Origin of the sequence: Streptomyces avidinii (assembly GCF_045161815.1) — a bacterium.
GTDB lineage: Bacteria > Actinomycetota > Actinomycetes > Streptomycetales > Streptomycetaceae > Streptomyces > Streptomyces avidinii.
This window is the reverse complement of sequence record NZ_CP108863.1, coordinates 1206345-1437030: the sequence shown is the minus strand read 5'-3', so window position 1 is coordinate 1437030 and position 230686 is coordinate 1206345. Positions and strand designations below refer to the sequence as shown.

Here is a 230686-nt window from a genome sequence, read left to right as displayed (position 1 = left end):
CTCCAGCCCTTCGACTTCGTGCTCGTCGAGGCCGGCGAAGCGATCCCGGCCGACGGCGACGTCGTCGACGGCGCCGCGATGGTGGACGAGTCCGCCGTCACCGGCGAATCGGCCCCGGTCCTACGGGAGTCGGGCGGCGACCGGTCCTCGGTGACCGGCGGCACGACGGTCCTCTCCGACTCGATCGTCGTACGCGTCACCTCGCGCCCCGGGAACAGCTTCATCGAGCGCATGATCGCCCTGGTCGAGGGCGCGTCCCGGCAGAAGACCCCGAACGAGATCGCGCTGAACATCCTGCTGGCCGCCCTGACCGTGATCTTCATCCTGATCGTGGTCAGCATCCAGCCGATGGCTGCCTACGCGGGAGCCGCCCAGTCCACGACCGTGCTGGTCGCTCTCCTCGTCACCCTCATCCCCACCACGATCGGCGCCCTGCTCTCCGCGATCGGCATTGCCGGCATGGACCGCCTCGTCCAGCGCAATGTCATCGCGCTGAGCGGACGCGCGGTCGAGGCCGCCGGCGACGTGAACACCCTGCTCCTCGACAAGACCGGCACCATCACCCACGGCAACCGCGAGGCAGCCGAGTTCATCCCGCTCCCAGGGACCGACCACACCAAGCTGGCCGACGCCGCCCAGCTGTCCTCCCTCGCCGACGAAACCCCCGAAGGCCGCTCCGTCGTCGCTCTGGCCCAGCGGTACGGGCTCCAGCCGGCCGCCGCCGAGGATCTCAGCAACCCCCGCTTCACCGAGTTCAGCGCCCGCACCCGGATGAGTGGCGTCAACCTGAGCTGGGACAACGGCGCGGGCTGCGCCATCCGCAAGGGAGCGGTGACGGAGGTCATGGACTGGGTGTCGATGCGCGGCGGGACCGTACAGGCGGAGGCCGCTGCCTGGTCGGCTCAGGTCGCGCAGTCCGGCGGAACCCCGCTGCTGGTGGCGGTCCACGACTGGGACGGGCCGCGGGTGCTCGGCATCATCCACCTCAAGGATGTCGTCAAGGACGGCATCCGGGAGCGCTTCGCGGAGCTGCGCGCCATGGGAATCCGTACAGTCATGGTGACCGGTGACAACGAGCTGACGGCCCGGGCCATCGCCGCCGAGGCAGGCGTGGACGAGTACCTCGCGGAGGCCACGCCCGAGGACAAACTGGCCCTCATCAAGCGGGAGCAGGCGGGCGGCAAGCTCGTCGCCATGACGGGCGACGGCACCAACGACGCCCCCGCACTGGCCCAGGCCGATGTCGGCGTCGCGATGAACACGGGTACCTCGGCCGCCAAGGAGGCCGGGAACATGGTGGACCTGGACTCCAACCCCACCAAGCTCATCGAGATCGTCGAGATCGGCAAGCAGCTCCTCATCACCCGCGGCGCGCTGACCACCTTCTCCATCACGAACGACGTTGCGAAGTACTTCGCGATCATCCCGGCCATGTTCACCGCGGCCTACCCGGGACTCGAAGCCCTCAACATCATGGGCCTGAGCAGCCCCACCTCGGCGATCACCTCGGCGATCATCTTCAATGCGCTGATCATCGTCGCCCTCATCCCGCTCGCCCTGCGCGGTGTCCGATACAAGCCCGCCTCCGCGCACGACCTCCTACGCCGCAACCTCGGCGTCTACGGCCTCGGCGGCCTGATCCTGCCCTTCGTAGGCATCAAGCTCATCGACCTGCTGGTGTCCACGGTCCCTGGCCTCGGCTGATCGTCCGATCGGGACTCGGCTGGTTCGTCCGCGTTAAGGACGCGTCAGTATTGCCTCACTCCCGTGCAAAAAGGATCTCGCTGCGTACGCTGACTCAGCCGTCGATGTCGATGGCTGATTCTTAGCCGTACGACAGGAGCCCCCCACGATGGCCACCCCTGCCCGCACGTCACGCCTGCGCGCGTGGATGCTGGAAGGCCTGACCGCCGAAAACAGTTCGCCCGCCGCCAAGGAGGCTGCCGCCCAGCCCCACGGCCGGCCATGGTGGCGGGTCATGTGCCTGACGGGTCTCGACTACTTCTCCACCCTCGGCTACCAGCCCGGCATCGCGTTCCTCGCGGCCGGACTGTTGTCACCGCTGGCGACCATCGTGCTCGTGCTGCTCACCCTCTTCGGCGCGCTGCCCGTCTACCGGCGGGTGGCCGAGGAGAGCCCGCACGGCGAGGGCTCCATCGCCATGCTGGAGCGGCTGCTCACCTTCTGGAAGGGGAAGCTGTTCGTCCTGACACTCCTCGGGTTCGCGGCGACCGACTTCCTCATCACCATCACCCTCTCCGCCGCCGACGCCACCGCGCACCTGGTGGAGAACCCGCACCTCACCAGCACCCTGCACGGCCACGAGGTACTGATCACCCTCATCATGATCGCGCTCCTCGGGGCCGTCTTCCTCAAGGGGTTCAGCGAGGCCATCGGCGTCGCCGTGGTCCTGGTCGTCACCTACCTCAGCCTGAACGTCGTCGTCGTGGCGGTCGGGCTGTGGCACGTGTTCACCGCACCGCAGGTCATCACCGACTGGACGGAAGCGCTGACCACCGAGCACGGCAACTTCTTCATGATGATCGCCATCGCACTCGTCGTGTTCCCGAAGCTCGCGCTCGGTCTGTCGGGGTTCGAAACGGGCGTCGCGGTCATGCCGCACGTCAAGGGCGACCCCGACGACACCGACGAGAGGCCCGCCGGCCGGATCCGCGGTGCCAAGAAGCTGCTGACCACGGCCGCCGTGATCATGAGCATCTTCCTGATCTGCTCCAGCCTCATCACCACCCTGCTGATCCCCGCCGCCCAGTTCGAGCCGGGCGGCGAGGCCAACGGCCGCGCCCTCGCCTACCTGGCACACGAGTACCTGGGCTCCGCCTTCGGCACGATCTACGACATCTCCACGATCCTGATCCTGTGGTTCGCCGGATCCTCCGCGATGGCGGGCCTGCTCAACCTGATGCCGCGCTACCTGCCCCGCTACGGCATGGCCCCGCACTGGGCCCGCGCCCTGCGCCCCATGGTCATCGTCTTCACCCTCGTGGCATTCCTGGTGACCTGGATCTTCGACGCCGACGTGGACGCACAGGGCGGCGCATACGCCACCGGTGTCCTCGTCCTGATCACCTCGGCGGCGGTCGCCGTGACCATCGCCGCCCGCCGGGCGGGGGAGCGCGGCTGGACCATCGGCTTCGGTGTCATCTCCGCCGTCTTCATCTACACAACCGCGGTCAACATCGTGGAGCGCCCCGACGGCGTGAAGATCGGCGCCTGCTTCATCGCCGGCATCATGGCCCTCTCCCTCCTCTCCCGCCTCGCCCGCGTCTTCGAACTACGCGTCACCGACGTGGAGCTGGACGATATGGCTCAGCGGTTCATCCGCGACACCGCCAACCGCACCATCCGCTTCATCGCCAACGAACCTGACAACCGCGACAAGACCGAGTACCGCGAGAAGGTCGAGCAGATCCGCGCGGACAACGACATCCCGCCCGGTGACGATGTCATGTTCGTCGAGGTCACCGTCCTGGACGCATCCGAGTTCGAATCCGGGATGCGGGTACGCGGCGAAGTGCTGCACGACCGCTACCGGGTGCTGACCCTGGAGAGCTCCAGCATCCCCAACGCGCTCGCCGCCCTCCTGCTGCACGTCCGCGATGCGACCGGGCAGCGTCCCCACATCTACTTCGAGTGGACCGAGGGCAATCCGTTCGCCAACTTCTTCCGTTTCTTCCTCTTCGGCCAGGGCGAGGTCGCACCCGTCACCCGCGAGGTCATCCGCGAGGCCGAACCCGACCGCACCCGCCGCCCCCACGTCCACGCCGGCTGACCCCGGATCCGGCGTCAAGATGCCGACAGGAATCGCGCTGGAGCCTCGCCAAGGCGAGGGACCGGCGCGATTCTCATGATGTGACCATCGACTGGCTTCCCGACCGTGGCATCCGCCGGGCGATTCTCGCCCTCGGCGCGGCGGGCCTGACTGTCATCGCCACCGGCGCCTTCCTCGAGGCCCTCTGGCTGCTCGGCCTCGGCGTCTGGGCCGTGATCGCCGCGATGATGATCGAGCTTGTCTACCGACCCTAGAGACCGAAGCGCCGGTCGCGGTGCTCCTCAGCCGGTCCGCGCCGTACGAGGGGTCGACGCGATCGCCCCGACTACCTCGGGTCGCGGTTGAACTGTCGCGTCGACCAGTGGTAGCCGAGCGCGATCAGGCCGACGCACCAGGCGATCGCGATCCATCCGTTGTTGCCGATCTCGGTGCCGAGGAGGAGGCCGCGCAGGGTCTCGATGGCCGGGGTGAAGGGCTGGTACTCGGCGATCGGCTGGAACCAGCCGGGCATGGTGTCGGCCGGGATGAAGGCACTGCAGATGAGGGGGAGAAGGATCAGCGGCATGGCCATGTTGCCGGCGGCCTCGGGGTTCGGGCTGGCCAGCCCCATGCCGACCGCTATCCAGGTCAGCGCCAGGGCGAAGAGCACGATGAGCCCGAATGCTGCCAGCCACTCCACGACGGTCGTGTCCGTGGAGCGGAAGCCGATGGCCACTCCGACGGCGCCGACGAGGACCACGCTCATGACGGATTGCAGCACGCTGCCGACGACGTGCCCGATGAGTACCGAAGGGCGGTAGACCGCCATCGTGCGGAAGCGGGCGATGAGGCCCTCGGTCATATCCATGGAGACGTACACCGCGGCCCCGATCACGGTGCTGCCGATGGTCATCAGCAGCAAGCCCGGGACGATGTAGGCGATGTAGTCGGAACGGTCGGCGCCGCCGCCACCGATGCCCGCGCTCATCACGTCGCCGAAGATGTAGACGAAGAGCAGCAGCATCATGATCGGCGTGAGCAGCAGGTTCAGGCTCCCTGACGGGTAGCGCCGCGCGTGCAGCAGGTTGCGGCGCAACATCGTGTTGGAGTCGCGTACAGCGAGAGAGAGGGCGCTCATCGGGCTGTCTCCTTCGGCTGGTTGGGGACGTCGGCCGGGCACGGTGTTGCCTGCGTCGGCAGGGCTGAGTCGGGCCTCGCCAGGCTGCTCGCCACCTCGGTGGGCAGGATCTGCGGCGGACTCTGGTGGTCGGTCGGACCGCATTCGTACGCGCCGCGCCGAAGCGATGAGCCGCGCGTGCGTGCTATGCCCGCTGACGTGAGCAGTTGAGGCTACTTCCCGGTCGTGCCGGGTGCCCTGTCGAGGGATTCCTGGTAGGCGTCCGCATACGTGGGAGAGTCCTTGATCAGGTCGTCACAGAACGCCGCGACGTCGCTGCCGATGAGTTGCAGGACGCCCTTGCCCGACGCGACGCCCTCCTCGAAGAAGTCGACGATCCCGGGGAGCAGGGGGCCGTCGGGCAGGTCGATCGGTCCGACCTTGAACAGATACTTCTGCATTTCCTTGTAGACGATCTGGTAGTCCGGCGGGAGTGCCTTGACCCGGGCCGTGTGCGCCCGCCACTGCTTCTTGCCCTCGATGATGTCCTGGATGCCCATGTCAGCCTCCCAGCCTGCTCAGTTTCCCGGCGACGTTCCTGTTCAGCTGCTCGCGCCAGCGGTCGCGATAGGTTCGGGCCCCTTCGCCGCCGGCCAGTGCTGTGCAGAAGCCCCGGATGTCGTCGCCGAGTACCTCGTGGACGCTCTGCCCGTCGGCCGCTGTTTCTTCGAGCAGTCCCAGGGCGGCGTCGAGGATCGGCATCAGGTTGCGGCCGGTGAAGTCCCCATGGGGGAGGAGGTCGACCTTGATCTGTTCCCACGCGGCCCGGTAGTCGCCCGGCAGGGCGGCGGCCCGGGCTTCGAACGCCTTCCACTCCCTGGTGAGATCGCTGCCTGTGATGGTCTCCCAGAAGTTCATCGCCCGCCCCCCTTGAGCTTGTCGATGCGTGATGAGACGTACTGCCATTTCGCCCAGAACTTCGCGAGCTCCTCGCGGCCCGCGTCGTTGAGCGCGTAGAACTTGCGCGGGGGACCGACCCCGGAGGGTCGCTTCGTCACCTGGACGAGTCCGTTCTTCTCCAGCCGCAGCAGGATGGTGTACACCGTCCCCTCGATGACGTCGGTGAAGCCCAGCTCGTTCAGCTGACGGGTGATGGCGTACCCGTAGGTCTCCTCGCGGTCGATGGTCTCGAGCACGCACCCTTCGAGCGTGCCCTTCAGCATCTCCGTCAGGTCGTCCATCTCAAGTCTTCCTCCTCGGCGTCACCGGTACTGCGTAGTACCGAGTACAGCTATACGGTATCACCGAGTAGTGGAGGGTGTCGGCGAACGGCGAGTCGCGTTCACGGGTAGCCGGGGGTGCAGTCGGCCGTGTCGGGATGCGTGTCGAGCAGGTCGCTCCAGGCTGCTTACGTCATGAGTTCAATTGGGCGCGGATGAGCGAGTCGAGTCGTTCCCGCCGGTCAGCGTGCAGAGCCTGGACGCAGTCAGGGACGTCGGAGCCGGATGCGACTTCAGCGTGGCCCTGCGGCAGGACGGCACCGTTTGGACCTGGGGCTCGGGAGCCAACGGTCGCCTCGGCTCGGGCGAGGACACCGACCGGGCGACACCGCAGACGGTCCCCGGAGCTCACCGATGTCGAGTCCATCTCGGTCGGCTGCGACCACGTCCTGGCCCTCACCGCCGACGGCGCGGTGAAGGCATGGGGCAAGAACGCCGAGGGCCAGCTCGGCAACGACAGCACGGAGGACAGCAAGGCGGGGTGCTGCTGCTCCGGCCCAGCGACCCGGATGCGGCGCAGGCCAGTGGCATGGTGACCGGCGTGCGTGTGCGCGTGCGGTGCGGGGCCGGATGCCCGCCGGGTCCCTCGGAGGTTGACAGGTACACGACCTAGCGGTTCACTCCGGCAACACGCAGGTCTGGACCAGTAGAGGATTCGAGGCCCCCATGTCCGTGTACTTACACACCCGCAGTCGCGTGCTGCGCCGGGCAGCCGTCGCGGCCGCCGCCCTGGCGGTCGTGACGCTCGGCTGGACGCTCTCCGCCGCCGAAGCTGCCCCACCGCCCGGTCCGGCCGTCGCCGCGCAGGCGGTCACGTTCGAGGACAACTTCGACGGCCCGGCGGGCGCGGCGGTCGACCCGGGCAGGTGGCAGACGGAGACCGGGGACAACGTCAACAACCACGAACGGCAGTACTACACCCCCGGCGCCGCCAACGCGGCGCTGGACGGCGGAGGGCACCTGGTCATCACCGCGCGCCGCGAGAACCCGGGCAATTTCCAGTGCTGGTACGGCCGGTGCGAGTACACCTCCGCCCGGCTGAACACCGCGGGCCGCTTCACCCAGACGTACGGGCACGTGGAGGCCCGCATGAAGGTGCCGCGCGGACAGGGCATGTGGCCGGCCTTCTGGATGCTCGGCCACGACATCGGCCAGGTCGGCTGGCCCAACAGCGGAGAGATCGACGTGATGGAGAACGTCGGCTACGAGCCCGGCACCGTGCACGGCACGCTCCATGGCCCCGGCTACTCGGGTGGCGGCGGCATCGGAGCGGCGTACACCCTCTCCGGCGGGCGGGCGTTCGCCGACGACTTCCACACGTTCGCCGTCGACTGGGCCCCGGACTCGGTCACCTGGTCCGTGGACGGGCAGGTCTTCCAACGGCGCACTTCGGCGGACCTGGGCGGCCGACAGTGGGTGTTCGACAAGCCGTTCTTCCTGATCCTCAACCTCGCGGTCGGCGGGGACTGGCCGGGCAACCCGGACGGCTCCACCGCCTTCCCGAACCACCTGGTCGTCGACCACGTCCGCGTCACGGCCTGGGACGGCGGCAGCGGCGGAGGGACCACCGGCGCCTTCGTCGGCCTCGCCGGGAAGTGCCTCGACGTGGCCGGTTCGCAGACCGCCAACGGCACCCAGGTCCAGCTCTACACGTGCAACGGAACCCCGGCCCAGCGCTGGACCCTCCCCGGTGACGGGACCGTCCGCGCGCTCGGCAAATGCCTGGATGTGAACGGCGCTTCGACCGAGCCGGGCACGAAGGTCCAGCTGTGGGAGTGCAACGGCACCGGCGCGCAGCGGTTCGACTACAACGCGACCACCCGCGACCTGGTCAACATCACGGCCGACAAGTGTGTGGACGTGCGCAACCAGGACTCGGCCGACGCGACCCCCGTCCTGATCGGGTGGTGCACGGGCAACGCCAACCAGAAGTGGACACTGACCGGCTGAGCCCGGAGGCCGGGGTGGCGGACGTATCCGCCACCCCGGCCGTACCGGCACGGATCAGCGGATCAGCGGGCAGCGGCGGCCCGATAGGCCGCGGTGAACTTCCCGAACGCGTCCGTCAGCGCCCCGGTGAGCACCAGGTGGTCCGCTTCGGCGAAGGGCTTCGCCGCCGCCGCGGTGGGGTGCGTCCCCATCTTCTGCTGGACGATCGAGCGGGCCTTGGCGGCCAGCGCCCGGGCCGCCTCGGACCGGCCCGCGCCGGTCTTCTCCAGCACCTTGGCCGCGGCGGCGAGCGCCCGCAGGACCGGCTCTCCGCCGTCCGGAGGCGCACCCGGAGTGGTCAGCCCCCAGCCGTACGGGAACTGCGGATCGTAGGCCGCGTCTCCCACGTTGACCGGCAGCTGCTGCTGGGAGCGGGGCCAGGTCACCGGGAGCTGACCGGTGAAGGGGCGCTTGCCGTACAGGACATCGGCGACTCCGTCGCCCTCGGTGCCGGGCAGCCAGGACGCCACGAGGGCCCCCATGCGGTCCAGGCGGTCGCCGATGAGCTGCGGACGACCCGAGACCACCAGTACCACGCACCTCATGGCGGCGCACACGGTGTCGATCACCGCCTGGTCGGCCGTCGAAAGTTCCAGGTCGTGGCCGTTGCCGACATCGCCCACGCCCTCCGCGTACGGGGTCTCGCCGACGACCACCACGCCCACGTCGTGGCCCGCCGACGGGGCGGAGGCGTCCTTGGAGTAGGTGACGGAGTCCGGGGTGGCGGCGGCCTTCCGCATCGCCTCCAGGACCGTCGTGCCCTCGGTGATGTCCCCGGAGGCGCCCTGCCAGGTCACCGTCCAGCCGCCGGCCTGGTTGCCGAGGTTGTCGGCGTTGGACCCGGCGACGTACACCCTCTGCGAGGGCTTCAGAGGGAGCAGCCCGCCGTCGTTCTTCAGCAGCACCTGCGACTTCGCCGCCGCCTCGCGGGCCACGGCCCTGTGCTCCGGCGAGCCGACGCGCGCGAGCCCGGAGGTGTCGGCGTACGGCTTCTCGAACAGGCCCAGCTTGAACTTCTGCTCCAGGATCCGGGATACGGCGTCGTCGATCCGGGCCATGGGGATGCGGCCGGCCGCAGCCTCGGAGACGAGGGTCGCGTGGAACTCCCGGTACGCGGTCGGCACCATGATCATGTCGAGGCCGGCGTTCACCGAGGTCCGCACGTCGCTCGGATAGTCCCCCGGGATCTGGTCGATGGCCTGCCAGTCGCTGATGACGAAGCCCTCGAAGCCCATCCGGTCCTTCAGGACGCCGTTGATCAGCTCGGCGTGCGCGTGCATCTTCACCGGGCCCGCGTCATCGCCGAGGATGTCCACCGAGGAGTACGAGGGCATGACCGAGCCCACCCCGCGCTCGACCGCCTCCCGGAACGGCGCGAGGTGCACCGCCTCCAGCTCCTGCCGGGTCACCCGGGTGATGCCCTGGTCGATCGTGTACGAGCCGGTGCTCGACGAGCCGAACTCGGTGCCGCCGTCGCCCGCGTAGTGCTTGGCGGTGGCCAGTACCTTGTCCGGACGGGACAGGTCCCTTCCGTCCGGCGCGCCCTGCATCCCGCGGATGACCGTCTCCATCGCGGTGACCAGCGCCGGGTCCTCGCCGAACGCCTCGTACGAGCGCCCCCAGCGCTCGTCGCGCGTCACGCACAGGCAGGGTGCGAAGTCCCACGGGACGCCGGTCGCCCGGACCTCGGCGGCGGTCACCGCGCCGGTCCGCTCCACCAGCTTCGGGTCGCGGGTCGCGCCCAGCCCGATGTTGTGGGGCATGATCGTGGTCCCGATGACGTTGTTGTGGCCGTGCACCGCGTCCACGCCGTAGATCAGCGGGATCTGCAGGCGGGCCGCCCGGGAGCGCAGCTGGTACCCGTCGATCATCTTTGCCCAGGATTCCGGCGTGTTCGGGTTCGGGACCGAGCCGCCGCCGGAGAGCAGCGAGCCGAGCCCGTACCCGGCGATGTCCCCGGGGGCCTTGAGCGCGTTGCGTTCGGCCTGGGTCATCTGCCCGGCCTTCTCCTCCGGCGTCATCCGGGCCAGCAGATCGGCCACCCGCCGCTTCACCGGCAGCGCGGGGTCGAGGTAGGGCAGACCGTGCGCGTCGATGACGACCTGCGGGTCCTCGGCGGGCGGCCGCGCGCCGGTCACGGTCAGTGCGAGCGGCACCGTTTCGGCGCTCTCGCCCTCGCCGTCCCGGTCCGTGGTGACGGTGACCGTACGGGAGGTGCCGGAGGGGGTTCCGGCGGGGAAGGTGAGGGTGCCGGTCACCGGGCGGTAGTCGGCGCCCGGGGTGGCGGTGCCGCCGCGCGTGGCGTACTCGACCGTGACCGGCTCGGACAGGGGCGCGGAGCCGGTGGTCGCCACGGAGACGCGGATGCCGGCCGAAGCGCCTTCCTTCACAGAGTGAACGGGGGAGTCGGTGAGGACCGTGGCCCGTAGTGCCGGGTCGGCCGCGCCGTAGAGCTCGACCGCGTCCATCAGGAACTCGCCCGGCCGGCCCACCGGGAAGGTGACGGCGTAGCCCCACATCTCGCGCAGTCCCAGCACCTGGTCGATACCGCCGACGGGCTGGTAGTCGGTGCGGTACTCGAACCGGGAGAACGGGATCTCGACGAGGTGCCAGCCCTGCCAGTCGTCGGTGAACGAGGTCGTCCACAGCTCGGACGCCTCGCCGTTCGCGCCGCCGTCCTTGAGCTCGAAGTGCACGCGGGGGCCGGAACCGGGCGGCAGCGGCGCCGTGTTCTGCCCGTACCACCAGAACCGGATGCCCTTGCGGGAGCTCCAGTCCTGGGCGGGCCGGTCGAAGGCGAAGTCGTGGCTGAAGCCGCCCCAGCCGCTGATGTCGTACGAGCCGCGCAGTACCTTCGCCCCTTCCGGGGCGTCGGCGCGTTCCTCCAGGGCGAGCCGGGGTTGGTCGTCGGCGTCGCTGCCCCAGGTGAAGATCCCCTCGGCGGGCGGGCCCGCGAACGGAATCTCGCCCTCGAAACGGTCAACGGCGATCGGGGGCGGCTCGGCTGCCGGGCCCGCCGGGGATGCCGTGGCAGCACCGAGGGGGAGCAGGCCGGCGAGCAGGCCCGCACAGGCGAGCAGGGCGTATCTGGTCCAGGGCCGTGCCTTGTTCACGAGTTTCCTCCGAGGTCTATACCACCGGACGGGACACCGCGTGAGTCAACCGACCGGGCCGGGTGTCGTCAAGACTTGGAGACATGCTGGCCCGAAGTCGACACCAGCGGCGGTTGGGTCGGTTCTGCATTCAGCACCCGAACACGCGATCTCAGACAGCCCGGACTCCGCCACCGCCCAGGTGGTGCCCTCCGCGAACGATCCCGCGGCGTCCCGGGGCACTTCGACCAGCGGGACAAGCGACGACTGGACGTACGGCACCGCTACGGCGAGGTATGGGGCTACGACGCCCTCCGATCCCTGCTCCCGGGCTCCCGCCGGCGCCGCCGAAAGCCGGGGGCGGTTGCGCTGAACTGCGCTTTTCTGGAGCCGGCCTTTGGGTCGAGGTCATCCGCAGAGGAGCCGGTGGCCCGACTTTGGTGACGGTTCGTCATGCCCGCAGGTCGGCGTCCCGCAGCCTGGTTCGCGGTGGATGAGCGAGCGCTCCTCAGCCTGCGGCTCAGCTAACTCAAGACCGGCCACGTGATGTGGGATCCGGCCATTTCGGCGTTCGGAAGTTGCGGTGGGCGCGTTGCCGGTAACCGCCTTGTCCCAGGGGCGTTGGGCTGGTGTATCCGATGGTCGCCGGGGGCGACCCAAGACGCACATACGTCCGTATCCCGACGGTTCCTCGCCCTCTCGCCCGGCGGCATGAGCCCCGCTCTCGCCCTCGCGCACTCTACTGGCGCAGGCCGTGCCTCTCTCTTGCGTGAGCGCCGCTCACGCAGACACCTCAGGAGTTGTTCGATGTCCACGCAGCCGCAGTCAGGTCACGGCAGTCCGCACTATCCGGACGGGCACCAGCCCACGCCGAAGCAGGGCATGAGCACGGGCCTCAAGGTGGCGCTGGGCTGCGGTATCCCCACCGTCCTCGGTCTGATCCTGGTCGGCGGCTGTGGGTTGCTGTTCACCAAGGCCGCCGGCGATGCAGGCAAGGAGCTCGACAAGAACCACGATTCCGCGGCCGTTGCTCCTGGGGGCGCTGCCGCGGGTGGTGGCAGCTCGAAGGTCGACGAGCCGGACATCACCAAGGACGTGAAGGTCACGTCCTGCACGGTGAAGTCCGGCGAGTACGGAATCAAGCAACTCGACCTCAAGATCGAGTACGTCAACAGCGGTGACCGCCGGTTCAACTACCTTGCCGAGGGCGAGGTCACCGTCAACGGGGAGAAGAAGAGCGACATCTTCTCCACCGGCCAGAACCTCGCGCCCGGCCAGAAGTACACGGACGACGACGCCGGGGCCCTGGCATTCGACGTGGCCAAGTCCGCGAAGTCCGGTGACAGGATCGAGTGCAAGCTGATCAAGGTCTCCCGCACCTCCTACTGAGAGACCGCGGAGCGATCAACGCCGCGTCCTGATGACGAGGGCAGTCATCACCATGGCGATGCCGAGCAGGGTGATCGCCATGGTGTCTCCCGCCCCGTCAGCTGGGCTGAGCGGCGGGTCGGTCTGCCTCGTCGCGCTGGTGGATGTCGGGGATGCCGTCGGCGTCCGCGTCGACGTTCTCTTCCTCGTACAGGCGCTTGTAGAGGGCGTTGCGGCGGCGCAGCAGTACGGCTGCCAGGACCGCGGCGGTGACGGAGCCGATCAGGACGGCTGCCTTGACGTGCTCGCCGACCGCTTGGCCGGGGAAGGCGAGTTCGCCGATGAGGAGGGCCACGGTGAAGCCGATGCCCGCGAGGACGGACAGGCCCAGCACGTCGGCCCGGGCCAGGTCGGGGTTGAGTTCCGCCTTGGTGAAGCGGGCGGCCAGGTATGTGCCGAGGAAGATGCCGGTGAACTTGCCGACGGCGAGGCCGACGACGACGCCGAGCGGTTCGGGACTGGTGAACACCTGTGCCGGGGCGGGACCGGAGACGCCGGCGACGGTGGCGTGGACACCGCCGTTGTACGTGAGGGCCCAGATCGCGATGCCGAGCGGCACGTACCACCACCAGCCGCGGACGCGGAGTCGCTGGAGGAGGTAGAAGAGGGCGAGCCCGGCGAACGCTCCGCCGAGGGCCCAGAGGTTCAGGTCCGAGGTGGAGTAGCGAGGAGGCCGTCGGCGGTCCGGTGGCCGACGGAGAGGTCCAGGCCGAGGGCGGGTATGCCGAAGTGGAAGTCGCGTATCGCCTCGTACACATCGCCCAGCGGGCTGTTCGCCCATATCGGCGCGATGACGGCTGCGGCGAGGAGGACCAGGCCGCCGACGGTCTCGGTGCGCAGGGCGGACGCGATGGCCTGACGCTCGGGCCGCCCCTGCCTCACCGTCGTACGCGTCCTGCTCGCGGGTTCGCGTTTCCCCGGCCGGCAGCCGGGGGCCACGCCGTACCGCTCAACGCCTGCGTCCGGCCGCAACCGTTGCCACCGAACGTACCCGCCGCCTGGAGGCCGGCGGTCAGCCAGGCATGCCGAGTGCGTTCTCGGGGCTGCAGCAGGGGCAGGGCTCGACGCCCTCGGCGGGGGAGAGAGTGATGCGGCCCATCGCGTTCCACTTCCGGCCGTCCAGCCCCCTCGGCTCGGCCGGGAAGGCACGCAGGCGGTGCAGCAGGCGCCTTTGGTGGCCGGCTCTTTGCCGAAGGGGTGCGAGGCGACGAGATCAACCGGCTCGGCGGGAATCGTCTGCGCCCACCGAGTGGCGCGCGCCGGTTTCGTGGTGCTCCCGGTGCGGTCGGCGGCGGGCATCGCGGCCGGCCGGGGATCGGTGCGGGGGCAGGGTGCCGGCCGTGGCGGGGGTGGCGGTGCACAGGCGGCTTGCCACGGTCCGCCGGTGGTGCGGCGGTTCGCTCGCGGGGCGGGGCGTGGCGGGGCGGTCGGCCGACAGGCGGGCGGTGAAGCGGGGCCAGGCGATCAGGACGACGGGGTAGATGGCGTAGCCGATGCGGGTGGCCGGGGACAGCGCTATCGCCAGGAGCAGCCCCAGGGCCAGCCTGTCGGCGGCGGCGACGGTGCTCCGCGGCGGGCGGACCAGCAGCGACGCCCCCACACCCACCGCGCTCAACGCGATCAGCGCCGTGGTCACTGCCTTGCCGTGAGGAAGCAGCAGAACGATCAGGTGCCCGAGCAGGGGACTCTGGGCGGACGACGCCGTGGGGCCGAGGCCCAGCGGGTAGAGGACGACGTTCTGGTAGAAGGCGCTGGTGTCGACCAGCACCGCGGGCGTGATGGTCAGCGAGGCCAGCCCGGTGGCCACTGCCGCGCACCTGAACGCGGCGCGCTTCCCGCTCCGTACCGCGAGTACGGCGACGATCACCGGGATGGCCGGCCAGGCGGTCCACTTCAGAACGGCGGCCACCCCCACGACCAGGCCCGCGCGCCCGGCACGACCCCGCTGTGTGAAGGCCAGGGCCAGGCAGAGCAGTCCGATGACCGGCGGGTCCACGCCGCCGATGCTCAGGGGCAGCGCGACGACAGGACAGGCGATCAGCCACAGGGCGCCGGTCAGCCCGGCGGTGGCGCCGCGCGCGGTGCCGCTCGGCCCCGTAGCGCGGCCCCCGCCCCCGGTCAGCACCCGCACGGCTCCTGCTACGGCCCCGAGGAACCCGACGAGGAACCACACGCGGGCGCCGGCGAACGGGGTGTCACCGAACAGCAGGTGCGGTATCCCGAAGAGCGCCATGCCGGGAAGGTAGGGATTGAAGTCCCGTACGGCGTGCGGCGCGGGGTTGTACGGAGTTCCGGTGGAGAACAGCAGGTCGGCCGCCCGTTCCACGACGCCGACTTCCATCTGCGCCCTGCCGATCACCGACAGGTACAGCAGCGGTATGGCCGCCGCACCGGTGACGGCGACCACGGCGGGAGTGCGGGCCCACGGTGTGGACGCCCGCGCCGCGACCAGGGCCGCGCAGGCGTATCCCGCCGCGCCGACCAGGCCCCACACCTTCTGCGAGGTGTGGTCGGGAGACGCCAGCCCCACCACGAGTGCCGACACCGCGCACGCCAGGAGTACCAGCCGGTCCCACCGTCGTCCGCCGGCGAAGGGCTTGGCCGCGGAGCGAGACCGAGACCGAGGCTCCTGTTTCCGAGCAGCTTGCGACATCCGGCATCAACCTTCGAAGAAGAGGTGAGGGCATGAGGGCATGACGAAGTGAGGGTGGGGTGAGGGTGAGGGGGAAGCGGGAGAGTGCCGCCGGTACCGGAGGGCTTGGCCGGGGATCGGGACGTCATCGCCGCGGCGTCGTACGCGGGGTCTCGACGGCGCGGTGGCAGGCGCCGGGGCAGGCGCGATCGCGGGGACGGTGCCAGGCGACCGGCCCCCGCCTGACCTGGGACTTCGTACCACCCGCCGGTTCGCCGGTTCGCCAGGGAGGCCGGGGACGGGGACGGCGTAGACAGGCACTCACGCGGCGGCACTCACGCGGCAGTGCCTACAAGCCGGTGCTCACGAGGCAGTGCTCATGAGGCAGCGCTCACGCGGCAGTGCCTACGAGCCACAGGGCGGCCTCACTCGTTGGTGCTCGCGCCGCGCGGGGTGCCGCCCGTACGGCTCTTCAGCACGCGGTACGCGGCGAAGACCAGTACGGCGACGATGGCGCAGGTGAGGGCCGTCGCCATGAGCTGGAGGGGCCAGTAGTGGGCGAGGGGGTGGAAGTCGCGGTAGTAGCCGACGGCGTCGAGCTTGTCGTACGTGGCGCGGCAGTCAGGGAAGACGTCGCCGCCGCAGTAGGGGTTCGGCAGTCGGGCGCCGGTGGAGGTGAGGATGCCCTCGTCGACCACGATCCCCGTGCCTGACGGAGCGCCCTCCACCCGGTTGCGTACCTGGGGCACGCTGGGCCACAGGTAGGGCAGTGCCATGTGGACGACGGCGAACACGCCGGTCGTGGCGACGACGGAGGTGCCGAGGGCGGGCAGGGAGCGCCGCCGGAGCAGACCGACCAGGACTCCGACGACAAGGCCCAGGAGGGCCAGGGCGACCGTGAGCGGCCCGCCCGAGTAGAAGGTCGGGAAGTCGGACCAGGACTTCGCGGTGTCTATGCGGCCCTTCCCGGCCGACCAGGCAAGGTGGTGCAGCGCGACCACCAGTCCGGTGCCCGCGACGACGAGGGTGGCCGGGAGGGCGAGTTTGGCGGTGAGCCAGCGCACCGGGGAAACCGACTGGGCCCAGGTCAGCTGAGCGGTGCCCGTCTCCAGTTCCCTGCTGGTCAGCGTGGCCCCGGCCCAGGAGGCTACGAGGAAGGGGAGGGCGAGGACGGCGAAGGTGGTGGCGGAGTAGACCTCCTTGTAGCGGATGATCGCGGGCTGGTCGTAGGCGCACTTCGACGCCCCGGCACACGCGTTGTACTGCTCCCACGCCGCCGCGGAGGCGTCGGCGAGCGGGCCGCCCAGCCACAGCAGCGCGGCCGAGAGTACGACCACGATGCCGGCCCAGACGCACAGCGCCGGCCGGTGCAGGCGCAGCAGCCACCGGGTCAGACGGGGCGCAGGGGACGGATGCCGGGTGGCCGCGGGAGCGGTGGGAGCGGTGGGGGCAACGGCGGTCATGCGGGCTCCTCCTGGGGCATGGCGGAGGCGGAAGCCGCTTCCTGGGACGTGGGGGAAGCAGAAGCAGAAGCAGAAGCGGAAGCAGAGGCGGAGGCGGAAGCAGAGGCGGAGGCGGAAGCGGAAGCGGGGCCGAGAGTGAGCGGGGGCGCCGCCGGGTTGCGCAGGTGGGCGAGGACCAGCGCCTCCAGGGACAGGTCGTTCGTCTGCCAGCCCACGGGCAGTGGCCCTGCGGGGCGGACGAGGGCGGTGACCTGGCGACCGGTGATACGGGATTCCACCGTGGTGTGCGGGGCCAGGTCGAAGTCGGCGCCGGTGGCGGCCTCCCGTGCCGGCCCGGTGATCAGGGAGTGCACGGCGAGCAAGTCGTCGATGTCACCCGCCAGACGCACCCTGCCGTCGCCGATCAGCAGCAAGTGGTCGCAGGAATCCTCCAGTTCGGCGATGACGTGTGAGGACATCACGATGGTGGTGCCGTACCGCGCGGCCGTGGCCATGAGCGTGCCCATCAGCTCGTGCCGGGCCAGCGGGTCGAGGTCGGCCACCGGCTCGTCCAGCAGCAGCAGTTCCGGCCGCTTGGCGAGGGCGAGGGCGAGTGCCACGCGGGTGCGCTGGCCGCCGGACAGCGAGCGGACACGGGCTCCGAGGTCCAGGCCACCGCCCGCCGCGACCCGCTCCGCGGTGTCCGCGTCCCAGCTGTCGGGGTTGAGGTCGGCGCCCATGCGGAGCGTCTCGGCGACGGTGAGCTGCGGGTACAGAGGCTTGTCCTGGGAGACGAAGCCGATCCGCGGCCGCACGTGGGCCGGGTGCCCGCCGAGCACCGTGACCGAACCCTCGCTGGGGGCGATCAGCCCCGCCGCCAGGGCGAGCAGCGTCGACTTGCCCGCGCCGTTGGGTCCCACGAGCGCAACTACACGTCCGGCCGGCAGCTGAAACGTGCAGTCACGCAGGGCCCACCCGCCGCGCCGCCGGAACGCCTTCCCCAGCCCGGTTGCCTCGATGGCACTGCTCGTCATCGGTGATCCTGTTCCTTCTCGGTGGTATCGAAGTGCTCGTCCAGCACGACAGCGAAGAGTGCCGCCACGTCATCCCGCTCCAGGCCGGCCGTCCGAGCGCGCGCCGCCCACTCGGAGAGCTCGCCCCGCAGCGGAGAGTCGCTCGGTGCGGCACCGAGTGACCTGCGCACGAAGGTGCCGAGGCCTCGCCGGGCCTCGACCAGGCCCTCGCGTTCCAGTTCCCGGTAGGCCTTGAGCACCGTGTTCGGGTTGACTGCCGTGGCCTCCACGACCTCTCGGGCAGCCGGAAGCTTGTCGCCCGGCTCCAGCAGGCCCAGGCGCAAGGCCTGCTTCGTCTGCTGGACGATCTGTACGTAGGTGGCAACCCCGCTGCGCCGGTCGATCCGGTATTCGATCATCCCGGCAAACACCCTTTCACTATTTGAGTAGTGAATAGTGGATCGAGGAGGGCGCGGATGTCAAGGAGAGCGCCGGCCACGGGGTCCGGCACACGTCGCTGCGCCTCGCTCCACGTGCAGGTGCGTCGGTGGCGGGCACACGCACGACGGCCGCCCGAGGGCCGCTCGCAGCGCGCATCGGTGGACGCGGCAACCGTGAAGGCTCTGGGGTGAGGGCGCACGATGACGGCGCGGCCCCCGTACGGGGGACTCCTGACACAATGAGCTACCGGCAATGACTGTCCGTCAGAGAGGCGTGGGGGCGGGGGTGGGGCGCGTGACGGCTCGCGGCCGACCCGACCTGCGACGGTTGCTGCGCAGGAGAACTACACGCGCTGTTCGGTGCCGTTCTCCGATCCCGCTGAGTAGTTCGGGACGGGGACCGGGGAGGTGGGCGGCTGCAGCCGGGGTAGCCGGATGCGGATAGCGAGCGCGCAGCCGAGGTAGAGGGCGGCGCTTACCGCGAGTGCCCGGTGCGGGCCGAGTACCGCGACGGCCGCACCTCCCAGCGCCAGACCGAACGATTGCGCGCCGGACGAAGCGATGTTGTTCCTGAACGGCTGCGGCGTTGGTTCCGGTCGGTGATCCATACCCTGCGTACGTCCATACGGGCGGGGTCGGCGTGTACCTGCCGGTCGGGCTCCGCCCGTCGCCGTAGGTTCCGTAGCGAAATGTGCCCGAGCGTGTGGGTGCGAGGCGCAGTGTGCGGGAGTGGGTGGCGGCGATGGCCGAGAAGCGGACCGTGACGGTGTTCGGCGCTACCGGGCAGCAGGGCGGGTCGGTCGCACGGGCGCTCCTCGAGGACCCGGACAGCGGCTTCTCCGTGCGCGCGGTCACACGCGATCCGGACTCGGACCGGGCCCGGGAGCTGGAGCGGCTCGGGGCCGAGGTGGTCCGGGCCGACATGGACGACGAGGCGAGCCTGGCTCCGGCCTTCGAAGGGGCCTACGGGGCCTACCTGGTGACCAACTTCTGGGAGGACATGGACGCCGCGCACGAGAAGGCCCAGGCGGCGGCACTGGCCCAGGCGGCCGGGCACGCGGGGGTCCAGCACGCCATCTGGTCCACCCTTGAGGACACCCGCGACTGTATCCCGCTCGACGACGACAGGATGCCCACGCTGCAGGGCTCGTACAAGGTCCCGCACTTCGACGGCAAGGCGGAGGCCGACCACTACTTCACGGACGCCGGCGTACCGTCCACCTTCCTGCGCACCACCTTCTACTGGGAGAACCTGTTCGGCGTGTTCGCCCCGCAGCGCGCCGAGGACGGCGTGTACGAGCTGATCCTCCCCATGGGCGAACACCGGCTGGCAGGCATCGGGGTGGAGGACATCGGCAGGACCGCGGCCGCCATCTTCAAGCGCGGCACCGATTTCATCGCCGCGACCGTCAGCATCGCGGGCGAACACCTTCCCGTCGCCGACATGGCCGCCGCTCTCGCCGAGTCGCTCGGCCGGCCCGTGCGCTACCGGCCGCTGACCCCGGACGCCTACCGCGACCTCGGATTCCCCGGCGCCGACGAGGCCGGCAACATGTTCCAGTTCTACGCCGACTGCGAGACCCGCTTCACCGGCGCACGCGACCTCGAGGCTGTCCGCGCCCTCAACCCGGCCCTCCAGGATTTCGCGACCTGGCTGGCCGGACACCGGGACAGGTTCGACTGGAGCTGAGACCGCGTGCACCGTCAGGTGTCCAAGCGGCTGCGAGCCGATCTGACCCGCCCCTACGAAGTGGCACGGCCGCTCTACAGGTCTGCGGTGCCGTCCTCACCGTCAAGCTCGTAGATGCGCTCTTGCAGCCGTTCACCGGCCCAGTCCAGGCCGACGCCCAGGTCGAACCAGTGCCGATCCTTGCGGGCTTCGGGCGCTGCCAGGTTCACCGCCGCCCAGGAGAACACCCCCAGGAGGATGGAGCGCCCGTGCTGCGTTGTGCGCACGGACAACGCGAACGGCGCGGCGAGTGCCGCGCGAGTGACCAACATGACCTGGTCGTCCGCAGAACGGCGACGCCCGCCCGTGAGAAAACGGGGCGTTTCAAGGATCTTGACCCACTCGACAACTGCGTCTGCCACCTGGGCGCGCAAGGACTCTTCGATGCCCTCCCGAACGGCGATGGCGGGATCGTCGCCGAGCCAGCCGAGCCAGTGATCAGGATCGGTCAGCCGGCTGAAGTCGTCCTGTGGCACCCCGTGACGGGGGTTCTCCTGGTACTCACCTGTCGGTTTCCCGCTGCTGTCCACCAACCACGCGCCGCGGATCGCCTCGGGAGGTACGTAGCCGTTCGGGTCGTCGACATACGTCGAGTCGATCTCGGCGACGCTGCCACCGGGATTCTCGGCAGCCGCAGCCAGTAGCGCCGGCTCGATCGGTACGCCCTTACGCCGGCTTCGCGAGCCAAACCACCCCACGTTCTCGCCCCTCACCGTTGCCCGCCCAGGTGACCACGATTGTGCCGCACCGGGCCGGGCAGGACTGCATGAGGCGGGGGAGTCCCATCCTCCGCCGGGCAGTCGCCGTGCAACCACTGCCCCGCTGGGCCCGAGGTCACGGCTGCTCCCGAGCGGACCGTCGCGCCCATCAGTTGGAGCGCGTTCCTCGCAGGGGCCAGGTTGGGCTGACATCAAGTTCGGGCCGTGAGGCCATCATGTGATCGTCTGCTGACTCCCGTCAGTGGCTGTTGTTGTTCCGAAGTTGAGGTGTGCTGGTCGAACGGGAGTCACCTGAACTCCCGACCCGACCGGTCCTCCCCCGCCGTCGTGACCTCCGCGTCCATCACATCGAGCGGCAGCATGACCGCGCGCACCGGGTGGACATCACGTCGCCGAGGTGCCCGGCCGCACGGCGAGGCCAGAGCACCCAGAGGCACGACGCCTGGCGTACCGCCACCACCAGCGTCCTCGCAGCAGTGCGCAGCTTGTCACCCGAGCGGTGGGAGGCGAGGACGTCCGCAATGGCCAACCTGCGGCGACGGTGAAAATCGCTGTCCGATCACCGGAGCACGGTGATAGACATCCGGCGTGGAAAAGAATCTTGAGTTCCCTCACCTGTTGCGACTGATCGATGAACGGTCGACCGCCTTCCGCGCCGTGGTCGCCGCCGCGCCCGGTCTCGACGCGCAGGTGCCGACCTGCCCCGGGTGGACGCTGTTCGATCTGGTGAAGCACCTGGGTGGGGGAGACCGTTTCTGGGCCGCCATCGTCGGCGCGGGGTCTGCCGACGCTCCCCCGGCCGAGGCCGTCGCCGCGCGCGCCGCGCTGGAAGCGCCGCAGGAGCGTGAGGCCCTGCTGGCCTGGCTGGACGCGTCGACGCAGCTTCTGCTGGGCGCCCTGCGCGCGGCGGGACCGGAGAGCGGTTGCTGGACGTGGTGGCCCGCGTCGCAGTCACCGCAGACCGCCGGCGGCACCGCCCGGCACCGGGTCCAGGAGACCGCGGTGCACACCTACGACGCCCAGCTCGCCGGGGGCGCCCCGCAGCCGCTGCCGGTCGAGCTGGCACTCGACGGTGTGGAGGAGTTCCTGTTCACCGTCTGCGCAACGCCGAGTGCCTGGCCGCACAAGCCCACGGCCTTCGACTTCCACGCCGCCGAGGGCCGCTCCTGGCGCCTCACCGTCGACGGCGACGGCGCACGCACCACCCGCATCCCCGCGCCCACCGCCACGACCGGCGAAGACTCGGACGCAGCCGGCGCCTCCGTCCACGGCACGGCCAGTGAGCTGGTCCTCTACCTGTACGACCGGATCCAGGCCGACTCCTTGCACGTTGACGGAGACGCAGGGCTGCTCGACCTGCTCCGCGCCTGGGAGCCGGAGGAGAAGTAGGACGTAGCGGGGCGGTTGGCCGCGCCTCGAGCCGGTAGGACACGACTCTTCGCCAGATTCGTCAGTCGCGGCACCGGGCTCAAACCCGCGAGGCGGCCTCGGGGCGTCACCAAGCCGACCGTCTACCTGGATGGCAGTGCGAATTTGTCCGTCCCAGCGATCACGAGAAGCGACGCGACTGCCGTCGTCCCGATCTCGTCGAGAAGTCAGCCGATCGGGTGACTGCAGCGGCTGCCGCGCATGAGAGCAGGGCCTCTTGGTAGCTCGAAGAGTGTCGAAGCCAACGTGCGCTTCAGGAAGCCCTGTTGTCGCATTTCTACGGCAACGCGGGAGTGGGGTCCACTTCAGCCACTCTCGCGTGTGACTGTCTGGCCCACAGGTGCGGGAACGCCAGAGACCACGGGGCGCGCGAGCGTCGGTATCCCACCGACATGTCGGACGCCGAGTGGGCGGTGGTCCGGCCACTGCTGCCGGTGCCGGGCCGGCTGCGGGGGCCGGGGCGGGCAACCGGAGGCAGGCTTATTGCCACCGCGCGATGCTGGACGCGATCCACTACCTGGTCGACAACGGCACGAAGTGGCGGGCCATGCCTGCCGACTTCCCACCGTGGGAGCGGGTCTACGCGTTCTTCCGGCGCTGGCGCAACCACGATCTGGTCCGCGAGTTCCACGACCGGCTCCGCCGCCTGGTCCGCGAGCCGGCCGGGCGGGACTCGGAGCCGGGCGCGGGCGTGATCGACTCGCGGTCGGTCAAAGCGGACGCGGTCGTCGGCTCTGACAGCCGCGGCTTCGACGGCGGCAAGCTGATCAACGGGCGCAAGCGGCACGTCGTGGTCGACACCCTTGGCCTGCTGCTCGCGGTGATGGTCACCGCAGCGGATGTGGGCGACCGCGCCGCGGCCCAGGTCCTGCTCACCCAGGTCACTGCCGTGCCCCGCCTGCTGGCCCTGGTCTGGGCCGACGGCGGATACACCGGCAGCCTCGTCGAGTACTGCCTCGCGGCCCTCGCCCTGGTCCTCGCCATCGTCGAACGCAGCGACGACATGCGCGGCTTCTTCGTGCTGCCCAAGCGGTGGATCGTCGAGCGGTTCTTCGCCCACCTGATGCGAAGTCGCGGTCTCGTGCGCGACTTCGAGCGTTCCATCGCCAGCGCGGAGGCGATGGTCTACTGGTCGATGACGATGCTCATGACCCGCCGCGTTGCCCGGCGTACTGGCTGGTCCTCTCCGCCCCGAAGCAACTGAACGAGAACAGCCACCTGGGCCGAAACAGCCGCAGCTCTGAAAGTGTCGACCCCGCACCTGCGGGGGTGGTCCGGCCGCCGCCGGGTCCCGGCGAGGCGCCGATCGTGTGCAGGCCGTAGGTGCGCAGCTTCCCGGCGGTGGCCGCTTCTCTGAACCAGCTGTGGACCCCGACTCAATTCCTCAGCCAGAGGTTCACGATCTACCCCAGGGAGATCCTGGAGGGAGTATCGGTGCTGCTTGCTGCCATCGATGTGGCTGCGCCACTGCACGTGACGCAGCTCGCCGTTCGGCAGCGTCAGGACGTCCCGCCCGAGGTAGGCCTCGATGGATCCGGCTGTGCCGTTGACGTCGGTGTGGGCAAGGTGACCTGCGGGCGCGTCGAGGGTGGGTGGCCCCGGAGACGGGTAGTTCGAGGAACGGCCGGCGGCAGAAACCGATCCGACGCAGCCACAGGGAAGGACGGCTGCGCCCGGCTCGCGTCGTGGAGGCCGGGTCCTCGGGGGACGGTTCAGGCGGGCCGCACGGACATCGCGCGCGCCCAACGCCCGTACGGCAGGACGGTCGTGGAGATCCCGCCCGCCGATTTCTTGATCGTTCCGGGCAACCGATCGGGCCCCCCGCCGGTCGTACAGGAGTCGGGTGTACTCGAACGCCTGACCCATGTGACACGAGGGGGACCATCTTGATGCGGTTGAACCGCACGCACAGCACTGCAGCGCGGCGGATCGGAGCGGCTCTGGCCGCCGGTACGGTGGTGTTGGGCGCCGCGACCACTGCCCAGGCAGCGCCGGCGCCGGCGCCGAGCCCGGTGACGCCGGCCACCGAGGTCGGTAAGCAGGGCCCGAACCGGCCTGAGGGCGACCCGGACCCGTTCGGCGGTCTCGTCACCTCCGAGGAGCTCCTCGACACCACGGTCGAGAACGGCCAGAAGCAGAGCCTCCGTCTGGGCTTCAAAGTCACCGGCGACAAGCCCGTCGAGGGGGCGGAGCTGGGCGTCCACCTGCCGCCGGGCCTGGAACTGAATCCTCAGGAACGGCCGTCGAACTGCGAACACTTCAAGGTCGACCCCGTGCGGGAGTACCGTGACGAATACCTGTTCTGCAGTTTCACCGGCACCTTCGAGCCGGGTAAGTACTACCGGCTCGACACGGGGCTGAACATCACCGCGGCCCCGGAGCTGTGGCGGGACCTCTTCTACGTCTCCTGGACCCCGGGCGGCAAGCCGATCTACAAGCCGCAGCAGGGCGGGGTCAAGGGAACCGCCGCCGCCATCAAGGTCACACCGTCCGAGCCGTTCAAGGAGTGGCGCTTCTGGGGCCGCGAGGTGCCGGTCGAAAACCCCGCGAACCAACCCGACTTCACCGTGAGCGGGGCGACCGGCAGCGGTCCGGCCGGCGGCCAGGTGCTGCTCAACCCGGGCTGGCAGATCAAGGGCACCGGTTCGGTCGCCACCACGGCCGTCGACGACAACGTGGTGGAAACCGAGTTCGTGCTGCCGCCCGGCATCAGCTTCGCCGGCGGCCGCCCGGGCCCGGAGGGGCGCCGGGTGTTCGGCGGGACCGGCGGCTCGGTCAAGGGGATCTTCAAGATCGAGTCGTGGGTCAAGCCGGGCACGTACCACGGCGAGTACCGGTACAAGGCCGACCGCGGTCCCGGCCATCTCAAGATCGCCGACATCGATCGTGACCTCGGCAACAACACGGCCGGGCTCACCATCACCGTGACGCCGGCCGGCGGGCCGCAGCCCGGCCCGTCGACGTCCGCCTCGGCCTCCCCGAGCCCGTCCGGCTCGACCACGCCCTCGGCCTCGGCCTCCGCGAGCACCGCCCCGGGCACCGGCAACACCCCGGGCCCGAACGGCGGTACCGGCGGCAACCTGGCCAACACCGGATCCGCCGCGCTGGCCGCAGGCGGACTCGCCGCCGCGGCCCTGACGCTCGGCGGAGCCCTGTACGCCATGGCCCGGCGGCGCCGTTCGGCGTAACGGCACACGCCGGCGAGTCCCGTGCGGGGGCGGTTCAACGCCCCCGCACGGGACGACTCGACGCCGCTCACCGGTCCGCGCCACGGTGACGTCCACCGGCCCGCCGGGTCCAGGGCCGGATCAGCAACCGCCCGGCGGCGTGCCATGACCAGAAGCCTTTGCACCGTTCCCGGCGGGATTCCGATGAGACGCTCCATACCTGTACCTGCGACCCCCGCCGTCCTGCTCGCGCTCGCCACCACGGCCGGCTACGGCGGGCACGGCACATGTCCGCCGAGCTGATCGTCTACCCGCCCGCCGAGCAGGGCCGACGCCCGGTGCGCTACGACGGCGTCGCCATCGGGGTCGCGCACCGCCCGGCCGACATCAGGGTCTTCCTCGCGGCCGTCGGGCTGGAGAACGCCGAGGACGTGGACCTCACCGACCCCGACTTCGTGGAATGGCGAGGCGCTGGCCCCGAGGGCTGGGAGCCCTCCCGCTGAGCCTCGTGACGAGAGGACCTCTGGAATGCCGGTGACATTCCGGCCGAGGGCTGCAACACCCACCCGTCGGCGTCACTGCCTTCATTCAGGGTGTGGTTCTGGTGTTGTCGAGCCGTTTGACGCGCGCCACGTTCTCCCGGTCCTCGGCGTCCGCGCTCGCCTCGGCGGCGAACCAGGCGTCGAGGATCTCCTTGAGCAGCGGTTCCGAGGTCAGGCGCAGGCTGAGCGCGAGCACGTTGGCGTCATTCCAGCGGCGCGCACCGTCCGCCGTGTAGGCGTCCGTGCACAGGGCTGCGCGTACGCCGGGAACCTTGTTCGCGGCGATCGACGCGCCTGTACCGGTCCAACAGCACACAACGGCCTGGTCGGCGTTCCCGGCGGCGACCTCGCGGGCCGCCGCCTCCGAGCAGGCTGCCCACTGCGGATCGTCACCCGGGCTCAGCGCCCCGTACGTCACCACGTCGTGTCCGCGGTCGCGCAGTTGCCCGAGGAGTGCGCGAGCCACGGGTTCGTCCATGTCCGAAGAAACGGAGATCCGCATGTCCCGAGACTAACCGGCCGTGGAACGGACGGTCGCCGCGAGTCGAGGTGCGAGCCCGGCCTCGGTGCCGTTCTCCAGCTGCTCCACATGAGTCTTGGGGGCCGTCCGGAGCCTTCGTGGGGCCCTGTAGCGTGCAAGTGTCACGTGATCAAGGTCGAGCAGGGTGGGTTCATGGGAAGGCGCAAGATTCAGGACGAGTCGGAGGTGATCCGATGGTTCGAGGAGGGGCGCACGTATCAGTGGATGATCGAGGAGTACCGGCGCAAGTACGACATCGAGACTGTCGTGTCGATGTGGGGCAATTTCCGGCGTCGGCGAGGTCTCGATCGGCGAATCGTGCGGAACGATGACCTCATCCCCTGGTTCGTCAAGGAGGAACACCGCTGGGCCTACCCGCTGGCGATGCTCCGAGCCGAGGGGCGACGCCGCGCCGGCAAGGAGCTGACTGAGACGGATGAGTCCCGGCTGGCCTCCTGGCTGGGAATGCTGAAGAAGAAGGGTTCGGTAGTGCACTACGACCCGGACACCGAGGAGGGATTCTCCTACGTCCCTCGGCAGGCGGGCGACAACGACATGATCCGTCGGCCTGACACGAAGACCACGCCGCGTCCCAACGCCGACAAGGGATAGACCGGCAAACTCAAAGCAGAGCTCCGGCACTGCTGCGTCCACGCAGGCCGAGTTGAGGGAGAGCGGCGAGCTCGGCCTGGTCGAGCTTGTCGCGGCAGGGCTTTCTGGTTGCTGATCCAGATCCCGGTGTGGTGCTCGCTGCCGTCGGGGAGCCGGACCCGGCCGCGGCGTCGGCGCCCACCGTAGCCCTCCGTGAGCTCGCCCCCGGCGTACGCGACTTCGACCGTACCGTCCCTCCGCCCTGACCGGCGGCCGAAGCGGTGGCCACCGCGATCGGGGCAGTTCGGAAAGCGTCGCCCCCCGCGCCCGCGGGTTGCTCCTTGCCCAGCCGGTCCCAGGCCCGGCGTTGGGTGGCGAGCAACCGGCCGACATCCTCCCCGTGCCGGGTCACGCCCGGGACGACCGCGGTCAGGCGCGCACCGGAGGCGAGGAGCTGGGCGAGGTAGGCGTGGTGCCGCTGCCAGTCCACCGTCCACCCCGGCGCCCCCGGGTTCCAGTCCGGTCGACAGCGGCCAGGGCGGCGGCTCGCCGCTGCGCCCGTACGGGGTCCTTGCCCAACCTGCCGGGTCGGCGGATGTTGGTCAGCCACTGCCGGACGGCCTGGTCGAGCGTGGTGTCCTGCCGCGGCGCAGCCAGGGTCCCGTGCAGCTCGTAGTAGGCCCGCGCCGCCCCGAGGTTGGTTGCGAAGCCGGCGTCGGCGGTGTCCCACACGATCCAGAGCCCTTCGAGCTCGGCCGCGCGTTTTCCGGTCATGGCCCGGCCCGGTAGGTCCACCGTTGGTCCGACAGCCACCTGCCGAGCGGGAACGCCTGTGAATGGGTGCGGCGGTGGCACCGGACGGGCGTCAGCCAGGACGGGACGGATGCCCCTGATCCTGCTGCGCAGCGGTGGTGGTCATGCCTGTCACGGGTCGACTGAGCTGCTGCCGACCGGCGTCACTCGCCAAGGTGACTGGCTGTCATGGGCGCGCCTGTTCGCACCCTGCTATTACGGCCGGGCCGTCCGGGCCGTATGGCTGCGCCGCCACGGCCGTCCGTAGCCCGCTCGCCGAGCGCGGCCGCGCGAGCCCCTGGATGGTGCCGCCCGCTGACCGGGCATCGGCTGGAGTGCCCGCGGGAATTGGCTGGCAGGTGCATGACCGGTTGGTGGGGTGCGGGGCTACCTTCTTAGGGCTCCGGAGGGGCGGCTGTCCGAACCCGCGGGCCACAGGCGGGCGGTGGCGGCGTCTCCAGTGCCCCGGCTCCGCCGAGGGGCCGGGCCCCCCACGCATGAAGGAAGGCGACCATGTCTCTGGGCACCTGGCTGAAAGTCGGCACCTCCGCCGCCGCGCTGGTCCTCGCGGCGGCAACCGCCGCGACCGCGGCACCCGCGCCCATACCCGACGCCACCGCAGCAGTAGTGACACTCCGTTACGACGACAGCCGGGCCGGTGGCTGGGAAGCGGCCATCGCGGCCGGGGTCGCTTCCTGGAATGCGAACGTCAGTAACGTACGGCTGGTGGAGGCCGCGCCCGGGGCCCGGGCCGAGATCGTCATCGTCGCCACCACCGGCTGGCCGCAGGCCACCCTCGGCCCGGTCCGTCCGGGACGACAGGTCCGAGTCGAACTCGGCGCGCAGGCCGTGAGCCAGGGGTACGACAAGACGCGCATCGCCGCGCACGAGCTGGGCCACAGCCTGGGCCTCCCGGACACCAAGCCGGGGCCGTGCTCCCAGCTGATGTCCGGGTCCAGCGCCGGAACGGCCTGCACCAACGCCGTGCCCAACGCGACGGAGCGGTCCCGCGTGCAGAACGCGTACGCGAACGGGCTCGCGGCAACCGTGCCGACCGACGGCCGGGTACTCATCGACGCCCCCTGACCGGCGGGTGGGCCGGTGCGGGCCTGGCTGGGACGGGACTCCCGGAGGGCGGCCGCGCCGGCCCACTGCCGCGCCTTCATCGGCAAGCAGCGGCGCGCGGCCTCCTCCTGGCGGACGGCCTGGTGCTGGGCGCGCTCGTACCCCTCCACGAAGGCGTCCACGGCCTGTTCGACGACAGGCAGCAGCGGACCGGACGACGTGGACGAGGGCCGTACGGTCTGGGCCGCCGCCAGGTGGTCCCGTATCAGGGCGCGCAACAGAAGACCTGCCTCCGCGGCACGCTCCCCCTCCGCGCGGCGGGAGTCCAGCTCGTCGCGGTTCAGACGGCGGCCCGTCGCGCAGGCGGCGGCGACGATGCCGGTGTAGCCCGCCGGATGATCCGCTATTGCCGTTCGGTCCGTCACGCACTTCCCCCAGTCCTGACGCGTCCACGACGCTTCCTCGACGCATGGAAATGGGAGGCGCTATCCGGGCGGTGGTGGGTCACACGCTCCCGCGCTGCCCGTCCAACCGTTGGTCCTTCCGCGGCTCCGATCCACGCGGACCCGACCTGCCGCACTTCGTTCCGTCAACGACGGGCCCGCTCACCCGATTGCCCGGCCCGCGGACACCGGCGCGGACGGCGCGCCGTGGGCCTACCGCCGGGCGGGGTCGCGGGCTGCCAGGGTTGGCGAAAGGCTGCGACGGCGCGGCCCGGAGTGCGTCCTGCGGGGAGGCCCATGGTGTCGGTCGAGGAGGGGGTGGCGCCGCCCGCGGGGTCCGTTGCCGGGACGGCCGCGCCCGACGAGGCGCACCGCAGGGCGGCCGTCGGTGCCCGTGTGCAGGAGGTGCTGTCGACCACCGACCACAAGGTGATCGGTTACATGTACCTCGTCACCGCGTTCGGGTTCTTCCTGTTCGCCGGTGTGCTGGCGCTGCTGATGCGGGCGGAACTGGCACGGCCCGGGTTGCAGATCGTCTCGGCCGAGCAGTACAACCAGCTGTTCACGGTGCACGGCACGATCATGATGCTGCTGTTTGCGACCCCTACCTTCACCGGCTTCGCCAACGCCGTGATGCCCCTGCAGATCGGTGCCCCCGATGTCGCGTTCCCGCGCCTGAACGCTTTCACCTACTGGGTGTACCTGTTCGGTGGGCTCATGGTGGTCAGCGGGTTCCTGACGGCGAACGGCTCGGCCGCCTTCGGCTGGTTCGCGTACGCGCCCCTCAACGGAGCCGTCTTCTCCCCGGGCGTCGGCGCGGACCTCTGGATCATGGGCCTGGCGGTGTCCGGCCTGAGCACCATCCTGGGGTCGGTCAACTTCATCACCACCATCGTGTGCCTGCGCGCACCGGGCATGACGCTCTTCCGGATGCCGATCTTCACCTGGAACGTGCTGTTCACCTCCATCCTGGCGCTGCTCGCCTTCCCCGTGCTCACGGCCGCCCTCCTGGCCCTGGAGGCCGACCGGAAGTTCGGCGCGCACGTCTTCGACGCCGCGAACGGCGGGGCGTTGCTGTGGCAGCACCTGTTCTGGTTCTTCGGCCACCCGGAGGTCTACATCGTCGCGCTGCCGTTCTTCGGGGTGGTCAGCGAAATCGTGCCGGTGTTCAGCCGTAAGCCCATCTTCGGGTACGTCGCTCTGGTCGGCGCGACGATGGCGATCACGGGGCTTTCGGCGACGGTATGGGCGCACCACATGTTCGCCACCGGCGCGGTGCTGCTGCCGTTCTTCTCGCTGCTCTCGTTCCTGATCGCCGTGCCGACCGGGGTGAAGTTCTTCAACTGGATCGGGACGATGTGGAACGGCTCGCTGTCGTTCGAGGCGCCGATGCTGTGGTGCATGGGCTTCCTCGTCACGTTCCTGCTGGGCGGGCTGACCGGTGTGCTCGTCGCCTCTCCGCCGATGGACTTCCACCTCACCGACAGCTATTTCGTCGTCGCACACCTCCACTACGTGCTGTTCGGCACGATCGTCTTCGCCACGTTCGCCGGCTTCTACTTCTGGTGGCCCAAGTTCACCGGCCGGATGCTCGACGAACGTCTGGGGAAGATCCATTTCTGGACGCTGTTCGTCGGCTTCCAGCTCACCTTCCTCGTCCAGCACTGGCTGGGGGAGCAGGGAATGCCCCGGCGCTACGCCGACTACCTGGCGGCCGATGGATTCACCCTCCTGAACACGCTGTCCACGATCGGGGCGTTCCTGCTGGGGCTCTCGACCCTGCCCTTCCTCTACAACGTCTGGCGCACGGCCCGCACCGGCGTCCGTGTCACGTCGGACGACCCGTGGGGGTGGGGGCGTTCCCTGGAATGGGCGACCGGCTGTCCGCCGCCGCGGCACAACTTCCACGCGCTGCCCCGTATCCGCACGGACTCGCCCGCGTTCGATCTGCACCATCCGGAGGTGAGGCCGCGATGAGGGCGGAAGCCTGGCTGTTCACCGGGGTCGCGGTGTTCTTCGCCCTGACCGGAGGCATCTACGCGGCGCTGTCCGACGATCCGGCGGGCATCTCCGCGCTCATGGTCTCGCTCCTGATGTCCGCCCTCGTCGCCGCCTTCATGTGGCGGCAGTTCTCCCGCGACGGGCGGCGGCCCGAGGACGACGGGACGGCGCACGTCGCCGGAGGCGGCGACCGCCGCTTCTTCTTCCCCGCACGCAGTTACGCCCCCGTGGTCTCGGCGGTGGGAGCCGCCCTGATCGGGCTCGGAGTGGTGCAGGGGCTGTGGCTGGCCCTGATCGGCTTCGGCGTCCTCGCACCCGGGGTGTTCGGGTTCGTCTTCCGCCCGCGCCGTGCGGACGGCTGACCCCGGCCCTCTCAGGTCCGGTCCGCCCGCTCCCGGACGGGCTCGTCCGGTCCGGCGATCATGTCCTGTGCCCGCAGGTGGTCCTCCGTACTGAGCGGGGACCGCAACCGGCCGGCGTAGTACCAGCGGCTGAGGGCATCGCGCAGACGGGCCGGCCACGTCCCCCGAGACGAGGCAGCTCCGGTCGACTGCCGGGGCAGCGGGGTGTTCACCTCGTACACGGCATTGACGTACCGCTGCTCGGCAGGCAGCGGTACGCGCCCGGCCGCGAAGCCTCCTTCCACGCTCTCGCGCACCTCGCCGCTCTCCGCCCCGCGCACCAGCTGCTCGGCATCGCGTGCCTGGAGAGCGATGCACAGGCGCCGGGTGAGCCAGAACGCGAGAGGCGGCAGGAGCACGACCGCGCAGCGCAGGGTCCAGGTGATGGCCTGAACCGAAATCTCGGTGATGAAGGCGATGATGTCCTGAGCCCCGGCCAGGAGCAGCACGGCGTACGAGGTGAGGACGGCGACACCCAGGGCAGTCCGGGCGGGGCGGTTCCGGGGGCGGTCGCACACATGGCGTTCGCCGTGGCTGCCGGTGATCCACCGCTCGAAGAACGGGTACCCGTACAGGCCGGCGAACAGCAGACCGGGAAGCAGGACGCCGGGGACCAGCGGATTCCACATGAGCGTGTGCCCCCACAGCCGGGTCTCGACCCCGGGCATCAGGCGCAACGCACCCTCCAGGAAGCCGACGTACCAGTCCGGCTGCGCACCCGTGGACACCACGTCCGTCCGGTACGGGCCGTACGCCCAGACCGGGTTGATCTGGGCGAGCGCGCCGAGGGCGGCGAGGACGGCGGAGGTCAGGAAGAACAGTCCGGCGGACTTCGCCGTGTAGTGCGGGAAGAGCGGCTTGCCCACGACGTTGCGGCCGGTGCGGCCGGGACCCGCCCACTGGGTGTGTTTCAGGTGCACGACCAGCAGGAGGTGCAGGGAGACCAGCCCGACGAGCAGGCCGGGCACCAGGAGGATGTGGACGGGGTACAGGCGCGCGACGATGTCCTGGCCCGGGTACTCGCCGCCGAAGGCGAAGAAGGACAGATACGTCCCGGCCACGGGCACGGACAGCATGATCCCCTGGGCGGTCCGCAGCCCCGTACCCGACAGCAGGTCGTCCGGCAGGGAGTAACCGGCGAAGCCCTCCACCAGGGCCAGCAGCAGCATGGTCACCCCGACGACCCAGTTCGCCTCCCTCGGCCGGCGGAACGCGCCCGTGAGGAACACGCGCAGCAGGTGCGCGCCGATCGCGAACACGAACAGCAGCGCCGCCCAGTGGTGCATCTGGCGGATCAGCAGGCCGCCGCGCACCTCGAAGCTGATGCGCAGGGTGGACGCGTACGCCTCGGAGACCTGCAGCCCGTGCAGCGGGGCGTACGGACCTGCGTAGACGGTGTCCTGCATCGACGGCTGGAAGAAGAAGGTGAGCCAGGTGCCGGTCAGGAGCAGGACGAGCAGGCTGTAGAGGGCGATCTCCCCGAGGAGGAACGACCAGTGGTCCGGGAACGCCTTGCGCACGGTGGTCCGTGCCGCCTCGGCGAGCGGCAGGCGCTCATCCAGGCAGCGGAACGAACGGTGCGCCGCCCGGCCCGCCCGCCGCGCGGCGCGGACCCGTGTCCTCTTCAGCAGCACCGCACCCTCCGCGCATCAGGTTCCCCCTGCTCGGAGCATGGCCCTCCGGAGGGAGCTGCCGGGGGAGGCACGCGACCGGAACGCCGGAAACCACGTGATCGGCCCCCGTCGAACGGGGCGGAGCCGGCGTCCGGGGCTACCCCGCACGTGCCGTCAGCCCGTACGCCGGCCAGGGGGAGCTCCTGCGGAGTCACCGGAAGAGCAGCGCGCTCCGTACGATTCCGGGCGCCGTTCCAGCGGACAGGGAGCATGCGGGGCAGCTGGAGTCAGCCGCTCCGGCGCCGAGGTCGCGCTCCCGGTCCCGCGAGAACCTGGCCGTCGTCGAAGCCCCCCGTCCGGTCGCGCGCTGGGCATCCAGCCCCGTCGGGGCGGGGCTCCGGGGCTGCTCGCCCACCGTTCCATGCCGCCGTTCGACTGGGTTAGAGTGCGCCATTCCGTTTCTAGGGATCCTCTGAGGAACATCATGCACCCAGCAATCCGCCGCGCACTGGCGGTTGTTGCCCCTGCCGCCGTGGCGCTCTCGCTGTTGACACCCTCGGTCGCACAGGCGGAGACCGTTGCCTCCGGGCCGTACACGGCGGTGTTCAACTACCCGACCGTGAACGGTCCCGACGACTTCTCCATCTCCAGCCATCTGAACGGCCTGATCGACCTCGCCGACTCCGGCACGCTCTACATGAGCATGTTCTGGCTCAACAACTCCACGGGGATCCAGGACAGGCTGCTCGCCGCCCAGGCGCGCGGCGTGACGCTGAAGATCTCCGTCGAGAAGTCCTTCAGCGGTTCCCTCGACACCTTCGCGTCGAAGCTCACCAGCAGCAGCTCCCTCACCCTGTGCCAGAACAGCTGCCTGAACGTCGTGACCGGAGGGCACCAGTCCGGCGTCGCGGTGGCGCTGGCGCCGACCGGCCGCCTGTCGCTGACGTACTCGGACGACTACGACCAGAACGGCTTCAACGAGATGCGCCTGCGCGACGGCTTCCTCAACAGGTAGCCTCCGCCGGACCGTCTCGCACGACGCCGGCCTCCGGGACCCTGCAGCGCTCCCGGAGGCCGGTGTTCTTTCGGGCGTCTCCCGAGCCGGAACCGACAGCCCGCCCGGCTCCCGTCTGGTCCGGTATGCCCGGAGACTCACTCACCGGGGCAGGCGGTCCCAGAACGAGCAGTGGTGTGCGGAATGCGCATCGACGGGGCGGATTCCGCCCGGTCCGGGAGCCAACGACTGCACCGACCCCGCGAGAGGTGACGAAGGGTGGAGGGCAGGCCAGAGCGGTGCGTCGGAGGTGTTCGGGTTGCCGGTGCGCGCGAAGTTCGTCCAGTAGCCGACCATCCGGTCCGACAGGGCGCGCTGGGCGTCGGTCAGCGGCCGCTCGGTGGGGAGGGAGGAGAACAGGAACGGCATCTCGAAGCCGTGCGCCGCACCGTAGGGGAAGCCCGGGTTCGCCGGTAGACCGGAGAGGACGGGAGCGTCCGGATCGCTGAACTCGTAGCCGTAGAGGGGGAGGCCAGGGGCACGAGCGGCGATGGCTCGGCCGGCTGCCAGTGTGGTGCATGAGAAGGATCGATCGGTCAGCACCGCGGCCCAGGCCAGTGCGGGCGTGGGGTGGTGTGCTGCCGGATACTGCGCCTCGACGGCCGGCGCAGCGGGCCCGAAGGCGTCCACCAGACGGGCGCGATAGTCGCTCTCGGTGCGGATCGGGAACGCGGCGAGCGACAGGCCGACGAACATCCGCATCTCATCCTGGTTGGTGCCCAGGATGACCGGCACGCGGTGGAAGCGTCCCGATGCCAGCGCCTGGTCCGGTGCCACGGGCAGCAGCGCATTGCCGAAGGCGGGCCGGTTGAAGGACTGCATCAGCTGCGCGGTGGCGAGGCGATCCGTGCTCTGCCCGCGCAGGCACGCCAGTACCTCGTCTCCGCCGTCCGCCGGGCAGCCCAGTTGCCGGGCGGCTGCTGCACCGGCCGTCTGGACATCGGCCTGTGGGGCGAACGGCTCGTACGCCGGTGTTCCGGGTCCCAGAGCGCCGCGTGGGAAGGATGTGAGGCAGGAACCGCTCTGGAGTACGGCCCGTTGGAAGAGTCCGACGGCCGTCGGCGAGGTGAGGTGTGCACAGATGCTGAGGGCGCCCGCGGACTCACCGAACAGCGTGACACTGCGCGGATCGCCGCCGAAGCGCTCCGCGTTCGCCCGCACCCAGCGCAGGGCGGCCTGTTGGTCCGCCAGGCCGAACGGCGGGGCGGAGCCCAGCCCGGGGTGGCCGAAGTAGCCGAAGATCCCCAACCGGTAGTTGACCGTGACGACGACCGTGTCACCCCGGACCGCCAGCTGTTCGGCGCTGTAGTCGCTGCCGGAACCGCCCAGGAACGCACCGCCGTGCATCCACACCAGCACGGGCCGCTTCTGTGCGGTCGGCTTCGGCTTCGGCTTTGGCGTCGGCACGGTGACGTTGAGGTAGAGGCAGTCCTCCGACCCGAGTACCGCGCCCGCACCTGGTGTCGGCATCTGCACGCATCGCTGAGCCGCCGTCGTCGCATCCCGGACACCATGCCACGTGGCGGCGGGCGCGGGGGCACGCCAGCGGAGCGGTCCGGTCGGCGGCGCAGCGTAGGGAATGCCGTCGAAGGTGGTGTACGGGCCGTGTGACACACCGCGTACCAGGCCGTGGTCGGTCCGTACGACGGTACCGCTCTGCCTCGCGGAGTGCGGGGCACCGGGTTGTGCGGCGGTCGCCGGCACGGCGGTGGCTGTGAGTAGCGCTACCGCGCAGAGCACGGGGAAGAGCACCCCACGGATCCACGCTCTGCGGCATGGGCGCGGTGCTGTCATGGTCGGGGACATGCGTACCCACCGTTCTTGGTCGGGGACTGGATCGGACGAGGCCGGTCGGGCCGGAACGAGGCCTGAGCGGTGGGGGACCGGTGCGGACCGACGCGGTCAGTGCTCCATACGCTAGGACCTCCCGCGCGCTGGAGGTTCAAGAGACTGTGACGCAAGACACGTGGAGCATCGGTGAGCTCGCGGCCGGAACGGGGGTTCCGGTGAAGACCCTCCGTTACTACTCCGACAGCGGTCTGCTGCCCCTGGCCGGCCGTAGCAACGGCGGTCATCGGCGCTACGGTCCTGAGGCGTGGGAGCGGATCCGTCTCATCAGACGCCTACGGGCGCTGGACACCCCGATCGCGACCATCACGCAAGTGGTCACCGGTGAGTGCACCCTCGGTGAACTCGTGACAACCGAGCTCGAAGTGGTGCAGGAACGACTGACCGAGCTGCGGTGGCGCCAGGCCACGCTCAAGTCCCTGGACGACTGCACGGGCGAGGAGCGGCTCCGGCGTCTGGAGATCCTCTCCCGTGTGCAGCGGCTCCCCCAGGCGCACCGCACTCTCACCGATCACTGGTATCGCGAGCTGTCCGCGACCATGCCCGAGCACCGACTCGACATCATGATCGCCATGCTGTCACCCGCCCCACCGCAGGACCCCGATCCCGACTCGGCCCTTGCCTACGCCGAGCTGCATCTGCTCATCTCCACACCCGGTTTCACCCGCTGGACCCAGGACCACGACGAAGAGATGAGAGACGCCCCGGCGTTCTACGGGGAGATCGACGATGCTGCCGTTCTGACGGCCGCCGCTTTCGCCCAGGGCCTCCCGCCCGGTGCCGGGGACGCGGTGAACGCTTTCGTATCCGCCCACGCACGAGCCCGGCGGGAGTCGGACACCCCCGCCTTCCGCGAATACCTGCACGGGCTGGTGTCGCGATCATCCGGCTTCGACCCCCGCCTGGAGCGGTATTGGGCCCTGGTCGGCACCGCCACCGGCGGGAGCGTGCTGAACATGACGGTGGCTCATCGATGGCTGACCGACGGACTGTCGATCTCGATAGCCGAGCATGCGCCTTCGGCATCGAGGGGCCCGGGCTCCCGTATCGCCCGCCGGTAGCGCACCGTGCTGGAACCGCCCCACCGGATCGGGCCCAGGAACGTCGCGCCGTCCTTCTGGACGCGGTCGGCCTTGCGCCGTCTCCTGGGAGCCGCTGGATGCGGCGAGGCACCCGGGACGACGGTCCCGGGTGCCTCGCCGTGCTGCCGCTCGCTGCCGGTCGTTACCGCGCCTGGCGGCACTGGCCCGTTCGGGGGCCTGTGACGACCGTGCCCGTCTGTACCAGCTCCGGTTCGTTGCCCTCGCAGCGCAGCACTCCGGTGACGGTGTTGGCCTGGAACGCCGGGACGCCCTCCCCGGCCCGCGGGCCGCTGCCGCTGTTGCCGTCGATCTGCACCGGTCCGGTGACGGTGTTGGCCGAGGCCTGGAGACCGCCCGTGTTGCCCACGAGGCTCAGCGGACCCTGGAACGTATTACCGGCGCAGCCCGCCGCCGCGTCCTGCGAGCCGATCAGGACGTAACCGGCAGTCCCCGTGACGGACACGGGGCCGGTGAGGTGCGAGCCGCAGACGCTCATGGCGAGAGCGCCTTCGGCGGAGACAGGACCCGTGACGCGCGCGTCCGACAGGGCCAGGGACCCGCCCGGCGCCACCGTGACCGGGCCCGTCTGGCTGCCGCCGGAGCCGAAGCAGAGCGCCTGGCCGGCGCTTACGGTCAGGGCGCCGACGCGCGGGATGGTGATGCACGGCTGGCTGAATCCCACCGTCACCGCGGAGGGCGCCGCGGTCGCGCCCGGCGTGTGGCTCGCGTCCCCGCTGTACGTCGCGGTGATCCAGTGCTCGCCGGGCTGGAACGCACCGGTACGCAGCTGCGCGCGGCCCGCGTCCAGCGGGACGGTCGCCAGCGGGGTCGTCCCGTCGAAGAACGTGACGGTTCCGCCCGGGGTGCCCGCCGCCGGATTCGCCGAGGTGGCGGTGGCGGTGAGGGTGACGGCGTGCCCGAACAGCGGCGTGGCCGTGTCCGCGGCCACCGCGAGCGCGGCCCCGTACCGGAAGGAGACGACCGCCTTGCCGTTGCCCCGGTTGACGCCCGGGGTGAGGGTGACTCCGGTGGCGGAGGGCGCCGCGTAGCTGCTGCCCCCGCCGCCGGCCCCGGCGAGGTCGCCGGGCCGACCGCCGCCGGAGCCGCCGCCACCGGCGAAGTAGCCGCCGCCACCGCCGCCACCGCCCTTCCCGCCACCACCGCCGTTGCCGCCGGAGCCGCCGCTGCCGGGGTTGGGCCGCCGCGAGCTGACGGTCATGCGGATTGCGCTTGCGGAATGTATCAGTCAGATAAGACTGCAAGTAAGGCGGATTCGATGAATTTACCTAGCAGATGCGGTACTCGCCAGTAGCGGTTCCGGAGGCGCGCGACCCTGGGCCGCTGATGCGGAAGCCGTCCCGGCTGATGGGGCCACGATGGAGCCGACCGCCGGCTCGGCGAGGCTGGAGCATCTGCACGGGCAGCGAGCCGAATGAGGCCACCCCTGAGGCGACCCGGACGGCGGGGAGGAAGTCGGCGCCCGCCGCCCGCACGGCGTCCGGCGGCGGCGCGTGGGCCTGCATCAGCCGCGAGGGGTCGAGGAGAGCGCACTCCGACGCAGCGAGGGTGTCCGGAATTTCGTAATCCGCCAGCTGTCGAGGCTTCGGGCCCCACCGACACGCGCCGCATCGCCGCATCGCCGCATTGTCCAACGTGCCTCGCAATAGAAGGATCATGGTTACGCCCGCTCATTCCCCCTCTTCGAGGAGACTTGATGGATCGCCTTCAACCCGGACGCCGTATCGGGCGCAAACGCCGCACGTTTCCCACCGTTGTCTCGCTGGCCTGCGCCGCGACCCTGGTCGGCGTCGCTACCGCCGACGCATCGCCCTCCTTACGCGCTTCGCCGAGCGCGACCAGCTCCGTCGCCGCCACCTCGTCGGAGGTCGGCACCCTGTTCGACGACTTCCATTACACGGGCTCGGACGACTCCAAACTCGCTGCTCAGGGCTGGACTGTACGCAGCGGGGCCTACGGGCCGGGCGTACCGAACACGTGGAGCGCCGACGGCGTCAGCTTCCAGGCCGACCCTTCCGCGCAGGGGGGCCGGGCGATGCGACTGCGGGCCACGACGGACGGCACCGCCGCCGGTACGACCCAGGCCCAGATCAGCACCAGCCGGCGCAAGTTCTTCAGCGGAACCTACGCGGCACGCGTCTACTTCGAGGACAGGCCCAGCACCGGTATCGCCGGCGGCGAGCACCCTGTCGAGACCTTCTACGCCATCTCTCCGGACCGGGCGTCTTCGAAGGAGAATTCGCTCTACAGCGAAATGGACCACGAGTACCTGCCCAACGGTGGCTGGAAGATACCGAATTCCTCGGACGCCACGGGGCCCGCGCATTTCACCACATCCTGGTACAGGGTAGCCCCGGAGTCCGGGGCCTATCCGGATGACATGGACAGCCGCGGCGAGAAGCGGTCGCTCAAGGGCTGGCACACCCTGGCGATGACGGTCGTGGACGGAAAGTCCGAGTACTACGTCGACGGGAACAAGTTCTTCACGGCGGCGGCGAAGTACAACCCGCGCGAGCCCATGACCCTGAACTTCAACATATGGTTCATGAACGACCTGCCGGGCGTCGGCCAGTCCCGATCCTGGGACCAGAAAGTCAACTGGGTCTACTACAACTCCGCCGCCCAAACCCCCGAGGCGATCAACGCCGCGGTCGACGGCTACTACGCGGCCGGCACGCACTTCGTCGACACCGTACGCAAGCCCCAGCCTGCCGCCCACGACACCAACGGCGACGGAATCAGCGACGTCTCACTGGTCTACAACTACGCAGCCACCAACCCCGGCGGCTGCACCCAGGCCGCACACCCCCGGCGTAGCGGTCTGTTCGATCTCACGGGCAAGGCCGACCAGTCCGGCGACTTGAACCGACAGGCTCTGCGGGCCCAGGCCTGCCAGGAGGTCGTCCCGAAGTTCGCCGCGTCCGGTGACTTCAACGGCGACGGAAGGAGCGACACCGCGCTTTTCTACAACTACTCGACGAACAAACCGGAATGCTCGGCCGTCAACCACGTGCGGATCGACATCCGGCTCGCCGACCCGACCGGTGCGGGAGGGCCCTTGAGCGCGCCCCGGACGCTCTGGGAGCTCGACTGCTGGGGACCCAACACCACATTCATGACCGCCGGTGACTTCAACGGCGACGGCAAGAGCGAGCCGGCCCTGTTGTACGAGTACGGCGGCGGCCACGCGAGGCTCTTCACCGTCACCCCCGGCGGGCCCGATGGCGTCACCTCCCAGTGGGACGACATGAATTGGGGAACCGGAACGAAGCTCATGACCTCCGGCGACTTCAACGGTGACGGCAAGACGGACATCGCCCTGTTCAAGGACGACGGCACCACCGACTGCTCCCCTCCGGCCGGCAACAAGCCCCTGCACCAGACCGTCAACACCTTCACCGCCAACGCGAGCGGCGACGGCGGGTTCAACAGCGGCAACGGGCCTGCCGTGGCCTGGGGCAGCCCCTGCTGGGGAAACAACACCCGGTTCATGACCGCCGGCGACTTCGACCTCGACGGCAGGAGCGACCTGGCCCTGCTGTACGACTACGGCGACAAGGACGTGCGCCCGTTCACCCTCACCGCGAGCGCGAACGGTGACGGCAGGTTCGGCTGGCCGGTATCCCAGTGGGACGGCGTCAAGTTGACACACAAGGTCACGTTCATGACCGCCGGCGACTACAACGGTGACGGCCGGAGCGATCTCGCCCTCTTCAACGATTTCGGGGAAACGCCGCCCAGTGACCCGGAGTGCGGGAGGTACGCCCACCAGTCCGTCTCCACTCTCTTCGCCGACCCCTACGAGACCACCGGTGCCCTTCAAGGCCCTCGCACCACCTGGAAGGACACCTGCTGGGGACCTGACACTGCTTTCATGAACTGAGTCCACGCGTGCGCCCGCGGGATGCAGTCCGCATGCTGCGGGCCGGGCCCAGCCGGTGGGGCTCGGCCCGCAGCATGCGGGGACGCCGGGGCGACGGGCCCCCGGCGGGGACACACGATAAAACTTTTGTGCCGGCGCCGGTCCACCCCATAGGTTCACACCACGACCACGACGTGTAGCTCAGCAGCAGAGCGCCGGGCTTCCTACCCGGAGGGCGCAGGGGCAGAACCTGCCACGTCGGCCATGAACACAGACGCTGACAAGCAGCTCCCGAACCGGTCCGCTCCGAAGGCCACGGCCGAGCCCGTGCCCGTGCCCGTGCCCGAGGCCGCACCGGTGTCCGTGTCCCCCTCCTACGCCGCGGGCCGGCTGGCCCAGGCCCTGCGGACCTCCGTCCTCCACGAGGACACCGCCACGCGCGAGCGCGCCCGCTCCCGGGCCCGGCAGTGGCGCCAGGTCCTGTCCGGCATCAGCTCGGGTTCCCTGACCATCGGATCGCGCACCCCGGTGGCGGCCCTGCCCGCCTGGGTGACCCCGGAGGTGGTCACGGGAGGCTTCGCCACCGGCTCCGCGACGGCCGGCGGACCGCTGCTGCCGTACGAGGAAGAGGCCGCCCGGCTGGCCGGCGTACCGGCGACCCGGTCGGAGCTCTTCGCCCACTTCCTCACCGAGGACGGCCTGGTCCGCCTGTGGTCCCTGCTGGACAGCGGGCACTACGAGGTCCGCGTGCCGGAGGAGGCCGCGCTGGCCACCGTGGCCTGGCTGGTGCGCGCCGGGGACTTCGACGCCGCCACCGAACTCGTCACCGTACTGCGGCCGTTCGCCGACCGGCTGCGCTTCCTGCCGCGCCCCACCGACCGGCCGCAGCCCGGGGCGGGCGCCGTGCACCGCCGGACCGTCGGCGAGGCCGGCGCCGCGCTCGCCCGGCGCCGGCCCAACGCGGCCGTGGAGACCCAGCGGGAGGCCCTCACCGTCTGGGCGCCCTTCGAGGACGAACTGCTCGCCCACCGGCTGGAGGCCGGTTCGGGTACGCCCGGCCCGCGCTGGCAGGCGGACGGCGCCGCCCTGCTGGCACGCTACGGGTCCCTCGCCGCCGCGCACACCCACTGCACCAAGCACCTGGACCCGAAGTCGAACGCCGCCATCCTGCGCCGTGCCCTGGAAGAGGAGCTCGCGGGACGCGTCCTGGCGCCCCGGCTCGCCGGACTGCTGCGCGTGGCCGTCACCGCGATGGTCACCAAGCGCGGCGCACCCGGTTCTCCCGGGCACACCCGGCTGCGCCGGATCCAGGCCGATCAGGCGGCGCTGCCCTCGCACCACGCGCTGGCCGCTCTGGTGCTGCGCCGCATCTCCGGGCTCGACCAGGCCGGCGGAACGGCCGACGTGGACACGCCGCTGGCCCCGGTGAGCGAGAGGGAGGCCCTGGAGACCGGCCTGCCCGTGGGCGCGGCCGTGCCCACGGCGATCGAGAACTCCGTCCGCGCCGCGCTCAGTGCCCCGCTGGAGGAGCTGGTGGCACGCGGAGTGGTGCCGTCCGCCGAGGTACTCGCGGAGCTGGTGCCGCAGCTCGTCGCCGCCGTCACCGCCGACCAGTACGCCGACAAGCCGCTACGGAACCTGATGGCGGGCACCTACCGCGCCTTCCGGAGCCGCCGCTCCCTGCTGCTGCTGAACCTCCAGCACCAGGTCCGGATCGAGGAACTCCCGTGGCTGCGGGCGGTCTCCGCGCACCGGAACGCCGACGCGGGCGCCCACGAGCAGGCCGAGGAAGCACTGCGCCGGCTCGGCGAGCTGGCCGTGTCCGCCTTCCCCGCGACCGTGCTGCCCAATCCGCTCGTGCGGGAGCTGTCACACCTGGGCCGACAGGCCGAGCTGGGCACGCCGTTCGTGGAGGAGCTGGCCGCCGACATCTTCATGGGGACCTTCAGCCCGAAGTTCCTCGTGGCCGCACGGATCGCCGCCGACCTCCTCGAAGGGAGCCTGTACGAGCGGTACTACGGCATCGACTACGCGCGGCTGCGCCGGATGGCGGTCGCGCAGGCCGCCGACACCGCGCAGCGCGGCCGGCCGGCACGCAGCGCCGAGGAGTTCGCGGAGCTGTGCGCCGAGCGCGCCGGGACCAACGGGCTGAGCTGGCGGCCGGCTGTGAACGGCAAGGTGATCGAGCAGGCCCAGATCCTCACGACCCACAACCTGGCCACCCTGGCCGCCCGGGTGAGGATCGCTCCGCCGGCGGGCTGGGCGGCACTGGCCCGGGACTGCTTCGACACGGTGTGCCGCCTGGTGAACCGGATGGCGGGCAACCCGATGCTGTCCACCATCAAGGACACCGCCTACGCATGGCGACAGATGCTGTTCCACCTCTCCCTGTGCGAGGAGGCGGAGCGGGCGGCCGTACTGGCGTGGATCGAGGCGGACATCGCGCGTCGGCCACCGCTCGTCCAGGCCCGGCTGGCTCCGGCCCTCGCCGGGCTGCGCCTGGTGGCGGCGGGCGCCTCCTTCGGAGCGGACGGCACGGGCGAGCGCGGCCGCGCCCGCCGACTGCTCGGGTGGAGCACCGACGGGCACTGGATGCGCGCCGTCGAGGTGCCGAAGTAGAGCTTGGTCGGCAATGCCACGGGCGCCGGGTTCAGGCGTTCGCGCGGCGGCGCACGGCCTAGTACAGGCCGAGCGCAACGGCGCCCGCGACTCCGAGGGCGGTTGTGAGTGTCCAGAAGTACCCGGAGACGGGCAAGGGAATGCGGAGGGTGTAGTCGGGAGGGGGAGCGGGGACGGGAACGGGCGATTCAGTGGCGGCGGGTAGTTGTACGTGGTCGCGGGGGATCCCGCGGTGCCAGAACTGGCAGAGGCGATACCAGTAGTCCCGTTCCGCCTCGGGCGAAGAGGGCGGCTCGTCACCCAACTGCCGGACGAGGTCGTACCGGTGGAGGTCGAAGGCAACGCGTACGTGTTGGGCGTACACGTGTGCGCCGGCCAGCGCGGAGCGGTAGGAGAGGTAGGCAGTGAAGCAGCCGCCCCACCACAGGAGGAGGAACCAGGACCACGGCCCCTGTTCCCACAGCACCTCGGCGGCTCCGACGACGCCGAACAGCAGGCACAGCACGGACAGACCGAGTCCGGCGTCCAGGTCGGCCCTGGCCGCCGCCAGCGTGGCGGTCATCCGGTCGGGGAGGATCTGGTAGAGGCGGGGCCAGACCAGCACGGCGTCCATGGAGTAACGCACCTGCGGATACTGTTCCGCGGACCTGAGTACGTTGCCCAGCCGCGTCGGCCGGAAGTCCTCCGGCCTGGTCGGCAGCGGATACCGGCTCAGGGCGCCGTCACGAGACGCGGGGACCCGATGGAGAGCGTCGCAGCGACGCCGGTGCCAGGCCACCCCGTGTCGCAGTGCCGCTCCCGCCGCGCGCCCGGTCCAGTACCCCTCGAAGAGACGGCAGATCGCCATGCGGCAACCCGACAGGACGGACGCGACCAGACAGGCTGCCAGGAGCAGGGCGAGTCCGGCCAGTGCGCGGGCGCTCCCGGTCATGCCGTCCCAGGTCCGGAGGGCCTGCCCGACGTTCAGGCCCGACCCGGCCAGCACCACGGCGACCGACAGGCAGAAGCCCAAGCTGGGCAGCAGGACGTGCAACAGGAAGCGCCGGTCGAGGAGGCCCGGGGTCTGGCCCAGAAAGGCACCGAGCATGTCGTCGTCCTCACGTGATCGTCAACGTGTGCGGGGGCAGACCCGGATGGGCACACACAGGTGGCCGCTGCGGATCGAAGAAGCCGAGATGGTTGATGTGGCCGCATCCGGGGGCCGCGCAGGCCACGAGTGCGAGGGGCAGTGAGATGTCCCCCGCAAGGAGGCTGTCCGTCGCGCTCATGTCGAACGACCCGCGCAGTTCGGCGGGCAGAGGGGCCCCGTGGTCCAGAAAGTCGTCCACGATGCTGCCCGGCAGTACCGTCACGTCGCCGGACGGATCCACCACGACCGCTCCGTGCGGGCTGAGCGCGAGCAGGGTCATGGCGGCTCCGCGGACCAGTTCGCCCAGCGTCATACCGGCGGCCAGCAGGACCGCAGGACGGGCCGGAGCGTCGGACGGACAGAGCGTTGCCGCACGGTGGTCCCGCAGCGCGGTGAGGTCGGACCGGCTCAGCAACGCGACCGGCAGGCCGTCCTGCGCCGCATCCGTCACCAGGGCGAAGCCTTGGTCCCCCAGCAGGGTCAGCGCCTCCTCGGGGCCGACCGATCTGTCCACGCGCAGCACCGGCTCGGCGGTCAGGGACCCAAGAGGGGTATGGGCGTTCACGGTCAACGCCAGTCTCCGATCAGTTGAAAGGGTGCCCAGTAGTAGGGGTGGTCGAAGACGCGGCGGCCGAGGTCGGGCGCGTCCTGGGCGACACGGGCCTGCCGGCGCCGGCACACCGTGACGTCGGCCAGGAACCGGAGGTAGTCCGGGTCCTCGGGGCCGGTGCGGCCCAGTACGGTCTCCAGCAGTTCGAGCGCCTCATCAAATGCCCCTGCCTGCATGAGGAGTTCCGCCATGCGCCGCTGTGTTGCGCGCCGCGCCGCCTCGTGCCCGTCGGGGGTCTCTCGCAGGGTCTCCGCGAGGAAGCGCAGCGCCTCGGCCGCCGTGGTCTGCCGCAGAGACTGCTGGGCCGAGCTCAAGGCCTTGGCACGGGGCTCACCGCCGCCGAGCGCCGCGTAGAAGTGGCGCATCAGGAGCGCGGTGGAGATGTCGTCCACCCGCCACAGACTGACCAGCGCGGAACGGGCGCCGCTCTGGAGTACGGCCCAGACCAGTCCAAGGCGTTCGTTCTCGAGGGACGAGTCGCCCAGCCCGCTCTCACAGGCGCTGAGGGTGACCAGGCGTGCGTCGAGTCGCAGCCCACCCAGTTCCAGGGCCGTCAGCCGAGCCCCGGCCTCTGGAGCGTGCGGGTCCGGGGCCAGCTGAATCCAGGAGTCGAGGGGTGTCGTGTCGTGGAACCGGCCGTGGCATGCGAAGTGCACGATGTCGACGTCGTGGTTCTCACGGGCGAGCACGTCGAGTACGGCTCGCTTCGTCGCCCGCGCGCCCACCAGCGGCACATCGGCGGTCCGGAGCGCGGCGGCCGCGGCGCGGACCTCCGTACGGGCATGCACCAGAGGTCGCCGGGTGTCACTGTCCGCGACCAGCAGCACCGACCCCTTTCCTTCGGAGCGACGCGGAACGAGCAACCGCGTCATCACCGCGGCGCTCGGAGTCACGGTCACCGGATTGCGGTCGCCGAGGGGGACGCCCCGTACCCGTACGGCGTGCAGCGGGACATGGTGCAGGATGCCCGAGGGGACGAGCCAGAGCACTTCGCCCGCCCTGCTGTGTTCGACGAGCGGGGCGACCAGTGGACGGAACACCTCCTCCCAGGAGGAACCTTCGGACTCCGCGCCCGGTCCCCGACCTGCTGCCCGGCCGTCGCTCAACTCCGCGAGCACCCGACGGAGTTCGTCGTCCGGGGGCATTTCCACGGTCACCGCGACGGGCCGGTCGCGGTCGTGCCGGGCGAGCAGAATGGTGACCCGCGTATCGACCTGCCAGTACAGGGCGAGGAGAACCTGATGGCCGGCGCCACGCAACTCCCGCAGGAAGTCCCGCGCCTGGGGGTAGTCCAGCCAGGGTGCCTGTCCCCGCCCCGCGGCGGCGAAGGCGGACGCCCCGAGCGTCTCCAGCGCCTGGTACGTCTCGGCGACCCGCTGCCATCCCGCGGCACGGTCCTGCGGGCAGGCCGAGTCCCGAACCCGCGCCTCATACGCCGTCTCCGCCGCCTCCATGGTGGCGAGCATCTCGGCCGGCGTGGCGACACCGGGGTGGGGCGAAGCCGCCGGCCGGGCGGAGGCCCTGCCGAGGAGATAGGCGAGTTGCTGGGTACGGACGCGCTCGACGAAGGCGAAGGCGTAGCCCTCCGCGTCCCGTCCGCGCGTCACCCACGAGTGGACGGGGTCCTCCTCGCGGGGAATCGGTCCCTCCCGGAGTCTCGCGAACTGCGCGACGGTGGCCGGGATTCCGCTCTGGGACGACCGATCGCCGCCGAAAGCCGCCAGCAGTACGTCGAGACAGGCACGCGCCTCGGTGAGCGCGGCGACGCGGTCGAACGGTCCCACCACGGCATGCTCCGGGGGACGGAAGCGATCGCCGTACAGACCCGCCCAGTTCATCCCCGGCAGGGCCGACGGGTCCTTTCCCCACCGGTATCCCTGCAGCGTCTGCAACGCCTGGTCGAACGGCCCGTCGACCTCCCGGTGTTCCTCCCTGCCGCCGCGGTTGAGCTGGTAGGCCAGCACGTCGAACGACGCCAGGTCCCACAGGGCCTGCCGGGCCCACAAGGGATAGAGCTGCCAGTGCTCCGCGGTCATCCGGCGGATCTCCGCCGGGTACGGGGGCGTGCAGTTGATCCGCTCGAGCAGCCGGACGGTGTCCTCCTGCCGCCCGAAGGTGTGCGCGACCACGGCGGCGATCGCCACGGCCGTTCTGACGGCCGCGTGCTGGAACTTCTCCTCCCGGCCGATCGTGTCCTCCAACGCCTTGCGCAGGACGGCTGCCGCGCGGTTGGCGTCGCACCCCATGTCGTACCGTGCCGCAGCCAGCGCCCCGTACAACAAGGCCCAGCTGTCGGCCTTCGCGTTCTTGAAGGCGTCGGCGGCGTTCAGCGTCCTCGCGTGGTCCTGGCGCCCCGAAAGCTGTTCGCCGTACGCCTCGCACGCCACCAACAGGGCGCAGGCGGCGGCGTAGTGGCGGCCGCCGTCCCCTGCCCGGCGGGCCAGGGCACGTCGCTCCTCGGCCTTCCCGGCCGCGACGAGCATCGTCCTGGCGGTGTCCAGGAGGACTCCGGTGGCTTCCCGAGGCGGGTCGGCGGGGTGGTTGCCCAACATGGCGAAGGAGTTGCCCCTGGCCCGCAGCCACAGCCTCAAGGTGTTGGTGACGAGGGTGTAGTCGGCCGATCCCCTGCGGCTGAGCACGGCGTCGTTCAGCCATGTGCCGGCCTGCCAGGCGCCCAGCAACGGGTCCGTGCCGAGGCGCTGGGCGACCTGCTGGGGAAGCCAGAACCACGCGCCCCAGAGACCCGCCGGAGACCGCATGGCTCGCCGATCCACCGCAGCGAATGCCAGTTCGACGGCCAGCAGGGGGACGAGCGCGGCGAGGAGGTCGGGCTCCGGATGCAGCACGCCCGCGAGAAGGAACAGCGGGACGGGCCGAAACACGATCTGGTACGGGTAGTTGACCAGATTGGCGGCGATGAGAGCCCAGCCCCGAAGCCCGGTGAACGCCCACCGGCTCCCTCCGGAGATGAGGTGAGCGGATGCCCACCGGCCGCTGAGAGCCACGGCCACCAGGAGTACCCCGCTGGGCAGCCCCGCGCCGAAAACGGAGCCGTGCCAGATCGCGGCGAGCCATCTGCCCATCGCGCCGTCGGCCAAGAGGAAGAAGAGGATCTGGAGGAGCAGTTCCATGAACAGCAGGTACCGCCCCAGCCTCACTGCGGCGAGGCGGCTGCGCGCGAGCAGCCATCTGCCGTAGACCAGGGCGCCCGCCGTCCACACCCAGAGCCTGAGCGAGGGAGCATGCTGCCCGCTGACGTACACGGCCCAGAGCAGGCCCGATGTCACGGCGAGGCGGTAGCCCAGTGTCAGGAGCACGCTCCCGGCCGTTCGGGGAATCGGCAGGACAGGTAGGGACATGGAACCGGGCCTTCATCTCTCTGTCGATCGAACGCTGCGGTGGTTGCTCCTCGGTTGCTCCTCGGTTGCTCAGAGTTCCCTCTCCGGTTCAACGAAGCGTCCGGTGGTGGGGTACGGCGGTTTCCTGCCATGCGGCGAGCAGGTCGGCCCGGTGGTCAGGGCAGACGGCTCCAGAAGTCGAGGCGGTGCTCGCGGTGGTAGTCGACGGGCCCGATGTGCTCCGGTGACAGCGACTGCGTGTACGGACGCCCGCTTGTCGCCGGTCCATGCGGGAGCCAGGCGGGCAGACCGGCCCCGCGGGGCTCGCCGGTTCGCGCGAACGCCGCCCAGTATCCGGTCATGGTGGCCGCCAGACGGCGCTGCGCCGGGGTGAACAGCCGCTCGGCCGCCTCGTCCTCGAACAGGTAAGGGGTGTCGCCCGCGTGAAAGGCGCCGAAGTCGAAGTCGCCCGGCAGCGGCAGGTACATCGGTGCGTCGCGATCGGCGAACTCGTACGCGTAGAGCGGCACATGTCGTGCCAGTGCGTGGTGCTGGGCCTGTGTGCCGCGTGCCCACATCCGGTCGGTGATCACGGTTGCCCACGCCAGACCGGGGGAGGCGAACGCGGTCGGCGGATACTCGGCCCGCACGCGCGCCGCCCGGCTCGCCCCGAACGCGGTGCGCAGCGCGTCGTCGTAGTCCGTCTCGGTGAACGGCTTGCCCACCGCGTCGTACGTCATCCCGACGAACACGCGGTGCTCGTCACGCGTCGCGCCGGACAGGACGGGTACGCGGTGGAAGCGCCCTGCCCGCAGTGCTGTGGGTGGCAGTTCGGGCAGGGTGGCGTTGCCGTATCCGAACGCCTGGAAGGCGTTCATGATGTACGGCACCTTGAGGATCGTCTCCACGGGCAGGGCGCGCAGGCAGGAGAGGGTGCGTTCGGGACGGTCGCGCCGACAGCCGAGCGACGAGGTCATCTCGGTGGTGATGTCCTCCATCTCGCGCCCGGTCCGCCAGACGTACCAGGGGTATCCCGGTACGCCCGGGCCCATGGCGCCGGCCGGCATGTCCATCATGGCCTCACCGCTCGCCATGACGGCGCGGTGGAACAGGCCTCTGGAACCGGGCGAGGTCAGATGCCCGGCGACCGCTGACGCGCCGAACGACACGCCGGCCACCGTGACGTTGCCGGGATCACCGCCGAAGGCCCGCGCGTTGTGCCGTACCCAGGCCAGCGCCGCCTGCTGGTCCTGGAGACCGAAGGTGCCGGCCCCCTCCAGACCCGGCAGCGCGAGGCCGCCGAAGACGCCGAGACGGTAGTTGACGGTGACGACCACCAGACCTTGCCCGGCCGGCCGGCGTCCGTCGAAAAGGGCGCCACCACCCACGGAACCGTCCCCGTGGATCCACACGAGCACGGGCGCGGGCGCGGCCCGCCGCAGGGCCGAAGGGGGCGGTGTCGTGACGTTCAGGACCAGGCAGTCCTCCTGCGTGCTGGAAATCTGCGCGTACGGCGAAGGCACCTGCGGGCACAGCGGCCCCGGCTTGCTGGCGTCCCTGACCCCCTTCCACGGCTGTACCGGTCGGGGCGGCGCCCAACGGTGCCGGCCCGCCGGGGCGCCCGCGTAGGGGATGCCGTGGAAGATCCGGTACCCGCCCGACCGGGTGCCGCGGACCGGACCCGCGTCGGTGCGTACGGTGTCGCCGGCGACGACGGTCTCGTGCCGGGTCCCGGCGGCCGCCCGACGGGCCTCGGTGTTCGTGGTGGTGCTCAGCGCGGTGAGCGCCAGAGCGGTGAGCGCCAAGGCGGTGGCCGTCATTACGGTGGCCCGGTGGGGAGTACTGAGGTGCGTCACAGCGCAAGCCTTCCGCGCGGTCGCCGGCACCGGCGCGTGGACGCACCGGATGATCTGGAACCGGCCGGTCCGCCGAGTGCTCGGCTGGCGGGCGCCCCCGCGTCGGACGGGCGGATCGAATTGTTCGCTCTGACCGACGACATCTTCCGCCACACATGCCAGCCCGACCTGAACGGCACCTGGCGCCAGTGGGTCGACTTCGGCGTCGGGGCGAACACCTCGCCGTCGCGCACCATCGCGACGGGCCGATGGAGATCTTCGCCAACAACTCCGGTGGCTTGCACCCGGCGGCCGGGATTTCCTCGCCCCCGCTCAGTCCCGGGTATGGCCATCAGCGCGGCTCACGGCCCAAGCCGCGACGGAGGGAAACCGGCTACTCGATCGCGTCGGAGAATCTCACCCGCACCGCGACCACTGCGCCAGAGGCATCCAGGTCGGCGAACGCGGGGAAGTAACCGTCGCCCCAGGTCGTCATCGCGCAGAGCAGTCGGGCATCGCCGATATCCACGGTTCCGGCCTCGAATTCAGAGGCCCGAACCTGTCGCATGACCTGCCAGTGATGGGAATGCGGCCGGAAGTCCACCATCAGGCGGTGCCCGGTCTCCTCCTTCCAGTTCATCACCGCGCGAGCCTTCTTCATCGCCTCCGCCACGGCCAGCCCAGTCCACCCACGAACCCCGTCCTCGCCGGGTTCGCCCAGTTCCGGTGCTGCGAACGCGGCGGCGGCTTCGTCGGCAGCAGCACCCCAGAACGCGACGTCGGCCAGGCCGTCCACAGGCTCGTCGTGCTGCCAGGCGTTCAAGGCATCGGCATCCCCGAAGAGCACCCGGGCCCAGTCGACGCCGATGTCACCCAGTGACACGGATGACTCCGCTCGGGCGTCGCTCATGCGAATCGACATCTCCGACCAGCGCGGCCCGACACTGTCGCCAAAATCGACCCGTGAAGCCAGCACCGGCAGGTGACAGTCGCGGGGCACCCCTCCCACTACGACGACGGGCACCCCGAACAACAGGAAACTGCCGCCGCCTTCAGCGGCAGTCCGGCGCACACGTCGGGCATGTGGTTCGCGACCCGGCAGCGCCTCCAGGTAGGCGTCCAGGCCGGCAGCTCGGCAATGTTCTTCGAACATCCTTCCAAGCTCCGCCGCACGGGAGGCCGGAATGTCGTAGAGCATGGCACCTGGCTGCCGGTCGAAGCTGCGAGCCGCTGCCGAGGCGTCCGGGCCGACAACGGCAAAGTCGACCGAGTCGAGCACGTCGGCAGCCCTCGCCGGGTCGTCAACACCAAGCAGAGCAGGATCGATCTCCGCCGGCGAGCGCTCTCCGCTCCACAACCCCAGATGGCCGCCGTCAACGACGACCAGGGTCCCCGACGGGCAGCTGATCTCTCCGAGCCTGAAGATCTCTTCCATGGCGCGCGAGTCTACGGCCGTCCCACGGGCCACCCTGGTCGGCCTACGACGGCCGGGCCCGCCGCCCGCGCGCCGAGGCCATCGGGGCAGTGTGCGCGTGCGGATGGCGCGGCGCCGCCCAGTACCCCCTGGACCGGGACACGATCGGCGACCAACCCCACTACGAGGCGGACGCCGACCTCCCGCTTGAGGCTCCCCCGTTGTGCGGGAGCGGCTGACGAGCTGCTCAAGAAGGACTGACGCGCTCAGGTTCACTGGTTCGGGCGCTGCCTGCCGCTCACCACGGAGCGGACGGTTCGTCGCGTTCCAGGAAGCCGCCGCGGTGAACCAGGACGGCAGGGTGACCCTTTTGCAGCGTAAGGGGCGCCCGAAGCCAGTACGATCGGGTGTGACGGATCCGCGTAGGGCGGATGCGCAGTGCAAAGACTTGGCGAGCCTGGACCCGACGTTCCAGGACGAGGGCAACGCGGCCCCCTCGCACGCGTCTTGACCCGAACCGGAAATCGCCAATTGGCCCTGGCAAGGCACCCCCTATGAGCCCCATACGTCGGAGGGCCTCAGCAAGACCACACGTTGCATACGTGGTGGTCGGGCTGAGGTCTGTGCGCCTTCGGTCCGATCGCCGGGAAGGTACTTCGGACCGTTGAACATTTCCTTTGCCGTCAAGGTGCTGCTCGTCGTCATCTGCGCCCTGGTGTCCGTCATCGTGGCCATGGTGGCTGCGCTGATTCAGCACACCCCTTTCACCCCTAAGGGCCCGGCTTTTCTCTATGGGGGCGGCGCATTCGCCGGCTCCATGCTCCTGTGCGTCGGGGTGCTCTCGGCCCTCGGGCTCCTTTGAACGCTAAACGCCCGCGGCTCCCAGCGAATGGCGTTGAGGCCCCTTCGGACACCCGCCGAGTGGTCCTCTTCGGCACTCAGGAACGTCGGCCGGAGGCTCCGGCTCCTAAGCACTGTCCCGTAATTGATCTTTGAGGGGTCGGGACAGGGCCGGCCGACCTCTGGCCGTCCCGCTACGCGGCCTGATTCAGGTTGTGGAGTCGGGCGATGCCGAGCATGGCGTGGTGGACGCCGTCGCCCTTCAGACGGCAGTCGCGAAGGATCTTCCAGGTCTTCATGCGGGCGAAGACGTGCTCGACACGGGCGCGGACCTGTTTGTGCTCGCGGTTGTGCTCGGCCTGCCACTCGGTCAGTTCTCCGCCGCGCGGTCTGCGGTGCGGGATGACCAAGCCGGTGCCCGGGTAGCCGCCGTCGGCGATGGTGGTCGTTCTGCCGACGGCGGCCTTGGCGCCGGACTCCTCCCAAGCCCTGCAGTCGTTGCGGTTGCCCGGGAGAGGTCTGCCGATCACGACGACCAGGCGGGTGTGGGCGTCGATGACGACCTGGTGGTTGGTGGAGTACCTGTAGTTCTTGGACTGCTCGGCAATGGTGTGGTCTCGGGTAGGGACCAGGGTGCCGTCGACGATCAGCACGGCGTCCTTGCGGAACCGCCGCCTCGGCTTGAGCGCAAGGAGCGGGCCGACGTGGTCGATGATCCGGTCGGCCGCCGACTTGGACACCCCGAACAGCGGCGCAAGCTGCCGCAACGTCAGGTTGGTGCGCCAGTAGGCCGCGACCAGCAGTACCCGGTCCTCCAGGGACAGGCCCCACGGCCGCCCGGGCCGCACGGTGTCGGCGCCCTCGCGGCGCAGCGCGGTCAGCAGCTTGCGGAAGTCGCGCGCGCTCAGCCCGGTGAACGGGGCTATCCAGGACGGTTCCGACGCCGTGATCACGCGAGGCATCGCAGGATCATCGCACCTACGGTCGGCAGCCTTGGAGGTCAGCCTGGCCTCAGAGCTCAAACCACAGATCGATGTTCGGGTGGACTTGTTCGCGCAGACAGTCTGAGTGTGAATAGGCCTGCTGCCGCACGGCACCGCCTCGCACCGGGTCAACCGCACCGAGCCTGAGCTCGGTCGCTGCCCCGTCCTGGTCGAGATCGATGACCTGATAGCAGAAGCAGCAGATGGGGTTCGGGTTCAACGATGCCCTCTCATGTCGCCGAGACAACAGCGCCGGCCGCACCGTCTCGCAGACCCTACGTCGAACAGGACGCCGATAACGGGACAGCCCTTAGCCGGGGCTCGGAGCATCAGGCCTCGTAGCCGAGGCAGTTGTGGCCGTGGTGGCGAGTGGGGGGGGGGCAGCGGGTGAGGCCTCGGGGTCGTCCGGGTTCCGGTTATGGATGATCCTCATGTCGCACCCGTCCGAAGAGGGCCAATGTGATCGGGGCCGACGGAGAAGCATCGGACGTGGTCAGGAGCGGGCCAGCAGCTCGTGCCGGGCCTGCTTGACGCCCCCAGCAGGGCGACACCGCAGGTCAAGGTGGTGATGAACGCCGAACCCGCCCCGTCACTGCCGAAGGGCACGTCATGGCCGGGCCAATTACCGACTCCTCCACCACCGCCGCCGCCCCCACAGAGCTCAACTCAGTCAAGTTCGCCCATCGCGTGCAGTTGCGCGAACTCGTCAGCGAGCATGCCCATTACGACGAGGTCGTGGTGCCGACCGGCGAAGAACACGTGATCGCGGAGGCGACCCTCCTCGACGAAACCGAGCCGGCGATGAAGTGCCAGCGACGCCTCGTTGTGGGCGAAAATCCGCGCCCCGCACTTGTGATAACGCCGCTCAGCGAACATAAAACGCAGCAACATCACCACGGCTTCTGCTGCGTAGCCCTTGCGCCGATGGTCAGCACCCATCGTCACGCCGTACTCAAACCAGCCCGCACGTGGATCAGTGTGGTGCGAGCCGACAGCACCGACTATCTCCCCCGTGCCGACTGCTTCGATTGCCAACACGAAGCAGTCGCCATCGGACTTGGCAGCGGCCTGCTCCTTCGCCCAGGCACGGAAGCCCTCGGCGGAGCGGGGTGGGTGCAGCACATCCCCCAACCGCTCCTCGTCGACGGCGAAGCGCATGAACGCCGTCCAGTCGTCGGGCTCGATGCCGCGCAGGCGTACCCGGTTGCCGGTCCAGAACGATGTCATCCCCTATTCGATCACGCCGCAGTGTGCGATGCACTGGCCCTCCGAAACCGATCTGAACGCCCTTGGGATGGGCGTGCGGGGAGCGCTACTCCCGTCGCGGCGACGTCCCTGCCAGCCCCGGCTGGTCCGAGGAGGAGAAGGAGACCGTCGACCGGATGTGGGCCGAGATTCGGGAGCTGCCCGCCCGGCGGCGTACCGGTCGTGCTGCGCCCTGGCCAGCTTGCTCTCCGTACGCTCCAGGCGCAGCCGGGCCTGGCGGTGCCGTAACTCGGTCTCTGCACGGTCCCCAGCTCACGCCGCGTTGCGCGCTCTTGTTCGAGCTGGTCGATCCTCGACTGACCAGCTGATATGCGCATTACGCAGAGCCGGCCTGCGATAGATGCGCTTGTCGCAGCCATCGCCGTGCACCAATCTGGCGTTCATGACCTCACCGCACACAATCGCCGTCCACAACAGCCTTGCCGGTGCCGTCCTCGCGCTGCGCGACTCACTGCGGCAGTCCGACGCCCTCGGCCTTCCCCGCGCCCAGGCACTGGACGTCCTCGAACTCGGCCAGCTCGGTCACCTCGTGACCCGTAAACGCCCGTTTCTCGTCGGCGAGTCGGGCGCGGTCACGGCTGAATTCACCATCGGCGCGCTGGCCAAGGACATGTCTCTCCTGGCCGCCGCGTCGAACACCCCTCTGCGCGGCGCAGCCAATCTGGCTGACACCCCTGCCGACCCTGAGTCAGACATCGCCGTTGCCGCCACGGTGCCCACTGTTCAGGACGCCGTGCTCGAACCGCTCCGCGCCTACAGCCGCGGACACGCCACCGGCGACCCTGCTCACTTCCGGGCCGCGTTCCTGCCCACCGCCCACATCGAAGGCATCCGGGACGGCGCGTTCATCTCGTGGCCCCTGGACGAATACTGCGCTCTCTTCCAAGGCCGGCCGGCCCCCGACGAACCGACCCGGTCCCGCCGTATCGACACCATCGATGTCCACGGCACTGTCGCGACCGCGACCATGACGCTCTCGCACGGCTCGGACACGTTCACCGACATCTTCTTGCTGGTCCGTGTCGACGACGGTTGGCGCATCGCCAACAAGGCCTATCACCGGCATTCCTGAGAGGGCGAGGCCGACGTCTGCGTGTCTGCACCTGTCGGCGTACACCTGGAACTGCGCAGCCCGGTACGGGGCAACGTGCCCAGTGCGGCTGGGATCCGGCTCACGAATCTCGGCATGATCGGCCGCTTCCAGAGTGGGTTGCGTGCCGCTACCTGTACATGCCTTTGCTCACCGGCCGTTGACCGCCGCGGCCGTCGCCGAGCTCGTCTCTCTGCTGGCCGAGCTGCGCGTCCACGACCACGACGTCGACGCGGTGATCCAGCAACGCGGATGGAGCTGGGAACACGACCTGGTCTGCGACTCCTTCCGCACCGGATACGGACATGTGCTGTGCACTGAGGGCCGCAATCCCCTGGTCGGAGCCGATCATGCCCGAGCGGACCGACATCCTCGCCCATGGACTGGGCGAGCCGGGGCCGATGGAGTCGGTGACGGCCTCGCCGGTGGAACCGACCACGTCGTCGACGGCGCCGCAGACCTCATCCAGCGCCGTCGTCTTTCGCGGGATCAGCTGTGTTCGAGCTCGCGGAGGAGTTCCTCCGCCCTCGGCCACGGGCCGTGGCCGGAGGCGGGGTTGAGGTGGCCGACATCGCCGAGTTCCACGAGGCGGCTGCCCCAGGTCCGGGCCAGCTCGGCTGCTCGCTCGACGGTGCCCAGAGGGTCGTTCGAGCTGGCCGCGACGATGCTGGGGAAGGGCAGCGGCGAGCGGGGCACCGGGGTCCAGCCGTTCTCGTCGAGCACGTCGGGGGTGGGGTAGCCCTCCGGCAACGGCTGCTCGAAGTCCGGCGGCGTCACCAGCAGCGCCCCCTGCACCTGCACCTGCGACGGGTGCCGCCGGGACCAGTGGACGGTGGTGATCACACCGGCGCTGTGGGCAACGAGGACGACGGGCCCCGCGATCTGCACCATCACCTTGTCCAGGGCGGCGACGCCGGCCTCGCAGCTCAGCCGGTCCTGCGTCAGCGGGGGTACGGTGCGGACGCTGCGCCCGGCCTCGGTGAGCCGGTCCGCCAACAGGGTCTGCCAGTGCTCCTCGACGTGGTCGCGCAGGCCGGGGACGATCACGACCACCGGCTCGGTGGTACTGCTCATGAGGACACCTCTGTCTTCTGCGGGTCCGCCACCGGGGCGACCCCGGTCAGACGGTGTACGTCACGGTCGTAGGAGTGGCGGCCGATCAGGAACGCCGCGGTGGCCCCGATCGCCACGAGTGGGACGAGCTGGAACGCGCCCAGCAGACCGAGCCGGTCCGCGAGCATCCCTGTGATCGCGGGGCCGGGGGCGAGTCCGAGCAGGCTCTGGGCCAGCGTGAGCGTGGCGAACGCCGTCGCGGCGATGGCCGCGGGGGTCAGGTTCGCCACCATGGCGGCACCCGGCCCGGCCGTTCCGGCGCAGAGCAGGGCTCCCAGCGCCAGCATCAGCAGCTGTACGGGGCCGGCCGGCAGGCGGAACGCGGTCATCAGCAGGACGAAGGAGCCCACGCTGCAGCTGATGGCGACGGCCCACTTGCGGATCGGGGCGCGCCGGCTGATCCGGTCCGAGGCGATGCCGCCGGCGATCATGCCGATTCCGATCAACAGGGCGAAGAGCCCCGCGGTCGCCCCGGCCTTCGCGGTGGGCATGTCGTAGTAGCGGTTGAAGTAGCTGGGCAGCCAGGCGATCAGGGCGCCCGCGATGAACAGCTGCAGACCGCTGCCGATGTAGGCGCTGACCACCGAGACGGAGGAGAACAGCCGCGGCAGGAGCACACGCAGGCGCTCGCGTTCATCCGCGCCGGCCCCGCTCTCCGCCGGATCCCGCCGCGGGGCCAGCCGCTTCTCCGTGACCACCACGGCGTAGATGCCCGCGAGCACCAGGCCGAAGACGCCCATCACGCCGAACGCCCAGCGCCAGCCGTACGCCTGGGCCACGGCGCCGCCGATGGATATGCCCAGGACCGAGCCGAAGGCCCCGCCGGCGATGAAGGCTCCCGAGAGCGTCGCCCGCAGTGCGCGTGGGAAGACGCTGAGGACCACGGCGATGCCGACACTGCCGTAGGCGGCCTCACCGATGCCGACGAAGAGCCGGCCGACGAACATCTGGTCGTAGCTCGCCGCCACCGCACAGCCCAGGGTCGCCAGGCTCCACATCGTGGCCGCGATGACCAGGGATCTGACCCGGCCCCATCGGTCGGCCAGCAGCGAGAGCGGGAGGGTGAGCAGACCGACCGCCAGCGCCACGATGCCGCTGAGGGAGCCCAGTCGGGCGTCCGAGAGGAGCCAGTCGGCCTTCAGCATCGGGAAGACGGCGTTGAGGACCTGCCGGGACATGTAGTCCGAGAGCAGGAGCCCGAAACTCAGTGCAAAGACCGTCCAGGCGTAGCGCCGGGACACGGGCCACTCCGAGGAACCGGAACCGGTTCTGCCCGGGGTGGGTTCCGCAGTGGTGAGAAACCCCATTGTCATCACCTCAACTGCTCTTGGCGGGAAGGGAAAGGGTTAGAACGGTCTGTCGCCGACGATCCCGGCGCGTTCCATCTTGCGGACGGCGGGCCAGTAGTCCTGGACGGCGTAGTGCTGGGTGGAGCGGTTGTCCCAGATGGCGACGCTGTTCGGCGTCCAGCGCCAGCGCACCTGGTATTCGGGTACGGCGGCCTGGCTGATCAGGTAGTTCAGCAGGAGGCCCGCGCCGGGGGCGTAGTCCAGCCCGAAGCGCACGTTCTCGGGGGTGTGGTAGTTGACGAAGTGCGTGGTGAAGGCGTTGACGAAGAGGATCTGCTCGCCCGTCTCGGGGTGGGTGCGCACCACCGGGTGCTCGGCGTCGGGGAACTGCGCCGCCAGCGCGTGACGCTTCTCCTGTGGCATGGCGGCGCCGAAGGCGGCCTCGATGCTGTGCCGGGCCCGCAGTCCCTGGATCTGTGTCTTGACGTGCTCCGGCAGCCGGCGGTGGGCCTCGGCCATGTTGACCCAGATCGTGTCACCGCCCACCGGGGGCGACTCGACGCAGCGCAGCACGGCGCCCATGGGCGGGTTCTCGCGCCAGGTGGCGTCGGTGTGCAGCGCGTTCTCGTAGTGCTCGGGCGCGCTGTCCAGATCCTTGTAGATCCGTACCAGTCCGGGGTGGTCGGGGTCGCTGCCGGCCACCGGGTGGGCCTCCAGCGGGCCGAAGCGCTCGGCGAAGGCGACGTGTTCGGCCCGTGTGATGTCCTGCTCCCGCAGGAACAGCACCTTGTACTGCAGGAGCAGGGCCTTGATCTCGGCGAACAGCTCGTCGTCGCGCAGGGCGTCGCCGAGGTTCACTCCGGCGAGTTCGGCGCCGATGGTGCAGGTCAGCGGCTCGACCTTGATCGAGCCGCGGGAGTGGGCGCGTACCGGGGCGGGCGCGCCTTCCAGCGGAGCGACAGTCTTTTCCATGGTGCTTCCTCCTGGAGAGGGTGGAGATGCGCGTGATCCGGCAGGGGCTCAGAGGACGAAGACGGACGATCCCGTGGTCCGTCCCGACTCCAGCTCGCGGTGCGCCCGTACGGCGTCGTCGAGCGCGTAGCGCTGGTTGATCTCGATGGTGATACGTCCGGAGGCGACGTGGTCGAAGAGCTCGCCGGCCAGGGCTGCCCGCTCCGCCGGGTCGGCGATGTAGTCGGCGAGAGCCGGCCGGGTGACGAACAGCGACCCGCTGAGCGCCAGTTGCATGGCGTCGATCGGCGGTACCGGTCCGGACGCCGTACCGAAGCAGACCAGCAGACCGCGGCGCCGGAGCGAGGCCAGCGAGGCGGCGTAGGTGGCCCTGCCGATGCTGTCGAAGGCGACCGGGACGCCGGCGCCGTCCGTCAGTTCGCGCACCCGCTCGGCCACGTTCTCGCGTTGGTAGTGGATGACGTGGTCGCAGCCGTGGGCGCGGGCGAGCTCGGCCTTCTCCTCGGTGGAGACGGTGCCGATGACGGTCAGCCCGAGCAGCTTGGCCCACTGGCAGACGATGAGACCGACACCACCCGCGGCCGCGGTCAGCAGGATCGTGTCACCGGCCTTCAGCGGGTGGATCCTGCGCAACAGGTAGGCGGAGGTGAGGCCGCGCATGGTCATCGCGGCGGCGGTTTCGAAGGGGATGCCGTCAGGCAGTCGGATCAGGGAGCCGGCGGGCATGACCCGTTCCGTGCTGTAGGCACCGAGCGGGCTTCCGGTGTACGTGACCCGGTCGCCCTCGGCGACATGGGTGACGCCTTCGCCCACCGCCTGGACCACACCGGCGGCCTCGACACCCAGCCCGGCGGGCAGCGGTGCGGGATACAGGCCGCTGCGGAAGTAGGTGTCGGCGAAGTTGAGTCCGACGGCTTCGTGCCGGATCCGTACCTCGCCCGGGCCGGGATCGCCGACGACGACCTCTTCCCGGCGCAGGACGTCGGGACCGCCGGTCTCCTTGAAGCGAATGGCGTGAGCCATGGGCGTGCTCCGTTGTTCGTGGGAGGTGGGGAGGAGAGAGGACGGGGCCGCCGGTGCCGCGGGTGTGCGGCCCCGGCAGCCCCGCGGCGGCGCGGGCGCGCGGGCGCGCGGACGCGCGGTGGCGCGGTGGCGCGGTGGCCCCGTGCCGCGATCAGACGACGCGCAGCATGGGGCCGCGCTGACCGGGACGGCGGTTCGGCACCATGCCGAGACGGGCCAGCGTCTCGTCGGCCCCGGAGTAGTACTCGCCGAGCTTGTAGATCTTCTTGGCCTCGGCGCCAGTCGCGATGTCGCGGCCGAGCGCCTCGGAGATCTGCACCATCTGCTCGATCTGTTCGACGGTGCTCATGCGCTCGCCCTTGCGCCGCCACAGGTTGTCCTCGTTGCCCACGCGCACGTGCACACCGAGCGCGATGCCGATGGCGTTCATCGGTGCCACGGCGCGCATGGAACTCTCGATGGTGAGGACTGCCCCGTCCGGGGTGCGACGGACGAACTCGATCAGGTCTGCCGGGTGCCGGCCCGCGAAACCGCCGCCGATGGCCACGTAGTTGAGGATCAGCGGGCCGGTGTGGACACCGGCCCGTATGAGCCGCTCCACGGTTTCGAGCTGAGCCAGCGTGGCGAGCTGGAAGTGCGGCTGGATGCCGTTCTCGCGCAGGCGCTCCAGGTGCTCCAGGTAGAAATCGGGGCCCGCCTCGACGACCATGTCGCGGTAGGCCTTGTAGTACTCGGGCTTGGCGATCGAGGTGCCTGCCAGATCGTCGTCGGTCATGATCTCGACGATGTTCATCTGGCTGGTGTTGATCGCGATCGTCACCTGGTCCGGCGCGGGGTCGAGGTCGGCCAGCAGGTGGCGGGTGTCGTAGCTCAGCCACTTCGCCTCGCTGCCCTCGCCCTCCGGAGCGAACGAGATCGAGCCGCCGATCTGCAGGACCATGTCCGGCACGGCCTGGCGCAGCCGGCCCAGCAGCTCGTTGAACTTGGACATCCGCTTGGAGCCCTTGCCGTCGAGCTCCCGTACGTGGATGTGGAGCACGGTGGCCCCGGCGTTGTAGCAGTCGACGGCCGCCTGTACGTGCTCGTCCATCGTCAGGGGGAGGTCATCGGCGTCCCCGGGCAGCCACTCCGGCCCGTAGGGAGCGGCCTGGATCACCAGCTTCTCCTGGTTCTCCGGGAAGAGTGAGTCGTCGTGGAAGTGCACGGTCCGTCTCCTTCGTGCGATCGGTGATCACTCGCCGGAAGCATCGCCTCGTGCGAGGCGAGGGGCTGGAATGTCCGGCGAGGATGGATGCGGGTCACCGGGGACAGCGGGCGCATGGCGGCCCTCGTACGATCGACCGGTCCGGCGGAAGCGTGCATAGGGGAACCCGCTCCCGTCCGGCGGCCGACCGCGTCTCTGCGGTGGTGCCAAGGTAGGGGCGGGCAACGGTGATCGCTTGACTCTCAGGGACAGAAAATTTGTCATTTGGGGACATCGGGTGAGCCGTGCCGCGTGAGCCGTGCTGCGTGGGCCGGCACGGCTCGGCCGAGCCGTCCCGCCCGCGGTCTCAGTCCTGGCCTGGGGGCCGGGGCCGGCTCCTGGCGCTGCGCCATGCCCTGGGGCTGCACCCGAACTGCTCGTGGAACCAGCGCGAGAAGCCGCTCAGCGACGAGAAGCCCAGCAGGTCGGAGATCTCCGTGAGCGATCGCCGCGGGTTCGCGACGAACTGCTCCGCGAGGTGCCGGCGGGTGGCGCCCAGGAGCGAGGAGAACGTCTCGCCGGAGGAGGCGAGGTGCCGGTGAACGGTCCGCCGGTCGACGCCCAGGCTGCGGGCGACCTGCTCGATCGAGCAGCGCCCCGTCGGCAGCAGGACCTCGATCAGCTCGCGCACCCGGTCCGCGGCGCTGGTGTCCCGGGGCACGGTGATCGCCTCGAAGTACTGGTGGGCGTACTCGCGCAGCAGCGGATCCGCCATCGCGTTGGGCGCGTCGAGATCGCCCGCGTAGAAGACGATGCCGTCGAACTCGCGGTCGAACTCCACGATGGGGCCGAACGCGCGCCGGTGCGTCGAGACGTCCGCCGGTGCAGGGTGCCTGAACCAAACGGAGAGCGGCTGCCACCGGGTGTGCAGGAAGTCGCGCAGGATCCGGTGGTAGGCGGCGATGGTCAGCTCCGTGGCCTGCCGGGTGTCCATCGCTTCGCCGAGGCGCAGGTCGACCTTCAACGTGGCCAGCCCGTCCCCCTCGGACAGCCGGGTGTCCAGGACCTCGTTGTACATGTGCTGGTGGCGGATCAACAGCCCCAGTGCGCTCCGCACATCGGGTTCCTCACGGACGACCAGACTGATGGGGCCGAGGTTGGAGAAGCGCCGGAACTCCGCCATGAGCAACCCGAAGTCCTCGTGACCCGTGGCGGCTGCGGACAGCTCCAGCACCTGGACCGCGGCAGAGCCGGAGATCCACCGGTCCTGGACCGCCAGGGCGGCGGTGTCCAGGCCCACGCGCTTCATCAGCGGCTGAGGGTCGATACCGAGAGATCGGCACAGCTCGACGTAGCCGCTGAGGGCTGCGGTGCGGACCAGGGGCCTCATGTGCACGCTCCAAGACTGTCCCGAAAAGAAAAGTCTCATGTCACGCCAGGACAAGCACGGCGATGAGTGGGCAACCTAGCATGGCGCCGTTCACCGGCCCGGTCCGCTCGTGGCGACCGCCCCGGGCCGGCGAACGTTCGAGGACCAGGATCAGCGACCACGATCGGCCCGAGATCAAGCGCCGGGGTCACCCCTCGTGACGTGATCCGCCCTCGGGCTGCCTCGTCGCAGGCCGGGACGAACCCAAGGAGAATGCCGACATGACCAACCTCGCCAGGTTCCTCGTGGACTCCGCCGCGGCCCAGGGCGATCGCATCGCCGTCCGCCACGACAGCAGTACGCTCAGCTACGCCCAGCTGGACGACGCGAGCGCCAGGGTCGCCGCCCTCCTGCTCGACCGCGGCATCCGGCCCGGCGACCGCGTCGCGCTGACCATGCCCAACGTGCCGCTGTTCCCGGTCGTCTACTACGGCATCCTGCGGGCCGGCGCCGTGGTCGTGCCGATGAACCCGCTCCTCAAGGCCCGTGAGGTGGCCTTCACCCTGCGTGACTGCGGGGCACGGATCGTACTGGTGTTCCCTCTGTTCGCGGACGAGGTCGCGAAGGCCGCCGCCGAGACCGGAACCGCATGCCTGGTGACCGAGCCCTTGGCCTTCGACGACATGCTGCGGGCCCACGAACCGATGCCCGGCATCGTCGACCGCACCGATGACGACCCTGCCCTCATCCTCTACACCTCGGGCACGACCGGGACGCCGAAGGGGGCCGAACTGTCCCACCGGAACCTGGCCACCAACACCGCCACCGCGGCCGAGACGCTGCTTCGGGTCGGACCCGACGACGTGCTCTTCGGCGGCCTGCCCCTCTTCCACGCCTTCGGCCAGACCTGCGCGCTCAACACGGCCGTCGCCGCCGGCGCCACACTGACCCTGCTGCCGCGGTTCGAGCCGCAGCGCGCCCTGGAGATCATGGCCCGAGACGGGGTCACCGTGTTCCTCGGCGTGCCGACGATGTACGCGGCGCTGCTCCACGCCGAGCTCCCCGAAGGCTTCGACGCCCGCGCCCTGCGCCTGGCCGTCTCGGGCGGCGCCTCGCTTCCGGTCGAGGTGCTGCACGGCTTCGAGCGGCGCTTCGGTGTCACCGTCCTGGAGGGATACGGACTCTCCGAGACGTCCCCGGTCGCCGCCTTCAACCACCCGGACCGCCCGCGCAAGGCGGGCTCGATCGGACAGCCCGTCCGCGGAGTCGAGATGAAGCTCGTCGCCGAGGGCGGTGGCGCGGTGAACTCGGGAGAGGTCGGCGAGATCGCGATCCGCGGCGAGAACCTCATGACGGGATACTCGAACCGCCCCGAGGCCACGGCGGAGGCGGTCCGCGACGGATGGTTCCACAGCGGTGATCTGGCGCGTGTCGACGAGGACGGCTTCTACTTCATCGTCGACCGCAAGAAGGATCTGATCATCCGCGGTGGCTACAACGTGTACCCGCGTGAGGTCGAGGAGGTGCTGTACGAGCACCCGGCCGTCGCCGAAGCCGCCGTCGTCGGCGTGCCGCACTCGTTCCACGGCGAGGAGATCGCAGCGGTGATCGCGCTCCGGCCCGGTGCCGAGGCGACGGCCGAGGAGATCCGGGAGTACGTCAGGGACCGGGTGGCGGCGTACAAGTACCCCCGGATCGTCACCTTTACGGCCGAGCTCCCCAAGGGCCCCACAGGCAAGATCCTCAAGCGCGAGATCGTGGTCCCCGGTCGGTGAAACCACGGGATGGGCTCGGCGGCGGCCTACGGTTCAGCCGAGCCGTGGGTGCGCAGGCCGTCGGCCGGAGTTGGGCCGTGCGGCAGGCGCGGCGACAGGCTCCCGCCCTGCGGCAGCCGGACCATGGCGCGCCGGTGCGGGACCCGGCGCGGCAAGTCGGTCCGGCCGAGGCGGAGTTCGGCGAGCGGCTGCGGGGTGAGACCGAGGAGTGTGGGCGCGTAGCAGGGTGGTCTTGTGGGTGTCGTGCTCGCCGATGACGGCGTCGGTAGTGCCGGGGTCGGCGTGGAGGGCGCGCTGGTTGGAGCCGTCTCCTCGGCGTGTCACCTTTCTGGGCGGGTCCTTTCTGCGTGGGGGAGACCTCCCGAGAGGCCGTAGAGCGTCCGTTCGGGTGGCGTCACTCCTTCGCCGACGGTAAGTGCCGCTGAAGATGCGTCGGTCCGTGCTGTGCTGTGGCATCCGCCCGAAGGTGGTCGTTCGCGGGCCCGCCCGCTGTTCGTGGCAGGCCCGCCCCAACAGCGAAGGAGGACTGATGTCGAGCCAACGCAAGGACCGGCGAAGCCGGAGCGTGATCGGCCGACTGCTCGCCTCTGCAGTCTTGTTGACCGTTGCCCTGCTCAACGTCTCCGGGGCCGATGCCGCTGCGGTGCACTCCAAACCGAACCGCGACTGGGACGCCATCGCCCGGTGTGAATCCGGCGGGAACTGGCGGGCGAACACCGGCAACGGCCACTACGGCGGATTGCAGTTCACCCAGTCGAGCTGGAATGCGGCAGGAGGCCGCAAGTACGCACCACGCGCGGACCTCGCCACAAAGTCGGAGCAGATCGCGACGGCGAGGAGACTTGCCAAGATCCAGGGCATGGGGGCTTGGACCTGCGCACGCCGCCGCTGAACGGCACCCTCCGGCAGGGGAGTGGGCTGCCCTGCCGGGGGAGCTTCCGAGGGGACGCGTCGACGGTCGGCATTCGTTCCCGGTTGCGTCCGTCATCTCGTCGGACCCGCCCTGGTAGTTGGAGCAGGTCACCGACGTGGCCCAGGTGTCTCCTGGGCAGGCCCACGTAACGAGCAGTTCTTGGTGTCGAACCCGGCCACGTTGAGGGGCCGGGTTCGGCGCGTAGCTGCGGATGTGACGTGGATGGCACCGAATCGCGCCAGGTAGTGCCACACCTTCTTGACCGCCTGGGGGTCATGGAGGCCGGCACGTGCGGAGTCTCCGACGATCCGAGGATCGATCATGCCGTCGACCGCGATCTGCGTGCCCAGGTCGACGTATTCCTGACCGCGGTAGCCGGGGTGGCGTCGGAGTTCTTCGAAATCCGAGGGTTCGAGGAAACTGTCCGGGTAGCAGAACGTGGTCCGCGCCGGCGTCCGGGGCGTCAGTCGGAAGTGGGCCGAGCCGAACCGCTGCGCCCCACCGACCGGCTTTCGGCGGAAGTTCAACGTCCCGTAGACGGGCCGCTCATGAGGGCCGCATCGTCGTACGCCCCGTCGAAGATCCGGCTCTCCCCACGCCACCGGTCGCCGCCCGGACGCGCGGTCAGGCCGCCGTTGCCGGTCCCGGTGACGAACTGCGAGTGGTGGACGCCGCCCTCGGCCATAGCGGCCAGGATCGGCTTGCCGTGCAGCAGACGGTCCGGGTGGAAGTTGAAGGTCACCGCAATGCCGGGTCCGTCGGAGGGCCCGACGCCAGTTCCGCGACATGCCGAAGGGCCCGTTCCTGCGCTGTCCGGGAGGCTGCAGAGCTCATCAGGGGTGCTGTGGGTCCGGGGCGGGGAGTCCGCCGGATCCGACCGAAGGGGGCGTCCCAGGGGGCGTACTCCGGCAGGTTTGCGAGCGGCGCCCGGCGTGGGGGAGCCCAGCAGGGCTTTCCGGTGCGGTGCCGTGCCGTCCGGCCATTGACGCGCGCGGCGGCGGCTCACACGCGCGAGTGAGGCGCGATCGTGGGCCGATCGCAGCGCGAGGCCTTGGGCGCACTGGGCCGACGGCCAGCGGTGCACCGGGGTGGGCGGCCAATCGGCGTAGCGCGGATTTGCGCTGCAGAAAAATGCCATACGTATCTCCATATTCTTTGCCTTGTTTCCCCCCGAGCCCGTTCGCTTCCGGCCGCCGTGCATGTGGGTCGGCTGCACCAGGAACGCGATCCGAGGCTTTCCGCTCCCGATTCCTGGAGAAGCGTATGCGCGTTGCCGTCACCGGTGGCGGTGGATTTCTTGGGTCACATCTCTGCGAGGCCCTTCTGAGGCGCGGGGACTCCGTGGTGTGCCTGGACAACTTCTCGACAGGCGAGCCCAGGAACATCGCCCACCTGCTCTCCAATCCAGCGTTCGAATTCATCCGAGCCGATGTCAGCGTCATGATGGAGGTCGCCGGCCCTGTCGACGCCGTCGCCCATCTGGCGAGCCCCGCGTCCCCGCCCGACTACCTCCGGCAGCCGCTGGAGACGCTGGCCGTCGGCAGCAGGGGGACGGAGAACGCCCTCCGTCTCGCACTGCGTCATCGTGCCCGGTTCATCCTCGCGTCGACGAGCGAGGTCTATGGCGACCCCCTGGTCCACCCGCAGGACGAGGACTACTGGGGCAACGTCAATTCCGTCGGACCCCGCAGCGTGTACGACGAGGCGAAACGATTCGCTGAGGCGATCTCAATCGCATACCGCCGAACCCACGGTGTCAATGTCGGTATCGCGCGGATCTTCAACACATACGGTCCGCGCATGCGCCCGCACGACGGGCGGGTGGTTTCGAGTTTCATCACCCAGGCCCTCACGGGCGAACCCCTGACCATTTACGGAGACGGAAAGCAGACCCGCAGTTTCTGCTACGTCGACGACCTGGTCCGGGGGCTCGTGGCCCTGATCGACTCCTCCGAGGCCGGACCCTTCAACCTGGGGAATCCGGTGGAGCGGACGGTCACCGAGCTCGCCGAGATGGTGCTGGAACTCACCGGCTCGCTGTCGGAGATCCAGTACCACCCCCTCCCCGTCGACGATCCGGTCCGCAGGCGGCCGGTCATCTCCCGAGCGCGGGACACCCTCGGCTGGTGGCCCGAGGTGGACATCGAGGAGGGGCTGCGCAGGACGAGTGACTGGTTCGCCTCCCGCCCGGCCGACCTCTCGGCCGGAGCCGCCGCGATCCGCGGCGGCCAGGAGGACGGGATGCCGCCCCCGAGGAGGTACACCGACGCTGTCTCCGGCCGGCCGGAATCCGTTCCCGCTCCGGCCTGAACGCGTCCTGACCTCCGCTCCGGCGGGGAGTGGCGTCACGGCACCCCTCTCCCCGCCGGGCCCTCTCCCCGCCGGCCCTCACCGCCAAGGCGACCGTGAGGCCCTCGCGCCGCCTACACCAAGATCATCCCGGAGTGCGTTCACATGACCCCGACCGAGCCAGGGCTCGTACAGGCGGCTGCCGCGACCGACGCGCGCATCCCCAGCCCGTCCGGAGAGCAGGCCCCACTCAAGGACCAGATCCGCGAGCTCTCCCGGGGTCGCGTCGCCGAGATCCCTCCCGACGGGCCCGTGTTCGCCCATCCGAGCCGCGCTCTAAAGACCCGCCCGACGAGCTTCGTCCGCCAGTTCGGCACAGCCGACAGGCTGAAGGTGGCGGTGCTCACCCTGGGCTGGGTCGCCTGCCTCATCTGGTTCTGGGTCTGGTGGCTGCGTCCCGAGCACCGGATCGGATGGGTGGGCCTGGCCGTCAACAGCGCGCTGCTGCTCTACCTCGCGCTGCTGCCCGTGCCCTTCTGGGTCGCGATCGTCCGCCTGCGCCGGTTCGACTCCCGGATCGAAGTCCCGGCGGTGCGTACCGGGTTCGTGGTCACCCGGGCTCCGTCGGAGCACTGGGACATCGCCCGTACCACCCTGGAGGCGATGCTCCGCCAGGACTACCCCCACCCCTACGACGTATGGCTGTGCGACGAGGACCCGTCCAGCGAGATCCTGGAATGGTGCGAGGCGAACGGAGTCCGGGTCTCCTGCCGCCGGGACCGCCCGGACTACCACCGGCTCACATGGCCGCGGCGCACGCGCTGCAAGGAGGGCAACCTCGCCTTCTTCTACGACCACTGGGGCTACCGGGAGTACGACGTCGTCGCGCAGCTGGACTGCGATCACGTGCCGAGCCGTACGTACCTGACCGAGATGGTGCGGCCGTTCGCCGATCCCGCGATCGGCTACGTCGCAGCTCCGAGCGTGTGCGACGCCAACGCCGAAGTCTCCTGGTCCGCCCGGGGCCGACTGCATCGTGAGGCGGTCTTCCACGGGGCGGTCCAGCTGGGCCACTCGGCGGGCCTGGCGCCCGTGTGCATCGGCTCCCACTACGCGGTGCGTACGGAGGCGGTGCGGGACATCGGCGGAATCGGGCCCGAACTCGCGGAGGACTTCTCGACCACGTTCCTGATGAACTCGGCCGGCTGGCAAGGGTCGTTCGCCATCGATGCCCACGCCAGCGGCGACGGCCCCGTCACCTTCGCCGCCATGGCCACCCAGGAGTTCCAGTGGTCCCGCAGTCTCGCGGTGATGCTCTTCGGGATGCTGCCCCGCCACCTGGGCCGCATGCCCGGCTGGCTTCGCCTGCGCTTCGCCTTCGCCCTGTCGTACTACCCGCTGCTCGCAGGGACGACGATCATGGCGCTGGCTCTGCCCCCGGTCGCGGCTGTCACCGGTCTGCCCTGGATCAACGTGAACTACTTCTCGTTCCTCGGCCACTTCTGGGCGATGTCCGCATGTCTGCTGCTCCTGACCATGCTCGTGCGCAGGCGCGGCCTGCTCCGCCCCGTTAAAGCGCCGGTCCTGAGCTGGGAGAGCTGGCTCTTCGGGCTCGCCCGCTGGCCCTTCGTCGCCTGGGGGGTGGGCGCGGCCCTGGTACAGAAGCTGCGCCCGCGGCCGGTGGTCTTCAAGGTGACCCCCAAGTCGACGAACGGGCTCGAGCCCCTGCCGCTGCGGCTCATGGCGCCCTACCTGATCATCACCACCACCCTGTCCTGCGCGGCCGTGGCCGGCGAGCTGACCGGCCCCGCCGCGGGATATGTCTTCCTGTGCATCCTCGGCTCGTTCTCGTACGCGATGGTCACCCTCACCATCGCCGGGCTGCACATCGCAGAGATGGCCCGGGCCGCGGGAGTGCCCAAGTACAAGGCCGTGGTGACGGCCCGGCTGCCCCTGCTCGCCGGAACCCTCGCGCTGCTGCCGCTCGCCCTGGCCATCGGCCTGTTCCCCATCTATGCGGCAGGCATCTTCGGCTGGTGACACCGGCGCACCGGCTCCCCACCCCCACAGACGATCACGGAGAAAGGATCCCACCCCCATGCCCACGACGGTCCTGGTCACCGGCGGTGCCGGCTTCATCGGCAGCCATACCTGTGTCGAACTGCTGGAGAACGGCTACGAGGTGGTCGTCGTCGACGATCATTCGAACAGCTCACCGGAGGCGCTGGAACGCGTCGCGAAGATCGCGGGACGCCCGGTCGCCGCCGTCCACCGAGCCGACATGCGGGACCGGCGTGCGCTGGATGCCGTATTCGACTCGCACCCGATCGACGCAGTGATCCACTTCGCCGCGAAGAAGGCGGTGGGGGAGTCCGTGGAGATCCCGATCGCCTACTACGACATCAACGTCGGCGGCACGACTGCCCTGCTGTCGGCCATGCACGCACATGGAGTGCACCGGCTGGTGTTCTCCTCTTCGTGCTCGATCTACGGGGACGCCACCAAGGTGCCTCTGGCAGAAGGGGACCCGGCGGCCCCGACCAACCCGTACGCCTCGACGAAGTGGCTCTGCGAGCAAGTACTGGCCGACACCTGCCGCCGCCTGCCCGAGCTCAGCGTGCTGGCCCTGAGGTACTTCAACCCGGTCGGCGCGCACCCGTCCGGACTGTTGGGCGAAGACCCCCGGGGCGTACCCAACAACATCATGCCGTACCTGGCGCAGGTCGCCGTCGGCCGCCGCGAGCGGCTCAGCGTCTTCGGTGACGACTACCCCACCCCCGACGGGACCGGTATCCGCGACTACATCCATGTCATGGACGTGGCCGAGGGTCATCGCCGTGCGCTGGAGCACCTCGGGGACGAGAACGGCATGCGCGTCTTCAACCTCGGCACCGGGGTGGGGTCCTCCGTCCTCGATCTCGTCGCCGCCTTCGAGCGGGCGTCCGGCAGGCCGATTCCCTACGAGGTGACCGGGCGCCGTCCGGGAGACGTGACCGAGCTCGTCGCAGATCCCACCGCGGTGGCTGAGGCCTGGAACTGGGCCGCGACCCGTGATCTCGCCGCGATGTGCCGTGACGCCTGGCGCTTCCAGGAACTCAACCCCTCGGGCTACCCGGCCTGACGCGTTCGAGCCCGCCTCCGGTTCATCACACCGGCCCACTCACACCAGCTTGTCAGACAGGAGATTCCCATGCGTTTGACCGTCATCGGTACGGGATACCTCGGAGCCGTGCACGCCGCGTGCATGGCGGACATCGGACACGAGGTCCTCGGTGTCGACGTCGATGCCGAAAAGATCAGAGCCCTCACCGAGGGCCGGCCACCCTTCTTCGAGCCAGGCCTCGACGACGTACTGACCCGCGCCATCGGATCCGGGCGCCTTCGCTTCTCCACCTCCCTCAGCGAGGCGGCCGCCTTCGGCGAGGTGCACTTCGTCTGCGTGGGCACACCTCAGCAGGCCGGCTCGAATGCCGCCGACCTGCGATACGTCGACGCCGTCATCGACGGGCTGGCTCCCCATCTGACGCGCCCCTGCCTGATCGTGGGCAAGTCCACCGTCCCGGTGGGTACCACCCCCCGCATCGCGGCCCGGCTCCGAGGCCTTGTCCCTGCGGCGGCTGACGTGGAGGTCGCCTGGAACCCGGAGTTCCTGCGAGAGGGGTTCGCGGTCGAGGACACACTGCGGCCGGACCGGCTCGTGGTGGGCGTCACCTCACCGCGCGCGGACCGGACCCTGCGCGAGGTGTATGCCCCCATGCTCGACGCCGACATCCCGTACATCAGCACCGACCCCGCCACCGCCGAGCTGGTCAAGGTCGCGGCGAACTCCTTCCTCGCGACCAAGATCTCGTTCATCAACGCGATGGCGGAGGTCTGCGACGCGGCCGGCGCCGATGTGAGCACCCTCGCGGATGCACTCGGACACGACACCCGCATCGGGCGCCGCTTCCTCAACGCGGGCCTCGGCTTCGGCGGCGGCTGCCTGCCCAAGGACATCAGGGCCTTCACCGCGCGGGCCCGGGAACTCGGCGTCGAGGAGGCGGTGAGTTTCCTGAGCCAGGTCGACGACATCAACCTGCGCCAGCGGTCCCGGACCGTCACCATCGCCCGTGACCTGGTCGGTGGTGCGTTCTCCGGACACCGGATCACCGTCCTGGGCGCCACCTTCAAGCCGAACAGCGACGATGTCCGCGATTCGCCGGCCCTTGCCGTGGCGGCGGCGATCCACCGCGAGGGTGGAGAGGTACGGGTCCATGACCCCGAAGGGATCTACAACGCCTGCGTGGCTCACCCCGAACTGCGTTACGAGGCGGACGTCCTGACGGCGTGCCGGGGAGCGGATGTCGTGCTGCACCTGACCGAGTGGAGCCAGTACCGGCAGGTCGACCCGGTGAAGCTGGCACGCGTGGTGTGCGCACCGCGGCTGGTCGACGCCCGCAACAACCTCGACGCGAGTCTGTGGCGCTCCGCCGGCTGGACCGTCCGGGCACTCGGCAGGCCGGCCCCCGCCACGGTGCCCGCACCCCTGCGTGGTGGCGGTCCCGCTCAGTCCTCGGCACGCGGCTGTCCGGCACCTGCGGAGGGCGCCGTCCTCAGCCGTGCCCCGAAGTAGTCGACCGGGCCGGGGTCGACGCCGACCGACCGCAGTCTGACGGCACCTTCCAGCTTGTCGGCGCATTGAGAGACGAGAGAGGTGGCCCCGGCAGGATCGGTGACCGGGGCCACCGCGCCCATGAGGCACGGGTCGGCGGTGCTGCCCGTCAGGACATCGCCCATCTGCTCCTGTCCGGCCCGGGACCGCCAGGCATTCAAGTCGGTATACCGGGCTTTGCCCCACTGCAGCTTCCAGTCGCCCGTGCTGAAGTAGTCGTTGCCCTGCAGATGCACGAGTGCTTGCGTGTAGTTCGTGTCCGAATCCACGACGGGAGCGCCGTTGGTGACGAAGATGTTGTTGCGGACACGGACTCCGCTCATGCCGTTTCGGAGGCGCAGGGCCGGGGGTCGGTCGATGCCGTTCGACCGCAGGATCACGGTGTTGTGATAGATGTCCAGGTCCCGCATGCGAGTGCCGAAGGCCACGATGCCGCCGTACCAGGACAGCTTTCTGGCATCGTCCCAGCTGTAGTTGAACCGCACGACGTTGTCCTTGTGGGCGTTGGTCGGTTCCCCCGAGTACATGAGGAAGCCCGCGCCGTCGTTGCCGTAGGACAGGTTGTACTGGAGGACCGACGACGACACGTTGTTGTCCAGTCCGAAACCGCCGCCGTCGACGCGAGAGCCGGTGTGATTGCGGTATGCCTTGTTGTGCTGGATGACGACGCGGGTCGAGTCGTAGGTCCAGATCCCCTCGGGCCCCTCCTGGGCGCGGGCCGAGGACTTCGCCCCGTTGTCGTACGAGACCGACTGCTGAATGGTCCCGCCCCGAATGCTGCCGAGAATGATTCCGCTGCCGGTATTGCGGTCGTCCGCCGTCGGGTCTCCCGGATTGCTGTACGCCTTGACCCGCGTGATCACGAGCTTTTCGTGTGCGTAGCGCGGTTTCTCGGGCGTGAAGCGGGGTCCGTAGGTAGCCAGCCCGGCGTTCTGATTGTGGTGCACTGCCGAGTCGCTGATCCGGATGTCGCGGAAGCCGGCGGACTTCGGGCCTGTTCCCAGGTGAATCCCGTTCTGGAACCGGGACACGTCGACCCCGGAGATCCGCACGTGGTCCAAGGGTTTTCCGTCCCGGCGGTCGTTGAAGAAGGTGATGCCGTCCGCACTGCGCTGAGCCTTGGCATCGCCGACGAGGGTCAGGTTCCGGATCTCCACCCCGGCGGTGTTGTACACGGTGATTCCCGCAGTGCCCCGCGTCGCGATGGTCGCCCGACCGGTGCCGTATGAATCGATCACCACAGGCTTGGACGTGCTGCCCGCATGGCCCGGGCCGATGGTCAGCTCTCCGGGGAAGCGCTCTCCGCCTTTGAGCCGGAGACGGTCTCCCGGCCGGAACGGCACCTGGTCGGCCCGGGCGAGGGTGCGCCAGGCAGTGGCCTCGGACAGCCCGTCCTGATCGTCGTCGCCGTCCGGGCTCACGTAGAAGGTGAGGGCCCCCTTGGCCGGCGGCCGCGGTGGCGTATAGGGCTTGAGTACGTCGCATCCGGTGAGGAGGGCGATCGCGCCCACGGTCACGCCTGCGACGAATTTCGCCCCACCGCGGCGACCCCACCCGGTGGTCCGACGGTCGCGCATCATCCCGGTGTCCCCATTCCGTTCGGCTCCGCACCTCGGGTAACAAGGTGCCAGAAACCGGGCGCATGTGAGGTCCGTGACATGGCGGTATGTCACTATCTTTCAACTGCTGCCCGAATGCGGATGATTATCCGATCTTGTGAACGTCGGGCGCTGGAGTGCGCCAACTCCTCGCCCCTGCACCACTGCTCGCGGGAGCCGCGAGGATATTTCGGTGGGTGCCCGGCAACCTTTCGGGCTCCGGCGGCAACTGAGGGGTGAACAGTGCACCTCACCGCAAGGAGCCACCGCCCATGTCCGCTTCCCCCCACCGCCGCCCCACCGGACGCCGAAGGCTTGCCCTGGTCGGAGCGGCCGCCCTGGTCGCCGCCGGTCTCGGCGCCGTACCGCTGGTCGTGAAGGCCGATGCCGTGGCGCCCGCCGACCTCGCCCACGGCGTGCTGCCCGCCCGGGACGGCTGGGCCGCGAGCGGCTCGGGCACCACCGGCGGCCGGGCCGCGGCCGCGGCACGCGTCTTCACCGTCTCCACCCGCGCCGAGCTGGCGAGAGCCCTGGCCGCGGGCCCGGCCGACGCCCCGCGGATCGTCCGTGTCAAGGGCCTGATCGACGCCGGCACCGACGACAGCGGCAAGCCGCAGAGCTGCGCCGACTACGCCGCGGGCACCGGCTACTCGCTCGACGCCTACCTCAAGGCCTACGATCCAGCCGTCTGGGGCCGCACCAAGGTGCCGTCCGGCGCCCAGGAGAACGCCCGCAGGACGGCCCAGGCCAGGCAGGCCGCCCGCATGGTGTTCACGGTGCCGGCGCGGACCACCGTCATCGGCGTGCCCGGCACCGGAGCGGGCATCACCGGCGGCAGCCTGGTGGTGAAGAACGCCGACAACGTGATCATCCGCAACCTGTCGCTCACCGACGTCCGGGACTGCTTCCCGCAGTGGGACCCGACCGACGGCTCCACCGGCAACTGGAACTCCGCCTACGACGCCGTCAGCCTGCGCGGCGCCACCCATGTCTGGGTCGACCACAACAGCTTCTCCGACGCCCCGCACCCGGACTCCGCCAATCCGGTCCGCTTCGGCCGCGAATACCAGGTCCACGACGGCGCCCTCGACATCACCAACGCCTCCGACCTGGTCACCGTCGGATACAACACGTTCAGAAACCACGACAAGACCATGCTGATCGGCAGCAGCGACAAGGACACCAAACTGCGGGTGACGCTCCACCACAACGTCTTCCAGGGCATTGTCCAGCGCGCCCCGCTCGCCCGGGTGGGCCAGATCCACCTGTACGACAACTACTACGACACCACGGCGTCGGAGGGCTACACGCACAGCTACAGCGTCAACTCCCGCGCCGGCGCTCAGGTCGTCGCGCAGAACAACCACTGGAAGCTCTCCTCCGACCGGAAGACCTCCCAGCTGTTCAGCGGCGACGGCACCGGAGCCGTCGCGGGCAGCGGCAACCTGGTCGACGGCGTCCCCGTGGACCTGGTCGCCGCCCACAACTCCGCCAACCCCGGCAAGAAGATCAAGACCACCGTGGGCTGGCGGCCCACCCTCACCGCCGGACTGGAACCCGCCGCCGGACTGCCGGCGAAGCTGGCGGCCGAGGCGGGCGCCGGCGTCCTCACCGAGACCGGAGGCAAGGGTCCCGCCCCGACCCGGCCCGCCCCGACGGGTCCCGCCCCGACCGGTCCGGTCGGCGGCCGTACGCTGACGGTCGCCGCCGACGGCTCCGCGGCCCACCGTTCCGTGCAGGCCGCCGTCGACGCCGCCACCGCGGGCGACACCGTCCTCGTAGCACGCGGCACCTACCGGGAGACGGTGAACGTCCCCAACTCCAAGCACGGGCTGACCCTCAAGGGAGCCACCGGAAACGCCGAGGACGTCGTCATCACCTACGACAACGCCTCCGGCACGCCGAAGCCCGGAGGCGGTACGTACGGAACGGCGGGCAGCGCCACCGCGACCTTCTCGGCGAACGACATCACCGTTACCGGTATCACGGTCGAGAACACGTGGGAGAGGTCGGCGCACCCGGACGTCAGGGACACCCAGGCCGTGGCCGTCAACGCGTCCGGCGACCGCCAGAGGTACCTCAACTCGCGTTTCATCGGGCACCAGGACACCGTCCTCAACTGGGCTCCCTCGGCCACCGGCCAGTACCGGCAGTACTTCCGCCACTGCTTCATCGCGGGTGACGTCGACTTCGTCTTCGGCAACGCCACCGCCGTCTACGACCACGTCAACATCACCCTGCGCGACCGGGGCGCCGCGGCCGGCGGACTGGGCGGATACCTCGCCGCCCCGAACACCGACGTGGCGAAGCCGTACGGGATCCTCATCACCGACAGCACGATCAGCAGCCCCGCCCGGCCCGGGACCTACTACCTCGGCCGGCCCTGGCACCCCGGCGCGAGCGCGGTCGGCCAGCTGGTCATCCGCAACACGAGCCTGCCCGCAGCCGTGAAGACCGACGGGCCCTGGACCGACATGGGGGGCTTCTCCTGGAAGTCCGCCCGGTTCGCCGAGTACGCCAACACGGGCCCCGGCGCCGGCACCGGAGCCAACCGGCCCCAGCTCGGCCCGGACCGGGCCGCGACCCACACCGCCCGCGCCTACCTGGCCGGCACCGACGGCTGGAACCCGACGGGCTGATGGGCGCCACAGTGCGGACCGGGCCCGGGCGAACCGAGGCGTCAGAACGGGCACTCGAACGGACTGCTACGCTCCGGCACCTGCCTGAGAACGCCCCCGTCGCACCGAGAGGCCGTACCGAGGCCATGACCGAAGACGAGGGTGCCGCGGCCTTCCACGCGTTCTTCGAACGCCACCACGCCGAACTCTCCCGGCTGGCGTACCTGCTGACCGGAGAGGCGGACGCCGCCGACGACCTCGCCGCGGACGCGATGGTCGCGCTCTGGCACCGCTGGGACCGGGCCTGCCGCGCCGATTCCGCGGCTGCCTACGCCCGCGGAATCGTCGCCAACCTCGCCCGCAGCCGGATCCGGAGCACGGTGCGCGAGCGGCGGCGCGTCCTGCTGTTCTGGTCGCACCGCCCGGAGCGGACCGACGGCCCGGACATGGCCGCCGTCATGGACGTACGGGCCGCACTGGACACGCTGCCGTTCCGCAAACGCGCCTGCGTGGTACTGCGGTACGCCTTCGACCTCTCGGAGAAGGACACCGCGGCGGCGCTCGGGATATCGGTGGGTACGGTGAAGAGCCAGACCTCGAAGGGGACGGCGGAACTGCAGCGGCTGCTCGGTGCCCGGGCTGCCGACGAGCTGGTGGGAAGGGGAAGCCGGTGACCGACGAACTGCGCGGCCTGCTGCGCGAGAGCGCCGAAGCCCACCTGCCCGACCGGGCCCGCATGCTGGCCCGGGTCGAGCGCGGCACGGCCCGCCCCGGCACCGCCCGCCGGCCGAGGGGCCGCGAGCGCACCAGCACCCTGTCCTGGCCGAAGATCCTCCTCGCGACCCTGGCCACCGCCGGAACCCTGACGGTGAGCGCCCTCACGGTGGTCGCCGTCGTGCACACCCCGGACCCGCCACGGAATCCGGCGGCCGCCGCGCCGTCCGCCGCCGGCCGCGCGGCGTCGCCGACGCAGGGCAGCCGGACCGAGGACGGTCCACTGTGGGCCGACGGATCCGTCGACCCCCACAGCAACGCCTACTGGGCACAGAGCAATGTCACCCTCAAGACGAGGGAGCCGCTCACCGCGCTCGTCGTCGAGTTGCGCATCGCCGTCACCGAGGGGGTGAAGGACACCGGGAGCTGGCGAACCCGCCCCGCCGAGGACTTCGACCTCTCCGCCCGCACGGAAGGTGGCTTCCTCGTCTACCGGTGGACCCTCAGACCCGGCAGGACCGTCCCGCCCGGCGAGCACGTCTTCGCCGGCCAGTACGACCACGCCACCGGCGGACGCGATGCGAAGGACGACACGTACCGGATCGACGCCACTGCGGGTGCTGCGCAGAGCGGAGCAGCCGTGTGGGGCGGGTTCGCGTAGGGAGCGGCGGGACCGTCGAGTCCGATCGGCCGAGTGAAGGGGGCAGGGACCGGGGTCACTTCGGCGGGGCGTCGATGACGGTGCCGATGGGATTCCAGCCGTGGGGCCCGGAGGGGTCGCCTCCGGCGAAGAGGTGGACGCCGACGCTGCCGTCGGAGTCGGTGAGGAGGTAGTCGGCGTGGCTGTCCTTGTCGAAGTCGACCAGTTGGACTCTGCCGTGGTCGGTGGTGAGGCCGGTCGCCGTCTGCCCGAGGTACTGCCAGCCACCGTGGCCGTCCCCGCCTCGGTTGAGGTAGGTGGTGACCCTGCCGCCGGGGCCGATCATCCAGTAATCGGCCCTGCCGTCGCCGTCGTAGTCGGCCAGTCGCACCCGGGTCCGGTCCGTCGTGGTGCCGGTGGCGACCTGGCCGATGTCGTGCCATCCGGTGTTGCCCGCAGCGTCGCCGCCGCGGTTCAGGTGCGCGTGGACGGCGCCGTTGTCGGCGATCGTGAGGTAGTCGCCCCTGCCGTCCCCGTCGAAGTCGGCAACGCGGACCTGTTCGGGACGGGGTGTGGTGCCGGTGGCGACCTTGCCGATGCTCTGCCACCCGCCACTTCCCGCCGCGTCGCCGCCGCGGTTGAGCCACACGTCGACGGACCCGCCGGAGTTGACGACCCAGTAGTCGGTCCTGCCGTCGCCGTCGAAGTCGGCCAGATGCACGAGGGCACGGTTCTTCGTGGTGCCGGTGGCGACAGCGCCGAGCGCCTTCCAGCCACCGCCCGGCTTCCCGCCCAGGTTGCGCCATACCCGCACTTCACCGCTGTCCGCGATGGTGAGGTAGTCGGGGCGTCCGTCGCCGTCGAAGTCGGCCCACCGCACAGGGCCGGTGCCGCCCGATTCCGTACCGGCCCGCGGCACGCGCGGCCGCACGGCCCAGCCGTCGTTGACGGCCTGCTCCAGGCCGCCGTGGTAGGCCAGGGCCATCTTGCGGTAGCCGGCGTCATTGGGATGAAGGTGATCGGGCAACTCGGCCGCGACGTCGAGGCGGGGCGGTTCGACGAACCGGAACCGCTCGCCCCGGACGCGGCGCTCCGGTTCCGCACCACGGAGGGCGGCATTGAAGTCGCGCGTCTGCTGCTCGAGCCCCGGGGTGTCGACGAGCAGGCCCTGGACGATGACGGTCACACCGGGGCGGTTGGCCACGATGCGGTCGACGAGTTCGGACAGGCGCCGTGCGGCGTCCGCAGGGTCTGCGCGGTGCGTGTTGAGGTCGTTGATGCCCAGGTGCAGGAGGATGACATCCGGGTCGGCGGCGGTCTGCCACCGGTCGATGTTCGAGCGGACGTCATCGATGGTCCAGCCGCTGTGACCCTCGTTGTCGGGGTCGCCGACGTTGCCGAAGGACCCGGAGCCGACGAAGTCGGGCGTGAAGCGTGACTGGCCTTCCATCAGGTGCCAGAGCTCGGATCGGTATCCCGCGTCATTGGAACTGCCCCAGCCTGCGGTGATCGAGTCACCGAGCGGCATGATCCTCACCAGTGGTGGGGCGGGTGGGACGGCAGCGGTGGCCGGCGGCGCGCTGGGGCCGAGTGCGGCGGCCCCCGCCAGCAGGACGAGGCCGAGTGGGGTGATGCGCTTGGTCACTGGTGTCGGTCCTTCGGCGAAAGGGCAGCGTTTCCGCGGTGATCGGCGGCGGACGTCTCCGATGAGTATCGGGGACGAAGGAGCCCGCCGTCCGTCCTCAGGGCAATGGTGAGGGAACGGACGGCGGGCCGTACATCCCGGGACCGGTCGGCACGCGCGCCGATGTCCTGGGACGTGGGATCAGGCGCCGTTTCGCCGGCGGCCGGCCCCTCCGGCTGATGGCGGGAGGGGCCGGCCGCCGGGTGTGTCACGGCCTGTCGGCAGGGCTGGTCACAGGTACCAGCTCTGGGTCGCGAAGGACGGGTCGGACGAGTGCGCCCACTGCTGGGCGGCCGCGCCGTTGGCCAGGCTGGAATCAGCGATCTCGAGGGTCTTGCCGCTGTTCACGTTCCTGATGTCCAGGCCGACGGTGCTGCCGGCCTGCTTGATCGTCCAGAGCATGGTGGGGATGTCGCGGCAGGTGTACTGCTGCGCACGGGCCCCGTTGTCCTTGCTGGAGTTGATGATCTCCAGGCACTTGCCACTGTTCACGTTGACGATCTGGTGGACACCCGCGGTGGCCGTCGGGCGGAACTCCCACTTCGCGCCGGCCTGCGTCCCGCAGGTCCACTGCTGGGCGACGGCACTGTTGTCCTTGCTGGAGTTGACGATCTCCAGGCACTTGCCGCTGTTCGCGTTGCGGATCTGACCGCCTGCGGGCAGGGGAAGCGGAGAGGGCCAGGCGTTGGTGCCCAGGGCGATGGCGCCCTGGCCGGTGCCCTTGTAGAAGTTGAAGCGCTGCTGGTTGCTCCACAGGCCGCCGAGGTCGGTCCTGCCGTCGCCGTCGAAGTCACCGGCCAACATGACGGGCATGTTGTTCCAGGTCTTGTCGGGCCAGATGGAGGCGCCGGCGTCGAGACCGCCGGCGGCGTTGCCGCTGTAGCGGCGCAGGGCTCCGTCGGAGGCGATGGCGACGATGTCGTCGCGGCCGTCGTTGTTGAGGTCACCGGAGGTGATCTTCTGTACGGAGAGCCACGTGGTGTCCGGCCACATCTTGCGGCTCTGGCCGCTCAGCACGCCATCGGCACCGGTGGAGTAGGCGTGCAGAGACCCCTTGGCGTCACCCGTACCCCAGACGGCGAGCAGCCCGTCGCGGTCGGAGCCCGCCGTCCGGTACCGCTCGAGCTGGCGCATGGCATCCCAGTTGGTGCTCCCGCCGGTCCACATCACCTTGCCGGCGGCCAGGGTGCCGTCAGGCCGTCCCGCGTACAGGCGCAGCGCGCCGTCGCTCCAGACGGAGGCGATGTCGGTGAACCCGTCGCCGTTGAAGTCGCCCCCGATGATCTTCTTGGCGGGACCCCAGGTGCCGTCGGCCCGCCACAGCGGGCGGCCGTACTCGAAGGTGCCGTCGGGACGGCCGGCGAAGGTGTGGAGGTTTCCGTCGGTGGTGACGGCGGCGACATCGGTACGGCCGTCGTTGTTGAAGTCGCCCGAGCCCATCACCTTGGTGACGTTGGGCACCAGGGCCGGCAGACGCACCGCGGGGGTGGTCCTGCGGACCTGGTCCACCCAGGCCGCCACGTCGTCGACACGGACAGCGAGCGCCCCGGTGCGGGTCTCGGCCGCATCCGTGCCCAGGCAGCCACCCTGCCAGGAACGCGAGTTGACTGCCGCCAGCTCCAGACCGCCGTCCTTCTGGCGCAGAGCCGGGCCACCGGTGTCACCCTTGCAGACCACCGCGTCGCCCGACGCGTCCAGGCCGAGCGCGCCGCCTTCGGCGGAGGCCACGGTGAAGGCCCCCGTGTGCGCCTTGTTCGGGACCCACTCGGACTTCGTCCGCCCGAAGCCCAGCGAAGTGAGCTGATCGCCGATCGCCGGGGCGGTGGTGGCGACCTTGACCGGTTCCACCCCGACGACGCGCCAGCCGAGCTTCACCATCACCAGGTCGCGGTCCGCGTGAGGCACCAGTTCCACGGCCTCGACCTCGGTGCCTGTGGACTGGGTGAGATCGGTGCGGCCCACCGTCACTGTCGTCTTCACGGCAGGCTTGCCGGCCGGGACCGGTGTGGAGCCGTTGCGGAAACAGGACGCGGCGGTGATCACCCACTGGGCGTCGACCAGAGCGCCCGAACAGGCCGCCCTGTCATCCATGGTGAGCTTCGCTGCGAAGGCGTAGCCGTTGCTCGGTGCATCGCTCCCGTTGAGGGCCGTGGCAGGACTCGCGGCGAGGAGGCCGCCTCCCACCGTGGTGGCGACCAACGTGGCAGCCCACGCGCGGCGTGAACTGTTTACGGGCATATCAATCCTTGTCGTGTGGAAACGAGCAGTGCCTGGACGGGCGGTGCGGAGTGTTACCGCGTGGCGGTGGCGGTGAGGTCGGTCGGCGTGGTGAGGGTGCCGGGTACCTGGCGCGAGGTGGTCCACTTGCCCAGGGTGGTGTCGAGGGTCGTGCTCTGGACCTTGCCGGCGGCGCCGATGGCGTAGACGTTGATGTTGCCGGCGGCGGAGGCGCTGGAGAGGCGGGTCAGGCCAGTGCCGCCGATCTTGGTCCAGGACGGCTTGAAGGCGCCGGCGAGGTAGTCGCCCGCCTGGCCGTAGAGGGCGCCGTCGGAGCCGATGACCTGGATCTGGACGGTGGCTCCGACACGGGAGACCGTGATGTCCTTGGCGCCGGTGATGCCACCGGGGATGTCGCCCCAGTTGTTCCAGGTGTTGCTGCGGGTGTCGAGGTCGCGGCCGTAGACCTTGCCGCCGGCGATGCCGTAGAGGCGGACGTAGGGGCCGGCCTTCACGGAGGTGAGGCTGGTCAGTCCGGTGAACCCCGGGACGGCGGCCCAGTTGTTGTTCCAGCGGCCGGCGTTGTAGTCGCCGACCTGAGTGTGCAGGTCGCCGTTGGATCCCACGATCTGCACGTACAGGACGTTGTCGATCATGGTGGCGGCGATGTCCTTGACACCTACGGCGCCGCCCGGCACCTCGGTCCAGTTGCCCCAGACGTTGGTGGCCGGGTTGTACTCGCGGTCGTAGACCCTGCCGCCGGCGACACCGACGTAGCGGATCGTGCTTCCGGTGTCGACGCTGGTCAGGTTGGTGATCGGGAGGCCGCCGACGCTGTTCCACTGGGCCCCGAACGCGCCGGTGGACAGATTGCCGTTCTGGATGGCCAGCGCGTCGGTCGCCGTCGCGGCCAGCGTCACCTTGGAGGGTGCGGCCAGGATCGCGGCGGACACGTCGGTGGTGCCGGAGATACCGCCCTTGAGTTCGTGGAACGCGCTCCAGGTGCCGGTGCCCGCGTCGAGCCGAGCATTGTTGATCCTGCCCGCGGCGTCGGTTGCGTAGAGTTCGACGGCGTTGCCCGAGGGGGCGCTGGTGATGTTCGTCAGGCCGGTGCCGCCGACCCTGCTCCATGCGTCGTTCCAGCGGCCGGCGTCGTAGTTGCCGAACTGGGTCCACAGGGCGCCGTCAGCGCCGACGATCTGCACCTGGACGTTGTTGCCGATCATGCTGGAGGCGATGTCCTTGACGCCGGCGGCACCACCGGGCACCTCGCCCCACGGGCTCCAACTGTTGTTGCGGGTGTCGAAGTCGCGCCCGTAGACGCGCCCGTCGGCGACGGCCTGGACGCGCACGACGGGACCGGCGGGCGCGCTGGTGACGCGGGTCAGCCCGGACGCTCCGACCGCGGCCCACCGGTCGTTCCAGCGGCCGGCCCGGTAGTCGGCGACCTGCGAGTGGAGGTTGCCGTCGGCGCCGACGATCTGCACGTGGACGCTGGTGCCCACCAGAGAGGCGGCGATGTCCTTGGCGCCGGCGGCGCCGCCGGGCACCTCGCCCCAGCCGGACCACTTGCCGTTCGCCGCCAGGTCGAGGTCCTGGCCGTAGACGCGGCCGTCGGCGATCGCGTAGGCACGCACCGTGTCGCCGTCGCGGACGGTGGCCACCCGGGACACGTCCTTGCCGTCGACCTTGGCCCAGGACTGGCCGTACTCCCCGTAGCCGAGGTCCCCGAACTGGGACCACATCACTCCGCCGCCGGCGGCCAGCAGGGACACCTGGTTGCCGGTGCGCGGGGCGACGACCGGCTCGATCCATGCCGTGACGTTGTCGGTGCGCGCGGCTATGGCGCCGGTACGGGTCTCGGTTTCGGGTGCTCCGAGGCAGCCGCCCTGCCAGGAGCGGCTGTTGATGCCCACGAGCTCACCGGCGGCGTTGAGGAGGGGGCCTCCCGTGTCGCCCTTGCAGAGGGCGTCGGTGCCCTTGCCGGTGATCGAGAGCGTGGCTGCGTCGGAGGAGTTCGCGGTGAACGCGCCGGTGTGCATCTTGCCCGGCACCCAGTCCGTCTTCGTCCGCCCGAAGCCGGCTGCCGCCAGGTCGACGCCGGCCGCCGGAGCGGCGGTGGCGAGCCTGACCGGAACGACGTCGGTGACGGGGGCGGCCAGCCGGCCCAGGACCAGGTCGCGATCGGTGGCGCTCGCGGAGACCTCCACGATGTCGTGGGCCTGCCCGGAGAAGGTGGCGGTGGTCTTCCGCGCGGGCTTTCCGGCCGAGACCGGGCCGCCGGGTGTGGTGGCCAGGCAGCTGGCAGCCGTCAGGACCCAGCGGGGGTCGACCAGGACCGCGCTGCAGCCGCGGCTGTTGGTCTCGTCGCCGATGACGAGTGCCGCGGTGAAGGCGTACCGGCCGGCCGGTGCTTCGGGACCCGTGAGGGCCTGGGCAGGGGCAGCCGATACGAGGCCGGCCGCGACGGCGGTGGCCGTCACGAGCAGACCGGTCGCCCGCGTGGGCAGGGGACGAGTTTCAGGCATGATCTTCTTTCGGAGTAGGAAAGCTTGCCGATCTCGTCGGGTGTGGTGCCCGACGAGCGAATGGGGTTTCCCCGGTGGTGACTACTTGGAAGTCCTGATCTCCAGAAGCATGAAATCGCGGCCCTTTTCGTCCGCGGTTTCGCCCACTGCCGTCCAGGCGTTCTTGTCCACGTTGAACGACTTTTCCTCGGTGCCCGTGGTCATGTTGACCTGCGAGGCGTATTCATTTCCCTTGATTCCGAACACCGACGGAATCTCCAGGCTCAGGTATCCCTTGTTCCCGGTCGTCCGGAAGCACACCTTCTCGTTCTTGTGGGAGAAGACCTCCATCAGCTCAGGTGCGCCCGTGCACTCGGCGAGGAGAATGTGTCCGTCCCCGCTCTTGAGCTTGATCTTCTGCTCCGCGAGGATTTTGTCGGCGTTCGGATAGGCGAAGTCCTCGATGGCGTAGCCCGGGCCCTCGTCGGCGATCGACTGCGTCGCGAGACCCTCGGTGCCAGATCCGCCGGTCACTCCGGCCACAGCAGCCCAGGTCAGAGCCCCGGCTCCGAGAGCCGCGCCGACGGTCCGCAGGAATGAGCTACGTGCCTTCATCTTCGTCCTTAGTGTCGATCCAGGTGATTCGCGGGCGCACGTGAATGCGCTGCGAGTGAAATCCGCGAGCCTGAATGTGGAGCCCGCGCGTGATGGTGAATATCCCCGGGTGCGGCTGGTCGGCGCACTTGGAACGGGATTGCTTCCCGGTTTGCGCAAGTGGCTGACGATCTTCTGAATGAAACCAAGACATTTGCGTTCCAGCCAATGAGATAAAAGCCCCATGTAGGGGCATATCTACCATCGCTGGCGTGACTTGCGCCACGCTTCGGAATGGTTGTATCGATTTTTCGAAAATCCATAGTCGAGATCCAGCCATCTTTCGGCTGCGGTGGCGATCGGGTTCTATTCGAGTGTGTTCCTGGCGTGTGTCCTGCATATGGTCGAGTCATCCCCGTCCCCGATGAAGAGTCTCGGGCGGGATTTAGCCTCGGCCTCGACGAGGAATCACAGCCAGAGAGGTTCTTCCGTGCAGGAAACATTTTGGAGTCGGCGCCGATTCGCCACCGCTATGGCGGCCGGCGCGGCAGCTGTCTCGACCCCGCTGCTGCTCTCCACCCCGGTCCGGGCAGCGCCCGGCGCGACCGCCGCTGCGGCCGGCGACGCGCTGGCGCTTCCGGACACGGACCGGGCCAAGGTCGTCAAGGCGTGGATTCTGGGCGGCCGTTCGGTCAAGGCCGCGGCTTCCTACGCACTCGGCGGTACCGATCAGGAGATCACGACCTTCCTGGCCGAGCAGTTGCCGAAGTCCACGCGCATCGACAACCGGGTCACCGCGTTCACCTACCTCGGCTACGGGGGCAAGAGTGTCGGGAGGGATGTGTCCGCGGCCCTCAACGGGGGTGACGAGGCGGTAGCCGCGTTCGTCAAGGACGGCTTCCGCTCCTCGGTCACCGAGGACATGCGGGTCCTGACCCTCAGCGTCATGGCCAACGGTGGAAAGAGCATCAAGCGGGACGGCAACACCGCGCTGAGCTCCGGCACCGACCAGGCGCTGGAGCAGTTCCTGCTCACCGGCCAGTACAACGCCAGGCTCGAGGACATGCGGGTGGAGATCGTCCGCAGCCTCGCCACGGCGGGCCCGGAGCTCAAGAAGTACGCGAACCGGGCCCTGAGCGGGACCGCGAACGACGTGCAGTGGTACCTCGACACCGGCCAGCACATCGCGCGGGCCCGCGACCAGGAGTCGGCCACGATCGGGCAGTTGGTCGCCATTGTCGAGCGTGAGAGCGCACGGGCACGGGAGCAGACGGATCTGGCCGTCGACGCCTCCGAGCGTGCGACGAAGGCCGCGGGCAAGGCCAAGGAGGCCGCTGAGAAGGCCGCGGCGGAAGCCGCCGCGGCCAGGGACGACGTGCGCAGGTCGGCCGAGGCCGCCCGGCAGGCCGCCACCGCCGCGAGCGGCGCGGCGTCCGCCGCCCGTACGGCCATTCGTGCCTCGTCCGCCGCCGTCCAGGCGTCGCAGCGTGCTTCCTGGGCGGCAACGGCCGCCTCCCAGGCGGCCGCCGCTGCCGGATCGGCCGCCACGCGCGCCTACCACGCTGCGATCGCCGCGTCGAAGGACGCCTCGAAGACGAACGAGGCGAAGAACGCGGCTGTCGCCGCGCGTGACGCCGCCGCGAAGGCCTACTCCGCGGCCAAGGCGGCCGATGACGCGGCCGTCGCGTCCGAGCAGTCCGCGAACGCCGGCCTGGCCGCCGCCGACGCGGCGCGTGACGCGGCTGCCGCCGCCAAGGCCTCCGCCCAGGCGGCCGAGGCCTCCGGTGTCGCCCAGGGTGAGGCGGCCGAGGCCAAGCGCCAGGCCGAGATCGCCTCCTCCGCCGCCAACCAGGCGACCAACGCGGCCTCCTCGGCCCAAGCACTGGCCTCGACCGCCGCACGTGCCGCGCGTACCGCCAACCGGGCGGCCACATCCGCGGCCGGGCACGCGGAGAAGGCCGCGGACGCCGCTGAAGAGGCCGTCAAGTACGCGGGCCAGGCAATCGACTTCGCGAACAAGTCCACCGCCTACGCCAACGCAGCGGTCAATGCCGCCAATGCCGCCACCCAGGCCGTCGCAGACGCCATCGAGGTGGAGAAGAACGCCCGCGCCGCCGAGGCCGCCGCTCTGGCCGCCGACAAGCTGCAAGGCATGAAGGAGGCCGCGCAACTCGCCATCCTGGACAAGGCCGAACGTGCTGCCGCCCTGAACAAGCGCACCCAGGCGCAGCAGACCGCCCAGGCCACCAAGGACCTGATCGCCAGGGCGGAACAGGCCCTCGGCAACGACGACCTCACCGCCGCCGCCGCCGTCGGCCGCCAGGCAGCCGTCGCGCTGCTGAACTCCAGCGGCACCTGGACCCGTCAGGCCGCCCGCTTCGCACTCGCCGGGTCCGACTATGACGTCCACTCCTGGATCGACCTCGACCGGATGCTCGCCGAGTCCCAGGACGACCGCGAGACCACCCTGTTCATCGCACAGGTCGCCGAACCGGCCGTGGCGAGGGCGGCGGCCCAGGCCCTCGCCGGCGGCACCCCCGCGGTGGGGGACTTCAACACCTCCGGTGTGATCAAGTCGCGCGCCCAGGACAACCGGGTCAACATCCTGAAGATCCTGAACGCGAAGCCCGGCAAGGCCGTCACCAAGGCCGCGAACGACGCGCTGAACGCGAACACGCCCGAAGCCCTCCAGAAGTTCTTCGACGAGGACCTGCCCAAGGCCGTGGAGGAGGACGACGCCGTCAGGACCATGAAGGTCATCGCCAGCGGCGACCTGTACTCCAAGGCATACGGGGAGGTCGCCATGTCGGGCCCGGCATGGATGCGCCGGAACTTCGTGGAAGCCGTTCAGCACCGAGCGGCCCAGCTCGACTTCGACTCCCTCAGCCACGCAGCTGCCATGCAGGCGACCATCGCGGCCGCGGCGAAGCTCGCCCAGGAGGCGCAGAAGGACGCGGCGCTCGCCTCCCAGGTCGCGGCAGTCGCCCGGGACGCCGGCGAGAAGGCCCAGGAGTGGGCCCAGAAGGCCGTCGATTCGGCGAACCTGGCCAAGGGCTTCGCGGACCAGGCCCGTCAGCACGCGGACGCGGCGGACAAGTCCGCCGCCGACGCACAGGCTTCGGCGAACAAGGCCAAGGACGCCGCCGCCACGGCCCAGAGCGCCTCCCGTGCGGCCAACCACTCGGCCAACCGCGCCGTCGACGCGGCCCGCAGTGCCCTCGCCTCCTCGTACAGTGCCCAGGCCTCCGCCGCCAGCGCCCACCAGTCCGAGCTCGCCGCCGGACGCGACGCCAAGACCGCTGCCAACGCCGCCGCCGAAGCACGCCAGATCGCCGCGGACAAGCGGACGGCCGAGGTGCGGGAAGCCGCACGCGTGGCCGCCGAGCAGGCGCAGAAGGACCGCGACGCGAACCGCAATCCCTCCGACACGACGAACAACGACACGGTCAACCCCAAGGGAAGCCAGTCCGGCAAGGACGAATGGTGGAACGACGCCAAATGGTGGGCTGACACCGCGGACAAGGTGAGCATGGCCGCAGGACTGCTGGCGGCAGGTTTCGCCGTCTCATGCGTGTTCTTCCCGGCGGCACCCGTTCTCGGCAGCATCGCCGCCGTCTGCCTCGGCGTCTCTGTGGTCGCCGCCGGAGTCAGCGCCATCGCCACCGGAATCGAATACGGCTTCACCAGCGGCGAATTCGCATCGTCCGCCGGCCGCTCGGCACTGGGGCTGGTCACCCGCGGCGGCGGACGTGCCGCCGTTGCCGTGGCCAAGCCGGTCGTCCGCACCGTGGAAAAGGCCACCGGGGCCGCATCCAAGGTGCTCTATGACCTCGTCCACTGACATCTGATCCATCACCTCCTCCCCCTGGCCGTGCAGACTCCTTCGCCACCGGAATTCGGTCACGGGTCGGGGCTGACGAATCGGCCGGCAGCGAAACGTTTCGGCAAGTCGGAATACCCGACACGGCCGACTTCGCTCGCCGGCCGGTTCCCCGGGTGCGGAGCAATTCCCGCCCCGAGTGACAGAAGGCGATCCGGATCGATCGATCGCACGACCCGTCAGATGCCGCTCGGGGCGGCTTCCTACAGAGAGAAGACATGATTTCACCACGCAGGAGACGAATACTTCCCGGTCTCCTCCTCGCATTGAGCCTCACCGCGACCGGCACCGCCGCCGCCGACGGCCACGTCGCATCAGCCTCTTCGCCGACCTCCGTTGCGCCGACCACCGTTGCGCCGGGCGATTCGACCGCCGTTCCCGTCCCGGCCAAGACCCAGCCCGCCACGGTGAACTCCGAGGAGAAGTGCGAGCCCACGCCGGCCGACTCCGGTGAGCGCAAGGCGGGCGCCGTGCAGGCCTGTGTCACCACGATCGCCACGCCGGTGACCCCGGTCTGGCGGAAGTCCCGCGCCGCCGCCGCGCCGCCGGCCGCTGCCTCTGCCGCTGCTGCTGCCGCCGACACGGGCAGCTGCACGATCACAACCCGCGGGACGTGGTGGCACAGCCGCTTCGGGTACTGCGTTTACAGCCTGACCGTGCTGTACACGCTCAGGGACACCAACGGCAGGGAGGTCGGCACCGGAACGCTGAACGTTTCGAGCAGCGCCGTCCTGCCCGCCAAGGGAACGAAGTGGAAAGAGAAGGTCGCGGTCACCATGACCGGTGCGACCGGAGCCGTCACGACCGTGAACGTGAAGTTCAGGGCTGCCTGTTCGGCCGGTTGCAAGGCCACCACGCCTGCCCCGTGGCTCACGAAGGGCAATCTGATCAAGGACCAGGTCATCAGCGGCGACGTGGCCTACGAATCCACCCCGGGGGCCGGGACTGCGGTCGACTTCACCACGTCGTACCTGATGTACGTCACGTCTCCCGGCGCCCAGATCACGGACCCGAGCGCCTCCTGGGACAATCCGGAGAAGATCCGCTGCGACGACGACGTCCGTGACACCGCCGCCACCGGAACGCCCGACCCCGGCTGCGTCGTGCCCAGCGTCATGCCGGTCGTCAGGATGAGCGACCAGCAGTACCCGGCGGGCGCGGGGGCCGCGGCGGCCGGCTATCTGTGGGCCCAGAACAACCTCCCCAACGGCTGGGGCCGCGCCAAGCCGCTGACGCGGACAAAGGACGACGTGGCCGGTCGGAGGGATCGGACCTGCGCAGCCTTCCAGGCCCGAACGGACCTCGTGCCGACCGACAGTTGCGGAGACTTCCCCTTCTGGCACACCGTTGAAGGAGGAACCGACGGCGCTCAGTGCGCCGAGATCCTCCCCCGTCACAGCGCCCGTGGGTGGGTCATCGACGTACTGGACGGCGGCACAAGCAGCCCTTGCGTGCGCGCTCACGTCCCGCTTGATGACAACAAGGCCGCTGAGGCTCAGCTCTTGGAAGGCTTCGCGAGTCAGCGCGTGGTGAAGGGCGATCAGTTCAAGGTGGAGATATCCGGCTCGATCGCCGAGCCGCAGGCCGTATGTCGGCAGAAGACTCCGGCCGGGGCGTTCGCATCCGGCAACGGGTGGATCAAGAACACCACCGAATCGGTTCCGCACATCAACATAAAGACCTCCCCGCCCGGTCCGCCCGGTGTTCGGGCCTCCGTGGCCCAGGCCTGCCTGGGTACGGTGACAGTAGAGGGCAGTCATGCGAAGGGGGACATCACCGGCTGGGAGGACGCCGAGTTGTTCCGCCAGGCCAGCTCGTCCACAGCCGGGCTCGCCCGGTGCCACCTGATCGCCAACATCCTCGGTGGAACGGGCGCGGTACTGGACGGCGGGCAGATCAACCTCGTCCCCTGCTGGCAGTCGGGGATGAACACCGGAACGCCCAGCATGCGGACCTACGAGACCCTTGCCCAAAAATCGGTGAAGCCGGTGAAGGACGGCGGCATCCTCGGTCCGAATGACGCGATCTTCTACCAGGTGACGCCCCACTACCAGAACAGCGACAGCACGATTCCTCAGGGCGTCACGATGTCCGCCAAGGTCGAGCGTTCGGACGGAACATCGCAGCCGCTGTTCCCCGATATCTACATCTCCAACACCTATAAGAATACTGGGCAGCTGAACCTCGGAAACTAGCCCCATCTGATTCGTGCCATCGGGAGCCAGAATGAGCCGTACCACCCCGCCGCGGCCGGTCGACGTCACCGCGCTCTTCCCTCAGCTGGCCCCGCTGGCGCGCACAGCGACCCGGTTGCATCCCCGCCCCGGGTCACCGACACCGCATGACAGCTCGGTCGGCGGGCCACTGCTGTGGCCCGCCGACGAGCCGTGGCCGCACTGCGACGACCGGCACGAGGGACCGGGCCCGGTTGCCATGGTGCCCGTGGCCCAGCTGTACGTGCGCGACCTACCCCTGCTGCGGCCGCCCGGACGGGCCGATCTGCTCCAGGTGCTGTGGTGTCCCTTCGACCACGAGCCGGATGACAAGCCGCTCACCGCCCTGTTCTGGCGAACCGCCGCCGAGGTCGACGACGTCCTCGCCGCGCCGCCCGAGCCGTTCGAGGTGGAGAACGACGGCTACGTGCCCGAGCCGTGCCTGCTCGCGCCGGAGCAGATCACCGAGTACCCCAACTGTATGGAGCTGAGCGAGGAGTTGCAGCAGCAGCTGGCGGACTGGAGCAGGTGGCAGGCCGCTGGAGTGGACCGCCGCTATGCTCCTGCCCCGGACGAGTTCTACTGGAACGAGCTGTCCGTCGTTCCCGGCTGGAAGGTCGGTGGCTGGACCCGCTGGGGCCTCACCGATCCCGTCCCCCGGCTCTGCCCCGCATGCGGCACCGGGATGGACCCGCTGCTGACCATCGCCTCGTCCGAATGGGCCTCCAACACCCGTAGTTGGATCCCCTACGAGGACCAAGCCCTCTCCACGGCCTCCCTCGACAATCCCCAACCGTGGAACCCGACCCGGCTCGACCTCGCCCGAGGCTACGATCTGCAACTGCACGTCTGCCCGGTGTCCCCGGAACATCCGCACATCGGCCTGATCCAATGAGGACATCCCGTCCGGTGTGACGGTCCCGCCCACATCCGGCCCACACCGGCACTGTGACGGACTCGTGCACGGTCCGGTCCTTGCGTCCGACGGCTACAGGATGCGGTGGATGAGCTGCGGCATCGTCAGCAGTGGCCGTACGGCGCTCGGATCGAGTTGCGAGAACAGCGTGAGCGAGAACGTGAACAGGCGCGCGCGGGTGGCGGGCGGGTCGTTTTCCGTGAGCCAGTCGGACGCGACCTGCCCGACTGTCGCGCCGGTCGACCGGTCCACGACGACATGGGCCAGCGCGATCGGCAGCCGGCTCACGATGCCCGCCGACCCGTCGGTTCCGGCGACGATCTGGAAGCCGTAGCCGACGCCCACCGCGCCGCCCGCGTCGGTGGAGTCGCCGGCGAGTGCGGTGAACGCGGCGGTGAGTGCGTCGTCGAGCGGTCCCAGCCCCGTGAGGTCGACCGGCTCGTCCCAGATGTTCAACGGAGTCACGACATCGGGCGCGACGGCCGGGGCAGTGCGGAACACGAACTGTTCGTCGGTGGGCGGCCCGTCGGGGACCAGACGTGTGTTGCGGCGGACGGTGAGCGTGGCGCGGGCGTTCTGGTACGCCATCACATGCAGCCCCGGCCAGGCCAGCCGGAACTGCGGCCAGCCGGTTGCGGGCAACGGCGGGTCGAACCGGTACGTCCGCGAGTCGCCGACCGGTGCGTCGGGGACGAGCGGGACGACGGTGCCCGCGGCGTCGACATAGGCGACCTCGGGCCACGCGCCGCCGGGGCCGGGCGACGCCGTCACCGGGGTGAGCTCGACGGCGGCGAGGTACGTGGCCCCGTCCTCGACGGTGTAACCGACACGCACGCCGATGGTGACCTCGACAGGGTCGGGACCGGGCATCGCCGCGGGCGGCTCGACGATCGCAGGGCCGGCGGACGGCTCGGTGGCGGCCGGCCCGGGGGCGGGCCACCTGCGGTCCCACGCGTCGGCGACGAGGCGGACGAGGTCGGCGAAGGTCTTCGCGGCGTTGGCGCGCGCCGCGCCGTCGCCCGATCCCGATCCCGATCCCGATCCCGATTCCGGTTCCGATTCCGGTTCCGAGACGTATCCGGCGAGCAGTGACCACAGGCCGTCGGCGACCGAGACGTAGCGGGCCAGCGCGCTCACGACGTCGTCGGCGTCCGCGTCCGCGGGCCCGGCCCCGACGGTGACGTTGAAGGCCGCGGTCACGCGCACCTCGTCCTGCGCCGCGTGCTCGTGCGCGTAGCTGACGGCGTACGTCCACAGCGGCGCGCCGGCGAGTGTCGGCGGCTCCTGCCCGAACGTCGCGCCGGCCGTCTGCCCGAGCAGTACGGGGGACGCCGGATACGCGCGCAGCGGCACCGGCACGTCGGCGCGTCCGAGCGAGGTCCGCAGCGCCGGGGGTTTGGCGTCGCCGGTCAACGGCGGGTAGAAGGCGAGCCACCGGGACGCCTCGTAGCCGCCGATCTGCGGCTCGGCCGCGACGTCGTACTCCAGGTCCAGGAATCCGTAGTCGAGGTCGACGGGGACGTATGCCTGCCAGCGCGGATCGGGCAGGCGCAGGAGGAAGCCGACGTACGACGAGGCGGCGGACAGGTCCGTTTTCGCCGACGACAGGGTGTACGAGGCCCCAGGCGGCGTGGCGAGGGTGCCGTAGAGCCGGGCCGGGCGTCCCCCCACGGTGTTCGCCGGCGGCTCGACGGTGGCGTCGTACTGCACGAGCGCGGCCGCGTCGTAGGCGCGGGAGAGGTTCACCGAGAGCTCGTCGGCGAGCCGCGCGACAGCGGCGGCCTGCGCGGGCACGGCGTGGGGGTCGTCGACGTCGAGGACGGGCCAGAGGCCGCGGGCGACGGCGCGGGAGAGCGTGCGCTTCGCGGCGAGTACCCGAGCCAGCGCGTCGCCGGTCTCGGGGTCGGCGTGCACCGCGGTGGCGTACGCCGCAGTGAGGAACAGGTCGACGTCGGCGAGGAGGCGCCGCGCCCACACCTCGGCGTCGACACTGTCGAAGTCCGTCGGTGTCGCGTCGGAAGCGAGCTTGCCGTCGGGGCCGAGAGCGTGAACCGGCACGGCGTTCCGGCTGACGAGTTCCTTGGACAGCGGCCGCAGGGCGAAGACGCGGGGCATCGTCCGCGCGTTACCGTCCCGGTCCTGCCAGGTCAGGCCGGGCGCGACCTGCACGTCGGTGATGCCGCCCGCCGTGAACGCCACCACGGACAGATCGGTGGCGCCGTCCGGCGCGCGTCCGGTGGCGAGCCGCAGCAGAGGGAACGCTTCCCTGAAGGAGGTCTCGAACTCCGCCATCGTCAGCGATTGCTCCCCCGGCTCGCCGCTGTCCGTGACGTGCGGCGGCACCGGCGCGTCCGCGCGTTCGGCGGCTCCCGAGCCGTCCGCGGTCCGGAACACGGGGTCGACGAGGACGTCGGGCCGCGCCAGCCGCAGGGCGACGGTCAGGGGGAACGGCAGGGTGGTGCTCTCCAGCGGCGGTTCGGCGGGCAGCACCGCGGTGACGGAGACCCGCGCCTGCGGCAGCAGCGCCCTTGCACCGCGCCGGAGGAACGCGACGTCCGCCAGGGCCGCCACCAGGCCGACCGACGTCAGCGCCGCGCCGGCCGCGGCGAAGCGCGTGAGAACGGTGTTGAGGCTGTCGTGCGCTCCCGTGGTGACGGTCACGCCGCCGGCGGTCAGGGCCACGCCCTCCGCGACCAGCCCGGTGACACCTGCGTTCGCCTGCACGAACGCCGTCGGGTCGAGTCCGTACGCCGCCGCCGCGTCCGCGGGAGTCACCTCGGGGCCCGTACCGGCCAGCACAGCGGGCCCGCAGACGAGCAGCGCACCCTCCGCGAGGTAGGACGCCTCGCTCCCGACGGCGGCCACCGTCTGCTCGAACGTCACCTCCCCCTGCGCCGCGAGCCGCTGCCACACCGCGTCGAGGGTGTCGTCGACGGTCGTCTCCGTGGCCACCGGTCCCGCCGGGGTGTCGACGGATACGGTCCGGTACGGGGCGAGGACCCCCGGCATCGCGGCGTTGAGGCCTCCCAGTCCGAGCCCGGTCGTCCCGAACGCGGGGCCGAGCGCGTCGAGCGTGTCGTCGGGCCGCAGGGTGTACGGCACGCGCACCGTCTCGGGCAGGGTGACGCGGCCGGGCAGCACGGCGTCGGTGATGCGACGGCCGGCGTTCGCGGCCAGCAGCAGCGCCGGGGGGCAGGCGTAGCGGTCGGCGAGCTCGTGCAGGGTCTGCCCGGGCGGCACCGTCACCTCCGCGAAGTCGCCGGCGTAGAGCAGCGCGCCCGCCTCGAACAGGTCGGCGGTGGCGCCGTTGGCATCGGCGAGTACGGACCCGGTCGCACCGGAGGCGTTGGCGGCGAGTGTGTCGCCTCCGACGGCGATGTAGTGCCGGGAAGTGAGCGCGGTGTCAGGGGCGAGGATGCCGGCGCGGGTGGCGTTGGCGGCGGCGAGCGTGGCGACGTCCACCTCGTGCCCGAGCGCGGTGTAGGCCGCTGCCGCGTCGGCGAAGGAGTACGGCGGCTGTTGCGGCACCTCGTACGGCACGTCCTCCCACAGGAGGACGAACCCCGGACGCAGTACGCCCGGCGTCGTCGCGTTGTCCGCGGCGAGCAGCCCCGGGAGGGTGTGCGCGGAGGCGGCGACCGCGTCGAGCGGTGCGTCGGGGTGGGCAACGGCGACGGGCGCCGCGGGGATCGTCAGCACGGCGCCGGGTCGCAGCGGGAGGTCTGCGTTCTCCTCCAGCGCGAGCAGCGCCGCGCCGTTCGCCGGGTGGGGCCAGCCGGCAGCGAGTCCGTGGACGAGGTCGTCGGCGCTGCGGCCCTCGGCGAAGACTCCGAACGCGGGGACGGCGGGCGCGCCCGGGCCGAAGAGCACGGCGGCCTCGGTGGTCGCGTTCGCGGTCGCGAGGCCTTCCAGGGAGGCGCCGTACGACGCGACGAGGTGGGCGACGGTCGCCGAGGCGGTGGCCGGTGCGGTGGCCGCGGCGGCGGCCGACGCGAGGAAGCTCGCGGCGGCGTAGCGCCACAGCGGCGTCACGTCCACGGCCAAGGGGGCGGGCGCGCCGTCGGCGCCGGGCATCAGCGTCGTCACGAGGGACGCCTCGGTCCGGCCGCCGGCGAGCTGGTAGTACGCGGTCGCGTAGCGCTCGGCCTGGCGCGCCGCGGCCTGGATCGCGCCCGCCGCCGAGTCGCCCGGCTCCGGCGCCGTGGCGCCCGCCTGCGGAGCGATCGCGACCGTGAGCAGCGGTCCCCCGGAGCCCGAGGTCACCGCGTACGAGAGCGACACCGCGGGCCACTGGGTCAGGGTCAGCAGCGCGTCGGTGTAGCCGGCGGGCGCCTCGACGAGGTACGGCGTCGCCCCGTCCTTCCCGGTGGAGACACCCGTGTTGCCGAGGACGTCGCACAGGCCGAGCGTGATCGCCGCGACCGGTGTCGTCTTCCCGGCGATACCGCGGTACGGGTCCGCCGCGGTGTCCGGCAGGCCCGGCACCGCCGGGGTCGGCGCCGGTGTCGCGGTGCGCGCGTACGGAATGACCTGCTGGAACCGCCAGTGCACCGGGTCGGCCTCGGCGACGGCCCGCCCGAAGCGCCGGGCGCGCGCGAGGCGGTCCCGGTGCCATGCGGGCAGCCCGGTGCCGTCGCCGTCCGCCGGTGGGACCGGCAGGCCGCACGCGCCGAGCGGCGTCGCGGCGTCGTACGTCAGCAGGCTGAACAGCCGCGCGACTCGGGCCTCGGGCGAGTCGTCGTCCGGCGGCGGGGGCTGCGGCAGCGTTGTCGTGAAGCCGGTGAGCCCCTGCGGCACGACGGGCACCATGACGGTCTCGGCGCCCGGTTCGGCCGCCTCGACGTACAGGGCATGCGCCGACGGGTCGAGGCCGGGCGCCAGGACCGCGCAGGTGTCGAAGGGCCGCAGGGTGCGGCCGCCGGGCGCGGGCTCCGCCCGGTCGTCGAGGACGACGAGCAGCGAGAGCCGGGCGAGTCCGTCGGGGTCGAACGCGCCGGGCGGGAGGTCGTCGTCGGTCGCCGAGCGGTAGTGGAGGTAGTAGCCGGTGCCACCGACGACGCTCCCCTGCCAGAGCAGCACGAGGAAGTCCGCCACGTCGGCCAGCGAAGCCGCACAGAGTTGCTGGCCGCTCCCGGGCGCGGCGCCGGCGGGGGGTTTGGACTCGGTGGATTCGTTCGTCTTGAGGACGAAGGTCGCCGAGGTGTCCGCTGCGAGGACCGCGAGCCCCGAGGTGTTGGAGGCGTCGGGCGGCGGTGCGACGGCGAGGAAGGCGACGGCACCGTTGCCGGCGGCCATGTGTGTCCAGAGCGCGAGCAGTACGTCGCGGTCGGTGGTGTCCACGCCGACGAGCTCGTAGACGTGCGCGAGCGTGCCGACCTTACGGACACCGAAGGTCACCGTCGTCGCGAACGTGGAGTCGCCCACGATGTCGCCCGGCTTGGGGGTGAGGCCGGGCGCGGCCGTGCGCACCACGTCGTACGGCATCGTCGGGTGCAGCGCCGCGCGGGCGCGCAGCGCTGCCGGGAACGGCCACAGGCTCGCGCTGCCGGTGGCGGCCGCGTCGCGGCCGGGGACGGGGAGCGCGATGGGGGACTGGAGCTCGATGCGGTGGTCGAGGCCGTAGGTGACAGGTGCCGGCTCTCCCAGGGGCAGCGGCGCGGGCGGGCTGACCGGCTCGACCGTCATGACCGTCGGCGGGTAGAGCCGCAGCAGGTCGGCGTTGGTGAACTCCAGCGTCAGCTCGGAAGTTACCTCGCCGCGGACGACGGCGCCGTCTGCGGTGGCGGACTCGCGCAGCACGAGCCAGTCGGCCGCCGACGTGAGGTCGACGTGCAGGGCGACGGCGTCCGGCTCGGAGGGGTCGGGTGCGGGGCTGTCGAACTGCTGGCCGGTCAGGTCGTGCAGCGGTGTGAGGGCGCCGGTGGCGGCCCGGTGCCCCCCACCGGCGTCGACCGGTGCGGGCACCCGCTGGCCGCTGAGGAGCTGGCGCGACACCAGCCCGGCGACACGCCGCACCGGCTCACCGGTGGTGACGCGGGCCACGATCTGGTCGATGGACGCGGCGGGCACGTGCGGGACGTGCAGCTCCGTCCGGTCGCCGGTGCGTGCGAACACCGGCCGGGTCGCGATCCGTTCGGCGAGGTCGGTCACCGGCAGCGCGTAGTACGCCGCGAGCGCGGCGAGCGTGTCACGGCCGGCGGTCACGGTCGCGGCCACATCCGGCACCGGCACCAGCGCGAGCGGCATGAGGATGTCGGCGGTCGCGACCAGTTGCCCGACCGTTGCGGAGGTGTAGGCGACCGTACGGGCGGCGAGCGCGGCGAGTGTCTCCCGCGGCTGGATCCGGGTCTTCGCCGCGGGGACGGCGAATCCGCTGCCGTCCGGCGTCCGGGTCACCGCGTCGCGGAACGCCGGCCAGCCGGGCGGACCGCCCGTGCCGGTGCCGGCGCTCTGGGCGAGCGCGAGCGAGGCCGCGACGGAGCGCACGCTGTCGCCGGGCAGGGTCGTGTACGTCGCCGAGCGCGACCAGTCGCCGAACGCGACCGGGACCCGCAGCTCGGTTCCGCCGCCCGCGGTGTAGCCGGGGTCGAGGTGGTGGAGTGCCTGGAGGTACCAGTCGAGGCCTTCGACCTCGGCGTCGGGGACGTAGTGCACGAACATCGCCGCCGCCGCCGTGACGGTGGAGGTGAACGCGCCCTGCGTCAGAGTGAACGCCGGGACCTCCAGTACGGCGCCGGCGCGCAGCAGCGCCGCGTCGTCGATCACCTGCGCAATCAGGTCCGGATTGGCGACGCCGAAGCGGAGGGCCACGGCCGCGAGCGTCTGCGCCGCCTCGACCTGGTGGTCCACGGTGCCCAGCGGCAGCGGTTCGGTCACGGTCAGCGGGAAGTCCGCGTTGGCCAGCGCCACCGACTCGGCGCAGACACCCAGCTCGACCTGGAGCACGGTACCCGCGGCGGCGTCCGCGAGGTCCTGTGCCAGGCCGGGGTCGAGGAACGCGAGCTCGGCTGCGGTGGTTCCGAGCGCCTCGGCAACGCTGTCCAGCGTGTCGCCGGCGCGCACGGCGTAGGGGACGGTGACACGGGGGAACTGCGAGGCGATCTCCGCGAGTGACACCGGCGTCGTCGGGGCGGGCACCGTCCAGTCCGCCAGCAGGTCGGCCGCCTCCTGGACGGCGGCCCGCGCGAGTGCGAGGCACCAGTCGCGGAAGACGTACGAGGCGAACGACTCGTACGCGCCGAGCGGGTCGTCGGGCTTCGGCGGGAGCGGGGCCGGCGTCGCGGCGAAGCGTGCGGCGTACTCGGCGATCCCCCACTCGTAGAGCGGGCCGACCTTCCGGTAGGTCGCCAGATCGCGCCCCTGCGCCTGCGGTGAGGTCCACGCGACGAACGGCGGGACCCCGACCACCATGCCCTCCACGTCGGCCGGATTGTCACCCGCCGGACGCCCGGTGACGTCGATATGGAGGTTGGTCGCCAGGAACGTCGCCAGGTCCTCGACGCCGAAGGGCGTGTCGGTCTGTCCTGGGTCGCGCAGCGCCCTCGCCAGCACGTCGAGCCGGCCGGCCGTCACGGTCGGGGATCCCTTGCCGGGCGAGCCGGTGACCGCGGCGAGGCACCAGCGCAGGAACGCCTCCACGAGCAGTTCGGCACCTGGCGTCGTGCCCGCCGGCGTGTGGAGCGGTGCGAAGAGCAGCAGCGCGGCGCGGTAGGTCGGCGCATCGGGAGCGGTCGGCGTGACGCCCCAGCCGATGGCGATTCCGTTGACCGAGAACGCCGGCAGAAGCGTCAGTTCGGCGGTCCGCGGAGCGTCGGGAAAGACCTTGGTCGTCGGGTCCCAGGTCACCGTGGTGCCCCGCGGTGCGGCGAGGGCGGCGGCCCTGCGCCCGGGGCTGCGCAGGGGCGGGAGGCAGGAGGAGCGCAGCAGGGCAGCGGTCGGCGCCGACTGCCCTCCGCTCACGATCCACGGCGTGGGCCGGTCGTGGCCGACGGTGAAGCCGACGTCGATGCGGGCACTGAAGGAGAACGACACCGTGAAGAAGAGGACCTTCACCGACGCCTTGACGCTGACGCCGACGTTCAGCCGGAACACCGTGGTGCGGTACGCGGCGAGCTCGACGCTCGCCTCCGCCCACGCCTCGATCGTGACGTTGACCTGGACGATCTTGAAGTCGATGCGGCCGTAGACCTTGCCGTGGATGCCGACGACCGCCTGGGCCCAGTAGTACGTCGCGGGTGCGGAGCCGCTGCTCGTCGGGTTGAACCACGCCAGCACGCCCTGGAAGAGCGCGAGCACCTCGACGTAGGCACCGCCCGACAGAGGTCCGTACGACACCTCCTTGCCGACGCCGACGGCCAGGCCGACACCCAGCTCGAGCACCGGCGCGAACGTGCCGTTGGAGACGCGCGGCACGCGGCTGGACGTCGCGCCGCTCAGGACGCCGAAGTAGACACCGCCGCGGCCGACGAACGGCAGCACTTCGACGGAGAACGACCGGCTGAAGTCGCGGCCGTGGGGGAAGCCCAGGTCCACGAGGAAGTCGCCGTTCGTGTAGACCTCGACGACGACGATCCCGACGGTCACCGACACCGCGCCGAAGTCGATGCGTCGGAACGCGTCGGGCAGCCGCAGCTCGACGCGGAACATGCCGATGTCGTCGCTGATCTTCTTGTAGAGGATCTCGAACTGCAGGCCCGCCAGCGAGCCGGCGCGCTCACCGCGCAGCCCCACGGCGAGGCCGTACAGGCGGGGGTCGTTGAAGACGAACGACAGGTCCAGCGTGTCGAGGAAGGCCGCCTGGAACCCGATCAGCCACTCGCTGTCGGGTGAGAAGGCGAGCGCCGGCATCTTGCCGACGGGGTTGCCGTCGGGCTTGACCGGCTTCATGTCCTTGCGCAGCTGCGCGACCGTGTCCCGGATCGTGTCGGGGTAGCTACCGCGCAGCGACACTCGCTGCCCGATGCCGAGGTAGCTCAGGTCGAACAGCGTCTTCCCCTGGCCGGGCACCGCGGGCGGCGAGCCGCCCAGCAGATCCCACGACAGCGGTCGCTGGGCAGGGTAGTCCTGCCCGAGGAAGTTGCCGGTGAGGATCATCTCGACCGTCGCGCGGCCGTCCGGCTGCCGCTTCCAGCGCACACCGACGGTGTCCGCGGACATCACCCCGAGGTTCGCCGTCGTCGCGTACGTGAACTCCACCGTCGACTCGGTCGGGTCGACCGTCAGCACGAACGACGAGAGGTCGATCCTGTACAGGATGTCCCAGGGCGGGTCGAGCGTGACCTTCACCGTCGGCGCCGCCAGCCCGATCAGGTACTCGATGATCTCGCCGAGGGTCACGCCGCCGAGCCGGACGGAGACGACCTGGTGGCTGTCCTCTCCTCGCCGCGAGGTGGCGGCGGAGACCCACAGGTCGCCGAACTGGATCTTCAGGAGATAGGCGAGCTGCTTGGCGGCGAAGTCCACGCCGGCCGAGACCGCCAGCTTGTTCACCGAGAAGGTGCCCGTCACCGAGCCGCTCACACCGCCCTGCGCGTCGCGGGAGACGGCGACGCGGGCGCCGACGGAGAGGTCGCGTGGCTGACCGAGGATGACGGGCCGCCAGACACCGACCACCGCCCCGGCGAGGTCGTAGGTCTCCGACGTGGGTGCGAAGCGCAGCGACAGCTGCGTGAGCGAGACGGAGGGCAGCTCGTTGTTCGACGCCTTGTCCATGAACTTCCGCACCAGCGTGACGAGGTCGACCTGGTCGCCCGCTCCCAGCTCGCCGGTGAACTCCCAGTCTGCCGACGGCGCATACGATGCACCGACCGCGAAGGACGCGTCGCCGCTGCCGGCGGGCCCGACGCCGGGCAGCACGAATGTCGCGGTGATGCCGCCGGCCACACCGCTCTGGAGCACGTCGACCCGGAGGAACACGTCGCTGAGCTGGATCTCCACGTCACCGACCCGGAGGGAGAAGTCGGTGGTGACGAGGGCGGAGCCGGTGAAGGTCTGTGCCTGCAGGTCGGCTTCGAACTCGAACTGCGTGATGTCGAGCACGTAGGGGAACGTGACGCCGAACAGCCAGCCGAGTGCCTGGTCGAGCGGGATATCGCCCTGCGAGAGCGCCCCCGTGACGACGAACTGGGGGAAGTACGTCATCACGTCGAGCGAGAACACCGGGTCCTGCGGCGTCGCGGGGGCGGGCACGGAAGCGGCCCCGCCGATCGTGACGTGCGGTGGGCTTCCCGCGGCGAGCATCCGGCGTTCGAGGTCGGCCCGGCCGACCTCGAGGGTGCCGAACACCGTCCCCGACACGCTCGGCGCGCCGCCGCCCCACAGCGCGAGCCAGCGCATGCCCACATTGCTCACGACGAGGTAGGGAACCGGCGGCGTCCAGCGCTTCGCCGACCGGAACACGACCGCGACGTAGTCCAGCGCCGGAAGGCCGCCCGTGGCCGACGGCGCCAGGAGCGAGAGGTCGATCTCGCTGATCCGGAAGCCGGTGAAGTCGTCGAACGAGCGCGGCGCGGCCAGGAGGTCGGCCGGCAGGCCGAGCATCGACGCGATGCCCGCGAGGCCCCCGCCGAGCCCGGGCGCGTCGTCCTCGGGGAAGGTGACGTTCATGAGCCAGGTCGTCGCCATCGCGAGGAGCGGGGTGCTGACGGTCCCGGTCACGGGCTCGGTGGTGCCGAGGCGAAGAGTCGCCTCTCCGTAGACGGCGGAGTACGACGCCACGGGACTGACTGCCGGGTCGAGGCCGAGTTCGGTGGCGAGCCGCAGGCCGAAGTGCTCCAGGGCGACCGGTCCGAGCGTGACCGGCTGACGCGTCGATGCCGCGAACAGCGACAGGTCCGGTGGGCTCGCGGCGTCCGCGGGGATCGACACGGGCCCGTCGAAGCGCAGCGGGAACGGCCCGAAGAAGTCCGCGAACGCTTCGAACAGCGGTGACTCGCCGACCGCGCCGGTGAGCCGCAGGGCGGCCGTGCCCCCGGTCGTGGCCGTCGCGGCGAACGCGACGCCGGAGACCGGAAGGTCGGCGAGGAAGGACGGGCGGTAGCTCACCGTCCCGCCTTCCTGGATCGGCGTGGGCGGCAGAGTGGGGAAGGCCGCGCCGAACGTCCAGCCGGGGGCTGTCGCAAGCCGCAGCGCGAAGACGCCGCCGTCGTCGCCGGTGGCGTACGCGAGGGTGACACCGACCGCGAACGCCGCCCCGCCGGGGACGGCGAACGACGCGTCACCGGTCAGGTCCACCGAGCGGGCGTTCCAGGTGAGCTCGCCGACCAGGACCGACCATGACGACCCCGCACGCAGCAGGTCGAGCGCCGGCCCGAGCGCGGAGAGGTCGGGCTCGGCCGCGACCGCGGCGGGCAGGTCGATCGTGCCGTCGTGGCGCCGGCGGACGAGAGCGTCGTAGACCTGCTCGGGCGACGGCGTCACGGCAGCTCCCGCAGTCGGGGCAGCGGCCGCTGCGATGTGGGTGCCGTGCGCCGGGTCGGCGCGGGCTCGGGCGGCGCGGCAGCGGCGGGTCGGGAATCATCGACGACGGCCGCGTCGGCCGAAGGCAGCGAGATCCATTGCGCCTCACCCAGCGCCGCGGGGTCGGGCCACCCGGCCGGTACGAAACCGCGCGCCGCGATCATCCGCTCGTAGTCGGGGCGGTTGACCTGCATCTCGAGCGTCACCGTGTCGGTGACGGTGTATTTCCATGCCACACCGAGCGCGCGCGGCGGGACGGGGTTGTCCGGCACCTCGAGCGCCGAGGAATTGGGTGGCAGCACGATCTCCTGCTGGCCGCCCATCATGTCGGTGTAGACGTACATGTTCGTGTAGATGTCGGACGCGGTCTGCACCGAGTACCACCATGCGCTGGGCGGCCACGTGTACAAGGCCCCCTTGCCGTCCTTGTAGTCGTAGGCGTCGCCCGGGGTGAAGTACGCGGTGTAGAAGTGCCGGTCACCGAGCGTCGGGTCCTTCCAGTACGGCTCTCCCCGTGCGAGTCCCGCCCAGAAGTACTCCATGACCTTCGCCGACGGGTGCTTGTAGGAGCGCCGCTTGTCCGCGCTGCCGGTCAAGGAGTAAGGCGTCGTGTTCGTCACGAAGTTCTTGAGGTTGTCCTCGCCGTCGATCCCGCCACCGACGTCGAACGTCGTCGTTGCGCTGCCGTGGTGCGGCAGTGTCAGCATGACGACCGCGTCCAGGTAGTCCTTCTTGATCGAGGTGTTCACCACCAGGTTGATCTGGTAAAGCGTCGTCCCCGTTGCGTCTCCGGTGACGATGAACTGCAGACCGCGAAAGCCCACCAGGAGGACGAGGGAGTTCGTGTTGGCGTTGGAGCCGTCGGCCGCCTTGTGCTTTGTCCCCGTGCGGGCCTGCAGGGCGATTTTCGCCTTCTTCGCGCCCGGTGCGGCGGCGTTCGCCATGAGGATCCAGAGCTTCAGGTCGCCCAGCGTGTAGTCCGGGGCCGGTGCGGGATCCCCACGGAACGCGCTGAACCCCGGGGGCAGGTGCTGGGGGCTGCTTGTGCCCGGCATGTATGTCCCGAGCTCGGCGAGGATGTTCGTGCCGGTGCGTTTCTGGTAGCGCGCGTAGTCGCCGCCGTACCTGACGGTGTTGATCGCGAGCTCTGAGGTGGTGAAGTACGACAGCAGCTCGGGGATCAGGTTGATGTGGTCGGAGTCGCTGTGCGACAGCGCCACCAGGTCCAGCGTGCCGGGGTTACCGAGCAGTGCGGCGACGGTTTGCGCCGAGGGGAAGCCGGCCTCGGACTTCTTTCCCTCTGAGCCGAGGTCGAAGAGCAGCGAGCCGATGAGTTTGTCGCTGTCGTCGAAGAGCTGGACGAAGTTGCCGCTCCCCTGGCCGACGTCGAGTACCCAGAACACCAGCTTGCTCATGTCTGAAACCCGTTCCTCTCGGGGAGGGACCGTCGACGGCCGGCCGCGAGCCTGCGCCGTGCGGCCTTCGCCTGCGTGCCGGAGTCGTAGGCGGCGTACCAGCCGACCGCGGCGCTCCTGCCCTCCGGGTCGCCGAAGACGAGCACGTCGAGGTCGCCGGGCGGGAAGGAGAACGCGAGGACCGACAGCGCGAGGTGGCGCAGCCGCATCAGGTACTCGCGCCTGCCGCCCTCCTCGTACGTCGTCAGCTCGAAGCCGCGGAACCCCAGCTTGAGCACGCCCTGCAGCGGCCAGCTCGCCGTCGTCGCGTCGGCGCCGGCCAGCCGCAGACCGAAGTACACGGGCCGTTGGTCCCGCGTCCCGGGCGACCAGGCGACCAGCAGCGTGGCCTGCATGCCCGCGCTTCCGGCCAGCGCGCCGAGGCTGCCGAGGTCGAGGGTGAGTACCAGCCCGAACCACGGCGGGGACAGCAGCACGGCATCGACGGGCGCGAGGATGCCGGTGTAGCCGAGGTCCTCCGGGGTCCGCCCGCGCGGCCCGCCGGGAGCATCGGGCACCGGGTTGGCCACGGCGCCGGTGACGCGGACGGGGAAGCCCGTGGCGAGCGACTGCACGCGGGCCTCGCTGTTCGCGAGGTCGAACGACATCCGGTCATAGGCCGTCGTGAACGTCTGCGCACCGGGATCGGCGGCGGGGAAGGCCATCGTCACGACGAGGTTCCCGAACCGCAGGTACCCGTCGAACGCCGGAGTGCCCGGCGGCGGCAGCGCCGCGTTCGGGCCGTAGGAGAACAGGTCCGCGTGCGGCAGCTCGGCGAACCGCAGGTTGCCGGTGAGCACGAAGTCGACGGACAGCGTCCCGGCGTCGATCGACCCCGTCGCCGTCTGCACCTGCACGCCGAGCACCTCGACGCCGAGCAGCACCGAATTGCCGGCCGCGAAGTCGGCGCCGCCGGCGAGCGTGAACGCGTACGACGGCCTGTCGTTCTGCCGCTGGTACGACCCGATGAGGACCAGATTGTTGCCGCTCTCCGGCACGCGCTTGGTGAGCACGGACCCGAACAGCCGGTTGGCCATCAGCTCGACGCGGGCGGAGAAGTCGGCCAGCGCCGCGTTGGCGAAGCGCGCCGACAGCTGCTGGGTCTTGAACGCGAAGTCCGCCTGCTCCGGCTCGACACAGAGGTCGGCCGGGTCGTCGTAGGAGATCAGGCCGAACGCCGCGGTCTGCCCGAGCGTGATGCCGCCCTCGGCCGCGTGCTTGAACGGCGTGACGCCGAACCCGACGTGGTGGGCGTAGAACCGGCCGGTGTCGATGCCCGCGGTGACGAACTGCAGCTCGCGCGGCAGCTCGGCGACGGCGACCGGGGCGTTGAGGACGAGCACGCCGTTCCAGGCCGGGTTGTCGGCGACCTCGCGAAGGAAGCGCGCGTAGGGGCCGTCCGGATCGACGGCCGCGCGTTCTCGGGCGTCCTTGATGATGCCGAGCACCAGCTCCTGTGTCGGCCGCGGGTCACCGTGCTCGTCGTACGCGGCCTCCGGCCAGCCCCAGGAGGGCAGGTCGGCGGCGAGATCGGTGAGCGACCGGGAGGCGAACTTCACGAGCAGCACCGTCCTGGCCTCCTCACCGCTGCGCCATGAGCGCGGCGAGAGCTGGAACGTCCAGTCCTGGAGCACCGCCTTCAGCAGTCCGGCGACGGACAGCAGCGTGTCGAGGTATGTGCCGGCCGCGCCCGCGACCTGCGTGGTGAACGCCTTTTCGGTGTCGTAGGTGTCCGGCCCGGCCGCCTCGGCGATCGCCCGGACGACCTCGGCGGGGACGCCCCTGGCGAGGAGCAGGGCGCGCACGACCTCGTCGACGCGGTAGCGCACCGAGGACTGCCGGAAGAACTCGGTGACGTCCGAGACGACGGCGAAGGCCTCGGTGGACTGGAGCAGCGCCTGCAGGCGCGGGCCCACGGCGGTCAGCACCAGCTCGTCGACGGGCGCACCGGGCAGGCCGGCGAGAACGGCCTGCCGCCACGCGGTGCCGTCGGCCGTCAGCCTGGCGAGCAGGCCGTTCGGCGTGACGGCGAGCGCCGTGTCCTCGGCCGGCGTCGTGTCCTCGCCGGCTCGCCCCCCGGCTGCGTCGCGGAGCGGCAGGCTCGCGCGGCGCACCGGGGCGAGGGCAGCCTGCTCGATCGTGGCGGCGTACGGCGCAAGTGCCGGGTCGACGCCGAGATACGCGCCGAGCGGGACGACGGGCGGGGCTCCGTCGGCGAATGCGCCGAGGGTCGCCGCGGGCATCTCGTGGAAACGGAGGAACTCGGTGTCGTCCGCCCGAGCGTAGAGCGGTGACTGCCACGGCTGCGCGTAGTACGTGAGGTCCGCGGCGCCGTCGGGGAGCAGCGCGACGTACGCCGTGGTGCCGAGCGGCTCCAGGGCCGCCTCACCCGTGCCGGGCAGGTACGCCGGCCGGCCCGCCTGGAACAGCGCGACGGCACCGTCGCCGACGTCCACGTACTCCAGGCCGGACAGGCCGAGCGCGAGCCGGGCGGTGCCCTCGGCCCCGACGGCGAGCCGGAACGTCCCGTCCGGCGTCAGGTACACCTTGGGGTCGGACGGGTCGTCCACGAAGCGCGGGCTCGTGGCGAACACCAGCCGTGCGGGCCACTGCGGCGGCGTCCCGCGGACCGGCGCCAGCGTCACCTCGGCGCCGAGCGTCGTGGCGAGCCGGGCCCTCAACGCGGGCGGGTCGGGTGCGTCGGGCAGGTCGGGCAGGCCGGGCAGGTCGGGTGCGAGGAACCCCAGCGCCGAGCGGTCGGGCACCAGCGGGAACAGCGGGTCGAACGAGAGGTGGACCGTCAGCGCGCTGCCGTCCTGGGCGAGGAGCGGCATGGGAACCGCGAGCACGGCGGCGCGGCCGGGGTCGTTCGGGTCGGGCATGGAGAAACGCAGGCCCACGTCGAGGCGCGCCATGTCGTCGGGGTCGCTGTGGTCCAGCGTCAGCGTGCCCGTCAGGCAGCCGACGGTGGGGCCGGAGAACGGGATGCCGGCGCTGCCGGGCAGAGCGGCGTACATGGTGCCGTCCGGGCCGTCGAACCCTGCCGCGGCCAACGCGACGCCCTCCGTCGCCGGGGTCAGTGCCGTGAAGCGCGGCACCGTGACGGCGTAGCCCCCGCAGGCGAAGGAGGCGCCCTGCCGGACCGTCCACGCGATGGTCGGGCCGCTTCCCGTCGACGTGGCGGTGAGGTTCCACAGTTGCCAGTAGGCGGGGTCGGCGTCCGGATCGGCGATCCAGACGAACCGTGTGTACGGCAGCTGGGCGAGCGCCTGGTCGACCCCGGCCACGAAGAGGGGGTAGTCCGTGGGCTTCGCGGCACAGAAGACGTACGCGCCACCGGCGTCGCGCCACACGTCGTCGAGCGTCGCGGGGTCGGGCAGATTCCCGTTCGTGCGGTAGCCGGCCCAGTATCCGGCCACGGGCGAGTCGCCGTCCGAGGAGAGCTCGTACAAGCCGTCGGCGACACGGACGAACGCGGGGGCGGTCATCGCGTGGTCAATCTGTCGCCGGCGAGCAGCGGGAGCGAGAATGCGTCGAGGCCGGGGCCGTACTCCGGCAGTCCCTGCCAGTCGAAGCGGATCCGGCGGGAGGCGGCGGTGTCGTAGCCGCCGTTCACCGGGACCGGACCGGTCGCGCGGTCGAGGACGACGCCGGTGGCGCGGCCGGCGCCGTGCGGCGGGCGGCGGCCGTGGCGCGCGAGCAGGTCGCCCACCGTCGTGCCGATCGGCACGACGGCCTCGGCCCCGTCCACGAGCACGCGCACGCACGCCCGCAGGACGGCCCGGCCGCGGAAGTCCACGACGGGGCAGCCGGGGACCGGGTCGCGCCCCGCGGTCTCGATGCCCGCCCACGAGCCGGCGGTGGCGATCGCGAATCCGGCGCTCGTTCTCGCCGTGCCGACGGCGTCCGCCGCCGCGAGCCGTTGCGGAGCGAACAGCCGCAGGTACCGAGCGGGTGCGAGGACGCCGAACAGGTCCGCCGCGTCGGCGATCCCGCTCACGACGTTGCCGCTGCCGGCGGGCGCGCCGACCGAGAACGCGCCGGTCGCGACGAGCTGCGCGAGGAAGGCGTCGAGGGCGAGCCGCCTGCCGTCGGCCGCGGTCCACGGCGTGACGTCGTAGTCGGCGTGGCCGGTGCCCACCCAGCCGTTGACGTAGGACGGCAGTGCGGACTGGCCGGTATTGGCGAAATCGGCGAACGCCACACGGAGGACGACGCCGGGGCGCAGATCGACGAACCCTGCGTCGGCGTCGAGGCCGTAGGCGTAGTAGAGGGTCTCCGCGAAGGTCTGGGGCATCACATGCGACACCGCCTGCTGGAGCAGCGCGACGCCGACCGCGTCCGCGCCCTTGCCCTCCGCGGCGGCGAGGAACGCGGCGTACGCCTTGCGCAGCGCGGGGCGCACCGCCTCGGGTGTGAACGGCGTCGCGCGGACGGTCAACGTGCGGCCCGTCGCGTCGACCCGGAACGGTTCCCTCTCCACCGGCCCGGTGAACGACGTCCCGAGGCCGGGCAGGGCCACGGTCACATCGCCTGCCGCAGGGGTGACGCCGGCGGAGGTGTAGACGTACGGGTACGCCGTCGTGGCCGACTCGGCCGAGAGGAACCAGCTGTCGGGCACGAGCGGCACGGGGGGCGACGGCGGGCCCGAGTCCGCCCCGCGCAGCGCCTGGACGACGACGGTGTAGTCGCCGCCGACCGCGGTGTCCACCGCGAACGTCACATCGGTGGCGCTCACCGGCGCCGGACCGGAGCCGGCCGGCTCGGCGGCGAGCGCGGTGGCAAGGTAGCCGGTGGCGCCCTCGACCGGGAGCCACGAGACCGTTGCGTCGGTGCCGTCGAACGCCACCCGTGAGACCACCGGCTGCGCCGTCGGCAGCGGGTACGGGTCGCCGAAGGGGCCGGTGACCGTCGTCGTGGTGGCGCTCACGACGGCCGCGACCGCGATCGCCGCGTCCGCTCCCGGGGTGGCGGTGACCTCGCAGCACGGCGTGGTGACGGTTCGCGGCTCGCCGTCAGGGAGCCCGTCGCGGAAGACCTGCACGAGGTAGGAGGTGGCGTCGGTGGTCGCCCGCCAGGCGACGGCCGTCGTCCCGGTCGCGGGGTCGGTGGTCGCGGCCGTGATCCGCGGGGCCCGGGTGAGGAGGGGGAGCGGCGCGGATGCAGGTCCGACGACCGCTCCGGTCACGCCCGTGACGTCGACGGTGAGCCGGCCGTCGGCGAGGCGGTCGTCAGTTTGCCGGTCGTCGAGGCGGTCGTCGAGGCGGACGTCGACGGCGCCGGAGGTACGGCCCGCCGGCGCCGTGGCGATCGCGACGCCGGCCGCAAGGACCCGGAGTCGGTAGGCGGCGGGTGCCCCGGCGGGTGACCCGGCGGGCTCGGTCCATCGCGCGGTGACGGTCGTGCCGTCGTACGCGGCGGATACCAGCTTCGGCTGTGCGGTGAGCAGCGCCACCGGAGCACCCGGTACGCCGGTCGCCGTCCCGGCGACGGCGGCCGCGGTGACGGCGTAGGGTCCGGAGCCGGCAGGGAAGCCGAGCTGCCCTGTCCTGCCTTCGACCACAGCGGTGGCGACCGGCACCTCGTCCTGCGTGACGGTGACGAGCGTCGCGCCCGTGGGGGAGCGGAGCACCAGCTCGACGGCGCCCGGGGCTGCGCAGAGCGCCGCGTCGACCGACGGCGCGACGGCCAGGAGCGGAAACGGCGCCGACGCCGGACCCGTCGCGACCGGGTCGGCCGCGGCGACGACGAGCGAGAGCGGCGAGCCGTTCGGCACGCGCGGTACCACCACGTCGAGCACAGCGGTGTCCCCGTCCGGTGTCGCGGTCACCAGCGTGGGCCCGGCCAGACGCGCGCGGCCGGCGAGGAGGGTGACCGCGTACTGGAGGCCGGTGTTGCCCGTCGGGGCGACCTCGGCGGTGTAGCGGAGGCCGGTCGCGGCGTCACTCGAGGCGTAGGCCGTCGCCAGGACGGCGGGCGGGTGCGTGTACACCGTGGCGACCGCGGCGGGCCCGGTGGAGACGGTGTGGGCGTCGGTCGCGGCCGGGCGCAGCGTGAGCGTGAGCGTGCCGGGTGCGAGCGTGAGCGGCGTGTCGGCCACGTCGAAGCGCGACGCCACCGCGGCGGCCGATGGAGCGGCCGGAGACGCGGTGCCGCGCCATACCTCGGCGCCCCCCGCGGTGAGTGCCGCGACCGCCCCGGTCGCGCCGGCGCCGCCCGGTGCCCAGGCCACGTCGAGCGCAGTGCCGTCGCAGGCGACGGAGACGATGGACGGCGACTGCCACAGGACCGCGACGGTGTTGGAGGCCACCATCGCCGGCGTGACGACCGCGATCCAGTACCGGCTGCCGGGGACGAGCTTGCAGCCGGCCCGCCCCTGGTCCCACGTCCCGCCGGTGTCGCCGGCGGCGACCGCTTTCCCGACGGCGTACCGGGATTCCGGGGTCGCGGACGAGTAGAGCTGCGTGCTGTACGGGATGTTGGGGGCGGGGGTGCTGTCGCGTGCCTGCCAGCCGAGCCTGAGGAACCAGGGATCGCCGGGCACGAACTCGACAGCGGTCAGTACGACGTCCAACGGCGACGCGACGTTCTCCTCGTGACTGCGCACGGCCCCGACCGTAGGGGGTCGCGCCGGGGACGGGAGTGCTTCGACGCGCGGCGACGGCCCCATCGGGTGTGTGCGTTCACTCGCTGAGGTGAGGCATCCTCCTCGGACCTGCCGCGTCCGGGCCGATCGTCCTGCCCGCGCCGGGAACAGTCGGCCCGGCCGGCGCGGTTGCACCGACCGAGGGACCGGCGCCGCACGGGCGGGGAGCACGGAGACCACGAGGTTGTCCGCCCGCACCAGGATCCGGGCCCCAGGGTCGCGGTACGCCCGCCGCGCACTCGGACCAGGAAGTATCTCTGCAGGAGGACTGTTTCATGACTGACCGGCCCTTGACGCTCATGGCAGTGCACGCTCACCCCGACGACGAGGCCACCGGAACCGGAGGAGTCCTCGCGCGGTACGCGGCGGAAGGCATCCGCACGGTTCTCGTGACCTGTACCGACGGCCGTTGCGGTGACGGACCGGGGGGTGTCAAGCCGGGCGATCCCGGGCACGATCCGGCGACCGTCGCCTTGATGCGCCGTCAGGAACTCGAGGCGAGCTGCGACGTTCTGAAGGTCGGCGACCTGGAGATGCTGGACTATGCCGACTCCGGGATGATGGGCTGGTCGAGCAACGACGCCCCCGGAGCCTTCTGGCAGACGCCCGTGGAGGAGGGCGCCGCCCGCCTTGCCGAACTCATGCGGCAGTACCGACCCGATGTGGTCGTCACTTATGACGAGAACGGTTTCTACGGTCACCCCGACCACATCCAGGCCCACCGCATCACGATGGCGGCGCTGGAAATGACCTCGCTGACACCGAAGGTGTACTGGACGACGATGCCCCGCTCGGGGATGCAGCGGTTCGGGGAGATCATGCGCGAGTTCCATGAGGACATGCCGGAGCCGGATCCCGCGGAGGCTGCCGCGATGGCCGAGATCGGCCTCCCCGACGACGAGATCACCACGTGGGTGGACACCACCGCGTTCAGCGGTCAGAAGTTCGACGCCCTGGCCGCGCACGCCAGTCAGGGCGAGAACATCTTCTTCCTCAAGATGGGCAAGGAGAGGTTCGGCGAGTTGATGGGCATGGAGACCTTCGTACGCGTCCAGGACACCACCGGAGCGGCCGTACCCGAGAACGATCTCTTCGCCGGCCTGCGCTGATCCGTCCGTCCGGACGGCGTCCGGGAACGTTCGTCGGCCGCACGGCGCGAAGCCCCCGGGCGACGCTGACGATCCCGATGCGGCGCCGTGGCCCGCGCCGAGGACATCGGCGGAGGCCGGGGATCTACCCCCGGCCTCCGCCGACGGCGCCCAGGCGTACGGTCGACTGTTCGACAACAACCTGAACGACGCGGGGGAAGCGCGACGGTGAACGAGACGACGAACCCGGCCCGGCAACGCCCTGCCGGTGGCGGGCCCCGGTTGGCGGGCACCGTCGTGTGTGCCCTCCTCCTCGCCCTGGGCAACGTGGTGACCGGCTACGTTGCGTTCCTGGCGTACGCGGTGGGGCCGGCCGGCACCTGGGACACCGAGGGCCTCGCCCACGCCAAGTACGCGGCGGGCCTGGGCCTGGCCCTGGCCCTGGTGACGGCACTGCTGTCGTGGGTCTTCGTGAAGGCCGAGTGGGTGGGCAGGGGATGGTTCGCTGCTCCGGCAGTGCTGGCCGTGGCCGTACTCCTGCGGCTGACCCTGCTCGCGCCCTCGCTCTGACGCGCACACACCGCCCTCCCCTCCCCTCCCCTCCCCTCCCCTCGCACCGCATCCGCTCCGCCGACGACGGGCCAGCCACGCAGCGGCGCTTTCCGGACTTTCATGTCACAAGGACCCTGCTTCGTGACAGCGGACCGGTGTTCGGGGCATCCGCTGCAGTGTCTGCGACGGGCAGGCGAGTGACACGGGAACAGGGAGGAACAGCCATGCTGATCACAGTCACCCGCACCGGAGGCATCGCCGGGGTCGAGAAGCTCTGTGCACTCGACACCTCGGACCGTGCGGACGAGGCGGAAGTGGAGGGACTCGCGCAACGGGCCGTAGCCCCCATAGCGGACGGCTACCACTACCGGATCACAGTCGACGACGAGGTCCTGGACGTCCAGGACCCCTGCCTCTCCGACGCCCAGCGGACACTGATCCGCATCGTCCTCGCCGAAGGCGCCTGAGGGGTGTTGCGAGGCTGAGTCGGTGGGGGAACGGTCCAGGTGGTGGCCAGGGGCTCTTACGTTCTTCTTAGGAGCGCTGCCTAGTCTCGCCGCCCATGACGACCCGACGACTGTCTGCCGTGCTCGGCGTTCTCCTCACTGCTGCCCTCGCGCACACCGGCCCCGTTTCGGTGGCCGCGGCGGCTCCCACCGGCCCCGGCTCCGGGCACGCGCCCCGGCCCGCGGCCCCGGCCCAGTACCTCTACTCCTCGATCGGGGACTTCGATTCCGAGGTCAAGCCGTTGGTCGACCGGCCCGACATCGCGGGTGTGCAGGTGGTCGTGCCGTGGAAGGCCCTGGAACCGCAAAAGGACCAGTACGACTTCTCCGCGATCGAGGAGGCGCTCACCTATCTCCAGGCCCGGCACAAGAAGCTGTTCGTCCAGGTGCAGGACCGCTTCTTCAGCGCTCCCACACGGCTCCCGAACTACCTGCTCACGGAACCGGAGTACGCCGGCGGCGCCGCGCCGACCACGAACGAGAACGGACTGGGGCCCGGCGAACCCGGAGCCGTCGCAGCCCAGTGGAACCCCGAGGTGCGCCGGCGCTTCCAGGGCCTGCTCAAAGCGCTCGCCGACCGCTTCGACGGGCGTCTGACGGGGGTGAACCTCCCGGAGACCGCCACCCAGGTTGATCTGGACGAGGACCGCAGCGGCTACACCGACGAGTCGTACTTCCGGGCCGAACTCGACAACATGGCCTTCGGCGCCAAGGTCTTCAAGCGGACCCAGTTCATCCAGTACGTGAACTTCTGGCCCGGTGAGTGGAACAACGACCACGGCTACATGGAGAAGACCTTCGAGTTCGCCAAGGCTCACGGTGTGGGCCTCGGCGGACCCGACGTCCTGCCGAACCGCCAGGCGCAGATGGAGAACTCCTACCCCTTCTTCGAGCGGTACCGCGGGCAACTCCCCATGGTGGCGATGGCGGTGCAGGAACCGGACTTCGAGTACATCAACCCCTCGACCGGCAAGCCGTACACCAAGGAGGAGTTCGTGGACTTCGGCGGCCGGCGCCTGGGCGCGGACGTGCTGTTCTGGGCGACCGGCGCACCCTGGCTCCACCAGCCCGCGTCCTGACACACCGGGCGGGTCCCGCGGTTCCCGGAGACCGCAGTACCGGGCGCCGGCGGACGACGCTGTCGCCCGGTGGCCGACGGGTGCCCGGATACCGGGCCGGTGAGGGCGGTGGCCAGAGCCTGGGCTTGGTCCGGCGTGATGCCGAGCGCGGGCCACGGTGCCACAGGCATCGCCGGGCATTTCGGCGTCGCCGAGCATGGGCGGCGGGAGCAGGAGACGACCCGCAGGACGGGCCAGGGCTGCTCGGGGTCACTGAGGCGGTCCACCGTTTCGTCGTAGGCCGACGTGTCCACCCCGTACGGCTCGGCCGGCTCGCCGGGATCGCCCATCGTCAACAGGACATGAGGGAGCCAGAACGCCGGGGCTCACGCGAGGTCCTCACTCGCAACCAACTCGCAGTCCTGCGTTCGGTGGCGACGCACCGGAGCGGTGCGCCGCCGTCGCGGCCGCCGGCATGGGCGTCGCCGAGGGGGGCTTGACGATGTGCACCCCAAGAGATGACACTCGGAGTGCAAGTTGTTTTGAGGCTGTTCGTGACATTTGTTCGCTGTCCGTGACGAAAGGCGAGACATGTCTGTCCACACCGCCCGAGCATGTACCGGGCCGAGCCGTGTTCGTGCAGGTCAGGGCGGAGCCGGGCGGCGCGGGCCGTCGACCGCGCGCGTGTCCGCCTACGCCGCCGCGGGCGCGGCCGTGGCTGCCGTATGGGTTCTCGGCGGGGACATGCCCGCGTGGGAGCACGCACTGCGCGTCCTCGTGGTGGTGCTCTGCGTCAGCCTTGCCGGGCGCTTCGTCGGCCCTCGTCTCACCCGCGCCGGGCGGGCCCCGCTCGACCGTGGTCTGTTCCTCGGACTGGTGACGGGGAAGGTGCTCCTGGTCGCCGTGGCCCTGCTCGTCGACTGGCTTGCCGGCCTGTGGTTCTCGGAGCCGACGCTGATCACTGCCGCGTTCCTGTTCGTGGTGGTGGCCGTCGGCGGCCCCGCCCTGCACGGCCGGCTGTCGCACGGTACGCGGGCCCGGCGGGACCCGGAAGAGACGGCCTAGCTGCCGGCCGGGGGCCGGTCGGTGGTGGCGAGCAGGGCGTGCACGGCCGTCTCCATGGTCCTGGCGGCCGATTCGGCGCTCAGGCCGCTGCTGCGCCAGTGGTACCAGGCACCCCAGGTCGTCACCGCGTCCAGGCCGTGGAGCACTTCGGATCTGCTTGACGCGGGCAGGAGTTCGAGTTCCTCCGCGAAGATCTCGGCCAGTCGCGCCCGGGCGAAGTCCAGTACCTCCCGGGTGACCTCGGCGACGCGGTCACCCGGTGTCTCCAGGCGCATCAGGGTCAGCTGAGCAGGAGTGATCCACTCCAGGATCCGTGCGCGCTGCTCCGTCAGGGCCGCTACCCGCGTGGCGCGCGGACCGGAGGTCGGAAGCGGCTGGATCTGCTCGATCAGCTGCTCCAGTCGACGGGTGATGGCCGTCTCCACCAGCTCGGACATGTCCGCGAAGTGGTGGAACACCAGGCGTCGGGACACGCCCGCGCGTTCGGCCACCCGCTCGGCGGGGAAGCTGGATTCCCCGTCGTCGAGCAGGGACAGTACGGCCTCGGCGATCTTCACCCGGGACTGTCGGCCGCGCTCGGCGCGGCCGTCGGCGGCGCGTTCCTCGGTCCGTGGCCGTCGAGCCGGCTGATTCACGGCGCCCCTCCCCACCTCGCTGGGTGCCATTGTCGCAAACGAGTTGTCGGTCGCCGTGGCGGCGCGGGCGGAGCCGGGGATCCCGGCCCCCTTCTCCACCCCCACCGTCGACCGCAGCACCGCAGCACCGCAGCACCGCAGCACCGCAGCACCGCAGCACGGGCGTGACCTGCGGTTCCGTCGCCCGGCGGGCGATCCGAGGGGCCTCCGTGCATGCTGGGAAAAGCCGGGCCCGGAGGCGCCGGTCCGCGCACCCTCCCACGCCCCGATCCCGCGAGCCGCACGAGGACACGCCATGACCCGAGCCATGCTCCGGCAGATCATCGACTACTCCAACCGTGCCGATCCGTACCCGCTGTACGAGGAGCTGCGCAGGACGCCGGTGTTCCACGACGAGGACGGGCCGTACGTCGTCAGCACCTACCACGAGATCCAGAGCCTGCTGCACGACCCACGCATCAGCTCCGACCCGCGCAACCTGACGCTGTCGCCGAGCGACCCGCTGGGGCAGGACGAAGGAGACGGCTCGGCCCTGCCGCCGGTCTTCATCAGGCTCGATCCGCCGGACCACGACCGGCTGCGCCGCATCACGAACCGGCCCTTCGGGCCGCCGCACTCCCCGCACAGGGTCCACGACATGCGCGGCGAGCTCGACGGCATCGTCACCGGCCTCATCGACGGCATCGCCGGCGCCGACTCCCTGGAACGGATCGACCTGGTCGACCAGTTCTCCTACCCCTTCCCGGTGACGGTGATCTGCCGGCTGCTGGGCGTGCCGCACGAGGACGAGCCCCGCTTCCACGGCTGGGCCGACACCCTCGCCGCCAGCCTGGACCCCGATCCGGATGTCGACCCCGGCGAGACGCCCAAGGCCGCGGCCGACGCGCAGATGGAGCTCGGCATGTACCTGGCCGGGCTGATCGAGGAGCGCCGCAAGAACCCGGGTGAGGACATGCTCTCCCAGCTGGCGGCCGGCGGTGAGGAACCGGACGGGGCGATGAGCACGCTGGAGGTCGTCAGCACTGCGGCGCTGCTGCTGATCGCGGGCCACGAGACCACGGTCAACCTGATCACCAACGGCATGCTGACCCTGCTGCGCCACCCGGACGTCCTCCAGCGGCTGCGCGAGGAACCGCAGTTGTCCGTACCGATCGTCGAGGAGCTGCTGCGGTACGAACCGCCCGTGCAACTGCTGCCCCGGCGCAGCACGCTCGCCGACATCGAGATCGCCGGGGTGAACATCCCCAAGGGCGCCACGGTTTCGCTGATCCTGGCGTCCGGCAACCGCGACCCGAAGCGGTTCGAGAACCCGGACCGCTTCGACCCGGACCGCAAGGACATCCAGCACCTCGGCCTCGGCAGCGGCATCCACAGCTGCTTCGGCGCCCCGCTGGCCCGGCTGGAGGCCCAGCTGGCACTGAGCGAGCTGGCCCGCCGGCTGGAGAACCCGCGGCTGCTGGAGGACCCGCCGCAGTACCGCCGGAACGCGGTCCTGCGCGGCCCGCGCCACCTGCCGATCGCCTGCGACGGCATCCGCGCGCCCTGACGGCCGGGGCAGCAGCGGGGAGGGTTCAGCGTGTTCAGCGCAGCGGCGGGTGCGTGGCGAGCCAGTGACGCGCGATCCGTTCGCGGGTGGTGACCCACGCCCCGCCGCGCTGCGCGACGTGCCGGAGGAAGCCGTCGAGGGCGCGGATGCGGCCGGGCCGGCCGATGATCCGGCCGTGCATGCCGATGCTCATCATGCGCGGGCGGTCGCCTCCCTCGGCGTGGAGGGTGTCGAAGGCGTCGACGAGGTAGGACAGCATGTCGTCGGCGGTCGTGAACCCGTGGACCAGCAGGAACTTGAAGTCGTTCGCGTCGAGGCTGTAGGGCAGCACGAGGTGCGGCCGGCCGGCGGCTTCGACGTAGAACGGCAGGTCGTCCGAGTAGTCGTCGGAGTCGTAGAGGAAGCCGCCCTCCTCGGCGACCAGGCGCCGCGTGTGGGGGCTCGTCCGACCGGTGTACCAGCCCACGGGCCGGCGGCCGACGAGCCGCTCGATCGTCGAGATCGAGCGCGCGATGTCGGCGCGCTCGGCCTCCTCGGACACGTGGCGGTAGTCGATCCACCGCCAGCTGTGGCCGGCCACCTCCCAGCCGGCGGCGGCCATGGCCCGTGCGGCGTCCGGGTTGCGTTCGAGCGCCTGGGCCACGGCGTACACGGTGATCGGCGCGTTGTGGGCGGCGAGCGTGCGATGGATGCGCCAGAAGCCCGCGCGCGAGCCGTAGGCGAACATGGATTCGACGTTCAGGTCCCGCCCGCCCACCACGGGTGGCGCGCCGATGAGCTCGTGAAGGAAGCCCTCGGAGGTGGCGTCGCCCTCGAGGACGTTCTGCTCGCCGCCCTCCTCGTAGTTGAGGACGAGGCTGACGGCCACACGGGCACCGCCGGGCCAGGCGGCAAGCGGCGGCTCGGCGCCGTAACCGACGAGATCGCGCTGATGCTCATGCACGGGCGGCACCCTACTCCGTGCGGCAGCCGGGGGAGGGCCTGTGGCCGCGTGCCCCCGGCGAGGGCGCGCTGCGGGTCGCCGGGTTCCCCCTCGGGGACGATACTGAAGGTCACGGTGCGTGGAGGCGACATGCGTGAACCGGAGCATCGTGGCCCGAGGGCGGCCTCGGTGCCCGTGAACGAAACCGCTGCGGTCGTACTGGACGACGCAGGCGTGGTCGTCGCCATCTCGGAACGGGCCGCGCTGCTGCTGGAATGCTCGCCGGGACAGATCTGTGCTCCCTTGCTGGGGGTGCCGGCGCGTGCCGCTACGGAGGCGCTGCCGACCGTTCTCCCCGCGACCACCCTTGGTGGCACTCATGCAGGTCAAGAGGTCCGGGTCCCTCAGGCCTGCACGGTGGTCCGGCTCGAAGCGCGCACTCCCGGCGCCTGGGATGCCGCCGCGCACTGGCTCGTCCTGCTCACCCCGGCGGAAACCGCGAGGGCGGCGGCCGGGCCCGACTCGGAGCGACGCCGGACCGGGCTGGCGCACGCCGCCGCCGCGAGCATCGGGGTCTCCCTGGACGTGACGGACATGGCGCAGGTCCTCGTGAACCTGCTCGTCCCCGATTTCGCCGACCTGGCGACGGTGGACCTCGCCGAACCGGTGCTGGTGGGCGACGAGCCCCCGCACCTCGACGCCAGTGACGATGTCCGCCTGCGCCGGGCCGCCTCCGCGCAGAGCCCGGGGATCTCCGCAGAGGACCTCCTGCCGGTCGGAGAGGCGCTCCCTCCTGTACCGGACACGGAGGTGATGCGCCCGCTCATGGCGGGACGGCCGGTGCTGGTGCCGGACGTCGCCGTACTCCGCGCGGCGCTCGGGGTGGACCCCGAGACCCTGCGGCTGTTCGTCCCGAGCGGTGCCCACTCCTCCGTGGCGGTACCCCTCTACGCCCGGGGCCTGGTCCTCGGCTGCGTCACGGTCTGGCGCAGTCAGCTCCCTTCCGCGTACGACGAGGCGGACGCCGCGCTCCTGCAGGACGTCGCCTCCAGGGCCGCCCTCGGCGTGGACAACGCGCGCCGCTACACGAGGGAACACCGGTCGGCGCTGGCCCTGCAACGAAGCCTGCTGCCGCACTCGGTCCTGAACACGGCGGCCGCGGACACCGCGGGTGTCTACCAGCCGGCCGGGGGCGGCGTCGGCGTCGGCGGGGACTGGTTCGACGTGATTCCCCTGCCGTCGCTGCGCGTGGCGTTCGTCGTCGGAGACGTCGTCGGCCATGGACTCGAGGCCACCGCGGCGATGGCACGACTGCGGACCGCGGTGCAGACCCTGGCCGACCTCGATCTGGATCCGGGTGAGCTGCTCACGCACCTGGACGACCTGGTGCTCGGATTCTCCAGCGAGCACATGGCCGACGCGTCCCGCGCGGAGCCCGCGGTACTCGGAGCGACGTGCCTGTACGCCGTCTACGATCCGGTGACGAGGCGGTGCGCCGCCGCCACCGCGGGACATCCGCCGCCGGCCCTGCTGCCCCCGGGGGAGGAGCCGTACTTCCTGGGCATGACGCCGGGACCACCGCTCGGGGTCGGCGGAATGCCGTTCGAGGTGACGGAGTTCGGCGTGCAACCCGGCAGCACGCTCGCCCTCTACACGGACGGACTCGTGGAGCGCCGCGGCGGCGACATCGAGCAGGGGATGGAAAAGCTGCGGAGGTCGCTCGCCGGCACGGCCGGGCCGGACCGGCCGCTCGGCGAGATCAGCCAGACCCTTTGCGACGAGGTGCTGCCCCACGAGGCCACGGACGACATCGCCCTGCTGCTCGCCCGCACCCGCGCGCTCACGTCCGACCAGGTCGCCGAGTGGGAACTCGAACCCGACCTGTCCCTCGTCGCGCACGCCCGTGAGCTGGTACTGGGCCGGCTGTCCGACTGGCAGTTGGAGGACATGGGCTTCGTGACGGAGCTCGTCGCCAGCGAGCTCGTCACGAACGCGATCCGATACGCGGGCGGACCGGTGGGGCTCCGGCTGATCCGCGACCGGCTGCTCGTCTGCGAGGTGTCCGACACCAGCAGCACCCAGCCGCGCCTGCGCCGCGCACGGGACACGGACGAAGGCGGGCGCGGCCTCTTCCTCGTGGCCCAGCTCACCGACCGCTGGGGCAGCCGGTTCACCAGCACCGGGAAGACCATCTGGACGGAACAGGCGATCGGCTGACCCGTGGCTGCGCCCTCCACTGCTTCGGACGGGCCGCCGGGTGGGCGCCCGTGGGCGGGGTCAGCGGCGCACCGTGCCCGTGATCCGGGCGTACCCGATGATGTGGCCGGACATCATGAACGCGGCAATGGTCGGCGGCGTGGACGCGGGCAGGCCGAGCGTGGGCACGTCGAGTGCGTACACCGTGATCTCGTAGTGGTGGGTGAGGTCGCCGACCGGCGGGCAGGGCCCCAGATAACCGGTGCTTCCGGAGTCGTTGGCCCCGGTGACCGCGCCGGCCGGCAGCCGGGTGTCCATGCCGGTGTCGCCGACGGGGACGTCCCAGACGAGCCAGTGCCAGAATCCGGCTCCGGTGGGCGCGTCGGGGTCGAACATGGTGATCGCGTAGCTGCGGGTGGCCTGCGGAGCGCCACTCCACGAGAGCCGGGGCTGTCGGTTGTCACCGGTGCAGCCGAAGGCGTCGGCCCAGGTGTCGGCCGGGAGCGCCTCGCCGTCGCGCACATCGGGGCTGGTGACCGTGAAGCGTGCCGCGGAGGCGGGCACACCCCTGCGGACCTCGGTGTATCCGTAGTCCGAAGGGTCGATCGGGGCAGTGGTTCGCTCGGGCTCCTCGGGCACGGGCCCGGCCACAGCGGTGTCGAGCGGGGCGCCGGCCACGACGGCCTCGGCCACGCCGGTGTGCGGGGACTTCTTCATCGGATCCTCCTGAAGGTCGGTGGTGAACCGATGGTCCCGACCGGGCGGACGGGCCGGAAGGCCCTGCGGATGCTGGTACCCGCCGTACCACCGTCCGCTGTGGACAGGGAGCCGCGGTGTGGGGCGATGATGGGGCGTGGTGCATAGACGAACAGGGCGCAACGAGGAGCTGGCGCAGTTCCTGCGGGCCATGCGGGAGCGGCTGCGGCCGGACGACGTGGGACTGGCGGACCAGGGGCGTCGCCGCACGCCGGGTCTGCGGCGGCAGGAGGTCGCCGAGCTGGCTGCCGTCAGCGTCGAGTGGTACATCCGGCTGGAGCAGGGGAGGGCGAGCGCGCCCGGCACCGCGGTGCTCGACGGCCTGGCCCGGGCGTTGCGGCTGTCGCCCGCCGAACGCCGGCACCTGCACGTGATCGCCCGGGGAGAGGCGCCGGTGCCCCGTCCCGAGTGCCTGCCGGTGAGCGGGTCGCTGCGCGTCCTGATGGACGGAATGCCGCTCCTGCCCGCCTACCTCGTCGACTTCAGGTTCGACGTCCTGGCCCACAACAGCGCCGCGGCCGCGCTGTTCGGCGAGGACTTCGGCTCCGGCGTCGCGGACAACATGGCCCGGATGCTGTTCCTGTCGCCCCGCATGCGGGAGATGCAGCTGGACTGGGCCCGGGTGGCCCGCGAGACGGTGGGCAACCTGCGTGCCACGCTCGCACGCCACCCCGACGAACCGCGGCTGCTGGAGGTGATCGGGGAACTGCGCGCGACCGTCACGGAGTTCGCCCTCTGGTGGGACGACCACACGGTGCGGCAGCGTGCTCACGGCACCAAGCGGATCAGCCATCCCTCGGTCGGCGAGCTGACCGTCCACTACGACACGCTGGCCACCCTGGACGGGGCCGGACAGTCCCTGATCGTCCTCACACCGGCCGACCCGGCGGCCGAGGCGTGTCTGCGCGCGCTGATGGCCGATCGCGCCGGCACCCTCGGCGGCCCCGGCCTGCACGCCCTGCCGGCCGCCCAGACCCGGCACCCCGAAGCACCCGGCGGCAGCGCGAGGCCCGGGGCGGCTCCCCGTCGCCGGCCCGGCCGGCGGTGACCCCGCCCGTCCCCCACGGCGGGATCACGCACCACACGTAGGGTGGTTCCATGGAGATCAGAGAGTTGCAGTGGTTCGTGGCTCTCGCCGAGTGCGAGCACGTGACCTCCGCGGCCGAGCGGCTCAACATCGCCCAGCCCACGCTCTCCCGTGCGCTCGCCCGCCTGGAGAAGCGGGTGGGGGTGGCGCTGTTCGACCGCAAGCAGAACCGCCTCCATCTCAACAAGTACGGTGAGGTGTTCCGGGCACACGCCGTACGAGCCATCAGCGAGATGGACCGCGCGGAACAGCGCATCGCCACCCTGATCGATCCCGACACCGGGACCATCACCCTCGGCTTCCTCCACTCCTACGGGACCTGGCTGGTCCCGTCCCTGCTCGCCGGGTACCACGCGATCGCCCCGGCGACCACCTTCGAGCTGCGCGGCAGCGCCGCGGACGCGGTGGTCGACGGGGTACGGCAAGGCAGGCTGGACCTCGGCATCACCAGTCCCCGTCCCGCCGACACCACCCTGCGCTGGACGCCGCTCCAGAACGAGCCGTTGGCCCTCCTCGTGCCCGTGGGCCACCGTCTCGCCTCCCACCACCGGGTACGGCTGGCCGAGCTGGCCGCGGAGGACTTCCTCGCGCTGCAACCGGAGTTCGGCCTGCGCCAGGTCGCGGACAAGCTGTGCGAGGCGGCCGGCCTCACCCCGCGGATCGTCATGGAGTGCACCGAACTCAGCACGCTCCGCTCGCTGGTGTCCTCCGGACTCGGCGTGGCCGTGGTGCCCGCCACCGGTGACGCGTCCGCTCACCCCGCAGGCGCCGTCTCCGTCCCCCTGGCGGACCCGGGGGCCTTCCGGACCATCGGAGTGATCGCGCAGGCCGGGGGCCCGCGCGCCGCGGTCGTGGCCCGCTTCCACCACTACATCCGCTCCACCGCGCAGCCGCCCGAGGCCTGACCGCTGCCGCCCGGTGCCAGTGACCTGGGAACATGCGCGTAGCGCATCAGGCCGCAGGACAACCGTCATTTCACAGGGCGAACGCCGGGGCAGAGGATCGTCCCATGAACATTCATGCCACCACCGTCCCGGTGCGGTCGTGTGGAAACCGGTACCCGACAAGAGACCCGGCCACGGGACCCGGCGCAGCCGAGACCGTTCCCGTACCGCCGACGCGGCCGACCGCGCTCCTGCGGGGAGCGGTCTTCGTGGCGGCCGAGAAGAACATGGTCCGCGAGGTGCGCCACTTCACCTCCTCCCTGCTGGCCTTCTGGGGCGTGGCCGCCTGCGACCGCGAGTCGGCCCTCCTGGTCGTCGGCGAACTCGGTGCCAACGCCGCCCAGCACGGGGGCGCGGAGCTCGCCGTTCACCTGTCCCTGGAGGGCATGACGCTCCACATCGACGTACGCGACTGCGGCCCGCTTCGCCCGGCGCGACCGTCCGGTACCACGGCCCGTCCGGCCTGGGAGTGCGGGCGGGGGCTCACCATCGTCGGCCACCTCGCCGACCGGGTCGAGACCATGTCGTCCGGCGAGGGGCACCTGGTCCGGGCCGACCTGCGCCTCACCCCGCCCGCTCCCCACGGGGCAATCTGATGACCCTCGCTCCCCGGTACGCCCGCTCGTGGCTGTTCACCCCGGCGGACCGTCCCGACCGCTACCCCCGCAGGGACCGGCCCGGTGCGGACGCGGTCGTCCTGGACCTCGAGGACGCCGTCGCCCCCGGACGCAAGGTGCTCGCCCGCCACCACCTCACCCGGCCCGGCGCCGTCGAGGTACCGGTCTGGGTGAGGATCAACGACCGCACCAGCGAGCACTGGCGTGACGATCTGGAAGCCGTCGCCGGCCTGCCCGCCCTCGCCGGAGTGATGCTGCCGAAGGCGGAGCACGCCGAGCACGTGGCCGCGACGGCGGCCCACCTGCCGGCCGGTACCGCCGTCGTCGCCCTGGTGGAGACCTCGCTCGGCATGGAGAACGCCTTCGCCATCGCCCGCCAGAGGGCCACCTTCGCCCTCGCCTTCGGCGTCGCCGACTTCCGCCGGGAGACCGGTCTGGGCGACGCACCCGAGGCGTGGGCGTACTGCCGGACCCGGCTGGTCATCGCCAGTCGTGCGGCCGGACTGCGCGGCCCCGTCGACGGCCCCGCCATGCACCTGGACGACATCGCCGCGGTACGCGCCGAGGCGGACGCGAGCCGGGCCGGTGGATTCACCGGCAAGCTGTGCATCCACCCGGCGCAGACAGCCCCCGTGAACGCCGCCTACGGCCCGCCTCCGGAGCAGCTCGCCTGGGCCCGCCGGGTACTGGAGCAGGCCGCGCACAGCGAGGGAGCCGCGGTGCGAGTGGACGGCGAGATGATCGACCGGCCCCGCCTGGACCATGCCCGCGACCTGCTGGAGTTCGCGGCAGCGGTGGACGGCTAGGCCGTCTCTTTCGGATCTTGCCGGGCCCGCGACGCCCGGCACCGCACCCGGCTGCGTTGTCGGGGCGCCCGAGTACGTCCAGTACACGGGCGCCCCTCCGCCTTGCCGGGCACGGCACCGGACGCCGCGGACTCGGCCGACAAGATCCGAAAGAGACCGCCTAGGCCGTCGGCGCATCCGCCCGGCTGCGGCCGCCGCTCGACGCCCGTACGGAGCCCCGCCGGCCTCCTGGAGGCCGGCGGGGCTCGATGCCGTGCGGGAGCCGGATCGAAGCCCGGCGTTCGTGACGGCCCCGGTCAGTCGTCCAGGCCGGCCGCCGCCCTGGAGCGCTCGTCCCACACCGGCCGCACGGCGGCGAACGACGGCCCGTGGCCGCGCCGGTAGACCATGAGCGTGCGTTCGAAGGTGATGACGACGACGCCGTCCTGGTTGAAGCCGACCGTACGCACGCGGACGATGCCGACGTCGGGCCTGCTGGCGGAGGTTCGCGCGGCCAGCACCTCCGACTGCGAGTAGATCGTGTCGCCCTCGAAGACCGGGTTCGGCAGGCGGACCCGGTCCCATCCCAGGTTCGCCATCACATGCTGGGAGATGTCGGTGACGCTCTGCCCGGTCACCAGGGCCAGGGTGAAGGTGGAGTCCACCAGGGGGCGGCCCCACACCGTCTGCGCCGCGTAGTGCCGGTCGAAGTGCAGTGGCGCCGTGTTCTGCGTGAGCAGGGTCATCCACGAGTTGTCCGTCTCCAGCACGGTCCGTCCCAGGGGATGCCGGTACACGTCCCCCACCGCGAAATCCTCGAAGTAGCGGCCCTGCCAGCCCTCCACGGGGGCGCGGTCCTGGACGGGGCGGGTGTGGTTCTCGTTCGTCATGACCTCATCCTCGGAACGTCGGGGGCGGCTTGTGAAATGACGGGATGTGCGCCGGGCCATGTGTGACACGCATGGCCGAGCCGCCTCCTCCTGCCATGCGTGCCACGCATCGAACGGCGGTCATCTCGTCATTTCACAGCGCCCCACGGACGGCGGAAGGGTGTCCCCACACATCCCGACTGCCCCGGAGGGCCCGTATGCCCGAGCCGCATCCCCCGCACCGCCCAGCCACCGGACCGGGCACCGAATTTGACGGAGCGTCATCCATCGCGCCACTCGCCGGTCTCGTCGTCGTCTCGCTCGAACAGGCGGTCGCGGCACCGTTCGCCACCCGTCAGCTGGCCGATCTCGGCGCCCGTGTCATCAAGATCGAAAGGCCCGGTACCGGTGACCTGGCCCGCGGCTACGACCGCACCGTGCGCGGAATGTCCAGCCACTTCGTGTGGCTCAACCGGGGCAAGGAGAGCGTCGAGCTCGACGTACGATCCCCCGAGGGCAACCGGCGGCTGCGCGCCCTCGTCGACCGGGCCGACGTCCTCGTGCAGAACCTCGCCCCCGGGGCAGCCGACCGCCTCGGCATCGGCAGCGAGCGACTCGCCCGTGAAAGGCCCGAGTTGATCACCTGTGACATCTCGGGATACGGCGGCTCCGGCCCGTACCGTGAGCGCAAGGCGTACGACCTCCTGGTGCAGGCCGAGGCCGGACTCCTCGCCATCACCGGAACCCCCGAGACCCCGTCCAAGGTGGGCCTGTCCATCGCCGACATCTGCGCCGGCATGTACGCGTACTCCGGCATCCTCACGGCGCTCCTGGAGCGCACCCGGACGGGCCGGGGCGCCCGGCTGGAAGTCTCCATGCTGGAGGCGCTCGGCGAGTGGATGGGCTACGCCGAGTACTTCACCCGGTACGGCGGGACCGCTCCCGCCCGTACCGGAGCCAGCCACGCGACCATCGCCCCATACGGCCCGTTCCCCACCCGTGACGGGCAGAGCGTGATCCTCGGCCTCCAGAACGCCCACGAGTGGGCGGCGTTCTGCGAGATCGTGCTCGACCGGCCCCGCCTGACCGACGACCCCCGGTTCCGGGGCAACGCCGACCGGGTCGCCCACCGGGCCGAACTCGACGCCGTCGTACGGGAGACCACCCTGGCGCTGAGCGCCGCGGAGCTCGTCGCCAGGCTGGACGGCGCCCGCATCGCGTATGCCGGGCAGCGCACCATGCAGGAGTTCAGCGCGCACGACCAGCTCCGGGCCCGTGGCCGCTGGGCCTCCTTCGACAGCCCGGTCGGGGAACTGCTGGGCCTCGTCCCGCCCGTCACCGTGGGCGGACGCACCCCCGCTCGCCTTCGGCCCGTACCCGCCCTGGGTGAGCACACCGACGCGGTTCTCGCCTGGATCGACACGCCTCTCGAGCACGCACCCGAAGGAAGAACGTCATGAACACGGAACTGATCGGCGTGCTGGTCCTGGCCGTCGTCTTCGTCCTGGCCTCCGTCACCGGCCTCAACATGGGCGTCCTCGCGCTGACCGCCACCTTCCTGCTCGGCGTCGTGTGGCTCGGGCACCCCGCCAAGGAGGTGCTGGCGGGCTTCCCGGCCGAGATGTTCGTCGTGCTCGTCGCCGTGACCTTCCTGTTCGGCATGGCTCGCGCCAACGGCACGGTGGACTGGATGGTCCACTCGGCGGTCCGGGCCGCCGGCAACCGGGTGGAGGTCGTGCCCTGGGTCCTGTTCCTCCTCGCCACCCTGCTGTGTGCCACCGGCGCCGCCTCCCCGGCGGCGGTCGCGATCGTGGCGCCCATCGGCATCACCTTCGCCGTGCGCCACGGGATGAGCCCGCTGTACGCAGGGCTGATGGCCGTCAACGGAGCCGCCGCGGGCAGCTTCGCGCCCACCGGAATCCTGGGCGGCATCGTGCACTCGTCCCTCGCGGCGAACGACCTGCACGTCGACGGGGCCGCACTCTTCGGCGGCACCTTCGCCATCAACCTGGCCGCAGCGTTCGTCACCTGGCTGCTCTTCGGCCGCCGGCGCCGGACGGTGGCCACGCCCGCGACGGACGTGGATGCCCCGGCGGCCACCTCGCCGGCCCTGAACGCCGAACAGGGGGCCACCCTGCTGGCGATGGCACTCCTGGTGCTCGGCACCACCGTCCTCTCCCTGGACACCGGCCTGTTCGCGCTCACCCTGGCCGCGGCCCTCGCCACCGCCTTCCGCCCCACCGCCCAACGGGCCGCGAAGGAGATCGCCTGGCCCGTCGTGCTGCTCGTCTGCGGGATCGTCACCTACATCGCCCTGCTGCAGAAACTCGGAGTCGTCGACTCCCTCGGGGAGACGATCGCCGCCGTCGGTGCTCCGCTCATGGCCGCTCTGCTGATCTGCTACGTCGGGGGCGTCGTGTCGGCCTTCGCCTCCACCACCGGCATCCTGGGCGCCCTGATGCCGCTCGCGACCCCGTTCCTCGCCTCGGGATCCATCACGACCACCGGCCTGGTCGTCGCCCTCGCCTCGGCCTCGACGATCGTCGACGCCAGTCCCTTCTCGACCAACGGAGCCCTCGTGGTCGCCAACGCGCCGGAACCGCTGCGCTCGGACACCTACCGCAACCTGCTGCGCTGGGGTGCGGGTGTGTGCGCCATCGCCCCGGGCGCGGCCTGGCTCGCCTTCGTGGTGATCTGACGGGCGGACCGGAGGCTTCCGTCAGCCGTCGCGTTCGTCGGTTCCGACCACGTAGGCGACGAGTACGCCGGCGAGTACGGCCCAGGCCACTGCGACGGGTCCGGCCGTGGCCCGGGCGAGGAGGCCGAGCAGGAGGGCGGTGAGGGCTCCGACGGCAAGCGCCCGGGGGTCGGTGAGGAACCTCCAGTGCCTGCGCCCGCTGCCGGGCCGGCGGATCTCGGCGATTGCCGTCCTGATGACGAGGGCCGCCACCACGATGGCGATGCTGAGCAGGGTGATCGCCATGGTGCCGTACCTCCGATGCGGGTCGGACGCGCTGTGCGGCGGGTCGTCCTGCCGCGTTGCGCCGGTGGATGCCGGCGAGGCTGCCACCGAGGCCCGCGGGCGGCGCGTACAGGGCCGTCGGTACTGTCATGCCGCACACCGCCGCGATGACCGGCAGGGCGGCAGTGGCGCGCAGCCGTCCGACGGTCTCGGTGCGCAGGGCGGCGGCGACGGCCCGGCGTCGCGGCCACCGCATGAGACCGAAGGCGATGCGGGATCGCCGGCTGCTCATCATGGTGAGCCTTCCAGGATGTCGACCGGAAAGGGGTGTACGGCCCCGGACGCCGACCGGACTTCCCTCACACCCTAGGGGAGATGCCGGGATCCTGCCAGAGGGCTTCTCACCTGCGAGAACGCATACGAGCGGGCTTGCGGGGCCGGACCGGAACCGGCACCACGTCAGTGTGTCGTGCCCGCCTTGACCCATCCCTCGCCACCGAGCGGGAACTCGTAGGAGGGCCGCCCGTTGCGGCCGCTGGTGCGGAACGGCCTGCCGTTGTGGTCGATCGTCAGGGTGCCGCGGCGGGAACCGCTGGACCAGGACAACTCCAGGTACCAGCTCACGTCGTACGCCGAGGCGTCGGCCTTGATGTAGAAGACCTCCGGTTCGGATTCGCTGACCTTGAACGGGAAGTTCGGCTGCCCGGCCTCGGGCACGACGGCCGGGCGTACGGCGTCCAGGGCCACGGTGAAGGAGCGGGTCGGCACGCCGGCGCCGCAGCCGACCCCCGGGTAGCCCATGGCGTAGTCGTTCCAGCCGAGAGGCGCACGCTTGCCGGCCATTCGGACGGTCAGGCCGTCCAGGACCACCGTCTCCTTGCCGGAGCCCTGAAGGCTCAGCGTGACGTACTGCTCGCCGGCGGACACGGCTCCGGACGCCGCCACCCACGCGGGCGCGTCCCGCTCCACGGGCGGCGGGCCCACCCGGGCCGGAGGCCTGTCGATCAGGTAGTGCTGGCCGCAGGGCGACTCCCAGGTGTAGGGCTGAGTGGTCACCTTCACCGGCGTACCGGCCGCGGCGCGGTCGCCGCCCCCGCCAGGGGGCGGGCTCGCGGCGGTCGTGCCGGTGTCGCCCTCGGCGCCCTCGGCGCCGTCATCGGCCCGGGGGGCAGCGGGCGCGGATGCCGAAGGCGAGGTGCCGGTCGCTGCCGGGGCCGCCGCCTTGCCGTCCGCGCGTTCCGCTTCGCCGCCCGGGCGGGATGCGGCGGCGGCAGGAGCGTCCCGGACGTCCGCGTCCCGTCCCGGCAGGTTCGCGGTGAGCGCGACCGCTCCGGCCACGACGGCCACGGCGATTCCGGCGAGGACGGCCCCGCGGCTCCGCCGGCGCTGCTTCGGGGCAGCCGGACCGGAGGCGATCCGCGGCTCGGCCGGAAGCGGCTCGGGCAGCGCCTCCGCGGTGGCCGAGGGCCCGGCAGCGGCACTGGGCTCGGGCTGCTCCGGCGATGGCCGGGGAACGTCGGCCACGCCCGCGCCGGCCGGTGCCTTGCCGCCCGGCCCCGGACCACCGCCCTTGCGCGGGCGGTTCGCGTCCGCCAGCACCCAGCGCCGGTGCAGTTCGACGAGTTCCTCGGGCGACGCCTTGCAGAGGCGGGCGAGCCGTTCGAGGGGTGCGTAGTCCGTCGGGACGACATCGCCCCTGCAGTACCGGTGGAGCGTCGAGGTGCTCATGTGGAGTCGCTTGGCGAGCGTTCCGTAGCTGTGCCCGGACCGGTCCTTCAACTCCCGCAGCTGCCGGGCGAACCCGGCCTCGGCAGTGTCCTCCGACACCGATTCCTCCCAGCCCGTGTCCCGTCCCGCGTCCCAGGAACGGGTTGTTTCCGCAGCTCAGAGCCCATGCCGGCGTCCCAGATTCCCTGACTGCCCCTCGGATGCGGCGGCCGGGACGGATCACCGCACAAGCTGGGGCCATCCAAGCACACCGCTTCCGGCGACCCGTCCCGACTGGCCGTCGCGGGCCGCCCGTACGAGAGGGAATCAGTCATGTCCGCCTTCCGCAGCACCTCCACCCCTACCGGTACCCGTACGTCCCGTCCCCGCGCCCGCCGACGGCTCGCGACCGCGTCCGCGGTCGCCCTCGCCGCGCTCGCCCTCACCGCGTGCCAGGACGGCACGGGCATCAGGGACGAGGGCGCCGCGGCCGCCACGGGCTCCGCCGCGGCCACACCCCCGACAGCGGGCGGCAATACCGACACCCAGGGCGCGACGGCAGGTCAGCAGGGGACGACGGCCACCACGCCCCCGGCCCCGGGCTCCGCGACGACGACCACCGGCGGCGGGAAGAGCGGCACCGACCCGGCCGAGGAGAAGGGCTCCGCGGAGCCGCCCGCCGCAGGGGAGCGCGCTTTGTGCAACGGCTCGAACACCGCCGTCACCGTCCAGCCGGTCTCCCGCCCCCTCAACCACATGCTGATCACGGTGAAGAACACCGGCTCGAAGGTCTGCGACCTGACGTACCACCCGGTGCTCCGCTTCGACGAGATGCAGTGGGCGCCCGCCGCACGCCAGGGGACCCGGCCCCAGGCAGTGGTCTCCCTCGCGCCCGGCGAGTCGGGCTACGCGGCGGCCCTGCTCGCGGCGGCCGACGGCAGCGGTGAGGGCGGGACGACCGGGCACCGGCTCACCATCGCCTTCCAGGGCCGGACGCCCAACAGCGGAGGCGGCGCATCCGCCATCCCGCCACTGCCGGCTCAAGGTGTCCATTACGACAGCTCGTTGACGGTCACCTACTGGCAGCAGGACATCGACGACGCCCTCGGCTCCTGAGCCGGGAGGCCTGACGAAGGCTGGGAGCCGTCACGTTCACGCCGCCGCAGTCCGAGGCCGGCCGCAGGGAATCAGCCGCGCAGGTGCAGCCCGAATCCCGTGCGGCCCGCGGGCTCCAGTCCCTCCTTCAGGTGCATCGAGGGGATTTCGTAATCACCGAAGTTCTGCCGCCGGAACGCGATCGGCCCGGTCGACTCCAGGGTGAGCAGGCGCCGCTCCCAGGCCTCGGCCGCGTCCGGGTAGTCCTCGGCGGTCAGCCGGTCGGCGCCGTACAGCACGAACGGCGGCAGCACCTCGACGCCCGGGTAGTAGAGGATGCCGTGCTGGAACGGGAACAGCAGGTCCTCGATGGGGCCGTTGATTCCGCGAGCCGAGTAATGCGATGCGGGGCCGCCGACGGTCACCGACAGCAGGGCCTTCCTGCCCGCGAGGGTGCCTTCGCCGAAGCGCTCGCCGTACTTGGTGTCGCTGTGCTCGCCGACGCCGTAGGCGAAGCGGTAGGTGAACACCCGGTCCACCCAGCCCTTGAGGATCGCGGGCATCGTGTACCACCACAGCGGGAACTGGAAGATGATCCTGTCGGCCCACAGCAGTTTGTCCTGCTCGGCGAGGACGTCCGGGGTGAGCGTCCCGGTGTCGAAGGCCCGGCCCGAGTCCAGGGCGACCTTCAGCGGGCTGGAGGCGTGGGGGCCGTAGTCCGTGGAGTCCACGACCGCCTTCCAGTTCATCGCGTACAGATCGCTCACCCGTACCTCGTGCCCGGCGCCCTCCAATGTGGACACCGCGAGGTCCTTCAGCGAGCTGTTGAGCGACTTCGGCTCCGGGTGGGCGTGGACGATCAGCGTCTTCACGGGAACTCCTTCGGATCGGATGCCTTCGATCCTGGGCGCCGCGGGGGCCGGTGTTCAGGGGCGCCTCTTCCGTAGGACGGGACTTCCTGGTATCGGCAGGACCACCCTCACGGGCAACACCGAGGCCATACTTGGGGGCATGGACGATCTTGCGGGCTTCCTGCGGACCCGGCGTTCCCGGGTCGACCCGGCGGCCGTCGGCATCCCCACCGACAGCCGCCGCCGGGTGGCAGGGCTGCGCCGCGAGGAGGTCGCGCACCTGTCCGGAGTCAGCGTCGACTACTACGTACGCCTGGAGCAGGGCCGCGCGACCCAGCCCTCCGAGCAGGTCCTCGACGCGCTCGCCGGCGTCCTCGGCCTCGACGCCACCGAGCGCGGCCACCTCTACCGGCTCGCCCGGCAGCGCCGGCGCCGCGCGAAGGCGCCGGGCAAGGGGGTCCTCCCGGCCGGAGGCCGGTGGCGAGTCCGGCCGGAGCTGCTGCGCGTCCTCGACCTGGTCGCCGACGCGCCCGCCCTGATCATGGACCACCACCGCCTGGACGTGCTCGCCGGTAACCGCCTCGCCGGGCTCCTCTACGGCCGGCCGGTGCCGGGTCTGAACACGGCCCGACACATCTTCCTGGAGGAGGCGGAGCGCGGTCTCTACGCGGACTGGGAGAAATGCACGCTCGACGTGGTCGGGCACCTGCGTCTGGCCGCCGGGAAATACCCCGAGGACCCGCGCCTCGCTTCGCTCATCGGCGAGTTGGCGATGGGCAGCGAGCGGTTCCGCCGCCTCTGGGCCCGTGCGGACGTGCGCGCCCGCACCCATGGACGCAAGGCGTACCGGCACCCGCTGGTCGGACTCCTGGAACTGCACCAGGAGAACTTCGCACTACCGGATGAACCGGGCATGGAGCTGCTGGTGTTCTCCGCGGCCCCGGGCAGCCCCGCCGAGGACGGTCTGCGCCTGCTCGCGGGCCTGGGCGCGGACAGCGGTGCCGAGCGGGTGCCGCTGCGCCCCGCGGCCACACCGCCGGCGGCCGCCACCGGCACCGCACTGTGACGGTCGGCGCCATCCTGCTCGCGTAGCGCCCGGAGCAGTCCGGGCCGCCGTACGAGCTCCGTTCGCCGGCGGCCCGGCGGCCCGGCGGCCCCGGCCCCGGCCGGCGAAGGGGGGTGTTCGGTCACGCCGCTCGGGGATCCGGGCGCAGGCTCCTCGGCCGGCGGGGTCAGGCGAGCCGGAGGAGAGGGGTGTCCGTGGTGAGGGCGGCTCGCAGGGCGGGGATGTCCGTCCAGGTGAGGCCGAGAGCGCGGACGGCGTGGCGGAGGGTGATGTGGTCGGCTCCGTCGGCCGCTTCGCGAAGGGTCTTCATGGCCACCTCCCGGTCGAGGAAGGCGATCCCCCGGCGGGCGGTTCCTGCCGGGGCGTCCGGGTGGGTTCGCTCGCCAGCCCGGGAATGCCGGTGAGCCGGTGGGAGAGGTCGGCGGCGGCAGCCAGGGTTGCCGGTTGCTCGTCGACGAGGGCCCGGGCGACCGGATTGTGGCCGATGGCCTCCTGGAGCGGCAGGGGGTACAGCCGTGGGGAGACATCCGTGAGGCGGATGACGTTGTTGACGGCACGGACGGTGCCGCGGGCGCCGTGGATGGCGGCGGCCCACAGCGCCGATGCCTCGGAGGGGTGCCAGGCCAGTGCGCGGGCGGCCGCTGCCGCCGCGTCCCGGTCGGGGACGAGGGGGTGGCTTCCGGCGAGGCGTTCGAGGAGGGGCTGTTCACCGATCTCTCCGTCGAGGCCGGGCCCCGCGATGTGGACGGTGGTGCGGATGCCGGTCAGGTGGCATGCGGCGAGGGTGAGGGCGTCCCCGAACGGGCTGCACAGGTCGGGCTCGTTGCCGTGGGCGGCGGGTGCCCTGACCGTGTTCGGCAACGGCTCGCTGCGCTGGATGATCGCGGTCGATGCCGCCACCTACCTCCTGGCCGCCGCCTGCTTCGCCGCTCTCACCACCACTCCACCGGAACCGGACGGCACGCCTCCGAGTGCCCTCGTGACGCGGGCCGACAACACCCGCCGCTACCTCCTGCTCGTGGCCGTCAACATCCCGTACGTCCTCGCGCAGGCCGCCCTCGCCGTCCTCGTCGCCGTCTACACCACCCGCGCCCTGGGGCTCCCCGCCTCGGCGGCGAGCATGCTGTTCGTCATCAACACCGTCATCGTCTCCGCGTGTTCGACAGCCGTCACCGCACACGTGGCGCCCAAGGTGCCCCGCCGCGCCGTGGCCGCCGGATACCTGATCATGACCGTGGGGACGGGGGCGTTCGCCTTGCCCTCGCTGCCGGCACGGCCCGGGCCGCCCGGTGCCGCCTCCACCGCCTGGGCGGCCCTCATCGTGGCGATCGTCCTGTTCAGCGTGGCGGAGATCCTGCTCGGCCCGGCGCTGAGCGAACTGTCCGTGAGCCTCACTCCCCATGCATCCGGGGGCTTCACACAGGGCCTGTACCAGTTCTCGTGGGCCGTCGGCATGGTCGCGGCCCCCGCCCTGTTCACCCTGCTGCTGGAGGCCGGCCCCCTCCTGCCCTGGGGTGTCGAAGCCGCCGTCTGCCTGATCGCCGTACTCGCCGCGCCCGCATTCAAGGCCCCCAACCGCCACCGCCGGAGGAACCCCCGTTGATCACGAGCGTCATCGAGTCCATCCACGAGATCCCCGCCGCGGAGTGGGAGCACCTCGCCCGGCCTGCGGGCCTCTACCTCTCCCACCGGTGGCTCGCCGGCGAGGAGGAAGACCCCACCGCTACCTGTGCGTACGCGCTCGTAGGGACCTCGAAGGCACCCTGATCGCCGCCGCCCCCCCTCTACCTGGTGCGGGACGAACCGAACGACAGCTACCGGCCCGAAACCGTACTGCCCCCGCACCTGCGGCCGCGCGTGATCGCCGGCGCGCGGCGCGGGTACCACAGCACGCCGCTCACGGCCCCCGGCCTCGGGCCCGGCCTGCAGGACGCCTGCCTCGCCCTCCTCCAGGACGCCGCGCGCCGCTTCGCCGACCTCGGCCGCCCTCGACGTGCGCCGACAGGTACTCGCGGACTGCTTCGAGGATGCCGGAGTCCTCCTCGCCGGACACCAGCAGGATCACGGGCACGACCGGGACGGCATCGACGCGATGACCGGTCTGCTGAAACGGCAGGCCACGGCGATGGGCAGCGAAGCGCGTGTGGCCGCCGCCTACGAGGAACACCGGATGATCGGCTTCTGCCTCTACTACCACTACGGGACCACGACGTGGATCCGCGCCGTCGCCCTCGACCGCCGCCACCCGGCGCCGCACCTGTACTTCAACCTCATGTACTACCTGCCCATCGAGGACGCCTACGCCCACGGCACGACCGCCCTGCACGCGGGCATGACGACCATCGAGGCCAAGCGCCGCCGCGGCGCGCAGGTATCCGGCCTGTACGCCCTGGTCGACCGGCACCCCGCGGGGCCGTCACCCCGGCGGGGATGACGGCCCTGTACGCGGCAGACGTGCGGCCTGACGCCGGCCGGTCGGGTCAGGACACCACGGGAGCGGCGTCCGCTTCCGTCAGCCTGACCGTGCACAGCCCGCCGCGCTCGCTCTTCACGTCCGTCACCTTGAGCTGGGTGCCCGGCGCGAGGATGTACTCCTCCTCCCCGGTGAAGGCGGAGAACCTCTTGATACCGACCGCGTGGGCGGGCGTCACCTCGAAGAGCGTCCGCTTTCCGCGGCTGCCGAGGAAGGAGCGGGCCACGCTCAGCTCGGAGGTGCACGAGGACACGCCCCACCAGGTCACCGTCCGGCCCACCGGGTACTGCGCCCGCAGGTCCAGCGACACACCGCGCCACAGCGGCTTCGTGTGGGCGGGCAGCTCCGACACCGCCGAGAACAGCAGCCGCAGGTACGGCAGGTAGGGCGTGACCCTGGTGCGGTCCGGGGAGCGCAGGACCGCGTTGATCTCGCGGTAGAAGGCGGACTCGCAGGTGTAGAGGTAGAGCGCGGCGATCGCGTCGGCGGACAGGCCGCCGGACGTCTCGTCCGCCCGCCGCTTGCCGAAGTCCCGTGACCGGTCGATGTGTCCGGTGATCCCGGACAGCGTCGCGGAGACCGGTGCGACGGCGTCCTGGAAGTCCATCAGCGGGGTATCGAACACACCGGTGATCGCGGGGAGGACCAGGCCCTCGTCCTTGACGCTGGTGAGCCGCTCCAGGTACAGCTGGTGCAGGTTCATGGTCGACTCGATGAAGGCGCCCATCCGCGCCGCGACACCCCCGTCCGCACCCGCGGCACCGCCGGCGTCGCCCGCACCGGCCGTCCCCTCGTCCCACCCCTTGCTCGGCAGCCAGTCGATCCCGTCGGAACCCAGCGACGCCAGGGCCTCGTTCACCATGGCGAAGTGGTCGCCCTCGCAGAAGATGTCGCCCTGCGCCGCCGGGTTCGCGTGGTCGATGTGCCGGACCTCGACGTCGGGGTACTTCTCCTGGAGCCGCACGACGACCTTCTTGAGGTTGCGGGCGTGCGCCCCCCACCAGGCGAACACGACCCCGCGGTCCTCCTCGGCGGCGTCCTGCTTGGCCTTGAGGATCTCCTCGACGATCCGTTCGGCGACGGGCCGCCAGAACGCCGTGTGCTGGTCGGCCCCCATCGCTCCGTCGCCGCTGGCGGTGAGCGAGGCGTTCAGCAGCAGTACGCCCTGCGTGAGCATCGCCTGGAACCACTCCGGCGGCCGGACCGTCTCCCGCTCCTTCAACAGCGCGCGGACGTCGGCGATCGGAGTCTTCTTGGCTATGCCGTACTTCCACATCGCCGCCGCCTTGATGATGCAGCGGATGCTGACGACCCTGCCGAACTGACTGTCCTTCCAGTCGTTGAAGGTGTTGTCGAACATGGCGATGCCGGTCGCGCTCTCCGGGCGCGGGTACGGATTCTGGCCGAAGACGACAACCTTCCACTGGTGCGGCGCGTGGGGCTTGAGCGCCTGGAAGGTCAGCTCACGGACCGGGACGACCTCGGGGCTGCGCCCCTTCCCGATGAACCGGGCGGCGTCCGGCTGCGCCTCGATGACGGGCTTCAGGAGCGGAAGCCAGGGCTCACCGCCACCGTTGAAGAGCTCGGCGAGAGCCAGGGCGTCGTTCGCGTCGGTCACGGGGGAGGACCCTTCGGTGGTCGTGGTCGAGGTCGTGGACGGACCCTGACCGGCAGGGTCGCCGGCCGGAACCGGGGCGGGGACAGGGGTGGGAACAGGGGCAGCGGCCTTCGGCGGCACGATGCGTATGCGCTCCTCGACCGGGCGCTTCTCGATGCCGCCCAGCTGCGTGATGATCGTGGCGCGCAGCTCGTCGTCGTCCTCGAACCAGTGGTCGTGGAAGAGCGTGTAGCCGGTCCACATCAGGTTGGCGCACACTCTGGCCGGCACCCGACCGGTCTGCGCACCCATCCCGACCAGGGCCACGGAGCGGATGCTTCCCGGCGCCTTCCGGTTCTGCCGGTGGACGGCCTGGAACGCGGCGGCGCACGCCAGGGCCACATTGAGCGTGGCACTCACGTTCTGCGAGGACTGCACCATGGTCGGCGTCGATATCAGGAACCGGGGCACGGCCGCCCCCGACGGCACGCAGACCGCGCTGCCCACCGGCATGGCCCCGGCGAACCGATCGCGGATCGCCCGCTGCACACGCAGCTGGATGCCGGATCCGAGGTACCGCTTGATGACGGCGTCGGCCCCACCGTCCATCCGGCCCCGGGAGTTCGTCGGGGTGACCCAGGCATCGACGTCCGCATCGAGGATCGAGCCCCGGCGGATCTCGATGCCGGGGGTGTCCGCGAACGCGGCCCGCCACGCCTCCACCACGCGCTCGTTGACGTCTGTCAGCACCACCCTGAGCGCAGGCAGAGCACTGCTCTCGGTCATCGTCCACTCCTGTCGGAAAACGGCTCGTTCAACACCTCGAACGTAACTGCCACCACTGACAGTTGTGCCGCCGCTCCGTGACGGCCGGCACGGGCACGGTCACCACAGTCGTGCCGGCCCGTCTCGACCGGCTGCCGTGGTCCCGGTGGCACTGGATGATCGTGATCGGCCTCGGCACCGTATGGATCCTCGACGGGCTCGAGGTCACCATCGTCGGCAATGTCGCCGGCTGTCTCGCCGAGGAAGGCAGTGGCCTCGACATCACCGCCGCCCAGGTCACGGGTGTCGCGGCCGCCCTCTACGTGGCGGGTGCCTGCTCGGGGGCTTTGTTCTTCGGCCGGCTGACCGACCGTTACGGCCGCAAGAAGCTCTTCATGGTGACCCTGGCCGTCTACCTGGGCGCGACCGCGATGACCGCGCTGTCGTTCGAGTCCTGGTGGTTCTTCCTCTTCCGCTTCCTCACCGGCTTCGGCATCGGCGGTGAGTACGCGGCCGTCAACTCGGCGATCGACGAGCTGATCCCGTCCCTCTACCGGGGCCGGGTCGACCTCATCATCAACGGCAGCTACTGGCTGGGCGCGATCGGTTGCGCCCTGCTCTCCGTGGTGATGCTCGACACCGACAGCTTTCCCCAGAACCTCGGCCGGCGGCTCAGTTTCGCCCTCGGGGTCGTCCTCGGACTCGGGCGCCGGATCATGATCTCCTCCACCTACCTGCTCTCCGGTGTGCTCCTGTTCGGTACGGCCTGGTTGTTCGACCGGGGTTCGCTCACGGCGACGACGATGACGGTCTGCTGGTGCGTGGTGCTGTTCTTCGCGTCGGCGGGTGCCTCAAGCGCGTACCTGACCGTCTCGGAGGTGTTCCCCATGGAGACCCGCGCCATGGCCATCGCCTTCTTCTACGCCCTCGGCACCGCGGCGGGAGGCATCAGCGGTCCGCTGATCTTCGCCGACCTCACCGAGTCGGGTGTGGTCGGTGACACGGCACTCGCCTTCCGGATCGGCGCCGCGCTGATGTGCGCCGCCGGTCTCGTGGCGGCGTTCCTGGCGGTCAAGGCCGAGCGGCGCTCGCTGGAGGACATCGCCGAGCCTCTGTCGGCGGCGAAGCCGGCCCCGCCCACCGGCTCCGGCTGACCGCCGTTCCCGATCCACCGGCCCCGGGCGGGGCGGGGCCGGTCGGGGACAGTCCGGGGGGTGCGCGGTGTGTCTGCGCGGCCGGTGGAGCCGGGGTCCCCTTCAATGGCGCGGCATGACCTTCTCCGCACTGCACCAGCCGTCGGCACGCGCCGCCGCGGCCCCGCACACCCGCCGGTCGATCCTCACGGGAGCCTTCGCCCTGGCCGCCGGCGCGGCACTGCCGCTCGCCGCGGCGGGGCGGGCGTACTCCGCCGCCACACCGGACATCATCGGTTGCGCCGCCTGGGGTGCGCGGGCGGCGTCCGAACCCGTCGTCGTCCTCGCCAACGGTCCGGAGCGGATCGTCGTCCACCACACCGCGACGGCGAACGTGACGGACTACTCGAAGCAGCGCGCCGTCGCCCTCGCCCGCGCGATCCAGACGTACCACATGGACGCGCAGGGCTGGATCGACACGGGTCAGCATTTCACCGTCAGCCGCGGGGCCTTCGTACTGGAGGGGCGCCACAACAGCCTGGCGGAGCTGCGCACCGGTACCCGCCAGGTGCGGGCGGCGCACTGCGTCGGCCAGAACACGGTGTCGATCGGCATCGAGAACGAGGGCACCTACACCTCGCAGGTCCCGCCGGCGGCGCAGTACGCGGCGCTGGCGGATCTGTGCGCCCACATCTGCGGCCAGTACGGCCTGCCCGCGTCGGAGATCTACGGCCATCGCGACTTCAACGCCACCTCCTGCCCCGGTGACCGCCTTTACGCCCTGCTCCCGTCGCTCCGCAAGGATGTCGCCGCCCGCCTCGGCACGCCGGTGCCGGACCCGGAGGAGGCCGCCGATCCCATCGGGGACCTCGTCCGCCAGACCACCGGTCGGCCGGCCCCGACGTACGCGGAATACCTCCCGGCAGGTCTGCTGCCCTGATGGTCCGCCCCCCTCCGGACGGGGGTGCTTGTCCGTCAAACGAACACGTCCGGTTGTTCGTTTCCGCGGCTGTGCGCCGCCTCGGGCCCGGATAGCGTCGGGCCCGGGTGGTCGCCGACGGAGGTCCACCCGTGGATCGACGGAAGGACCGAGATGAACCTGCCGGCCGGCCGCGGTCCGCACAGCGTCACGGTCGTCACACGCATCGACTCCAGCGTCGTCACCGTCACCGGTGACCTCGACCTCGACCATGTCGACGCGTTGAACAGCGTGCTCCTGGTGGCGTGCTCCGATCCCGGCGCTCCGGAGCGGGTGGTCGTCGACCTCACGCGGCTGGCGTTCTGCGACTCCGCCGGTCTCAACGCCCTGCTGCGCGCACGCCTGTTGTGCGAGTCGAACGGGCGCACCCTGATCCTCGCCGACCCCGGCCCGCAGTTCTTGCGCCTGCTGTCCATCACGGGCGCCGACCTGCTGTTCAACATCAGCGCCCCCGATACGGGCGAGACGGGCTACGGGCCCACCCGCGCGGCGCCCTGACCGCGGCCGGTCGGGTCAGCGGCGTCCGCCGGTTCTGAGGGTGACGGAGGGCGCCACGCCGTACGCCTGACGGTAGGCGGCGGCGAAGCGGCCCTGGTGGGCGAAGCCCCACCGCCCGGCGACGGCGGCGACGGTCGTGGTGCCGGACGGCTCGGCGGCGCGGAGTTCGGCGTGGGCGCGGTCCAGCCGGACGCGCCGGAGGTGGCCGAGCGGCGTGGTGCCGGCGTGGCGGGTGAAGGCGTACTGGACCGCACGCGGCGTGACCGGGACGGAGGCGGCGATGTCGGCGAGCGTGATGTCCCGGTGGGCGTTGGCCTCGATGAACGAGACGGCGCGGCGCAGGGTGTCGCTGTGCGCGTCGCGTGTGTCCCGCGGGGTGGCCCTGTCCGACCGGGCGCTGTTCGGCAGCGTCTTGAGCACCGTGGCCGCCAGGTGCTGGACGGCGGTGGACACCAGCAGTCCGCCTTCGTCGTCGTCGCAAGCGGCGGATTCGTCGAGGACGTGGTCGCGGAGATAGGCGACGGCGGCGCCGAGCCGCCTGTTCTCGGCCGGACCGACCGGCCGGGCCCCGGTGATCCGCACGCCCTTGTCCCCCGGCAGGGAGGCGACCCGGTTCAGCAGCCGGGGGTCGAACATCGTGATCGTGTACCGGGCTGCGTGGACCTGTCCCGCATAAGGCCGGTCGTGAGGTGCGAGGAGGAAGGTCTCGCCGGGACCGAAGATCTCCTCGCGGCCGCCGGTGGTGTCCACGATGCTGCCGCTGTGCATCGTGACCAGGCACACCTTGCCCAGGCAGCCCGCGTCGTAGCCCATCGTGTAGCCGAACGACAGACGGTCCACGCTGAGCCCGCCGACCTCTGTACGGGAGATCCGCGCCCGGGTGTCGCAGGGGCGTCCGCCGATCTGCATGGGGGTGTAGGCCGCGGACAGGAAGGCCTCGGTGGCCTCGAGGTTCCCGCTGTCGAAGAAGAGCTGCGTCATCAGGGGCCTCCCTCACCGCTCTGTTCGGCGTGGCCTGCCGACACCGTCCGCTTCTCAGTATGCCGTGGTCCGCGCGGGAGGGTCGGGCAAGATCCGAAAGAGACGGCCTACAGCCGCCAGTACGTACCGGTGCGGGAATCGACGTGCACCACGTGGCGGCCGAGGCGCACCACGTGGTGGTCCGGGCCCGACCAGGAGCCGCAGGCGCCGTCGTCGGCGGGCAGCGGGGTCCAGACCTCCAGGAAGGTGGAGCCGTCGGGGTTGGTGCCCCTCTCGACGAGGTTCGCACCGTCCCACCGGAAGGTGCCGGCGTCCTCGCCGGGCTCGCCCGTGAGGTGGTGGAAGTGCACCTGGGAGCCGTCGAAGGACGTCGTGCCGGCGAAGCCCCGGCTGTCGGCGTAGTACGACCCGGCCTGCAGCCACACCACTTCGCGGTCCTCGACGAGGGGTCCGCCGTTGCGGCTGATGCCGCGCCGCAGCCAGGCTCCGTGCTCGGGCACCGGGACGCCGGGGCCGTCCGGGAGGTCTCCGGAGTGCCCCGCGGACCCCGGTTCAGGCGCGGTCATCGCCGACCGGCCCGTCCACGTCCCCGTCCCCGTCCACGTCCCCATCCACGTCCCCGTCCAGGTTCAGGTCCACGGCCAGGAGCGTCAGCGGTACGTTGCCGCGTACGGCCTGCGAGTACGGGCAGACCGCGTCGGCCCGGTGCAGCAGGGGCTGGAGGTCCGCCGCCCGCCACCCGGGCAGGCCGACGGTGAGCGTCACCGCGAGGCCGTAGCCCGCGGGTGTGTCCGTGGTGCCGAGTTGCACCTCGCAGGCCACGCGTGCGGCGGAGGCGTCCGCCCCGAACTCGGCGGCGACCTCCGCGAGGGCGGAGGTGAAGCATGCGGCGAAACCGGCCGCGAACAGCTGCTCGGGGTTGGTGGTACCGGGCACCTTCTTGCGCGGCGGGGCGAGGTGGACGTCCAGACGTCCGTCGTCCGTGCGGACGGATCCGGTACGGCCCCCGGCGGCGTGCGCGGTCGTCCGGTACAGGCTGCGGGTGAGTGGCACGGTCATCGCGTTCGGCCCATCTTGCTCGACGAGGACGCTGCCCGGGTGCGGACAGCGGTCGGCGCTGCTCGTGCAGCACCTCGCGCGTCGTCGTGCGTAACCGGGTACGGCGCATCTCGTCCGGGGCCCAGGACAGGCCGCCGGACAATCTAGCAACGCGGGCCGCCGTCCGGGGCGCCCCGCGCGGTGAAGTTCCTCACCCGCTGCCGGCAGCCGGACCGGGGGTACGCACGCTGGATCGCCGGGCCGCTGGAACGCGGCCTGTTCGGCGGCGCCGGGCGGTCGGGCAGACCCCGGCGGCGCATCGAGGTGTTCCGCTGCCCGCACTGCGGCCACCTGGAGCTCTTCGCGACCGAGTCCGTCTGACGACCGGCCGCCGGGCCGCGGTGGTCACCCCGTGGCCCGGCCCGGCCGTACGCGCCCGTACGTGCGCCCGCGCGCCTCCGCACGCCCCCGCACGAGGGATGACCGCGGGCCGTCGCCCCACGACCGTGACCGTCATCACGTCATCACCGCAGTCCGGAACAACTCACTGGTCACGGGGGAACGATGGGACGACGCTGGCTGGTCACGGGATGCTCCTCCGGCCTGACGGTTACCGCGCGTGGTGCTGGATGCCCCGCTGTCCCGGTACCCGTGCCGACCGGGGAGCGCCCGAGCGGCGGTGGTCGGCACGCTGTCGGCGGCCCGGGAAGGGGTTGCGCCGTACGTTGGCGCTGGGGGCCGCGATCAGCAGGCCGACAAGTACCAGGACCGCGACGAGGATGAGCACGGTAACGAGGTTCATGTTCCTGCCTTCCGTCGGTAATTGACTGCCTGTTACTACATCTTGTTACCGAAATCCGGGTCGTTAAACACAGAGGGTGACTGAATGCGCAGCCGTAGTTCATGAGCAATATTCGGCGGAGCCCGTCCGATGCCACCGGGTAACATCCCCGGATGCCGAAGACGATCAAGATGCTGAGCCCGGAAGCCGGCCGGACCGTCACCGCGGGGCTGCGCGGGTACGACGCGGACGCCCTCGCGAAGTGCGTGGCCGACGCGGCGCAGCCGTGGTGGCGCCGGCGAGCCTGCGTCGAGGCACTGGCCGGACGGGTGCCGGAGCGGCGCGTGGCCGACCTGATCGCGCGTGTCTACGACACCGGTGATGTGAGCGAAGTGCGCATCGCGCTGCTGAAACTGCTCGCGGACCGCCCTGAGCTGCTGCCCTGGCTGCGGCACGAGGACCGGCACCAGGACAGTTCGTACGGCATGGCCGAGGCGGTCCTGGGGGCCCGCGGAGCGCTCGGAGACCTTTCGGCGGCGGGGGCCTTGTCGGCGCTCGCCTTCGGCCCTTGGCGTCACCGGCGGGAGATCGGCGAGGCGGGGCTCGACCGACTGGCCGCCCGGTACGGGGCCGAGGCGGTGCTGGCCGAACTCGACGAGGGCCGCCCGGAGGACCGCTCCAGCGGCGTCCGGATGCGCCACCACGCCGGCGAGGACGTCACCGATGCGCTCGCGGACCCCGACCGCACGGTCGCGTACCGCGCCCAGGAGTTCCTGACCGACCCCGAGCGGCTGCGCGGCTACCTCGCCGGGGCGCCGACCGAGGAGGCGAAGCTGTGGGCGGTGTACGCGCTGTACCGGATGACCGATGACGTCGCCGAGACCCGGCGGCTGTACGAGGAGTCGGGCCGGCCCCGCGTCGAGGTGACCGGCCTGGACGAGGAGTTGAGGGCGGCCATCGTCCACGAGTACGGGCAGTGGTGCGAGGAGCGGAGCGATCCGCGGTGGCGGATCGAAGCCCTGTGCGCGGAGCGGCCGCCCGCTTCCGACCCGGCCGAGCGGCTGCTGCGGGCCACGGCCGCGCTCACCGCCGCGGGCCTCGCGCCGAAGCCGCCGGTCTCCTGCGGGGACGCCAACCAGCAGGGGGACGGTACGTACGACGTCATCGGTTACGGCGAGGGCGACGGCGAGGTGTGGATCAGCACGCTCGGCCGGTTCGCCGCCGACTGGAACGAGGATCCGGACGTGCGCCGCGCCCTCGAATCGGCCGGGTTCCGCTGGATCGACGATGCCGTCGGCTCGATCCGGGTCACCGGCCTCGGGGTGTACTACTTCGGCAGCCGCGACCCGTTGGACGTCCGCACACTGCTGTTCTACTGGCAGGACTGAACCGCGTTCCCCGTCGGCAGGCGCCCTGCCGCAACGGTTGCGTTCCGCTCTATGATCGCTGCTCCGCGTACGAGGGGGGCTGGTATGGGGGCAGGCGGGGCGGCATCGCAGCGGGCGCAGGACGCGCGGCGGCAGGAGCGGTTACTCCGGGAGCAGTGGCAGGCCGGCCGTCGGCAGGCCCTGCGGTGGGACGCGGTCGGCGAGGACGAACAGCGGGTCCTCGCGCAGCTGTTGGTACTGACCGCGCGCGGGTGGCGGTTGCTCGTCGACCGGCACTGGTCCCGGACGCGGACCGCCGACGCGGACATGCTGCTGGTGGGGCCCGGCGGTGTCTTCGTCCTCCAGGTCACGGCCGGCGGCGAGCCGGGGGACGGACGGGCGGCGGGGCTGCTCACCGCCACCAAGGCTGCCGAGAGCGCGGTGGCGTCCCTGGGCATGTCGCCGGTGGCGGTCCAGCCGCTCGTGGTGTTCGCCGGGCAGCGCCGCGACGCGAGCCTCGGCCGGATACGGCTCCTGGGCGAACACGAGATCGGCCCCGTGCTGCTGTCCCAGCGGCACAGGCTGCGGGTCGAGTCGGTCCGGGCGATCGCCGATCACCTGGAGCGGGTGTTCCCGGACTACGCGGGCTCGGCGGTCGACCGGCAGACCCCGCCGGTGCCCGAGGGCCACCGACCGAGCTCCCCGGACGGGCTGTTCGACCTGGAAGGGCTGCGCGATGCAGCCCTGAAGGGTGCCCTGCAGGCGCCGATCGAGCAGTGGATGACCTTCCTCCACCCCGATCAGGTGGCACTGGTACGACGCAACTGGTCGGGCCCGGCACGCATCAGCGGACCGGCCGGCACCGGCAAGACGGTCGTCGCCCTGCACCGTGCGGCCCACCTGGCCAGGCGGACGACCGGCCGCATCCTGTACGTCACCTTCGCCAACAACCTGCCCCGTGTGCAGAGCACCTTCCTCAAGGCCATGGCTCCCGCCGTTGCCGACCGGGTGGACTTCCGCAGCCTGCACTCCTGGGCACAGGAATTCCTGCAGGAGCGCGGCGTACCGGTCCGGTTGCACGGGGACAAGGCCGAGACCGCCTTCAGCCTCGCCTGGAAACACGTCGGCCGCGAGAGCCGACTTGCCGAGCTCGACCCCGCCCCCGCCTATTGGCACGAAGAGATCGACTACGTCATCAAGGGGCGAGGCCTCACCCGTTTCGAGGAGTACGCGATCGTCCCCAGGCGACGGCGGAGGGCGAGCCTCCACCGTACGCACCGGCGGTCGGTGTGGGAGCTGTACGAGGCGTACGAATCGCTGCGCGGCGAGCGCGGCGTCCACGACTTCAACGACGTCCTCTCCCTCGCCCTGGCCGAGGCGTCACGCGGCCGCGAGCGGCCGCCGTACTCGGCCGTCATCGTGGACGAGGTCCAGGACCTCACGCTCGTCGGGGTGCGTCTCCTGCACGCGCTCGTCGGTGACGTGCCCAACGGTCTGCTGCTCGTCGGCGACGGCCAGCAGACGGTGTACCCGGGCGGCTTCCGCCTCACCGATGCGGGCATCGACATCCGCGGCGACCGCGGACAGGTGCTGCGCACCAACTACCGCAACAGCAAGCAGATCCTGGACGCGGCCCTCACCGTCGTGGCCGACGACGCCTTCGAGGACCTCGACGGCGAGCGCACCCCCGGCCGCCGCGATGTCGACCTCACCTACCACGACGGGGACGTCGTACGCGTCACCAGGCCCACGGTGGACGCCCACGACCGGGAGCTCCTGGGCGCCCTGCGTTCCCTGCCCGACGGTGCGCTCGCCGACACCGCCCTGCTGTGCCCCTCGCTGCGCGCCACCGGCCACTACCAGCGGTTGCTCACCCAGGCGGGGCTCCCGGTGTGCCAGCTGGAGCACTACGACGGCCGTGCGGTGAACGCGGTGAAGCTGGGCACCTATCGCAGGGCCAAGGGTCTGGAGTTCAAGAACGTCTTCCTGCCCCGGCACGACGAGGTGTTCGCGAACGGCACGCCGGCCGAGACGACGGGCGGCACGCAGACGCCGCAGACGGCCCGGGAGCGCGAGGAACTACGGCGCAGCCGGCTCTTCGTGGCGATGACCCGGGCCCGTGACCTGCTCTGGCTCGGCAGCGTGACCGCCCCCTAGGGGGCGGGGAGGCGCGGTGCCAGGGTGCGTTGTGTCCTGGTTGGCCGGCTGGGGCTTGCGCAGACTCGGTCGGGCGGAGTCATCCGCTTCGAACGAGGAGCAGAGCAGGTATGAGGAACGAAGCCAAGGTCGTGGCCATTACCGGAGCGAGCAGCGGGATCGGGGAGGAGACGGCTCGGCGGCTCGCTGCCGATGGCCACCGGTTGTTGCTGGGCGCGCGGCGCACCGACCGGCTCGATGCGCTGAGCCGGGAGATCAACGAGGCAGGCGGTACCGCGGCCTTCCGGCGGCTGGACGTCACCGACGCCGCCGATGTACGTGACTTCGTGGCCGCCGCCCGGGAGCACTACGGCCGCATGGACGTGCTGATCAACAACGCCGGGGTGATGCCGCTCTCGCCGCTGGACGCACTGAAGGTCGACGAGTGGGACCGGATGATCGACGTGAACGTACGGGGTGTGCTGCACGGGATCGCCGCCGCCCTGCCCGTGATGCGCGCCCAGGGCGGCGGGCACGTCGTGAACGTCGCCTCCGTCGGCGCCTACGAGGTGTCGCCCACCGCGGCCGTCTACTGCGCGACCAAGTACGCCGTCCGTGCGATCACCGAAGGGCTGCGCCAGGAGTCGGACGGCTCCGTCCGGGTCACTCTGGTCTCTCCGGGCGTGACCGAGTCCGAACTGGCCGAAGGGATCTCCGATCCCGCCGCGCGGGAGGCCATGAAGGCGTACCGCGCCGTGGCACTGCCGGCGTCCGCCATCGCCGGGGCCATTGCCTATGCCGTGGCCCAGCCGGCCGGGGTCGACGTCAACGAGATCGTCGTGCGTCCTGCTGCGAGCGCGCAGTGAGCGCCGGGACGTACGAGGAGGACCTGCTGCGCCGCCTGCGGGTCCTGGAGGACAAGGAAGCGCTGCGGAGGCTGATGATCCGCGGTTGGCGGGCGCTGGACCGCAAGGACTGGCGGACCTGGATCGAGTGCTGGGCCGAGGACGCGGTGCTGGACTTCGGGCCCTGGGGAGAGATCCAGGGGAGGGAGGCCGTCCGGGCGAAGGTGGAGCAGGCGGAAGCGCACTTCCCGAGCATTCAGCACCACATTCTGAACATGGACTTCCAGGTGGAGGACGACCGGGCGACGGGCATCGGGTACATGTGGTTCGTCGCCGTGACCGGGAGTGGACAGGGCTCTTCGCCCTACTCCATGGGCGGTCCGTACGACTGGGAGTTCCGCCGGGGTTCCGAGCTGCGGCGGCGCCAGGTCTCGACCATCGCATGGGAGACCAGCGGCAACGCCCCCGGCCGACCGGTCGCGTCCGCGACCACCGCGGCCAGCAGCGGGCCGGTCACCGTGCACCCGGCGCGCACGGCCGGCCGGGTGATGGCCTCGCGCAACTCCTGACTGCTCATCGGACCGACCGCGATCTGTGCGTCGCGCATCGCCTCGACCAGGTGGGGGTCCTGGACGCAGTGGCCGTAGAAATCGGCGCGCACACCGAGCACGACCCGGGTCCGGCCGGTCGCCGCCGTGGTGGCCGCGATCAGCAGCGCGATGAACGCGTCGCGTTCGTCCCGGTCCCGGCAGAGGGTGAAGACCTCCTCGAACTGGTCGACCACGATCAGCGTGTCGATGTCCGGCGAGCGGTCGACCGTGGCCTGCCGGATCCGCAGGTGCAGCGTCGCCGGATCGCCCCGCAGCTCGGCCAGCAACGCGCCGGGTGGCTCTCCCGTCAGGGCGGCCAGGCGGATCGCGCACTCCTCCACGGGGTGGGGACCCGGCGTGAAGAGCATCACCGGCCACCCCGTCGCCCGCGCGCGGGCGACGAGCCCCGCCCGCAGCAGCGAGGACTTCCCCGATCCGGAGGGCCCGAAGACCGCCAGGAACCGGCGCTCACGCACCTGCGCCAGCACCTCGCCGGTCAGCCGCTCGCGTCCGAAGAAGCGGTCGGAGTCCTCAGGCTGGAACGCCGCCAGCCCCGCGTACGGTGCCCCCTGCAGGCCGGTTTCCGCGCACTCGACGCCGGGTGCGCCGACGGCGATCTCCGCGGCGACCGCGTGCCATCGGGCCTCCCATGCGCGGCAGTCGCCCCGGCAGGCCGCCACGTACGCCAGCGTGACGCTCAGGCTCGGGAACGTGCGCCCGCCGGCGGCGTCCGACAGCGTCGTGGACGAGTAGTGGGCCCTTTGGGCCAGGGCCCGATACGGCGGCCGTCCCGCCGCCTCGCGCAGTGTCCGCAGGTCGGCCGCGAACCGCGTCAGCGGACCGGTGTCCAGGTCGAGCGGGCGTTCGGCGCGGGGCACGGCCCTCCTTTCAGGAGTCTTCCGCAGGCGCGATGAGGGGTGGTTGTCCGGCTGTTGATGTCCGGCGCCGACATCCCGGCACCGGACAACCGCAGGCGGCCTAGTGCTGTGACCGGAAAGGTCCACCGGGTCGCGACGCCCGGCACGGCACCTCGCCGCGTTGTCGGACCACGGAAGTACGTCCAGTACGGCCCGTGGCCCTCCGCCTTGCGATGCACCGCACCGGACGCCGCGACCCGGCAAACCTTTCCGGTCACAGCACTAGACATCGTCCAGCGCAACCGCGCAACGGTCAGACGGAGGAACAGCATGAAAGCTCTGAAGCGCCTGACGCCGCTGCTGGCGGCCATCGGGCTCACGGTCGGCGGCACCCTGACCGGTTCGCCGGCACATGCCGTGGCACCGCTGCTCAAGTCCAACCTGAACGGAAGGTGCGCCGACGTCTTCATGTTCCATCAGGAGAACGGCGCCTCCACCGTGACGTGGGACTGCACCGGCAACACCAACCAGCAGTGGCGCTGGGACGGCGAGCAGATCCGATCCAACCTGAACGGCAAGTGCCTGGAGATCTACGCCTACCACCAGGGTGACCAAGGATCGGTGAGCATGTGGGACTGCACCGGCAACAGCAACCAGAAGTGGTTCCGCAATGGCAACGAGATCCGGAACCGGATGAACGGGAAGTGCCTCGACATCCTGGCCGGCCGGCCTGAGAACGGCCAACTCCTGGTGAGCTGGGGCTGCAACGGCGCCCTGAGCCAGAGCTGGAACTTCTGAGCGGTGGCCCGGTCCGGCACATGACGTGCCGGACCGGGCCCCGGTCCTCATGGCCGGAGCCGACCCACGCCTCATTGACTTCACCCCGGCTGAAGGAATCCGGACAGGCCGTACAGGGATGAGGTTCGCGCACCGCGGAAGGAGCCGCGTCAGAAGAGCCGGCAGTCACCCGCACGAGGTAACAGGCCCAGGTCCGGGCACTTTCACCGGAGTTCGCGTTCGCGTCCGGTCGCCGGGCGTCTCGGCGACCCGATCCGCGGCCGGCGCGCATGACGGCCGGTCCCCGGGACACAAGCGCACCGTGCTCAAGACAACACTGGTCGTCCTGTCCGCGTCACTCGCAGCGGGCGCCGCCCTCGCCGCCCTGGTCCTGTCGCCCTGGTGGTGGGCCGCCGCCGGGCCGCTCCTGCTGCTCGCGTCGACCGCGGTCCACGACCTCACCCAGCGCCGCCATTCCCTCCTGCGGAACTACCCGCTGGCCGGGCACCTGCGCTACGCGCTCGAGGCGGTGCGGCCGGAGCTCCAGCAGTACTTCGTCGAGCGGAACACCGACGGCCGCCCCTTCGACCGCGACACCCGCAGCATCGTCTACGAACGGGCCAAGGGCACCGACTCCGCGGAACCGTTCGGTACCGAACAGGACCTCTACCTGCCCGGGAGCGAGTATCTGGCCCCCTCCATGGCCCCCTGCCCGCAGCCCACCGAGCCGCCCCGGGTGCGCATCGGCGGGCCCGACTGCTCACAGCCGTACGACATGGCCCTGCTCAACGTCTCCGCGATGAGCTTCGGCTCCCTCTCCGGCAACGCCGTCCTCGCGCTCAACACCGGCGCCCGGCTGGGCGGCTTCGCCCACGACACGGGGGAGGGCGGACTGTCCGAGTATCACACGCGCCCCGGCGGGGACCTCGTCTGGGAGATAGGCACCGGATACTTCGGGTGCCGCGACGAGGACGGGGGCCTCGACGAGCGGCAGTTCGCCGAGAAGGCTGCGCTCCCGCAGGTCAAGTGCGTGTCCCTGAAGATCAGCCAGGGTGCCAAGCCCGGCATCGGCGGCGTGCTGCCGGGGGCCAAGGTGAACGCCGAGATCGCAGCGGTGCGCGGGGTGCCGCGGGGCGAGACGGTCGTCTCACCGCCCTACCACCGCGTGTACTCCACCCCGCGCGAGCTCGTCCGCTTCCTCGCCCGGATGCGGGAGCTCGCCGGGGGCAAGCCCGTCGGGTTCAAGCTGTGTGTCGGCTCCCGGCGCGAGTTCCTCGCCGTGTGCAAGGCCATGCTGGAGGAGGGCACCGCCCCCGACTTCATCGTGGTCGACGGCGCGGAGGGCGGTACCGGCGCGGCGCCGCTGGAATTCGCCGACCTCGTCGGCCTCCCCCTGGGCGAAGGGCTCATGACCGTGCACAACGCGCTCGTCGGCACCGGGCTGCGGAAGCGCGTCACCATCGGGGCCTCCGGCAAGGTGGCCACCGGCGGAGACCTCGTACGACGGCTCGTGCAGGGAGCCGACTTCACCAACTCGGCCCGCGCGATGATGTTCGCGCTCGGTTGCATCCAGGCCCAGCGCTGCCACACCAACACCTGCCCGGTCGGCGTCGCCACCCAGGACGCGCGCCGCGCCCGCGCCCTCGACGTGGGCGACAAGTCCCAGCGCGTCCGTCGCTACCAGGAGGCGACGGTCGCGAGCGCCCAGCAGATCATGGCGGCCATGGGCGTGGCGCACCCGGGCGGGCTGCGCCCCCACATGCTGCTCCACCGGGTGGATCCGCACACCGTGCGCTCCTACGCGCAGCTCCACGAATGGCTCGCTCCCGGACAACTGCTCGCATCACCCCCCGAAGGCTGGGCAGGCGACTGGCAGGCGGCCGATCCCGACCGCTTCACCCGCTGAGACCGGACCGAGGGGTACTCCTGTGGCTCGCACCGTCGCCCATGTGATCGTCAACGCACTCGAGGAGCTGGGCGTCCAGCACGTCTTCGGTGTCGTCGGGGACGCCCTGAACCCGCTGACCGAAGCCATCCGCACGTCGGCCACCCTGACCTGGGTGGGCTGCCGGCACGAGGAGGCCGCGGCGTTCGCCGCCGGGGCCCAGGCCCAGCTCTCCGGCACCCTCGGGGTGTGCATGGGCACGGTGGGCCCCGGCTCCGTGCACCTGCTCAACGGCCTCTACGACGCGGCCAAGACCCGCGCGCCCGTCCTCGCCGTCTGCGGCCAGGTACCGCTCGCCGAGATCGGCAGCGACTACTTCCAGGAGGTCGACAACGACCTCCTCTTCCGCGACGTCGCCGTCCACCGGGCCACCGTCACCTCCCCGGACCAGATGCCGCGGATGATGGAGAGCGCCGTACGGGCCGCCGTGACGCAGGGCGGGGTGGCCGTCCTGACCGTTCCCGGCGACCTCGGCGACCAGGAGCTGAGCGAGGACCGGCCCGCGCGTTTCGCGCTGGACCGCGCCGTCACCCGCCCCGACGACCCGGCCCTCGCCGAGGCCGCCGCCCTGCTCAACGCCGCGTCCCGGGTGACCCTGCTGGTCGGCGCCGGAGCCCGTGACGCCCGCACGGAGGTCATGCGGACCGCCGAGCGGCTCGCGGCCCCCATGGTGCTCACGCTGAAGGCCAAGGAGGGCTTCGAGGACGACAACGCCTTCCAGGTCGGCCAGACCGGCCTGATCGGCAACCCCGCCGCGGCCCACGCCCTGGACAGCGGGGACGTGCTCCTCATGCTCGGGACGGACTTCCCCTACCGGGAGTGGTACCCGCAGGACGTCAAGGTCGTCCAGATCGACCGCCGCGAGGACCACCTGGGCCGCCGGACCCCCGTGGACGTCGGCCTGGCCGGCGACGTCGGCGCCACCCTGCGCGCCCTGCTGCCGCTGCTGGAACAGGTCCCCGACCGCGAGCACCTGGACGACGCCCGGGAACGGTTCGGCCACTGGCAGGAGGGCCAGCAGCGGCTGGCCGACCCCGCCCACGACCGGCGCCGGACGGGCCGGGCCCGGGCCGCCCTGGACAACCCCGGCCACCTGATCCGGCCCGAGGCGCTGGCCGCCGTCGTGGACGCCCACGCCGCCGACGACGCCGTCTTCACCTCCGACACCGGCATGGCCACCGTCTGGCTCTCCCGCCTCGTCACCATGCGCGGCACCCGCCGGCTGATCGGCTCGTACAACCTCGGGTCGATGGCCAACGCGATGCCCCAGGCCATCGGGGCCCAGCTGTGGTCCCCCGAACGCCAGACCGTCGCCTTCTGCGGCGACGGGGGACTGAGCATGCTGCTCGGCGACCTGATGACGATCAAGACGTACGCCCTGCCCGTCAAGCTCGTCGTCTTCGACAACCAGCGCCTGGGCATGGTCAAGCTGGAGCAGGAACAGGTGGGCCTGCCCGAGTTCGGCACCGAACTCGACAACCCGGACTTCGCGGCCGTCGCCCGGGCCCTCGGTATCGAGGGCATCCGCGTCACCGACCCGGCGGACCTGGATGACGCCGTCCGCCGCGCCTTCGCGATACCCGGGCCGGTCCTGCTGGACGTGCTGACGAACCCCGAGGAGGTGGCCGTCCCCGGCAGGCCGACCCTCGCGCAGGGCTGGGGGTTCGCCGTCGCCAAGATCAAGGAGATGCTCTGACCGTGCGCGGTGCGCCGTGCGCCGTGCCCCTTGCCCCGTGCGCCGCGCCCGTCGCGTGGACGGGCCGGGTTCCGCCTGACCGTCACCCGTCCGCCACGTCCGGCGATGCACGGGGTGCGGATGCGTGGGACGGTGCGGTGGGAGCCGACGACGATGACGGACATCCCGTACACAGGACCCGGCCGGTGCCCGTAGTCACACCGGCCGGGTCCTGTCACGCGGGTCCGGTCCGGTCGGGCGGAGGCCGCCCGGGTCAGAACCGACCGTCGCGCGTTCCTCACCCCGCGGCCAGTGCCAGAGCCTTCTGGTTGCGGTCGAGGGCATCGCGCAGGCGGGCGGCCTGGGTGGCCAGCCGGGAGCGGCCCGGGCGGGTCGCGGTCTCGGCGAGCCCGGCGGGGTGCGGCGCTGCGGCCCCGGACTGCTCCGCGCACTCGGCGGCAGTCTCCAGCAGTTCCCCCGTACCGCGCGGGTCGGCGGACCCGGTGAGCAGCGCGGGCAGGACCGCGCCGAGGACGGCCCAGGTCGTGGCGTGGGCACCGGTCGCGGCCGCGGTGCGCAGCGAGTCGGCGAGGCGGCTGGGCTTGACCGTGCGCAGGCCCACCAGTTCGGTGAGATCGGCGCCCAGGCGTTCGATGTCCAGCTCGCCGCGGCCCGCGAGGGTGAGCAGCGCGTCGACCGCCTGCAGCCGGTCCTCGGCGTGCCGGGCGCCGAGACCGGTCGCGACGGCGAGGTGGAGGGCCGGTCCGGCGGGGCCGCCGGCGGCGGCGAGCCGCGGCAGGACGTCGGTCCCGCCGCGTTCGTCGTCGAGGGCGCAGGAGGTGACGGCGGTAAGCGACCACGCGGCCAGGGTCTCCCGGTCCTCGGGCAGGAGGGCGATCAGGGTGTCGGCGTCCCCGCCGTCCCAGCAGCGTCCGGATGCCGTGCGGGCACGGCCCAGGGCACGGTACTCCTCGGGGAACTCCGCGACCACGGTGGCCCGTTCACCTGTGTCCAGAACGAGACGGTCGGGGTTTGCGCCGTAGCGGTGGTACTCGGCGGGGGCGGTGCGGCGGGCGACGGCCGCGGGACGACCCCGCTCGCCGAGCCAGGCCGCCAGCCGGTCCCCCTCGGGCGTGCCCAGAGCAGCCGCCTCCGGCAGGACGGCGGCGTCGCGGCGGACGCGGAGCAGCGACTGGGCGAAGTCCGCCGGGGCGGGGCGCTCACCGAGGCGGGCGTACGCGGCGAGCCGTGCGACGAGGGTGCGCGGGTCCAGGGTGCCGGTGCTCACGGTGGGCGTGGCCAGGAGGAACGGCAGCGGTCGGGTCCTGACCGCTCGTGCGATCTCGGCCACGCGGGCGTGGCGGGCCACGGCCGCGTCGCTGTGGTGGCAGTCGCTGCGCCAGCTCACGAGCGCCTGCGGAGGCGGCCCGGCAGGGCCGACGTCCAGCACGGCGGCCGCGACGTGCTCCAGGCCGGGCAGGTCGCCCGTGTACAGGTGGCGGCGCTCCGGGTCGAGCCAGTAGCGGTCGGCGAGCGCGGGCCGCAGGGCCGCGGCCAGGGCGGCCCGGTCCCGGTGGGTGTGGCGGACCAGGCCGTCCAGGGCGCGTTCGTACTCCTCGACGGTCTCGGTACGGGAGTTGACCACGGCGGCGACGAGTTCCACGGTCTCGGCCACGGTCGCCGGGGCCGGAGCGAGCGCCATGGGGAGCGGGGGCGGCGGCAGGAGCTCACGGTACGGGCCGGTGTCCTCCTCGGGAGCGGCGTCCGCGCCGAGGACCTCCACGGCGCGGGCGCGGTGGACCGGGCTCAGCAGGTGGGCACGGTCGGCGAGTTCGGCGCGCAGGTCCTCGTCCTGGCCGAGGTGTGCGGCGGCCAGCTTCAGGGCCCGTCCCTGGATGTCGGTGTCCGCGTGGCCGAAGGCCTCGCCGAGCACGGGGAGCAGCTCGGGCGCGGCGGCCGGATCGCGGGTGAGTTGCCTGCCGAGCAGCACGAGCTGGGCCCGTACGAGCTTCTTCTCGGGGCGGAAGAGCACGGCGGCGGACATCTCGGCCAGCCGGCCGGCCGGGACATGGCCCGCGGCGGCGAGCCTCGCCAGCACCTGCTGCGCGTACCCGGCCACGGCGGAGGGCGCGTCGGCGGTGAGCGCGATCCAGTCGGCGGTCCGTACCCGATCCTCCTCCTCTGTGGGCCGAAGGACCTCCAGGACGGTCCGGTACGGCTTCAGCTGGAGGGCCGTACCGCCACGCAGCAGGCGGGCGGTGCAGCCGTCGAGGAGCGCGGCACGGTCGAGCAGTCCTTCCCCGGCGAGGGTGGCCAGCGCGGTGGGCCAGTGGTGGGGGTCGTCCGGCTCGCACTGCCAGGCGAGGGCGGCGACCGGTTCGGGGGTCTCGAACAGGCGCGGGACGAAAGCGGTGAGGTGGGGGTCGCCGCGCAGCCCGTCGGCGAGCGGGGCCCGGAAGGTCTGCGAGGTCATCGCCCAGCCCTCGACACAGCCGTCGGTGGTGGGCATCGGGCAGTCGGCCCGGAGAACGAGTGCGCGGATCAGCCCGTAGTCCTCCTGGGCGGTGGAGGGCCGCGCGGCCAGCCGGTGGGCGAGGTCGCCGAGCCATTTCGGGTCCCGGTCCGCGAGCACGTCGAGGAGGGCGCTTTCGGGCAGGCGCCGCCCGCGGCGCATGTCGCGGCCACCGATCCAGGCGGCCGCGGCGGCGGCTCCGGTCTGGCAGGCGGCGCCGGCGACCAGCAGCGCCGGGCTCATCAGGTCCCGTTCCTGCCAGCGGTCCCAGCCGGCGGCCCGCAGTTCGCCGCGCAGCTCCTTCAGCGCGGCCAGCAGGTCCCTGCGCAGGTCACGGTCCAGCGGCTTCAGCAGCTCGGGCAGCCGGCGGGTACGGCCGGCCCGGACGGCGGCGAGGATGTCGAGCGGGGTGGTCATCGTACGTCTCCGGCGGTGGCGGTGGTGGCTGCGGTGGCGGTGGCTGCGGTGGTCGAGGTGCCCGTTGCTGCGGCCCGGCGGGCCATGCGGGTGGCGAGGGCGTGCTTGCAGGGGCCGCGGCGGCCCCGGTAGTCGGCCCACCACTGGCAGGTGCAGCCGAGGGCGCCGCCGGAATCACGCACCGTGTACCGGCGTTCGCCGGAAGCCACGTGCGCGGTGAGCGGGCCGTCGAGCGTGACGGCATCCTGTTCCAGGAGGGCGCGGGCAGCGACCAGGCGCGGGTTGTGGCGCTCGGCGCGCCGGGCGTCGTAGGGCAGTTCGCGGTGGAAGTACGCGGCTTCCGCGAGGTCGTAACCGACCCGGCCGGCCGTACCGAGACGGGTGAGGGCGGCCCGGACCCGCTCCACCGTGAGGCCCGACTGTTCGGCGAGATCGGCCGGGTCGATGCGCGGCTCCCAGGCGAGCAGGACGGAGACCAGCTCGGCGTCCTCGGCCGCCGTGTCGGTGGCGAGGGCCTCCAGGACGCTGCCCTCGCCGGAGAACCCGCGGTCGGCCTCGGGGGAGAGGGTGAGCGTGAGGCGCATGCCGGGCAGCGCGATCTCCCAGGCGGAGGCGGTGGGGGCGGCGTTGTCGCCCGTCGGCCCGTACACGCGCAGGCCGGTGGCCTGTCGCAGGACGCGCTGGAGGGCGGCGAGGCGTTCGGGGCCGGGCAGGCAGACCGCGCCCGGTACGGGGCGGGTGGTGGGACGCAGCGTCCGGCCCGCCGGCACCACCCACAGCGCGCGGCTCGCGGCTCCGCCGCCGGGGCCGCTGCGCGGGAGCGACCGCAGGAAGCGTACGGTCTCGGTGGCGGTCAGCTCCGCGCGGAGGTCGAATCCGGCGGTGATGGCCTGGGACTCGGCGAAGCCGCGCAGCCAACGGTCGGGCAGCGGCACCTTCTTCTCGACAACCGGCCCGTCGAGGGTGGTCACCGCCATCTCGTCGGGGCCGACCCGCAGGTGCAGCGGGTCGTCGCCGGTAAGCCGCGACAGGGCCTCGCGCAGCGGGTTGTTGACGTCGACGTTGGTGGTGCCGTGGCCGGTGTCGGCCCCGCGCAGGCCCTCGGGCAGGACGTCGAGGCGGGCGTAGACCCCGCAGCAGCCGGAGAAGGACTCGAAGCGCAGCCGGTCGCCGTTGCCCGTGACCACGGGGTCGAGGGAAGCCCGCTCGGTCCGCCGGAAGTAGCGGGCCGCGGCCACGTCCGCGACGGCCAGCAGGGCTCGGGCGGCGGCCTGAGGCTCGCTCAGGAAACCGGCGAAGAACCGGGGGTGCGCCTCGGCCCCGGCGGGGGTCAGACCGCCCGCCGTCTCCAGGCCGAGGGTGCGGTTCGTACCGGTGCCGGTCAGCGCGGAGGATCCGGCGTAGGCGAAGGTGTGTGCGGTTCGCGTCATGTGGAAAACGCTACGAGGGGCCACTGACAACGGTGTTCGCGGACGGCGTCGAACCCTGCGCCGGTGCCCGCCGGGGGCTGTTGCGGGACAGCCCGTAGGGTCTGGCCATGGCCACGCACGAACGCGAGATCACCGCTCCCGTCGACCTGTGCCGTACCGACGGAAGGATCGACCCGGCAGCGATCGGCTGGTCACGCCGGCCGCTGCACCGCTGTCGGATACCCGGCTGGGGGCGGACGAAGCGGTGGGAGTACTGGTGCGTGACCACTCCGACCCACCTGGTGGCCCTGACCGTGAGCGACCTCGACTACCTGGCCCTGAACTCGATCTACATTCTGGAATTCGGTTCGGCGGTAAGGGAGTTCGAGCACACCGCGATCGTGCCCGGTGGATTCGGCGTGCGCCTCCCCGACACCATCGCCGGAGCTCCGGAACCGGGGTCTCCGTCGCTCGTGGTCGGACCGCCCCACCCGGCCGGGGGCCGGGTACGGATCGAGATCCACGGCGAGGAGTCCGCCACCCGCCTGCGGGCGCGCTGTACGGGTCCGCAGGGCCTTCCGGTGGAGGTGGACCTGCTCGTCGGGATGCCCGCCGGGCACGAGACCCTCTCGGTGGTGGTGCCCTGGGACGAACGCCGCTTCCAGTACACCTCCAAGCACACGGCCCGGCCCGCGTCCGGCACGGTGCGCATCGGCGGCGACGTGCTGGCGTTCGGCGACGGTGCCTGGGGCACCCTCGACCACGGACGTGGCCGGTGGCCCCGCTCGGTCGCGTGGAACTGGGGCGCCGCCTCCGGCCGCACGGACGGACGCACCGTCGGGCTGCAGTTCGGCGGCCGCTGGACGCGCGGCACCGGCGCGACGGAGAACGCGGTGTGCGTGGACGGCCGGATCAGCAAGATCGGCCAGGAGCTGGAGTGGCACTGGACCCGCGGCGACCACCTGGCGCCGTGGTCGATCCGCACCCCTGAACCGGCCCGGGTGGACCTGGTGTTCACGCCCTTCCACAACCGGACCACCCGCACCGACATCGGCCTCCTCGCCAACCGCACGGATCAGTGCTTCGGCCACTACACGGGCTCGATCCGCACGGACGACGGCGAGCGGATCGTGGTGGACCGGCTGCTGGGCTGGGCGGAGGACGTCCGCATGCGCTGGTAGCCCCGTCCACCTGCACCCGCGGCACTCACCGCCGCCCCGTGCCCGCCGCACGCCGGGTGCTCCCGGCGCCGGCGGACAGCCGGGGATCCTCGTCGGCCCCGGCCGGAGCGTACCGGTCAGCTCCCGAACGGCCGCCGCCTTCCTCACCCACCTCGCCGGGGCCGGGTCCAGGTCCGCTCCGCCGGCTCCGCCCCCGCCGATGCCGTGAACCCGCCCACGTCGAGGCCATGGCCGAGGCGGGGACCGACATCCGGCACGGGTTTCGCGCTTCTAATTCCCATCTGCGTTGTTCCTAGAATGGCCGGGTGAAGGACATCGATGCGATCGCGGCCTTGCAGGATCCGGTGCGGCGCCGTCTGTACGAGTACGTGGCGGCACAGGGCCGCGAGGTCGGCCGCAACGAAGCCGCCGAGGCGGCCGGGGTCGCGCGCACGCTCGCCGCGCACCATCTGGACAAACTGGCTCAGGTGGGGCTGCTGGAGAGCGGCAGTCGCCGCCTGACGGGCCGCTCGGGTCCGGGGGCCGGCCGTCCGGCCAAGGTGTACACGCGAGTACGGGCCGAGCGGTCGGTGTCGCTGCCCGCGCGCGATTACCGGACCGCCGCCGAGCTGCTCGCCGAGGCGGCCGAGGAGGCCGGGCTGGACGCCGAGCTGTGCGCGTCCGCGCGCCGCAGGGGTGAGGCCCTGCGCGGCCCGGCGGCGCCCTGTGGCGGCCTTGCGGAGGCCATGGAGGTGCTGGCCGCGCGCGGCTATGAACCGCACCTGGAAGGCGGCGAGGGTGACCTGGGCGCCGAGGGTGACCAGGGAGCCGAGGGGGCGGCCGCACGCGTCGTCCGGATGCGCAACTGCCCCTTCCATGCCGTGGCCGAACGCTTCCCGCCGCTCGTCTGTGGCATGAATCTCGCGCTGCTGGAGGGGCTGCTCGGTGCGGACGGTCCGGTCCGCGCCCGCATGGACGCGCGGCCGGGGGAGTGTTGCGTGGTGGTGGAGGATTCTAAAAACAACGATGGTTGACATAGAAAAGCGCGTCGTGCTGGGATGAGGCCATGACCGCATCCCCGCATGCCGCCCACCACCTCGCCCAGCTCAACGTCGCCACGCTCCGTCACCCCCTCGACGACCCGCGCACGGCGCCGTTCGTCGAGATGCTCGATCCGGTCAACGCCGCTGCCGACGCCGCGCCCGGCTTCGTGTGGCGGCTCGTGGAGGAGGGGACGGGCGACGCCACCGGCCTGCGCCCGGCGGGTGAGGACGTGATCGTCAACCTTTCGGTGTGGGAGAACCAGGAGGCGCTGTGGGACTTCGCCTACCGCAGCGGGCACCTGGAGGTGATGCGGCAGCGCCGCGACTGGTTCGAGCGGCACGTCGAGGCGCACCTGGTCCTCTGGTGGGTGCCCGCCGGGCACCTCCCGACCGTCGGTGAGTCCCTGGAACGGCTGGCGGACCTGCAGGCGCACGGCCCCTCCCCGCGCGCGTTCACCTTCACCTCCTCCTACACCGCCGACGAGGCCGCACCGCACCTCCGCCCGGTGTAGTCCGTGATCCGGTTCCGTCGCGGCGATGAGTCTGCGGGCGCCCGCCGGTCTATCTCTTGACGGAGACAACCGACGCACCGGGAGTACGCCATGGGCCTCATCCACCTCGAACTGTTCGCGACCCTCGACCTCGTCGGGCAGGCGCCCGGCGGCCCCGACGAGGACCCCGTGGGGTTCCCGTTCGGCGGCTGGCAGGCGCCCCTGCTGGACGAGGTCGCCGGGGCGCAGGTCGGTGCCGCGTACGAGGGCACGGACGCCCTCCTGCTCGGCCGGCGGACGTACGACATCTTCGCCGCCTACTGGCCCCACCAGAAGGGCGGCGAGGACGGCGGGATCGCCACGCTCTTCAACAGCGTCCCGAAGTACGTGGCCTCCCGCGGCAGGCCCGACCTCTCGTGGGCCCGGTCCACGCAGCTCGGCCCGGACCTCGCCGGAGCCGTGCGTGAGATCCGTGAGCGGCACCGGCACGTGAAGGTCGTCGGGAGCCTGAACCTCGTGCAGACCCTCCTGCGCGAGAAGCTCTTCGACCGTATCGATCTCTGGCTGCACCCGATCGTGCTCGGTGTCGGGAAGAAGGTGTTCGACGGCGGGGCGGTGCCCACCAACGTCACGCTCCTCGCACCGCCGGTGGCCGGCCCGAAGGGCACCGTGTACCTGCGTTACGGGCTGGCCGACGGCATTCCCGCGACGGGAGACATGAGCGCCCCCGACCGCGGTCTCGCAAACGACGGCTGAAGCGCTCCGCGCCCGGCGGGCCGCTCCGCAGTCCGGCCCCATGGCCCCCCACGTCTTACGTTGTACGTCGTGGGGTGGTCCCGGCTCGGCGGGACGGTACCGCGGGCCCGGCATACGCTGGTTCGGGGGGCCGAGATCCGGGCGGCGACGCATGCCGGAAGGGACGCCCTGATGGACGAGTACCCGCTGATCGAGAATCACGGCCTGATAGGCGATCTGCAGACCGCGGCGCTGGTGAACTCCGACGGAGTGGTGGACTGGTTCTGCTGTCCGCGTTTCGATTCGCCCAGCGTGTTCGGAGCCCTGCTGGACAAGGACAAGGGCGGCCACTGCACGGTCCGCCCGGCCCACGCGACGTACGCGACGAAACAGTTGTACCTGCCCGACACCGCGATCCTGGTGACCCGCTTCATGACCGAGGCAGGCGCCGGCGAGGTGGTCGACTTCATGCCCCTGACCGGCACCACGGTCACGGCCCGCCACCGGCTGGTCCGCATGGTCCGCTGCGTGCGCGGCAGCATGACCTTCGACATCGACATCGCGCCCCGGTTCGACTACGGGCGCAAGTCGCACGCGCTGCACATCACCGAGAACGGGGCGGTGTTCACCGCCGACGGCACGACCCTGACCGTGCACGCCATCCGGGAACCGGACGACGAGCGGCTGGGGCACCTCCTCACGGGTGAACACGACCTGCGTCTCACCCTGAACCTGCAGGCGGGACAGCAGCGCGGGCTGATGCTGGAGTCCGCGGCGGACGGCCCGCCCCGGCAGATCCGCCTCGCCGAGTACGAGGAGATCTTCCAGGCCACCATCGGCTTCTGGCGGACCTGGCTGAGCGGCTCCCGCTACACCGGCCGCTGGCGCGAGGCGGTGGAGCGCTCCGCCGTGACCCTGAAGCTGATGACCTACGCCCCTACCGGCGCCGTGATCGCTGCCCCGACGGCCGGGCTGCCCGAGCAGCTCGGCGGCGAGCGCAACTGGGACTACCGCTACACCTGGATCCGGGACGCCTCCTTCTCCGTGTACGCCCTGCTCGGCATGGGATTCACGGAGGAGGCGAAGGCGTTCATCGGGTGGCTCGGCGACCGGATCGAGGAACGGGCGGGCGAGGAGGGGGATACCGGGCCGCTGAACATCATGTACGCGGTCGACGGCTCCTCCGACCTGAAGGAGGAGACCCTGGACCACTGGGAGGGATACGAACGCTCGGCGCCCGTCCGCATCGGGAACGGAGCGGCCACCCAGCTCCAGATGGACATCTACGGCGAGGCGCTGGACAGCATCTCGTTCGCGCAGAGGCACGGCATCCACCTCGGGTACCGGGGGTGGACCGGCCTGATCCGCGTGCTGGAGTGGCTGGCGGACCACTGGGACTCGGCCGACGAAGGGCTGTGGGAGACCCGTGGCGGGGCGCAGGACTTCACCTACGGCCGTGTGATGTCCTGGGTGGCCTTCGACCGTGCGTTGCGGCACGCCGACTTCAGCGGCCGCCCCGCACCGACACAGCACTGGAGCGCCACCCGGGACCGGATCTTCGAACAGGTCATGGCCAAGGGGTGGAGCGCGGAGCGCGGCGCGTTCGTCCAGCACTACGGCAGCGGGGTCCTGGACTCCTCGCTCCTGCGCATGCCCACCGTCGGCTTCCTCACCCCCCAGGACCCGATGTGGGCCTCCACCCTCGACGCGATGGAGCAGGAACTCGTCAGCGACAGCCTGGTGTACCGCTACAACCCCGAGGCGTCGCCGGACGGCCTGCGCGGCTCCGAGGGCACCTTCTCCCTGTGCACCTTCATGTACGTCGACGCACTCGCCCGGGCCGGACGGATCGACCAGGCCCGGCTCGTCCTGGAGAAGATGCTGGGCTACGCAAACCATCTGGGCCTGTACTCCGAGGAGATCGACCTCACCGGACGCCAACTGGGCAACTTCCCACAGGCATTCACCCACCTCGCCCTCATCGACGCGGCGATCACCCTCGACGCGGCCCTGAACCGGGGCTCCGCGCCGTAGAGGTCCTGACAGCCAGCACCGAAGCAGGCGGAGGGCCGACCTCGGGTGCGGGACCGGCAGGCCCAGGCCGTCTCTTCCGGATCTTGCCGGGCCCGCGGCGTCCGGCACCGCACCCGGCCGCATTGTCGGGGCGCCCGAGTACGTCCAGTACAAGGGCGCCCCTCCGCCGTGCCGGGCACGGCACCGGACGCCGCGGACTCGGCCGACAAGATCCGAAAGAGACGGCCTAGTGCGGGATCCTGTTCGTCCTGCATACCGGTATCCAGCGGGAGTATCTGCCGCAGGAGCTGGGCTTCGGTTCCGGTATGGCTTGCTGGCGGCGTTCGGCCGCGTGGAACGATGCCGGCGTAGGGAACCAGCCGCACCTGGTGCTGCTGAAGAGGCTGCGGGTGGCGAAGAAGGCGGACTGGTCGACCGTGCAAGGCCGGGCGCAAGGATGTCACCCGGCTGGTGCCGCTGCTACAGAAGATCCCGCGGGTCGCCGGTCTGGTCGGCCGGCCCCGCAGACGGCCGGACAGACTCCAGGCCGACCGCGGCAACGACCACGACAAGTACCGCCGACTGGTCTGGGCGACCGGGGTCAAACCCGTGATCGCCCGCCGCGGCGTCCCACACGGCTCCGGCCTCGGCGTCTACCGGTGGGTCGTGGAACGGAGCATCGCCTGGCTCCACGGCTTCCGCCGGCTCCGCGTTCGGTGGGAACGACGCGACGACATCCACGAAGCCTTCCTCGACCTCGCCACCTGCCTCATCACCCCCACCGCCACGTCCAATGCCTTTGTCAGGAGCTCTTGAGTAGGGTGACATCCCATGTCGCGAACTCGCGCCAAGCACAAGGAGGCGGAATGCTCGCCAACTCGTCGGCGCTGGCGGCCGGAAGGCGTCATTCGGTGGGACGGCGCTGGGATGGAACCGTTCTCGCAGTGGGCAATGCCGCAGCCGCCGAATGCCGTGTCGAGCGATGGGAAGACGTCGTCGCGGTGGCAGCCGGCAACGTCCATACCGCGAGGAACACGGGCAGGTCTCATACGGTGGGACTCCGGTCGGACGGCACGGTGCTGGCAACGGGGTGGAATGGCGATGGGCAATGTGATGTCGCCGGATGGCGAGGCGTCACGGCCGTGGCCGCTGGATGGCGCCGCACGCTCGGGCTACTCGCGAATGGCCGCGTGCTAGCAGTTGGCCGGAGTTCGGAAGGACAGTGCGACGTGCAGTCCTGGCGCGAGACGGTCGTCCTCTCGTGTGGTGACTGGCACTCGGTCGGCGTCCGGTCGGACGGTTCTGCACTGGCCGCAGGGAGCAACCGACGACGGCAGTGTGCCGTTGAAGGGTGGCGTGACCTGGCCACCATTTCGGCCGGGTATCTCCATACCGTCGGCCTCAGAGCCGACGGGCGGGCAGTAGCGACCGGAGACCGGGCAACCGGGGCGTGCGAGGTCGATGAGTGGGAAGACGTGGTGGCGCTCAGCGCGGGCAGCTACCACACCATCGGGGTCACTGCGTCCGGACGGGTCCTCGCAGCGGGAGACAACAGCTACCGACAGTGCGAAGTCGGCGATTGGCGCGACATTGTCGCCGTGGCGGCCGGTTCAACGCACACCCTTGGCCTGCATGCCAACGGCACCGTCGTGACCGCAGGGAATAATGCCGACAGACAGTGCGAAGTCGACGCCTGGTCCGGAGTCCGGCTTCCATAGCCCTCAGGGCCGCGCCAACGCGATCTGACTTGCTGTCCCCCAGTACCTTGGCACGCCCTCGCGCGCCTCGTCCCGAGTTCAGCCCGGGACCCCCAGATCCGGTGTCATCCACGTCAACTCGTCGGACACGAGTCACTTCACCGTGGTCGGCAGCCACCGCCAGCACCGCACGCTGTCGGCGTCGCCGGTGAGCATGGCGATGTAGTCGCTGGTCAGCACCTTCCCGTTCTCGTCGGTGCGGGCGATGTCGCGGGTCATACCGGTGATGTCGTCAGCTTCGCTGAGGCTCCACCATCATGGCCCTTCCCATGCGCTTGCCCTGTGCGTGGAAGACACCGATCCAGACCGCGTCCGTGGCACGCTGAGGCCACTGTGTGTACGCCTCTCCGATCGCCTGGGCCTGCATGTCGGGGTCGTCCTTCTTCGGGTTCAGGTCGGTGTGGACGTAGGCGTACACCGCGTCTCCCTCCACCACGCGCTGCACCGCCTTCACGTGGCTCACTACGGACCAGTCCGAGTTGTTTTCGGCGGCTGCCCATGCCTTGAAGAGTTCGCCGTCCCTGGCCTCGTCCTGGAGGTAGAACCCGTGGGGCTGGGGTGTGAGACGGTCGGGTACGGCGAGGTCTCCCTTCGGATGGTCCTCCAGCGAGCATCCCGACAGTGCAAGGAGGGATGCGGTCAGCAGCAGACGGCGTGTGATCAAGGCGGGCTCCTCGGGTGCAGGAAGGGGAGAGCCCCGACACCGTAGTCAGTGCGGGGCTCGGTTGACAGTGGGGTGTTACATGGTCACTTCGTCGGCCTTGTCGCTCCAGTTCCCGCCGTACGGGTAGCTGTAGCTGTGCAGGTTTCCGAGGCATCCGCCCAGTCCGGTGATGATGGACGGGTCCGGCATCCCGGTGCGCCCTTCCTCATCGTCAGGTCGGACCTGCCTTCGGGCGCCTCGGGGATCGTGTACTTGGTCCCCTTCTCGGCCTTCGGTGTCGAAGTACTTGACGCTGAGGTCGGGGTACTCGGCGCAGTTTCTTCGCGGAGCCCCAGCCGTTTTTGTTTCCGGTCTCTATGACCTCGGCCCGCTCGATCGGGCGACGGTGGAGCGTCTGCGCCGGGCCTTCTTCGCCGAGGTGCGGGATATGACGACCTCGGACGGGCACGTTCCCTGCGCCTTCACCATCCACCTCGCGACAGCGCGCCTGCGTTAGAGCCGACTTGTACTCCCTTGTCGGCCCTGTCCGCTCAGGCTCGGGGTGCGGCCTTTTCGAGGTCGTCGACGGTGCCCGACATGACGGTCCGGATGTGTTCGGTGAGGTGCGCCGTCGGCCAGTCCCACCAGGCGATCGAGAGCAGGCGGGCGATGTCCTCGTCGGTATGGCGCGTGCGGATGAGTCCGGCCGGGTTGCCGCCGACGATGCCGTAGTCGGGGACGTCGTCGACCACGACGGCACCGGAGGCGATGACGGCGCCGTGCCCGATGCGCACTCCGGGCATGACCGTCGTGCTGTAACCGAACCAGACGTCGTTGCCGACGACGGTGTCCCCCCTGGCGGGCAGGTCCGTGAGCAGGTCGAAGTGCTCGGCCCAGGAGCCGCCCATGATGGGGAAGGGGAACGTGGAGGGGCCGTCCATACGGTGGTTGGCCCCGTTCATGATGAACCGGACGCCGGTGCCCAGCGCGCAGAACTTCCCGATGACCAGCCGCTCCGGCCCGTAGTGGTAGAGGACGTTCCTGGTCTCGAACGCGGTCGGATCCTCCGGGTCGTCGTAGTACGAGTACTCCCCGACCTCGATCAGCGGTGACTTCAGCAGCGGTTTCAGCAACACCACGCGCGGCTGGTCCGGAAACGGGTGGAGCACGGTCGGGTCCGCGGGGAGACGATCCATGGCAGTCGCTTTCGATACGGCGGGCAGTGGCTGGCAAGGGTCCATTCTGCGCGTGCCGTACGGTGCTTCGGCGATCCGCCGCCGGGCTCCGGGAACCGGCGGCCGAAGCCGATGGAGGGTCAGCCGCCGGTGGCGAAGCCCGGGAAGAGGGTCATTCCGCCGTCCACGTACAGCGTGGTGCCCACGACGTAGTCCATGAGGTCGGAGGCGAGGCCGACGGCCGCGTGGGCGATGTCCGCCGGGTCGCCGACGCGGCCGTACGGGATCAGCTTGAGCAGGTCCTGCTCGGCCTGCTTCGTGTCCCAGGCGCTGCGGTTGATGGGCGTCCGGATCGCGCCGGGGGCGATGGCGTTGACGCGGATCTTCTGCGGGGCGAGCTCCTGGGCCAGGGTCTCCATCATCATCTGCACGCCGCCCTTGGAGGAGGCGTAGTTCACGTGCCCCGCCCACGGGATGATCTGGTGCACCGAGCTCATGCAGATGATCTTGCCGGCGGAGCTGGAGACCTCCGGTACGACCCCGCGCCGCAGGAACTCCTTCGTCGCCTCGCGGGCGCACAGGAACTGACCGGTCAGGTTGACGTCGATGACCTTCTGCCACTGGGCGAGCGTCATCTCGGTGAAGGCGGAGTCCCGTTGCAGGCCGGCGTTGGCGACGAGGATGTCGATGGTCCCGAATTCCTCGACCATGCGGTTCGTCATGGCCACGACCTGGTCCTCGTCGGACACGTCCGCCTCGTACGCCACCGCGCGCACCCCGAAGGAGGCGATCTCCTCGACGACCTTCTCGGCCTCCTCCCGCCCGGACACGTAGTTGACGACCACGTCCGCCCCGGCCCGGCCCATGCCGATCGCCGTGGCCTTGCCGATGCCGGAGTTCGCACCCGTCACGAGTGCCTTCTGGCCCCGGAGCAGGTGTGCGGGGATCACGCCCTGGGGTACGCCCTCGGTGGAACTCACGACGGACTGCCTCCTTCGCACCGCCACCCCGCGCCGTCGGGATGACGGCGCCCCTGGCGGTCCGGCGACACCCAATCACCGCGCCCGGGGCGCGGCGGCCCACCATGATCCGTGTTGCGCCACCCGGCCCAGGATCTTCGCCCGGTCGGCCGTGTCCCGCCGCGGGGTCAGCCCATCCGCTCCAGGAGGTGGTCGCCGACCCGCAGGGCGTTCGCGATGGCCGTCAGGGACGGATTGACCGCGCCGATGCTCGGGAAGAAGCTCGTGTCGACCACGTACAGGTTGTCCAGGTCGTGCGCCTTGCAGTTGAGGTCCAGCGCCGACGACGCCGGGTCGGTGCCGAAGCGTACGGTGCCGGCCTGGTGCGCGGTGGCGCCGATCGGCATGCCCTTGTGCAGGTAGAGGCTGTGGTCCAGCAGGTGGTGCTCGTGCATGCCGAGTCGGCCCAGCATGCTCTGGAGCTTGTGCCGAAGCCGCTTCAGCCCGGCCGTGTTGTGGGACTCGTCGAGCGCGAGGTGGATGCGCCCGTCGCCGTCCAGGGTGACGCGGTTGTCGGGCAGCGGCAGGTCCTCCCCGCAGAGCCAGAAGTCCACCGCATGGTGGGCCATCACCTCGAACGGCATGTCGGGGGTCACCGCTCCGGCCCAGCGCGGGGCCTCGCCGTGGATCTGCTCGGCGTCCGACTTGCCGAGCATCTGGATCCCGCCGAGGGGGTAGTCCCAGTCGTCGGCGCCCAGGTACCAGTCGTGCAGGGCGAGGGTCTTCTGGAACTGAGTGTCGTTCGGTTCCCTGGAGATGGCCATCAGGGCCAGGTTGTTGTGGCGCATGTAGAACCGCCCGACCACGTCCGAACCGTTCGCGAGGCCCCGCGGGTGCCGGTCGTTCGCCGAAGCGAGCAGCAGCGCGGCCGAGTTGACCGCGCCGCAGGCCACGACGACCAGGTCGGCCGAGAATCGGGCCTCCTCGCCGTCGGCCAGGCGGGCGACGACCGAGCTGACCGTGCGTCCCGTCGGGTCCGTTTCGAGCCGCAGCACGTGGGCGTGGGTGACCAGTTCGACGCCCGGGTGCCGCAGCGCCGGCTCCACGCAGATCACCTGGGCATCGGACTTGCCGCGTACCAGGCACGGGAAGCCGTCGACCCGGTTGCAGCGGATGCAGACGCTGGACGGGGTCGCCCGGCCGGTCGCGTCCTGGTCCAGATCCACCCCGATGGGCAGGTGGAAGGGGTGCAGACCCTGCTTCTCCAGATCGTCGCTCAACTGCTGGATCCGCGGCTCGTGTTGCACCGGCGGATGGGCGTACTGGGCACTCGCCGAGCCCTCCGTGGGGTCCTCGCCGTGCCGGCCGTGCACCCGGTAGAGGTGCTCCGCCTGGGTGTAGTACGGCTCCAGGTCCTCGTAACGGAGCGGCCAGGCGGGCGAGAGCCCGTCGTGGTGGCGCAGTTCCCCGAAGTCCTCCGGGCGCAGCCGGAACAGCGCCGCGCCGTAGAACTTGGTGTTGCCGCCGACGTAGTAGTTGACCTCGGGAGGGAACTCGCGGCCGTGCCGGTCGAACCAGAACTCGGGCGCACGGTACTTCCCCTTGACGAACACCGCGGTGGAGTCCCAGTTGTCACGTTCGCGGGGGAGGAAGCCGCCGCGTTCGAGGATCAGCACCCGCTTTCCGGACGGGGCGAGCCGGTGGGCGAGCGTGCCTCCGCCCGCCCCCGTTCCGATGACGATGACGTCGTAGTGCGAAGCGTCGTTCAACCGGATCACCGTCCTCGGCTCGTGGTGCCGCCGCCCGGTGGGCCTGTCGCGGCAGGGTCCCCCTTCGAACGTATACGCACCACGGCGGTGCGGCACCCGGGGATGCGCACGCCGGTCACAGGACGGCGATCGGGTTCACCGGTGACCCGGTGGCCCCCGGCAGCCGCAGCGGTGCCACCGTGCACAGGAACCGCCAGCGCCCGAGCTCCGCGCACGCGTGGGCCAGTTCGTCCAGGTCCAGGTAGTCCAGGAGGTGCATGCCCAGGGCGTGCAGAGCCAGGACGTGCACGGGGAACGGGACGCCGTTCACCGGGCTCGGTGCGGTGTCGTTGTTGCCGTCCGAGCCGAGGACGGCGACCTGCCGCTCGGCCAGCAGCTCCATGCACGCCGGATGCAGCCCCGCCCGGGAGTGCGCCGCGTCCCAGGCGCCGGTCTCCCGGCGCCGACGGCGGTGTCCGACCCGTACGAGCAGCAGGTCGCCCGGACCGATCCGGACGCCCTGGGCCTCCTCGGCCGCCGTGAGCTCCTCGACGGTCACGAAGTCCCCGGGCTCCAGCCAGGGGACCCCGCGCAGCCGCGGGACGTCCAGCAGGACCCCGGGGCCGACGATCCCGTCGCGCACCAGGTCGAGGGTGATCCGACGGGCACCGCCCGCCGCCAGGCGGCTCTCCGGGACGCCGCCGTGGAGCTCTCCGTCGAAGACGACGTGGCACAGCGCGTCGAGATGGGTGTGGGCGTCCCCGTGCACGTTCATGGCGAACCGGTCCAGGGCGAAGTGCACACCCGGCGTTCCGGTCTCCGGCCCGGTCGGGGCGGTCAGGCGGTACACGGCGGGCTGCGGATCGTCCGGACCCGGTTGCGTCTCGATGGGGGCGGCCAGTGACACGGTGCGCCCGAGGCGCACTTCGGCGGCGGCGGCGACCAAGCGGTCCGGGGTCAGGTGGGCGAGGGCTCCGTGCCGGTGCTCCGCGCCCGTGGGTGCCCGTCGGCGCAGCTCGGCGTGGAGGGAACGGAAGGCCGCCTCCGTCATGTACGGCGAAGCCGTCGGGGGAGGCGTCCGGTGTGGCGTCTGATGTGGCGTGGGGCGGTCGTCCGTCACGTGGGTCCTCCCGGTCTGCCGAAGGCCCCGCCTCCACTGTCCGCTGCCGCCGCGTCCCGCGCATCCCGGCGGCCGTGTCATGCCCCGGGGGTCCGCCAGCCGGGTTCCAGGCGGTCGAGGAGGAGGGCGAAGGCGCGGTCGGCCCGGTCCCGGTCGCCGTCGGCGAGCGGCGCGAGCAGCAGCCCGAACGTGCTGTCGACGAGGAGGGTCGCCTCGGCCCGCGCCCGGGCCGGGGGCAGGCCCAGGCCGGTGAAGAGGCCGGCGGTCAGGTCGGTCCATTCGGTGAGGATGTCCCGCATCACGGGCCCGTACCGCTCCGGGCGCAGCACGCTGGCGGCCATCATCTCCAGGTAGAGCGGGAGGGCGGCCTGGATGCCCGGGACGTGGAACTGCTGCCACACCCGCTCCATCATCCGCCGCAGCGCAGCGGCGTCCCGTGGCGGATCGTGCGAGTCGAGCAGCTGCCGCAGCCGGAGGATGGGCCGCTGCTCGTCCAGGGCGAGGGCTTCCGCCACCATGTGCTCCTTGGTGCCGAAGTAGTAGAGCAGCATGCGGTCGCTGGTGCCGAGGTCGCGTGCGAGGGGGCGCAGGGACAGTTCGGACAGACCGTGGCCTCGCACATACGCACGGACCCGTTGCAGCAGGTCGCGGCGTTTGGCCTCGTCAGGGGGGCGTGGCACGGATACCTCCGGAAGGAACGGGCGGGTGCGGGCCCATGTCCGTTATAGGGAATTTTGGGGATGTCTTTACTGTAATGCCCGCTACGTGTATTCTGTAAATGTAGCGCCTGCTACATGAACGTGGCCGAGCCCCCGCCCGGCCGAACGACACCCACCGAACGTCCGGGCCACCGGCACAGAAGGGACTGATGACCATGGCCCGCCCCACCGCCCCCTCCACAGCACGCGGCGCGGAATGGGTCAGGAAGAACGCGTCGACCTCGTGGCTCACTCGGCACCTGGGCCTCTGGGCGCGGAACCTGGAGCCCCTGCGACCCCTCTGCGCGCCTGCCGCCCGGGCGACCGACCGCGAGGCGTCGTGGCCCCTGCCCCGGGACCTCTCCTCGGCCGGCCGGGCCCGCCGGCTGGCCCGCGGAAGCCTGCGGGCGTGGGAGTTGGACCAGCTCACCGACACTGCCGAACTGCTGGTCAGCGAAGTGGTCGGCAATGCCTTGCGGCACGCGAGGGGGCCCCTGCGGCTCAACCTGCGCGCGACGGGCGACCGGCTGATGTGCGAGGTGGAGGACACCTGCGACACCGCCCCCGTACGCCGCACCACCGACCTCGGCGCCGAGGGCGGCCGCGGTCTCGACCTCCTCGACCAGCTCAGCGAATCCTGGGGCAGCGCCCGGACGGCCACCGGCAAGTCGACCTGGTTCGTGCTGTCCGCTCCCTCCCGCTGAGGCGCCACGGGTCCCGTCCCGACGTGACCCCTGGAGTGCACGGCGACGTCGACCGGAGTCGGGGCCGATCTCAGGGGCGGCGTCCGGCGACCGACCGGTGTGCGACGGGGAAGTCGAAGTACGTGTCGGGGAACAGCTCCGGCTTGTGCGTGAAGTGCCACCACTCCTCGGGCAGGTTGACGAACCCCTCAGCCGTCAGCGCCGACTTCAGGAGGTCCCGGTTCGCGCGCTGCGCCCCCTGGACGCGCGGGTCGTCGGTGTGCGACAGCGTGTCGAAGCAGTCGAAACCCGTGCCCATGTCGACGGAGTTGTCCGGGTACCGCTCCGCCCGGGGTGCGTAGCAGGGCACCGACTCCTGCCCCGGCCGCGGGCGGGGGGCGGGTAGCGCCGGCAGCCGTACGAGGGTCACGTCCATGGTGCTGCCCCGGCTGTGCCCCGACTTCTCGGCGATGTAGCCGTCCTCGAACAGCCGGGACTTCTCGACGCGCGGATAGAACTCCGCCTTCCGCCGCTCGTCCCCGAGGTCCTTCGCCCACCGTACGAAGTGGTCGACGGCCCGCTGCGGCCGGTAGCAGTCGTACACCTTGAGCGAGTACCCCTGGCGCAGCAGGCGCACCTGGGCCCGGTGCAGGGCCTCCGCGGCCGGGCGGGTCAGGATGCAGACGGGCCGGCGGTAGCCGTCGACCGGCTCGCCGACGAAGTTGTGCGGACGCACGTACCGCATCTCCTGCAGGATCGTCGGGTCGACCGAGCCCAGTGCCACGAACGCGCGCGGAGCCTTCGGCTCCGGTGGCGGTGCGCCCGCCGCGGAGGTGACCGAACCGGCCATCGTGAGTGCGGTGACGGCAGCCGTCACGGTCACGGCGAGGCGAGTCCTCGTCGGCGGCAAGGACGCGGAACTGGTCATCCAACCCTCCATCGGCGGTGCTGCGGGGACGTGATCGGGCACCATGCTGCCCGACACCGGGGCCGTCCCGGCCGGGTCCGGCCGAATCCGCCTCCGCCTGTCGTCGCGGCCGTCCGCACGCCCTGCCCGTGCGATCGTGCCGTCGGCCGCCCGGACTGCGCCCGCCGCGGTGCGGACCTACGCTGATCAGGTGACCGGCCGCGCCGGGGAGCGGCGGGGCGGTGAGGCCCGCCGCGGTCCTGACACGGCCCGAGGAAGGTGATGCCCGATGTCCGTATCCAGGGCAGCCGCGGCCCGCTGCGCCACCGCCGGAGCCGCCTGCTTGCTGGTCCTCGCGAGTGGGACCACGGCCGGAGCCGATGACAACGGCATCGCCGACGAGAGCGCCCAGGCCATCGCACAGGCCTCGCGCGAGGCCATGGCCGGCGTCACCTCGATGCGCCTGGTGGGCAAGGTGACCGACACGTCCGGCACCACCACACTTGATCTCCGGTTCGACGAGCAGGGCAACTGCGTCGGCAGCGTCACGCCCCCCGGCAACGCGGGTACGGCCGACATCATCAAACGCGGCGACGACGTCTGGATGAAGCTCGACGACGCCCTGCTGAAGGCCCAGGTACCGGGTCCCGGGGCCGACGACGCGATCGCGCTCGTCAACGGCCGTTACCTGCACGGCACCACGGACAGCCCGATGCTGCGCGAATTCGCCCAGGTCTGCGACCTGGACTTCTTCAAGAAGGAGTTCTCCTCGAAGCCGACGAGCGAACAGCTGGTCAAGGGCTCCCGGACCACCGTCGACGGCCGGCCCGCCATCACGGTCACCAGCCGCCGCGAGGGCAGGACCGGCACGTACCAGGTCTCCACCGAGGACAAGCCGTACCTGCTCCAGGTCCAGGGCACCGAGGAGTCCGGCGAGCGGGTGACCGCCTCCTTCTCGGCCTTCGACGAGCCCGTCAAGGCCGTACCCCCGGCGCCGGCCGACTCGGTCGACCTGTCCAGCCTCCAGTAGCGGACCGGGAACCAACCGTGCCCCGGGGGAGTCGGGAGCCCCCGGGACACGGTCGTGAGCGGTCAGTGGTCAGTGGTCAGCGGTCAGTGGTCGGAGCCGTCGAGGTCGCTGTCGGGGATCCAGGAGCCGTGGATTCCGGCGGTGACGCGGCGCGGCAGGTGCACGGTGGCGATCCGGTCGAGGCCGGAGGCGTCCAGGACCAGGAGCTGGGAGGCGTCCTGCTTGAGGTCGGAGACGACGGTGAGGAGATAGCCGTCGTCCTCGCGGGTGGCACCGGCGGCGGGGACGAACACGGCCTCGCTGGGCAGGCGGGCGTCGCCGGCCTCGTGGATGTCCCGGGCGCCGGTGGTGCGGTCGTACTTGACGATGCCGTAGCCGCCCTGGCCCTCCTGGTCGGGGAAGGATATCGCGTACTGGTAGCGGTGCTCGGAGCCGAGGAACTCCTCGTTGAGCGTCGGGAATTCGATCGCGAGGTCGTCGGTGATCTGCTCGGCTACGCTGTCGGCGGCCAGGTCGATGACCCATCGGCGGTTGTAGGAGCGGGCATTGGGCTCGGTGCCGCGGCCCGGGGCGCCGACCCACCAGTTCCACGAGAGCCGGAAGCCCTCCCGGTCCACGGTCGGGCCCTCCAGCACGATGCGGCCCCGGGCGTCCTCGTACGCGTTGGCGGCGTGCAGCATGCTGCCCGGCTCGATGGGGAACCAGCGGATCGCCTCGGCGCCCCGGGGCCCGCGGGGCATGACGCCGATCCTGGCCGGCTGCGCGTCGTTCCAGCCGTAGGGGATACCGGAGTGCTCGGTGGGATCGAAGGTGACGGTGCCCTCGATGAAGACCACGTAGTGGCGGGTGATGGCGAAGTCGTGCTTGAGGGCGGCGGTCGCCCCCGGTACTTCGGCGCTGTGGGTGATCCGGCCGTCGGCGTCTGCGACGTAGTACATGAGGTGGGGAGGGAGGGGCGAGGAGCCGAAGAAGTGCAACTCGCCGGTGACCGGGTCCGTCTTCGGATGCGCGGTCATGGCGCCGCGCAGTTTGCCGTCGAAGTCGTGGGCGCCGACCGTCTCCAGTTCCGGGGTGAGCTCGAAGGGGAGGTTCGCCTCGCACAGGGCGAGGAGGCGTCCGGCGTGTTCGATGACGTGGGTGCCGGCGGTGCTGGCGGTCAGGTCGGGGCCGTGGTCGGTCATGTAGGGGGCGCCGTCCAGGGCGGGCGTCCGCACCCAGCGGTTGCGGTACCACTCGGCACGGCCCTCGCGCAGCCGGATGCCGTGGACCATGCCGCTGCCCTTGAACCAGTGGGTGGGGGTGACGCCGGCCTTGGGGTTGTGGCTGTTGCGGATCAGCCGGCCGGTGAGCTCCGGCGGCAGAGAGCCCTCGACGGTCAGTTCGGTGGCGGTGAGCTCGTCGACGGCCGGGGTGTAATGGCCGATCAGGTAGGGCGTGTCGATGGTCATGGCAGGAACCTCGCTCGGGTTGTGGGTGCGTTGGGTGCGTTGGGTCGCGGCTGGCGGGTGGTGGTACCGGGTGACCGGGTGACCGGGACGGAGGTCAGCCGGTCTGCTCGGCGCGGGCCTTGAGGGCGGCGAGCCAGGCGGTCAGCGAGTCGTGCAGGGCCCGGCCGAGCTCGTCGGTGGCGGCGTCGACGGGGGCGCCGCTCCAGGACTCCTCGGTACGGACCCGCACCCGGCTCCCGGCCCGCTCGAAGGTCCACACGTGGACGCCCTCGATGCCGGCGGCCGGGCCGCCCCAGACCACCCGCTCACCGGGAACGACCTCGAGGACGGTGGAGGTGATGTCCAGGCCGTGCGTCTTCCAGCCGAAGGAGCTGCCCGGTACCAGCGGGCCGTCGAGCACGGCCCGGTCGACGTCCGCGTTCCAGCTCGGCCAGTCGTCGATCCGGGTGTGCAGCTCCCAGACCCGCTCCAGCGGGGCGTCGATCACGGTGGACAGGCGGACGATGACGGGTGCGGACTCGTCGATGGTGAACATGCGTGTTCTTCCTCTCGGTTCGGTTGACGTGCGGTGGTTACGGACGCGGGGCCGCGGTGGCGGGAACGGCCCGGGCGCGACGGGTGCCGGTACGGATGAGGAGCAGGGTGAGGACGGCGGTGGCCGCGAGGACGGCGGAGGAGACGCCGAAGGCGGCGCGGTAGCCGGCGGTGAGCGCTTCGAGGTGCGGCCGGTGCGCGGTCGCGTGAGCGGTGGTGGTTCCGGCGAGGGTGGCCAGGACGGCGAGGCCGATCGCGCCGCCGACCTGCCGGGTGGTGTTCACCAGGCCCCCGGCCAGCCCGGCGTCCTGCCCGGGGACGCCCTCCACGGACAGGGCGGTGAGCTGGACGAAGGCGATGCCCAGGCCCAGCCCGATGAGGATGCTCGGGCCGAGGACGTCGGTGAGGTAACCGCCGTGGGCGCTGATCCGGGTCAGCCACAGCAGCCCGGCCGCCTCGGTCAGCAGGGCCGCGGTCACCGTCGCGGTGGCGCCGAACCGGCGGGAGATCCGCGGGGCGAGGGTGGAGCCCAGCATGTTGGCCGCGGCCAGCGGAAGTTGGCCCAGTCCGGCGGCCAGGGGACTGGAGCCGAGGACCTGCTGCTGGTAGAGCGGGAGGAAGAAGAACAGGGCGATCCACACCGAGCCCAGCAGGGCCATGAGCAGATTGCCGGCGGTGACCCGACCCGTACGGAACAGGCGGGGCGGCAGCAGTGGGTTCGGGTGGTGGCGCTCGACCAGGACGAACGCGCCCGCCAGCACCGTGGTGAGGGCGAAGGCCCCGAGGACGGAGGCGTCCGTCCAGCCCGACCGGCGGGCCGTGGTCAGGCCCCACACCAGGGAGGTCACCGCGAGGGTGGCCGTGATGCTGCCGGGCAGGTCGAACCGGCCGCCGCCGGTGACCGCGGTCCGCGGCACGCTCACGGCGACACCGACCAGGACCGGGAGTGCGCCGATGGCCACGGCGTGGAAGACCCACTGCCAGCCCCACGCCTGGGTGAGGACGCCGCCCAGCAGGACTCCGGCCGCGGCTCCCGCGCCGGACACGGCGCCCCACACCCCCAGTGCCCTTCCCCGCCCGGGGCCCGGCGGGAAGAGGTCCATCACCAGGGCCAGCGCCGCGGGGGCGATCGCCGCCGCGCCCAGACCCTGCACCGCGCGGGCCGCGATCAGGACCGGGGCCGAGGCGGCCAGTCCCGCCGCCAGTGACGCGGCGCCGAACAGCGTGATCCCCGCGAGCAGTACCCGGCGCCGGCCGATGAGGTCGGCCGCCCTGCCACCGGCCAGCAGGAGTGCGCCGAAGGCCAGGCCGTAGGCGTTGACCACCCACGTGGTGCCGTTGTCCGACAGCCCGACGCCGTCGCGGATCTGCGGCAGGGCCACGTTCACGATCGAGGTGGCGAGCATGACGGTGAACTGCGCTCCGGCCAGCGCGGCGAGTGCCGCTCCGGGGCTGCGGGTGGTGGCGGGTTGCACGGCGATCCTCCTTGAGTGGTTGACCACTCACTCTTTAGGTCGAAGAAAGGGCGGAGCCGGGTGCCCCGCCGAACGGTCGGACGTCGGTCGTGCGTCAGAAATGCTTGATGCCCGCGGACAGGGTTCGGGTCCAGGGGGCATCGACCTCGTCGGCCCCCATCGAGACGATGAGGTGGCACAGCATGCCCTGTGCGAAGAACTCCTGGACCTGCCCCTCGGTGCCGCCCGAGGCGCCGCGGACGTACTCCACCAGGCGGGCGTAGCCCTGCCGGACCGCCTCGCGGACGGCCGGCTCGGATACGGCCGCGGCCTGGGCGTGCAATTGGATCAGCATCAGGTCGTTGTCGCTGATCAGCAGCGCGTACGCATCCCCCATGGCCCCCAGCACCGCCTCGGGGGAGCTGCCCTCCGCCTCGGCCGCCGCCCGCTCCAGACTGGCCCGGACCTGCACGAAGCAGTGCTCGACCACGGCCGTGAACAGCAGTTCCTTGTTCGGGAACAAGCGGTAGACGTACGCCTGCGAGATGCCGGCCGCCTTCGCCACCTCGGTCGTGGTGGTGCCCCAGTAGCCGCGCGCCGCGAAGGCGCCGATGGCGGTGCGCAGCACCGTCTCGCGGCGCTCCTCGGCGGTGGACAGCTGGCGGGGTCGTTCGCTCTTCATGTGAGTACTCAACCACTCACACTTTCGTCTGTCAACGCAGTTGCCGACGGACCAGGCCGTGGAAGAGGCCGGTCGTGTCGGCGAGCAGTTCGGCGGGCGGCCCTTGCTGGACGATGCGGCCGTCCGCCATGACGATCACGCGATCGGCGTCCATGACCGTGGAGAGGCGGTGGGCGATCACCAGGCGGGTGGTCCGCAGCGCGCGGGTGGATTCGATGACCACGCGCTGGGCCTCGTTGTCCAGCGCGCTGGTGGCCTCGTCGAGGAACAGGACGCGGGGCTTGCGGACGAGCGCCTGGGCGATCATCAGCCGCTGGCGCTGACCGCCCGAGACGGTGCCGCCGCCGTCGGACAGGATGGTGTGCATGCCCATCGGCATGGCCTTGATGTCCTCCGCCAGGCCCGCCATCGCCGCTGCCTCCCACGCCTCCTCCAGCGAGAACGTCCCGGCGCCGCAGATGCAGTCGAGGATCGAGCCGGAGAGGGGCTGGGCGTTCTGCAGCACCACGCCGCACTGGCGGCGTACGGCCGCCCGGTCGAGCGCCGCCAGGTCCTGGCCGTCGTAGAGCACGCTGCCCGAGACGGGCCGGTCGAATCCGATGAGCAGCCGCAGCAGGGTCGACTTGCCGCAGCCACTGGCCCCGACGATCGCGACGAACTCGCCCGGTCCGACCCGGAGGCCGACGTCGTCGAGTACGAGCGGGCCGTCGTCGGTGTAGCGGTAGGACAGGTTCCTGGCCTCGATGGCACCGGTCAGCTCTCCGGGGCGGGTACTGGAGCGGTCCACCTCGGGGATCTCCCGCAGGAGCGGCCGGATCTGCTCGAACATCGGCAGGACCGCGGCGGCCGAGAGGAGCGCCCCGGTCACCTGCGTGACCGAGGACAGCAGCATCGTCAGCGCGGTGCTGAAGGTGAGGAACTCGCTGGCGGACAGGGCGCCGCGGGCCGGGCCGGCCAGCAGCACGAACATGACGAGCGTGCACAGCGGCAGGTGGACGGCGCCGAGGACCGTGCTGACGTTCTGTGTCCGGCCGATGCGCTGCTGCAGGTCCCGGGTACGGGCGAACTCCTTCGCCCAGGCCGCGTACGCGAAGCTCTCGGCCGCCGCGACCCGGAGCTTGGGCAGGCCGCGCAGGGTCTGGAAGGCCTGGTTGCCCAGCCGGTGGCCGAGCGTGTTCAGCCGGCGCTCGTACCGCAACTGCCACAGTCCCAGGCCCAGGAAGATCCCCGCGACCACGACGAGCATGGCCAGCGCCGCCATCGCCAGCGGCACGCTGTGGACGAGCAGCAGCACGAAGCTGACCGCCCCGACCGCGCCCGCCTGCACGCAGACCGGGCCGATGCCGGACAGCACGCGGCGGATGGCGCTGATGCCCATCGCCGCGCCGGCCAGTTCGCCGGTGGAGCGACCGGTGAAGAACTTCGCCGGCAGCCTCAAAAGCCGGTCCCACACGGCGGGTTGCAGGGTGGCCTCGATGCGGCCCTCCATGCGCAGCAGGGAGGTGTTCTGCAGGAGCATGAAGACGGCCGAGACCACGGCGGTCGCGATCAGCGCCAGCCCGGTCTGCACGATGAGGCCGGTCTCGCCCTGCGGGACGTACCGGCCGAGGACCTGGCCGGTGGCGACCGGCACCAGTGCGCCCAGGACCACCGAAACCAGCCCGCCCAGCATCAGAGTGCGCAGCTCCGGCAGGGTGCCGCGCGCAGTGAACCGCAGCAGTGCCGGCAGGCTCACCCGCCCGTCGGGCAGGGGGCGGTAGAGCATGACGGCGCGCGGTTCGTAGGCGGCACCGTTGCTCTTCCCGATGCGGTCGCGCGCGCCGGTGGCGGGGTCGACCGCCTCGTAGCCGCCGCGCCGCCACAGCAGGGCCACCGGCGCGCCGTCCTTCTCGCGCCGCCCCACCAGCGGGCCGCTGTTCTCCCGCCACCAGCGCCCGCCGAGCCTGACCACCCGGGTGCGGATCCGCGAGGCGAGCGCGATGCGTTCGACGGGATCCAGCTGCTCGGACGCGGCATCGGCCCCGCCCGGTGCGGTCAGGGGGATGCGTGCCGCGTCGGCGACGACGCGGCACGCGGCGAGGGTCGCGTCCACGCCCGCGTTCCGGTGGGGATCCCGGCCGCCGGCGCGGGCGATGGACGCCAGCAGCGTCCGGTCCGCCTGGGTGCGGGCCGCCCGGCCCGCTTCGATCCCGGCCGCCGTACGGTCCTCGTGTGCGCGTTCGAGCTGTTCGATCCAGTCGTCCAGGGCGTAGAGCAGCCGGTACTGCTGGTCGACCATGCCCTGCCACATCGCCGCGTCGACGAGGAGGGTGCCCACCGCCTCCGCCTCGTACACGGCGCCGTACTGCACGCTGCCCGGGGTGATCCGCATCCAGAGGATGTCCTCGTCGGCTCCGCCGTGCCCGGTCGTGGCGGTGCCGTCCAGCGGTGCCTGGTAGAGCACGCGCAGCCCGCGGCCGATGCCACGCGCGAAGGCGTCCTCGAGGGGGCTCGGCAGTCCTGCGGCCGCGGGGCCGTACTGCCCTCCATCATCGGTGTACTGCGGGTACTGCGGGTACTGGGGGTCCTGCGGGCGGTACAGCTCCCGCAGCCCGATGCGGCGCAGCCGGCACCCCGGCAGGGGCCGGCCGACCAGGGTGTGGTCGGGGCCCTCGGCGGGGCCGAGCAGCAGCGTGCCCGGCTCCAGCCGGCCCAGGAAGTGCCAGTGACCGCCCTGCGCGGCGTCCACCGCGAACAGGTCCAGTTCGCCCTGGACCACCAGCCACAGGACGAGCGGACCTTCCAGGGACAGGCTGCGCATGCCCGTGCAGTCGACCGGCGAGCCCAGCGCACCCAGGGCCGCGACGACCGGGTCCGGAGCCCCGCCCGCCGGGCCGACGGCGCCGGCAGCGTCGGCGGCACCGGTGGCCGCGGCGCTCGTGTGCTGTGCGTACGTCACCTCAGTGCTCCTTGACCAGTGCGGCGTACCGGCCCTGCGCGGCCACCAGATGTTCGTGCCGCCCCCGCTCCACGACCGTGCCCCGGTCGAGCACGACGATCTCGTCGCTGTCGCGCACCGTGCTCAGCCGGTGGGCGATGACCACGCAGGCGCAGCCCCGGCGGCGCAGGTTCTCGATGATGACCTGCTCGGTCACCGCGTCCAGGGCGCTGGTCACTTCGTCGAGCACCATCACGCTGGGGCGGCGCACCAGCGCCCGCGCGATCTCCAGGCGCTGGCGCTGGCCGCCGGAGAAGTTGCGCCCGTCCTGTTCGACGCGGCTGTGGATGCCGCCGGGGCGGCGGGCGACCACCTCGTGCACGGCGGCGTCCTCCAGGGCGGCGATCACGGCCTCGTCCGGGATGGAGGGGTCCCAGAGGGTGACGTTGTCGCGGACGGTGCCCTCGAAGAGGAAGACGTCCTGGTCGACGAAGGAGACGGAAGCGGCCAGCGCGCCGCGCGGGATGTCCTCCAGCCGCATCCCGTCGATGCGGATGGCCCCGGCCCAGGGGGCGTGGAGGCCGGAGATCAGCCGGGAGACGGTGGACTTGCCGCTGCCGGAGCCGCCGACGAGTGCGACCTGCTGCCCGGGTCCGACCGTGAGCGAGAACTCCTTGAGCAGCGGGGCGTCCAGCGGGTTGTAGCCGAAGGTGATGCTTTCCAGCTCCACATGGCCCTTGAGCCGTCGGGTGGAGGCCGCGGGCTCGCGCCGTGCGTAGACCCGGTCGACCGGGAAGTTCTCGACGTCCCTGAGCCGGGCGACGTCGGCCGCGAAGTCCTGGATCCGGCCGGCGACGCCGCCCAGCCGGGAGATCGGGGCGGTGAAGCTGGTCACCAGGGCCTGGAAGGCGACGAGCAGGCCCACGGTGAGGTGTCCCTCCACCGCCCGCAGCCCGCCGATCGTCAGGATCAGCGCGCTGTTGAACGCAGCGAGGGTGGGCGCGACGATCGCCAGCCACGCGCTGGGCACGCCGAGCCGCTGCTGCACGTCGAGGGTGACCGCGTGCTGTCCGGCCCAGCGGCGGAAGAAGCCGTTCTCGCCGCCCGTGGCCTTCATCGTCTCGATGAGCTGGAGGCCGCTGTACGAGGTGTTGGTCAGCCGGGCGCTCTCGGCGCGCAGCTTGTGGGTACCGGTGGCCCTGACCCGGATCGCGATCCGCAGGGCGACCACGTTGAGCAGCGCCACGGCCACACCGACGAGGGTGAGCTGCGGATCGTAGGTCCACAGCAGCACCGCGTAGAGCAGCACCACCACGGCGTCCACAGCGGCGGCGGACAGGTCCCGGGCGAGGGTCTCGGCGACCGTGTCGTTGGACTGCAGGCGCTGGACCAGATCGGCCGGGTTGCGCTGGGAGTAGAAGGTGACCGGAAGCCTGAGCAGGTGCCGGAAGAAGCGGGCACTGCCCAGGGTCGAGGAGATGATGCGCCCGCGCAGCAGGTTGGCCTGCAGCAGGGCGGTGAGGGTCGCGGTGAGGACGAGGGCGACGGCCATCGAGGCGAACAGCACACCCAGCAGGGAGGTCTGCTCGCCGATGAGGAACATGTCGATGTACGTACGGCTCAGGGCCGGCACCGCCGCACCGACGACGACCAGGAGGAGGCTGGCGATCACGGCGGCGGCCATGGTGCCCGAGGTGCCCCGCAGACGGGCCGGCACAGTCCCCAGGACGCCCGGCCTGCGGCCGCCGCGGCGGAAGTCCTCGCCGGGTTCGAAGGTGAGGACGACGCCGGTGAAGCTGGTGTCGAACTCGTCGATGGGGACGAACCGGCGGCCCTTGGCGGGGTCGTTGATGTACACGCCCCGACGGCCGAGCCGCCGTGCCGTGCCGTCGTAGACGACGTAGTGGTTGAACTCCCAGAAGAGGACGGCCGGGCCGCTCACTTCGGCGAGCGCGGCCAGGTCCATCTGCATGCCCTTGGCCTTCAGCCCGTACCCACGGGCGGCCTTGAGGAGGTTGCTGGCGCGGGAGCCGTCGCGGGAGACGCCGCACGCGATGCGCAGTTCTTCGAGCGGGACGAAGCGGCCGTAGTGGCCGAGCACCATGGCCAGGGCGGCGGCGCCGCACTCCACCGCCTCCATCTGCAGCACGGTGGGGGTGCGTACGGCGCGGGGCGTCCTGCCCCTGGGGGCGGGTGCGGGCGCGGCCCTGCGCCGGGAGCCGCCCTTCGGTCCGGGGCGGTGGCGGCGGCGCCCGGCGGGAGGGAGGTGCGGCGCGGTCACGGCAGCAGCCAGTCGACCGGGCGCTGCGCGGCGAGGTGGACGGCGCCGGTGACCGGCGTCCTCGAATCGACGGCGTACGGGGGCCCGCCCGAGGAGGACCACCGGTAGCCGGACGGGGTGGAGGAGGAGCGGTCGAGCGCGACGACCACGGCCACGGGGCTGCCGTGGCGGGAGAACTGTTCGGCGAGCGCGCTGTCGCCGAGGAAACCGCCGATCTGTGCCTGCGTCAGGGGTGCGCGGCCGACCGCCTCGACGCGGCCGCGCAGCATCCCGAACTGCTGCCGCGGGACGGACTGGAGGCTCAGGTCGACCGGGGCGCCCACGGGGATCGCCGCACCGCTGTTGCCCGGCACGTACAGCACGGCGACCAGTGGGTCCCGCGGATCCTTCACGCGTTCCACCGTGGCCACGTCGGCACCGGTGGCGATGACCGCGCCCACCTTGGCCACGAGTGTCGTCAACCGGCCGCCGGTCACCAGGCGCACGGGACGTTCACCCTGCTCCGTACGGACATTGAGCAGGGGCGCGCCGGCGGTGAGCAGTTGGCCCTCCTGGGCGAGGACCTCCGTCACCTGGCCCGCGATCGGGGTCTGCAGCACGTAGCTGCCCTCGGCCCGGGTGAGGATTCCGGCTGCGCTCAGCCTGGACGACACGGTGCCGGTGAAGGCCCAGTACGTCGCGGCCGCCATGACGACGACCGTGACGGCCAGGACGAGTCGCCCCTGCGGGCGGGCGAAGCGAACGGGCAGGTCGAGTTCTTCGGGCGATTGCAGCTTGGAAAGAGCCTTTTGGCGAAACTGCACGGACTGTTCCTTCAACTGCATTCGTATCTTCGGGCGGGCGCAGGGACGGCCGAGAACCCCGGAGCCGTGGGGGACGCTCCGGGGTTCACGGGTATTTCCCGATCAGAGACCGGCGCGACCGGCGTTCACCGAAACGCCGGTGAGGCCCGTGACGAGGCCGGGGACGTGGGACACGATGCCCTGCGCGGCCTGGACGGTGTCGAGGGAGCCCACGACGCCCACGATGTTGCTGACGTCGCTGGTCACGGCGCCGCCCAGGCCGCCGGACACGCTGATGATGCCGCCGGAGACGGCGTCCAGCTCGGTGTCGTCGATCTCACGGGTCTCAAGGTCGTTACGCATGGCGCGCACCTTTCATTGGGGGGAGGAATTCACGCTGCGCGGCCGGCGGCACGAAACTCTGCCGCCGTTCCCGACTGCTGCGATGCGGACGATGAAAGCACGCGAAAGGGCCCCCCATCCAATTCTGTTGACTTCCCGTCACGGGCAGATGGCCACCTCTGTCGACGGACGTGCAGCTTGATTCACGGAATAGTGGCGACTTCTTCACAGAATCGAGTAACAGATACGACCGACGCGCTGCTTACACAGAACTAAACGGAATAAATCGCCACTAAGTGAACAGGGCATATCCGGCGTATCGCTACACGGAGGAGGTCGGCTGTCGAGATCGCGGACACGGTGTGCAGGTTTCCGGAGGGCGCACGGGGTGACGCCCCCATCACGCCCGGTGTGCACGCCGAAGGGCCGGGACCGTCGTTCGACGGACCCGGCCCTTTCGGTCGGACGGGTCTACGGGAGCAGGGCGTCCACGAGTTCGGCCAGAGCGGCCGCCGGTGCGACGAGGCCGGGACCGGCGGGACCGCCCGGCTCGGACATGTACACGTCCCGGCGGATCTCGACCATCAGCGCCCCGACCCGCCGGTCCCTGCCGTAGTGCTCCAGCGGCACGTACGTCCCCGCGAAGGGGCTGTCGAGCCCCGTGCCGCCGAAGCCCGCGAAGGCCTTCTCGGCCGCGGCGAGGAGGCCGGGCGCGGTGTGGAAGGGGTCGGTGCCCAGGCAGATCGGGGGCCGGGGGCCGGCGCCGTGCAGTTCGTACGGGAGCGGCTCCGTCGGGTACGAGTGCACGTCGATGATCACGGCTCGTCCGACGGCCTCCAGCCGGTCCTCCACGGCCCGCGTCATCGCGTCCGCGTACGGGTGGAAGTAGCGGTCGACCAGCGGCCGGGCGTCGAAGCCGTCCGCGCGCAGGCGCTCCCGGTGGGTGGTGCGCGTGTACACCGCTCCCATGCCCACGGCCAGCATCTCCTCGCGCTCGTCCGGGAAGCGCTCGGGGTCGATGACGAGGCGGGACAGCCCGTTGACGAACCGCCACGGCGTGAGGGTGGAGCCGGCGGCTGCCGCCTCGGCGATGTCCGCGGTGTGGGAGTCGGTGATGTGGTCCAGCTCCTGCTCCAGCTCCCGGTCGTCCAGCACGATGCCGTCGCGGACGGACTCCGGTATGAGGCGCGAGGAGTGCGGGACGTGAAGGATCACCGGCGACGCGGCGGCGCCGGGCAGGAGCCGGAAGGATTCGGGCGCAGGGTTCATGTGGCTTCCTCGGTGGGGCGGGTCTTACGCGCGGACGCCGGGGTCACCGCGTGTCGGACGCCGGCTCCAGGGCCTTCTTGAGGTTGCGCAGGGTGGTGGCGATGTTCCTGCGCTGGAAATCGGCGAAGGTGTGTCCCCGTGTGGCGATCCGGTCGAAGGCGTGGGCGACGAAGTCCGGCCACGAGCGGCGGTCGTCGGTCCACGTCTCGGTCACCCGCGTGCCCTCCGGTACCGGCTCGAACCGGTACTCCCAGGTGGCGATGGGCCCGGGAACCCGTGGGCGCCGGATACCGATGGCGTGCACCCGGAACCGGAACAGCCGCTCCTGTTCCACCGCCGTCACCGTGCACCGGGTGGTCCAGCGGAAGGACCCGCGCTTGTTCCGACCGTCGAAGACCATCCCGACATGGGTCTCCCCGGCCTCGCCGTGGACGGTGGCACCGAGGTTCTCCGGGCTCCATCCGCCCATCCGGGCGGGATCGGAAACGTGCCGGTAGACGTCGGCGGGACTGACGTGGACGACGATGCTGTCGGACACGGTGAACGTACGGGACATGGCTCTCCCCTCCAAGGAGGACGACGCTACCGTCCCGCCCCACCCGTGACTACCCTTCGGTAACTTCACGGGTGGGCTCACGCAGGGCGCCGCGGCACCGACCCCGTCTCCCGTGCGACGACGGCCGGCTACTGCCAGTCGTCCCAGGGCGGCGGGGCCATCTCGTCCAGGTCGAACGGCGGCTCGTCGGCGTCCGGCGCCTCCGCGCGGGCCGCAGCGGTGGACCCGGACCCGGACCCGGACCCGGGCGGGGGCGCGGGCGCGGCGGCGGCAGCGACCGAGGCCGTGGCCCCGCACTCCGCCAGGGTGGCGAGGACGCCCTCGGCGTACTTGGCGAGCTTGGCCTCACCGATGCCGCCGATGGTGCCCAGCTCCTCAGCCGTGGCGGGCAGCCGCGTCGCGATCTCCCGCAGCGTCGCGTCGTGGAAGACGACGTACGCCGGTACGCCCTGCTCCTTCGCCGTCTCGGCCCGCCAGGCACGCAGGGCCAGGAAGACCGGCTCGGCCGCGGCCGGCAGGTCGACCGGCACGCGGGCGCCCTTCCCCGAGCGGGATCCGGACTCCTTGCGGGCGGGGCCCGCCGGCGCCTTCTCCTTCCGCATCGAGACGCTGCGGCGTCCGCCCAGCACCTCGCCGCTGTCCTCGGTCAGCACCAGCGTCCCGTAGTCGCCCTCCACGGCCAGCAGCCGCTGGGCCAGCAGCTGGCGTACGACGCCCCGCCACTCCGCGGTACCCAGGTCCGCCCCGACGCCGAACACCGAGAGCCCGTCGTGGTCGAACTGGATGACCTTGGCCGTCTTCTTGCCCTGGAGGATGTCGATGACCTGACCGGCGCCGAACTTCTGGCGCCGTTCGTTCGCCAGCCGCCACACGGTCGACAGCAGCTTCTGCGAGGCGACCGTCGCGTCCCAGGACTCGGCCGGCGTCAGGCACGTGTCGCAATTGCCGCACGGCACACCCGACTGCCCGAAGTACTCCAGCAGCCGCACCCTGCGGCAGTCGACCGTCTCGCACAGCGCGAGCATGGCGTCCAGGTGCATGCCCAGGGACCGGCGGTGCGTCTCGTCGCCATCGGAACCGTCGATGAGCTTGCGCTGCTGCACCACGTCCTGCAGGCCGTACGCCAGCCACGCCGTGGCCGGCTCGCCGTCGCGCCCGGCCCGGCCGGTCTCCTGGTAGTAGCCCTCGACCGACTTCGGAAGGTCGAGGTGCGCCACGAACCGCACGTCCGGCTTGTCGATGCCCATGCCGAAGGCGATCGTGGCCACCACCACGACTCCCTCGTCCCGCAGGAAGCGCGCCTGGTTCGCCGCGCGGGTACGGGCGTCCATCCCGGCGTGGTACGCCACGGCGTCGATGCCCTGCTCCACCAGGAAGGCCGCGGTCTTCTCCACCGAGGCCCGCGAGAGGCAGTACACGACTCCGGCGTCACCGGCGTGCTCGGTCCGGATCAGCTCCAGCACCTGCTTGAGCGGGTTGTTCTTCGGGGCGATCCGGTACTGGATGTTCGGCCGGTCGAAACTGGCGACGAAGTGCCGGGCGTCCTCCAGGCCCAGCCTCGCCACGATCTCGGCGTGGGTGGCCTCGGTGGCCGTCGCGGTCAGCGCGATCCGCGGCACCTTCGGCCAGCGCTCGTGCAGCATCGACAGCGCGAGGTAGTCGGGCCGGAAGTCGTGCCCCCACTGGGCGACGCAGTGCGCCTCGTCGATCGCGAAGAGCGACACCTTGCCCCGGTCGAGCAGCCGCTGGGTGCTCTCGGTCCGCAGCCGCTCGGGAGCCAGGTAGAGCAGGTCCAGCTCGTCGGCCAGGAAAGCCTGCTCGACGGCCTGCCGCTCGTACGGGTCCTGCGTCGAGTTGAGGAATCCGGCCCGCACCCCGAGGGCGGTCAGCGCGTTCACCTGGTCCTGCATGAGCGCGATGAGCGGCGAGATCACGATGCCCGTGCCGTCTCTGACGAGCGCCGGGATCTGGTAGCAGAGCGACTTGCCGCCACCGGTCGGCATCAGCACGAGGGCGTCGCCGCCGCCGACGACCTGCTCGATGATCTCCTGCTGCTCGCCGCGGAAGGAGCTGTATCCGAACACGCGGTGCAGTACCTGCAGAGCGTCGGAGGTGTCGGGGGAAGCGTCCGGAAGTGCCATCCATGCAGCCTAGCGGCCCCCACCGACACGCCGTCCCGATCCACCCGAACCGGGACGGCGGAGGCGGCGGCGTCCGCTGCCCCTTCGGGTCCCGCTTCCGGCCGGCCGGACCGGCCGGCGGCACACCGATGTGCGGCGGACAGGTCGACCCGGCCGGGACAGGGGGTGCTGAGCGACAATGGTCAGGTCGGCGAACCGATCCCTGATCCCGGTCACCTGCTCATCGGCGGTGCCGGCGGAGCAGTGGGGAGAGAGACCATGCCGCTCTACCTGTCGAGGTTCAGCTACACGCCGGAGACGTGGGCCCGGCTCATCAACCACCCCGAGGACCGTGCAAAGGCCGCCGGGGCGTACATCGAGTCCGTCGGCGGGAAGCTCCACGGCTTCTGGTACGCCTTCGGTACGCACGACGGCTACAACCTGTGGGAGGCGCCGGACAACGTCTCCATGGCCGCCGTGGCGCTGGCGATCAGCGGGGGTGGCGCGCTCAGCTCGTTCGAGACGACCGTTCTCCTGAGCGTCGACGAAACGCTGGACGCCCTGCGCAGGGTCGAGCAGGTCCAGTACCGGGCTCCCGGCCTGCAGCAGTGAGCAACGCTCGCGGAGGCCACGGGCAGGAGCCGAGCCGGCCGTCGGCGCCGGCTGCCTAGCGCATTTCCGTCTGCGACACCACTTCGGCACGACGCGATACGGCCATCCCCGACGCCGGTGTGCGTGCGGGTTTCCGCCCCGTGCGGGGGGTCGCATGCCCTCGACCTGCTCTTACGTCGATGGGTGACGCGGACGCGCGCCAGCGGTTGCCGGAATTCGCCCCCTATTGATGGCGCATAACTGTTCCTTCGGTCCGATGAACTCCAACGAAAGCGCCCGTACGGGCAGTTGGGCGTAGTTATGCTCCCGCCCACCGGTCCTAAGGTCGCCTTTTTCGATAATTCGAGGACACAGATGGAGCAAAAAGACATTCCTCCCGAGTCGGTCCACTCGGAGGAGGGGAGAGGCCCCGTGCTCGCGACGCTCGGCGCCCTGGCCGCCGCCTGTCTGGTCGGGGCGCTCCTCTCCTCCTCGGAACCCGTCGGCACCGCGCTGATCGCCGCGGGCGCCGTCTGCACCGCCGCCGTGTTCGTCGAAGCGCTGCGCCGCGGCCGCGCGCTCGCCGCGGAGCGCGCCCAGGTGGCGGCCCTCCGGCATGCCCTGTCCCGGCAGGAGGCCGAGGCGATCCGTCTGTCCGCCGTGGTGCTGCCCGAGGCCATCGAGCGCCTCCGCAGGGGCGAGCTGCCCGAGGAGGTGCTGACCGCCCTGGGCGGGCGCCGCGGACACGGCAACCGCTGGGGCAACGACGCCGCCCTGACCCCGCGCTTCAGAGCCGCCCTGCAAGCCGTTCTCGCCCATTCCGTCGACGCGGTCGACAACGAGGAGAGCCTTCGCGACTCGGCGCAGCGGGCCTTCGTGAACGTGGCCCGCCGCGTGCAGGCGATCGTCCACCAGCAGGCTCAAGAGATGCGCGAGATGGAGGACCGGCACGGCACCAACCCGGACGTCTTCGGCGACCTCCTGCGCCTCGACCACGGCACCGCCCTGATCGGCAGGCTCGCCGACTCCATCTCGGTCCTCGGCGGTGCGCGTCCCGGCCGCCAGTGGAGCAGGGCCGTCACGCTCTACAGCGTGATGCGCGGCGCGATGTCGAGGATCATCGACTACCAGCGGGTGGAACTGCACTCGGTCTCCGAGGTCGCCGTCATCGGCCCGGTCGTGGAGCCACTGATCCACACCCTCGCGGAGCTGCTGGACAACGCCACCCGGTACTCGCCCCCGCACACCCGGGTCCACCTCACCGCCGTCGAGGTGCAGTCGGGCATCGCCGTGGAGATCGAGGACGGCGGTCTGAGCATGAGCGAGGAGGCGCACGCACGCGCCGAGAAGATGCTCGCGCAGGCGCAGTCCGGCATCGACCTCAACGACCTGGGCGAGACACCGCGGCTGGGTCTGGCGGTGGTGGGCCGGCTGGCGCAGGCGTACGGGTTCCAGGTCTCCCTGCGCTCGTCCGCGTACGGCGGCGTGCGCGCCGTGGTCATCGTGCCGCAGCACCTGATCACCACGGCCTCCGCGGCGACCGGCCTCGCCCACGGCATCGGTTCCTCCTCGGGGCCCAGGGCCGTGGCCGCCACACCGCGCGAGCACCCCGCGCACCACCCGTCGGCCGGCGTGTCCGCGCCGCGGTCGGCCCGGGTTCCGGCGCCCGGGCCGGCGCCCGTCAGCGGCGGGCCGACCGCCGACCGTACCGCGACCGGTCTGCCGCAGCGACGCCGGAAGGACCGTGTCACCACCTACGACTACGACACCCGGCCGGCCGAGAGGCCGCAGCCGGCGGACGACAGCGGCCCCGGCATGTGGCTGGAGGCGTTCCACAGCGGACTGTCCGGTGAGCCCGGCCAGGACGCGCAGGACGCCGAGGACGCGTCGGGTTCAGCGACCAAAGGGGCGTAAACAATGATGACTCAGCGCAGCAGTATGGACTGGATGCTCAAGGACCTGGCCGCCGGAGTGCCGCAGACGCGGCACGTGATCGTACTGTCCGCGGACGGGCTCTGCGTCGCGCAGTACGGCGCCGAGACGGACACGGCCGACCGCCTGGCGGCCGCGTGTGCCGGCCTGCAGAGCCTCGCCGGAGCGGTGGCCGCGGAACTGCCCAACTCCCGGGGCAGAATGCGGCTGGTCGTGATCGAGATGGACGGCGGGTTCTTCTACCTGATGGCCGCCGGAGACGGCTCCTATCTCGCGGTGCTCGCCGACGAGGGGGTCGACGCCGGCCTGATGGGCGCACAGATGCGCGCCCTGGTGTCCCGGATGGGGGACCACCTGAGCAGCCCGCCCCGGCACGACGGGCAGCCCGCGTGAAAGAGCCGCCCTCAAGCTGGGAGGACAGCAGTCCCGAACGGCTCTACGTCATCACCGGCGGACGCAGCGGACCTTCCACCGCCGTCCACCTGGACCTCGTGACCTTAGTGGTGGCCAAAGGGCCTCCCCCGCCCGAGACGCAGCCCGAGCAGGCGGACATCCTGCGGATATGCCGGGCACCGCTCTCGGTGGCCGAGATCGCCGCGTACGTCGGCCTGCCCGTCAGTGTCGTCACCGTGCTGGTCGGAGACCTGATGGCCGCCAAGCGCGTGCACATCCGCCCGCCCGTACCCGCCGCGCAGCTACCCGACCTTGCTCTGATCGAGGCAGTGATCGATGGACTTCAGAAGCTCTGACGCGCCTGCCGGGCCGCTCCCCGCGGACATACTCCCGGAGACGGCCGCGGCCGCCGTGAAAGTCGTCATCGTCGGCGGCTTCGGCGTGGGCAAGACGACGATGGTCGGTGCGGTCAGCGAGATCAAGCCGCTGACGACCGAGGAGACGATGACCCGGGCCGGCGTCGGCGTCGACGACACCTGGGGCGTCTCCCGCAAGATCACCACCACCGTGGCCATGGACTTCGGCCGCATCAGCATCAACGACGAACTCGTGCTGTACCTGTTCGGAACCCCCGGCCAGGAGCGCTTCTGGTTCCTGTGGCGCGGGCTCTTCGAGGGCGCCCTCGGAGCGGTCGTCATCCTCGACACCCGCCGGCTGGAGATCAGCTTCGATGTGATCGGACGCCTGGAGGAGCGCGGCGTTCCCTTCGTCGTCGCCGTCAACTCCTTCCCCGGCGCCCCCGAACATCCGCTGGAAGAACTGCGCGAGGCCCTCGACCTGCCCGCCGCCGTCCCGATCCTCGTCTGCGACGCCAGACGGCGGGACTCGTCCCGCGACGTCCTGCTGACCCTCATGCGCTACCTGCACTCCCAGGCAGCCCCCCAGGAGGCAATGTGAGCACCACCCCCACCCCACCGCCCGAGTGCCCCGCCCACGCGGCCGCGACCGCGGGGGGTCTGTACCGTCTCCACGGAGCGGAGGCCCAGGCCGATCCCCTCGCACTGTACGAGAAGCTGCGGGCCGAACACGGCCCGGTGGCCCCCGTACTGGTGAGCGGGGACCTCCCGGCCTGGCTGGTCCTCGGCCACCGGGAGAACCTGGACGCGGCCCGCATGTCCTCGCGCTTCGCCCGCGACCCCCGCGGCTGGCGCGACATGAGAGAGGGCCGCGTGCCGGCCGACACCCCCCTCGGCCCCATGGTCTCCTGGGTGCCGGTGTGCAACTTCACCGACGGTCCCGTCCACGAGCGGCTGCGCGGGGCCGTGGTGGAGTCCCTGGAGCGCTTCGACAAGCGCGGCATCCGGCGGTACGTGACGCGGTTCGCGAACCAGCTCGTCGACCAGTTCGCGGGCGAGGGCTACGCCGACCTGGTGTCCGCCTTCTCGGACCAGCTCCCGATGCTGGTGATGACGCAGCTCCTCGGCGCACCCGACGAACACGGCCCCCTGCTCGTCAACGCGGCACGCGACATGCTCCAGGGAACCGAGACCGCCCTCCAGAGCGACCGCTACGTCACCACCACGCTGGAGAACCTGGTGGCGGAGCGCAAGGCGGAACCCGCCCGCGACCTCGCCTCCTGGCTGATCGAGCACCCCGCGGACCTGACCGACACCGAGGTGCTCATGCACCTGCGCGTCGTGCTCATCGCCGCCTACGAGACCACCGCCAACCTCATCGCCAACACGCTGCGGACGGTGCTGACCGACCCGCGCTTCCGGGCGAGCCTCTCCGGAGGCCACATGACCCTGCCCGACGCGCTGGAGCAAGTCCTGTGGGACGACCCGCCGATCAACACGATCATCGGGCGCTGGGCCACCGGAGACACCCTGCTGGGCGGCCAGCAGGTCAAGGCCGGCGACATGATCCTGCTCGGCCTGGCGGCCGGCAACGCCGACCCGCAGATCCGGCCGGATCCCAACGCCTCCGTCCACGGCAACCGTTCCCACCTCGCCTTCAGCAGCGGACCGCACGAGTGCCCGGGCCAGGACATCGGACGCGCCATCGCCGACACCGGCATCGAGGTCCTGCTGGACCGGCTGCCCGACCTCCAGCTGGCGATCGACGCGAGCGAACTCCGCTGGCGCGGCACCCTCATGTCCCGCCACCTGCTGTCCCTGCCGGTACGGTTCGCCCCGCGCTCGGCGCCGGCCCCGCAGCTCGAACCGGAGCAGCCGGCCGGGCACCCCGTGCACGCGCCGATCCCGCCGCAGCCGACGGCGCCGCCGACGCCGACGCCGGCCGTCACCGGTCGCCGCCGACGGGGCGTCAGCTGGTGGCGCCGACTGCTCGGCCGCATCTGACGGCCTTCCGCAGCGCGGGGCCGCGCCTGCCGAGGGCCCCGTACCGAAGGCCCGTACCGGGGCCCCGGCCACACCGGCCGGGGTCCCGGCACCGCTCAGTCGCGTACCAGCCGCCACCAGGACGCGAGCGCCGGCAGGTCCGGTGGTTCGGTTCCCGTGACGCTGGGCCCGTCGGCGAAGCGGGTCGTCAAAACCGCGTCCGGCAGAGGCAGTTCGTACCGGTTGCGCGGACTGGCGTACCGGGGTGCGCGGGTCTGCCACCCGATGGAGCCGGCCACGTAGTGCCCCAACGCCGCGAGATGGCGACCCAGTTCGCCGTCCGCGCCGTCCTCCAGCTGTGCCCGCAGCCGGAGGAAGAGGACCATCACCCGGTCGCGCAGGGCCACCGCGAGCGGCACCGCCTCGGCCGGGGAGCAGTTCTCCTGATGAGCCAGGACGTTGACGAGGTTCACCTCGCGCGGCTCCAGGTGGTCGTCCTTGTCGTAGGAGAACAGGTCGTTGTCCGCGCTGACGATGAAACCCGCCGCGTCCGTCAGGGCCGTCAGGGCGGGGGAGCACCGGACGTCCGCCGGCAGCCGGACCCCGCGCGCGACGTCGGACCAGGTCAGTGAGAACCGCGTGCCGTTCGCGAGCGGCCCCATGGCGACGAAGTCGTTCAGCCCCGGCATCGTCCGCGCCTCCGCCCGGGCGGCCCGCCAGGCCGCCCCGAGCAGCCAGTCCCGCGTCCCCTCGACGAACCTGCGGAGCTCGTAGGGCGAGAGCATGGCGTGCGTACGGCTCACCAGGTCCGTCAGCGCCGCGGTCATCGGACCCGCGGGCAGTACGGACGCTCCCGGGTCCTCGATGGTCCGCAGCAGCCGTGCCCCGTGCTCGATGACGGCGGCCGTTCCCACCTCCTCGGAACCGGAGTCCTGCCAGTCGTCGACGGCGTTGGCCCAGTAGTTCCACCGGGCGAACAGCAGCACGGCCTCCACGTTCCCGTCGGGGACGATGCGGCAGGAGAAGTCGGCGCTGTGGGTGGCGAGACCCCATGCGCGCTCGACGGGATCGGGGTACAGGCCGAAGGCGTCCAGCCACTCGACGGCCCGGGCCTCCACCTGCTTGGCCTCGGGGTGGACGAGGTCGCGGGGGAGGGGGCAGTAGAAGGCCGGCAGGCGCGGACCGAGGAGGGAGGGGCGCGGCGACGCGGTCATCGGCCGCCCCCGAGCCGGAAGCGCAGCAGCCGGGTCTGCACCGCGTGGTCGCGCCAGAGGCGGAAGAACCTGCTGTGCGCGATCGTCGACTGTTCGAGCCTTTCGCCGGTCCAGGCGCCGGGTGCGCCGCCGGTGCCCGCTCCGAGCCGGTCGAGTTCGGCGGTGTTCCACGCCATGGACTGCACCCAGAACTCCGTCACCGAGTCCGTCACGTCCTCGTCCTGCACCAGTTCAAAGCCGGCCGCCTCGGCCGCGGCCAGGTACTCCGCGCGGCGTCCGAGCCGCGTTCTGTAGTAGCCGTCCATGAACTCGCGCCACTGGGAGGGGCCGGCGAAGTGTTCCTGGATCCCGAACCATCCACCGGGCACCAGTGCCCTGGCCACGACCTCGAACAGGCGGGCCCGGTCGGTGTATCCGCTGCTCTCGTTGGCGTAGACGGCGTCGTACGCGCAGGTCTCGTCGAGCTGGTGCACATCCGCCAGGCGCGGATGCACCTGTGCGTCGACCCCGGCGCGACGGGCGAACTGCCGCACGAGCGAAACGTGTTCCCGGGCGACGGTGAGGCTGGTGACCGATGCCCCGTGTTCCTGGGCCCAGTAGAGCGAGGTGCCGCCCAGGCCGCAGCCGATGTCCAGCAGCCGCCGCGGAGGCTCCTCGTACGCGCCCCAGGAGCGGGCCGCGTGCTCGACTATCCGCTCCTGTGCGTCGAGCAGGCGCTGCTTGAGCATGTACTGGGGGACGGTGGTGTCCCGTGGGCCGTCGGGATAGAGCCCTACGTGGAAGTGCACACGGGGGCCCGGGCCGTACTTCTGGAGTATCTCCTGGGTCTTGCGGCTGTAGTAGAGCCGTACCGGATCGTCCGCGGCCGAGCCCTGGTCGCTGCCTAAGAACAATACGGGAGGTGTCACGCGCATGGGATGTCCGCCCTTTCGTGGGGTAGGGCCGTTCTTCCGGGACGCGCTGCGGCCGCCCTCACCGCGCCCCGTCCGTGCACTCTCGAAACACGGGTCATCGTGGCACTTCAGGTGCCCCGCGTCAGCCCACCGGACGATGCGGAACACGATCGATTCCGCTGCCCACCGGGGCCGGTTCAGCCTTCACGGCGACGTTGCAGGGCTGCGCGGATCTCCCGGGCCCTTCGGGTGCCGAGCAGGTCGAGCACCTGTTCCGCGGTCGTCACCGGGTGCCCGGCCAGTACCTCGGCGGCCTGCTCGGGCGGCAGGGGGTCCACCTCCTCGGCCAGCCGCTCGACGGGCGACACCTGCGCCGGCTCGCGGTGGGGCGCCGGGGACAGTGCCGGGCGGGCGGACGCGGCCGAGGGCGGAGCGGGGTCGGGCACCGGCGCGGCGAAGGCGGGCAGCGGGTGTCCGGGCGGCCACGGGCTGCGGTGGACCAGCGCTGCCGTGATCGCGCACAGCCACGGGGCCCAGGACCCTGAGAAGAGCAGGGGGGCACCCCCGTTGAAGGTGAGGTGCACCGCCCGGCCGTCCGGGGCGGGAGTGAGGGCCAGGAGGTGCTCCCACCAGTACACCTCGGCGCCGCTGCCGAAGAAGCCGACGAGACGGTGATCCGTGAGGACCACCCGGATCTCGCCCTCCCAACGCCACTGCATCTCCGCCATCCGCTCGGCCTGCCGGCGGGTCCGGGCATGGTGGAGCTCGCCGGTGAGGACGCCGAAGGCCATGAAGAGCGGGCCTCCCTGCACCGCGTAGCCCGAGGAGTACTCGACGTTGGTCCCGTAGTAGGCGTGAGCACCGACCGCGAGGTCCGCGTACTGGGTCTCCCCCTGCCGGGTCACCATCGTCGGGGTCATCGGAACGAGGGGGTGGCCGGCGGACAGGTGTGTCACCAGGCTCCGGACCGCCTCGTCGGGTGACTCCTGCGACCGTCGACGTTTCAGCCACCCCATGGAACCCTCCCCGCTTGCGACAGCTGTGCCAACGAGCCTTTGTGCACGGCATGTTGGGTCGACAGCGTAACGGTCGAACCGATCCGGCAGACACGACTTCCGTCGCACGTCGCACGCCGCATCCGCCGATGCCCGGTACGCAACTACGGGGTGCCGGCGCCGGCCACCCCCTCTGAGCCCTCGGGCCGTGCTGCGGTGGCGCTCTCCCACGGAGGGGGTGTCCGCGACCCGGTCCACGCGGCCAGGCCGTCGCCGTCGACGCAGACGATGTCGCAGGCGGCGGCGTACTCCTCGGCCGGAGCGGTGAAGGCGCTCGTGGTCACGACGACGGCCACGTCCGCCTCGTGGACGGCGAAGCAGGTCCCGCCGAAACGCTGGAGATCCTGCGAACCGACCCGGTTGCCCTCGCCGTAGTGCTTGCACTGGATGACCACGCGCAGACCGTCCACCGTCGTGGCGATCACGTCTGCCCCCAAGTCGCCGGCGCCGCCGACCACTTCCACCTGGAGGCAGCCGTCCCGCGCGCACAACGCGGCGACCGAGTGCTCGAAACCGTCGGCGTCCACCGCGGAGTGGTCCAGGGCGTCGGTGCCCACCTCGTGCCGGCCCGCTGTCCCCGTCCCGGCCGCCTCCCCCGCTTCGGGGGCGCAGGTCGCCGGGATGTCGGGGGTCAGCGGTCCGCGCGGGTCGGGCCCGCGTGCGGGTGAGCGGGTCGGGCCCGGAGCCACGCACCACCGCATGACCGCCGCCGCGGCCAGCAGGACGAGCACGGCGACGATCGGCATCACCGGTACGCCGCCGCCCGTCGGCGGACCGGCCGTCCTGACGAAGACGGCCGCCCCACCCAGGCAGATCCCCACCAGCCCCACCGCCAACACGACGTCACGCCCCACCGATACGGGGCCCTCGCCCCCACCACGCCGACGCCCTCCCGCTACCGTCACGACGCGCCCCCTTCTCCCTCGCCACCCGATACGGCCGATCACCCCGCCCGGGGATGGCGGACCCGGTGGTTACTCTCCGTCTGATCAGGATCGCCGGATCCAAACGGGCCCGGTGCACGGGGACTTCCCGTGGCCGGCGGTAGCGACTGCGGCCGCTCGGCCGCGAGCGGCACCGAAACGTTTCTGGTGTGAAGTGCCGCAGCCGGACGGGTGAGCGGTGCGGTCATCGGGGCCGATGCCGGTGCGGCGGACCGCTACAAACGGGCCATGCACGCGTACTTGCTCCGCCTCGTCCCGGCCGTGGCCCTGGCCCTGGCCGTCTGCGCGGCCCCGGCCGCCGCCGCTCGCCCCGTCGCCCCGGCCCACGCCCCGGCCCTCGCCCCGGCCCGCGCAGCGGCCGAACCCGACCCCGTGGTCTTCGTACACGGCTGGAACAGCGACGGCTCGACCTGGAACACCTTCGTCGACCGGTTCCGGGCGGACGGCCGGCCCGCCGACCGCCTGTACCGGTGGACGTACCCCACCTCCCAGCCCAACGCCACGACCGCGTCACAGCTCGCCGCCACCGTCGACCGCGTCCTCGCCGCGACCGGAGCGACCGAGGTGGACCTTGTCACCCACTCCATGGGCGCCCTGCCGTCGCGCTACTACCTCAAGAACCTCGGCGGCGACGCCAAGGTCGACGCATGGGTCTCCTTGGCGGGCCCCAACCACGGCACGGACACCGCCCACTTCTGCGGTCAGGCCTCGTGCGTCGAGATGCGGCCCGGCTCCGCCTTCCTCACCGCGCTCAACACGGGCGACGAAACACCCGGCCCCACCCGCTACGCCACCTGGCGGTCCCCCTGTGACCTGGTCGTCAATCCCGACAGCACGGTCGCTCTCGCCGGCGCGGTGAACACCCGGACCCCGTGTCTGCAGCACTCCGCCCTCCTCACCGACGCCGGGGTCTACGCGCAGGTGCGGGACCACATCGGCTGACGGTGGACGCCGCCGTGCGACCGCCGCCCCGCCGAACCCCGGCGGGCCGGCGCGCATCATCGGGCCGGGACGGGTCAGACGGGCCCCATGAAGAGAAGACGCGGCGCCGCCGCTCGCGGGGCCCGGCCGCTGCTGCTCCTGCTCCTGCCCGTCCAGGCGGCCCTGCTGATCGGCGCGGGCCGGGTGGTCACCGGACCGGCCGCGCACCACTGGCCGCTCGCGGCCGAGGACCGGATCCCCCGGTCCCTGGAGGAGCAGCGCGATGCGCCCGTCCTCACCGCGGTGTCCGAGTGGCTCTCCGCGCTCGGGAGCACGCAGGTCGTCGTCGGCCTGACCGTGGCCGCCCTGCTCGCCCTGCTCGGGCTGCCCCGGGTCGCGCTGCGCCACGAGGCGCTCTTCCTCGGCTTCGCGGTCGCCGCGCAGTCGGCGGTGTTCGTACTGGTCACGGCGTTCGTGGAACGGCCGCGCCCGAACCTCCCCCGACTCGACGCCGCACCGCCCACCTCCAGCTTCCCCTCCGGCCACGTCGGAGCCTCGCTGGCGCTCTACGGAGGACTGGCCGTCATCGCGGCCCTGCGGCTGCGCGGCCCCTGGCGCCCCGCCGCGATGGCCGCCCTCCTGCTGATCCCGCCCGCGGTGGGCCTGGCCCGGGTCTACCGCGGCATGCACTACCCCAGCGACATCGCCGGCGGCCTCCTCAATGGCGCGGCCACCCTCCTGATCACGGCTTCGGTCTTCCTCCACGGCCGCCACCGGTCCACGCCACGGCCGGACCGCCCGCACCTGCCCGCCCCGGCGGCGGGCGCCGACTCCCGCGGCGGGCGGACGGTGCTCGTCGTGCGGCACCCGTACGGCTGCCCGGACGACCTCGCCGAGCGGCTGCGCGCCGTGCTCGACGGCCACGGTCACACTCCCCGCGAGCAGCGCTGGATCCGCACCACCGCCGAGCGGCCCGCGGGCGCGCTCGCCGAGGAGCTTGCCGCGCGCCGCCCCGCCCTGGTGGTGGCCTGCGGCGGAGACGGCACCCTGCGCGCCTGCGCCGAGGTGCTGGCCGGCACCGGGATCCCTCTGGCCGTGGTGCCCTGCGGCACCGGTAACCTCCTGGCCCGGAACCTCGGTCTCCCGCTGGACCCGGCGGCTGCCCTCGACGCGTCCCTGGACGGCGACAGCCACCTCATCGACGTCGGCCGCGTCCGGGGCGATGGCCTGGAGCCCACCCGGTTCACCGTCATGGCCGGCGCCGGGTTCGACGCCGCGATGGTCAAGGACGCCTCACCCCGCCTCAAGTCCCGCCTGGGCTGGGCCGCGTACGTCCTGTCGGCGCTCCGGCACCTGCGCGATCCGAGCGTGCGGCTGACGATCCGTGTGGACGGGGTCCGCCCGCGGCGGCGCCGGGCCCGCATGGTCGTCATCGGGAACGTGGGCACCCTCCAGGGCGGGCTTCCGCTGCTGCCGGGCGCCCGGCCCGACAGCGGACACCTGGACGTGGTGCTGTTCGACCCACGCGGCCCGGCCGGATGGCTCGCCGCCGCCGCCCACCTCCTGTCCCGCGTCCTGCGCCGCCACCCGCAGACCCCGGCCGCCGCCGCGCGTACGGAGGCCGGGGGAGCACTGGAGTACTTCACCGCGACCCGCGTCGACGTCCGCTGCGCGCGCCCCCAGCCCCGCGAACTCGACGGTGACCCGGTCACCGACGGCACCCGACTCACCGCCTGGATCGAACCGGGCGCCCTGCGCGTCCAACTGCCCCGGACCACCGCCGTACGAGAGGGAGAGGAGCAACAGCATGGGAACAGCCCGACGCGTACCGCCGCGCCACGGCGTGCACGGTGACGAACTCTCCGGCGACGAGGCGTGGACCGCGCTGCGCCGCTACGGCAGTTGGAGCCTGGCCCGCGACTCCTTCGTCCGCTTCCGCTACGCCGACGGGTTCAGCCACGCCCGCGCACTCGCCCTGCAGACCGTCCTGTGCCTGGTCCCGCTGGCCATCGCCGCCGTCGGCCTGTCCGGCGTCCTGCACACCGAGGACGCCGGCCGGGTGATCGAGCTGACCATCCGCGGCCTCACCCCCAGCGGCCCCGGCCGGGCGGTGGTGGACGACGCGCTCGGCGGCAGCCGCCACCGGGCGGGCGACGGCGGCCGGCTCGCCCTGTGGCTGGGCCTGCTGTTCGCCGTCGCCAACGTCACCACGGCGCTCTGCCAGGTCGAGCGCGGCGCCAACCGCATATACGGCAACGAACGCGACCGGCCGTTCCTCGCCAAGTACGCCCGCGGCCTGGTGATGTCGGCCCTCGCAGGCTTCCCGCTGGGCCTCAGCTTCGTCCTCACCGTGCTCGGCGCCGACCTCACCCGCGCCCTCGCCGAGGTGTATCACCTGGCCCCATCCACCGTGCGGACCTGGGAGATCCTGCGCTGGCCCGCGGGTGTCCTGCTGGCCGTCCTCGCCGCCAGCGCGATCTTCCGGCTCTCCCCGCGACGCCGGCAACCCGGCTACACCTGGCTGGCCTTCGGAGCCGTCGTGTACCTGGCGCTGTGGATCCTCGCCACCTGGGGCCTCAGCCTGTACGTCGGCGCCAGCGGCTCGTTCACCAGCGTCTACGGGCCGCTCAGCGCGATCGTGTCCCTGCTCCTGTGGTCGTACCTCACCTCGACGGCCCTGTTCCTCGGACTGTCCTTCGCCGCCCAGCTGGAAGCCGTACGCGCCGGGGTCCGCGACCCGGTCCTCCCCGACCCCGGCATCTGACCGACCACCACCGACCGCCGCACACGAGAGGATGCCGCAGGCATGGCACCACCCACCGGAAGCTCCCCCCGCCGCGCGGCCCTGCGCGATCGGCTCCGCCACCCGCTCCGCCACCTGCCGGCGCGGCACGGCGGCCCCGACGCCACCTTCGCCGCCCGGCTGCTCCTGACCACGGCCGCGACCGCCGTGGTGTCCGTCCCCTTCGCCCTCGCCCTGGTCCTCGTCGAGTCCGGGTGGCCGCCCCTGCTGCGCCTGGACCGCGCGGCGGCCGAACGGCTGCACGCCACGGCCCTGGACCACCCCGGCCGGGTACGCGTCCTCGACTTCCTCACCGGGGTGGTGTGGGACCCGGTGACCCTGCGCCTCCTGGTGGCCGTGCTGGTCGTCTGGCTGGCCGTACGAGGAGCCCGGCGGCTGGCCGCCTGGGCCGCGGTCACGGCGGCCGGCGGCGCCCTGGTCGGATACCTGGCCAAGGTCGCCGTCGAGCGGGCCCGGCCGCACCTCCCCGACCCGGTCGCCCACGCGCCCGGGTTCTCCTTCCCCTCCGGGCACGCCATGACGGCCTTCACCTCCAGCGCCGTGCTGCTGCTGGTCCTGCTGCCGCTCGTCCCGCGGGCCTGGCGCCCGCTGCCCTGGGCGCTGGCCGTGCTCACCGTGGTGGGCGTCGGCTACACCCGGGTGGCGCTGGGCGTCCACTGGGTCAGCGACGTCGTCGGCGGCTGGCTCCTGGGGCTGGCCACGGTCACCGCGACCACCCTGGTCTTCGAGGCCTGGCGGGCGGACACCGGACGCCCCCGGGCCGCCGTCACCGACGGCCTGGAACCCGAGCTCACCGGCCCCGACCCCGAGGCCGCACCTCCGGCCGGCGCCCCGGCCCCGCCTTCGCCCCGCACCGGCCGCCGATGAGCAGCCACCGCTCCCCGCACGCGGGCGACACCTGTCCGGTGCCGGTCCGGCTCGGCCGAACGGACCAGCCGGACGGCCGGCCCGTTTTGTCGCGGGCACAGGGGGTAGTCGACGTTTCATCAATACATATCCCGATATGAATGGAGACGTTGTGTCCGTCGTCAAGAACGCCCTCCCGGAAGCAGACCTGAAGGTCGTCGGTGAAGCGCTGCAGGGCGCTCTGGTGGACCTGGTGGACCTCTCGCTCGTGGCCAAGCAGGTGCACTGGAACGTGGTGGGCCCCCGCTTCCGGTCCGTGCACCTCCAGCTCGACGAGGTCGTCGCCACGGCGCGCACCCACTCGGACGTGGTGGCCGAGCGTGCCTCCGCCCTCGGGATCACCCCGGACGGCCGGGCCGCGACGGTGGCGTCCACCACCGCGATCGCCGGCGTGCCGGAGGGCTGGATCAAGGACGCGGACGCGGTCCGCATCCTCGTCGACGCCCTCAGCACGGTGATCACCCGCATGCGCGAGCGCATCCGCTCCACGGACGAACCCGACCCGGTCACCCAGGACCTCCTGATCGCCCTGACCGGCGAGCTCGAGAAGCACCACTGGATGTTCGCCGCCGAGCACGCCTGACCGCGCCGGCGGCGTGGCCCCGGACGGCAGCACCCGTCCGGGGCCGGTGCGGCCGGTGGGGTCAGGGCAGGATCTCGATGTACCCGTCGGTCCCGTGCACGCGGATCCGCTGGCCGTCGCGGATCAGCCGGGTGGCCCGCTCCACGCCGACGACGGCGGGCAGGCCGTACTCCCGGGCGATCACCGCGCCATGGGTCATCAGGCCGCCCACCTCGGTCACCAGGCCCGCGATTCCGACGAACAGCGGCGACCAGCTGGGGTCCGTGAAGGCCGTGACCAGGATGTCGCCCGCCTCGAGATCGGCGTCCGCCATGTCGAGGACGACGCGGGCCCGTCCCTCGACGGTCCCGGCCGAGACCGGTACGCCGACCAGGGCGCCGTCCGGCACGTCGTCGCGCCGGTACGCCCCGGTGAGGGCCTCGCCGTCCGAGGTGAGCACCCGGGGCGGCGTGAGCGCGTGGTAGGCCCGGAACGCCTCCTTGCGCTGCTGGACGAGCTGCTGGAGGGTCTGCCGGTCGTCCACGCTGTTCGAGCGCACGACCTCGTGGAGTTCCTGGAAGGTGAGGTGGAAGACGTCCTCACGCTCAGGGATCACGCCCGCCCGCACGAGGCGCTCGGCCTCCGCCATCAGGGCCTGCTTGTAGACGAAGTAGCGGCTGATGATGCCGTACTTCGGGTACTCCCGGTATCCGATGAAGGTGCGGACCCGGTCGATCATCCCCTTGGTCTTCTCGGCCTTCCGCTCCCCGTCCGGCAGGGCGCGCAGGCGTGACAGCACGTCCTGTTCCTTCTGCAGTGCCTTCTGCCGGCCCTGCTCGAAGCGCCGTTCGGCCGCGCCCGGCTCGAAGTTCCGCACGTTGTCGAGGATCACGGGCACCAGCGTGCCGGGGCGCTCGCGCCAACGCGGCCTGGTGATGTCGATCTCGCCGACACAGCGCATGCCGTACCGGTCGAGGTAGGACTCGATGGCGTCGCGCGCCTCGGCCCCGCCCGCGAGCTTCGCCAGCCCGTCCAGGAAGGCTTCGTCCTCGATGCACTCCAGGCCCTGCAGGAAGGCCACCACCTCCGGCAGCGGACGGATCACGTCCGCGACATCGAGCAGCGCCAGTCCCATCTCCGACGTGATGTTGTCGGGGGCGGACAGCGTCAGCGTGTCGGCCGCGTTCTTCTCGCCCAGCCACTCCTGCAGCTTGTCGTTCAGCCACCACGTGGCCTCCATGCCCGCCATGATCGCCTGCATGCTCAGCGGATCGCCGAGGACCCGCTTGTGCTCCTCGAAGGCCTCCAGCAGGAAGTCGAACAGCGCCGGTCCGCTCTTCGTCCGGATGTCGCGCTCCAGGGCGGCGATGGACACCCGGCTGCGCTCGATCAGCTCGGTGACCACGGCCGGATCGGTCTCGATCGGGGCGGGCGCGGCGCCGGCCGGCGGGCCGCCGGGGCCCGCGTCCGGGAGCGACGGGACGAAGTCCCCGCGGTCGAGGACGGTCTCCAGAGCGTCCCTGATCAGCGGATCGCCCTTCCCCAGGGCGTCCAGGAGCCCGGCGCGGCTCGCCGGCGAGGCCAGGCGCCGGGTGACGTCCACGAACAGCCTCCCGCCGGCCTCCTGCATCGGCACCATGGCCGTCAGCTGCCACATGGACAACCCCAGCGGCTTCATGGGGTCGGTCATCATCTGCCCGTGGCCGACGGAGACGTAGACGTGGTTCTCCCGGTCGCCGCTCTCCGGGACGGGGAACAGCGTCGTGATCGGCCGGCTCTGCACGATCCGGAAGTCGTCGTCGACCAGGCACCACTCGATGTCCTGCGGGCTGCCGAAGTGCGCTTCGATCCGCCGTCCGAGCCGTACCAGCCGCACGACCTGAGCATCCGTCAGCGCCGGTTGCTCCTGCTGCTGCACGTCGATCGCCACTTCCTGCGTACCGCCGGCCGGCAGGGCGGTCACGGCACGCTGTTTGGCGGCGATCGCCCTGGCGACGACCTCGCCGTCGCGCACCGTGAAGACGTCCGGGTTCACCAGGCCGGAGACCAGGGCCTCGCCGAGGCCGAAGCCGGCGTCCACGGTGGCGACCTTCCGGTTGCCCGTGACGGGGTCGGCCGTGAACAGGATGCCGGACGATTGCGGGAAGGCCATCCGCTGCACGACCACGGCCATGTGGACCGTGCGGTGGTCGATACCGTTGCGCCTGCGATAGGTCACGGCGCGTTCGGTGAACAGCGAGGCCCAGCACCGGCTGATGTCCCGGAGGATCGCCGCCGGCCCCACGACGTTCAGGTACGTGTCCTGCTGGCCGGCGAAGGAGGCCGTCGGCAGGTCCTCCGCCGTCGCGCTGGACCGGACGGCATAGGCGGCCTGCTCGCCGAACCGGGCGAGCGCGCGGGTGATCGCCGCCGCGAGATCGTCCGGGACGGGGATCCCTTCGACGGTCCGGCGGATCTGCGCGCTGAGCGTGCGGATCGCCTCCCGGTCGTCCGGGTCGACGCGCGACAACCGGTCGAGCAGATCGTCGACCGAGGGCGCTTGCGCGATGATCCGCCGGAAGGCCTCCGTCGTCACGCAGAAGCCTTCCGGCACGCGCACGCCTTCGATCCGCGACAGCGCGCCCAGGTGCGCGCCCTTGCCGCCGACGACCGCGACCTGCGTTGCGTCCACCAGGTGAAGGTCCTGTACGTACTGCTCGTTCACTGCGATGCCTCCGAGGCGGTTGTGGCTCAGGTCGATGATTCTGCGCTGTGCCCCGGGCCTTGCGGCAAGCCCCCCTGCGCGCTATAACTTGAGAGTGGCAAGGAGAGCGCTCTCCTTGCCTTTGTCGTTTCCCGTCACGCCAGAAGTGACGAACGATGAGATATCGCCACTCGAACAGTGTGCGCGAAGGGTTCGGGTAAGTTCGGACCATGTCTGTCGAGTTACCCCTCGCCGCCGTGACCGTGGCCGTCCTGACCGAAGGCGTCAGGTTCCTCTACGACCAGGCGGGCGCGCTGCTGGCGCGACGCCGCGAGCGTGCCGCCGAGGCGGGCGCCGCCGAAGAGAGCTCGCCCACCCCACCGGTCGTCGCCGAGCCGCGCGAACTCCCCGCGGCCGACCCGGTCCTCGTGGAGCGCTTCGAGGCGGAACTGCGCGGGCTGCGGGCCGATCTCCACGAATACGCCTCCGGTGTCGATCCCGTGACCACCACCGACCGGGAACTCCTGGGCCGCGTCGATGCCTTGCGCCGGGTCCTGGAGGCGATCCACGGCACGCCGCTGCTCTTCACCGGAGAGCCGGGAGAGCCGGGAGGACCACAGGCGCCGACGGTGGTGCGTGGCCGGGTCGACACAGACGAGGTGGCGGGGTACGTCGCCGCCGTACGGGCCGAACGGCCCACCGGCACCGTCGAGGGCTACGTGCGGGCGAAGCGGGTGGAACAGGGCGGCGAGGTCGTCGGGGTCGACCTCGGATCCGGCCCCCGGACCCGGCCGTAGCGCCACCATGGACCGTATCGACCGATCCTTCGAGGATCTCGTCCGCGCCCGTACCGGACCGGAGTTCATCGAGCGCCGCTGGCTCCACGAACGGATCGAGCAGGCGCACGGCAGCCACGTCCTGGTGACGGGCGAGCCCGGCGCGGGCAAGACGAGCCTGCTCGCGGGCCTCGCCCGCTCCCACCCCGACTGGCTCCGCTACTTCGCCCGGCGGGACAGCCGCACCGCACTCACCGGCGGGGACGTGCAGTCCTTCCTCCTGGAGATCGGACACCAGCTCGCCCGCCGCCGCCCCGGGCTGTTCGAGCCGCAGCGTCTCGAGGTGGTGGTCCGCCAGCACATCGACTCGGTCCTGCCCGACGGCAGCGTCGTCGGGATCCGGATCGAGGACCTGTCGGTCTCGCCGTTCCACCGGACCGCGAGCCTGTACCTGGACCAGCAGCTCGGCGAGGTCGCCGGAACCGTCCGCGGGATCGAGATCTCCGCCGCAGGTCTGGAGCCGCGGCTCCTGGAGCCCGCCAACCTGGCCCACCTGGCGCTGATCGGACCGGCCGAGGTCCTGCTCGCCGAGGACCCGTCGGCGAGGATCGTGATCCTGCTCGACGCCCTGGACGAGTTCGCCGACGGCTCCGCTCCCACCGGTCTGCTGCGCTGGCTGGCCCAGGGACCCGAGCTGCCTCCCAACGTGACGCTGGTCATGACCTCCCGGCCGCACGCCGCCCTGGCGCCGCTGCGGCACCGGAGCGCCGAACTGCCGATCGACCCGGACTCCGCGCAGGTCACCGGAGACCTGCTCGCCTACGCGACGCGGGTCCTGGCGACCGCGCCCCTCCAGGCCGCCGCCGAAGCCGCCTGCCTCTACCCGGACGTCCTGCACCGCGACGTGGTACGGCACGCCGCCGGCAACTTCCTCTACCTGTCGACGTACGCCCGCGCCCTGGCCGGGGCCGTCGAGGCCGCGGACGGCCCGCTCACCGCCCGCCTGCTCGACCTGGCCGAACTCCCGCACGGACTGACCGGCCTGTACGCCTTCTTCATCGACACCGCTCGCAGCGACCTCGGCAGCCTCGGCATGCTCGACATCCGCGAACCCACCGGACCCGCCGACCACCTGACACCCGCCTGGGAGGGCGTCGGCCAGCCCCTCCTCGGCGTTCTCGCCGTCGCCCGCGAGCCGCTGACCGTCGACCGGCTGACCGCGCTCGCCGGCCTGCGGGTGTGGCCCCGCGCCGTACGCAACCTCCTGACGCGCCTGCGCTGGCTCCTCGACGAACGGGACGGAAGGATCGCGCTGTACCACACGTCGATCGGCGAGTTCCTCACAGCGGACCGGACCTACCGGGAACACCCCGACAGCTGGGTCGACGCACTCGAATGGCACGAGCGGATCGTCCGCCACTACCGGGGTGACGCCGCCACATGGGCCGAAGTGCCCTGGAACGCCGTGGACCGCTACGGGCTGCTCCACCTCACCGACCACGCGCTGTGCGCCGGGGACGAGATCGCGGCCGAGGCCGTCGGCGGGCTCGCCTGCCCCGGCCTGCTCCGGGCCCACCGCCGGACCTTCGGCAACCACCGCCACTTCCAACGCCTGGCCGCTCTCCTCGCCGACCACGCTGTCGACCACCTCGCTCCCGCAGCCGGCCTGCCGGCCCTGCTGTACCTGGGGATCGTCCGACGCCAACTCCTCAGCATCAGCCGCACCGTCGCCCCGCCGGCCCTCGGGCTGCTCGCCCGGCTGGGCCGCACCGATGAGGCACTGGAACACGTGGCGGCCATGGAGCCCTCCTATCAGCAGTTCCGCGGGATGCGGGCGATCTGGGAGCACATACGGCCCGGTGACGGTGCGCCCGACCGGCGGGAGCTGCTGGAGCTGCTGATCCGGATCGCCTTCACCATCCCGGCCACGACGGATCGCTACGGCCGGGTGTGGCGGTCGACCGCGCCGTTCCAGCAGGCCGCGGTGCTGCTGGCCCCGTACGACCTCGCCCGGCCCCTACAACTGGGGCCGGACCGCCCGGATCCTCGCCGAGGCCCTCGCCGGACGGGACCTGCCCCGCGCCGTCGCCGTCGTGGACGGCCTGGCCGACTGGGACGAGCGCACGATCGGCCTGGCCGGTCTGCTGAACCATGCCGCCCTGGGGGAGCGGCCGGAGGCGGCGGCGCTGTCGCACCGGCTCGACGAGGCCCTCGCCACCGTGCCCGCGTACGAGTGGCTGGCCGGCGACGACGACGACAAGGCCTGGGCCTACACACGGCCCGACCACCGCGTACGGTTCGAGGCCGCCCTGCGGATCGCCCCGTTCCGGGCCGAGGCGGGAAAGCTCGTCGATGGCGCCCCGTTCCTGTCATCCGTCCTGCGACTGGCCCGCATCGCCTGGGCATCACAGCTCTTCGCGGACGGCACGCTCGGCCGGACCCGCTTCCGGCCCGTGACCCAGGAGATCCACGAGTACACGCTCGGCCCCGCCTGGCAGCCGGGGAACCACGAGCTCCTGGTCGACCTGACCCGGGCGGCCGCGGCCTTCCACGACCACCGGGCGGCGGCAGGCCGGCCGACGGGCCGTCCCCGATCCTCGCGGGCTCCGGCGCTCCAGCAGTCGATCTACGCCGCCGCCGCGGAAGTGGTGACACCGGCCGGCTGCCGGGAACCCACCCCGGCCGCCCTCGCCAGGATCCGCGGCCTGCTCACCGAAGGCCTGGTGGTCGCGGCCGCCCAACTGACGGCGTTCGCGGTGGAGGTCCACCCCGCCGCCGGCGGGCAGTTGCGCGCGCTGGCCTCCGACGTCATCGACACGGCGGCACGGACATCGCCCGGCGTCCGGATCGACGCACTTGCCCGCCTCGCGCTCTCGCCGGTCCTGGCCGACCTGGTGGATCCCGTGGACGTGCTGCGGGAGACCACCCGCCCCGGCGTACGGACCACCGGACAGCCGTGGGTCCGCGGGCACGTCCGTCACCTGCTGTTCCCCGCCCTGCTGACCCGCTCTCCCTCGGTCGCGCTACGCCAGTTCCACGAGGCCGTGGCCGACAGCTGGGAGGAGGCCGCGGCACTGCTGGAGCACGGCGGCGCAGAGGTCGTCGACGCCCTCGGCCCCGACGCCGTCACGATCCTGCACACCGCGATCCGGCGGGCCCTGAGCTGCACCTCGCCCGACGGCGCGGCACCCGAGAGCGTGGACGGGCTCCGTCTGGCGACGCGATGAGCGGCTGACCGCGTGAGCCCGGAGCGCCTGGAGCACCCGCAGCATCCGGAGCGCAGCGTCACAGGGCGAAGGTCCGTCGCCGGCCGAGGTCGGCCGCCATGTCCGCCGCGGCGCCGGCCTGGCCCACGGCGGTGGCGCGGCGCCAGGACGGGACCCTCCTGCTGACCACCTCCCCGGCCTTCGCGCAGAAGGCGCTGAACGTGCGACGTGACGGCCGGATCGCCCTGCTCTTCTCGGACCCGACGGGCAGCGGCCTCTTCGAGCGGCAGCCGCACAGCCGTTTGCACCTCTCGCCGCACCACTGATCGCGTCAACTGCGCTCCGGAAAGCGGCAGTCGGGGCGGATGCCGGTTCCGGCTGCCGCTCGGTTCAGACCGCCGTGCGCTGAGGAACCGGTGACGGACGGTCCTGCTCGAAGGTGCGGAGCAGGTCGGCCGCGACGCTCACGGCGATCGTGGCGGGTTCATTGCCGGCGATCCCGGCCACTCCGATCGGGGTCTTGATCCGGTCGATGGCGTCGTCGTCGTGGCCGCCCTCGGTGGCCAGACGTTGCCGGAACCGCGCCCATTTCGCGGACGAGCCGATCAGACCGATCGAGCCGAGCCCGGCGGTGCGCAGCGCGGCATCGCACAGCGCGGCGTCCTCGGCGTGATCATGGGTCATGATCAGGACGTGAGCGCCGGGCGGCAGCTCGGCGAGCACCTCCTCGGGAAGCAGCGGGGTGTGGTGCACGTGGATCTGCGCCACGGCGTCCGCGAGTACGCCCAGCCGTTCGTCGGTGAGCATGTCGGGGCGGCTGTCGGTCAGGTGCAGGTCGAGGTTGTGCCGGGCCAGGATGCGGGCCAGCTCCAGTCCGACGTGCCCTACGCCGAAGACCGCCACCGCCTGAACCACCGGGAGCGGTTCGAGCAGCACGGTGACGGCCCCGCCGCAGCACTGCACGCCGTGCCGGCCGGAGACCTTGTCGTTGAGGGCGAAATCCATCAGTTCCGGCTCGGGATCGGGCGTGCCGCCCAGCTCGCGCGCCCGGTCGATGGCGACGGCCTCGATGTTGCCACCGCCGATCGACCCCCAGGTCTCGGTCCGTCCCACGACGAGTTTGGCACCGGCCCGGCGGGGCGCATGGCCGCGCACGGTCGCGACGGTCACGAGCACGCCGGGTTCCCGGCGTGCCCGCAACCGCGCGACCGCGGCCACCCAGCTCATGTCAGGCATGGCTCAAGGTGCTTGCGTCAGTGGGGGTCACGCTGTCGCCGGGCGCCTGCCCGTCGTGGTGCGCACCGCCCCTGCGGGCTGCTTCGATCGCCCAGTACACCGCCTCGGGGGTGGCCGGCGAGGCGAGTTCCACGCTGACCCCGCCGGGCCCGAACGCCGCGGCGGCCTGCCGCAACGCCTCCCGCACCGAGAAGGCCAGCATCAGCGGAGGCTCACCGACCGCCTTGGACCCGTAGACCGCGCCCTCCTCCGTGGCGTTCTCCAGCAGCCTGACATTGAACTCCTCGGGCATCTCCGAGAAGCTGGGCAGCTTGTACGTGCTCGCCGCCTGGGTCAGCAGCCGGCCCCGGTCCGGCCCGTCACCGGCGTCCCACCGCAGGTCCTCCAGCGTCAACCAGCCCGCGCCCTGCACGAAACCGCCCTCGACCTGACCGATGTCGATCATCGGGGAGAGGCTGTCGCCGACGTCGTGCACGATGTCCACCCGCCGGATCCGGTACGCGCCGGTGAAGCCGTCCACCTCCACCTCGGCCGCGGCGGCTCCGTAGGAGAAGTACTTGAACGGGGAGCCCTGGAACACCTTCGCGTCCCAGTGCAGCCCCTCGGTCCGGTAGAAACCGGCCGCGGACAGCTGGACCCGCTGGAAGTACGCGGTGCGCACCAGGTCGTTCCAGGCCAGCTCCTTGTCGCTGCCGAGGACGCGGGCGACCCCCTCGACGATGCGCACGTCCGAGGCGTTCGCACCCAGCTGGGTGCCGGCGACCTGGAGCAGCCGCTCGCGGATCTGCTCGCAGGCGTTCTTCACCGCGGCGCCGTTGAGGTCCGCCCCGGCGCTGGCCGCGGTGGCGGAGGTGTTGGGCACCTTGTCCGTGCGGGTCGGGGCCAGCCGCACCTTGTGCAGGGGAATGCCCAGCGTGGTCGCGGCCACCTGCAGCATCTTGGTGTGCAGGCCCTGCCCCATCTCGGTGCCGCCGTGGTTGATCAGGACCGAGCCGTCCTTGTAGACCAGCACCAGCGCACCGGCCTGGTTGAAGGCGGTGAGGTTGAAGGAGATCCCGAACTTGATCCCGGTGATCGCGAGCGCCCGCTTGGTGTGCGGGTGCGCGGCGTTGAAGGCCTCGATCTCGCGCCTGCGAGCGGCGATGCCGGCGTCGTCATGGACCTGCCGCCAGACGGTCGAGATCCGTTCGGGGTGCAGGACCGGCTGCCCGTACGGCGTGGACTGGCCCTGCCGGTAGAAGTTGCGTTCGCGCAGCTCCGACGGGTCCAGGCCGAGCAGCGGCGCGCACCGGCCCAGGATGTCCTCGATCACCAGCATGCCCTGCGGTCCGCCGAAGCCGCGGAAGGCGGTGTTGGAGACCTTGTTGGTCCGGGCGACGCGGCCTGCGATGCGGGCGTGGGGAATCCAGTAGGTGTTGTCGATGTGGCACAGCGCGCGGGCGACCACCGGCTCGGACAGGTCCAGGCTCCAGCCGCCGTCCGCGGTCAGCGTCGCGTCCAGGGCCTGGATGCGGCCCTCGTCGTCGAAGCCGATCTTCCACGACGCGTGGAACCCGTGGCGCTTGCCGGACATGGTCAGGTCCTGGGTCCGGTTGAGGCGCACCCGGACCGGCCGGCCGGTCAGCAGGGCGCCGAGCGAGGCGACGGCCGCGAAGCCGTGCGGCTGCATCTCCTTGCCGCCGAAGCCGCCACCCATGCGGAGGCACTGCACGGTCACCTCGTGGCTGTGCAGGCCGAGCACGTGCGCGACGATCTCCTGCGTCTCCGACGGGTGCTGGGTGCTGCTCTGGACGAACATCTGCCCGTTCTCGTCGACGTGGGCCAGCGCCGCGTGCGTCTCGAGATAGAAGTGTTCCTGGTCGGAGAACTGGAACGCGCCGGTGAACACGTGCGCGGAGTCGCCGAAGCCGGCGTCGACGTCGCCGCTCACCATCACGGGCCGGGCGCCGTGGAAGCTGCCCGCCTCGATGGCTTCCCGCAGCGTGATCAGGGAGGGCTTCTCGTCGAGCTCCACCTCGACGGCCGCCGCTCCGAGCCGTGCCGCCTCCAGGGTCTCGCCGAGCACCCAGGCGACGGCGTGGCCGTGGAACATGACCTCGTCGGGGAACAGCGGTTCGTCGTGCTTCATCCCGGCATCGTTGACGCCCGGCACATCGGCACCGGTCAGGACGCGGACCACACCGGGCACGGCGTACGCGGGCCCGGTGCGCAGGGCGGTGATCCTGCCGTGCGCCTTCATCACCTGGACCGGGTGGGCGTGCAGCACGTCCTTGGTGCGGTGGACCAGGTCGTCGGTGTAGAGCGCGGTGCCCGTGACGTGCAGGGTGGCACTCTCGTGCGGCATCGAGACGCCGACGACGGGCTTCTCGGGTCGATCGGACAGCTGGCTCATGCCGACACCGCCTCAGTGGTCTGCGCGTACAGCTTGAGCAGGCTCTGGCCGAGCATCGCGGAGCGGTAGCCGGCGCTGGCCCGGTGGTCGTTCATCGGTGTGCCCTGGGACCGGAGCATGCGGGCCGCGGCCGCGACGGTCGCCGCCGTCCACGGCTTGCCTTCCAGGGCCGCCTCGGCGGCGAGGGCGCGGACCGGGGTGGCGGCTACGCCGCCCAGGCCGATGCGCGCCTTGCGGACCGTCCCGTCCTCGATGTCGAGGGCGAAGGCGACCGCCACGCTGGAGATGTCGTCGAAGCGCCGTTTTGCGATCTTGTGGAAGGCGGTGACCGGCGACAGCGGCAGCGGGATGCGCACCGAGCGGATCAGCTCGCCGGGACGGCGCACGCTCTGCCGGTAGCCGGTGAAGTAGTCGGACAGGGGGACCTCGCGCTCACCGTCGGCGTCGGCGAGCACCACCGACGCCTCCAGTGCGAGCAGTACCGGTGGGCTGTCACCGATGGGGGAGCCGGTACCCAGATTGCCGCCGAGGGTCGCACTGTTGCGGATCAGCCGGGACGCGAACTGCGGGAAGAGCTCCGCCAGCAGCGGAACACGGCCGTCGAGCCGGCGTTCGATCTCGGTGAGCGTCTGCGCCGCCCCGATCTCGATGTGGTCGGACTCGACGCGCAGCGACCGCAGTTCGGGCAGGCGATCGACCGCGACCACGCACTTCTCGCGGCGCGCCCGGATGTTCACCTCCACGCCCCAGTCGGTGCTTCCGGCCACCACCACCGCATCGGGTCGCTCGCGCAGCAGTCGCAGCGCTTCGGCGAGGGTGCCCGGCCGCAGGAACGTGCTGTCGTCCCGGGTGTACTCGGTGGCGACCGCTTCGGGCGGGGACTGCTCGCGGCGCTGCGCGAGGGCGTCGTCCTCGGTGGGCGTACCGACGGCGAACGCGGCATCGCGGATCGGGCGGTAGCCGGTGCACCGGCACAGGTTCCCGCTCAGGGCGTGCAGATCGAAACCGTTCGGACCGTGCTCGGGGTCGGTGTCGTCGGCCGGGTCCGGGTGGGCGCAGCGGTCGGGCCGGTAGTACTCGGCGGCCATACTGCAGATGAATCCCGGTGTGCAGTAACCGCATTGGGAGCCGCCGCGGACGGCCATCTCCTGCTGCACGGGGTGCAGGGTGGCGGGCGTGCCGGCTGCGCCGCCGGTGGCGAGTCCTTCCGAGGTGATGACCTCCTGACCGTCGAGCGCCGCGACGGGGACCAGGCAGGCGTTGACCGCCACCCAGTCGGTGGGCCTGTTCACCCCGGGACGGGCCACCATGACCGAGCAGGCGCCGCATTCACCCTCGGCGCAGCCCTCCTTGGTGCCGGTGAGGCCGCGTTCGCGGAGGAAATCCAGCACCGTGGTGTGGGGTGCGGCCGGTGAAATCGGTGTTTCTCTGCCGTTGACCGTGATCCGCGCCGCTACCACAGCAGATCCTCATTTCGGCGCGCGATCGACATGACTATCCTGGTCGCCATTTCAGGTGCTTTCTCTTTTGGCGGTCGCGGCTAGGGATGTCGGCGCGCGACGCAGCGGCACGCGACGGCGTGCTGCAGGTGGTGACAGAGACGAGAAGGTGCCGGGGCCGTGGACGGGCACGCCGGGAGGGGCTGCTCAGCAGCCGTGCGCTATGCGACCCGGAGCCCAGGCGATCCGGTGTGCGAGGCGAAGCGGTTCGGAGATGGTCGGCATCCGGCTTCGCCTCCTTCCAGCAGCTCACGAGTGGGTGCGGTCGAAGTTACGTTGCCCCAGGTTCCCCGGTCAAGCGATGGTGGGTGGATTCACCGAAGGCCGGACGCGCCCTGCGGCCGGTTTTCGTACGGTGAACCAGTGGCGCCCGTGGTGCTCGCACCGGGCGCGGGGGAGCAGGGCCGTCGTCGCCGTGGCCGTCGAACGGCTGTCGATAGGCTCTGTGGCCGGATGCGAGGGACGGGGAGTTTCGGGGTGGGCATGAGGATTCATCGTCCGGGGCGGCCGGAGGATCTTCCGGAGGCGGGCGTGTTGTGGGCGCGCTGGGCCGCGCTTGCCGTGGCGACCTGGAACGCCGAGGAGGAGAAGGAACGTTTCCGGTCCGGGTATTGGATCGGCGACAGCGACAGCGGAACCGGCAGAGACTTGCGCTACGACGACGGGGCCTGCAGCCGGTGGGCGCTGCTCCGGTCCGACGGCGGCCGCGCCGTTCTCTTCGGCCAGGACGACTCCAGCAAGGTCGGGCGGTACGAGCCGCCGATCGATCTTCTCGCCGGGGCGCCCGGATGGGTGAACCATGAGCTCCTGCACGCCCGCATGGAGCAGGGAAGGGTCGAGTGTGTCTACTGGTTCGAGGACGGTTCCTGGCACCGTGTTCCGTACCCCGACGACCTGCACGATGACGGGCTCGACTGCGGCATCGGTCATCTGACCTCGCGCGACCACGCCGTCGAGGCGATCTGTGCGCTGTTCGAGTTCGACGAGGACTGCGAAGGCGCTACGGAGGCCTGCGAGCGGTTCTTCGAGCACGCGGAGCGGGGCACGGTCACCGAGCGGGTGGTGCGCTCCTTCGCCGATGAGGTCTTCCGCATCCAGACCGAGTACGAACTGCTCTGGCCCAAGCTGCCGGTCGCCCGGTCGGAGGCGGATCTCGCCGCGATGACAGCGATGACCGCGCTGGTGCGATGGGGGTGACGCCGCGGCGGACACCGAGGTGACCAGGCCTCCGGTCCCCGCACCACCGCGCGATGCCCCGGCCCACCGCGCACGGGACGGGGGGTCAGGACCTGTCGGCCCCGGCGTGATCCGCCGCCAGGCGCCCCGGTCCGTCGGCGACCCGGCCCCGGCCCTGGCCCGTGCTGTGCGTCGGCGGTCCCGACTGCCTCAGTTCGGCGAGGAGTTCGCTCTGACCCACCAGGAGTTCGGTCAGGATGCGGCGGGCCGCGCGCAGGAGGTCGGCCACGTCGCCGCCGGCGAGGGCGTAGCTGACCGTCGCTCCGTCGCGGATGGACACGACGATGCCGGAACGGCGCAGGACCGCCAGCTGCTGCGAGAGGTTGGACGCCTCGACATCGATCGCGGCGAGGAGGTCGCGTACGGGTACCGGGCCGTTCTGCAGGAGCTCCAGGACGCGGATGCGGACGGGGTGTCCGAGCATGCGGAAGAACTCGGCCTTCGCCTGGTAGAGGGGTACCTGCATTCCCATGAGTGCTCCTGCTGTTGCTTCAAACCGTGTTGGGGGTCGCGGGGCTTCCAGTCGGTCGACCACCCATACGTTCGTACGGACGGGCCCACGCACGCCCGGGTATGACCTGTTTCAGATGTGCCGGATTGAAGAATTCTTCAACTCGTGGGCATGCGTGGGCGCGGAAGTGCCGGGGTCAGAGGTCCAGGTCGGACTCGATGCGCTTGAGCTGGTGCCGGGCCATGGCCAGGTTGGATTTGGACTTGTCCAGTACCACGTACAGGAACAGTCCGCCGTTCCCGCGGCCCTTGAGGAGCCGGATCAGGTGGTACTGGCCGCCGAGGGTGATCAGGATGTCCTCGATCTCGTCCTGCAGGCCCAGCATCTCCATGGTGCGGAACTTCGCCCGGATCACATCGGTGTTGCCCGCGGCGGCGACCGTGAGGTCGAGGTCCTTCCCCCCGCCGAGCGTCCCCAGCGCCATACCGCTGGTGTAGTCCACCAGGGCGGCTCCCACCGCACCTTCGATCGAGGTCATCGTCTCCTTCAAAGAGACCTCAACATTCGCCATCGTCACTCGCTCCCTTGCCTTCTGCGGTCCCCGTCCGGTGCGCGGTTCCTGGCAGCACCGGACAGCTGGTGACATCGAAGCTACCGAGCGTGCGCGGCGGTGTGGGGGGAACGGTGGATTGCGTGGAATGTCCATGCAGTCCCGGCCGATCCGTACCTGCGTCCGCGCCGACGTGCGCGATGCATGGCGCGCGGACCTGCGGAGTGTGCGTTCACGTGCAGCTCATTGCAATCGCGGGCCGAGTCGAGCATTGCGTTCAGCCGCATTGCCATTGCAACGGATGAGGCGATTCCCTTGCCGTACATGCCTAGTTGCTCTTCTTTGATCTTTGACTGTTCGGTGAACGCAATGTACTGTCGCTGACGTTCAGCGATTGCTGAACGTCGTTGCCGACACAAGGGGGTTCGTGATGGGAAATCGACGCGACGGCTTCTCCGAGGCGGGGCTGCGCAGGCTGCGCGAGGTGCTGACACGGCATGTCGAGTCGGGGAGGATTCCCGGACTCGTCGCCCTCGTCGGCCGGGGCGACGAGACGCATGTCGAAGAGGTCGGGACGATGCGCCACGACGGCGGTGGCGGACCGATGCGCCGGGACACGATCTTCCGCATGGCATCCACGTCCAAGCCGGTCACCATGGCTGCGACGATGGTCCTTCTCGACGAGTGCAGGCTGCGCCTCGACGATCCGGTGGACGCGTGGCTGCCCGAACTCGCCGACCGCCGGGTGCTGAAGCGGATCGACGGCCCGCTGGACGACACCGTGCCCGCGCGGCGGCCGATCACCGTACGGGACCTGGTGACTTCCACGTTCGGGCTCGGCATCGATCTGACGGCGCTGGGTTCCCCCATCATGAACGCCATCTTCGAGGGAGGCGTCTTCAGCCAGGGCGCGAAGCCGCTGCCCGAGCCGGACGAGTGGATGCGCGACCTCGGCGCGCTGCCGCTGATGCGGCAGCCCGGTGAGCACTGGCAGTACCACCTCAGCCATGACGTGCTCGGCGTGCTCGTCGCGCGGGTCACGGGCCGGCCGTTCGAGGCGTTCCTGCGCGAGCGCGTACTCGATCCGCTGGGGATGAAGGACACCGGTTTCCACGTGCCCGCCGACAGGATCGACCGGCTGCCGCCCAGCTACGCCCCCGACCCGCAGACCGGCGAGTTCAACGTGTGGGACGAGGCGGCGGGCGGGCAGTACAGCACACCTCCGCCGTTCCAGGCGGGCGGCGGCGGGCTGGTCTCCACCGCCGACGACTACCACGCCTACTTCCGGATGCTGCTGAACCACGGCATGCACGGCAGCGAACGGATCCTCTCCCGGCCCGCCGTCGAGCTGATGACCACGAACTGCCTGACGCCCGAGCAGGAAGCGAGCCGATCCGCCCTTGCACGCAACGCCGTTCACATCTCGTTCGGCCAGGGACAGCAGGGCGGCTGGGGGTTCGGGATGGCGGTACGCACCTACCGCGGGGACTATGCGCCCATCGGCCAGTTCGGCTGGGACGGCGGAACCGGCACCTCGGCCTACGCCGACCCGGAGAACCGGCTCACCGGAATCCTGCTCACCCAGGTCGGACTGTCCGTTCCGGATCCGGCGCGGCTCATCCATGACTTCTGGACCACGCTCTACCAGGCGATCGACGACTGAGCCCGAGCCACGTCCCCCCTCCACCCACACACACCCAGCCGGGTGCGTCCGTGGTCAGGAGGAGGGCGGGTAGGGGGCCGCCTTCAACTGCGGGGCGAGGTGGGCGGTGTTGGCGGTGAGCGTCCAGGAGCGACCCGCTGGGTGTCGACGACTTCGCCACGCACCGGCTCCCCCTGGAGCAGGCGCCGGCCGCCTACGACGTGTTCGTCACGTTCCGAATACCCCGGGCCCGCCGGGAAGAAACGTCCGGGGGACCCGTACGGAAGGAGTCAGGCCATGCCCCGAGGTTCGTCCCCGAAGCGGGAAAGGCAGTACGAACACATCAAGGAGTCCGCCGAACGGCGCGGAGAAAGCACGAAGCGGGCCAAGGAGATCGCCTCGCGCACCGTCAACAAGGAGCGGGCGCGTTCCGGCGAGTCCAGGACCGCCAGCCGGTCCTCCCTCCAGGACACCTCCTCGTCCGAGCGCGGCGGACAGCGCTCCCACTCCGGCGCCCGAGGGCCCACAAAGGAGCAGCTGTACAACGAGGCCAAGCAGCGCGGCATCAAGGGCCGCTCCCAGATGGACAAGTCCGAGCTGAAGCGCGCGCTCGGCCACTGACCAGTGACCGGGACAGGACCCACCGTGCCCCGGCGGGTGCCCCCTTTGCCGCACGCACCGATGTCGCCCGCACCGATGTCGCACGGGCCATCGGCGCCCTGATGTCCCTCGTTCCGTGCGGAACGGAAGCAGCCCGCCGGGTCCTGGTCCGTACGGCCCGCACCACCGACGGGGACACCCACCGGGCAGCCCTGGCGTGCCGGCCCTGCTCCGGGGCCGCGACCCGCAGGACCCGGAGCAACGAGCCGCGCTCCGGAGCGCGCACGGCTTCTCGCCGGGCGGAGGAACCGCAGGCGTCGGCGTCGTGACGAGCGAGGTCCGGCCGACGTCCGGCCGGCCGTCACCCTCGGGACAGCACCGCGGGGCGTTCCGTCGGCTCTTCTGCGCCCGCCGGGTCGTACGCGTCTTCCCGCCCGGCCCGGGCCTCGCCCATGAGCCCTGCCAAGCGGGTGCGGGAGTCCGGGTCGGCGCAGAACTCGGCGGCGCCCGTCGAGGGCGTCCGCATCGTGATGTCGACCTGGCCCGCCATGTCCACCAGACAGGTCGGCTGGCGCCCCAGACCCATGACCAGGAGTGCCGTCCGGTTGCGGCGGCTGCGCGCGCGCAGCGACGAGATGAAGTGGAGAGCGGCCGTGTCCATGAAGGTGACACAGCCCATGTCCACGACGACCGCCGAGTCGGGCGTCAGCGTGCGCAGCAGCAGACTCAGGTCCTGCCTCACCGCCATGTCGATCTCGCCGGTCAGCGTGACGAGGAGGGTGCCGCCACCGAGCGGTACCACGGTTGCCTCGAAGGATTCCATGGCGTCCTCCCTGGGCCGAGTGGCTTGCGCCGCCCCTTTCCCGGGCACTGCACGCACGGCTCGCGGCCGTGCCGAACGGACAGGGCAGCCCGGCCCGGTCCCTGTACCTATGTGATAGCCCCCGGACCCCGTGAAGCGCAACCTCTGCCGCTGTGGGTCCGGGAGGAGTGAGCGCAGGGGTGGCGGGTAGCCGCCGGGTACCCGTGCTTGCGCCTGCGCGCCGCGCCGGGACCCCGGTGCTGCGACGGGCAAGGCGGCCCAGAGGAGGTGCGCACCATGTCCGCATCCAACCCCGACCCGCGTCGGGGGACCGCGTCCGCCGCGCCGGAGGGAAGCGGTGTCCCGCCGGGCGAAACCCCGCCGGGGGAATCGAGCACCGGCTCCGGCGCAGGCCCGTACAGGCCTCTCTCACGCGGCTGGGCCATGGGGCCCCTCGTGGTGATCTGCCTGCTCGCCCTGGTGTGCGCCCTGTTCTTCCTCGCCTACGCGATCGTCCTGGACCTCTGACCGGCAGCAGCACGCGAGCCCCCGGCTTCACGCACGGTCCGCCGATACGGCCCGTCGGGCATCTCCCGTTCGATCCTCCGAAGATCGGTCCCGTGGCGTGTGCACCGTCCCGCCGGGGGCAGCCGGAGCGTGACGACGATCCTGGAGGTTCGGGTGTCCACCACGACGACCACCACAGCTACGAGGCCGGGCGCACTGCCCGTCGGACTGATCGCCCTGCCCGGTGTCTACCGGCCGCAGGCGGACACCCGGCTCCTGGCGGAAGCGCTCGCGCAGGAACATCTCGGCCCGGGTTCGCACGTGCTGGAGATCGGCACGGGCACGGGCGGACTGGCCCTGCAGGCCGCGGACACCGGCGCGCGCGTCACGGCCGTCGACGTGTCCTGGCCCGCCGTGGTCACCGCCCGCCTCAACGCGCTGCGCCGCAGGCTCCCGCTGCGCGTCGTGCACGGCGACTTCGCGGAACGTGCCGCCGGTCGCCGCTACGACCTGGTCGTCTCGAACCCTCCCTACGTACCCGCCCCGGGCATCCGACTGCCGTCGCGCGGGCCGCGGCGGGCCTGGGACGCGGGCCCCGACGGGCGTACCGTCATCGACCGCATCTGCGCGGGAGCCCCCGGCCTCCTGCGGCCCGGCGGCGTACTGCTCATGGTGCACTCGGGGATGTGCGGGGCCGAGGAGACCGTCCGCCGGCTCGCCGGGGAGGGCCTGGCGGCCGAGGTGATGTCGAGGGAGTCCGTGCCGTGGGGGCCCGTACTGCGCTCGCGCCGCGGATGGCTGGAGCGGCAGGGGCTGGCCGCCGGGGCCGAGGACAGGGAAGAGCTGGTGGTGATCCGTGCCCAGTACCTCTGACAACGATCCCCCGGTCGTCGCGGTCGCGGCTCCGGCCCCGGTCCCGGCCCCCGCGCCCGCCCGCCGGGTGTCCGTGGATCCGCAGGGACCGGTCCTGGTCGAAGGCCCCGTCGAGATCCTCCTGGACGACGGCACGACCGTGCGGTCCGACCGGTTCATGGTCGCGGTGTGCACCTGCCGCCGCAGCCGTACGTACCCCTGGTGCGACACCAGCCACCGCCGCCGCGAGCGACCGGCCTCGCCGACCCCCGACGACAGGAACGCGTGATGACCCCTCCCGGCCGCCTCTCGACGGCGCCGCCGCCCGTCCGCCGTGCGAGCGCCGGAGCGATCGGTCCACGGCCCCCTCTCGTCGAAGAGCGGGGAGAGTTGTCCGCGGCCGTCACGCGGGCCCTGCGCTCGGGCGGCCCACCCGTAGCCGCCTCTGCCTCCGGCTCCGACTCCGTGCAGAGGGCCGACCCCTACGGCGAGGACCTCCAGCTCGCCCTCTACCTGCTCTACGAACTGCACTACCGCGGCTTCGACGGGGTCGACGACGAACGCGAATGGGACCCGGACCTCCTGCGGCTGCGCCGCGCGATGGAAGCCCGCTTCCTCGACGCCCTGCGCGCGGACCTGTCCGAGGCCCCCCGTTCGGTCGAGGACGCCTTCGCCCCGCTCCTGGTGGAGCCCGCGGACCTCTCCGGCAGTCTCAGCCACCACCTCCGGACCCAGGGCGAACTGTGGCAGTTGCGGGAGTACGCGGCCCTGCGCTCCCTCTACCACCTCAAGGAGGCGGACCCGCACGCGTGGGTGATCCCCCGGCTCACCGGACGGGCCAAGGCGGCGATGGTCGCCATCGAGTACGACGAGTTCGGCGCCGGTCGCGCCGACCGTATCCACGCGCAGCTCTTCGCGGACCTCATGGCCGACCTCGGGCTGGATCCCACGTACGGGCGCTACCTGGACCGCGCCCCGGCCTGCCTGCTCGCCACCGTGAACCTGATGTCGCTCCTCGGCCTCCACCGGGCTCTGCGCGGCGCGCTCGTCGGCCACTTCGCCTGTGTGGAGGTCACCTCGTCACCCGGGTCCAGGCGCCTGGCCCAGGCCATGCGGCGCTGCGCGGCCGGGCCGGCCGCCGAGCACTTCTACGCCGAGCACGTCGAGGCCGACGCCGTGCACGAGCAGGTGGTGCGCCACGAGGTCATCGGCGGGCTGCTCGCGGCGGAGCCTGACCTGGAGGCGGACGTCGCCTTCGGATGCGCGGCGACCCTCCTGCTGGAGGACCGCCTCGCCCACCACATCCGCGAGCGCTGGAACCACGGCCGCAGCGCGCTGCGCAGCCCCTTGCCGCCGCAGAAGTGACACGGGAGGGGCCGACGCCCGGACCGCCGGCTGGGCCGTCTCTTCCGGATCTTGCCGGGCCGGCGTCGTCCGGTGCCCCGCCTCGCCGCACTGCCGGGGCACGGCACCGGACGACGCGGACCTGACCGACAAGATCCGAAAGAGACGACCTAGGCCGCCGCCCCGGCCGTGACCGACAGGGCGGCGACGGCCAGGGGGATGGTGGTGTGGACCTCCGGCGCGTGGGCTCCGGCGCCGATTCCGAGGACGCGGCGGGCATCCGGGCTGGGAGTGACCACGGCCGCCGTCGTGCCCGCGTCGCGGCAGATGCGGATGGCCCGTGAGACGGTGCTCACGGCCGAGGGACTCAGTGCGCCGTCGGTCAGTTCGAGCACGACCGGTGAGGACCGGTGCGAGGACAGGAGGCGGTCGATCGCGCACGCGGTCGTGGCGCGCCTGTCGATGTCGAGATCTGCCTGCAGACGGATGATCAGCACACCTCGGTCGGTCACCTTGACGGGCAGCACGGACACTCCTTCTCTACGGAATCACACCTGCTGGGTACCTGCCCGCCTGCCCGGCCCCCGCGGTTGTATGCGCACGGACGGCCGATCGCGGGCCCGGCGTAATGTGGATCTCATACCTCTGGGGACGGGGGATCGCCCGGTCACCCGCCGAGGATGCGGACGGGATCCCCCCGATCCGCGTGAACGCCGCAATTGCGGGGAGTGGCCAGGAGAGCGCACGGTGTGAAGGAGGACAGGGTCATGAGCGAGACCAGTGCCCGCGGCGACGACGTCTACCAGCCGCAGCCGGAGGACGAGCCCTCCGAACTGCAACCCGACATGGACGACAGCCTCGGCGAGCTCGGGATGGACGCCCTGCTCGACCAGGGCTACTCACCGCCCGAGCGGCCCCACGCGAGGGAACGGGACGACACCACCGGCGAGGGGCAACGGCGGGGGGAGAGCCTCGACGAACGCCTCGCCAGGGAACTACCCGAGCAGGAACCCGCGGCGGGGGACGGCATCGGAGACCTGGCCGACGGCGAGGGCGAACCCGTGGACGCGCAGGCGGGCGGCCCGCGTGCCGGACGGCTGGCCCCGGTCGGCGCCTCGCCCCACATGAACTCCGTCCTCGCGCACGACGTGGGGATCGACGCGGGGGCCGCCTCGGCCGAGGAAGCCGCCGTGCACGTCATCGAGGACCTCGAGGAGGACGAGCCCTAGTAGGCCGCGTCGCGCAGGACCGGCAGGTGCGCGTTGTGGTCCGCGATCGGCCCGGACCGGTGGACGTCTACCTCGTAGAGGGGCTTGTCGTGGGGGAGGCCGGTTCCCGGCATGGCCACGGCGGGGCGCGCTGCGGCACCTGAGGGATCGGGCGCGGATTCCCAGGTGGAGTCCATTGGAGATGTGTTCGAACGGCGAGAGCTTCCGGTCGGGAGAACCCTCTGCCCAGAGTCAACCCTCGTAGCGGGCAACCAGGGTCCGTACGGTCGCGGTGATGCGGTCGCGCAGTTCGGCAGGTGCCACTACCTCGACGTCGGCACCCAGGCGCAGGAACTCCCCGTGGGCGTGGTCGATCGATTCGATGGGCACCCGGGCCTCCGTCCATCCGTCACTCGTGGGTGCCACGCCGAGGCAGCGGGCGCCCTCCGGGGTGAGCCGCACCAGGGCCTCCCCGGTGTGCAGCCGGGCTCGGAAGTCGGCCGTATGGCTGTTCCAGTGCCCGGCCAGGTCGAACCCGTCCGGAACGACGAACCGCTCCTCCAACGGCCGGAGCCCGAGGATCTGATCGACCCGGTAGGTGCGGATCCCGGACGGCCCGCCCGCGACCGAGTACCAGCGGCCGGCCTTGAGTACGAGCCCGTACGGCTCCACCCGCCGCTCGATCTCCTCCGGTGCCCGCCAGCGCCGGTACCTCAGGACCACCGCCCGCCGCGCCCACACCGCGGCGGCGACCGAGGCCAGGTGAGGCGTGCGGTCGGCCTCGCCGTACCAACCGGGGGCGTCGAGCAGGAAGCACTCCTGGATCCGCCCGGCGTGCTTGCGCAGTTCGGCCGGAAGGGCGGCCCGCAGCTTGAGCTGTGCCGTGGCGAGCGCTTCGCCGAGGCCGAGCTCGGCGGCGGCGCCGGGGAGCGCGGCGAGGAACGCGGCCTGTGCCTCGTCCGCGGTCAGTCCGGTGAGCCGGGTCCGGTACCCGTCGACCAGCCGGTAGCCGCCCGCGTGTCCAGCCGCGCCGTACAACGGGATACCGGCGGCGCCGAGCGCCTCGACGTCCCGGTAGACCGTACGGACGGAGACCTCCAGTTCCTCGGCCAGCTGCTGGGCCGTCATCCGGCCCCGGTTCTGAAGCAGGAGAAGCAGGGTGACCAGCCGGCTCGCGCGCATGCTGCTCAGTATCCACTGACAGCGGATGTCAGGGGAGTGCCCCTAGCGTGCGGCGCATGGACGACTTCGACTTCCTGCACGGCTCCTGGAACGTGGCCAACCGCCGTCTCACCGCACCGCTCGGCCCAGGCCCCACCACCTGGGTGGAGTTCCCCGGCCACGCGGTGGTCCGGCCGCTGTTCGGGGGTGCCGGCAACATCGACGAGATCACCTTCCCCACGCTCGGCCGCCAGGGCGTGACCCTGCGGCTCTTCGACCGCGGGACGGGGCGCTGGTCGATCCACTGGTCCGACAGCCGGACGGGCCGCCTGGATCCGCCGGTGGTCGGCGGCTTCACGGGCGACCGCGGGGACTTCCACGGCGAGGACACCTACGAAGGCCGCCCGATCGGAGTGCACTTCACCTGGTTCCGCCTCGGCCCGGACACCGCCCGCTGGGAGCAGGAATTCTCCTGCGACCACGGCCGCACCTGGGAGCTCAACTGGACGATGGACCTCAACCGCACCGGGAGCGCCGGCGCATGAGCATCGTCGAACTCCGGCAGTACACGCTCCACCCAGGAGCCCGGGAAACACTGATCGAGCTGTTCGAGCGCGAATTCGTGACCGGCCAGCAGTCGGTCGGCATCACCGTCGGCGGCCGGTTCCGAGACCTGGACGACCCGGACCGCTTCGTCTGGCTGCGAGCTTTCCCCGACATGACGCGCCGCCGGCGCTCGCTGGAGGCCTTCTACACAGGCCCGGTCTGGCGGGAGCACCGCGACGCGGCCAACGCCACCATGATCGACAGTGACGACGTCCTGCTGCTGCGCGGCCCGGGCTTCACACCGGAGCCGGGCACCCGTGAGGTGGTCACGACCGTCTGCCATCCGTCCGACGCTGCCGACTTCGACTCGTACGCCGCCCGGCACCTGGGCCCGGGCCATGCGCTGCACCGCACCGAGCATGCCGAGAACGACTACCCTCTCCTACCCGTCCGCACCGGGGAGGACGTTCGGGTCTGGTTCGGCCCGCCGGAGTCACCACCCTGGCCGACCCGGCGGCTGCGGCTCGAACCCGTGACGACTTAGACGGCGTTCGAGATGCTGATGCTGTCGACACGCTGGCTCTCCCCGACGCGCCGACACCAGTTCGACACGCCGCACGCCGCACGCCGCCCGCTGCGGGCGGCACCGATGCGGAGTTCCCTCCCCAACGTCAGGGGCCGACGTACTCGAAGACGCCGCCGTACGGGTGCCGCAGCACCGCACGGCGGCCGTTCGGGGTGGGGTGAAGGGGCATCACGATTTCGGCTCCTCCCGCCTCCGCCTCCTCTACTGCGGCGTCCAGGTCGGCGACGGTGAGAGTCGCCGTCACGCCCGCGACGCGCTGCACCGCCTCATCGGGCCCGGCAAACAGGAGGAAAGGTCCGACGCTTGCCAGGGTGACCCCGGCAAAGGCGAACCGTGATGCGCTGCTTCCCGTCAACTTCTCGTAGAAGGGCACAGCCGCATCCAGATCGTCCACACGCTGTCGCACGATCGCTGAATCTATAGCCATGATCAACACCACCGTATCTTCATGCGCGCCCGCGAAGGTCATCCTGCAGACCCGCAAACCGCGGAACGCCAGTCACGTTCGAGACGCCGTCCGGCGCCGGACCTTAAGCGACGAGCTCAGAGCACGGGCCGCGAACAGGGGACCTCCAGGCGCCGGCGGCGTTCCTCGTAGGGCAGGGTGACCAGCTCGACGCTCCCCTCGGGCTGCAAGACATCGAACGCGACGAAGCAGGCCGGCCGCCGGGCGGCCAGGGCAGGCACCGCGCCGGGTCTGCACCAGGACCGGGCCGCACGGTCCGGCCGGGGCAAAGATCAGGGCGTGATGCCTGTCCAACTTCTGCTGTGCCCTGTTGGACAGTCGACAGTCCGTGTCTGCGGCCCTCGTGGCTACGCGTCCGTGGCGCCCCGCGCCACCGACGGGTCGAGGGAGTCGACGTCCTCCATGAAGCTCAGCATTCGGGCGTTGACCAGGTCGGGGTGGTCGATCTGCGGGCCGTGGCCGGTGGCGGCGACGATCTCGGCTCGGGCGCCGTGGATCAGGCGCGGTACGCGTTCCAGCTGTCGCTTGGGGTGTACGAGCAGGCTGCGCTTGCCCATGATCAGGTAGAACGGCGTCCGGATGGAGCCCAGTTCCGCGTCCGACAGCGGTAGCGGGGCGGGGCGGCGGATCCGGAAGGCCTTCACGCTGGCCTGGATCATCGCGCGGAGCTCGGGGACGACGATCACCGGCTGCTCCAGCCACTTGGCGAGGCGGGGGCGCCACGCCTTGGGGGCGTAGGTGGCGAAGAGGCTGGCGAAGATCCATACGAAGAAGCGCAGGCCGACCTTCTCCAGACCGCCCGGGTCGAGGGCGGTGACCGAGGCGAGGCGTTCGGGCCGCAGGTGGGCCTGGTTGATGACCAGCCAGCCGCCGTACGACGAGCCGACCAGGTGGACCTTGTCGAGGCCCAGCGCATCAAGGGCCTCGTCCATCCACTGCGCCGCGCGCTCGGGCTGCCACATCGGTTCGCGCTGGACGCTGCGGCCGGGGTCGCCGGGAGTGTCGAGGGCGAAGACGGGGCGCTCGGCGCTGAGGGCAAGGGTGTTGGGGTACCACTGGGCGGAGCAGCCTCCCGAACCGTGTATCAGGACCACGGGCGTGCGTGACTCGGCTCCCGGGTCGGCGGGGCCGTACCGATAGACGTGCGTGGTGCCGAAGCTCGTCTCGACGTCCGTCTCGGAGCGAGCGGTCGCGCCCTTCGTGTAGAGGACGTCGCACGTGGCGAAGTAGCGGTCGCGCAGCTCGTCATTCACGTAGTGGCCGATGTCGCGGCGTACTCGGGTCGTGTTCTCGGGCACGGGGCACCTCCAGGAAGATCAGGTCTTCGTGATACGAACGTACCATATTGTTGATACGGCGGTACCATGAAGGGTGTTCGGACCGAGCCGGACTGCGAGCCCATGAACCACCCACCCCACCCACGGCCGGAGACAGCACTGATGCCAAAACGCGTGGACCACGAGGAACGGCGCACCCAGATCGCCGAAGCGCTCATCCAAGTCGCGGGGCGGCGAGGGCTGCACGCCGTCGGCATGCGCGACGTGGCCGCCGAGGCCGGCGTATCCCTCCGGCTCGTGCAGTACTACTTCGAGACCAAAGAGAAGCTGCTCTTCTACGGACTCCAGCACCTGACCGACCGCTTCACCGCCCGCGTGGGCGCCCGACTGGCCGCCGCCGGCCCGGACCCCGGCCCCCGCGCGACGATCGAGGCGCTGCTGCTGGCATCCCTGCCGACCGACCAGGAGAGCCGGACCTTCCACCTCCTGTACAGCTCCTACTCGATCCTGTCCGTGACCGACGGAGCACTCGCCGCCCAGCCCTTCATCGACAACCCCGACGCGGCCGAGAACGCCCTCACGAGCCTGATCGAAGGAGCCCAGGCGGCAGGCCGGGCCGATCCCGGCGCCGACGCACGCACCGAGGCCATCAGCCTGCTCGCCATGACCGCGACCATGGGCACCAGCATCCTCGTGGCCCAACGGACACCGGAGTCGGCCATCGCCGTACTCCGCCACCACCTCGACCGCATCTTCACCGTCGGCGGCCACACCTCCCCGGACGCCGGACAACGGACAGGCGCCAATACCTGTCCATAATTTCGGCTCGAACCACGAGCCCGGCCCTGCCGGCAGCACCGTCACCGGTTCGGCGAGGGCGACGGATACGGGGCACCCCACGCGGCCGGCATCCGGCCGCCTGCAGTCAGGCGCGCGCCCGACTGCGCCGGCTTCTGAAGCCGCGCAGTGGGTGCCGGTGCCGGCCTTCGAGCGGGAGTGGGCGGCCGCGCTGGAGGAGTCCCGCCGCGCCTTCTCCCTCGCGGGCTGTACGCGGTCGTCCAGGACTGGCAGGGCCGCCTCGCCCGCGCCCCGGCCGTCGACGCGTTCGTCGCCTCCGCTACGACGACAGCGAGTCCATCGACGCGGCGGAGCTGGGGCTTTGGCCAGTGGAACGCAGACGACCCAGAGGGCGCCGACGTGCGCCACGCGTCCGTCGGCGCCGGCTCTGCCTCACCTACCGGGTGAACAGACCCCTGCGCCGCCTGACAGTCCTGAACATCGTCCGGCTCGGACAGTCGCCCCGCACCGTGCCCGGCCCCGCAAGCAGGCCGGGACGGGCCGTCGTCGTTGCGGGGAGGGCTCAGTGCCTGTCGTAGACGCCGAAGATGTCGATGACGAGGTCGATGTTGTTGCCGCTGCGGTTGAAGAAGTCGACGATGCCGTTGGCGCCGGTGCTCGCCTGGACCAGGTTCGGCACGGTCTTGCCCGCCGTCCAGTTCAGGTTGGAGGAGTTCGGCGCGATCGGCGGGGTGTGTGTCTTGTTCTGGTACTGCCAAAGGGCGTTGGGG

At 71.4% G+C, this 230686-nt stretch carries 185 protein-coding genes, 1 tRNA gene, 8 pseudogenes and 1 riboswitch (2 of these 195 only partly in view); of the genes and pseudogenes, 98 read left to right on the top strand and 96 right to left on the bottom strand.

Going from position 1 to position 230686, the window contains the following annotated elements; translation table 11 throughout:
• The 3 genes from kdpB to OG373_RS06475 all read left to right on the top strand — a co-directional run.
• Window positions 1-1704 carry the 3' portion of a potassium-transporting ATPase subunit KdpB gene (kdpB, locus tag OG373_RS06485; RefSeq protein ID WP_405436596.1) on the top strand. It extends 447 nt beyond the left edge of the window, so the window shows 1704 of its 2151 coding nt (coding positions 448-2151); its start codon lies off the left edge, out of view; its stop codon occupies window positions 1702-1704.
• Between the two features lie 148 nt (window positions 1705-1852).
• Window positions 1853-3790: an APC family permease gene (locus tag OG373_RS06480; protein ID WP_405436595.1), complete on the top strand. Its 1938-nt coding sequence runs from the start codon at window positions 1853-1855 to the stop codon at window positions 3788-3790.
• An 80-nt stretch (window positions 3791-3870) separates the two neighbouring features.
• A complete protein-coding gene (locus tag OG373_RS06475; protein ID WP_405436593.1) occupies window positions 3871-4044 on the top strand; it encodes a hypothetical protein in 174 nt (57 codons plus the stop codon).
• A 71-nt stretch (window positions 4045-4115) separates the two neighbouring features.
• Here the strand turns inward: OG373_RS06475 and OG373_RS06470 are convergent, their stop codons facing one another.
• The 4 genes from OG373_RS06470 to OG373_RS06455 all read right to left on the bottom strand — a co-directional run bounded on the left by OG373_RS06470 (window position 4116) and on the right by OG373_RS06455 (window position 6127).
• Window positions 4116-4907 (bottom strand): ABC transporter permease, encoded by a 792-nt coding sequence (locus tag OG373_RS06470; RefSeq protein WP_405436592.1) that lies wholly within the window; start codon window positions 4905-4907, stop codon window positions 4116-4118.
• A 212-nt stretch (window positions 4908-5119) separates the two neighbouring features.
• Window positions 5120-5446 (bottom strand): DUF1048 domain-containing protein, encoded by a 327-nt coding sequence (locus tag OG373_RS06465; protein ID WP_405436591.1) that lies wholly within the window; start codon window positions 5444-5446, stop codon window positions 5120-5122.
• Window position 5447: 1 nt separating this feature from the next.
• The gene (locus tag OG373_RS06460) at window positions 5448-5804 is read right to left on the bottom strand and encodes a DUF1048 domain-containing protein (protein WP_405436589.1); all 357 of its coding nucleotides are present in this window, start codon (window positions 5802-5804) and stop codon (window positions 5448-5450) included.
• Window positions 5801-6127 carry a PadR family transcriptional regulator gene (locus OG373_RS06455; protein WP_405436588.1) on the bottom strand — a complete coding sequence of 109 codons (327 nt, stop codon included), beginning with the start codon at window positions 6125-6127 and terminating at the stop codon, window positions 5801-5803. The genes OG373_RS06460 and OG373_RS06455 overlap by 4 nt, the downstream gene beginning before the upstream one ends.
• A gap of 226 nt (window positions 6128-6353) precedes the next feature.
• On the opposite strand from OG373_RS06455, the pseudogene OG373_RS06450 reads away from it, so the two are divergent.
• The 3 genes and pseudogenes from OG373_RS06450 to OG373_RS06440 form a co-directional block, all read left to right on the top strand.
• Window positions 6354-6473: pseudogene (locus OG373_RS06450) on the top strand (chromosome condensation regulator RCC1); the annotation flags it as partial.
• A 58-nt stretch (window positions 6474-6531) separates the two neighbouring features.
• A complete protein-coding gene (locus OG373_RS06445) occupies window positions 6532-6702 on the top strand; it encodes a hypothetical protein (protein WP_405443959.1) in 171 nt (56 codons plus the stop codon).
• Between the two features lie 130 nt (window positions 6703-6832).
• Window positions 6833-8116, top strand: coding sequence for a ricin-type beta-trefoil lectin domain protein (locus OG373_RS06440; protein ID WP_405436587.1), 1284 nt, complete (start codon window positions 6833-6835; stop codon window positions 8114-8116).
• A gap of 62 nt (window positions 8117-8178) precedes the next feature.
• Here OG373_RS06440 and OG373_RS06435 read toward each other — a convergent pair whose 3' ends face one another.
• Entirely contained in the window at window positions 8179-11268 is a 3090-nt protein-coding gene (locus tag OG373_RS06435; RefSeq protein ID WP_405436585.1) for a glycoside hydrolase family 3 N-terminal domain-containing protein, read from the bottom strand.
• Window positions 11269-12054: 786 nt separating this feature from the next.
• Between OG373_RS06435 and OG373_RS06430 the strand changes: the two genes are divergently transcribed.
• Window positions 12055-12636 carry a DUF4190 domain-containing protein gene (locus OG373_RS06430; protein WP_405436583.1) on the top strand — a complete coding sequence of 194 codons (582 nt, stop codon included), beginning with the start codon at window positions 12055-12057 and terminating at the stop codon, window positions 12634-12636.
• A 97-nt stretch (window positions 12637-12733) separates the two neighbouring features.
• Here OG373_RS06430 and OG373_RS06425 read toward each other — a convergent pair.
• From OG373_RS06425 to OG373_RS06400, 6 genes and pseudogenes are all read right to left on the bottom strand, one after another.
• Window positions 12734-13557 (bottom strand): annotated as a pseudogene (locus OG373_RS06425) (Na+/H+ antiporter NhaA).
• A 331-nt stretch (window positions 13558-13888) separates the two neighbouring features.
• A complete protein-coding gene (locus OG373_RS06420; protein WP_405436582.1) occupies window positions 13889-15220 on the bottom strand; it encodes a glycosyltransferase family 87 protein in 1332 nt (443 codons plus the stop codon).
• 512 nt (window positions 15221-15732) lie between these two features.
• Entirely contained in the window at window positions 15733-16770 is a 1038-nt protein-coding gene (locus tag OG373_RS06415) for an ABC transporter permease (protein ID WP_405436580.1), read from the bottom strand.
• On the bottom strand, window positions 16767-17783 hold the full coding sequence (locus OG373_RS06410; RefSeq protein ID WP_405436577.1) for an ABC transporter ATP-binding protein: 1017 nt from the start codon (window positions 17781-17783) through the stop codon (window positions 16767-16769). Before OG373_RS06410 ends, OG373_RS06415 begins: the two co-directional genes overlap by 4 nt.
• Window positions 17780-18181, bottom strand: a complete 402-nt coding sequence (locus OG373_RS06405) for a GntR family transcriptional regulator (RefSeq protein ID WP_405436575.1) — start codon at window positions 18179-18181, stop codon at window positions 17780-17782. Before OG373_RS06405 ends, OG373_RS06410 begins: the two co-directional genes overlap by 4 nt.
• A 434-nt stretch (window positions 18182-18615) precedes the next feature.
• Window positions 18616-18771: pseudogene (locus OG373_RS06400) on the bottom strand (MFS transporter); the annotation flags it as partial.
• A 173-nt stretch (window positions 18772-18944) separates the two neighbouring features.
• On the opposite strand from OG373_RS06400, the gene OG373_RS06395 reads away from it, so the two are divergent.
• Window positions 18945-19892 (top strand): NmrA/HSCARG family protein, encoded by a 948-nt coding sequence (locus tag OG373_RS06395; RefSeq protein ID WP_405436573.1) that lies wholly within the window; start codon window positions 18945-18947, stop codon window positions 19890-19892.
• A 74-nt stretch (window positions 19893-19966) separates the two neighbouring features.
• Here OG373_RS06395 and OG373_RS06390 read toward each other — a convergent pair whose 3' ends face one another.
• Window positions 19967-20629 (bottom strand): hypothetical protein, encoded by a 663-nt coding sequence (locus OG373_RS06390; protein ID WP_405436572.1) that lies wholly within the window; start codon window positions 20627-20629, stop codon window positions 19967-19969.
• A 609-nt stretch (window positions 20630-21238) separates the two neighbouring features.
• On the opposite strand from OG373_RS06390, the gene OG373_RS06385 reads away from it, so the two are divergent.
• The 4 genes from OG373_RS06385 to OG373_RS06370 all read left to right on the top strand — a co-directional run bounded on the left by OG373_RS06385 (window position 21239) and on the right by OG373_RS06370 (window position 25748).
• A complete protein-coding gene (locus OG373_RS06385) occupies window positions 21239-22039 on the top strand; it encodes a maleylpyruvate isomerase family mycothiol-dependent enzyme (protein ID WP_405436570.1) in 801 nt (266 codons plus the stop codon).
• Window positions 22040-22574: 535 nt separating this feature from the next.
• The gene (locus OG373_RS06380) at window positions 22575-23282 is read left to right on the top strand and encodes an IS5 family transposase (protein WP_405436568.1); all 708 of its coding nucleotides are present in this window, start codon (window positions 22575-22577) and stop codon (window positions 23280-23282) included.
• Window positions 23283-23973: 691 nt separating this feature from the next.
• Window positions 23974-25266, top strand: a complete 1293-nt coding sequence (locus tag OG373_RS06375) for a hypothetical protein (RefSeq protein ID WP_405436566.1) — start codon at window positions 23974-23976, stop codon at window positions 25264-25266.
• Between the two features lie 266 nt (window positions 25267-25532).
• The gene (locus OG373_RS06370; RefSeq protein ID WP_405436564.1) at window positions 25533-25748 is read left to right on the top strand and encodes a hypothetical protein; all 216 of its coding nucleotides are present in this window, start codon (window positions 25533-25535) and stop codon (window positions 25746-25748) included.
• 85 nt (window positions 25749-25833) lie between these two features.
• Here OG373_RS06370 and OG373_RS06365 read toward each other — a convergent pair whose 3' ends face one another.
• Window positions 25834-26289, bottom strand: coding sequence for an RpiB/LacA/LacB family sugar-phosphate isomerase (locus OG373_RS06365; protein ID WP_397728211.1), 456 nt, complete (start codon window positions 26287-26289; stop codon window positions 25834-25836).
• Window positions 26290-26433: 144 nt separating this feature from the next.
• On the opposite strand from OG373_RS06365, the gene OG373_RS06360 reads away from it, so the two are divergent.
• Complete coding sequence (locus tag OG373_RS06360) at window positions 26434-26919, top strand: hypothetical protein (RefSeq protein ID WP_405436563.1); 486 nt, start codon at window positions 26434-26436, stop codon at window positions 26917-26919.
• A 408-nt stretch (window positions 26920-27327) separates the two neighbouring features.
• Here OG373_RS06360 and OG373_RS06355 read toward each other — a convergent pair whose 3' ends face one another.
• Window positions 27328-27672 carry a helicase associated domain-containing protein gene (locus OG373_RS06355; RefSeq protein WP_405436561.1) on the bottom strand — a complete coding sequence of 115 codons (345 nt, stop codon included), beginning with the start codon at window positions 27670-27672 and terminating at the stop codon, window positions 27328-27330.
• A 531-nt stretch (window positions 27673-28203) separates the two neighbouring features.
• Between OG373_RS06355 and OG373_RS06350 the strand changes: the two genes are divergently transcribed.
• Window positions 28204-28776, top strand: coding sequence for a snapalysin family zinc-dependent metalloprotease (locus tag OG373_RS06350; RefSeq protein ID WP_351291252.1), 573 nt, complete (start codon window positions 28204-28206; stop codon window positions 28774-28776).
• A gap of 89 nt (window positions 28777-28865) precedes the next feature.
• Here the strand turns inward: OG373_RS06350 and OG373_RS06345 are convergent.
• A pseudogene (locus OG373_RS06345) lies at window positions 28866-29180 on the bottom strand (PucR family transcriptional regulator); the annotation flags it as partial.
• Between the two features lie 315 nt (window positions 29181-29495).
• On the opposite strand from OG373_RS06345, the gene ctaD reads away from it, so the two are divergent.
• Window positions 29496-31175 carry a cytochrome c oxidase subunit I gene (gene ctaD, locus OG373_RS06340; RefSeq protein WP_405436560.1) on the top strand — a complete coding sequence of 560 codons (1680 nt, stop codon included), beginning with the start codon at window positions 29496-29498 and terminating at the stop codon, window positions 31173-31175.
• Window positions 31172-31561, top strand: a complete 390-nt coding sequence (locus tag OG373_RS06335; protein ID WP_405436558.1) for a cytochrome c oxidase subunit 4 — start codon at window positions 31172-31174, stop codon at window positions 31559-31561. Before ctaD ends, OG373_RS06335 begins: the two co-directional genes overlap by 4 nt.
• Window positions 31562-31572: 11 nt before the next feature.
• Here OG373_RS06335 and OG373_RS06330 read toward each other — a convergent pair whose 3' ends face one another.
• A complete protein-coding gene (locus tag OG373_RS06330) occupies window positions 31573-33234 on the bottom strand; it encodes a cytochrome bc complex cytochrome b subunit (RefSeq protein WP_405436556.1) in 1662 nt (553 codons plus the stop codon).
• Window positions 33235-33697: 463 nt separating this feature from the next.
• Between OG373_RS06330 and OG373_RS06325 the strand changes: the two genes are divergently transcribed.
• Window positions 33698-34228, top strand: coding sequence for a hypothetical protein (locus OG373_RS06325; protein ID WP_405436554.1), 531 nt, complete (start codon window positions 33698-33700; stop codon window positions 34226-34228).
• A gap of 141 nt (window positions 34229-34369) precedes the next feature.
• Here the strand turns inward: OG373_RS06325 and OG373_RS06320 are convergent, their stop codons facing one another.
• On the bottom strand, window positions 34370-36061 hold the full coding sequence (locus tag OG373_RS06320; protein WP_405443957.1) for a carboxylesterase/lipase family protein: 1692 nt from the start codon (window positions 36059-36061) through the stop codon (window positions 34370-34372).
• A gap of 158 nt (window positions 36062-36219) precedes the next feature.
• On the opposite strand from OG373_RS06320, the gene OG373_RS06315 reads away from it, so the two are divergent.
• Window positions 36220-37176 carry a MerR family transcriptional regulator gene (locus OG373_RS06315; protein WP_405436552.1) on the top strand — a complete coding sequence of 319 codons (957 nt, stop codon included), beginning with the start codon at window positions 36220-36222 and terminating at the stop codon, window positions 37174-37176.
• Between the two features lie 163 nt (window positions 37177-37339).
• On the opposite strand, the gene OG373_RS06310 is transcribed toward OG373_RS06315, so the two are convergent.
• Window positions 37340-38416 (bottom strand): Ig-like domain-containing protein, encoded by a 1077-nt coding sequence (locus OG373_RS06310; RefSeq protein ID WP_405436550.1) that lies wholly within the window; start codon window positions 38414-38416, stop codon window positions 37340-37342.
• 495 nt (window positions 38417-38911) lie between these two features.
• On the opposite strand from OG373_RS06310, the gene OG373_RS06305 reads away from it, so the two are divergent.
• The 3 genes from OG373_RS06305 (at window position 38912) to OG373_RS06295 (ending at window position 43696) form a co-directional block, all read left to right on the top strand.
• Entirely contained in the window at window positions 38912-41098 is a 2187-nt protein-coding gene (locus tag OG373_RS06305; protein WP_405436548.1) for a hypothetical protein, read from the top strand.
• Window positions 41099-41267: 169 nt separating this feature from the next.
• A tRNA-Gly gene (locus OG373_RS06300) sits at window positions 41268-41342 on the top strand.
• Complete coding sequence (locus OG373_RS06295; protein WP_405436546.1) at window positions 41342-43696, top strand: hypothetical protein; 2355 nt, start codon at window positions 41342-41344, stop codon at window positions 43694-43696. The genes OG373_RS06300 and OG373_RS06295 overlap by 1 nt, the downstream gene beginning before the upstream one ends.
• 58 nt (window positions 43697-43754) lie before the next feature.
• Here the strand turns inward: OG373_RS06295 and OG373_RS06290 are convergent, their stop codons facing one another.
• From OG373_RS06290 to OG373_RS06270, 5 genes are all read right to left on the bottom strand, one after another.
• Window positions 43755-44783, bottom strand: coding sequence for a hypothetical protein (locus OG373_RS06290; RefSeq protein WP_405436545.1), 1029 nt, complete (start codon window positions 44781-44783; stop codon window positions 43755-43757).
• Between the two features lie 10 nt (window positions 44784-44793).
• Window positions 44794-45390 (bottom strand): hypothetical protein, encoded by a 597-nt coding sequence (locus tag OG373_RS06285; RefSeq protein ID WP_405436543.1) that lies wholly within the window; start codon window positions 45388-45390, stop codon window positions 44794-44796.
• A gap of 2 nt (window positions 45391-45392) precedes the next feature.
• On the bottom strand, window positions 45393-48752 hold the full coding sequence (locus OG373_RS06280) for a CHAT domain-containing protein (RefSeq protein ID WP_405436541.1): 3360 nt from the start codon (window positions 48750-48752) through the stop codon (window positions 45393-45395).
• Window positions 48753-48949: 197 nt separating this feature from the next.
• Window positions 48950-50629, bottom strand: coding sequence for a carboxylesterase/lipase family protein (locus OG373_RS06275; RefSeq protein WP_405436539.1), 1680 nt, complete (start codon window positions 50627-50629; stop codon window positions 48950-48952).
• Between the two features lie 373 nt (window positions 50630-51002).
• Window positions 51003-52043 (bottom strand): hypothetical protein, encoded by a 1041-nt coding sequence (locus tag OG373_RS06270; protein WP_405436537.1) that lies wholly within the window; start codon window positions 52041-52043, stop codon window positions 51003-51005.
• A gap of 643 nt (window positions 52044-52686) precedes the next feature.
• Between OG373_RS06270 and OG373_RS06265 the strand changes: the two genes are divergently transcribed.
• Complete coding sequence (locus OG373_RS06265; RefSeq protein WP_405436535.1) at window positions 52687-52884, top strand: hypothetical protein; 198 nt, start codon at window positions 52687-52689, stop codon at window positions 52882-52884.
• A gap of 172 nt (window positions 52885-53056) precedes the next feature.
• Here the strand turns inward: OG373_RS06265 and OG373_RS06260 are convergent, their stop codons facing one another.
• Together OG373_RS06260 and OG373_RS06255 are read right to left on the bottom strand one after the other, a co-directional pair.
• Window positions 53057-53824 (bottom strand): transposase, encoded by a 768-nt coding sequence (locus OG373_RS06260; protein ID WP_405436533.1) that lies wholly within the window; start codon window positions 53822-53824, stop codon window positions 53057-53059.
• Window positions 53825-54511: 687 nt separating this feature from the next.
• On the bottom strand, window positions 54512-55072 hold the full coding sequence (locus OG373_RS06255; protein ID WP_405436531.1) for a GNAT family N-acetyltransferase: 561 nt from the start codon (window positions 55070-55072) through the stop codon (window positions 54512-54514).
• A gap of 451 nt (window positions 55073-55523) precedes the next feature.
• Between OG373_RS06255 and OG373_RS06250 the strand changes: the two are divergent.
• Window positions 55524-56183 (top strand): annotated as a pseudogene (locus tag OG373_RS06250) (nuclear transport factor 2 family protein); the annotation flags it as partial.
• A gap of 148 nt (window positions 56184-56331) precedes the next feature.
• On the opposite strand, the gene OG373_RS06245 reads toward OG373_RS06250, so the two are convergent.
• The 7 genes from OG373_RS06245 to OG373_RS06215 all read right to left on the bottom strand — a co-directional run bounded on the left by OG373_RS06245 (window position 56332) and on the right by OG373_RS06215 (window position 63171).
• Complete coding sequence (locus OG373_RS06245) at window positions 56332-56640, bottom strand: hypothetical protein (protein ID WP_405436529.1); 309 nt, start codon at window positions 56638-56640, stop codon at window positions 56332-56334.
• 50 nt (window positions 56641-56690) lie between these two features.
• The gene (locus tag OG373_RS06240) at window positions 56691-57275 is read right to left on the bottom strand and encodes an RBBP9/YdeN family alpha/beta hydrolase (protein WP_405436527.1); all 585 of its coding nucleotides are present in this window, start codon (window positions 57273-57275) and stop codon (window positions 56691-56693) included.
• Window positions 57272-58555 carry an MFS transporter gene (locus OG373_RS06235; protein ID WP_405436526.1) on the bottom strand — a complete coding sequence of 428 codons (1284 nt, stop codon included), beginning with the start codon at window positions 58553-58555 and terminating at the stop codon, window positions 57272-57274. The genes OG373_RS06240 and OG373_RS06235 overlap by 4 nt, the downstream gene beginning before the upstream one ends.
• A 105-nt stretch (window positions 58556-58660) precedes the next feature.
• The gene (locus tag OG373_RS06230) at window positions 58661-59575 is read right to left on the bottom strand and encodes a TauD/TfdA dioxygenase family protein (protein ID WP_405436524.1); all 915 of its coding nucleotides are present in this window, start codon (window positions 59573-59575) and stop codon (window positions 58661-58663) included.
• Between the two features lie 48 nt (window positions 59576-59623).
• Window positions 59624-60598, bottom strand: coding sequence for a quinone oxidoreductase family protein (locus tag OG373_RS06225; protein ID WP_405436522.1), 975 nt, complete (start codon window positions 60596-60598; stop codon window positions 59624-59626).
• Between the two features lie 151 nt (window positions 60599-60749).
• Window positions 60750-61802 carry a 3-keto-5-aminohexanoate cleavage protein gene (locus OG373_RS06220; RefSeq protein WP_405436521.1) on the bottom strand — a complete coding sequence of 351 codons (1053 nt, stop codon included), beginning with the start codon at window positions 61800-61802 and terminating at the stop codon, window positions 60750-60752.
• Between the two features lie 346 nt (window positions 61803-62148).
• Window positions 62149-63171, bottom strand: a complete 1023-nt coding sequence (locus OG373_RS06215; protein ID WP_405436519.1) for an AraC family transcriptional regulator ligand-binding domain-containing protein — start codon at window positions 63169-63171, stop codon at window positions 62149-62151.
• A 260-nt stretch (window positions 63172-63431) separates the two neighbouring features.
• Here OG373_RS06215 and OG373_RS06210 point away from each other — a divergent pair, with 260 nt between their 5' ends.
• Both OG373_RS06210 and OG373_RS06205 read left to right on the top strand, forming a co-directional pair.
• On the top strand, window positions 63432-64925 hold the full coding sequence (locus OG373_RS06210; RefSeq protein ID WP_405436517.1) for a long-chain-fatty-acid--CoA ligase: 1494 nt from the start codon (window positions 63432-63434) through the stop codon (window positions 64923-64925).
• A gap of 529 nt (window positions 64926-65454) precedes the next feature.
• Window positions 65455-65817, top strand: coding sequence for a transglycosylase family protein (locus OG373_RS06205; RefSeq protein ID WP_405436516.1), 363 nt, complete (start codon window positions 65455-65457; stop codon window positions 65815-65817).
• Window positions 65818-65945: 128 nt separating this feature from the next.
• Here OG373_RS06205 and OG373_RS06200 read toward each other — a convergent pair.
• A pseudogene (locus OG373_RS06200) lies at window positions 65946-66672 on the bottom strand (DUF3626 domain-containing protein).
• A 429-nt stretch (window positions 66673-67101) separates the two neighbouring features.
• On the opposite strand from OG373_RS06200, the gene OG373_RS06195 reads away from it, so the two are divergent.
• The 4 genes from OG373_RS06195 (at window position 67102) to OG373_RS06180 (ending at window position 72739) form a co-directional block, all read left to right on the top strand.
• A complete protein-coding gene (locus tag OG373_RS06195) occupies window positions 67102-68148 on the top strand; it encodes a UDP-glucuronic acid decarboxylase family protein (RefSeq protein ID WP_405436514.1) in 1047 nt (348 codons plus the stop codon).
• 144 nt (window positions 68149-68292) lie between these two features.
• On the top strand, window positions 68293-70167 hold the full coding sequence (locus OG373_RS06190; RefSeq protein ID WP_405436511.1) for a glycosyltransferase family 2 protein: 1875 nt from the start codon (window positions 68293-68295) through the stop codon (window positions 70165-70167).
• 58 nt (window positions 70168-70225) lie between these two features.
• Complete coding sequence (gene galE, locus OG373_RS06185; protein WP_397728174.1) at window positions 70226-71248, top strand: UDP-glucose 4-epimerase GalE; 1023 nt, start codon at window positions 70226-70228, stop codon at window positions 71246-71248.
• 69 nt (window positions 71249-71317) lie between these two features.
• The gene (locus OG373_RS06180; protein ID WP_405436510.1) at window positions 71318-72739 is read left to right on the top strand and encodes a UDP-glucose dehydrogenase family protein; all 1422 of its coding nucleotides are present in this window, start codon (window positions 71318-71320) and stop codon (window positions 72737-72739) included.
• Here OG373_RS06180 and OG373_RS06175 read toward each other — a convergent pair.
• Window positions 72673-74289, bottom strand: a complete 1617-nt coding sequence (locus tag OG373_RS06175; RefSeq protein ID WP_405436508.1) for a right-handed parallel beta-helix repeat-containing protein — start codon at window positions 74287-74289, stop codon at window positions 72673-72675. The genes OG373_RS06180 and OG373_RS06175 overlap by 67 nt on opposite strands.
• Window positions 74290-74648: 359 nt before the next feature.
• Here OG373_RS06175 and OG373_RS06170 point away from each other — a divergent pair, with 359 nt between their 5' ends.
• The 3 genes from OG373_RS06170 (at window position 74649) to OG373_RS06160 (ending at window position 78369) form a co-directional block, all read left to right on the top strand.
• Window positions 74649-77015: a pectinesterase family protein gene (locus OG373_RS06170; protein ID WP_405436506.1), complete on the top strand. Its 2367-nt coding sequence runs from the start codon at window positions 74649-74651 to the stop codon at window positions 77013-77015.
• Between the two features lie 125 nt (window positions 77016-77140).
• Window positions 77141-77668: a SigE family RNA polymerase sigma factor gene (locus OG373_RS06165; protein ID WP_405436504.1), complete on the top strand. Its 528-nt coding sequence runs from the start codon at window positions 77141-77143 to the stop codon at window positions 77666-77668.
• Window positions 77665-78369 carry a hypothetical protein gene (locus tag OG373_RS06160; RefSeq protein ID WP_405436502.1) on the top strand — a complete coding sequence of 235 codons (705 nt, stop codon included), beginning with the start codon at window positions 77665-77667 and terminating at the stop codon, window positions 78367-78369. Before OG373_RS06165 ends, OG373_RS06160 begins: the two co-directional genes overlap by 4 nt.
• A gap of 55 nt (window positions 78370-78424) precedes the next feature.
• Here the strand turns inward: OG373_RS06160 and OG373_RS06155 are convergent, their stop codons facing one another.
• The 4 genes from OG373_RS06155 to OG373_RS06140 all read right to left on the bottom strand — a co-directional run bounded on the left by OG373_RS06155 (window position 78425) and on the right by OG373_RS06140 (window position 85371).
• Window positions 78425-79993, bottom strand: a complete 1569-nt coding sequence (locus OG373_RS06155) for an FG-GAP-like repeat-containing protein (protein ID WP_405436500.1) — start codon at window positions 79991-79993, stop codon at window positions 78425-78427.
• A gap of 270 nt (window positions 79994-80263) precedes the next feature.
• Window positions 80264-82231, bottom strand: coding sequence for an RICIN domain-containing protein (locus OG373_RS06150; protein ID WP_405436498.1), 1968 nt, complete (start codon window positions 82229-82231; stop codon window positions 80264-80266).
• Window positions 82232-82323: 92 nt separating this feature from the next.
• On the bottom strand, window positions 82324-84777 hold the full coding sequence (locus OG373_RS06145; protein ID WP_405436496.1) for a trypsin-like serine protease: 2454 nt from the start codon (window positions 84775-84777) through the stop codon (window positions 82324-82326).
• 81 nt (window positions 84778-84858) lie between these two features.
• Window positions 84859-85371: a hypothetical protein gene (locus tag OG373_RS06140; RefSeq protein ID WP_405436494.1), complete on the bottom strand. Its 513-nt coding sequence runs from the start codon at window positions 85369-85371 to the stop codon at window positions 84859-84861.
• A 511-nt stretch (window positions 85372-85882) separates the two neighbouring features.
• Here OG373_RS06140 and OG373_RS06135 point away from each other — a divergent pair.
• The 3 genes from OG373_RS06135 (at window position 85883) to OG373_RS06125 (ending at window position 92338) form a co-directional block, all read left to right on the top strand.
• Entirely contained in the window at window positions 85883-89191 is a 3309-nt protein-coding gene (locus OG373_RS06135; RefSeq protein WP_405436492.1) for an ALF repeat-containing protein, read from the top strand.
• A 305-nt stretch (window positions 89192-89496) separates the two neighbouring features.
• Window positions 89497-91425: a DNA/RNA non-specific endonuclease gene (locus OG373_RS06130; protein ID WP_405436490.1), complete on the top strand. Its 1929-nt coding sequence runs from the start codon at window positions 89497-89499 to the stop codon at window positions 91423-91425.
• A 31-nt stretch (window positions 91426-91456) separates the two neighbouring features.
• Complete coding sequence (locus OG373_RS06125) at window positions 91457-92338, top strand: hypothetical protein (RefSeq protein WP_405436488.1); 882 nt, start codon at window positions 91457-91459, stop codon at window positions 92336-92338.
• A 93-nt stretch (window positions 92339-92431) separates the two neighbouring features.
• Here OG373_RS06125 and OG373_RS06120 read toward each other — a convergent pair whose 3' ends face one another.
• The 4 genes from OG373_RS06120 to OG373_RS06105 are packed head-to-tail and all read right to left on the bottom strand — an operon-like array spanning window position 92432 to window position 111877.
• Window positions 92432-103777, bottom strand: a complete 11346-nt coding sequence (locus OG373_RS06120; protein ID WP_405436487.1) for a hypothetical protein — start codon at window positions 103775-103777, stop codon at window positions 92432-92434.
• On the bottom strand, window positions 103774-105231 hold the full coding sequence (locus OG373_RS06115) for a hypothetical protein (RefSeq protein WP_405436485.1): 1458 nt from the start codon (window positions 105229-105231) through the stop codon (window positions 103774-103776). Before OG373_RS06115 ends, OG373_RS06120 begins: the two co-directional genes overlap by 4 nt.
• Window positions 105228-108758: a hypothetical protein gene (locus OG373_RS06110; protein ID WP_405436484.1), complete on the bottom strand. Its 3531-nt coding sequence runs from the start codon at window positions 108756-108758 to the stop codon at window positions 105228-105230. The genes OG373_RS06115 and OG373_RS06110 overlap by 4 nt, the downstream gene beginning before the upstream one ends.
• Window positions 108755-111877 (bottom strand): hypothetical protein, encoded by a 3123-nt coding sequence (locus OG373_RS06105; protein WP_405436483.1) that lies wholly within the window; start codon window positions 111875-111877, stop codon window positions 108755-108757. Before OG373_RS06105 ends, OG373_RS06110 begins: the two co-directional genes overlap by 4 nt.
• 314 nt (window positions 111878-112191) lie before the next feature.
• Between OG373_RS06105 and OG373_RS06100 the strand changes: the two genes are divergently transcribed.
• From OG373_RS06100 to OG373_RS06080, 5 genes are all read left to right on the top strand, one after another.
• On the top strand, window positions 112192-113025 hold the full coding sequence (locus tag OG373_RS06100) for a PIG-L family deacetylase (RefSeq protein ID WP_405436481.1): 834 nt from the start codon (window positions 112192-112194) through the stop codon (window positions 113023-113025).
• Between the two features lie 207 nt (window positions 113026-113232).
• Window positions 113233-113574: a hypothetical protein gene (locus tag OG373_RS06095; protein WP_405436480.1), complete on the top strand. Its 342-nt coding sequence runs from the start codon at window positions 113233-113235 to the stop codon at window positions 113572-113574.
• Between the two features lie 206 nt (window positions 113575-113780).
• Window positions 113781-114023, top strand: coding sequence for a protealysin inhibitor emfourin (locus OG373_RS06090; RefSeq protein ID WP_405436478.1), 243 nt, complete (start codon window positions 113781-113783; stop codon window positions 114021-114023).
• Window positions 114024-114118: 95 nt separating this feature from the next.
• The gene (locus OG373_RS06085; RefSeq protein WP_405436476.1) at window positions 114119-115141 is read left to right on the top strand and encodes a hypothetical protein; all 1023 of its coding nucleotides are present in this window, start codon (window positions 114119-114121) and stop codon (window positions 115139-115141) included.
• A gap of 663 nt (window positions 115142-115804) precedes the next feature.
• Window positions 115805-116185: a hypothetical protein gene (locus tag OG373_RS06080; protein ID WP_405436474.1), complete on the top strand. Its 381-nt coding sequence runs from the start codon at window positions 115805-115807 to the stop codon at window positions 116183-116185.
• Here the strand turns inward: OG373_RS06080 and OG373_RS06075 are convergent.
• Window positions 116182-116820: a TetR/AcrR family transcriptional regulator gene (locus OG373_RS06075; RefSeq protein ID WP_405436471.1), complete on the bottom strand. Its 639-nt coding sequence runs from the start codon at window positions 116818-116820 to the stop codon at window positions 116182-116184. The two genes, OG373_RS06080 and OG373_RS06075, sit on opposite strands and share 4 nt — an antisense overlap.
• A gap of 295 nt (window positions 116821-117115) precedes the next feature.
• Between OG373_RS06075 and OG373_RS06070 the strand changes: the two genes are divergently transcribed.
• Window positions 117116-118366, top strand: coding sequence for a cytochrome P450 (locus tag OG373_RS06070; protein ID WP_405436470.1), 1251 nt, complete (start codon window positions 117116-117118; stop codon window positions 118364-118366).
• A gap of 34 nt (window positions 118367-118400) precedes the next feature.
• Here OG373_RS06070 and puuE read toward each other — a convergent pair whose 3' ends face one another.
• Entirely contained in the window at window positions 118401-119309 is a 909-nt protein-coding gene (gene puuE, locus OG373_RS06065; protein ID WP_405436468.1) for an allantoinase PuuE, read from the bottom strand.
• Window positions 119310-119483: 174 nt separating this feature from the next.
• Between puuE and OG373_RS06060 the strand changes: the two genes are divergently transcribed.
• Window positions 119484-121505 (top strand): SpoIIE family protein phosphatase, encoded by a 2022-nt coding sequence (locus tag OG373_RS06060; RefSeq protein ID WP_405436466.1) that lies wholly within the window; start codon window positions 119484-119486, stop codon window positions 121503-121505.
• Between the two features lie 60 nt (window positions 121506-121565).
• Here the strand turns inward: OG373_RS06060 and OG373_RS06055 are convergent, their stop codons facing one another.
• Entirely contained in the window at window positions 121566-122201 is a 636-nt protein-coding gene (locus OG373_RS06055; protein ID WP_405436464.1) for a YbhB/YbcL family Raf kinase inhibitor-like protein, read from the bottom strand.
• 139 nt (window positions 122202-122340) lie between these two features.
• On the opposite strand from OG373_RS06055, the gene OG373_RS06050 reads away from it, so the two are divergent.
• From OG373_RS06050 to OG373_RS06035, 4 genes are all read left to right on the top strand, one after another.
• Window positions 122341-123288 (top strand): helix-turn-helix transcriptional regulator, encoded by a 948-nt coding sequence (locus OG373_RS06050; protein ID WP_405436462.1) that lies wholly within the window; start codon window positions 122341-122343, stop codon window positions 123286-123288.
• Between the two features lie 50 nt (window positions 123289-123338).
• Window positions 123339-124232, top strand: coding sequence for a LysR family transcriptional regulator (locus tag OG373_RS06045; RefSeq protein ID WP_405436460.1), 894 nt, complete (start codon window positions 123339-123341; stop codon window positions 124230-124232).
• 104 nt (window positions 124233-124336) lie between these two features.
• Window positions 124337-124867: an ATP-binding protein gene (locus OG373_RS06040; protein ID WP_405436458.1), complete on the top strand. Its 531-nt coding sequence runs from the start codon at window positions 124337-124339 to the stop codon at window positions 124865-124867.
• Window positions 124867-125694, top strand: coding sequence for an HpcH/HpaI aldolase/citrate lyase family protein (locus OG373_RS06035; protein ID WP_405436456.1), 828 nt, complete (start codon window positions 124867-124869; stop codon window positions 125692-125694). The genes OG373_RS06040 and OG373_RS06035 overlap by 1 nt, the downstream gene beginning before the upstream one ends.
• A gap of 296 nt (window positions 125695-125990) precedes the next feature.
• Here OG373_RS06035 and OG373_RS06030 read toward each other — a convergent pair whose 3' ends face one another.
• Window positions 125991-126563, bottom strand: coding sequence for a MaoC family dehydratase (locus tag OG373_RS06030; protein ID WP_405436454.1), 573 nt, complete (start codon window positions 126561-126563; stop codon window positions 125991-125993).
• Between the two features lie 197 nt (window positions 126564-126760).
• Here OG373_RS06030 and OG373_RS06025 point away from each other — a divergent pair, with 197 nt between their 5' ends.
• Together OG373_RS06025 and OG373_RS06020 are read left to right on the top strand one after the other, a co-directional pair.
• Entirely contained in the window at window positions 126761-128002 is a 1242-nt protein-coding gene (locus OG373_RS06025) for a CaiB/BaiF CoA transferase family protein (protein WP_405436453.1), read from the top strand.
• On the top strand, window positions 127999-129240 hold the full coding sequence (locus OG373_RS06020) for an SLC13 family permease (RefSeq protein WP_405436452.1): 1242 nt from the start codon (window positions 127999-128001) through the stop codon (window positions 129238-129240). Before OG373_RS06025 ends, OG373_RS06020 begins: the two co-directional genes overlap by 4 nt.
• 21 nt (window positions 129241-129261) lie before the next feature.
• On the opposite strand, the gene OG373_RS06015 is transcribed toward OG373_RS06020, so the two are convergent.
• Window positions 129262-129525, bottom strand: a complete 264-nt coding sequence (locus tag OG373_RS06015; RefSeq protein WP_397728127.1) for a hypothetical protein — start codon at window positions 129523-129525, stop codon at window positions 129262-129264.
• A gap of 438 nt (window positions 129526-129963) precedes the next feature.
• Window positions 129964-131331 (bottom strand): helix-turn-helix domain-containing protein, encoded by a 1368-nt coding sequence (locus OG373_RS06010; protein ID WP_405436450.1) that lies wholly within the window; start codon window positions 131329-131331, stop codon window positions 129964-129966.
• A 213-nt stretch (window positions 131332-131544) separates the two neighbouring features.
• On the opposite strand from OG373_RS06010, the gene OG373_RS06005 reads away from it, so the two are divergent.
• Window positions 131545-132327 carry a DUF4232 domain-containing protein gene (locus OG373_RS06005; RefSeq protein WP_405436448.1) on the top strand — a complete coding sequence of 261 codons (783 nt, stop codon included), beginning with the start codon at window positions 131545-131547 and terminating at the stop codon, window positions 132325-132327.
• A gap of 71 nt (window positions 132328-132398) precedes the next feature.
• Here OG373_RS06005 and OG373_RS06000 read toward each other — a convergent pair whose 3' ends face one another.
• A complete protein-coding gene (locus OG373_RS06000; RefSeq protein ID WP_405436447.1) occupies window positions 132399-133178 on the bottom strand; it encodes an NAD(P)H-dependent oxidoreductase in 780 nt (259 codons plus the stop codon).
• Between the two features lie 139 nt (window positions 133179-133317).
• Between OG373_RS06000 and OG373_RS05995 the strand changes: the two genes are divergently transcribed.
• Window positions 133318-134223, top strand: a complete 906-nt coding sequence (locus tag OG373_RS05995; protein WP_405436445.1) for a helix-turn-helix transcriptional regulator — start codon at window positions 133318-133320, stop codon at window positions 134221-134223.
• A gap of 166 nt (window positions 134224-134389) precedes the next feature.
• Here the strand turns inward: OG373_RS05995 and OG373_RS05990 are convergent, their stop codons facing one another.
• Together OG373_RS05990 and OG373_RS05985 are read right to left on the bottom strand one after the other, a co-directional pair.
• On the bottom strand, window positions 134390-134533 hold the full coding sequence (locus OG373_RS05990; protein ID WP_405436443.1) for a hypothetical protein: 144 nt from the start codon (window positions 134531-134533) through the stop codon (window positions 134390-134392).
• A complete protein-coding gene (locus OG373_RS05985; RefSeq protein ID WP_405436441.1) occupies window positions 134530-135123 on the bottom strand; it encodes a DUF1152 domain-containing protein in 594 nt (197 codons plus the stop codon). The genes OG373_RS05990 and OG373_RS05985 overlap by 4 nt, the downstream gene beginning before the upstream one ends.
• On the opposite strand from OG373_RS05985, the gene OG373_RS05980 reads away from it, so the two are divergent.
• The 3 genes from OG373_RS05980 (at window position 135101) to OG373_RS05970 (ending at window position 136657) form a co-directional block, all read left to right on the top strand.
• Window positions 135101-135826, top strand: coding sequence for an MFS transporter (locus tag OG373_RS05980; RefSeq protein WP_405436440.1), 726 nt, complete (start codon window positions 135101-135103; stop codon window positions 135824-135826). The genes OG373_RS05985 and OG373_RS05980 overlap by 23 nt on opposite strands.
• On the top strand, window positions 135823-135990 hold the full coding sequence (locus OG373_RS05975; RefSeq protein WP_405436439.1) for a hypothetical protein: 168 nt from the start codon (window positions 135823-135825) through the stop codon (window positions 135988-135990). The genes OG373_RS05980 and OG373_RS05975 overlap by 4 nt, the downstream gene beginning before the upstream one ends.
• 226 nt (window positions 135991-136216) lie before the next feature.
• A complete protein-coding gene (locus OG373_RS05970; RefSeq protein WP_405436438.1) occupies window positions 136217-136657 on the top strand; it encodes a hypothetical protein in 441 nt (146 codons plus the stop codon).
• A 46-nt stretch (window positions 136658-136703) separates the two neighbouring features.
• Here OG373_RS05970 and OG373_RS05965 read toward each other — a convergent pair whose 3' ends face one another.
• Window positions 136704-139079 (bottom strand): ADP-ribosyltransferase domain-containing protein, encoded by a 2376-nt coding sequence (locus OG373_RS05965; protein WP_405436437.1) that lies wholly within the window; start codon window positions 139077-139079, stop codon window positions 136704-136706.
• 77 nt (window positions 139080-139156) lie between these two features.
• Between OG373_RS05965 and OG373_RS05960 the strand changes: the two genes are divergently transcribed.
• From OG373_RS05960 to OG373_RS05950, 3 genes are all read left to right on the top strand, one after another.
• Complete coding sequence (locus OG373_RS05960; protein WP_405436435.1) at window positions 139157-140212, top strand: MFS transporter; 1056 nt, start codon at window positions 139157-139159, stop codon at window positions 140210-140212.
• Window positions 140213-140327: 115 nt separating this feature from the next.
• Entirely contained in the window at window positions 140328-141131 is an 804-nt protein-coding gene (locus tag OG373_RS05955; protein WP_405436433.1) for a peptidoglycan recognition family protein, read from the top strand.
• Between the two features lie 153 nt (window positions 141132-141284).
• Entirely contained in the window at window positions 141285-141668 is a 384-nt protein-coding gene (locus OG373_RS05950; RefSeq protein WP_405436432.1) for an STAS domain-containing protein, read from the top strand.
• Window positions 141669-141683: 15 nt separating this feature from the next.
• Here the strand turns inward: OG373_RS05950 and OG373_RS05945 are convergent, their stop codons facing one another.
• From OG373_RS05945 to OG373_RS05935, 3 genes are all read right to left on the bottom strand, one after another.
• Window positions 141684-142649 carry an AraC family transcriptional regulator gene (locus tag OG373_RS05945; protein WP_405436430.1) on the bottom strand — a complete coding sequence of 322 codons (966 nt, stop codon included), beginning with the start codon at window positions 142647-142649 and terminating at the stop codon, window positions 141684-141686.
• A 107-nt stretch (window positions 142650-142756) separates the two neighbouring features.
• Window positions 142757-143215 carry a hypothetical protein gene (locus OG373_RS05940; protein ID WP_405436429.1) on the bottom strand — a complete coding sequence of 153 codons (459 nt, stop codon included), beginning with the start codon at window positions 143213-143215 and terminating at the stop codon, window positions 142757-142759.
• The gene (locus OG373_RS05935) at window positions 143202-143708 is read right to left on the bottom strand and encodes an Ohr family peroxiredoxin (protein ID WP_405436428.1); all 507 of its coding nucleotides are present in this window, start codon (window positions 143706-143708) and stop codon (window positions 143202-143204) included. Before OG373_RS05935 ends, OG373_RS05940 begins: the two co-directional genes overlap by 14 nt.
• 75 nt (window positions 143709-143783) lie before the next feature.
• Window positions 143784-143846: riboswitch (guanidine-III (ykkC-III) riboswitch) on the bottom strand.
• A gap of 42 nt (window positions 143847-143888) precedes the next feature.
• Between OG373_RS05935 and OG373_RS05930 the strand changes: the two genes are divergently transcribed.
• Window positions 143889-144068, top strand: a complete 180-nt coding sequence (locus OG373_RS05930; RefSeq protein ID WP_405436426.1) for a hypothetical protein — start codon at window positions 143889-143891, stop codon at window positions 144066-144068.
• A gap of 229 nt (window positions 144069-144297) precedes the next feature.
• Here the strand turns inward: OG373_RS05930 and OG373_RS05925 are convergent, their stop codons facing one another.
• Complete coding sequence (locus OG373_RS05925; RefSeq protein ID WP_397728096.1) at window positions 144298-144489, bottom strand: hypothetical protein; 192 nt, start codon at window positions 144487-144489, stop codon at window positions 144298-144300.
• Between the two features lie 152 nt (window positions 144490-144641).
• On the opposite strand from OG373_RS05925, the gene OG373_RS05920 reads away from it, so the two are divergent.
• The 4 genes and pseudogenes from OG373_RS05920 to OG373_RS05905 form a co-directional block, all read left to right on the top strand.
• Window positions 144642-145856 carry a hypothetical protein gene (locus OG373_RS05920; RefSeq protein WP_405436424.1) on the top strand — a complete coding sequence of 405 codons (1215 nt, stop codon included), beginning with the start codon at window positions 144642-144644 and terminating at the stop codon, window positions 145854-145856.
• A gap of 84 nt (window positions 145857-145940) precedes the next feature.
• Window positions 145941-147992, top strand: a complete 2052-nt coding sequence (locus OG373_RS05915) for a UvrD-helicase domain-containing protein (RefSeq protein WP_405436422.1) — start codon at window positions 145941-145943, stop codon at window positions 147990-147992.
• 110 nt (window positions 147993-148102) lie between these two features.
• Window positions 148103-148837: an SDR family oxidoreductase gene (locus OG373_RS05910; RefSeq protein ID WP_405436420.1), complete on the top strand. Its 735-nt coding sequence runs from the start codon at window positions 148103-148105 to the stop codon at window positions 148835-148837.
• Between the two features lie 74 nt (window positions 148838-148911).
• A pseudogene (locus OG373_RS05905) lies at window positions 148912-149163 on the top strand (nuclear transport factor 2 family protein); the annotation flags it as partial.
• Between the two features lie 17 nt (window positions 149164-149180).
• On the opposite strand, the gene OG373_RS05900 reads toward OG373_RS05905, so the two are convergent.
• Window positions 149181-150284 carry a helix-turn-helix domain-containing protein gene (locus OG373_RS05900; protein WP_405436418.1) on the bottom strand — a complete coding sequence of 368 codons (1104 nt, stop codon included), beginning with the start codon at window positions 150282-150284 and terminating at the stop codon, window positions 149181-149183.
• Between the two features lie 309 nt (window positions 150285-150593).
• On the opposite strand from OG373_RS05900, the gene OG373_RS05895 reads away from it, so the two are divergent.
• The 3 genes from OG373_RS05895 (at window position 150594) to OG373_RS05885 (ending at window position 154681) form a co-directional block, all read left to right on the top strand.
• Complete coding sequence (locus OG373_RS05895) at window positions 150594-151061, top strand: RICIN domain-containing protein (protein WP_397728084.1); 468 nt, start codon at window positions 150594-150596, stop codon at window positions 151059-151061.
• A gap of 301 nt (window positions 151062-151362) precedes the next feature.
• Window positions 151363-152946 (top strand): FMN-binding glutamate synthase family protein, encoded by a 1584-nt coding sequence (locus OG373_RS05890; RefSeq protein ID WP_405436415.1) that lies wholly within the window; start codon window positions 151363-151365, stop codon window positions 152944-152946.
• Window positions 152947-152968: 22 nt separating this feature from the next.
• Entirely contained in the window at window positions 152969-154681 is a 1713-nt protein-coding gene (locus OG373_RS05885) for a thiamine pyrophosphate-dependent enzyme (protein WP_405436414.1), read from the top strand.
• A 277-nt stretch (window positions 154682-154958) separates the two neighbouring features.
• Here OG373_RS05885 and OG373_RS05880 read toward each other — a convergent pair whose 3' ends face one another.
• Together OG373_RS05880 and OG373_RS05875 are read right to left on the bottom strand one after the other, a co-directional pair.
• Entirely contained in the window at window positions 154959-157589 is a 2631-nt protein-coding gene (locus tag OG373_RS05880; protein ID WP_405436412.1) for a DUF6493 family protein, read from the bottom strand.
• Window positions 157586-159019 (bottom strand): SWIM zinc finger family protein, encoded by a 1434-nt coding sequence (locus tag OG373_RS05875; protein WP_405436411.1) that lies wholly within the window; start codon window positions 159017-159019, stop codon window positions 157586-157588. Before OG373_RS05875 ends, OG373_RS05880 begins: the two co-directional genes overlap by 4 nt.
• Window positions 159020-159126: 107 nt before the next feature.
• On the opposite strand from OG373_RS05875, the gene OG373_RS05870 reads away from it, so the two are divergent.
• The 7 genes and pseudogenes from OG373_RS05870 to OG373_RS05840 all read left to right on the top strand — a co-directional run bounded on the left by OG373_RS05870 (window position 159127) and on the right by OG373_RS05840 (window position 166158).
• A complete protein-coding gene (locus tag OG373_RS05870) occupies window positions 159127-160179 on the top strand; it encodes a DUF2804 domain-containing protein (RefSeq protein ID WP_405436409.1) in 1053 nt (350 codons plus the stop codon).
• A 305-nt stretch (window positions 160180-160484) separates the two neighbouring features.
• Window positions 160485-161192: a helix-turn-helix transcriptional regulator gene (locus OG373_RS05865; RefSeq protein WP_405436407.1), complete on the top strand. Its 708-nt coding sequence runs from the start codon at window positions 160485-160487 to the stop codon at window positions 161190-161192.
• A gap of 32 nt (window positions 161193-161224) precedes the next feature.
• Window positions 161225-161713, top strand: a complete 489-nt coding sequence (locus OG373_RS05860) for a DUF3291 domain-containing protein (protein WP_405436405.1) — start codon at window positions 161225-161227, stop codon at window positions 161711-161713.
• A 90-nt stretch (window positions 161714-161803) separates the two neighbouring features.
• A complete protein-coding gene (locus OG373_RS05855; RefSeq protein ID WP_405436403.1) occupies window positions 161804-162448 on the top strand; it encodes a dihydrofolate reductase family protein in 645 nt (214 codons plus the stop codon).
• A 171-nt stretch (window positions 162449-162619) separates the two neighbouring features.
• Window positions 162620-164461, top strand: a complete 1842-nt coding sequence (locus OG373_RS05850) for a glycoside hydrolase family 15 protein (protein WP_405436401.1) — start codon at window positions 162620-162622, stop codon at window positions 164459-164461.
• A gap of 121 nt (window positions 164462-164582) precedes the next feature.
• A pseudogene (locus tag OG373_RS05845) lies at window positions 164583-165256 on the top strand (transposase).
• Window positions 165257-165306: 50 nt separating this feature from the next.
• The gene (locus OG373_RS05840; RefSeq protein ID WP_405436400.1) at window positions 165307-166158 is read left to right on the top strand and encodes an RCC1 domain-containing protein; all 852 of its coding nucleotides are present in this window, start codon (window positions 165307-165309) and stop codon (window positions 166156-166158) included.
• Between the two features lie 132 nt (window positions 166159-166290).
• Here the strand turns inward: OG373_RS05840 and OG373_RS05835 are convergent, their stop codons facing one another.
• From OG373_RS05835 to OG373_RS05805, 7 genes are all read right to left on the bottom strand, one after another.
• Complete coding sequence (locus OG373_RS05835) at window positions 166291-166416, bottom strand: hypothetical protein (protein WP_405436398.1); 126 nt, start codon at window positions 166414-166416, stop codon at window positions 166291-166293.
• Between the two features lie 13 nt (window positions 166417-166429).
• The gene (locus OG373_RS05830) at window positions 166430-166861 is read right to left on the bottom strand and encodes a hypothetical protein (protein ID WP_405436396.1); all 432 of its coding nucleotides are present in this window, start codon (window positions 166859-166861) and stop codon (window positions 166430-166432) included.
• Window positions 166862-167391: 530 nt separating this feature from the next.
• Window positions 167392-168036, bottom strand: coding sequence for a CatB-related O-acetyltransferase (locus OG373_RS05825; protein ID WP_405436394.1), 645 nt, complete (start codon window positions 168034-168036; stop codon window positions 167392-167394).
• A 119-nt stretch (window positions 168037-168155) separates the two neighbouring features.
• Complete coding sequence (locus OG373_RS05820; protein ID WP_397728325.1) at window positions 168156-168950, bottom strand: SDR family oxidoreductase; 795 nt, start codon at window positions 168948-168950, stop codon at window positions 168156-168158.
• Between the two features lie 212 nt (window positions 168951-169162).
• Entirely contained in the window at window positions 169163-170743 is a 1581-nt protein-coding gene (locus tag OG373_RS05815) for a GMC oxidoreductase (protein ID WP_405436392.1), read from the bottom strand.
• 115 nt (window positions 170744-170858) lie between these two features.
• Window positions 170859-171773, bottom strand: a complete 915-nt coding sequence (locus OG373_RS05810; protein WP_405436390.1) for a cyclase family protein — start codon at window positions 171771-171773, stop codon at window positions 170859-170861.
• A 146-nt stretch (window positions 171774-171919) separates the two neighbouring features.
• Window positions 171920-172522 carry a TetR/AcrR family transcriptional regulator gene (locus OG373_RS05805; protein ID WP_405436388.1) on the bottom strand — a complete coding sequence of 201 codons (603 nt, stop codon included), beginning with the start codon at window positions 172520-172522 and terminating at the stop codon, window positions 171920-171922.
• 194 nt (window positions 172523-172716) lie between these two features.
• Between OG373_RS05805 and OG373_RS05800 the strand changes: the two genes are divergently transcribed.
• The gene (locus OG373_RS05800) at window positions 172717-173244 is read left to right on the top strand and encodes an ATP-binding protein (protein WP_405443955.1); all 528 of its coding nucleotides are present in this window, start codon (window positions 172717-172719) and stop codon (window positions 173242-173244) included.
• A 70-nt stretch (window positions 173245-173314) separates the two neighbouring features.
• Here the strand turns inward: OG373_RS05800 and OG373_RS05795 are convergent, their stop codons facing one another.
• Complete coding sequence (locus tag OG373_RS05795; protein WP_405443953.1) at window positions 173315-174073, bottom strand: M15 family metallopeptidase; 759 nt, start codon at window positions 174071-174073, stop codon at window positions 173315-173317.
• 346 nt (window positions 174074-174419) lie between these two features.
• On the opposite strand from OG373_RS05795, the gene OG373_RS05790 reads away from it, so the two are divergent.
• Window positions 174420-175160, top strand: a complete 741-nt coding sequence (locus OG373_RS05790; RefSeq protein WP_405436387.1) for a hypothetical protein — start codon at window positions 174420-174422, stop codon at window positions 175158-175160.
• Between the two features lie 83 nt (window positions 175161-175243).
• Here OG373_RS05790 and OG373_RS05785 read toward each other — a convergent pair whose 3' ends face one another.
• The 11 genes from OG373_RS05785 to recQ form a co-directional block, all read right to left on the bottom strand.
• Window positions 175244-176608, bottom strand: a complete 1365-nt coding sequence (locus tag OG373_RS05785) for a carotenoid oxygenase family protein (protein ID WP_405436386.1) — start codon at window positions 176606-176608, stop codon at window positions 175244-175246.
• 94 nt (window positions 176609-176702) lie between these two features.
• Complete coding sequence (locus tag OG373_RS05780) at window positions 176703-177143, bottom strand: SRPBCC family protein (protein WP_405436384.1); 441 nt, start codon at window positions 177141-177143, stop codon at window positions 176703-176705.
• Window positions 177144-177180: 37 nt separating this feature from the next.
• Window positions 177181-178617 (bottom strand): MFS transporter, encoded by a 1437-nt coding sequence (locus OG373_RS05775; RefSeq protein ID WP_405436382.1) that lies wholly within the window; start codon window positions 178615-178617, stop codon window positions 177181-177183.
• 94 nt (window positions 178618-178711) lie between these two features.
• Window positions 178712-179278, bottom strand: a complete 567-nt coding sequence (locus OG373_RS05770) for a TetR/AcrR family transcriptional regulator (protein ID WP_405436380.1) — start codon at window positions 179276-179278, stop codon at window positions 178712-178714.
• A gap of 31 nt (window positions 179279-179309) precedes the next feature.
• Complete coding sequence (locus tag OG373_RS05765) at window positions 179310-182216, bottom strand: NHLP bacteriocin export ABC transporter permease/ATPase subunit (RefSeq protein WP_405436378.1); 2907 nt, start codon at window positions 182214-182216, stop codon at window positions 179310-179312.
• 1 nt (window position 182217) lies between these two features.
• On the bottom strand, window positions 182218-184476 hold the full coding sequence (locus OG373_RS05760) for an NHLP family bacteriocin export ABC transporter peptidase/permease/ATPase subunit (protein WP_405436377.1): 2259 nt from the start codon (window positions 184474-184476) through the stop codon (window positions 182218-182220).
• Window positions 184473-185279, bottom strand: a complete 807-nt coding sequence (locus OG373_RS05755; protein ID WP_405436375.1) for a hypothetical protein — start codon at window positions 185277-185279, stop codon at window positions 184473-184475. The genes OG373_RS05760 and OG373_RS05755 overlap by 4 nt, the downstream gene beginning before the upstream one ends.
• Before the next feature lie 102 nt (window positions 185280-185381).
• On the bottom strand, window positions 185382-185621 hold the full coding sequence (locus OG373_RS05750; protein WP_397728039.1) for a hypothetical protein: 240 nt from the start codon (window positions 185619-185621) through the stop codon (window positions 185382-185384).
• A gap of 450 nt (window positions 185622-186071) precedes the next feature.
• Window positions 186072-186869, bottom strand: coding sequence for an N-formylglutamate amidohydrolase (locus OG373_RS05745; protein WP_405436373.1), 798 nt, complete (start codon window positions 186867-186869; stop codon window positions 186072-186074).
• Between the two features lie 43 nt (window positions 186870-186912).
• Window positions 186913-187425, bottom strand: coding sequence for an SRPBCC family protein (locus OG373_RS05740; RefSeq protein ID WP_405436371.1), 513 nt, complete (start codon window positions 187423-187425; stop codon window positions 186913-186915).
• A gap of 128 nt (window positions 187426-187553) precedes the next feature.
• On the bottom strand, window positions 187554-189566 hold the full coding sequence (gene recQ, locus OG373_RS05735) for a DNA helicase RecQ (protein WP_405436369.1): 2013 nt from the start codon (window positions 189564-189566) through the stop codon (window positions 187554-187556).
• Window positions 189567-189824: 258 nt separating this feature from the next.
• On the opposite strand from recQ, the gene OG373_RS05730 reads away from it, so the two are divergent.
• From OG373_RS05730 to OG373_RS05705, 6 genes are all read left to right on the top strand, one after another.
• A complete protein-coding gene (locus OG373_RS05730; protein ID WP_405436367.1) occupies window positions 189825-190157 on the top strand; it encodes a GYD domain-containing protein in 333 nt (110 codons plus the stop codon).
• 354 nt (window positions 190158-190511) lie between these two features.
• Window positions 190512-192050 carry a sensor histidine kinase gene (locus OG373_RS05725; RefSeq protein ID WP_405436365.1) on the top strand — a complete coding sequence of 513 codons (1539 nt, stop codon included), beginning with the start codon at window positions 190512-190514 and terminating at the stop codon, window positions 192048-192050.
• Between the two features lie 3 nt (window positions 192051-192053).
• Window positions 192054-192461 carry a roadblock/LC7 domain-containing protein gene (locus OG373_RS05720; RefSeq protein WP_052871055.1) on the top strand — a complete coding sequence of 136 codons (408 nt, stop codon included), beginning with the start codon at window positions 192054-192056 and terminating at the stop codon, window positions 192459-192461.
• On the top strand, window positions 192458-192817 hold the full coding sequence (locus OG373_RS05715) for a DUF742 domain-containing protein (protein ID WP_405436363.1): 360 nt from the start codon (window positions 192458-192460) through the stop codon (window positions 192815-192817). Before OG373_RS05720 ends, OG373_RS05715 begins: the two co-directional genes overlap by 4 nt.
• Entirely contained in the window at window positions 192798-193418 is a 621-nt protein-coding gene (locus OG373_RS05710; protein WP_397728028.1) for a GTP-binding protein, read from the top strand. Before OG373_RS05715 ends, OG373_RS05710 begins: the two co-directional genes overlap by 20 nt.
• Window positions 193415-194821 (top strand): cytochrome P450, encoded by a 1407-nt coding sequence (locus OG373_RS05705; RefSeq protein WP_405436361.1) that lies wholly within the window; start codon window positions 193415-193417, stop codon window positions 194819-194821. Before OG373_RS05710 ends, OG373_RS05705 begins: the two co-directional genes overlap by 4 nt.
• Before the next feature lie 95 nt (window positions 194822-194916).
• On the opposite strand, the gene OG373_RS05700 is transcribed toward OG373_RS05705, so the two are convergent.
• The 4 genes from OG373_RS05700 to OG373_RS05685 all read right to left on the bottom strand — a co-directional run bounded on the left by OG373_RS05700 (window position 194917) and on the right by OG373_RS05685 (window position 198816).
• Window positions 194917-196014 (bottom strand): hypothetical protein, encoded by a 1098-nt coding sequence (locus OG373_RS05700; RefSeq protein ID WP_405436359.1) that lies wholly within the window; start codon window positions 196012-196014, stop codon window positions 194917-194919.
• Window positions 196011-196928 (bottom strand): SAM-dependent methyltransferase, encoded by a 918-nt coding sequence (locus OG373_RS05695; protein WP_405436357.1) that lies wholly within the window; start codon window positions 196926-196928, stop codon window positions 196011-196013. Before OG373_RS05695 ends, OG373_RS05700 begins: the two co-directional genes overlap by 4 nt.
• Before the next feature lie 176 nt (window positions 196929-197104).
• Entirely contained in the window at window positions 197105-197923 is an 819-nt protein-coding gene (locus tag OG373_RS05690; RefSeq protein WP_405436355.1) for a hypothetical protein, read from the bottom strand.
• Between the two features lie 143 nt (window positions 197924-198066).
• The gene (locus OG373_RS05685) at window positions 198067-198816 is read right to left on the bottom strand and encodes a restriction endonuclease (RefSeq protein ID WP_405436354.1); all 750 of its coding nucleotides are present in this window, start codon (window positions 198814-198816) and stop codon (window positions 198067-198069) included.
• A 318-nt stretch (window positions 198817-199134) separates the two neighbouring features.
• On the opposite strand from OG373_RS05685, the gene OG373_RS05680 reads away from it, so the two are divergent.
• The 5 genes from OG373_RS05680 (at window position 199135) to OG373_RS05660 (ending at window position 204119) form a co-directional block, all read left to right on the top strand.
• A complete protein-coding gene (locus tag OG373_RS05680) occupies window positions 199135-199848 on the top strand; it encodes an esterase/lipase family protein (protein ID WP_405436352.1) in 714 nt (237 codons plus the stop codon).
• Between the two features lie 87 nt (window positions 199849-199935).
• Window positions 199936-201681, top strand: coding sequence for a diacylglycerol kinase family protein (locus tag OG373_RS05675; RefSeq protein WP_405436351.1), 1746 nt, complete (start codon window positions 199936-199938; stop codon window positions 201679-201681).
• A complete protein-coding gene (locus tag OG373_RS05670; RefSeq protein ID WP_405436349.1) occupies window positions 201635-202591 on the top strand; it encodes a YihY/virulence factor BrkB family protein in 957 nt (318 codons plus the stop codon). The genes OG373_RS05675 and OG373_RS05670 overlap by 47 nt, the downstream gene beginning before the upstream one ends.
• 42 nt (window positions 202592-202633) lie before the next feature.
• On the top strand, window positions 202634-203497 hold the full coding sequence (locus OG373_RS05665) for a phosphatase PAP2 family protein (protein ID WP_405436348.1): 864 nt from the start codon (window positions 202634-202636) through the stop codon (window positions 203495-203497).
• Between the two features lie 151 nt (window positions 203498-203648).
• Window positions 203649-204119 carry a Dps family protein gene (locus tag OG373_RS05660; RefSeq protein WP_405443952.1) on the top strand — a complete coding sequence of 157 codons (471 nt, stop codon included), beginning with the start codon at window positions 203649-203651 and terminating at the stop codon, window positions 204117-204119.
• A gap of 61 nt (window positions 204120-204180) precedes the next feature.
• Here the strand turns inward: OG373_RS05660 and rph are convergent, their stop codons facing one another.
• Window positions 204181-206802, bottom strand: coding sequence for a rifamycin-inactivating phosphotransferase (rph, locus tag OG373_RS05655; protein WP_405436346.1), 2622 nt, complete (start codon window positions 206800-206802; stop codon window positions 204181-204183).
• A 209-nt stretch (window positions 206803-207011) separates the two neighbouring features.
• Between rph and OG373_RS05650 the strand changes: the two genes are divergently transcribed.
• The 3 genes from OG373_RS05650 to OG373_RS05640 all read left to right on the top strand — a co-directional run bounded on the left by OG373_RS05650 (window position 207012) and on the right by OG373_RS05640 (window position 211089).
• Window positions 207012-207578, top strand: a complete 567-nt coding sequence (locus OG373_RS05650) for a hypothetical protein (protein ID WP_405436345.1) — start codon at window positions 207012-207014, stop codon at window positions 207576-207578.
• Between the two features lie 2072 nt (window positions 207579-209650).
• The gene (locus OG373_RS05645; protein WP_405436343.1) at window positions 209651-210784 is read left to right on the top strand and encodes a hypothetical protein; all 1134 of its coding nucleotides are present in this window, start codon (window positions 209651-209653) and stop codon (window positions 210782-210784) included.
• A 98-nt stretch (window positions 210785-210882) separates the two neighbouring features.
• Window positions 210883-211089, top strand: a complete 207-nt coding sequence (locus tag OG373_RS05640; RefSeq protein WP_405436342.1) for a hypothetical protein — start codon at window positions 210883-210885, stop codon at window positions 211087-211089.
• A gap of 64 nt (window positions 211090-211153) precedes the next feature.
• On the opposite strand, the gene xdhC is transcribed toward OG373_RS05640, so the two are convergent.
• Genes xdhC through OG373_RS05625 form a run of 3 tightly spaced genes read right to left on the bottom strand, consistent with a single transcriptional unit; the run spans window position 211154 to window position 215851 of the window.
• A complete protein-coding gene (xdhC, locus tag OG373_RS05635) occupies window positions 211154-211990 on the bottom strand; it encodes a xanthine dehydrogenase accessory protein XdhC (protein ID WP_405443950.1) in 837 nt (278 codons plus the stop codon).
• Window position 211991: 1 nt separating this feature from the next.
• Window positions 211992-214391, bottom strand: a complete 2400-nt coding sequence (xdhB, locus tag OG373_RS05630) for a xanthine dehydrogenase molybdopterin binding subunit (protein ID WP_405436340.1) — start codon at window positions 214389-214391, stop codon at window positions 211992-211994.
• Window positions 214388-215851: a xanthine dehydrogenase small subunit gene (locus OG373_RS05625; RefSeq protein ID WP_405436339.1), complete on the bottom strand. Its 1464-nt coding sequence runs from the start codon at window positions 215849-215851 to the stop codon at window positions 214388-214390. The genes xdhB and OG373_RS05625 overlap by 4 nt, the downstream gene beginning before the upstream one ends.
• A 522-nt stretch (window positions 215852-216373) precedes the next feature.
• Between OG373_RS05625 and OG373_RS05620 the strand changes: the two genes are divergently transcribed.
• The gene (locus OG373_RS05620; RefSeq protein ID WP_405436337.1) at window positions 216374-217087 is read left to right on the top strand and encodes a hypothetical protein; all 714 of its coding nucleotides are present in this window, start codon (window positions 216374-216376) and stop codon (window positions 217085-217087) included.
• A gap of 85 nt (window positions 217088-217172) precedes the next feature.
• Here OG373_RS05620 and OG373_RS05615 read toward each other — a convergent pair whose 3' ends face one another.
• Both OG373_RS05615 and OG373_RS05610 read right to left on the bottom strand, forming a co-directional pair.
• Window positions 217173-217592, bottom strand: a complete 420-nt coding sequence (locus tag OG373_RS05615) for an ArsR/SmtB family transcription factor (RefSeq protein ID WP_405443948.1) — start codon at window positions 217590-217592, stop codon at window positions 217173-217175.
• 181 nt (window positions 217593-217773) lie between these two features.
• Window positions 217774-218148 (bottom strand): hypothetical protein, encoded by a 375-nt coding sequence (locus OG373_RS05610; protein WP_189968998.1) that lies wholly within the window; start codon window positions 218146-218148, stop codon window positions 217774-217776.
• Window positions 218149-218557: 409 nt separating this feature from the next.
• Between OG373_RS05610 and OG373_RS05605 the strand changes: the two genes are divergently transcribed.
• Window positions 218558-219790, top strand: a complete 1233-nt coding sequence (locus OG373_RS05605) for a serine hydrolase domain-containing protein (RefSeq protein ID WP_405436335.1) — start codon at window positions 218558-218560, stop codon at window positions 219788-219790.
• Window positions 219791-220066: 276 nt separating this feature from the next.
• A complete protein-coding gene (locus tag OG373_RS05600; protein ID WP_405436333.1) occupies window positions 220067-220390 on the top strand; it encodes a plasmid stabilization protein in 324 nt (107 codons plus the stop codon).
• 340 nt (window positions 220391-220730) lie between these two features.
• Here OG373_RS05600 and OG373_RS05595 read toward each other — a convergent pair whose 3' ends face one another.
• Window positions 220731-221192 carry an STAS domain-containing protein gene (locus OG373_RS05595; protein ID WP_405436331.1) on the bottom strand — a complete coding sequence of 154 codons (462 nt, stop codon included), beginning with the start codon at window positions 221190-221192 and terminating at the stop codon, window positions 220731-220733.
• A 276-nt stretch (window positions 221193-221468) separates the two neighbouring features.
• Between OG373_RS05595 and OG373_RS05590 the strand changes: the two genes are divergently transcribed.
• The 4 genes from OG373_RS05590 (at window position 221469) to OG373_RS05575 (ending at window position 223895) form a co-directional block, all read left to right on the top strand.
• Window positions 221469-221699, top strand: coding sequence for a DUF6480 family protein (locus OG373_RS05590; protein ID WP_405436330.1), 231 nt, complete (start codon window positions 221469-221471; stop codon window positions 221697-221699).
• Between the two features lie 153 nt (window positions 221700-221852).
• A complete protein-coding gene (locus OG373_RS05585; protein ID WP_405436328.1) occupies window positions 221853-222551 on the top strand; it encodes a HemK2/MTQ2 family protein methyltransferase in 699 nt (232 codons plus the stop codon).
• Complete coding sequence (locus OG373_RS05580; protein WP_405436325.1) at window positions 222535-222819, top strand: CDGSH iron-sulfur domain-containing protein; 285 nt, start codon at window positions 222535-222537, stop codon at window positions 222817-222819. The genes OG373_RS05585 and OG373_RS05580 overlap by 17 nt, the downstream gene beginning before the upstream one ends.
• Window positions 222819-223895: an iron-containing redox enzyme family protein gene (locus OG373_RS05575; protein ID WP_405436322.1), complete on the top strand. Its 1077-nt coding sequence runs from the start codon at window positions 222819-222821 to the stop codon at window positions 223893-223895. The genes OG373_RS05580 and OG373_RS05575 overlap by 1 nt, the downstream gene beginning before the upstream one ends.
• A gap of 149 nt (window positions 223896-224044) precedes the next feature.
• Here the strand turns inward: OG373_RS05575 and OG373_RS05570 are convergent, their stop codons facing one another.
• On the bottom strand, window positions 224045-224401 hold the full coding sequence (locus tag OG373_RS05570; protein ID WP_397727993.1) for an STAS domain-containing protein: 357 nt from the start codon (window positions 224399-224401) through the stop codon (window positions 224045-224047).
• 240 nt (window positions 224402-224641) lie between these two features.
• On the opposite strand from OG373_RS05570, the gene OG373_RS05565 reads away from it, so the two are divergent.
• Entirely contained in the window at window positions 224642-225103 is a 462-nt protein-coding gene (locus tag OG373_RS05565) for a DUF5709 domain-containing protein (protein WP_405436319.1), read from the top strand.
• Here the strand turns inward: OG373_RS05565 and OG373_RS05560 are convergent.
• Window positions 225100-225279, bottom strand: a complete 180-nt coding sequence (locus OG373_RS05560; RefSeq protein ID WP_405436317.1) for a hypothetical protein — start codon at window positions 225277-225279, stop codon at window positions 225100-225102. The genes OG373_RS05565 and OG373_RS05560 overlap by 4 nt on opposite strands.
• Window positions 225280-225334: 55 nt before the next feature.
• Complete coding sequence (locus tag OG373_RS05555; RefSeq protein ID WP_405436315.1) at window positions 225335-226264, bottom strand: helix-turn-helix transcriptional regulator; 930 nt, start codon at window positions 226262-226264, stop codon at window positions 225335-225337.
• Window positions 226265-226320: 56 nt separating this feature from the next.
• Here OG373_RS05555 and OG373_RS05550 point away from each other — a divergent pair, with 56 nt between their 5' ends.
• On the top strand, window positions 226321-226788 hold the full coding sequence (locus OG373_RS05550; protein ID WP_405436313.1) for a hypothetical protein: 468 nt from the start codon (window positions 226321-226323) through the stop codon (window positions 226786-226788).
• Window positions 226785-227333 carry an NIPSNAP family protein gene (locus OG373_RS05545; protein WP_405436310.1) on the top strand — a complete coding sequence of 183 codons (549 nt, stop codon included), beginning with the start codon at window positions 226785-226787 and terminating at the stop codon, window positions 227331-227333. Before OG373_RS05550 ends, OG373_RS05545 begins: the two co-directional genes overlap by 4 nt.
• A gap of 127 nt (window positions 227334-227460) precedes the next feature.
• Here OG373_RS05545 and OG373_RS05540 read toward each other — a convergent pair whose 3' ends face one another.
• The 3 genes from OG373_RS05540 to OG373_RS05530 form a co-directional block, all read right to left on the bottom strand.
• On the bottom strand, window positions 227461-227844 hold the full coding sequence (locus OG373_RS05540; protein WP_405436309.1) for a VOC family protein: 384 nt from the start codon (window positions 227842-227844) through the stop codon (window positions 227461-227463).
• Between the two features lie 74 nt (window positions 227845-227918).
• Window positions 227919-228062: a hypothetical protein gene (locus OG373_RS05535; RefSeq protein ID WP_405436307.1), complete on the bottom strand. Its 144-nt coding sequence runs from the start codon at window positions 228060-228062 to the stop codon at window positions 227919-227921.
• Window positions 228063-228188: 126 nt separating this feature from the next.
• A complete protein-coding gene (locus OG373_RS05530; RefSeq protein WP_405436306.1) occupies window positions 228189-229139 on the bottom strand; it encodes an alpha/beta fold hydrolase in 951 nt (316 codons plus the stop codon).
• A gap of 141 nt (window positions 229140-229280) precedes the next feature.
• Here OG373_RS05530 and OG373_RS05525 point away from each other — a divergent pair, with 141 nt between their 5' ends.
• Window positions 229281-229937 carry a TetR/AcrR family transcriptional regulator gene (locus OG373_RS05525; RefSeq protein ID WP_405436304.1) on the top strand — a complete coding sequence of 219 codons (657 nt, stop codon included), beginning with the start codon at window positions 229281-229283 and terminating at the stop codon, window positions 229935-229937.
• A gap of 541 nt (window positions 229938-230478) precedes the next feature.
• Here the strand turns inward: OG373_RS05525 and OG373_RS05520 are convergent.
• On the bottom strand, window positions 230479-230686 hold the final stretch of the coding sequence (locus OG373_RS05520) for a hypothetical protein (protein ID WP_405436302.1). It continues 1409 nt past the right edge of the window; the window shows 208 of its 1617 coding nt (coding positions 1410-1617); its start codon lies off the right edge, out of view; the stop codon is at window positions 230479-230481.

What these genes read in the sequence shown, in the direction of transcription:
- OG373_RS06480 (WP_405436595.1), top strand. Translation starts at nt 1,853, where the DNA reads ATGGCCACCCCTGCCCGCACGTCACGCCTGCGCGCGTGGATGCTGGAA.
- OG373_RS06470 (WP_405436592.1), bottom strand. Translation starts at nt 4,907, where the DNA reads ATGAGCGCCCTCTCTCTCGCTGTACGCGACTCCAACACGATGTTGCGC.
- OG373_RS06465 (WP_405436591.1), bottom strand. Translation starts at nt 5,446, where the DNA reads ATGGGCATCCAGGACATCATCGAGGGCAAGAAGCAGTGGCGGGCGCAC.
- OG373_RS06460 (WP_405436589.1), bottom strand. Translation starts at nt 5,804, where the DNA reads ATGAACTTCTGGGAGACCATCACAGGCAGCGATCTCACCAGGGAGTGG.
- OG373_RS06455 (WP_405436588.1), bottom strand. Translation starts at nt 6,127, where the DNA reads ATGGACGACCTGACGGAGATGCTGAAGGGCACGCTCGAAGGGTGCGTG.
- OG373_RS06440 (WP_405436587.1), top strand. Translation starts at nt 6,833, where the DNA reads ATGTCCGTGTACTTACACACCCGCAGTCGCGTGCTGCGCCGGGCAGCC.
- OG373_RS06430 (WP_405436583.1), top strand. Translation starts at nt 12,055, where the DNA reads ATGTCCACGCAGCCGCAGTCAGGTCACGGCAGTCCGCACTATCCGGAC.
- OG373_RS06415 (WP_405436580.1), bottom strand. Translation starts at nt 16,770, where the DNA reads ATGACCGCCGTTGCCCCCACCGCTCCCACCGCTCCCGCGGCCACCCGG.
- OG373_RS06410 (WP_405436577.1), bottom strand. Translation starts at nt 17,783, where the DNA reads ATGACGAGCAGTGCCATCGAGGCAACCGGGCTGGGGAAGGCGTTCCGG.
- OG373_RS06405 (WP_405436575.1), bottom strand. Translation starts at nt 18,181, where the DNA reads ATGATCGAATACCGGATCGACCGGCGCAGCGGGGTTGCCACCTACGTA.
- OG373_RS06395 (WP_405436573.1), top strand. Translation starts at nt 18,945, where the DNA reads ATGGCCGAGAAGCGGACCGTGACGGTGTTCGGCGCTACCGGGCAGCAG.
- OG373_RS06380 (WP_405436568.1), top strand. Translation starts at nt 22,575, where the DNA reads ATGCTGGACGCGATCCACTACCTGGTCGACAACGGCACGAAGTGGCGG.
- OG373_RS06370 (WP_405436564.1), top strand. Translation starts at nt 25,533, where the DNA reads ATGTCCGCCGAGCTGATCGTCTACCCGCCCGCCGAGCAGGGCCGACGC.
- OG373_RS06365 (WP_397728211.1), bottom strand. Translation starts at nt 26,289, where the DNA reads ATGCGGATCTCCGTTTCTTCGGACATGGACGAACCCGTGGCTCGCGCA.
- OG373_RS06355 (WP_405436561.1), bottom strand. Translation starts at nt 27,672, where the DNA reads ATGACCGGAAAACGCGCGGCCGAGCTCGAAGGGCTCTGGATCGTGTGG.
- OG373_RS06350 (WP_351291252.1), top strand. Translation starts at nt 28,204, where the DNA reads ATGTCTCTGGGCACCTGGCTGAAAGTCGGCACCTCCGCCGCCGCGCTG.
- ctaD (WP_405436560.1), top strand. Translation starts at nt 29,496, where the DNA reads ATGGTGTCGGTCGAGGAGGGGGTGGCGCCGCCCGCGGGGTCCGTTGCC.
- OG373_RS06335 (WP_405436558.1), top strand. Translation starts at nt 31,172, where the DNA reads ATGAGGGCGGAAGCCTGGCTGTTCACCGGGGTCGCGGTGTTCTTCGCC.
- OG373_RS06325 (WP_405436554.1), top strand. Translation starts at nt 33,698, where the DNA reads ATGCACCCAGCAATCCGCCGCGCACTGGCGGTTGTTGCCCCTGCCGCC.
- OG373_RS06320 (WP_405443957.1), bottom strand. Translation starts at nt 36,061, where the DNA reads ATGACAGCACCGCGCCCATGCCGCAGAGCGTGGATCCGTGGGGTGCTC.
- OG373_RS06310 (WP_405436550.1), bottom strand. Translation starts at nt 38,416, where the DNA reads ATGACCGTCAGCTCGCGGCGGCCCAACCCCGGCAGCGGCGGCTCCGGC.
- OG373_RS06305 (WP_405436548.1), top strand. Translation starts at nt 38,912, where the DNA reads ATGGATCGCCTTCAACCCGGACGCCGTATCGGGCGCAAACGCCGCACG.
- OG373_RS06295 (WP_405436546.1), top strand. Translation starts at nt 41,342, where the DNA reads ATGAACACAGACGCTGACAAGCAGCTCCCGAACCGGTCCGCTCCGAAG.
- OG373_RS06290 (WP_405436545.1), bottom strand. Translation starts at nt 44,783, where the DNA reads ATGCTCGGTGCCTTTCTGGGCCAGACCCCGGGCCTCCTCGACCGGCGC.
- OG373_RS06270 (WP_405436537.1), bottom strand. Translation starts at nt 52,043, where the DNA reads ATGGAAGAGATCTTCAGGCTCGGAGAGATCAGCTGCCCGTCGGGGACC.
- OG373_RS06260 (WP_405436533.1), bottom strand. Translation starts at nt 53,824, where the DNA reads ATGCCTCGCGTGATCACGGCGTCGGAACCGTCCTGGATAGCCCCGTTC.
- OG373_RS06255 (WP_405436531.1), bottom strand. Translation starts at nt 55,072, where the DNA reads ATGACATCGTTCTGGACCGGCAACCGGGTACGCCTGCGCGGCATCGAG.
- OG373_RS06240 (WP_405436527.1), bottom strand. Translation starts at nt 57,275, where the DNA reads ATGAGCAGTACCACCGAGCCGGTGGTCGTGATCGTCCCCGGCCTGCGC.
- OG373_RS06230 (WP_405436524.1), bottom strand. Translation starts at nt 59,575, where the DNA reads ATGGAAAAGACTGTCGCTCCGCTGGAAGGCGCGCCCGCCCCGGTACGC.
- OG373_RS06225 (WP_405436522.1), bottom strand. Translation starts at nt 60,598, where the DNA reads ATGGCTCACGCCATTCGCTTCAAGGAGACCGGCGGTCCCGACGTCCTG.
- OG373_RS06215 (WP_405436519.1), bottom strand. Translation starts at nt 63,171, where the DNA reads ATGAGGCCCCTGGTCCGCACCGCAGCCCTCAGCGGCTACGTCGAGCTG.
- OG373_RS06210 (WP_405436517.1), top strand. Translation starts at nt 63,432, where the DNA reads ATGACCAACCTCGCCAGGTTCCTCGTGGACTCCGCCGCGGCCCAGGGC.
- OG373_RS06205 (WP_405436516.1), top strand. Translation starts at nt 65,455, where the DNA reads ATGTCGAGCCAACGCAAGGACCGGCGAAGCCGGAGCGTGATCGGCCGA.
- OG373_RS06195 (WP_405436514.1), top strand. Translation starts at nt 67,102, where the DNA reads ATGCGCGTTGCCGTCACCGGTGGCGGTGGATTTCTTGGGTCACATCTC.
- OG373_RS06190 (WP_405436511.1), top strand. Translation starts at nt 68,293, where the DNA reads ATGACCCCGACCGAGCCAGGGCTCGTACAGGCGGCTGCCGCGACCGAC.
- galE (WP_397728174.1), top strand. Translation starts at nt 70,226, where the DNA reads ATGCCCACGACGGTCCTGGTCACCGGCGGTGCCGGCTTCATCGGCAGC.
- OG373_RS06180 (WP_405436510.1), top strand. Translation starts at nt 71,318, where the DNA reads ATGCGTTTGACCGTCATCGGTACGGGATACCTCGGAGCCGTGCACGCC.
- OG373_RS06170 (WP_405436506.1), top strand. Translation starts at nt 74,649, where the DNA reads ATGTCCGCTTCCCCCCACCGCCGCCCCACCGGACGCCGAAGGCTTGCC.
- OG373_RS06165 (WP_405436504.1), top strand. Translation starts at nt 77,141, where the DNA reads ATGACCGAAGACGAGGGTGCCGCGGCCTTCCACGCGTTCTTCGAACGC.
- OG373_RS06145 (WP_405436496.1), bottom strand. Translation starts at nt 84,777, where the DNA reads ATGCCTGAAACTCGTCCCCTGCCCACGCGGGCGACCGGTCTGCTCGTG.
- OG373_RS06140 (WP_405436494.1), bottom strand. Translation starts at nt 85,371, where the DNA reads ATGAAGGCACGTAGCTCATTCCTGCGGACCGTCGGCGCGGCTCTCGGA.
- OG373_RS06135 (WP_405436492.1), top strand. Translation starts at nt 85,883, where the DNA reads ATGGCGGCCGGCGCGGCAGCTGTCTCGACCCCGCTGCTGCTCTCCACC.
- OG373_RS06125 (WP_405436488.1), top strand. Translation starts at nt 91,457, where the DNA reads ATGAGCCGTACCACCCCGCCGCGGCCGGTCGACGTCACCGCGCTCTTC.
- OG373_RS06115 (WP_405436485.1), bottom strand. Translation starts at nt 105,231, where the DNA reads ATGAGCAAGCTGGTGTTCTGGGTACTCGACGTCGGCCAGGGGAGCGGC.
- OG373_RS06110 (WP_405436484.1), bottom strand. Translation starts at nt 108,758, where the DNA reads ATGACCGCCCCCGCGTTCGTCCGTGTCGCCGACGGCTTGTACGAGCTC.
- OG373_RS06100 (WP_405436481.1), top strand. Translation starts at nt 112,192, where the DNA reads ATGACTGACCGGCCCTTGACGCTCATGGCAGTGCACGCTCACCCCGAC.
- OG373_RS06090 (WP_405436478.1), top strand. Translation starts at nt 113,781, where the DNA reads ATGCTGATCACAGTCACCCGCACCGGAGGCATCGCCGGGGTCGAGAAG.
- OG373_RS06085 (WP_405436476.1), top strand. Translation starts at nt 114,119, where the DNA reads ATGACGACCCGACGACTGTCTGCCGTGCTCGGCGTTCTCCTCACTGCT.
- OG373_RS06070 (WP_405436470.1), top strand. Translation starts at nt 117,116, where the DNA reads ATGACCCGAGCCATGCTCCGGCAGATCATCGACTACTCCAACCGTGCC.
- OG373_RS06055 (WP_405436464.1), bottom strand. Translation starts at nt 122,201, where the DNA reads ATGAAGAAGTCCCCGCACACCGGCGTGGCCGAGGCCGTCGTGGCCGGC.
- OG373_RS06045 (WP_405436460.1), top strand. Translation starts at nt 123,339, where the DNA reads ATGGAGATCAGAGAGTTGCAGTGGTTCGTGGCTCTCGCCGAGTGCGAG.
- OG373_RS06040 (WP_405436458.1), top strand. Translation starts at nt 124,337, where the DNA reads ATGAACATTCATGCCACCACCGTCCCGGTGCGGTCGTGTGGAAACCGG.
- OG373_RS06035 (WP_405436456.1), top strand. Translation starts at nt 124,867, where the DNA reads ATGACCCTCGCTCCCCGGTACGCCCGCTCGTGGCTGTTCACCCCGGCG.
- OG373_RS06030 (WP_405436454.1), bottom strand. Translation starts at nt 126,563, where the DNA reads ATGACGAACGAGAACCACACCCGCCCCGTCCAGGACCGCGCCCCCGTG.
- OG373_RS06025 (WP_405436453.1), top strand. Translation starts at nt 126,761, where the DNA reads ATGCCCGAGCCGCATCCCCCGCACCGCCCAGCCACCGGACCGGGCACC.
- OG373_RS06020 (WP_405436452.1), top strand. Translation starts at nt 127,999, where the DNA reads ATGAACACGGAACTGATCGGCGTGCTGGTCCTGGCCGTCGTCTTCGTC.
- OG373_RS06015 (WP_397728127.1), bottom strand. Translation starts at nt 129,525, where the DNA reads ATGGCGATCACCCTGCTCAGCATCGCCATCGTGGTGGCGGCCCTCGTC.
- OG373_RS06005 (WP_405436448.1), top strand. Translation starts at nt 131,545, where the DNA reads ATGTCCGCCTTCCGCAGCACCTCCACCCCTACCGGTACCCGTACGTCC.
- OG373_RS05995 (WP_405436445.1), top strand. Translation starts at nt 133,318, where the DNA reads ATGGACGATCTTGCGGGCTTCCTGCGGACCCGGCGTTCCCGGGTCGAC.
- OG373_RS05990 (WP_405436443.1), bottom strand. Translation starts at nt 134,533, where the DNA reads ATGAAGACCCTTCGCGAAGCGGCCGACGGAGCCGACCACATCACCCTC.
- OG373_RS05980 (WP_405436440.1), top strand. Translation starts at nt 135,101, where the DNA reads ATGATCGCGGTCGATGCCGCCACCTACCTCCTGGCCGCCGCCTGCTTC.
- OG373_RS05965 (WP_405436437.1), bottom strand. Translation starts at nt 139,079, where the DNA reads ATGACCGAGAGCAGTGCTCTGCCTGCGCTCAGGGTGGTGCTGACAGAC.
- OG373_RS05955 (WP_405436433.1), top strand. Translation starts at nt 140,328, where the DNA reads ATGACCTTCTCCGCACTGCACCAGCCGTCGGCACGCGCCGCCGCGGCC.
- OG373_RS05950 (WP_405436432.1), top strand. Translation starts at nt 141,285, where the DNA reads ATGAACCTGCCGGCCGGCCGCGGTCCGCACAGCGTCACGGTCGTCACA.
- OG373_RS05945 (WP_405436430.1), bottom strand. Translation starts at nt 142,649, where the DNA reads ATGACGCAGCTCTTCTTCGACAGCGGGAACCTCGAGGCCACCGAGGCC.
- OG373_RS05940 (WP_405436429.1), bottom strand. Translation starts at nt 143,215, where the DNA reads ATGACCGCGCCTGAACCGGGGTCCGCGGGGCACTCCGGAGACCTCCCG.
- OG373_RS05935 (WP_405436428.1), bottom strand. Translation starts at nt 143,708, where the DNA reads ATGACCGTGCCACTCACCCGCAGCCTGTACCGGACGACCGCGCACGCC.
- OG373_RS05925 (WP_397728096.1), bottom strand. Translation starts at nt 144,489, where the DNA reads ATGAACCTCGTTACCGTGCTCATCCTCGTCGCGGTCCTGGTACTTGTC.
- OG373_RS05920 (WP_405436424.1), top strand. Translation starts at nt 144,642, where the DNA reads ATGCCGAAGACGATCAAGATGCTGAGCCCGGAAGCCGGCCGGACCGTC.
- OG373_RS05915 (WP_405436422.1), top strand. Translation starts at nt 145,941, where the DNA reads ATGGGGGCAGGCGGGGCGGCATCGCAGCGGGCGCAGGACGCGCGGCGG.
- OG373_RS05910 (WP_405436420.1), top strand. Translation starts at nt 148,103, where the DNA reads ATGAGGAACGAAGCCAAGGTCGTGGCCATTACCGGAGCGAGCAGCGGG.
- OG373_RS05895 (WP_397728084.1), top strand. Translation starts at nt 150,594, where the DNA reads ATGAAAGCTCTGAAGCGCCTGACGCCGCTGCTGGCGGCCATCGGGCTC.
- OG373_RS05880 (WP_405436412.1), bottom strand. Translation starts at nt 157,589, where the DNA reads ATGACCACCCCGCTCGACATCCTCGCCGCCGTCCGGGCCGGCCGTACC.
- OG373_RS05875 (WP_405436411.1), bottom strand. Translation starts at nt 159,019, where the DNA reads ATGACGCGAACCGCACACACCTTCGCCTACGCCGGATCCTCCGCGCTG.
- OG373_RS05870 (WP_405436409.1), top strand. Translation starts at nt 159,127, where the DNA reads ATGGCCACGCACGAACGCGAGATCACCGCTCCCGTCGACCTGTGCCGT.
- OG373_RS05860 (WP_405436405.1), top strand. Translation starts at nt 161,225, where the DNA reads ATGACCGCATCCCCGCATGCCGCCCACCACCTCGCCCAGCTCAACGTC.
- OG373_RS05855 (WP_405436403.1), top strand. Translation starts at nt 161,804, where the DNA reads ATGGGCCTCATCCACCTCGAACTGTTCGCGACCCTCGACCTCGTCGGG.
- OG373_RS05850 (WP_405436401.1), top strand. Translation starts at nt 162,620, where the DNA reads ATGGACGAGTACCCGCTGATCGAGAATCACGGCCTGATAGGCGATCTG.
- OG373_RS05840 (WP_405436400.1), top strand. Translation starts at nt 165,307, where the DNA reads ATGCTCGCCAACTCGTCGGCGCTGGCGGCCGGAAGGCGTCATTCGGTG.
- OG373_RS05835 (WP_405436398.1), bottom strand. Translation starts at nt 166,416, where the DNA reads ATGACCCGCGACATCGCCCGCACCGACGAGAACGGGAAGGTGCTGACC.
- OG373_RS05825 (WP_405436394.1), bottom strand. Translation starts at nt 168,036, where the DNA reads ATGGATCGTCTCCCCGCGGACCCGACCGTGCTCCACCCGTTTCCGGAC.
- OG373_RS05810 (WP_405436390.1), bottom strand. Translation starts at nt 171,773, where the DNA reads ATGACGGAGGCGGCCTTCCGTTCCCTCCACGCCGAGCTGCGCCGACGG.
- OG373_RS05800 (WP_405443955.1), top strand. Translation starts at nt 172,717, where the DNA reads ATGGCCCGCCCCACCGCCCCCTCCACAGCACGCGGCGCGGAATGGGTC.
- OG373_RS05795 (WP_405443953.1), bottom strand. Translation starts at nt 174,073, where the DNA reads ATGGCCGGTTCGGTCACCTCCGCGGCGGGCGCACCGCCACCGGAGCCG.
- OG373_RS05790 (WP_405436387.1), top strand. Translation starts at nt 174,420, where the DNA reads ATGTCCGTATCCAGGGCAGCCGCGGCCCGCTGCGCCACCGCCGGAGCC.
- OG373_RS05785 (WP_405436386.1), bottom strand. Translation starts at nt 176,608, where the DNA reads ATGACCATCGACACGCCCTACCTGATCGGCCATTACACCCCGGCCGTC.
- OG373_RS05780 (WP_405436384.1), bottom strand. Translation starts at nt 177,143, where the DNA reads ATGTTCACCATCGACGAGTCCGCACCCGTCATCGTCCGCCTGTCCACC.
- OG373_RS05770 (WP_405436380.1), bottom strand. Translation starts at nt 179,278, where the DNA reads ATGAAGAGCGAACGACCCCGCCAGCTGTCCACCGCCGAGGAGCGCCGC.
- OG373_RS05750 (WP_397728039.1), bottom strand. Translation starts at nt 185,621, where the DNA reads ATGCGTAACGACCTTGAGACCCGTGAGATCGACGACACCGAGCTGGAC.
- OG373_RS05745 (WP_405436373.1), bottom strand. Translation starts at nt 186,869, where the DNA reads ATGAACCCTGCGCCCGAATCCTTCCGGCTCCTGCCCGGCGCCGCCGCG.
- OG373_RS05740 (WP_405436371.1), bottom strand. Translation starts at nt 187,425, where the DNA reads ATGTCCCGTACGTTCACCGTGTCCGACAGCATCGTCGTCCACGTCAGT.
- recQ (WP_405436369.1), bottom strand. Translation starts at nt 189,566, where the DNA reads ATGGCACTTCCGGACGCTTCCCCCGACACCTCCGACGCTCTGCAGGTA.
- OG373_RS05730 (WP_405436367.1), top strand. Translation starts at nt 189,825, where the DNA reads ATGCCGCTCTACCTGTCGAGGTTCAGCTACACGCCGGAGACGTGGGCC.
- OG373_RS05725 (WP_405436365.1), top strand. Translation starts at nt 190,512, where the DNA reads ATGGAGCAAAAAGACATTCCTCCCGAGTCGGTCCACTCGGAGGAGGGG.
- OG373_RS05720 (WP_052871055.1), top strand. Translation starts at nt 192,054, where the DNA reads ATGATGACTCAGCGCAGCAGTATGGACTGGATGCTCAAGGACCTGGCC.
- OG373_RS05710 (WP_397728028.1), top strand. Translation starts at nt 192,798, where the DNA reads ATGGACTTCAGAAGCTCTGACGCGCCTGCCGGGCCGCTCCCCGCGGAC.
- OG373_RS05700 (WP_405436359.1), bottom strand. Translation starts at nt 196,014, where the DNA reads ATGACCGCGTCGCCGCGCCCCTCCCTCCTCGGTCCGCGCCTGCCGGCC.
- OG373_RS05695 (WP_405436357.1), bottom strand. Translation starts at nt 196,928, where the DNA reads ATGCGCGTGACACCTCCCGTATTGTTCTTAGGCAGCGACCAGGGCTCG.
- OG373_RS05690 (WP_405436355.1), bottom strand. Translation starts at nt 197,923, where the DNA reads ATGGGGTGGCTGAAACGTCGACGGTCGCAGGAGTCACCCGACGAGGCG.
- OG373_RS05680 (WP_405436352.1), top strand. Translation starts at nt 199,135, where the DNA reads ATGCACGCGTACTTGCTCCGCCTCGTCCCGGCCGTGGCCCTGGCCCTG.
- OG373_RS05675 (WP_405436351.1), top strand. Translation starts at nt 199,936, where the DNA reads ATGAAGAGAAGACGCGGCGCCGCCGCTCGCGGGGCCCGGCCGCTGCTG.
- OG373_RS05670 (WP_405436349.1), top strand. Translation starts at nt 201,635, where the DNA reads ATGGGAACAGCCCGACGCGTACCGCCGCGCCACGGCGTGCACGGTGAC.
- OG373_RS05665 (WP_405436348.1), top strand. Translation starts at nt 202,634, where the DNA reads ATGGCACCACCCACCGGAAGCTCCCCCCGCCGCGCGGCCCTGCGCGAT.
- OG373_RS05650 (WP_405436345.1), top strand. Translation starts at nt 207,012, where the DNA reads ATGTCTGTCGAGTTACCCCTCGCCGCCGTGACCGTGGCCGTCCTGACC.
- OG373_RS05640 (WP_405436342.1), top strand. Translation starts at nt 210,883, where the DNA reads ATGTCCGCCGCGGCGCCGGCCTGGCCCACGGCGGTGGCGCGGCGCCAG.
- xdhC (WP_405443950.1), bottom strand. Translation starts at nt 211,990, where the DNA reads ATGAGCTGGGTGGCCGCGGTCGCGCGGTTGCGGGCACGCCGGGAACCC.
- xdhB (WP_405436340.1), bottom strand. Translation starts at nt 214,391, where the DNA reads ATGAGCCAGCTGTCCGATCGACCCGAGAAGCCCGTCGTCGGCGTCTCG.
- OG373_RS05620 (WP_405436337.1), top strand. Translation starts at nt 216,374, where the DNA reads ATGAGGATTCATCGTCCGGGGCGGCCGGAGGATCTTCCGGAGGCGGGC.
- OG373_RS05615 (WP_405443948.1), bottom strand. Translation starts at nt 217,592, where the DNA reads ATGCAGGTACCCCTCTACCAGGCGAAGGCCGAGTTCTTCCGCATGCTC.
- OG373_RS05610 (WP_189968998.1), bottom strand. Translation starts at nt 218,148, where the DNA reads ATGGCGAATGTTGAGGTCTCTTTGAAGGAGACGATGACCTCGATCGAA.
- OG373_RS05605 (WP_405436335.1), top strand. Translation starts at nt 218,558, where the DNA reads ATGGGAAATCGACGCGACGGCTTCTCCGAGGCGGGGCTGCGCAGGCTG.
- OG373_RS05600 (WP_405436333.1), top strand. Translation starts at nt 220,067, where the DNA reads ATGCCCCGAGGTTCGTCCCCGAAGCGGGAAAGGCAGTACGAACACATC.
- OG373_RS05595 (WP_405436331.1), bottom strand. Translation starts at nt 221,192, where the DNA reads ATGGAATCCTTCGAGGCAACCGTGGTACCGCTCGGTGGCGGCACCCTC.
- OG373_RS05590 (WP_405436330.1), top strand. Translation starts at nt 221,469, where the DNA reads ATGTCCGCATCCAACCCCGACCCGCGTCGGGGGACCGCGTCCGCCGCG.
- OG373_RS05575 (WP_405436322.1), top strand. Translation starts at nt 222,819, where the DNA reads ATGACCCCTCCCGGCCGCCTCTCGACGGCGCCGCCGCCCGTCCGCCGT.
- OG373_RS05565 (WP_405436319.1), top strand. Translation starts at nt 224,642, where the DNA reads ATGAGCGAGACCAGTGCCCGCGGCGACGACGTCTACCAGCCGCAGCCG.
- OG373_RS05560 (WP_405436317.1), bottom strand. Translation starts at nt 225,279, where the DNA reads ATGGACTCCACCTGGGAATCCGCGCCCGATCCCTCAGGTGCCGCAGCG.
- OG373_RS05555 (WP_405436315.1), bottom strand. Translation starts at nt 226,264, where the DNA reads ATGCGCGCGAGCCGGCTGGTCACCCTGCTTCTCCTGCTTCAGAACCGG.
- OG373_RS05550 (WP_405436313.1), top strand. Translation starts at nt 226,321, where the DNA reads ATGGACGACTTCGACTTCCTGCACGGCTCCTGGAACGTGGCCAACCGC.
- OG373_RS05545 (WP_405436310.1), top strand. Translation starts at nt 226,785, where the DNA reads ATGAGCATCGTCGAACTCCGGCAGTACACGCTCCACCCAGGAGCCCGG.
- OG373_RS05540 (WP_405436309.1), bottom strand. Translation starts at nt 227,844, where the DNA reads ATGACCTTCGCGGGCGCGCATGAAGATACGGTGGTGTTGATCATGGCT.
- OG373_RS05525 (WP_405436304.1), top strand. Translation starts at nt 229,281, where the DNA reads ATGCCAAAACGCGTGGACCACGAGGAACGGCGCACCCAGATCGCCGAA.